Genomic DNA, 229706 nt, shown 5'->3' on the forward strand with positions numbered 1-229706 from the left:
GAAGGCAAGCCTGTCACGCAGAATTTCCGCCGCATTGCCTATGACGATTCGATCCGCACCTACGGTTCTGACAAGCCGGACCTTCGCAACCCGATCGAGATGCAGGCCGTAACAGATCATTTTGCCGGTTCCGGCTTCAAGGTCTTTGCAAACATGATTGCATCCAACCCGAAGGTCGAAGTCTGGGCGATCCCGGCCAAGACCGGCGGTAGCCGTGCATTCTGCGACCGTATGAATGCATGGGCGCAGTCGCAAGGGCAGCCGGGCCTCGGCTACATCTTCTGGAAGGAAGAAGACGGCAAGGTCGTCGGTTCAGGTCCGCTCGCCAAGAACATTGGCGAAGAGCGCACCGAAGCCCTGCGCGTTCAGCTTGGTCTCGAAGCAGGCGATGCCTCCTTCTTCGTGGCTGGTGACCCTGCCAAGTTCTACAAGTTCGCAGGCGAAGCCCGCACACGCGCAGGCGAGGAACTGAACCTGGTGGACCGCGATCGCTTCGAGCTGTGCTGGATCGTCGACTTCCCGTTCTTCGAATATAACGAAGAAGAAAAGAAGATCGACTTCGCCCACAACCCGTTCTCCATGCCGCAGGGCGGAATGGACGCGCTGGAAAACCAGGATCCGCTGACGATCAAGGCCTACCAGTACGACATGGTTTGCAACGGCTACGAAATTGCTTCGGGTTCCATCCGTAACCAGTCGCCTGAACTCATGGTCAAGGCATTTGAGAAGGTTGGCCTCAGCCAGCAGGACGTGGAAGATCGCTTCGGCGGCCTCTACCGCGCATTCCAGTACGGCGCGCCTCCGCATGGCGGCATGGCAGCCGGTGTGGACCGCGTGGTTATGTTGCTGACCGGCACCAAGAACCTGCGCGAAATCACGCTGTTCCCGATGAACCAGCAGGCACAGGACCTTCTGATGAACGCCCCGGCACCAGCCACTCCGACCCAGCTTCGCGAGCTGGCACTGCGCGTTGTGCCGACGCAGAAGAAAGACTGAGCTGACTGAAGAAGGCCAGCGGCAACGTTGGCCTTGAGCCCTTCAAAATACGCACTCGGTAAAATCGGTGAAACATGCGTCGCCGGCTTCTCCGTCATCCCGGATCAAGTCCGGGATGACGGCGAGATTCTCAGCGATTTCGACCTCATGAACTTCATCAGCATTCTCAAGGCCAGCGGTGACGCTGGCCTTATTACGTTTTACGAGGCGTTTCTGGAATTTGATAACCTCACCTCCGTCATCCTCGGGCTTGACCCGAGGATCCAGCAGCGCCGCGTCTGCGGCGCGTGAGAGTATTTCGCGATCAATGACTTGATCGCGCTGGATCTCGGATCAAGTCCGGGATGACGGACCGAAGGAGGCGCAGCTCTCCGCGATTTAGCCCTCATGAACCTCATCAGCATTTTCAAGGCCAGCGGTGAGGCTGGCTTTTTTGCTTCTCAAGCGCAAAACGCCGAATAAAAAAAGCCGCCGGATGCTTATCATCCGGCGGCTTTTCAATATCGAAAAGAACAGACTATTCGTTGGCCGTAACCGTCACGCCCAGCACCTGCGGGATGGTGTTTGGCGCACCCATGGCCGCACCCATGATCATGGGGAAGGGGACGGGCTTTGCCGGTTCTGCCGAGATCGTGAAGTTCTTGGGATCATCGATATAGGCATTGACGGCAGCTGAAACGGCGTTTTGCAATTCAGGTACATTCAGCTGGGCCATCATCAGGGGAACCATGCCCTTGATGGTCTGCGATAGCTGCTCGCCGGTCATGCCCTGTTCGCCAGCGGCGTAATCGATGGCGCGCTTGGTGATGCTGGCATCTTCAAAGGTGATCTCGGCGCTGTTGAAGCTCAACTGCTGAATGAGACCAAGCATGGCGAGACCAGCTGCCTGATCCGCCTGTTCTTTGTTGGGGTTGGCGGCCTGCGCCTTCACGGCTTCCTGCATGGATTTGATGAAGTTCAGCGTATAGCCGGAGAAGCTGAAGGCCATGTTGAGACGGCCGACATCCTTCAGGTCGATGGCATACTCATCGACACTCAACGTGCCGGGAGCCAGTTCCCAGGAGCCGCTCATGGTCAGGTCGCCGCTCAACTGCTGAACCTTCAGCTTGTCGATGGCTTCCTTCGTCTTGGGGTCGGTCACGCCGGAAAGGTCGGCCTTGAAGCCGCTGGCGTTGAGATCGAAGCTGATGGTGCTCTCATCCTCGCTCTGGGTCATCGTGGTGGTTGTTTCAGCCACGGAGAAGCTTTCCTTCTCACCCAGCTTCACCACGACAGGGCCGCTATGCGCTTCGTCATACAGCAGCATCGAGTCCAGTTTACCGGTGGTGGTGTCGGCCGGCACGGTGACGCCAGTCATGTAGATGTCGCTCGCATCGATGGAGATGCCGTCCTGGGCAAACTTCACATTATCGAAGCTCATCTTCTCGATGGTGTATCCGCCTTCGTCTTCTTCAACGCCATCAAGCGTGACGTTGCCGACAGGGATCTTCTGCGAAGGATCGGCCGCAGCGCCGAAGGTAACGCCGCTGAAAATGACTGTGCTGCCCTTGACCGCAATGGACTTTGCTTCGACAGCTGCGCCCTGCACGGTATAGGCGGCGTTGATCTTCTTGAGCAGATCGGCGCCATCGAGGGCGAACGCTGGTGATGCAAATGCAAACGCCGCAGCGCTGGCAAACAGAACTTGCCGGGTGGATTGAAGTCTCATTCTGTCTCTTCCTCGTAGGTATGAAATCTGGCGATCGACAACTGGATTCGTGCATTTATATCCAGAGCATAGCTCCGGTCTATTACATTCGTAGGTGGTAACGAATGGCTGAATTGCGGCATAAAAACAAGATTAACGAAAAATATACGGCCAACCGGCGTCATCCACAGCAGAGAGGCCCTGATTCCTTGCCGGAAAACCGCATTTCCGCTAGTCAAGCAGCATGGGAAAAAATCTTGTGCCTCCGTCCGGCGGAGACGACGAAAACATTCATCCGGTTGACCTGAAGGCCGCGCTAGAAGAGCGCTATCTGGCCTATGCGCTGTCGACCATCATGCACCGTGCGCTGCCGGATGTGCGCGATGGCCTGAAGCCCGTGCATCGCCGCATCATTCACGCCATGAGCGAGATGGGCATTCGCCCCAACTCGGCGTTCAAGAAATGCGCGCGTATCGTCGGTGACGTCATCGGTAAATTCCACCCGCATGGCGACCAGTCGGTCTATGATGCGCTGGTGCGCCTCGCGCAGGATTTCTCGCAGCGTTACCCCATCGTCGACGGGCAGGGCAACTTCGGCAATATCGATGGCGATGGCGCTGCGGCCTATCGTTACACCGAAGCGCGCATGACCGAAGTCGCGGCCCTTCTGCTTGAAGGCATCGAGCAGGATGCGGTTGATTTTCGCCCGACCTATAACGAGGAAGACGAAGAGCCGGTCGTCATGCCGGGCGCATTCCCCAACCTTCTGGCAAACGGCACATCAGGCATTGCCGTGGGCATGGCCACCAGTATTCCGCCGCACAACGCCCATGAGCTGTGCGATGCGGCGCTGCGGCTGATCAAGAACCCGGACGCGACTGTCGAGGATCTGATGTTCGACCCGGCCCATCCTGAACGGGGTGGTATCGAGGGGCCGGATCTTCCCACCGGCGGCATCATCACCGAAAGCCGCGAAAGCATGATGGAGGCCTACCGCACCGGGCGCGGCGGTTTCCGTGTGCGGGCCAAATGGGTTGTCGAAGATCTCGGCCGTGGCGGCTACCAGATCGTCATCACAGAAATTCCCTATCAGGTGCAGAAATCCCGCCTGATCGAAAAGATTGCCGAGCTGCTTCTGGCGCGCAAGCTGCCGCTGCTGGAAGACGTTCGCGATGAATCCGCCGAAGATGTGCGCGTCGTTCTGGTTCCGAAGAGCCGTACGGTCGACGCCACCTTGCTGATGGAATCTCTGTTTCGCCTGTCGGACCTCGAAAGCCGCATTCCGCTCAACATGAACGTTCTGTCCATGGGCCGTATTCCCAAGGTCATGGCGCTGAACGAAGTGTTGAAGGAATGGCTGGACCACCGACGCGACGTGCTGCTGCGTCGTTCGCGCTTCCGCCTTGCCGCAATCGACCGTCGCCTGGAAATTCTGGGCGGCTTGCTGGTTGCCTATCTCAACATCGATGAGGTCATTCGCATCATCCGTGAAGAGGATGAGCCGAAGCCCGTGATGATGGAGAAATGGAGCCTGACCGATATTCAGGTCGAAGCCATTCTCAACATGCGGCTGCGCGCCTTGCGCAAGCTGGAAGAAATCGAAATCCGCACGGAATTCGATGGGCTTAGCAGCGAGAAGGCGGAGATCGAGTCGCTTCTGGCTTCCACCGAAAAACAATGGCAGACGATTGCCTGGGAAATCGGTGAAACCAAGAAGAAATATGCCAAGGCAACCAAGCTTGGTGAGCGCCGCACGCAATTTGCCGATGCGCCGACCGCCGATATGGATGCCATCCAGCAGGCGATGATCGAAAAGGAACCGGTCACCATCGTCATCTCGCAGAAGGGCTGGATCAGGGCGCTGAAGGGCCACATGACGGATACGTCTTCGCTGACCTTCAAGGAAGGCGATGGCCCGAAGCTTGCCTTCAACGCCCAGACGACGGACAAGCTGCTGCTGGTCACGACAGGCGGCAAGGCCTACACGCTGGGCGCAGACAAGCTGCCGGGCGGACGCGGCCATGGCGAGCCCGTGCGTATCATGGTGGATATGGAGAACGATCAGGATATCCTGACCGCCTTTGTACATGATGCATCACGCAAGCTGATGCTCGTCTCCACAGCTGGCAATGGCTTCGTGGTGGCCGAAACGGAAATGGTGGCCAATACCCGCAAGGGCAAGCAGATCATGAACGTATCCATGCCGGACGAAATGAAGCTGGTCGTGCCTGTCACCGGCGATCACGTCGCAGTGGTTGGCGAAAACCGCAAGATGCTGACCTTCCCGCTGGCGCAGGTCCCCGAGATGTCACGAGGCAAGGGCGTGCGCCTGCAACGCTACAAGGATGGCGGCATATCGGATGCAAAATGCTTCGCGCTGGCAAGCGGCCTGACATGGGCTGACAGCGCCGGCAGAGCCTTCTCGAAGGTGGGGGATGAGCTGCTGGAATGGATGGCCGACCGCGCCACAGCAGGACGCACCGTGCCGAAGGGCTTCCCGCGCAGCGGCAAATTCGGCGGCTGACGAAACGCCGCCCATCGAAAGATGGGTGGGCAGGCAGCCCTAAGTTTCAGTTTGCATGGCAGGCTGTTGAAGCGCGGCTTCTTGGCCACCGGGCTCTAGAGCGTGACCCGCTCGACAGGGCATCAGGCAAAAAGAAACCCGTCGAAGGCGGATCATCCATCCTCGACGGGTTGTTCACAGCCGGGCTGTGGTCGGACTTAAAGCGGATTAGTCATCCAGCTTGTCATAGTCCAACTTGGGAGCGTTCGTAAGCGCATCCTTGGTGGTGTCGACATAGGCCTTCCATGTGCCATTGTCGTTGTTGATGGCGACCGACGACGGGTCGAGAACAACGTAGCTCTTGTCGATACCGAGGAAGCCGCCGACGCTGGCAACAAGACCGATAACGGACTTGCCATCGCCAATCACGACATCTTCAATTTCACCGATTTCTTCGTTCTGTGCGTTGTAAATATCCATGCCCTCAAGCTGCGAGGCTGTCAGGTCTGTCTTCTGCACGTTGACGAACTTCAAAGGACCATTTGCCTTGGTGCCCATGGTAATACCAGGACCCGACAATGCAGCATCCGCGCCAGCAGCCGCAGGAGCGGCTGGAGCCGGTGTCGACGTCTGCGCATAGACAGCGGAGGCGGACAGAACTGCGGCGGCAGCGAGTGCGAAAACCTTGTTTTTCATAATGTTTCTTCCCTTTCAGTGTCGGACACGGTGTCCGGGGGAAGAACGGGGTGAGGGCGGATTTGGTTCCGTACTGCACTCATACACAAAATACCCTAACTTTGGATGGCGAAAAGATTGCCTAAGTTGTCGTACTAGTTTCAGGGCCTCTTATTGTGGTCCGGTTGTATTTGCTGCTATCTGTAAAATTGCCAATGATCTCAGTTCGTGTTTTTTGACAGAGGTGTGGCGAAGAACTTTCCAGGTGGAGCGAACTTTTGAAGATAGCTGAGATCTTTAGAACAACTGGGCAGCCTACCATCACATATGTGCCGAGGGATTCCGGGCACTATGAAGCTCGGCTTAACGGTTACCTGGATGAACGCGGACAGCTTTGTTTAATTACAGGCCCATCAAAGACGGGAAAGTCTACGCTGTATAAGCGCGTTCTTGCTGACCGCGGACAGCTTCCCTTGGTAGTCCAGTGCACAGCAGAAAAGACTTGTGCAGATATTTGGAAAGAGGCTCTGGCGTCAGTCAATTTTGAACAGGCCAAACATATCACTTCGACATCAACAACGAAATTATCTGGCACGGCTGAAGTCGGCGGAAAATTTGGCTGGAAATGGTTGGCCGAAGTAACAGGCCGGTTTTCTGGAACTGTCGGAAACGAAAACGCAGATTCCGTTTTGCGTGAGCGTTTCCTTGCAGATCCATCACCAGATTTATTGATACCGATTTTGAGTGAGACAAATGTCGTGCTTATCATCGAAGACTTTCACTATCTCCGCGATCAAGAAAAAATCTTGTTATTTCAGCAGTGGAAACGCTTCATTGACAGCGAGGTCACAATCCTCGTTCTAGGAACAACGCACCGTTCTATAGACATCGCTAACAGCAACAAGGATTTAATAGGTAGGATCGCGCAAATTGATGTGGCGCAATGGTCGCAATCGGATTTGGAGAAAATTGTCTTACAGGGCTTTGGACATCTCAAAGTCGATTTGCATTACGAGGCCTTAGAAAAAATATGCGTTGAAGCAGTCGGGCTTCCAATTATCGTGCAACAAGTATGCCTTCAATTAATGACGGATTTAAAGGTTTATGTCGCATCTGATGTAAAAGCTCACCGAGTTAGCAAAATTGAAATTCAACAAGTTAGGTCTGCCTTTACAAACGTAGCTAACGGTAAGTATTCGCAATTTGGAACTTACTACAATACATTGATTCGGGGCCCAAAAGAAAAGAATAGAAAGTATAAAACGTATGAGTTAATACTTGCCTGTTTTAATATGGATCCGATCTCATTTTCACTTACTAGATCAGAGGTGAATGCGCGCCTCTCTAAAATGGGTCTTTCGAACGATGAGCGACCACCAGCAGCATCTCTAAATTCCACTTTTGGCGCGTTGAAAAAATTCCAAGATAAACGAAAGTTTCAGTTACTAGAGTGGATGGCTGGGGAAGACAGCCTCTATATCGTTGAGCCATCATTCCTTTTCTATGTACGTTGGCGGATAAATAGAGAAAAAACCATTGGAATCCAGCTGGATCTTTTTGAACTGCTGCTAGAAAATATTCGCACTTCTTCAAGTAAGTAAAACTTAGGCCGTAACTCGCGGGTGTCTTGTAGAGCGAACGCTCGGGCGTTTTGCAAAGGCGCGTCGGCGTGGCTGGCGATGGCGTAAAGGGCATCATGGGGTAAACCAAGTACCGTGCGCCCGAACTACCCGTCGACAGGCCAAAAAATGCGCTGCCGCTTCTGTCCCTTTGCACGGTCAGCGACTTCTAAACGGCTGTCAGGCATCTCGTAGTTTTCGGGGCGCCGACTTGGTGGAGCCGCATTGACGCCCAATATGACGACGCCGAGAGATCTGATGGTGCCGGAGGCAGTCATTCCTTTCAGTGGTTTCCCAACGTGGCAAAAATCGCGCCAACTTCGTTGATTGCCATCATCGCTATGCCGAAGGTAAAGGACGGATCGGCCATTTATCGCTCGTCATCCGGGCGATAGATGGTGAAGGGCAGATCGGCGTTCGACGTCGTAGAGGGGATATGGCGGGCCAACGTGGCCGCCAATACCGGCAGTGACTTCCGACACTAACGCGTTTACGGATAATGCTAGCACTCTCGCAAGCAAGCTCACGCCGAATTATCCTGTTTTATCGGCTATCGCCCCGGTCGCCCCGTCTTCCCCTTCGTCCGACCCTTGCGCTTCTGCTCACCCGAGTCCTCATAGCTCCCCACGCCCACCTTGCCGCGCGCGATTGGGCGGGGGTCGTTTTTGGTGTTGGGGTTCAGGCCGGGGTTGGCGCGTTCGGGTTGGCCTTCGAGCAGGGGTGAGAAGCGTTTGCCGTCTTCGGTTTTTGGCTTTGGCGGCACGGCTTTTTTGACCGGCTTTTCGGTGCGGCCAACGGTCATTTCGTCGAGGCTGTTCTTGCGGAACAGGGGTTTGGCGGTGTCTGTGCCGGGGCCCATGTCGTCGAGGGTGGGTTTCTGAAATAGTGAGGTCGATGCGCGCTCGCTACCCTCTGGGCTACCACCCATCTCAGCCTCAAGGAGCGGGTTCGAATCGGAGCGGGTGCCCGGGCCAGTCTTCTTGCCGGGTTTGCCCTTTGCGCCGCTTTCCAGCGATTTGGCTTCTTCCTTCGCAATCGGGTCGTCCATGGCGGCGAGTTCGGCGGCTTTGAGGCGTTTGATTTCGTCGCGCAGGCGGGCGGCCTTTTCGAAGTCGAGATCGGCGGCGGCGTCGCGCATGGATTTTTCCAGCGCGTTGAGGTGCGCCTGCAGGTTGTTGCCTACCATATGGCCGCCATCTGCAAAGCCTTTGCCTGAAGTGCCGGAGATATCGGCGCGGACGTGGTCGCGCTCGTAGACGCTGTCGAGAATGTCGGAAATGCGGGCCTTGACGGACTCAGGCGTGATGCCATGTTCCTCGTTATAGGCCATCTGCTTTTCCCGGCGGCGGCTGGTTTCTTCCATCGCCCGCTTCATCGAGCCGGTGATGTTGTCAGCATAGAGAATGACCTTGCCATCGACGTTACGCGCCGCACGGCCAATAGTCTGGATCAGCGATGTCTCCGAGCGCAGGAAGCCTTCCTTGTCGGCATCGAGAATGGCGACGAAGCCGCATTCGGGAATGTCGAGACCTTCACGCAGCAGGTTAATGCCGACGAGCACGTCGAATGCGCCGAGGCGCAGGTCGCGGATGATTTCGATACGTTCCAGCGTGTCGATGTCCGAGTGCATGTAGCGGACGCGCACGCCCTGTTCATGCAGATATTCGGTCAGGTCTTCGGCCATGCGCTTGGTGAGCACGGTGCAGAGCGTGCGGTAACCCTTGGCGGCGGTTTCGCGAATTTCGCCGAGAACATCATCCACCTGGCTGCGGGCGGAGCGGACTTCCACCGGCGGATCGATGAGGCCGGTGGGACGGATGACCTGCTCGGCAAAGACGCCGCCGGACTGTTCCATTTCCCAGGCGCCGGGTGTGGCCGAGACAGCCACGGTCGGCGGGCGCATCGCATCCCACTCTTCGAAGCGCAGCGGGCGGTTATCCATGCAGGAGGGCAGGCGGAAGCCATATTCGGCCAGCGTCGCCTTGCGCCTGAAGTCGCCGCGATACATGCCGCCGATCTGGCTGACGGAAACGTGACTTTCATCGATGAACAGCAGGGCGTTATCAGGGATATATTCAAACAGCGTCGGTGGTGGCTCGCCGGGGTTACGCCCGGTCAGATAGCGCGAATAGTTTTCGATGCCCGCGCAGGAGCCGGTGGCCTCCAGCATTTCGATATCGTAGCGCGTGCGCTGTTCCAGACGCTGCGCTTCCAGCAGACGCCCGGCCTTCTCCAACTCCGCAAGGCGGCCCTTCAGCTCTTCCTTGATAGCGCGGATGGCGCCATTCAGCGTCGGGCGCGGCGTGACATAGTGCGAGTTGGCGTAGATCTTCACCGATTGCAGATCGCCAGTCTTTTGGCCGGTCAGCGGATCGAATTCGGTGATCGAGTCGATCTCGTCTCCAAACATGGAGATGCGCCATGCGGCATCTTCCAAGTGGGCAGGGAAGATTTCGATGGTATCGCCGCGCACGCGGAAAGATCCGCGCTGGAAATCCATGTCGCGGCGCTTGTATTGCTGGGCCACGAGATCGGCCAGAAGCTGGCGCTGGTCCAGCCTGTCACCCACGGCCATCTGGAATGTCATGGCGGTGTAGGTTTCGACCGAACCGATACCATAGATGCAAGAGACCGAGGCGACGATGATGCAATCGTCACGTTCCAGCAGTGAGCGCGTGGCCGAGTGGCGCATCCGGTCGATCTGCTCGTTGATGGAGGACTCCTTCTCGATGAAGGTATCAGAGCGCGGCACATAGGCTTCCGGCTGGTAATAATCGTAGTAGGAAACGAAATATTCCACCGCATTATCGGGGAAGAAGTTTTTGAATTCCGAATAGAGCTGCGCCGCCAGCGTTTTGTTGGGCGCGAGAATGACGGCAGGGCGTTGCGTCGCTTCAATGACCTTGGCCATGGTGAAGGTCTTGCCGGAGCCGGTGACGCCCAGCAGCACCTGCGACCGTTCGCCGGAATTGATGCCCTCAACCAGATCGGCAATCGCCGTTGGCTGGTCGCCAGCGGGTTCGAAGTCCGAGGCCATGCGGATAGTTATGCCGCCTTCGGATTTGGCCGGGCGGGCAGGGCGGTGGGGCGTCCACAGCTTGCCATCCTTGAACAGCGGGTTGCCGCTTTCGATCAGTGCCGACAGAGCCTCGACCGTTGCCGTTACCGCGCCGGTGGCAAGATTTTCCGCATCCTCAAGGCTCACATCCATGCCCGCGACGGGGTTGAGACCTGCGGCAGCACGTGTCTTCGGGTCGTTTGACGCGCCGATGGAAACACCGCGCGACGTCTTCTGCGCGCTTGCCTTCTTGTTGACGCTGCCGCCGCTTTTGGCTTTCTCGGCTTCTTCTATCGCCTGTTTGCGCGCCTCGCTCTCGATTTTCTTGCGATGCTTACCAGCCTTGGATGCGACTTCCCGCTGCGTTTCCACGGAAGATGCTTCCGCCTCCGCTTCAAGCTGCTTTACCCAGTCAGAAACGCTGCCGGAGAGCGGCGCGCCTTCAAATGGGGCTTGCGGCATTTCCGCAAAGCCATCGGAGCGAGAGGTGGTGTTGTCGGAGGATTTCTTCGGTGATCTGGCCATGGTCGGAATATGGAGAGAGTCCAGTTGAAAAGGAAGGGGCGGGGAACAAAAAATGAGTACAAACAGGAAACGTTGAAGCTCAGGGAACCGGTTGCGAAGGCTTTGCGTTCTTCACGCGCTCTCACCACCCGGTTAAAGGGCGCGTCAAAATCCTGTTCCTGTTTGCTGCGTCCTGCGCTAAGCAATACGCCGCAAGCCGGAACAGGTTCCCCTTGCCTCATTATTTTCCTCCCATCTCAAAGGTCTGTCATGCCTTTTTCCATAACCCCTGCGCATATCTGGCCGGTCGTCATGCTGATTGCCTCGAATGTCTTCATGACATTTGCCTGGTACGGACATCTCAAGCACAAAGGCAGCGTGCTGTTTTTTGCCATCCTGACCAGCTGGGGTATCGCGTTTTTTGAATATTGTCTCGCCGTGCCAGCCAATCGCCTTGGCTCCGAAGTCTATTCGACGGCGCAGCTGAAGACGATGCAGGAAGTCATCACGCTGACTGTCTTCGCGCTGTTTTCGGTATTCTGGTTGAAGGAAAGCCTGACGATCAACCATGTCATCGGCTTTGCGCTCATCGCTTTCGGCGCATCCTTCCTGTTCCGCTCGTAAGGGCAGGGCCTTTTCGCGAGGCGGTCGGCTCGAAAAACGGGCGACCGCCTCTTCACATCAGGCAGTCACGCTTCTTTCCTTCGACCTGCGCGCAAGATGCGTTTGTCGTAAAACACGTGCAGCAGAGCGGCTATGGCGGCGGTCGCCGCCACGGCGAATACCAGCCTTCCGACAAGAATGCTGACGATATCCGCGCCCAGCGAAGCCATCAGCAGAGTGTCTTCGATCATGCTGTGGGCAAATCCCATGAAGACGCAGGAGAGAAAAACCTGACGCCGAGAAATCGTGCCGGATTGCGCTTCGCGGATGAGGAAACCCGCGCCGTAGGATATGCCGAGAAACAGGCCGATGGCCGTCAGTTGTTCAGCCTCGCCCTTGATGCCCGCCACGCGAAGGATTGGCGTAATTGCGAGCATGAGAACCTTCATCACCCCCGTGATTTTCAGAATTTCGAGGCTCCAGGAGAGGACGAAGAGGATGACAAGCATCCAGACCAGGGTTTCCAGCAGCGAGAGAAAATAGTCGCTCCATTCCAGCGTCGCTGTCATGGGTATCCAGCCGGGCTGGACGGGTGCGGAAAGAGCGCCTGTCGCCTGGAGGATGTGGTGCAGCAGAAAGGCATAGAGTAGGCCGCCGACGATGCGCAACAGAGTTGTGACGACGAATGACGGACCCGCTTTCTGGATGATCTTCTGTTCCAGCGGCAATCCATGCGCAAACAGGATCAGCGCGGAAAAGACGGTGACCTCAGCCACGCTGAGGGACTGAACAGGCACCAGAGTGAAGATCAGCGGTATTGCGCCCCATATGCCCACAAGCATTGCAGTCAGCCAGGCCAGCCCCAGTTCCGGGGGCAATCCCACCACGTTCATGAAGGGCGCAAAGGCGGGGGAGATGACCTCGATCAGACCCATTCGCGACAACACCTCCGTCGCCAGAGTAATGGGAACCGTGATGCGGACCAGCAGCCAATAGATGTGCAGCGTTTCACGGCTGTGCTTCAGGAATGTTTGCATCACGGGTCCCTCTCGAAAATCATGTCCACTGTGCTACCGCGAGCCCAATCGAATTTGTGGTCAAAAATTGCATGAATGTGCAATTTTATTGCAAAGCGTCAGAGGCGGGCTATGCTCTCGGCCATGGATGCGATTGATCGGAAATTGTTGAACCTGATGCAGCGCGATGCGTCGCGCACAAATGTCGAGATGGCCGATGACGTGGGCTTGTCGCCATCCAGCTGCCTGAGGCGCATCCAACGTTTGCACAAATCCGGCGTCATCGACCGTATCGTTGCCATTCTTAACCCGGCCAAGGCGGGGCGTGGTGTCAAAGCCATGGTCACGGTTGAACTGAAGCTGCATGGCGAGCAACATATGCGCCGGTTTCTGGAACTCGTCGCCGCCGAAGAGGCCGTCGCGCAGGCCTATGGCGTAACCGGGGAGACCGACGTCGTGCTGATGTTGCGCCTGCGGGACATGGATGAGTATGACGCTATCTGCGACAGGCTGTTTCGCGACGAGACGAATGTCGCCCGCTTCTATACGATGGTCGTCATTAAGACCGCCAAGGAAGAAACTGCGATCCGCATCTGACGCGACAATCTTTTTGAGGCGATTGTGGGTGCCGGGATTGCTCCCGGCACGGTTTCAGTGAGCGTTGCGCCGGTTCGCCCTTTGAATGGCGAGATCCAGAACCAGCATGATCAGCAGGCTGATGCCGACCAGCGGGAAGATGATGCCGCCGATGGCTAACAGCGCGATCAAGCCGCGCAGGACGCGTTTGTCATGCGGCAGGGGCGGAACCCCGAAGGAGCCTTTGGGGCGACGTTTCCACCACATGACACCGCCGGATACGGCCAGAAGGACGATGCCGAGGCAGGCGAGAGCCAGAATGATCTGGTTTGCCAGCCCGAATTGCTGGCCCATATGAACGTTGATTCCCCATTCCAGGCCTTTGCCGAGCGGCCCGTAATCGGCATAGCTCATGTCGATGAGCGGCTCGCCGGTGTATTGATCCAGATGAACTACCCGTTGCTTGGCAAGGTCATCGGGATAGACAGAGCCGCTGTAGACGCCGGTCGGTGTCGTCGGCATTGCGACCGTATATCCCGCTTGCAGCCCCAAAGCATCAAAGCGGGAGACTGCGCTGTCGATGCCGATCGGTGCGTTCGTAATGTCAGCACCTGTCGCGACGGGCGCGGGAGTTTCGGAATGCTGTCCGTGATCGTGTCCTGCGGAGGACATCGGCACCTGTGCCTGCTCGAGTGACCAGGTGGTTTTTGCTACATCATCCAGATGCGTGCCGGACATTGGAACATCCACCCGAACGCCTGGGGGATAACCGAAATTGTTGCCGTTTGCCCATTCATTGACCTTCGCGCCCCAGACGCCGGACCATGGCATACCCGTTACGGCAAGGAAAACGATGAACAGGCCAACGAAGGCGCCGGTCACAGCGTGGGTGTCGCGCCAGAAAACGCGCTTTTTCGGCGTCCCGCGGACGGTGACGACGCCGCCTGTCTGGTTGCGCGGCCACCAGAGATAGATGCCGGTTGCCACAAGCAGGATCGACCACCCAGCGGCTATTTCGATAAGATACCGCGTATAGGTCCCAAAATATTTCAGACTGTGCAGATAGCGTATCGTCCACATGACAGTGCCGCGATCCGGCATGGAACCAAGCACCTTTCCGCTATATGCATTGACGTAGACGGCCCGCTTGCCATCAGACGCCTTTATGGTGATTTCCGTCGAAGCGCCGGAGTCCGTCGGCGTCGTGTATTTGAGGACCGTACCGGGAACGGCTGCCAAAGCGGCGTCGATGATGGCAGACGGCGCGGCCTTTGGTGCGTTCTGTACAGCTTCGATGCGCTTGAGATCGGAATGGATTATCGCGTCGATTTCATCCCTGAAGAGATAGAGTGCGCCGGTAACGGCGAGTGAAATCATGAAAGGCAGCACGAAGAGCCCGGCATAGAAATGCCATCGCCAGACAGCGCGATAGAGGTTGATGGAGGAGGCTGCTGATTGGCGCGCATCCTCGAACGAGGTGGTAACGGACATGAATGTCTCCGCAGAAGAATGAGGAAAGACGGCGAAATGCGCTACGCCTCTCGACGTGGCGCATGGGCCATGGTGATCTCAAACATCTCTGGCGAAGGGTGGTCCGCGCGGCCGTGAACCCAGGTTCGGCGAAGGCGACGACAGAACTTCCGTGACGGGTTGGAAGTGGAGCAGGGTCGTCGGCAGTGGGGCAGGAATAAACTCGATGACCGGGCTGGGTATTGCAGCGCCGGAGGCGGATGCCAGGCGGCACATGGTGCCGCAGCAGTTATTCGCGAGTTTCCCCGCCGGGTCCTGCTTTTCGGATGCCCCGCCCTGCGTGTGCATGGAGCAGATGATCTCATCTGCCGCCAGCGCCGCTGAAGCCATGGCGCCGTTTGTAAATCCGTTGGCGAGGCCCTGTAGCAGGAAAAGCAGAAGCGCCAGCATGGCGATAGCGCCAGCCGAGCTTCTATCCTGCAAGATGTCGCGAACAAGCCTCATGGCGCTGGCGTGCCACAATTTTTCCGCATTGTCACTGCGGCAAGATGTACGTCTGGCCGAATTACAAATTGTCCATGTCGGCAAATCGCCATTGTTTCGCAGCTTTTTCGCCGGAATTGGCTGTGATCCTACCCCGACTTGAAGTTGGTCGGAGTAGCAAAACATGGCTCCCTTTTCTCCAACGATAGCGGCGATCCGCTATGGCTATGGCCTTTCGCCGGGCCAGGTTCTCACGCAGAATGTTGATGACCTCTTGGTTCAGCTTGCGGATGCGCCTTTGAAGGATGCGTTTTTTCCGTTGGGCGGAGTGCTTGCCGCGCGCCAGCGGGCCGATGATCTTGCGGATGGGTTGGTCGCTATCCGTCCCGCCAACAATGGCGGCGAGCGTGATCGTGATGCGCGCCGTGCCCTGCAGAAAAAAGCCGAGCAGAGTTTGCAACGCGACAGCACCGCCCGCGTTATGCAGTCGGTGTTCTCGCCCTACGGCTTCCACGAGCGTCTTGCCGCCTTCTGGACGGACCACTTCTCCGTCAACGCTCACAAGTCGCTACCGATGCGAGCGCTCACTCCGCTCTATGAGGTCGAGGCGATTCGACCGCATCTTGCCGGTCGGTTTCGCGACTTGCTTCAGGCCGCCGTGCTGCATCCCGCGATGCTGATCTATCTCGACCAGAACAGATCGACCGGACCGGAATCAGTCGCGGCTGAACGCCAGAAGCGCGGCCTCAATGAAAATCTGGGCCGGGAATTGCTGGAACTGCACACCATGGGCGCTGGCAGCGGCTATACGCAGCAGGATGTGCGCTCTGCAGCCCTGGTGCTGACCGGCATGACGGTGGATGACCGTTACGAGATGTTGTTTCGGCCGCGCATGGCGGAACCCGGTGAGATCAAGGTTCTCGGCGTATCCTATGGAGGCCGCAAGCGCACCGCGGATGATTGCCTTGCAATGCTCGACGATCTGGCGACGCGCCCGGAGACCGCGTTGCATGTCTGTCGAAAGCTGGCCACACATTTTATCGCCGACGATCCTCCCATGGATGTTGTCGGTGCCATGGCGAAAGAGTGGAAAGCCAGCGATGGCAACCTTATCAAGGTCTATGCGGCCATGCTGAACCAGCCGCGTGCCTGGAGCGATCCCGGCCGCAAGATGAAGCTGCCATTTGACTTTGTGGTTTCCGGGCTGCGCGCATTCGGCATCAATCGGAAAAACTGGGAGCAGCGACTGTCTCCATCTGGTGACGACGAGGCCGCAAGGTCAGTCCCCGTAGGCTCGGTGCAACCCGGCATGGGTGATATGGCTGGTGCCGAAAGCGCGCAATCCAAGGCCCCACCAAGCGGAGACATGGCAGCCGAGAAGCCCGGTCCGGAGGGGCAAGGCGCTGACGCGAAAATTCAGAAGCCCGCCAACAGGCAGAGTCTGGCACGAACGCTGACGCTGGCGTCGCTGCGCCGCATGGGCCAACCCGTCTGGCAGCCGCCAAGTCCCGCGGGATTTGAGGAGGGTGTCGCTTCCTGGCTTTCTCCAAGCCAGATGAGCGAGCGTATCCTGTGGGCGCGCAAGGCATCGAACACGCTTGGCGGCGACATGGAGCCGCGAAAGCTCCTGGAAGTCGCGTTGGCGGATATGGCCAGAGACGACACGATCCGTGTGGTCAGCCAGGCGCCCAATCGTGCGAGCGGCATGACGCTTGCGCTGTCCTCACCGGAATTCAACAGGAGATAGGATCAATGACCATCTCTCAGACCATGCTTATCAGCCGTCGCAATTTTCTGGTGACGGCTTGCTGCGCGGCTGCCGTGCCGGCGTTTTCGCCAGTCAGCTTCGCCGCCATGCCAGGCGAAAACCGCTTCGTCACCATTGTGCTTCGCGGAGCCATGGATGGGCTTGACCTCGTTCAGCCCTATGGTGATCCTGCATTCGCAGGGTTTCGTCCGACACTTGCCCTGACGCCAGACACCGGCCTGATCGATCTGGATGGGCATTTCGGGCTCAACCCGGCAGCGCAGCCGTTGATGCCGCTGTGGCAGGCGAAGGAACTGGCCTTCGTCCATGCCGTTTCCACACCTTACCGCGATCAGCGCAGCCATTTCGACGGGCAGGATATGCTGGAGAGCGGGGCAGAGCATGTCCATGAGGAACGCACCGGATGGCTCAACCGCGCCCTGTCGTCCATTCCGCGCTCCGCAGATCGCAAGGCGATAGACATCAATACATCGATGGAGCTCATTCTCTCAGGTCCGAACGAGGCGGACGTCTGGGCATCAACGTCCAACATGACGATGGGAGCCGATGAAATCGGCTTCTTCAAGCGGCTCTATGCGAATGATCCGGAATTCAATCAGGTCCTCGCCGAAGCCTTGCGCACCGACATGTCGGCGGAACAACTCTTTCAGGATGAAAAGCGCGGGCAGGGCATTCGCGATGTCGCCAAGCTGGCGGGTGGCCTGCTGAAAGAAGATTACCGCATCGCCAGCTTTTCCGTGGATGGCTGGGATACCCATGCGGGGCAGAAGGGGCAGTTTGCCAGAACGGTCAAGGACCTGACCATTGCGCTGACGACGCTGAAAGATGCGGTCGGGCCGGAGGTCTGGAAGAAAACGGTTGTCGTTGCGATGACTGAATTTGGACGCACGGCCCGCGAGAACGGAACAGGCGGCACCGACCACGGCACAGGCGGCGTCGCAGTCCTTGCTGGTGGCGGTATCGATGGCGGCCGCGTTCTCGGCAACTGGCCCGGCCTTGGCGATGGGAAGCTTCTCGACGACCGCGACCTGATGCCGACCGGCGATGTTCGCGAACTTGCCGCCGCCATGCTCTATCGCCAGTTCGACGTATCCAGTGAAGCGCTGACCAACACGATATTTCCCGGCCTGAACTTCGACAGGTCCTCAGCCTACCTCAAAATCTGAGGTGATCAGATCAGGGCGCGGCGGTTGCTGACGTTGCCGCATCGATCAGAGCGGTCTTCACTGCGATATCGGCCATTTCAAGCGCGGCTGCGCGTGATTTCGCAGCCGCGATGAAGCGGCCATTGTGACAGAAGGTTGCGCCCTCAACGCCGGAAACTGCCTCCAGATCGGCGTCCGTCAGCCCACCCCAGGCTGCGGGCAGGTCTGCTCGCAGTTCAAAACCATCGTCGGCACGGCGAATACCCGTTACGCACCAATCCTTGTCGCGCGGGTGGACCACGAAGAGAAGGTGGTCGGCACCGGCTTTGACGATTGCAGGACGGAACGGCATTCCCAGAGGAAGCTCGAGAACGCGGCCTTCGCCCGTTGCATCGATGGCCTTCAACACAAGGGCTTCAGCCCGCAGCTTTGCCGCCTTCTTCTCGATGTTTGCCTCAACGAAGCTGCGCGCGATGGAGAGCGCATGATGGAACGCGCGGTCGTCGGCCTCCGGGTCGGTATTGTCGAAAGATGGCTTCAGCGTCTCGAGCAGGCTGGGCAGTGTCAAGGTAGACAGTTGCCCAGCGGTAGATGGGCTCAGCGCACCATTATCCGTGAGATCGATTGGCAGAACGAAGCTTGTGTCGAATGAGGCATGAAGGGCGTCGATGTGGGTATCGGAAATGCCCGATGCCGCCAGATAATCGCGACCGAAATGCTTCCACACCAGTCCGAAAGAACTATAGGGCTGGCCGTCCTCTCTGAGAGGTGCTCCGCGCTGATGATGATCGAAAATGCGCGTCTGCGCATCATAGGCGCCGCCCACGTCGTAGATGATACGATCGGAGGCAGGCGTGATCCATTCCGGCGAGCGGCTGCGTATGATTTTCGCCTGAGGGAAAAGGCGGGTCAGGATGACGCTGGACAGAAGTTCATCGGCATGAAAGCCACCGGAGTGGGTAACGAGAAATTCCGCTGTCATCAGGTAGCTGGCCTTGTAGGTAGGAGTGCGATCTTGACGATCAAATATCGCTTGTCCGACCGCCTAGCAAGCAAACATCAGCTGATAGCAGTGATTTCCAGCTCATCGTCACCCACATAGGCTGAATCACCGACAGATTTACCCAAAAGCGCTCTGGCGACAGGGGAGACGTATGAGATTGATCCCGTCTTCGGGTCTGCTTCGTCTTCCCCGACAATCCGGTAGGTCTGCACCCGCCCGTCTTCGCGCGAGAATGTCACGGTGCCGCCGAAGGCGACGACATCGTTGTTTTCGGGCGGCGCTACGAATTGCGCGGTATGAAGCCTTTCGGAAAAATACCTGAGATCGCGCATGTGCGGGCCAGCCTGTCGTCGACGCTCGTTGATGTCCTCGATAGCGTTTGCCTCATCGAATGCCGCTCTTGCGGCAGCGACCTGCTTCTGGAGTGCTATCAAACCCGCCTCGGTGACAAGGTTGGGATGCGGCGAGACAGGGCGATCCGGCAGCTGTGTTTCTGCTGCGGTTTCGGCACTCTCTTCCTTTACGAAGGCTACGCTCACGGTCAAATTCCTTTATACACTTATCCTCATATGGAGAGTGCGGAGCGGAAAGACAACCGTTGGGCTCATTCGTGTCGCAGCGCCTCGATAGGGCTGAGGTTCGCTGCCCTGCGCGCCGGGAAGTAACCAAAAATGACACCGATTGCCGCGGAGAAGGCGAATGCGAGCGCGATGATCGAAGGGCTTGTGACGAAGGGAACGCCGAGAAAGCTCACCACGGCATAGGCAAGACCCAGCCCCGTGAGAATTCCAGCAAGACCTCCGAAGGCAGAGAGCATCACCGCCTCGACCAGAAACTGGGTCAGGACCTGTTTTTCCAACGCGCCGATAGCAAGCCGGATGCCGATTTCGCGGGTCCGTTCGGTCACGGAAACAAGCATGATGTTCATGATGCCAATGCCACCGACGAGCAGACTGACCGCCGCGACAGCGCCGAGAAGCCCGGTCAGCAGGGTTGTCGTTCCCGTCATTGCCGAAGCGATCTGCGCCATGTCATTGACGGTAAAGTCGTCCTCGCGGCCCAAACCAATGCGACGGCGTTCGCGCAGAAGGTTTTCGATATCTGCCTGAACCTTGGCGGTGGAAACGCCGTCCTGCGCAGAGACCATGATGCTCGATATGGTCGTGGTGCCACCGATGCGCCGCTGGTGGATTTTCAGTGGCATGATGATAGTGTCGTCCTGATCGTCACCTAAGCCCGATTGGCCCTTTCGCGCCAGCACCCCGATGACAGGGCAGGAGATGTTGCTGACCCGGATCGTCTGTCCGACCGGGTTGGCGGACCCGAACAGCTCCTGCCGAACGGTCTCGCCGATGATGCAGCCGATTTGACCGCCACGGTCTTCCGCAGGCAGAAACTCCCGTCCCAGTGCCAGCGTCCAGTCCTGCACGGTCAGGTAATCATTGGTGGTGCCAACCACGCTGGTCGAATGGTTTTTGCCGCCATAGATGACCGTCGCAGCAGAGCTTCTGTTGAGTGGAGCGACGGCGCGCACACCGCCGAGCTGGTCACGCATGGCCTGAACGTCATGCTCGTTGAAACGCTTAGCCTCCGTGCTGGCGCGTCCTGGGCCGAACTGGCCCGGGCGTACGAAAAGCATGTTGGTGCCCAGCCGCGAAAGCTCCGATTTCACCTGCGCCGTCGTGCCATTTCCGATGGTGACCATGGCGATGACTGCCGCCACGCCGATGACGACGCCGAGCACGGTCAGGAACGAGCGAAGCATGTTCCGGCTTATGGCGCGCAATGCAAGCCGGGCTGTCTCAAGAAACATCATGGGCCTCCGGGATCTGGTTTGCGCTGTCTGAGGCAAGATGGCCATCGACAAACCGCAACAGGCGGCCTGCATAGGCAGCGATGTCTTCCTCATGCGTCACCATGACGACCGTAATCCCCCTGTCGCGGTTCAGCGAGGTGATCAACTCCATGATTTCGGTGCTGGTCTTTGTATCGAGATTGCCGGTGGGCTCATCGGCCAGCAGGAGAGCGGGCCGGGTAACGATGGCACGCGCAATGGCCACGCGCTGCTGCTGCCCGCCCGAAAGCTCCTGCGTTGTGTGGTGTTCTCGACCCGCCAGCCCCACCTGCGCCAGCGCTTCCAGCGCCCGGGGACGCCGCTCCGCAGCCTTCATGCCTCGGTAAATAAGGGGCAATTCGACATTTTCCACGGCAGAGGTGCGCGGCAAGAGGTTGAAGCCCTGAAAAACGAAGCCGAGCATATGACGACGCAACAGCGTCAGCTGTTCCTTGTCGAAGCCGCTGGTCGGCACGCCCTGAAAAAAGTACTCGCCCGCCGTTGCCGTATCGAGGCACCCGATGATGTTCATTGAGGTGGACTTGCCGGAACCCGAAGGTCCCATGATGGCAACGAATTCACCCTCCGCGATGGAGAGGCTGACGCCGTCCAGTGCGCGGATCGTCGCTTCGCCGACGCCATATTGCTTGACGACGTTGCGGAACTCTATGAGCGGGTGGATTGTCATGCTTTGCTCCCGCTTCAATTGCTGCGCTGGGAAGCGTCTGTAATGACCTGATCGTCAACCTTCACGTCGCCCGATTTGATGGCGGTGAACTGGCCGTCCGTAGAGCCGGTTTCCACCTCGACGGGGACGGGATTGTTGTTGCGCAGGACCCAGATGTTTCGCTTTGCCGAGACCGCCGGTTCGTCGCCACCACGCTGCCTGTTCATTCGCGGAGGCCGAAACAGTCCCATCAGCCCGCCACCGCCACGAGAGGCGGATTCGCGTGGTGGACTGTATCTGAGAGCGGTATTGGGGACGAGTATGGCGTCCTTTACCTGCTCCACCACGATGTTGGCTGTGGCTGTCATGCCTGGACGCAGAAGCAATTCCGCATTGTCGACGGTCAGAATGCCCTTATAGGTCACGACGTTCGAAACGGTTTCAGACGCAAATCGCACCGTCTCGATGGAGGCCGGGAAGTTGCGGTCCGGATAGGCGTCGACATTGAAAGATGCAGTCTGGCCGTTCCGGACTTTTCCGACGTCAGCCTCGTCAATCGCGACCTGCAATTCCATCTGCCGCAAATCGCCAGCGATGGTGAAGAGAACTGGCGCATTGAGTGAAGAAGCCACCGTGGCCCCTGGATCAACGTCGCGCGTGAGTACCACACCGTCAATCGGCGAGATGATTCTGGCCTTGCCGAGGTTGAGTTCCGCCAAGCGCAAATCAGCCTCCGACGACAGCACGGACGCGCTATTGACTTGAAGCGTAGCTGCGGCAGCATCATAATTGAACTGTGCGGCGTCCAGATCCTGCTGGCTGGACACACGGCTCTGCACGAGCGATTTTAGCCGGTCGAGCGAAGCCTTGGCGGAGCCGAGATCGGCGGTTGCCTTGAGAACATTTGCTTGTGCCGATGCGAGCTTGGCGCGGGCACTCTGCACATCCGCCTGCAGCTTGTTCGTGTCCAGTTCTGCCAACACGTCGCCCGCCTTGACCGGGCTGTTATAGGTCACATTGACCTTTCTAACGGTGCCGGAAAGCTCGCTGGAAATATCCACCTGATCGGTTGGCTGAACCGAACCCGTGGATGTAACGATGACGGATAGATCGCCCTTTTTGACGTCTGCCGTGGTGTAGGTATAGGAAACCCGTGAGCCGCCAGAGATGTAATAATAGGTAGCCGCCCCACCTAGCAGCAGAAACGCGCCCAGCACATAAATGAAACGGCGAGACTTTCTTTTGCCTTTACTGGAAGCGCCGAGAATCTCTCGAAGGTCCGGTTGTTGTGCCGGCCTGCTTGTATCGTTGCCGACATCATCGGGCTTGGTCATTTCTCTTCCCTGCAACTCGGCCGACCCGTGACAATATCGTGCGAATGACGCCTGATGAACGATCTGGATCGGATTCGGCTCCACGTTCTGTTTATCGAACGGAAGTTGCACAGCTTTGCGGCAGCGTGAAGTGAAAACTTGGTAATATTACCGGTAACAGGTCCGGCGCGGGTCATAAATGGAGGAGCGCGTCGGTGGACAACTGCCATTCATGGCGCGCGCGGCATTAACGCCCGGAACGGTTGGTGCCCGCCGGGTTTAGAACCCGGCGGGCTGTCTCTCAGAATTCAGCCCATTCCGGCTCTTTTACCGCTGCTGCACCGCCACCAAAGGCGGCTGCGAGTTTACGGCTCATGCTGCGGGCAGGAGAGGGAACAGAGGCGGATGTGGATGCGGCCGCGCGTGGCCTTGCAGCCTGCCGAGCCGTACCTGCATCGCCCAGCCGGAACTGCGCCAGCATCTCGGTGAGGCTGCGTGCCTCCTTCGCAAGTGCGTGGCTGGCGGCGGTGGATTCTTCGACCATGGCCGCATTCTGTTGCGTCCCTTGATCCATCGTGTTGACGGCGGTGTTGATCTCCTGCAGCCCGAGTGACTGCTCCCGCGATGCTTCGGCGATAGCGTGTACGTGCCGGTTGATTTCCTGCACTTCTGCGGCAATCGTCTGAAGCGATTTTCCGGTTTCGCCCACCAGTGTCACACCGGTTTTGACCTGATCGCCGGACGTGTTGATCAGCGCCTTGATCTCCTTGGCAGCGTTCGCCGAACGCGAGGCCAGTTCACGCACCTCCTGGGCGACGACTGCAAAGCCCTTGCCAGCTTCGCCTGCGCGTGCCGCTTCGACACCGGCATTCAGAGCCAGAAGGTTGGTCTGGAATGCGATGTCGTCGATAACGCCGATGATATTGGCGATCTCATTGGACGAATTTTCGATCTGGTGCATGGCATTGATGGCTTCGCCCACGATCTTGCTGGAGCTTTCGGCACCATCGCGGGTGCGAACGACGAGCTTGCTGGCCTCATCGGCGCGTTTCGCTGCGTCCTTCACCGTTGTCGTGATCTGTTCCAGAGCAGCCGCCGTTTGCTCAACCGATGCCGCCTGCTGCTCGGTGCGTTTGGACAGGTTGTCGGCCGAAGACAGAAGCTCGTTTGCACCGGCATTGATGGCCTGTGCATTTCCGCCGACGGTCGCCATGGCGGCATTGAGCTTCTGGATGGAATCGTTGAAGTTGCGGCGCAGACCGTCGAGATGCTCGACAAAAGGCGTTTCGATGCGGAAGGCCAGATCGCCATCGGCGAGGCGGCCCAGCGCAGTCTCGAGTTCGTTTACGGCCTGCTGCAGGTCCTGTGCTTCGCGCGCCTTCTGGGCTTCGCGCTCCAGCCGCTCCGACAAGCTGGCTTCCTGGGCGGCATCGGCCTGTTTTGTCAGTTGCGCCCGCTCAATGGCGTTCGTGCGGAACACGGCCACTGCCTGTGCCATCTGCCCGATTTCATCGGCGCGGTTGATGCCAGCGATTTCCTGGCTGGTCTCACCTTTGGCAAGGCCGATCATACGTTCGCGCAACACAGCCATTGGACCGGTGATCCCTGCGTGAGAAACATAAAGAGCAAGGCCCAGCGCAAGGACGACGCCAATGCTGAGCGAGATGATGCTGAACATGATGATTGACTTGACGTCTTCCGACATGCTGTCGCCGCCTGACGTCAGCAATTCCATCATCGCCGTATTATTCCCGCCAGTCTCCGTGGACAGCTGCTTCATCAGCCCATCATTTTCCGCCATGATTGCGGGTACGCCTGCTTTGTTGCCGGAGGCTGCCATGACGATAGCCTTATCGGTATTGGCTTTGACCGCGGCCAGGATCGTCAGGATCTTCTGCATTGTTGGCTGGCGGCTGGGCACGGCAACGCCAACAGCCTGAAATCGCTCGGCTGCTGTCTGCAGATCCTTTTCGTATTTCTCCTTCATGTCCTTATAGACGGTCGATGTAGGATCCTGCTCCAGCAGACGGCCGGAAATAGCGACCGCCGTCCAGACGCCAGCCGAGGCACGGGCACCAAGAACCGCGGCCTGGCTCTCATTACGAATGAAGCCGTGGTAAGTGTCGTTGGCATGATTGAAGCGGATAGACATATAGGCGATGCCTGACAGCGAAATGACGCCCAAAACGACAAGCAGAGATAATATCTTTGTTTTAATACCAAAATTTTCCAGCATGAATTGTCTCCCCCCAACCCATATGCGCGACAGTTCGGCACGTGGTGGCATGCAGTGCTTCAGATGAATGTAATGAAATGCCGCGCAGGCTCCGACGTTCGCATCATGCATTCGGCAGTTGCCGTGTCGTGCCGGCGATTAGTCCGTATAATCGTTAAAAACAAAATAAGTTGACCACCTTTATTCTCGCACGATGCTGTCGGGCAGACGAGAGAAATGCGCTGATCGAAAAAATCTTCTCCATCAATTCTGTCTTGTTGCTAGACAGTTTTTTGCAATGCAAAAAATCGGTAAAAAATGTCATTTTGCTGTTGCAGAGCATGTATGAACCGTGTATCTCCCCACCATCGAAAAGGCGGAGTGTAGCGCAGTCTGGTAGCGCATCTGGTTTGGGACCAGAGGGTCGGGAGTTCGAATCTCTCCACTCCGACCATCTTTCTTTAATGCCATTGAATTAATGGCCAGCAATCTTCAAAAATAGAGAAGTTGATGTGGGCAGTTCTCCGGAAACTGCCCTTTTTACATTCATGCTACGTATTGGAAATATGCCCAGGCGCCGACAAAAAACGCTATCACTGCGGCAATCGCGATAAGCTTGCGCAGTTGCGGGTTTGGCTTGCGAGGCTGTTTCGGCGGCTCCGGCTTGCGAAATTTGATTACGTTTTCATTCATGTCTGCTGTCCTTTACATGTCGTCCCGATAAAATACGCTTCGTCCGCATGTAGCAAGATAAGTGTAAAGCCTTTTCCCCATCTAAGGCTTTTATGGTTTCCGCATTATGCGAGGCTTGCGCGGACTTGACTTCAAAGGGGAGTCGGTCCAATTGAGTTTTGCTGTCGCTCTGTCATGTTTTTATGATAGGGGATGGGGAGAAAGGGCGGAGCGCCCCTTGATCGCAAGACCGGAGCAGTTTGAAATGTCTGCAAAAATCTATCGTCCAGCCAAGACTGCCATGCAATCCGGCAAGGCTAAAACAAATATCTGGGTGCTGGAATTCGACGCCGAGGTTCCGCGCAAGATCGATCCTGTGATGGGCTACACGTCCTCGTCGGATATGAACCAGCAGGTAAAGCTGACCTTTGAAACGCAGGAACTGGCGGAAGCCTACGCCCAGCGCAAAGGCATCGAATACCGCGTTATTCCTCCTCAGGAGCCAACCCGCAAGATTGTGTCCTACACGGACAACTTCAAGTTCACCCGCACACAGCCCTGGACACACTAATTCATAGATCGGGCCCCTTAGCTCAACTGGATAGAGCAACTGCCTTCTAAGCAGTAGGTCGCAGGTTCGAGTCCTGCAGGGGTCGCCACCAATACACGAAAGCCTCCGGTTATACTCCGGGGGCTTTCTTGTTTCAGCCCGGTTCCCATGATGTTGTTTCTGAGTGTTACTGTTTAATCGCCGACGGTTTTGGTACCTTTCGGCCTCATATAGCCGCGAACAGGATTGGTCTGTGTTCGATAATGCGGGCTATGCTAAACGAATGCGCTGACAGTCTCAGGCAGGGACGCTGGAGTTCCATCAAGCAAAACCGTCCCGCTGAAGGGCTGCGTCAATACGACAGGTTGTTGGGGCGGGTGGGGCACTGTACCGATGTCATGACAGATGGTGTCGAGCAGTTGGCGGAAAGTTTTTGAAAATGATGGGTTCGGATTGGGTCGATTGGTTCCCGATAGTTCTTTTGCCGCTCAAGCTTCTTGTGTTGGGAACAGGAATGTTCTTCGCGATCAAATGGCATCATGACCAGGCGAAGAAGGACAGGGACATCAACTGAGCCGCGTCACGAGGTGGTGCAGGTACAAGACCGCTTCAATGCCTCGATAATCCGGTTATGCTGGCTGGATGATTCTCTGTTACGATCGCTGATTGATGGAAACTTCCCTATATCTCCCGGTGAAAGCCTTTCTTGAGGCTGCGGGTTATTCCGTAAAGGGTGAGGTCGGCGGATGTGATCTCGTCGGAATCAGCGACGATGAATCGCCGGTGGTGGTCATCTGTGAACTCAAAATGACATTCAATCTCGAGCTGCTTCTCCAGGCCGTTGATAGGGCAGCGGTCGCTGACGAGGTCTGGATCGCGGCCAGAATATCGGCAAAGGGCAGAGGAAGAGAAACCGATAAGCGTTATCGCGATCTCTGCCGCCGGCTTGGCATCGGTATGATGGGCGTGTCCGATCGCGGGGACGTCAGCGTTATCGTTCCATCGACGTCTCCGATGCCGCGCACGAATCCGAAAAGACGCTCCCGACTGGTGCGCGAGCACAAGACGAGGCGAGGCGACCCGGTACTGGGTGGCAGCACGCGAGTCCCCATGATGACGGCCTACCGACAGCAGGCATTGGGATGCGCTGCCATTCTGGCGAAAGGCCCGCTGCGGGTGGGAGACGTAAGAAAGGACGTTCCGGAAGCCGGTAAGATCTTGCTCTCAAATGTGTACGGATGGTTTGAAAGACTTGAGCGAGGCGTTTACGGCCTGACTGACGCCGGGCGCGATGCGCTAGTTCGGTGGCCCCAGCTTTAACGCAACAGCTGTAACCAAGCTGGCCAGCGCTAAGGCAAGCGTGGATCAACTAATCTGAATGAAAAGAAATGAGAAAACTGGTGCCCCCGACAAGGTTCGAACTCGTGACCCCCTGATTACAAATCAGGTGCTCTACCAACTGAGCTACAAGGGCAATCCAGTGCGGTGGAATTAGCAGATTCTCCTGTCGTGTAAAGTGGAAATTTCACTGTTGTGTGGAAAAACTTGTTTCAAATCCGCATACGGCCCGGCAAGCGGCTAGCCTTGCAGGTAGTAGAGCTTGTGGGTGATGGTCCAGTTTCTCTCTCGTTCCAGAAGCGAAAGATATTCGCAGAACACAACGCTTCCCATTTGCGTCGTCAGTTTGACGGAGGCGGTGTCTCCCACCTTGTCGATGCCGATGATGTCAAACTCATATTGGCTCTCCTGCAAGCCTTGCTCTGCCGAGCGCAGCTGGTGAATGAAATCCTCCACGGACAACCACTCGGTCGCGCCCTCGTAGTTGCCGACGATGTTAGCGCGTGGATCCAGAACCTCCCGCAGCATGTCACCATCGGCTTGCGCCATTGCCTGCACGTAGTCCGCAATCGTCTGGCTGATTGTTTCCGACATCGTTCTGACCCTCCCTCCAGAAGTCAAATCTAAAATACACTCTTTTCAGCATTCTGCCACGACCCGGGTAATGTGCCGCCGGAAGGTCCGGAACAGGCTTCAGGCACAGGGTTGTCCACATTTTTGTCGGGTCGTTTGAGCGCTTGCCACGCGGGCGACAAATTTCCGGTCGATGTCGTTTTGCGTTCAAAACCCCATTAGAGGGGTGCCGTCAGCGAGGAAAATTTCGTATGATCCCGCTTCAACCCTGCGGGTCTTTCGGGCCGGGGCTGTTTTCGAGAATGCGAGTACGGGTGTTTCGGTGATCGATCCTTATGTTTTGCTGGGCGTAGAGCGTGATGCCGATGATGCGACGATCAAGGCGGCTTATCGCAAGGTTGCCAAGAGTGCGCATCCCGACAGCGGCGGTGATGCCGATCAGTTCGCCAAGCTTCAATTGGCCTACGAGCTTTTGAAGGATCCGGTCAGGCGCAAGGTTTTCGACGATACGGGATACGATCCGCAACTGGCCGACGCCAAGGATCTGAAGGGCTTGCTGATGTTGGAGACGCTGGTCAACGAGTTCATTCTCGACGAGCGGGAGCCTGGCAGCTTCGATCCCGTAGCAGCGATGCGTCGCAAGCTTACGGACGACATCCTCAAGAGCCGTTTTCACATTCTCGAACTTGAGCGTCACCGCACCCGCGTGCGCAAACACATGGACCGGCTGGGCCGAAAGCCGGAAACGGATGTGTTGGGATCGATGCTGCGCGCGCGTAGCCAGTCGATTGCGGACGCCATTCGCAATGCCGAAACTCAGATAGAAGTTATTGAACAGGCCTACACGATGTTGGAAGGCTATTCCTACGAGCTTGAAATCGCCGTGCTGGCCGAGCCTCTCTTGAAGGGGGAGGCGGCAGAGTAACGCCTGCGCCGCTCATGCGTCGCTTCAGGGGCCATTCACCAGTGCGAGAATGAGTTGATGGACCGCGCCGCCATTCGATAGCTCATCGCGGTCGAAATCGCGGCCGCGCTGACGCTGTTCATTGGAAAGCTCTCCCAACCTCTGCTGGAGGACGGCGCGAACCTTCTGGCACTTCGGATCATCTTCTGCCCGCAAACCCACACTGTAGGCTTCGATCTTCTTGACCATGTCGAGAATATGCTGGCCGTGAACGCGCTCATGTTTCTCAACGCCGGAGATGAAGCGTTGCCAGCTTGCCGCGACGTCAGACGGAAGTTTTGCGGGAGCCTTTGGCCATGTGTAGATGATCGTCAGATTGGGACGGGCAGTTGCCAGAACGCAAGCGCCATCTGCCTTCGGACGATAGTCTCGGCGCCATGTCAGCTTGAAGGTGGTGTGCGCAACGGCTTGAACGCCCGCCTGGGGCCCGCGTTCACCGATTGATCGATAGAGTTCGATGCCGGAACTGCCGGTGATGGGATATGTCTTTATCTGCTCGGTTGGCGTCCAACTGTTCTGGGCGAACGCTGCCGTTCCCATGAGTGTCAGCAGCACCTTGGCGGCAAGAATGGTCTTAAGTCCTGAAGGCACGCGTTTTCCTGCTCGTCATCATGGTGTCTCGGCCTGTGGCTCGTAGAGTTCCCAGCCTCGGGGCGTCAGATGCTCCTGGGGGTGGTAGCGTGTCTTGTAACCCATTTTCTCCGAACCATCGACCCAATAGCCAAGATATACGTGCGGCAAACCAAGCGTACGGGTGCGGGCGATGTGATCGAGGATGAGAAAGGTGCCCAGAGATCTTTTTTCATAGTCTGGATTGAAAAAGGAATAGACCATGGACAACCCGTCGCTCATCGTGTCCGTCAGCGCGACCGCGACGAGTTCACCGCGTTTGCTGTCATCGATACCAGCGCCGGGCTCGCGCTTTCGATACTCAATGATGCGGGTGTTCACATGCGTGTCTTCGACCATCACGGCGTAATCGAGTGCTGACATGTCCGACATGCCGCCGGATTGATGGCGGTGGTCGAGGTATCGGCGAAACAGCGAGAACTGCTCGGTGGAGGGCTCGGGTTGGTGCACGCTGGCAACGAGATCGTTATTATATCCCAGAACGCGGCGCATGGATTTGGTCGGCACGAAACGCTCCGCCAGAATCCGTACGGAGACACACGCCCGGCAGGTCTCGCAAGCGGGGCGATAAGCGATATTCTGCGAGCGGCGAAAACCGCCCTGCGTCAGCAGGTCGTTCATTTCTGCCGCACGAGGGCCGACAAGATGGGTGAAAACCTTTCGCTCCAACTGGCCGGGCAGATAGGGACAGGTCGCCGGTGCGGTCAGATAGAACTGTGGTGAGGGCGTCGCCTGCGTGTTCATAGAACCCTGATCGCTCCCTTCGCCAGTCAAGCCTCTGTAACAGAATGGCAAAAAGCTACAAAACGTCAACTGCCAGATAAGCGGCGCACGTCAATTTGACGCTGCGCCGCGCGGCTTTTGCCAAGTTCAGGTGGTTCTGACGATGACGGTGCCTAGCAGCAGGTCATGGACGAGGCGTGAGCGCTCGGTAAACAGTCCGGCCAGCAGGATGAGCGGGGTAAGAATCGAGTTGATGACCCAGAAAAGAACGATGTGAACCGTGGAGATCAGAAAATCGATTCGCCGTCCATCGGTGCGCGCCATCGCAATACCCGCAGCCCGCATGCCAGGGGTTGCCTGTGCAGAACTGCCGAGTGTCATGCCGAAATAGAGAATGGCGACAATAACGAAAATGGCCGGAAACAGTGCAAAACCTAACCCAAGCGTCAGGACGCCAAGGAAAAAGACGATGACTGCAGCAGGAATGCACAGAAGGGCGACGATGATATAATCGATCACAAACGCAAAGACGCGACGGCTCAGAACGCCGCTATAGGCGCGCCAGTCTTCTGTCGGGACATAGGTGGCATTCGGGTCGAGGCTCATCGACGGTTTCTCCTGTTCGGAACAGTAATATGGTATTGAAACCGCCGAATGCAATGATTTGCAATCTCACGCCTTGGCGAGTTTTTTTGCGGCCTCGATGGCGAAATAGGTCAGGATGCCATCGCAGCCTGCGCGCTTGAAACAAAGAAGCGTTTCCATCATTACGCGGTCGCCGTCGATCCAGCCATTCATGGCTGCCGCCTTGATCTGCGTGTACTCTCCCGAGACCTGGTAGGCAAAGGTGGGGAGGCCGAAGGCTTCCTTGAGGCGCCAGCAGATATCAAGGTAGGGCAGGCCCGGCTTGACCATCAGCATGTCCGCACCCTCTTCGACATCGAGTGCCGCGTCGCGAACCGCTTCCATCCCGTTTGCGGGATTGATGTAATAGCTGTTCTTGTCGCCCTTAAGGAGTCCGCTTGTCGATATCGCCTCGCGATATGGGCCATAGAAGCCGGAAGAGAACTTGGTCGCGTAGGACATGATGCCGACATTCTGGTGGCCTGATGCATCCAGCCCCCGGCGGATGGCGCCGATGCGGCCATCCATCATCTCGGACGGGGAAATGATGTCGGAACCGGCATCCGCCTGCATGACGGCAGCCTTGACGACGAGTTCGACCGTTTCATCGTTGACAATCTGGTCACCGCGCAGAATTCCGTCATGGCCGTGGCTGGTAAAGGGGTCCAGCGCCACATCCGTGATGATGCCGATGTTGGGCACTGCCTTCTTGATGGCGGCGGTTGCCTGATTGATGAGGTTGTTGGCTTCCAGCACGTGCGATCCGGTTTCATCCCGCAGATGCATTTCCACGTTGGGGAAGGTAGCGATTGCCGGAATGCCGAGATCAGCGGCTTCCTTCGCCGCTTCCACCAGCATGTCGACGCTCATGCGGTTGACGCCGGGCATGGCGGGAATGGGATCTATGATGTTGGTGCCGGGAACGACGAAGACCGGCCAGATCAGATCATCGACCGTGAGAAGATTTTCCCGCACCAGACGCCGCGTCCAGTCCGCCTTGCGGTTTCTGCGCATCCGGCGGTGTCCGGTAACGTGGTCTACGAGGTGCGTCTTGTCATTCATTGCCATTTCCTTCCAGATTCGGTGCTGTTCGGCGCAAACGGTTCACGCCCGGCGGCATTGCACCGCCTGCTATATCTGCGCTGGACCCACTCCGGACCAGAACGCTGCACCCTATATTTCGGCGGCACATAGCACAGGAGCGCGCAATTGCGAATGCGGCAGATCGTTGCGGGTCTTTGACAAGCGTCGTGCCTCGACGCAATATCCTCTGGTCGTGCGCTTAACTGGTCAGTATCTTCGCCTCATGGAACCTGATTCTCTGCCACACCCCAAGATGCCGCTGACAGAAATACTCTACATCGCCTTTCTCAGGCTGGTGGCGATTTCGTGTTTCTGGTTTGGCTTGCAATATTGGGCCATGCTGACGGGCTACTCCCTGAGCGGTCACGCACGGTTCGATATGCTCAACATGCCCTGGCGCATTGCGGGCACAAGCCTTGCCGTCATCTTCCCTGTGGCTGCACTTGGCCTGTGGCTCGGTGTTTCCTGGGGCGCGGTCATGTGGCTCATCGGTGCAGGCACCCAGATCGCCATGTATAAGGTATGGCCCAACATCTACGGCCACAACACCATCGTGCCCATCATGCATGGCATCGTATCAACCGTTTATATACTATTCCAGGTCGCTTTTTGGCTGGATGCGCGCCAAAACGATGAGCGCTCAAGAATTGATTTACCATAAAATTAAAGCAATTCGGGCCGGATTTGACGCATTTTTTCCCGCTAAGTATTTGATTTATAAAGAGCGGATTATGTCTTTTTTGGACGGTGCGCCGGTGGGGCAGGGTGGGCGTGTTGCAAGTAACCGTTTGTTAAGGCTGCATTTTAAGTAGAATTTTATGCGCATTGCTTAGATTTCCTCTCAAGGCGGGAAACAAAATCAAACACCGCCAAACAAAACAGTGAGGCAGTCATGATCAATAGCAAAGCAAAGCCACAGGCCGCAGTTTCCGATACTCAGGACGAAACCATCCGCTCGCTCTACATGGAGTCGCTCCACCTGGTCGAGCGCCTTCACCGTCGCCTTCTCGATGTCATCAAGGACGAGTTCGACCGTCAGGGTCGCGATGATGTCAACGCAGTTCAGGCGCTCCTGCTTTTCAACATCGGCACATCCGAATTGACCGCTGGTGAACTCCGTTCGCGTGGTTACTACCTCGGCTCCAACGTGTCCTACAACGTCAAGAAGCTGGTAGACCTCGGCTTCATCAACCACCAGCGCTCCCGCATCGACCGCCGCTCGGTTCGCATCAGCCTGACCGACAAGGGCCAGGATATCGCGGAAACCGTCGCAGGCCTCTATGAACGCCACATCGGCTCCATCGAAAAGGTCGGCGGCATCGGTACCGGCGAGTTTGCAGAAATGAACAAGATGCTCCAGCGTCTGGACCGTTTCTGGAACGACAGCATCGCTTACCGCCTGTAATCGCTCAGCGATATCGGCCCAATCAGCAAAGCCGGATGCCACTCGCATCCGGCTTGTTGCATTTTTGCGTGTACCCGTTGCAAAATCACACGCTGACACAGCTTCGTGAGAGGCCTTCGGGTGACACGAATTGGCCATATTGGTATGGGACCGCCACAAGCGAAGGAGCCGGCGGTTTCTCCTGTGTTCGCGTCATGCGTCATCCAAATTTCGCATCGAGTAAGTCCTGCCGGCAGGCGCGTGAATACGTGTTTGTTAACGATGTTGTTTTAGGCGTTGATCAAGATGCCTGATAAAGTGGCTGGTAGGTAAAATGACAAAGAAAATCGTCCCAGAAGTTCTTTCCCGGCGCGCCATGTTGCGCTCTGCCGTTTCCATCGGTGCTGCAGCGCTTGCCGCGCCCGCCCTGGCGCAGGATGCTTTCAACGATCTCATCGGGTCGTCGCGTCGCGGTAACTGGGACGATCAGTTCGATGCGAACTCGTCGCGCGCCGCTGTCGGCGTTGCTTCCAACACACCGGTTCTCAGCCCGGAATCCCCGGCCTTCGTCCAGCAGGCGATGATGCAGTATCAGCAGATCGTTTCCAACGGCGGCTGGCCGGAAGTTCCGCCAAGCCAGCAGCGTCTGCAGATTGGCGTCAGCGATCCCTCCGTCCAGGCTCTGCGCCAGCGCCTTATGATTTCCGGCGACCTGCCGCGTGAAGCTGGCATCTCCAGCGCATTCGATTCCTATGTCGATGGCGCATTGAAGCGTTTCCAGGCCCGCCACGGCCTTCCAGCAGATGGTGTCATCGGTGAATACACGCTGAAGGCATTGAACGTGCCTGCGCAGATCCGCCTCGCGCAGCTTCAGACCAACCTCGTTCGCATCAACACGATGTCGGGCGATCTCGGTCCACGTCACGTCATGGTCAACATTCCCGCTGCTTCGATTGAAGCCGTGGAGAACAATCGCGTCGTGCTGCGCAACACCGCTGTCGTAGGCCGCGATACGCGCCCGACGCACATCATTAATTCGAAGATTTACGAAATCATCCTCAATCCATACTGGACTGCACCGCGTTCGATCGTCGAAAAGGACATCGTTCCGCTGATGCAGAAGGATCCGACCTATCTCGAGCGCAACAATATCCGCCTCATCGATGGTCGTGGACAGGAAGTGTCGCCGACAACGGTTGACTGGAATGCGCCGAAGATTCCGAACCTGATGTTCCGTCAGGATCCGGGCAAGAACAACGCCATGTCTTCCACCAAGATCAACTTCCACAATCCAAACAATGAATACATGCACGACACGCCGCAGCAGGGTCTGTTCAACAAGCTGATGCGCTTCGAGTCGTCCGGTTGCGTGCGCGTGCAGAACGTGCGCGACCTCACGTCGTGGATCTTGCGCGACACACCCGGCTGGTCGCGTCAGGAGATCGAGCGCGTTATTGCAAGCCGCGTCAACACACCGATCAAGCTGGCGCAGGAAGTGCCGGTTTACTTCGTCTACATCACGGCCTGGTCCACGCGTGATGGCGTCGTGCAGTTCCGCGACGACATCTACAGCAAGGACGGCAATGCAGAGCTGGCACTGAACACGACCACCGTGATGGAACAGCCTTCGGGCGCCATCGACGACGACCTCGTGCCGCGCAACTAATCAAACTGTCTTGATGCCTTTGAAAGCCGCGTTTTACATCAAACGCGGCTTTTCCTTTTGGGGGCGGCGTGGCCCGAAGCGATTTTTCGTCTCCACGTCGCAGTTTGACGGGCAAATCTCGTTGTCCGTATTGCTCTTGAAAGGGCAGGGCGTTAAGACGCCATCGCATTACTGTTTCAGGAGCTTTCATCATGTCGAATACAGATGCCTTCTTCTCCAGTCCGCTTGCCGACGTCGATCCAGATATCTTTGGCGCGATCGAGAAGGAGCTCGGTCGTCAGCGCCACGAGATCGAATTGATCGCTTCGGAAAACATCGTCTCGCGCGCCGTGCTGGAAGCGCAGGGGTCGATCATGACCAACAAATACGCCGAGGGATATCCGGGCAAGCGCTATTATGGCGGATGTCAGTTCGTTGATATCGCCGAAGAGCTGGCCATCGAGCGCGCAAAGAAGCTGTTCGGCGTCAACTTCGCAAACGTACAGCCCAATTCTGGTTCGCAGATGAACCAGGCCGTGTTCCTGGCGCTGCTTCAGCCCGGCGACACCTTCATGGGCCTCGATCTGAATTCGGGCGGTCACCTCACGCATGGTTCGCCGGTCAACATGTCCGGTAAGTGGTTCAACGTCGTGTCCTATGGCGTTCGCGAAAGTGACCACCTTCTCGATATGGACGAAGTCGAGCGCAAGGCCAAGGAAACCAAGCCTAAGCTCATTCTGGCCGGCGGTACGGCTTACTCCCGCGTTTGGGACTGGAAGCGTTTCCGCGAGATTGCCGATGAAGTCGGCGCTTACCTGATGGTCGATATGGCGCACATTGCCGGTCTCGTCGCCGGTGGTCAGCACCCATCGCCGTTCCCGCACTGCCACGTTGCCACCACCACCACGCACAAGTCGCTTCGCGGCCCACGTGGCGGCATGATTCTCACCAATGACGAGGATCTGGCCAAGAAGTTCAACTCGGCCGTATTCCCCGGCTTGCAGGGCGGCCCGTTGATGCACGTCATCGCCGCCAAGGCTGTCGCTTTCGGTGAAGCCTTGAAGCCTGAGTTCAAGGACTATGCCGCACAGGTCGTCAAGAATGCCAAGGCTCTGGCGGAAACGCTGGTCGAAGGCGGTCTGGATGTGGTTTCGGGCGGCACCGACAACCACCTGATGCTGGTCGATCTTCGCAAGAAGAACGCCACCGGCAAGCGCGCGGAGGCCGCTCTTGGCCGTGCCTACATCACCTGCAATAAGAACGGCATTCCGTTCGATCCTGAAAAGCCTTTCGTAACATCAGGCGTGCGCCTCGGCACCCCTGCTGGCACCACGCGCGGCTTCAAGGAAGCGGAATTCCGCGAAATCGGTAATCTGATCGTTGAGACTCTTGATGGCCTCAAGGCTGCCAATTCTGACGAGGGCAATGCCGCTGTTGAGGCCGCGGTTCGTGAGAAGGTCGTCGCTTTGACAGACCGTTTCCCGATGTACCCGTACCTGTAACCGCCTATTCCATAATTGTCGCTGGTGGGCTGCAAATGGCAATTTCTGCGCTTCCGGTGCTCACGTACTTTAAGTACGCTGCGCCCCGGTTCTCGAAATCACCATTTTCGCCACGCCAGCACCAATTCTTGAACAGACAGTGAGACAAGGATCAAGCGATGCGCTGCCCGTTTTGCGGCTCGGAAGATACGCAGGTCAAGGACTCGCGTCCGGCGGAGGATAACACCTCCATCCGCCGGCGGCGCATCTGCCCGGATTGCGGCGGTCGCTTCACGACCTATGAACGCGTGCAGCTGCGCGAGCTGATGGTCATCAAGAAAAGCGGCCGCAAACTGCCCTTTGATCGTGAAAAGCTGGTGCGGTCCTTCGAGATCGCGCTGCGCAAGCGTCCCGTGGACCGCGACCGCATAGAGCGGGCGGTTTCCGGCATCGCACGCCGTCTGGAAAGCTCCGGCGAGACGGAAATTCCATCCGAGGAAATCGGCCTGCAGGTGCTTGAAGCCCTGAAAAGCCTGGATGACGTGGCATTCGTGCGTTACGCATCCGTCTACCGCGATTTCAGCCATGCCGAGGACTTTGAAAACGTCATCGCCGAAATCAACGCGAAGATCGCACGCGATACCGACGCCGGAGCCTGACCTGTGACGGACAGCGCCGATGATGAACGGTTCATGGCGCGCGCAATCGAGATTTCTCGTCGCCATGCCGGCCTTACAGATACAAACCCCTCCGTAGGCTGTGTCATCGTCAAGCATGGCGAAATCATAGCCGAAGCCGTGACCGCCATTGGCGGGCGGCCGCATGCCGAGCGGCAGGCGCTGGAAATTGCGGGAGAGGCAGCGCGTGGGGCGACCGCCTATGTCACGCTGGAGCCTTGCTCTCATTTTGGCAGGACGCCACCCTGCGCTAACGCTTTGGTGGATTTCGGCGTTGCGCGTGTCGTCGTTGCCGTGGATGACCCGGATGAACGGGTCTCGGGTCGTGGATACGAAATCCTGCGCAATGCCGGGATCGCGGTCGAGACAGGCTTGCTGCGTCGTGAAAGCGAGAGAGAACTCGCCGGTTACCTCACGCGAAAGCTGAAGAAACGCTCGCATGTGATTCTAAAAATTGCAGTTTCGAGCGATGGGATGATCGGACGGATAGGGCAGGGACAGGTGGCGATAACCGGCCCGGAAGCAAGGCGTGCCGTGCACGAACTGCGCGCCCGCTGTGACGCCATCCTTGTGGGAATTCGCACCGCCATCGCAGACGATCCGGAGCTTACGGTGCGCCTTCCCGGGCTTGAGCAACGTTCGCCGGTGAGGTTCGTGCTTGATCGCCGTCTGGAGTTGCCGCTTTCCTCCAAGCTCGTCAAAACCGCGCGGGATGTTGCGACGGTTGCCGCTGTTGTACCGCCTGTCGAAAATGATGAGGCCTTTGCGTCGAGACGTCAGGTACTGGAAGCCGCCGGGGTGGAGGTACTGCAGGCGCCGACCCTTGAAGCGTTTTTGATGGCACTTGGCGATAGGGGAATGTCGGAGCTTCTGGTGGAGGGCGGAGCCTTTGCGGCAAGGGCATTTCTGGACGCTGGACTTGTTGACCGTATCTTGCTGTTTGAAAGTCCCATCATCGTTGGGGAAGGCGGGCTTGAAAGCCCACTTGCACGTGCCGATATCCATGAAGAATTTACGTTCGTCGGTGAGACGGCCTATGGGCCTGATCGCTGCTTTGAATTTGAAAGGCCATTTTGATGTTCACCGGAATTGTTACCGACGTTGGAACCGTTTCCGAGCTTGAAACTCTGCCGGAAGGTGTGCGCCTGCGCATCGCCACCAGCTATGATCCCAAGACGATTGATATTGGTGCATCCATTTCCCATGGCGGCGTGTGCCTGACGGTCACGAAACTGCCGGAAGAAGGCAGCAATCAACGCTGGTATGAGGTGGAGGCCTGGGAAGAGGCGCTTCGCCTGACCACCATCTCAAGCTGGACGAAGGACACGCGCGTCAATCTGGAGCGCGCCCTGAAAATCGGCGATGAACTTGGCGGTCACATCGTCTCCGGCCATGTGGACGACAAAGCCGAAATCCTGTCGATTGAGCCTGAGGGCGAGGCCGTCCGCATCCGTCTGCGCGCGCCTCGGCATCTGGCGAAATTCGTTGCGCCAAAAGGCTCCATCGCGCTGGATGGCACATCGCTGACCGTCAACGCCGTTGATGGCACGGACTTCGATGTCCTGCTCATCCGCCACACACTGACCGTCACCACATGGGGCGACCGCCAGCCGGGCGATTTCGTGAATTTCGAGGTCGATACGATGGCGCGCTATGCGGCTAGGCTGGCGGAGTTCCCGTCCGGGAAAGAATGATGATCTCGCCGTTGAGATTGGTACGGGCGCTTTCAACAAAGCCAAGCTTGGCCGCCAGTTTCAACGAAGGGCCGTTGTCGGGATCGATGATCGCTGTCATAGGCATGAGCGGAAATTTGGTTTCTGCCCATTCTATCAGGGCGGTCATCGCTTCAAGAGCATAGCCCTTTCCGTGGCTGTCAGGAGACAGAAGCCAGCCGGTTTCCAGCGTTCCTTCTATCGACGGTGTCATGTCTCTGCGCACCTCCTGGAAGCCTCCTTCACCGATGAACCGGCCGGTTTCCTTCTCCTCTATGGCGAGGAAGCCAAAGCCGAGATGGTGCCAGTGCCCGGTCGTGCGCAGCAATCTGGCCCACGTCACCTGACGACTTGAAGGCGGCGCGCCGATATAGCGCAGCACATCGGGATTGGCCCAGAGGGCTTCATAGGCGTCGAAGTCATCGACATGGTGAGGTCTGAGAACCAGCCTCGGTGTTGTAATCGTAGGGATGACTGCCAAGCTGCGCTCCTGTGCTTGGCGTTGAAAATAAACACAATCACGCCATCAACAACTGCGCATTTTGACTGCGCGCTGCATTCCATCTACCGTGCCATGCGCGAAAAATGCTTGCCAATCGGGGCAAGCCATGGTTTGACCGCCGCAAAAGCCGGGATGATCCGGCGCAGCCTTTCAGGAAAATCTCATGTCCCAGCCTCATCTTCTCATCGTGGAAGCACGTTTTTATGACGATATGGCCGATGCACTTCTCGATGGCGCCAAGTCTGCGCTTGATGAAGCTGGCGCGACCTATGACGTCATCACCGTCCCCGGCGCTCTGGAAATCCCTCCTGCAATCGCCATGGCTCTTGATGGTGCTGACAATGACGGCACCGAATATGACGGCTTCGTTGCCCTTGGCATGGTCATTCGCGGCGAGACCTATCATTTCGATATCGTTTCCAACGAATCCTCGCGCGCGCTGATGGATCTGGCCGTGAGTGAATCGCTGGCTATCGGCAATGGCATCATGACCGTTGAAAACGAAGAGCAGGCCTGGGCACGCGTTCGTCGTTCCGAAAAGGACAAAGGCGGCTTTGCGGCCCGTGCGGCGCTGACCATGATTGAACTGAAGAAAAAACTGGGTGGTTGATAGCATGACCAGCACCGAAAACGGTTCCGAGCCGCGCCAGCCTTCCAAAAAGCCCGTCAATCAGCGTGGCGCTGCCCGTCTGGCCGCCGTTCAGGCGCTGTATCAGATGGATGTCGGCGGCACCGGCGTGATGGAGGTCGTCGCGGAATATGAGACGCACCGTCTCGGCCAGGAAGTCGATGGCGATACCTACCTGAAGGCCGATCCATCCTGGTTCCGCTCGATTGTTGCAGGCGTCGTGCGCGACCAGATCAAGATCGATCCATTGGTTCGCTCGGCGCTGCAGGAAGACTGGCCTTTGTCGCGCCTCGACACGACGGTCCGCGCCATTCTGCGCGCAGGCACGTTCGAAATTCTTGAGCGCAAGGATGTTCCGGTCGCTGTCATCGTCACCGAATATGTCGAGATCGCCCGCGCGTTCTTCGAGCATGATGAGCCGAAACTGGTGAATGCGGTATTGGACCGCATTGCCAAACAGGTGCGTGGCGAGGCAAAGCGTTAAAAAACATTCGAGGAAGACATGAGCGCTGTTTCTGTTGCCGGGCTTGAACATCAACTCCACGACGCCAAGCGAAATGTCTTCCTGCTGACCATGGCTCAGGCCATCATGGGGTCGGCCGGTCCGCTGAGCTTCTCGGTGGGGGCGCTGGCCGGTTATCAGCTTCTTGGGGCGGACAAGTCACTGGCGACAGCGCCGCTGACCGGCTTCAATATCGGCGTTGCGCTTGGCGCGATTGCCGTTGCCCTGGCCGCCCGGTTTCTGGGGCGCAAGGCTGGCTTCATCCTCGGCGCACTCCTTTGCTCCACGGGTGGAGCGCTTGCAGCGGTCGCGCTGTTTCGCTCCGAGTTCTGGCTTTTCGCGCTCGGCCTGCTGTTGATCGGCATTGCCGGTGGCTTTACCCAGAAAATCCGTTTTGCAGCAGCAGATGCTTCACCATCCTTCTACAAGCCGAAAGCCATTTCCTGGATTCTAGCGGGCGGCGTCATTTCAGCCATCGTCGGGCCGCAGCTTGCAATTTTCGGCAAGGATGCGCTGGAGCCGGTTACATTCGCCGGGGCTTTCATCGCGCTCATCCCGCTCGGTCTCGTTGCAGCGCTCATTTTCTCTTTCCTGAAGCTGCCGGAGCTGAAAAACGCGTCTTCTGCATCGCAACCGGCAAGACCTTTGAGAGAGATCATCACGACGCAGCGCTTCATCACCGGCATGATATGCGGCATCGGGTCTTACGCGCTGATGACATTCATGATGATTGGCGCGCCGCTTGCCATGGTGATCGGCTGTGGCTTCCCTTCGGAGCTGGCCACGCTTGGCATTCAATGGCACGTGCTTGCCATGTTTGGCCCAAGTTTCTTTACGGGGATGCTGATTTCGCGTTTCGGTGCGGAAAAGGTGGTTGCTGCCGGGCTCATCATTTTGATGATCTGTGCCATCGTTGCCCATATGGGTGTAGAGCTTTGGAACTTCTGGGCCGCCCTTATCCTGCTCGGCATTGGCTGGAATTTCGGCTTTATCGGCGCCACGTCAATCGTGTCTTCGAGCTACCGCCCGCATGAGGCGGACAAGGTGCAGGGTTTTCACGACATCATTCTTTTCAGCACCGTTGCCCTCTCGTCCTTTTCGTCAGGTCAGGTGTTTACCACCTGGGGCTGGTCGGTCATGAACCTTGTCATCTGGCCGGTCACCGTCACTTGCCTTCTGCTGCTGATATTCCTGCTGATGAAGCAGAGGGCCGCTCAAAAGCCACTCTGAATCAGTGCGATAAGCGCTCTGCCGCAAATCTTCAGACTTGACGCGGCCTCTTTTGCCAACGCAATCTCTGCCCGCAAGTCATTTTTCCTTGGGAGGGGAACAAATGGCTCACCCTGGCGTCAGGGATTTACACCCTGCGCCCGCATGGTTTCGCCCGCCGGGGAGGGAGTGAGTACCCGGCACACAGGAGGTAAGTGCGAATGACTGTCATTGCATTGGTAATTTTATGCGGTGTCTTGTCCGTGGTCTACGCGGTCTGGGCAACGAAAAGCGTTCTCGATGCCGATCAGGGCAACGAGCGTATGCGTGAAATAGCAGGCTATATCCGTGAGGGCGCGCAGGCGTATCTCACCCGCCAGTATCTGACCATTGCAATCGTCGGTGTCATCGTCGCAATTGCCGCCTGGCTGCTTCTTTCACCGGAAGCCGCTATTGGCTTCGTTATCGGTGCCGTCCTGTCCGGCGCAGCAGGCTTTGTCGGTATGCATGTCTCCGTGCGTGCCAATCTTCGCACAGCGCAGGCTGCATCTCACAGCCTGGCTGCGGGCCTCGACATTGCCTTCAAATCCGGTGCCATAACCGGTATGCTCGTGGCAGGCCTAGCCCTGCTCGGCGTGTCCATCTACTATCTCGTATTGACGGCAGGCCTTGGCCATGCGGTCGGGTCGCGAACCGTCATCGATGCGCTTGTCTCGCTCGGCTTCGGTGCATCGCTGATTTCCATCTTCGCCCGTCTTGGCGGCGGTATTTTCACCAAGGGTGCGGATGTCGGCGGCGATCTCGTGGGCAAGGTCGAAGCGGGAATTCCGGAAGACGATCCTCGCAACCCCGCGACCATTGCCGACAATGTCGGCGACAATGTCGGCGATTGCGCGGGCATGGCCGCAGACCTGTTTGAAACCTATGCCGTCTCTGTGGTGGCTACCATGGTTCTGGCAGCGATCTTTTTTGCCGGTGCACCGGTGCTCGAGAATGCCATGCTTTATCCGCTGGCAATCTGCGGCGTCTGCATCCTGACATCTATTGCCGGGACCTTCTTCGTCAAGCTCGGCACCAATAATTCCATTATGGGAGCGCTTTACAAGGGGCTGATTGCGACCGGCATCTTCTCTGTGGCCGGGCTTGCCATTGCCACATCCATGACCATTGGTTGGGGCACCATCGGCACCGTCGCCGGAATGGATATTACCGGCACCAATCTGTTCTTTTGCGGTCTTCTCGGCCTTCTGGTGACGGCCCTGATCGTTGTGATTACCGAATACTACACCGGCACCAACAAGCGGCCGGTAAACTCCATCGCTCAGGCCTCCGTTACGGGCCATGGCACCAACGTCATTCAGGGCTTGGCTATCTCGCTGGAATCGACGGCACTCCCCGCAATCGTGATCGTCGGCGGCATCATCTCGACATATCAGCTGGCAGGCCTGTTCGGCACCGGCATTGCGGTGACTGCGATGTTGGGCCTTGCAGGAATGATTGTCGCGCTCGATGCATTCGGTCCGGTGACGGATAATGCGGGCGGCATTGCCGAAATGGCCGGTCTCGACCCTGATGTCCGCAAGGCGACAGATGCGCTGGATGCCGTTGGTAACACCACCAAGGCGGTAACAAAGGGCTATGCCATCGGCTCGGCAGGCCTTGGCGCGCTCGTTCTGTTTGCGGCCTATTCCAACGATCTTTCCTATTTTGCAGCAAACGGGGACACCTATCCGTACTTCAAGGATGTGGGCGAGATTTCATTCAGCCTCTCCAACCCATACGTCGTCGCCGGCCTGCTGTTCGGCGGCCTCATTCCCTACCTGTTTGGCGGCATAGCCATGACGGCGGTAGGCAAGGCGGCCAGCTCCATCGTTGAGGAGGTCCGCCGCCAGTTTCGCGAAAAGCCTGGCATCATGCAGGGCACCGAAAAGCCTGACTATGGCAGGGCAGTCGACTTGCTGACAAAAGCCGCAATCCGCGAAATGGTGATACCTTCGCTCCTGCCGGTTCTGGCGCCGATTGTTGTGTATTTCGGCGTGCTGCTTATTTCCGGTTCCAAAGCCTCAGCCTTTGCGGCGCTCGGTGCCTCTCTTCTGGGCGTCATCATCAACGGACTTTTCGTCGCCATTTCCATGACATCGGGTGGCGGTGCCTGGGATAACGCGAAGAAAAGCTTTGAAGACGGCTTCATCGATAAGGATGGCGTTACGCACCAAAAGGGATCCGACGCGCACAAGGCGTCTGTGACCGGCGATACGGTAGGCGATCCCTACAAGGACACCGCAGGCCCTGCGGTGAACCCGGCAATCAAGATCACCAATATCGTGGCGCTGCTGTTGCTGGCCGTTCTGGCGCACTAAGCTGGTGCAGATCAAAAAAAGGCCCGCGAGACGAAAATCTCGCGGGCCTTTATAATTCCAGTTGGCGGATCAGAAACCGCTGCCGTCGCCAGCCGCCTGGCCCAGGATGCTCTTGGCAATCCCTGCGCCTGCAGTGCCGCCAGACAAGAGCTGCTGGAGGAATGTGAGATCCTTGCCGCCCGTTGGCGTGGTGCGCGAGATCGTATCGAAGACCTTGCCGTCCTGAAGAGTATAGTTGGCCTTCTGCGAAACGACGCCGTTCTTGTCGAAGTAAATTGCCAGAATGTTCTGCTCGACCAGCTTTGGCTTCATGAAGGCTGCCTTACGCACGCGCTTCTGGGAAATGTAGTAGAAAACCTCATTGCCGAATGTCGCTGTTGTCGAGGGCGTTCCCATGGTCAGCAGGACCTGTTCGCGGCTGGAGCCGACAGGAATAAGCTGAAGGGACTGCTCGTCTGCGACATAGCCATTGTGAAATACGTCGGTAGTGCTGGTGCAGGCACTCAGCAGGCTGGCAGCTATTACAACAGCCACGGCGGTCTTGCTCAGAAACTTGGTCTGCTTTCCGGACTTCTGCTTGCTCACCTGCGTTTCCCCGACTGCGATCATGAATGGCACCTTCCGGCATTGCTTACGTGTCGTACCGCTTCTGTACACACGATTATGTCAATCCGGGGACAGAAAATCCCCGCCTCACAACGGAATGCAATGGCTTTACGAAAATAACACCTCCTCTGGTGCTCTCTTCTCCTGTTGCAGCCCTACGATGAACGTGACCTCAACGGCATTGCAATTCTTCGGTGCTTCGGTAAACCAGCTTTGGCAATCATGCAACACGGGCAACGGGCGAGACGCGATTTCGTCGATCAATATTCGGAAATTTCGATGGTCTTCGGTCTTTTTAAGAAGAAAAACAACAATCGCGTCATCGTTGACAGGCAATATGCTGCGCTGACGACAGCTGCACGGCAACCCGGTTTCTATCTCTATCTGAACGTGCCGGACACCGTCATGGGGCGTTTTGAGCTTCTTGCCATCGTGATGATTCTGTATTTCCGCCGCACCAAGAGTTCGCAAACCAGCGGGCAGGAGATTGCGCAGGAAATAATCGATGCGTTTTTTCAGGACCTGGATCACTCCATGCGGGAGCTTGGCATCGGGGACCAGGGTGTTCCGAAGCGCATGAAGAAATTCGCCGGAATGTTCTATGGCCGTCTCGAATCCTATGCCGCCGCTTTGGACGGCGATGATGTGGATGCACTTGCAGCAGCCCTTGCACGCAATATATATCCGCAGTCAGAAGCGACCCCTGCAGATATGCGGGGACTTGCCACCTGGATGATGGCTGCTTCCGACGCATTGACGGCTCAGTCGGAAGACCTCATCGCGACAGGGCAAGTCACGCTGCCCACACCGGACTTTAAGAGGTTACCATGAACTCGCACCTAGCGGCCAACGACGACGTCCCTTTTTCATACCCGGTCAAGGTAGGCCATATTTCTGCCAATCCGGTCAGGATTGGTCTCTCCGCGAACGCCGAGGAATTAAAGGGCCTGGCGAAATTGTGGGATGTCGTGTCGGTGGAATACCTGAAAAGCGAGCTGCAGGTTACCCGCTGGAAGAAGGACGGTTTGAAAATCACGGGCGACGTACGCGCTGCGCTGACGCAGTCTTGCGTTGTAACACTGGAGCCGGTCTCAAGCGTGATCGACGAGAAAATCGAGCAGATTTTCGTGCCGGAAGGTTCAAAGCTGGCGCGCTTGATGCCGAATGAGCAGGGCGAGATTGTTCTTGATCCTGACGGTCCGGATATCCCCGATCAATTCTCCGGCGATACGATCGATGTCGGTGTCGTCGTGGCCGAATTTGCAGCGCTTGCCATCGACCCTTACCCCCGCAAACCGGATGTGGATTTCTCGGAATACACGGACGAGAAGGCGGAGGCAGATAAAAAACCATCGCCATTTGCGGTTTTGAAAGATTGGAAAAAAGACTGAATGCGGTTGGTCAAGCCCAACAATTCAGTTGTAAGCGGGCGCGGAAACGGTATTTTCGCGCAAAATTCCACCGCACAGCGGTAAGAAGGATCAGGGACGAGTGATCAGAATAGCAATTGACGTCATGGGCGGAGATTTTGGCCCTGATGTTGCCATTCCCGGCGCTGCCAAGGCGCTGGATCGGCATAACGATGTGACTTTTTTGCTCTACGGGCAAAAAAGCAGATGCGAACCTATTCTGGCGCAGTTTCCCAAGCTTCGCGATAACTCGCAGTTTTTTGACTGCGAGGTTTCTGTCACCATGGATGAAAAGCCGAGCCAGGCGTTGCGCCGTGGTCGCTATGTCTCCAGCATGTGGCGCGCCATCGAAGCCGTGAAGGTCGGCGAAGCCGATGTCGTCGTTTCCGCTGGCAATACCGGTGCGTTGATGGCAATGGCAAAATTCTGCCTTCGGACCATGGCGCGCATCGAGCGCCCGGCAATCGCCGGTATCTGGCCCACCCTGAAAGGTGAGAGCATCGTTCTCGACGTTGGCGCAACAATCGGTGCCGACTCCCAGCAGTTGCTCGATTTCGCCCTCATGGGTGGCGCAATGGCCCGTGCCCTTTTCGATATCGACCGCCCGACCGTGGGACTTCTCAATGTCGGCGTGGAAGAGGTCAAGGGACAGGAAGAAGTGCGCGAAGCCGGTCGCCTTATCCGCGAGGCCGGTCTCAGCACCATCAACTACCGTGGCTTTGTTGAGGGCAATGACATCGGCAAGGGTACGGTCGATGTCGTCGTTACCGAAGGCTTCACCGGCAATATTGCCTTGAAGACCGCCGAAGGCACGGCTCGCCAGATCAGCACACTGCTGAAGGAGGCGATTTCGCGAAGCTTCATTGCCAAGATCGGCTATATTCTGGCCAAGAGCGCCTTTGACGTGCTTCGCGAGAAAATGGACCCGCGCAAGGTCAACGGCGGCGTGTTCCTCGGCTTGAATGGCATCGTTATTAAAAGTCACGGCAGCACTGATGCGCTCGGCTTCGCTTCCGCGGTCGATGTCGGCTATGACATGGCTCACAACGGGCTTACCGCAAAAATAGAAAATGATTTGAAGGCTTACCACGCCAGAAGGCTTCCACCCCCGGAGCCTGAAGTGCTCGTAGCTGATGAGGAATAAAAGATGATCCGCTCGATTATACGTGGTTTTGGTGCGGCGCTGCCTAAGCGCGTCATGACAAACCAGGACATTGAAGCGATCGTCGAGACCTCTGATGAGTGGATCGTTCAGCGCACCGGTATCAAGCAGCGTTACATCGCGGGCGAAGGGGAAACGACGTCTTCGCTCGGAGAGCAGGCTGCACGCGCGGCGCTTGAAAACGCTGGCATCCGGCCAGAAGACATCGACCTGATCATCGTTGCGACATCGACGCCGGACAACACATTTCCGGCAACAGCGGTCAATATTCAAAATCGCCTCGGTATCACCAGCGGCTTCGCGTTTGACGTTCAGGCGGTTTGCTCCGGCTTCGTTTATGCCATGGCAACAGCTGATCTCTACATTCGCGGCGGCATGGCAAAACGCGTCCTCGTCATCGGTGCCGAAACATTCTCCCGCATCCTGGACTGGACGGATCGCACCACCTGCGTGCTGTTTGGCGATGGCGCCGGTGCGGTTGTGCTTGAGGCAGGAGAGGGCGAGGGCAAGACATCTGACCGTGGTATCCTCACCTCCAATCTGCGTTCCGATGGTTCGCATAAGGACAAGCTCTATGTTGATGGCGGCCCTTCCACAACCGGAACGGTAGGTCATCTGCGGATGGAAGGCCGGGAAGTCTTCAAACATGCTGTGGGGATGATCACTGACGTCATCGAAGCTGCTTTTGAGGCAACGGGCACTACGGCAGACGATCTGGATTGGCTGGTCCCCCACCAGGCAAACCGCCGTATCATCGATGGTTCTGCGAAAAAGCTCGGCATTCCCACGGAAAAAGTCGTGATCACCGTAGACCAGCACGGCAACACATCGGCAGCCTCCATACCTCTCGCTCTGGCAGCAGCGGCGTCTGACGGTCGGATCAAAAAGGGCGATCTGGTGATGCTGGAGGCGATGGGTGGCGGCTTCACCTGGGGTGCAGTTCTTCTGCGATGGTAAAATCTGCTTCACGAAAACATGTAAGCCATTGCCACTATTGCTGGAAATCCCTAAACGAATCCGGAAACTTTGCTTGACCGGTCGCCTCTAGGGCAATAATCTTGACCGGGTTCAACGAAAAGAAGAGAGCGGTGCGGGGAAATATGGCCGGGAAAACAGTCACACGTGCGGATCTAGCCGAGTCTGTGTTTCGTAAAGTGGGGTTATCTCGAACCGAATCCGCCGAACTGGTTGAAACCGTCATCGACGAGATTTGCAACGCCATAACACGCGGAGAGGTTGTCAAGCTCTCGTCGTTTGCGACGTTCCAGATCCGCGAGAAGAACGAGCGAATCGGCCGCAACCCCAAGACCGGCGAAGAAGTGCCGATCTCGCCGCGCCGCGTCATGACCTTCAAGGCATCCAACGTTCTCAAGCAGCGGATACTAAAAGCGCATTCCGCGCGCAAGGCAAAGCAGAAGAGCCAGAAGTCAGGCTCCTGACACATCTGCCACCCTCTCGATATTTCTACAGGCAGGGCGCGTAGTCTTGTTGTGAAAACAGTTGAATTTCAACCGACAAGTCGTTGAAATAAGAACGATTCGCATCGTACCTTTCATCGTGTCTTGTAATCCTGCCTTTGGTCTGGATAGGAGTTGAACTTGGATAAAAGCCCCGACGCCTTTCGAACGATCAGCGAAGTAGCAGAAGATCTTGACCTGCCGCAACACGTGCTTCGTTTCTGGGAAACAAGATTTCCGCAGATCAAGCCGATGAAACGGGGCGGGGGGCGCCGCTATTATCGCCCTGACGATGTCGATCTCCTTAAGGGCATCCGGCACCTTCTTTATGACCACGGTTATACCATCAAGGGCGTCCAGAAACTCCTGAAGACCAATGGCAACCGCTTTGTATCGGCAATTGCGTCCGGTGACCTCGCCACGATGGAAGCCATCATGGCGCAGAGCGGTGAGAAGGAGACCGCCGAGCCCCGCATCGCACATGCCGATGAGGATGAAGTCGTCGGTCGGCCCAAGGCAAAGCCCAGCGGGCGTTTCTTTGGATTTGGCGGTGCGTCGGACGACACGCCTGAGATATCGATCGGCAAATCGAGCATCAGCAAGGATGATCGCGCGCTTTTGCAGGAAGCGCTTTTCGATCTGCTGGAGTGCAAGCGCTTGCTTGATCAGGTCCGCTGATTCTCTGTACGGCTTGTGGATAATTCATTTTTTTGACGGGCATTTGTTTTAAATGCCAACCTTTCGGAAACTCCTTGGACCGATAATGCTCGCCGACAAGGAGTTTTATCGTGAGCAAGAGAAAAACGACAAGCCGCCGCCGGTCTACCGCCAAGTCCGGCGGATCTGGTCTCTGGTCTTGGTTGTTGCTGTTCGGCGTGGCGGTCGGTGGCATTCAGGTCTACGAGCATCGTGACAGTTTGCTACCTCAGATGAAAAGCACGGTTGCGTCAGTTTCAAAAACGATTGCACCGCCACAGAAGCCTGCGAGCAGGGAAGTCGCTTCCGAGCGTCAAAAGCCAACACCAGTGCAGACCGTTGCTCTTCCGGCCTCAGGCGCACCCGTTCCGCCACGTGCCATCGCCATGCCGTCCAACGCCCAGACGCCAGCCTCCGTGTCGCCCTTGCCGCGACCGCAGGTCCAGACCGTTTCTCTAGGCGGAAAGCCCGAAACCTTTGCATTCTGCGGCCGCTCCGGCCTCAACAATTGCGTAGCTGATGGAAATACATTCTGGCTTAAAGGCGTCAGGATGACGCTTGCGGGCATCGATGTTCCCCAGACGGATCAGGCTCGTTGCCTGGAAGAACGTCAGAAAGGTTTTGCCGCCAAGGTGAGGTTGCGGGACATGCTGAACGCCGGTGGCTTCCAGGTCGCTGCAGCAGGCGGGGCAACAACGTTGTCGAGATCCGGCGTTTCCTTTGCAGACCAGCTGATGCGGGAAGGTCTGGCGCGTCCGCAAGGTGCCAGAACCAAATCCTGGTGCGGTTAAATTGCCCCGACACGCACCCGCCCCGTTGACCACAGCCGGTTGCGCTGTGTAGATAAAACCGCAAGCGGACGTGGCGGAATCGGTATACGCAGCAGACTTAAAATCTGCCGGCCCATGGTCTTGCGGGTTCAAGTCCCGCCGTCCGCACCAGCATTTTCAGCTCTTCCAGAACAGTGGCATCATCAGCACAAGCACCGTCAGGATTTCCAGGCGGCCGAGCAGCATCATGATGGATAGCAGGTAGAGTGCCGGGTCCTTTATGGTGGAGAAGTTGCCTGCGGGGCCGATGATGGGGCCGACGCCGGGGCCGACATTGGCGAGCGACGTTGCAACCCCGGAGGTCGCCGTCAGCAGGTCGTAGCCCATGGCGCTCATGGCGAGGCTGCCGCCGATCCAGAGGGCAAGGAAGCAGCTGAGAAACAGGAAGACGTTGCGGACGATCTCGGCATCCACCACCTGCTGGCCGTAGCGGACAGTGTAGACCGCGTCGGGGTACAGAAGCTTCTTCAGTCCTGTCTTGACGACACTGTAAACGATGACGAAGCGATAGGCCTTGATACCGCCTGCTGTAGACCCGGAACATCCGCCCATGAAGGTCGCGAAAAAGGCGACAAGCACGACGAATGGCCCCCACAGTGTATAATCGTCGCTGGCAAAACCGCCGGTCGACAGGATGGATGTCATATTGAAGAAGGCGTGGCTGAGCGCAATGTCGAGCGGTACGCCGTTTGTCAGGTGGTGATAGACGCCGACGGCGAGAGAGATCGCGCAGAGGTAGCCGATGAAGACGCGAATTTGCGGGTCGTGAAGAATATCCATTCGCCCGCGTACGGCCAAAAGGATCATCACGGAGAAAGGCAGGCTACCCAGTATCAGAAAGAAGGTCGCAATCCACAGCAGCGCGACATTGTCGCCAAAGAATGCAAACGAGGCGTCGTGTGTCGAGAAACCGCCCGTCGCGACCGTGGACATGGCGTGATTGAGCGCATCGAAATGCGTCATGCCAGCAAAATCATAGGCAATTGTGCAGGCCAGCGTTATAACGACGTAAATACCGACAAACGCCTTGGTGAAGCTGGCCAAGCGAGCAAAAGGGCGATCGTTGCCCGTATCTGACGATTCCATGCGGAAAAACGTCATGCCGCCAACGCGCAGCAAGGGCAGGATAAAAAGGCCAAGTGCGACGATACCGATACCGCCCAGCCAGCAAAGCAGTGAGCGCCAGATAAGAATACCCTGGGGCGCCTTGTCCAAGCCGGAAATCACCGTTGAACCTGTCGTGGTGATGGCGGATACGGATTCGAACAAAGCCTGCCCGAAGCTGAGGTTCAATTCGGAAAGATAAAGCGGCAGGGCACCGACGAGGGAAAACACCAGCCACAAGACGTTCACCAAGAGAAAACCGAACCTCTTGTTGAAGGTCGGCATGGGTGCACGCGTCGCCAGGGCACCGGCCAGAGCCAATCCACCGAACATGAAGCCGGAGATGGCGAAGACCGCCCAGTCATTGTTTCCGTAGTAGAGATCGGTCATGGCTGGAATGAACATGGCCGTGGCCATGTAGAGCCCGAACACAGAAGCGATATAGAGGACTGCGCGCAGAAGATTGCTATTCAATAAATGGAACCCTGATCGTGTGAGGCGTACCGAAGTTGCGCAAAGAGTCTTTGTGTCATGCGTTTTCCTATGGCATAGCGGGTGCCATCGTGAATTTCAATGGATTGAAAATCGTGGACAAACTGCTTGTAGAAGCCGCTCGGCGTGAAGTGAGGGAACTGTTTCCCGAAACGCCGTTGCAGTTGAATGAACATCTCAGCCGCCGCTATGGTGCCGAAATCTGGCTCAAGCGCGAGGACCTCACGCCTGTTCGTTCCTACAAGATTAGAGGCGCATTCAACTTCCTGCGAAAGGCTGTCTCGTCTACCGGCAAGAACAAGGTTTTCGTCTGCGCATCAGCGGGAAATCACGCGCAGGGCTTTGCCTTCGCGTGCCGCCATTTCGGCGTGCATGGTGTGGTTTTCATGCCGGTCACGACCCCTCAGCAGAAAATCGACAAGACCCGCATCTTTGGCGGCGAGTTCATCAAGATCAGGCTCGTCGGCGACATTTTCGACCAGTGTTATGCTGCGGCCCGCGCCTATGTGGAAGAAAACGACGCCTATATGGTGCCGCCATTCGATCATAAGGACATCATCGAGGGACAGGCGACCGTTGCCGCCGAGATCATCGACCAGCTGCCGGACAATGTTGCGCCGGACCTTCTGGTCATGCCTGTCGGCGGCGGCGGCCTTTCCGCCGGTCTTTCCGGTTTCTTTGAAGGGAAAGTCGCCAGCACTGGCTTCGTATTCTGCGAACCCGAGGGTGCGCCGAGCCTGAAGAAAAGCCTGGAGGCGGGTGAGCCTGTCACGCTCAACAAGATCGATAATTTCGTGGATGGCGCTGCCGTTGCGCGCATTGGCGACCTGAATTTTGAGGCGCTGAAGCATTTCCCGGCAGAGCAGGTCGAGTTGATTGCTGAAAACGCAATCTGCGTCACCATTATCGATATGCTCAACCTGGAAGGCGTCGTGCTGGAGCCAGCGGGCGCGCTGTCCATCGCCGCGCTTGAAATGATGGGCCGGGACAGACTGGAGGGCAAGCGGGTCGTCTGTGTTGTTTCCGGCGGCAATTTCGACTTTGAACGTCTGCCAGACGTCAAGGAACGCGCCATGCGATATGGCGGCGTGAAGAAATATTTCATTCTTCGCTTGCCTCAGCGCCCCGGTGCCCTGCGCGATTTCCTCAATCTGCTTGGACCCGATGATGACGTTGCGCGTTTCGAGTATCTGAAGAAATCCGCACGCAACTTCGGCTCGATCCTCATCGGCATCGAGACAACAGAGCGGCAGAACTTCGTTGGCCTGTTTGAACGTTTCGAAGAGGCGGGTCTGGGTTACGAGGACATAACCGAAAACGAAATCCTCGCAAACCTGATCATCTGACAGGCATAACGGCCGGGCAGGGCTCGTGTAGCCTCCCCCAGAAACGCAACAGGAAGGGTATCAATGGCTTCGTTCTTCTCGAAACTTTTTTCCGCCTTCGGCTCGTCGCCATCGGATGACGGCCCGAAAAAGGCCGAAACCAGCGAGGGACATCCATATAAGGACTGCGTCATCTACGCGACGCCCCTGAAGGAAGGTAGCCAGTACCGTCTCGCTGGCCGCATTGAAAAGAAGGTGGGAGAGGAAACGCTTGCGCATGATTTCGTGCGCGCTGATGTCTTCACCAGCCTGGACGATGCCGTGGAATGCACCATTCGCAAAGGGCAGCTGATCATCGATCAGAACGGCCCGAGCTTGTTCTCAGACAAAAAATAACGGCCGCGAAGGTCTCGCAGCCGTTATAGTCAGACAGGTAGGGCGGCGTTGCAAAACGCCGCCCTTGCCAAATCAGGCAGCCTTGGCCAGCTCTTCAACCTTTGCGGTTGCAGACGCGATTGCCTTTTCGGCAGCTTCCGGTCCAAATGCCAGACCTTCGATGCGGATCACTTCGACGTCCGTCAGGCCGAGGAAGCCGAGAACGGTCTTGAGGTAAGGAACAGCGTGGTCCATCGCTGCTGCCGGGCCTTCCGAGTAAACGCCAGCAGAAGACAGAACGATGTAAACCTTCTTGCCGGTTGCGAGACCAACAGGGCCGGATTCTGTGTAGCGGAACGTCATGCCAGCGCGGGCGACATTGTCGATCCAGGACTTCAGGCCGGAATAGATGGCGAAGTTGATGAGGCCGGTGCCGATGATGACCGTGTCGGCTTCCATCAGTTCTGCAACGCGCTTGTCGGAATATTCAGCAGCTGCTGCTTCCTGTGCGTCGCGCTGCTCAGGAGCCTTACGAATCGCCGAAGTGGTGACCTGATCAAGGTGAGGAATAGGGTTCTGGCCGAGATCGAGATGCGTGATCGAGCCGTTGGACTGTTCCTTGATCTTCGCCGCCAGGTCGCCTGCAAATTTGTTGGACAGGGATTCTTCGGCGCGGGGGCTCGATGTAATGAGGAGAATCTTCGACATTTGAAATATCCTTGTTTCCATTGGGAGGTCGGATGGGGCAGGGAACCCAATCGTTGCAGCCTATATCCACGAATGTTCTCATCGAGAAAACTGTGATAATGTTGTTGCTACCTATCGAGAAACTGGATGGACCATGGAAGCGAACCCCACTCTAGACCAATTGCAGGTGTTTCTGGCCGTTGCTGAAACCGGTAGTTTTTCGGCGGCATCGCGCGCGCTCAACCGGGCGCAGTCGGTTGTCAGCTACACCATTGCCAATCTGGAAACACAGCTCGAGGTTACGTTGTTTGAACGCAACGGCGTGCGACAGCCAAAGCTGACCGAGGATGGCGCCGCCATGCTTGAACATGCGCGGCGTATCGTGGCCGGGCTTCAGGATCTGCGTGCTCGCGCCAGAGGGCTCAAGCAGGGGCTGGAGGCGGAGGTTTCCATCGCGATCAGCACCATGGTTCCCGCAGAAGCGGTGGTGGAAGTTCTGCGTGAGTTTCGTGTGCAGTTTCCAACCGTTACACTCAACCTCAATGTCGGTGAGCTTGGCATGGTCATGGAAATGGTCCAGTCGCGCAAGGCGGGTATCGGTATTGGCGGAGCGATGTTCCATCAGGATGACGGCCTGGTCATCGAGAAGGTCGGTCATTCTTTCCTGATTCCGGTCGCTGCGGCAGATCATCCGCTTGTCGCACTCAATCGTCCGCTGACGCTCGCGGATGTGCGCGAAGAAGTCCAGCTTGTCGTGACCGATGCGTCCGGGCTGACCAAGGGCAAGGACTTCAATGTGCTTTCCTACAAGAAATGGCGCGTCAGCGACATCGCAACCAAGTATCAACTGATCAAGGGCGGGCTGGGATGGGGCGGTCTGCCCGCATCGGTGGTGCGTAACGATATCATCAATGGCGACCTGAAGGCGCTGGATCTCGATGCCTATGAAGGCGGCGAATATCCCCTCTATGCCTTGCATAAGGCCGATACGCCCTGTGGGCCAGCAGCGAAATGGCTGGTCGAGGCATTCCAGCAGCGGCTGTCCCGTTGCCCTGATCATGAAGGCTTCATGGCTCACATCAAGCCGGTCTATACAGACGAGCCACCAGCTCTGAAAGACGCGGCTGAATAATCCGTACCGTACCGTACCGAACCGTACTGTTTCGCCGCAAGGTGACAGTGACAGGCGGGCGGCTTTGAAGTAGAAACCTTGCCAAAGCGAGGGGCAGGGCTGTCGGCTCTGTGGCAGAACCCCCTCCGCAACGGACAAATCGAGGAATAAGCACATGCCAGTTTATCGCTCCAGAACGACAACCCATGGCCGCAACATGGCCGGTGCCCGTGGCCTGTGGCGCGCCACCGGCATGAAGGATGGCGATTTCGGCAAGCCGATCATTGCGGTCGTGAACTCGTTCACCCAGTTCGTGCCCGGTCACGTGCATCTGAAAGATCTCGGGCAGCTCGTTGCGCGCGAGATCGAGGCCGCTGGCGGCGTTGCCAAGGAATTCAACACGATTGCAGTGGATGACGGCATCGCCATGGGGCATGACGGGATGCTCTATTCCCTGCCGTCGCGTGAAATCATCTCCGACAGCGTTGAATACATGGTCAATGCCCACTGCGCAGACGCCATGGTGTGCATTTCCAACTGCGACAAGATCACACCCGGCATGTTGAGCGCCGCCATGCGTCTCAATATCCCTGCCGTCTTCGTGTCCGGTGGACCCATGGAAGCGGGTAAAGCCGTTTTGCACGGTAAAACCGTTGCGCTCGACCTCGTGGACGCCATGGTCGCTGCGGCTGACGACAAGATTTCCGACGAGGATGTCCAGGTGATCGAGCGCTCTGCTTGCCCGACCTGCGGTTCCTGCTCGGGCATGTTTACGGCAAACTCCATGAACTGTCTGACCGAAGCGCTCGGTCTTTCCTTGCCGGGCAATGGTTCGACGCTTGCAACGCATTCCGACCGTAAGCGCCTGTTCGTTGAGGCCGGTCACCTCATCGTGGACCTCGCACGCCGCTATTATGAGCAGGATGACGAGAGCGTTCTGCCGCGCACCATTGCAAGCAAGCAGGCTTTTGAAAACGCAATGTCGCTGGATATCGCCATGGGCGGTTCTACCAATACGGTTTTGCATATTCTGGCCGCAGCCCATGAAGGCGGCGTCGATTTCACCATGGAAGACATCGACCGCCTGTCGCGCAAGGTACCTTGCCTTTCGAAGGTGGCACCGGCCAAGCAGGACGTGCATATGGAAGATGTTCACCGCGCCGGTGGCATCATGCGTATTTTGGGCGAGCTGGATCGTGGCGGCCTTATCAACCGCGATTGCCCAACCGTTCATGAGCCAACGCTGGGCGACGCAATCGACCGTTGGGACATTACCCGCACCAACAGCGAAACGGTCCGCCAGTTCTTCAAGGCAGCACCCGGCGGCGTGCCGACGCAGGTCGCGTTCAGCCAGTCCTCGCGTTGGGATGAACTGGATACGGACAGCGACAACGGCGTTATCCGCTCGGTCGAAAAGCCTTTCTCCAAGGATGGCGGCCTTGCCGTGCTCTACGGCAACATCGCGCTCGACGGCTGCATCGTGAAAACTGCTGGCGTCGACGAATCCATTCTGAAGTTCAACGGTACGGCTGTCGTCTACGAGAGCCAGGACTCTGCAGTTAAGGGCATCCTGTCGAACGAGGTCAAAGAAGGCGACGTTGTCGTTATCAGATATGAAGGTCCGAAGGGTGGCCCGGGTATGCAGGAAATGCTCTATCCGACCAGCTATCTCAAGTCGAAGGGGCTAGGCAAGGCCTGTGCCTTGATCACCGATGGCCGGTTCTCCGGCGGTACGTCGGGCCTTTCCATCGGCCATGCCTCGCCTGAGGCAGCGCAGGGCGGAGCGATCGGTCTGGTCCGTAACGGCGATGCGATAGAGATCGACATCCCGAACCGAACCATCAACCTCAAGGTCTCCGACGCCGAGCTTTCGGCGCGCCGCGCCGAGCAGGATCAGCTTGGCTGGAAGCCAGCGGAATTCCGCAAGCGCAACGTTACAACGGCGCTCAAGGCCTATGCCGCTTTCGCATCGAGCGCCGACAAGGGCGCAGTTCGCATTCTGCCAGAGTAAGCTCAGGCTATGTCTTAGAAAGCCGCCCGGTCACGCCGGGCGGCTTTTTGCTGTCTGGCGTCAGGCGTTTCATTTGCGCCAGTTCAGGAACCCGCGCTTTGCCCGGACGTTGGGCGAGTACTTGAAATGACCAGACGGAGAATCGGCATGAAACGAGCAATCGTGACCGGCGGCGCAGGTTTGATTGGCGCGGGTATTATCAAAGCCTTGGCGAGAGACGGCTGGACGGTAGCGTCGTTCGATCTGGAAGAGGGCGAGAGCGATGCGCAGCATGTTCATTGCGATGTCGGAGATGAAACATCCGTTCTCGGTGCGTTTCAGGAGCTGGGCTGGGACAGTCTGGACCTGCTCGTCAACAATGCAGGCATTGCCAGCCCGACCAACGGTCCAATTCACGAACTTTCTCTCGCCGACTGGCGCAAAGTCACGGATAGCCACCTGACGGGCGCCTTTTTGATGACCAGATCCGCTGTGCCCTTGATGAGCAAAGGCGCTTCCATCGTCAACATGGTCTCGACACGCGCTTTCATGTCGGAGCCGGAGACGGAGGCCTATGCGGCCTCCAAGGGTGGGCTCGTTGCACTCACGCACGCATTGGCGGTCAGCCTTGGTCCCGACATTCGCGTCAATGCAATTGCACCAGGCTGGATAACCAATGACACGGATCTGCGGGAGAAAGACCATGAGCAGCATCCTGTCGGAAGAGTGGGGAACCCCGGCGATATCGCAGATGCCATCGCTTATCTGGCGAAAGCCGGCTTCGTAACCGGCCAGGTTCTGGTCGTGGATGGTGGCATGACGAAGAAGATGATTTACGAAGAGTAGTCCAAGGGGAAGACTTTGCATTCCGACCGTTTGGCAGGTCACAAAAGGGTTACAGGCCTTTTGACCTGCTGAAAAGCGACTACCTACATCTCCATGAAACGTCGCACCGCACTTGCCTTTCTCGCCACACTCCCTTTTGCCTCCAGCATTCGCGCGCAGGCGTCCAGAAATGTGGATGAACTCCTTCGCAACGCCGATGAATTGCCAAGTCTCAAGACCGTGATCGTCAGCGTGGATGGCAGGGAGACGGCCAGCCGCGCCTATCATGGCGCGTCACTCAATGGTTCGACCAACATCAAGTCGGCTTCCAAATCGATCCTGTCTGCCATGGTTGGAATGGCAATTGATCGAAAGATCCTTGACGGTGTCGACCAGCCCGTTGCCTCAGTGCTGCGTGGAGATTTCCCGGCCAATCCAGATCCGCGCCTGGAGCGCGTGACCATCGGAAACCTTCTGTCCATGCAGTCGGGGCTGGAGAGAATGTCTGGCCCCAATTATGGCCGGTGGGTTTCCAGCCGCAACTGGGTGCGGATGGCGCTTGGCTCCGGTTTTGCGGGAGAGCCGGGCGGCGGTATGTTGTACTCCACCGGTTCAACCCATCTGCTATCGGCAATCCTGACCAAGGCGTCCGGAAAATCCACCCTTGCACTTGCAAGAGACTGGTTTTCACCGCTTGAAGGCTTCAGGATTGGTGCGTGGGAGAGGGACCCGCAAGGTATCTATCTTGGCGGAAACCAGATGGCGATGACATCGAGATCGCTCCTCGCCTTTGGCGAACTTTACCGCCTTGGCGGCGTGACGCCAGATGGCAAGAGGCTCTTATCGCAAAGCTGGGTAGACCATTCCTGGGTCCAGCGAACAAACTCGGTTTTCAATGGTGATGGCTATGGCTACTGCTGGTTCATCAAGGAGATGTCGGGAGAGACAGTTTACTACGCGTGGGGCTATGGCGGGCAGATGCTCTACATCGTTCCCACGAAAAAGCTGAGTGTTGTCATGACATCTCGCGAAGATGCGCCATCAGCGCGCACCGGGTACCGAGACCAATTGCACGGGCTCATGGCTGACATTATCTCCGCGTCTTGAATTGAAGATGTCCTGCCGCGTCTCGCTAATCAGAGCGGGCGGTTGATGTTCTGGAACGCTTCGCCCAGCTTCTTCATGCGCTCATCATATGCTTTGGTCAGACATTCGGTATCAGCCGCGCAGGCTTCGCGGCTCTTCAGCCATTCGCTCTGCTCGGTGCGCAGCGTGTCGCGGGCACCCATCGCCATGAGCTGCGTCAGAATGTCGAACGTGGTCGCCATGCGAACGTCCTGATCGTTCAGCCCCCGGTTTTCGCAAATGGTCTTTTCGTCGGCTTTGAGGTCGGTCTTCGTGCAGTCGAAGCTTGCGGCGCCGACGGGTGAGCCGTGCGAATATGACGCAAGTACAATCATTGCAGTCAGGATTTGTTTCTTCAAATGCATGTGGATCTCTTTTCCAGAACCGGACTTTATATGCGGTCTTAAGTCCGAATCACCACATCTTGTTCCACAACTGTGTTTGGGCAGCGGTTTGTCATTATCTTGCCGCCCTTTGATTTATAGGCTGAGGCATTATAACTCCATCATATTGATGAGGATGAGGAATCACATGCCAAGCATGGCGAAGTATCTGACCACCGCCCTTGTGGCGACTATGCTCGTTCTGCCTGCACACGTGCGGGCGCAGGACAGCAAGACCGTGCCATCCAGCACCGCAGAAATGCAGCTTTCCTTCGCGCCTCTTGTAAAGCGCACCTCCGGCGCCGTGGTGAACGTCTATGCCGAACGGGTCGTGGAGCGCCGCGCTTCGCCCTTTGCCGGCGACCCGTTCTTCGAGCAGTTCTTCGGCCAGCAATTGCCCAATCGCACCGAGAAGCAATCCTCCCTCGGTTCGGGCGTCATTGTCACGGCAAGCGGGCTCGTCGTTACCAACAACCACGTCATCGATGGCGCCGACGATATCAAAGTCGCACTCGCCGATGGTCGTGAATTTTCGTCCAAGGTACTCCTGAAGGATGATCGCATCGATCTGGCGGTGCTGAAGATCGATGCCAAGGAACAGTTTCCTGTCCTGCCGCTTGGCAATTCAGATGCGACTGAGGTCGGTGATCTGGTGCTGGCCATTGGCAACCCATTTGGTGTCGGGCAGACGGTAACCAGCGGCATCGTTTCGGCTCTTGCCAGAAATCAGGTCACTCAAGGTGACTTCGGCTTCTTCATTCAGACAGATGCATCCATCAACCCCGGCAACTCGGGTGGTGCCCTGATGAATATGGGCGGAGAGCTGATTGGCATCAACACCGCCATCTTCTCGCGCGGTGGTGGCTCGAACGGCATCGGCTTCGCCATCCCGGCAAATCTGGTCCGGGTGTTTCTGGCTGCAGCCGAAAAGGGCGATACCAGCTTCCAGCGACCCTACGTAGGAGCGACCTTTGACCCTGTAACCTCGGAAGTGGCCGAAGCGCTTGGCCTCAAGCGCGCACGCGGGGCACTGGTGGTCAGCGTCGTCAAGGACGGACCCGCCGAGAAGGCCGGCATCGAGCCCGGACAGGTGGTGACGGCGGTCAACGGTATCGAGGTTGAGCATCCCGATGCGCTGGGCTATCGATTGACGACCGCAGGCATCGGCAAATCCGCGAAACTGACCCTGATCGACAAGGGCAAGGAAAAGACGGCGACAATCGCGCTCGATACGGCGCCTGAGACAGCACCGCGTGACGAACGCCTGCTGGAAGGTCGCAATCCCTTTGCGGGCGCAACGGTTGCCAATCTTTCGCCAAAGCTTGCGGATGAGTTGCGCATGCCAACCAGCACCGCGGGCGTCGTCATTCTCGACGTCAAACGCAATTCGCCAGCCGCACGGGTGGGTTTCCAGCCAAAGGACATCATCATGTCCCTCAATGGAACGGAAATGACGTCGACGGCGGATGTGGAGCGCGCACTGGAGGATAATCCCGGTTTCTGGCGTCTGGAAATCGTCAGGGATGGCCAGCGCATCCGGCAATTCCTGCGATGAGTGGCGATCTCTTTGCTCCTCAGGTTCCGGCAGAGGTCGCCAACCGGCGACCCCTTGCTGACCGGCTGCGTCCGACGACCATCGCAGAGGTCACCGGCCAGTCACATCTGACGGGCGAAGAGGGCGTGCTGCGCCGAATGATCGAGAGCGGTTCCCTGGGGTCCATGATCTTCTGGGGCCCGCCCGGTACTGGCAAGACGACGGTCGCCCGCCTGCTTTCAGGTGAAGCAGGGCTAGCCTTTGAGCAGATTTCGGCCATTTTCTCAGGCGTCGCAGATCTGAAGAAGGTTTTTGAGAGCGCGCGGACGCGGCGGATGGACGGTCGGCAGACGTTGCTCTTCGTGGATGAGATCCACCGCTTCAACCGTGCCCAGCAGGACAGCTTTCTCCCGGTCATGGAAGACGGGACGATAATCCTTGTCGGCGCTACGACCGAAAACCCATCCTTCGAACTCAACGCCGCGCTTCTGTCGCGAGCGCGGGTTCTGACGTTCAAATCGCATGATGAGGAAAGTCTCGCCGAATTGCTGGCGCGTGCGGAATCCGTCGAGGACAAGCCGCTGCCGCTGACGGATGATGCCAGAGCGGCGTTGATCCGCATGGCAGATGGCGATGGTCGTGCTGTGCTGACGCTGGCCGAAGAGGTCTGGCGTGCCGCGCGCAAGGACGAGACATTCGATACGGAAGGGCTGACACGCATCGTTCAGCGCCGTGCGCCAATCTATGACAAGGCGCAGGACGGCCACTACAACATGATATCGGCGCTGCACAAATCCGTGCGCGGTTCTGATCCCGATGCTGCGCTCTACTATCTTGCGCGTATGTTCGACGCGGGCGAGGATCCGCTGTATCTCGGTCGTCGTCTGGTGCGTATGGCGGTGGAAGACATCGGTCTTGCGGACCCGCAGGCGCTGGTCATCTGCAATGCGGCCAAGGATGCCTATGATTATCTCGGTTCGCCGGAAGGCGAACTCGCGCTCGCGCAGGCCTGCGTCTACCTGGCGACGGCGCCGAAATCCAATGCGGTCTACACCGCATTCAAGGCTGCAACCCGCGCGGCCAAGGAAAGCGGCTCGCTGCTACCGCCCAAGCACATTCTGAATGCTCCGACGAAGTTGATGAAGGGCGAAGGCTATGGCGATGGATATCGCTATGACCATGACGAGCCCGACGCCTTTTCAGGACAGGATTATTTCCCGGAGAAGATGGGGCGCACCACATTCTATGATCCGCCCGATCGCGGTTTTGAACGCGATATCCGCAAGCGGCTGGACTGGTGGGCCAAGCTTCGGCGGGAACGCAACGCCAAATAGGGCAGGTGCCCCCGCTCAGGATGCGCGTCGGGTGATTGCCGCTTGTTGTGGCGGCAGCATCTTAACGGATGATTCCGCGAGTGCGGCATGCCCCTCGCAATCCACGATCAGATGCCAGTGCGATGTTTCTGGAATGACAACGCGCAGTGGCGACTTCTTCGCTACGCCGCCAAGATACTTGAAGTCGAGCATTTCGGTAAAACGCTGGTAATTGCCCGAATTCATCAGTCGGACATTGTTGATAGCGTTTAGCGAAACCTCGATGATTGCGCCCGCGCGCAGTTCCTTCAGGTCGTAATGGGTAAAGCGGAAGCTTGGCTTGGCCATATGGGTCGCCCTTATTTCGTAGCTCAGTCTCATAAGGTTACGCCGCGAGGATTAACGCTTTCTTTCATCGTCCCGTCAGAACCCTCACTTCTGATGCCGAGGCAGAGTGAAATCCGCGCGACCTCAAATCTTCCTCATGCAAGCATTCGCTGATGATTATAGAGGTGCGCATGAAAAGGGTTCGTTTACCAAATTTGTTTAAGATTTAGCTTGATTGCCGCGCGTTGCGGCCGCTGAAGGTGCAGGTTCTGGTATGGCGTATGTTTCCCTTCCGCGTCGCTTGGTGACGTTGCTGACAATGTCGACGGTGATCGTATCGTGTTCGGCGGAAGGGCTTGTCCCTCCTGCCGACGTCGATGGCGCAACCAGGGTCAGCTCCATTCAATCGTCCCGTCAACAGAATTACAGCGCGCCCTCCAGCCCCGTCATGCCGGGTCAGCCTGTCGAGCAATATGCACCGCTCGAGCAGCCGATGCCGGCGCAAACGCCTTCGCGAGACCCGCTGCTGCAGGCCGCTCCCGGACAGCAATATTCCACGCTGGATGCTCAACAGGCACGTCTGGGTGGGCAAGCCCCGCAAATGTCGAGTGAGATGGCCGAGGGGCAGGGCGGCGTCAATATGGACGACGGACTGGGCGTTGCGCCGGTGCGTGGGCTGGCGGAAGAGCAGGACATGGATATTGCTGCGCCCGGTCCACAGCCTGTAGATGACGCGATGAACAGCCAGATGTCTGCTCCACCGTTGCAGCGTCGACAGGTAAACAGTCAATCGCGCCTCATTCCTCCGCCCGGCGAAGGCCAGAAGCAGCGTCAGCCGGTGCAGGACGTGGCGATGATGATGCCGCAGAACCCGATGCAGGAGAGCAGGATGTCATCTCCACCGGGTATGATGCCCGCGTCGGAGATTTCATGCCGCTCCGAATTGCGCAGGCTGGGCGTGGCGTTTCGGGATGTGGGGCGCGTGTCGGATGGCCCCACCTGCGGCATTGATTACCCGATCGAGCTCAGCGGTCTTGCCAGCGGCGTCGCTATTCGCCCGGCGGTAAAGCTCAATTGCCAGGTAACGCTCGCCTTTGCCAAGTGGGTAAAGTTCGAGCTCGTTCCTTCATCGCGCTTCCGCTATCTCTCCGGTGTCGAGCGCATCACGCCGATGGGCGGTTATTCCTGCCGCAAGATGAACTCGCGCTCCAGCAATCCGTGGTCGGAGCACGCACGCGGCAACGCTATCGATATCGGCACCATCACGCTTAAGAACGGCAAGGAAATCGATGTGCGCAAGAAGAGCTTCTTTGCGTTTCGTGAGAAAGGTCTGCTCAAGGCGGTGCGCAGCGACAGCTGCAAGTATTTCTCGACGGTTCTTGGACCGGGCAGTGATCCCAATCACTGGAACCATTTCCATTTCGATCTTAGAACCCGCAAGTCCGGCTACCGTCACTGCGATTGAGGATTTTGGCGGAATGATAGCGCCAATGCGGCATCATGCCGCCTCGGGGATGGCTTTTTAGAAGTCTGGAACCTATATGCTTTCAATACGGATTACGTTGAAAGATGCCCCATGAATTCCCCGCAAAATCCAATTGTTTCCATCCAAAATCTCACAAAATCCTACGCCAACGGCTTTCAGGCGCTCAAAGGTGTCACCCTTGATATCTACAAGGGTGAGATTCTTGCGCTTCTGGGACCGAATGGCGCCGGAAAGACAACGCTGATTTCCATCATCTGTGGTCTGGTCAATCCGGGCGAGGGACGCGTCCTCGTTGATGGACATGATGTCGTCGGCGATTTCCGCAGGACGCGGGAACTGATCGGCCTCGTTCCGCAGGAACTGACGACGGACCAGTTCGAGACCGTCTGGAACACCGTTTCCTTTTCCCGCGGTTTGCATGGCAAGAAGAAGAATCCCGAGCTTATAGAGCGCATCCTGAAGTCCCTGTCGCTCTACAGCAAGAAGGACAACATGCTGCGCGAGCTCTCCGGCGGCATGAAGCGGCGCGTGCTGATTGCCAAGGCATTGGCGCATGAGCCGCAGATCCTTTTTCTGGACGAGCCGACTGCGGGTGTCGACGTGGCCCTTCGTCGTGACATGTGGCAGGTGGTCGAGGAGTTGCGCGCAACAGGCGTAACCATCATCCTGACCACGCATTACATCGAGGAAGCTGAAGAGATCGCCGATCGCGTTGGTGTCATCAACAGCGGCGAGTTGTTGCTTGTCGAAGAAAAGACCGCCCTGATGCAAAAGCTCGGCCGCAAGCAGCTGTCGCTGGAACTGGCCGAACCCATCAAGGTGCTGCCGGACAGTCTTTCCCGGTTCCAGCTCTCTCTTTCGCAAGACGGTAGCTGTCTGACCTACGAGTATGAGGGCAATGGCGAGCAGAGCCAGATCGCCGATCTTCTCTCGGCACTCGCAAGCGCCGGCATTCATTTCAAGGATATTTCGACACGCCAGAGCTCGCTGGAAGATATTTTCGTGGCGCTGGTGGGAGGTCAAAAATGAACTTCGAAGCCATCAAATCCATCTATCTCTTCGAAATGGCCCGTACGCGCCGCACCCTGTTGCAGAGCGTGGTTTCGCCGGTCATCTCGACCTCGCTCTACTTCATCGTCTTCGGCACGGCCATCGGCTCACGCATTCAGGAAGTCGATGGCGTATCCTACGGTGCGTTCATCACGCCTGGCCTGATCATGCTCACGCTTCTGACGCAATGTATCAGCAACGGCTCATTTGGAATTTATTTTCCAAAATTCACCGGGACGATTTACGAAATTCTATCTGCTCCCGTGGCGATGACTGAGATCCTGGCGGGCTATGTCGGAGCGGCGGCAACGAAGGGGCTATTGATCGGCACGATCATCCTTTTGACGGCTTCCTTCTTCGTGGACGTCTCGATTGCTCATCCATTCATGATGGTGCTTTTCTTCGTTCTCACCGCCATCAGCTTCAGCCTTTTCGGCTTCATCATCGGCATGTGGGCCACCAATTTCGAGCAGCTCAACCTCATTCCCATGCTGGTCATACCGCCTTTGACATTCCTTGGCGGCAGTTTCTATTCCATCAGCATGTTGCCGCCATTCTGGCAGACGGTCAGCCATTTCAACCCGGTGCTTTACCTGATCAGCGGTTTCCGCTGGAGTTTCTATGAGATATCGGACGTAAACCCTCTGCTCAGCCTCGGCATGATCGCCATCTTCCTCGCGGCCTGTCTGGGCGTAATCGGCTGGATGTTCAAGACAGGGTATAAGTTGAGGAACTGATCCTTCACTCGCACATCAAAACAGAAAAGGCAGCGCGAAGGCTGCCTTTTTTGTTGTGTGGCCATTCGAAACCTTACACAGGCCGAACCAGAATGTGCTTCTTCTTGCCCAGCGACAGCTTGATGACACCATCTGCCGTGACTTCGCCAGCGCCGATAACCTGACGTTCGTCCGACATGCTCTGGTCGTTGATCTTCACCGCACCGCCCTGAACGTGCCGGCGGGCTTCGCCGTTGGAAGCGGCAAGGCCAGCGCGCACGATCAGCGACAACAGGCCAAGCCCCGCCTCAAGTTCGCTCTTCGGCACTTCGATGGAGGGCAGGTTGTCGGCCAGCGCACCTTCTTCGAAGGTCTTGCGTGCTGTTTCGGCAGCCTGCTCTGCATTCTCACGGCCATGCAGCATGGCGGTGATTTCGGTCGCGAGGATCTTTTTCACCTCGTTGATCTCAGAGCCGCCAAGCGCCGAAAGGCGGGCAATCTCGTCCATCGGCAGCGTGGTGTAGAGCTTCAGGAAGCGCGATACATCGGCATCTTCGGTGTTGCGCCAGTATTGCCAGAAGTCATAGGCCGAGAGCATATCCGGGTTCAGCCACACGGCGCCATTCATAGACTTGCCCATCTTCGCACCTGACGACGTCGTCAGAAGCGGCGAGGTCAGCGCGTAAAGCTGTGGTGTACCCATGCGGTGACCGAGGTCGATACCGTTGATGATGTTGCCCCACTGGTCCGAACCGCCCATCTGCAAACGGCAGCCGGTGCGCTTGTTCAGCTCCACGAAGTCGTAGGCCTGAAGGATCATGTAGTTGAATTCGAGGAAGGACAGCGACTGCTCGCGGTCCAGACGTGTCTTGACGCTATCGAATGACAACATGCGATTGACCGAGAAGTGACGGCCGACATCACGCAGGAATTCGAGGTAGTTGATCTCACGCAGCCAGTCGCCATTGTTGATCATCAACGCAGGCGCGGTTGCGGCATCGTAATCGAGGTAATTCGAGAAGACCCGCTTGATGGAGGCAATGTTGCTTTCGATCGTATCGACCGTCATCAACTGCCGCGCCTCATCCTTGAAGGAGGGGTCGCCAACCATGCCGGTGCCGCCGCCCATAAGTGAAATCGGCTGGTGGCCGGTCTTCTGCATCCAGTGCAGCATCATGATCTGGATCAGACCGCCAGCGTGCAGGCTGGGTGCGGTCGGATCAAAGCCGATATAGGCAGTCACGGTTTCCTTGGCAAAGAGTTCATCGAGACCTGCCTCATCGGAGATCTGGTGAATAAAGCCGCGCTCATCGAGCGTGCGGAGGAAATCGGACTTGAACCTGGACATAACCTTTTTCTTTCTGGTTGGGTCTGTTGCATCACTGAAATGCCAGTGAATGCCGCGCCCTTAGCATTGTTTTTTGTAAATTGCACCCGTTTGCGCCATGAATATCGGCAATCGGTAACGGGTTGATTCCATCTGGCAGGAGAGCGGACATGGGCGAGGTCAAAACAGCGATAGGGCTGATGAGCGGCACGTCCATGGATGGCATCGATATCGGGCTGTTGCGCACGGATGGCGAAAGCGTGGTTCACCACGGCCCCAGCGGCTATTTCCCCTATGATGCCACGCTGCGCGCCACATGGCAGAAAGCGCTTGTTACGGCAAAAGCCATTCGCGAGCGCACGGAGCGTCCGCAGGATCTGGGGGAGGCGGAAAGGATACTGACGCTTGCCCATGCGGCAACGGTCAAATCCTTCCTTCACCGTCATGGCTTGGCTGCCGATGAAATCGACATCATCGGCTTCCACGGACAGACGGTTCTGCACCGCCCGGATGATGCGCTGACGGTGCAGATTGGTGATGGTCCTCTGCTGGCTGAGGAAACCGGCATCGCAGTCGTCTATGATATGCGTGCGAATGATATGGTCCATGGCGGGCAGGGCGCACCACTCATTCCGGTCTATCACGCAGCCCTTGCCGCCAATCTGCCGGAGCAGTTCGAAACGCCTGCGGTGTTCGTGAATATCGGCGGCATTTCCAACCTCACCTATATCGGCGAGAGCGGCGAGCTTGCTGCTTTCGATAGCGGCCCCGGCAACATGCTGATCGACCAGTGGATCGAGGCGCATACCGGCAAGGCTTACGACAAGGGCGGTGCGACTGCGGCACGGGGTGCGGTGGTCCCATCACTGGTGGAACGCTATATGCAAAGCCCGTTCTTTTCCGCAAATATCCGCCGTTCGCTGGATCGCTCGGATTTCATGCCACCTGCAAAGGGTGAGGTTTCGCTGGAGGATGGTGCACGTACGCTGGCGCATCTCACGGGTGCCGCCATTCTGAAGTCTGCCAGCTATTTGCCGGAGGGCGCCAAGACCTATGTCGTTTGTGGTGGTGGCCGGCTGAACGCCGTCATTATGCATGAGTTCGCGACGCAAGCCGCGACACTTGGTGCCAAGGTGATCGCCGCAGAGGACGCGGGTTTTGATGGCGGTGCAATGGAGGCCGAAGCCTGGGCCTATCTCGCCGTGCGGTCGCTGACAGGCTTGCCTCTGACCTATCCCGGCACTACGGGTGTGAGGGAGCCGGTGACGGGTGGGGTTTTTGCGCGACCTACAAGGGAATCCATAGAATGACGTCAGAAGTCATTATCGAAACGCCACGCCTAAAGTTAGTAATGTGGCAACGTGACGATGCGGAACTTGTTCACACCTTGCATTCAACTGTTGAAACCACGCGATATCTCGGTGACGGAAAAGTCTGGAGCCTTGGACAATCGCAGGTACGCCTGGCGAACTGGTTTGAGGAGCATTCGCGGGACGGAACAACGAAATACAAGCTGATCGCTCGTGACGATAGCCGATTTTTAGGTCGCGCGGGATTTTCACTCTTTGGTGGCGATCGCCCGGATCTCGAACTGGGATATTCGCTGCGTCAGGAAGAATGGGGAAAAGGCTACGCCACCGAGATAGGATATGCTTTGCGCGAATGGTTTTTCGCCAAAAATCTTGGGAGTAGGTTTATCGGTTTTACCCACCCTGAGAACGTTGTTTCGCAGAGGGTCTTAAAGAAAATCGGCATGCGATGCCGCACGCCGATGATTGTGGACGGACGCGAATGTCCGACATTTGAATTCACCGCAGATATGCGGACATGATTACCGAATCCGCTTCGCCGCAGGCTCAGGCACCAGTTCGCCGTTGAGGCGGCGGTCGAGATAGTCTTCGCATTCGCTCATCAGCGTATCCACCTGTCCGTTGAAGAAGTGGTTGGCGCCGGGGACGGTGCGGTGGGTGATGAGGATGCCCTTCTGGGTCTTCAGCTTTTCAACCAGACCGTTGACGTCCTTTTCAGGTGCTACCTTGTCGGCATCGCCATTGATGATGAGGCCAGAGGACGGGCAGGGCGCTAGGAAGGAGAAGTCATAGGTGTTGGGCTGCGGCGCAATCGACATGAAGCCTTCGATTTCCGGGCGGCGCATCAGAAGCTGCATACCGATCCAGGCACCGAAGGAATATCCCGCCACCCAACAGCTCTTGCTATCCGGATGCAGGCCCTGCACCCAATCCAGCGCTGATGCTGCGTCGGAGAGCTCACCGGCGCCGTGGTCGAATTCGCCCTGGCTGCGGCCGATGGAGCGGAAATTGAAACGCAGTGTGGTAAAGCCGCGTTTCTGGAAGAGGTAGAACAGCTGGTAAACGATCTGGTTGTTCATCGTGCCGCCAAACTGCGGGTGCGGATGCAGGATGATGGCAATCGGGGCGCTTTTTTCTTTTGACGGCTGGTAACGGCCTTCGAGGCGACCCGCAGGGCCGTTGAAAATGACTTCGGGCATTGGTACTCCGGTCGTGTTTTTCTATTTCTGACGCTTCCATGCGCAAGAAGACTTGACGCGGATGGTCAGCTTTTCTAAAACCCAGTTTAGAATTATTCGAAACTTCGCGTGCCTTAAGCACTGTTGGACGTGTCATAAGGCAAGCGCGACTGAAATTTCAAGGAAAATGCGCTTTCGCGCATCAATCATAGGTAAACAGAAGCAAATTCCCGTATGAGCACCACGATGCGCACATATCTCGACTGGAACGCGACAGCGCCTCTGCTGCCAGCCGTTCGGGATGCGCTTGTCCGGGCGCTGGATTTGCCTGGCAACCCGTCGTCCGTCCATAGGGAAGGTCGGATTGTGCGTGCCGAAATCGAAGCCGCCCGTCGCGATGTGGCGGCGCTGGTTGGTGCGGAAGTGGCCCATGTCATTTTCACGAGCGGTGCGACCGAGGCTGCGAATCTCATTCTCTCGCCTGCTTTCAAGATGGGCCGGGCGGCGCTGTCTGTCGGGCATCTCTATGTTTCGGCCATAGAACATCCCGCAATTCGCGAGGGTGGGCGGTTTGACAAGGCGGATGTCAGTGAAATCGCGGTAACGTCTGAGGGCACTCTCGATCTCGCCGCGCTGGAGCAAGCCCTGGCATCCCATGATGCCGCCAAGGGTCTTCCCATGCTGGCGCTCATGCTGGTCAACAACGAAACCGGAATTATCCAGCCCGTTGAAGATGCCGCGCGCCTTGTTCACGCAGCGGGCGGCTTGCTTGTTGTCGATGCCGTTCAGGCTGTGGGACGTATCGCAGTCGATATCCAGACGCTCGGCGCGGACTTCCTCATTCTGTCGTCTCACAAGATCGGTGGTCCCAAGGGCGTAGGTGCGCTGATTTCCCGCGGCGAGGTGATGATGCCGAAGCCATTGATCCATGGCGGCGGTCAGGAAAAAGGCCATCGGTCCGGTACGGAAAACACATCTGCCATCATTGGCTTTGGTGTGGCGGCATCTGAAGCTCTTGGCAGGCTCGATGGGGAAGCCGTGCGCATTGCGGGGCTTCGCGCTGTACTGGAAGACGCGATGCAGACGGTTGCGCCTGATGTGATCATTCATGGCAAAGACGTGAGCCGTGTCTGCAACACGACCTTCTTTACTTTGCCGGGTTTGAAATCCGAAACGGGCCAGATTGCTTTCGATATTGAAGGCGTGGCGCTGTCTGCGGGATCGGCTTGTTCCTCCGGGAAAGTCGGGGAAAGCCACGTGCTGACAGCTATGGGGCAGGACCCGAAGCTGGGTGCGCTGCGCATTTCGCTTGGCGCGGCCACGCAGCGGGCAGATATCGACAAGGCCATCGCCGCCTTCGCCACAATAGCGGGACGGCGAAAACGGGCCGTGCAGGCCGCTTAGGGCCAAAAACAATTGCGGAAAGTCAAAATTCCGCTTGCCGGAGAGTGTGAAAAGCGCCATCCGAACACTAAATAAGGCGTAGCAAAGAAAGTTGCGCCTGACACGAATGGAGGCAGGTATTCTGCCTCGATACGTTGACAAGCCACCGGACCTTGTATCCGGCGAGATTGGAGAACGACTATGGCTGCGGTTCAGGAAACGATCGATCAGGTCCGCCAGATCGATGTGGACCAGTATAAATACGGTTTTGAAACCATGATCGAAGTGGACAAGGCACCCAAGGGCCTGTCCGAAGACGTGATCCGTTTCATTTCCGCCAAGAAGCAAGAGCCGGAATGGATGCTGGAATGGCGCCTTGACGCCTACAAGCGCTGGCTGACGATGGAAGAGCCCACCTGGGCGCGCGTCAATTACCCGAAGATCGATTTCAACGATCTCTATTATTATGCGGCACCCAAAAGCACGCCCGGCCCGAAATCGCTGGATGAGGTCGATCCGGAACTGCTCAAGGTCTATGAAAAGCTCGGCATTCCGCTGAAGGAACAGGAAATTCTGGCTGGCGTCGAAAACCGTCGCGTTGCCGTGGATGCCGTGTTCGACAGCGTGTCGGTCGTTACCACCTTCAAGGCGGAACTTGCCAAGGCCGGCGTGATCTTCATGTCGATCTCGGAAGCCATTCGCGAATATCCGGAGCTGGTGAAGAAGTACATCGGCTCCGTTGTGCCGACGACCGACAATTTCTACGCGACGCTGAACTCCGCAGTCTTCACCGACGGTTCTTTCGTGTTCATTCCGAAGGGCGTTCGTTGCCCGATGGAACTGTCCACCTATTTCCGTATCAACGAGAAGAACACCGGACAGTTCGAGCGTACGCTGATCATCGCGGAAGAGGGCGCTTACGTGTCCTATCTCGAAGGCTGCACAGCACCGCAGCGCGACGAAAACCAGCTTCACGCTGCCGTGGTTGAGCTCGTCGCTCTGGATGACGCCGAAATCAAATATTCCACCGTCCAGAACTGGTATCCGGGCGACAAGGACGGCAAGGGCGGCATCTACAACTTCGTGACCAAGCGCGGTGATTGCCGTGGCAATCGTTCGAAGATTTCCTGGACGCAGGTCGAAACTGGCTCTGCCATCACCTGGAAATACCCGTCCTGCATTCTGCGCGGCGATGACAGCCGTGGCGAGTTCTACTCGATCGCCGTGTCCAACGGTCATCAGCAGATCGACAGCGGCACCAAGATGATCCACCTCGGCAAGAACACGTCGAGCCGCATCATCGCCAAGGGCATCGCTGCCGGCTTCTCGGAAAACGTCTATCGCGGCCAGGTTTCGGCCCACCGCAAGGCAACAAACACGCGCAACTTCACGCAGTGCGACTCGTTGCTGATCGGCGACAAGTGCGGTGCTCACACCGTGCCTTACATCGAAGCGAAGAACTCGTCCTGCCAGTTCGAGCATGAAGCCACGACCTCGAAGATTTCCGAGGACCAACTGTTCTACTGCCTGCAACGCGGCATCCCCGAAGAGTCGGCCATCGCGCTGATCGTCAACGGCTTCGTAAAGGACGTGATCCAGCAGTTGCCGATGGAATTTGCGGTTGAAGCGCAGAAGCTGATCGGCATTTCGCTTGAGGGATCTGTGGGCTAACCCACCGTTCGTCATCCTCGGGATAAGCCCGAGGACGACGGATGTGAGAATTGAGACCGGCCTGTAACGGGCTTACGAGGCGGCCTTTGAAACCGCTGTACGGATAGGAAACAAACATGCTTGAAATTATCGACCTGCACGCAAAGATCGCCGATACCGACACGCAGATCATCAAGGGCTTGAACCTGAAGGTTGCGGCTGGCGAAGTGGCGGCTATCATGGGGCCAAACGGCTCTGGCAAGTCCACGCTGTCCTACATTCTGTCGGGGCGCGAAGATTACGAAGTCACTTCCGGTGACATTCTCTATAACGGCGAAAGCATCCTGGAACTGGACGCTGCCGAGCGTGCGGCCAAGGGCATCTTCCTTGCCTTCCAGTACCCGGTCGAAATTCCCGGCGTTGCCACCATGCAGTTCCTGAAGGTTGCCATGAACGAGCAGCGCAAGGCACGTGGCGAAGCTGAACTGACGACACCTGACTTCATCAAGAAGGTCAAGGAAGCGGCTGGCGATCTGAAGATCGACATGGACATGCTGAAGCGCCCGCTGAACGTCGGCTTCTCCGGCGGTGAAAAGAAGCGAGCCGAGATTCTGCAGATGGCGCTGCTTGAGCCGAAGCTCTGCGTGCTCGACGAAACCGATTCTGGTCTCGATATCGACGCGTTGAAGATCGTGGCCGATGGCGTCAACGCGCTGAAGTCTCCGGACCGTGCGACCATCGTCATCACCCACTATCAGCGCTTGTTGGATTACATCGTCCCGGATAGCGTCCACGTTCTCTACAAGGGCAAGATCATCCGGTCCGGCGACAAGAGCCTCGCTCTTGATCTGGAATCCAACGGTTATGCCGACATCATCGGTGAAGCAGCCTGATTGGCTGGGAAAGGTGATGTGATGAACATGCAAACAACCAACCGGCAGACGCCAGCGGAAACCACGCTGGTCGAAGCCTTCACCGCAAAGTTCAGCGAACTGCCGGGCGATGGCAATGTCGTCGCCGCGCGTGACGTGCTGTTTGACGATCTGAAGACAGGCGGGCTGCCGACACGCCGTATTGAGGCTTGGCACTACACCGACCTGAAGACGCTGCTGCGTGCCATCCCGGAAGATGCTCCAGCTCCAATGATTGAGAAGCGTGCGGCACTGGTTGCCGGTGCGCCAATCGCTTATGTCATGCAGGGCAAGGCAATCGACGCTCAGATCGAAGGCTTTACGGTGGCAAGCTATGCGGAAAGCCTTTCCGACGGCACCGCCGCAGCAACTCTCGTGGCAGCCAGCAACGATGATGCGATTGGTCGTATCAATGGCAGCTTCGTGCGCGATGGCCTCTCGGTTGTCGTCCCCGAGGATTCCATTGTGGTCAATCCGCTCGAGCTTCAGGTAATCCATGGTGCTGGGCAGATTCACAGCCGTTTTCCGGTTCGCTTTGGAAAGGGCTCCAAGGCCACCGTCATCGAGCGTCACCTGTCGGTGACGTCTGATGCGGCGCTGGTTTCTTCGGTCAGCGAAATCGAAGTGCAGGATGGCGCGGAGGCGACCTATATCGTCCTGCAGCAGCAGGGTGCGGCGGATACGCATCTTGGCCAGCTGCGCATTACGATGGGCGCCGATGCCAAGCTGCGTTTGTTCGTCGTCAATGCAGGTGGCAAGCTCGTGCGGCAGGAACTGCGCATCGATGTGCAGGGTGAAAATTCCGACCTTTCCATTCGCGGCGTCAATCTTCTGGGCGGCGAAACGCATACGGATGTCACGATGGTTCTCGGTCACAATGTACCGAACACCAGCTCGACAGAAGTGTTCCGCAACGTTGTCTTCGACCGCGCCAGAGGCATTTTCCAGGGCATGATCCGGGTTGCACCCGACGCTCAGAAGACCGATGCCAAGATGGCCTGTAACACGTTGCTGATGTCTGACGATGGCGAGTTCTCGGCCAAGCCGGAACTGGAAATCTTTGCAGATGACGTTCAGTGCGGCCATGGCGCAACCGTAGCCGATATCAGCGACAACCATCTTTACTATCTGATGGCGCGTGGCGTGCCACGGGCAAAGGCCCGTGCGATGCTGGTCAATGCTTTCGTCGATGAGATCGTTGAAGAGCTTGAAGACGAAAATCTCGTTGCGGCGCTGGAAGATATCATCGCCGACTGGCTGGAACACCATGCCTGATAGCGAACGCGCCGCAGTGGCCGCCCCTTATGACGTCGAAGCCGTGCGGAAGGATTTTCCGATCCTTTCGCGCGAGGTCTATGGCAAGCCGCTGGTCTATCTGGACAACGGCGCGTCCGCTCAGAAGCCGCAGGTGGTTATTGATGCCATCTCGCACGCTTATGCCAATGAATATGCAAACGTCCATCGTGGCCTGCATTTCCTCTCCAATGCCGCAACGGATGCTTACGAAGCGTCGCGCGAAAAGGTGCGCCGCTTCCTGAATGCCGGATCGGTGGACGAAATCGTCTTCACGAAATCCTCGACCGAGGCGATCAACACGGTTGCCTATGGTTATGGTATGCCGAAGATCGGGGAGGGCGACGAGATCGTCCTGTCGATCATGGAGCACCATTCCAACATCGTTCCATGGCACTTCATTCGCGAGCGGCAGGGTGCCAAGCTCGTCTGGGTGCCTGTCGATGATGAGGGCGCTTTCCACATCGAAGACTTTGAAAAGAGCCTGACCGAAAAGACCAGGCTCGTTGCGATCACCCATATGTCCAACGCGCTGGGCACGGTTGTTCCCGTCAAGGAAATCTGCCGTATCGCCCACGAGCGTGGCATTCCGGTGCTGGTCGATGGCAGCCAGGGTGCTGTGCATATGCCTGTCGATGTTCAGGATATTGACTGCGACTGGTATGTGATGACCGGTCACAAGCTTTACGGCCCATCCGGCATTGGCGTTCTCTATGGCAAGGCCGACCGCCTGCGCGAGATGCGTCCGTTTCAGGGTGGCGGCGAGATGATTCTCGACGTATCCGAGGACACCATAACCTATAATGAGCCACCGCATCGTTTCGAAGCGGGCACACCGCCCATCGTGCAGGCCATAGGTCTCGGTTATGCGCTTGATTACATGGAAGGTGTCGGTCGTGCCGCGATTGCCGCGCATGAGGCCGATCTGGCTGCCTATGCTACAGAACGTCTTCGCGACATCAACTCGCTTCGCATCATCGGGAACGCACCGGGTAAGGGCGGAATCTTCTCGTTTGAGCTTGAAGGTATTCACGCGCATGACGTCTCTATGGTGATCGACAGGCGCGGTGTGGCCGTGCGCGCTGGCACCCATTGTGCCATGCCGCTCTTGAAACGCTTTGGCGTTACCTCCACATGCCGTGCATCGTTCGGCCTCTACAATACGCGCGCAGAAGTGGACGCCCTGGCCGAGGCGCTTGACTACGCCCGCAATTTTTTCGCCTGAGGATCAGGACCATGACAACAGAGACGACCGAACAGACACAAGGTGTAACCGAAGCTCCGGCCAAGGTTTCCGCTATCGCGCCAGATGAACTGGCGCGGATCAGCGACGATGTGATCGCCGCTCTCAAAACGGTCTATGACCCGGAAATTCCGGCCGATATTTTCGAACTCGGCCTTATCTACAAGATCGATGTCGAAGACGACCGCATGGTCAAGATCGTCATGACGCTGACGGCACCCGGTTGCCCGGTCGCAGGCGAAATGCCGGGCTGGGTAGAAAATGCCGTGGGCGCCGTTGAAGGTGTGTCCGGCGTCAACGTCGAAATGACCTTCGATCCGCCGTGGACGCCTGAACGCATGTCGGAAGAGGCGCAGGTCGCCGTTGGCTGGTACTGAGGCAACTGTGTTTTGCCGTGCCAGCCTATTGATACTCCCTGTCGGTAGGACTAGATTCACGCCATGAAGCATCGGGCCTTGAACCCGATTGTGAAGGAGAATGAGCCCATGGGCTTTGCTGTTATGACCATGACCGAGGCTGCTGCCGCGCGTGTCAAGGCAATCGTCGCCAATTCCGGCCCAGACGCCAAGGGCGTCCGAGTCGGTATCAAGAAGGGTGGCTGCGCAGGCATGGAATACACCATCGATCTGGTGACCGAGCCTTCCGCCAAGGACGATCTCATAGAATTTCAGGATGCAAAAGTCTGGATAGAGCCATCGGCCGTGCTGTATCTCTTGGGCACACAGATGGATTTCGAAACCACAAAACTCCGATCCGGCTTTACCTTCAGCAATCCAAACCAGACTTCGGCCTGCGGCTGCGGTGAGTCTGTCGAGCTGAAACCGGCAGACCTGGCCGCTCTAGCCAAGCAGCGGGAAGAGGCTGGCGCGTCGGCGTGAACATACGGGTGATCCAGGAGCCCAGTTTCGTGGGTTCTGGTCTATGTTTGATTTAGCTATCAACTGATCGTTTTTGGGAGCCTCGGTTAACGTCGGACGATGTCGCCCCTCGCTGTTTCCACAGAGCATACACCAGGGCGCTGGCGCCCTCGTGATGTTGATTCCATCTGCCGCATGGGGAAAAGCGTGCTCAGATGCCGCTGCCGACAACTGCGACAATCCGGAGGCTTGCGATGTCTGAGGTTCGTTTTGCCTCAATGACCAGCAGCACGTGGTAGCTATGGAAGATGCGAGAAAGTGCTGATTGGGAGGGGAGTGGTGAGAGGCGTGGGACTCGAACCCACGACCCGCGCATTAAAAGTGCGCTGCTCTACCAGCTGAGCTAGCCTCTCTCACCATTTTCGTCCTGCGCGTTTCCCTGACGTATCAACACACGGCATGTGTTTCGGTTCAGTTGCCGTATTGGCAGAATTGCGCTTATCCCGGTTGGCGGCGAAGCGCCCTTCGGAAGTGGGCGGAACATAGGGAGGGGCACGTCTGCGGTCAACCCATAAAAACAGGAATATTTCGCCTTCCCGCGTTTTTTTGTCACGGGCGTAAAAAGGTGATTGGTCGTAAGGGCTTGGCGGCGTTACAAGCATTTCGAAAAGTAGCGGAGCCCTGCCTTGTCCATCGCCGATATATCCCTGTTCACCGCGCTCCTGGCGGGAGCCCTTTCGTTTCTGTCCCCCTGCGTGCTGCCTTTGGTGCCGCCCTATCTCTGCTATATGGCGGGAATTTCCGTCGAGCAGTTCCGCGATGAACGATATGAAGCACAGCCGCGCGGGCGCAAGGCGGTGCTGCTTGCCGCGCTGTTTTTCACGCTGGGCTTTGCAACGGTGTTCGTGGCGCTCGGGGCAGGGGCATCCACGATCGGCATGGTCCTGCGCCAGAACCTCGATATCCTCGCCAAGGTCGGCGGCTTCATCATTATTTTGATGGGGCTAAATTTTCTGGGTGTGTTTCGTATAGGCCTGTTTTCCCGCGAAGCGCGGTTTCAGGGCGGCGGCAAGCCTGCGACCCTTTCAGGCGCCTATATCATGGGGCTCGCCTTCGCTTTTGGATGGACGCCCTGCATCGGCCCGGTGCTGGGGGCGATTCTTGGTGTTGCCGCGTCACGGGATACGGTGGGTGAGGGGGCAATGCTGCTGGCCGTCTATTCCGCCGGGCTTGCCATTCCCTTTCTGATTGCTGCCGGTTTTTCCGGTAGTTTCATGCGCTTCCTCACGCGGTTTCGCCGCCATCTCGGCGTTGTGGAAAAGGCAATGGGCGTTCTTCTCATTCTCACCGGAGTGGCCTTCATGTCCGGCTTCATTACGAATGCGGCGATCTGGTTTCAGGAAAGCTTTCCAATACTCATGCAAATCGGCTAAGCCCGCTCTGGTATCGCGAGGGCGAAGGGGGAGCCATGGCCGACATCGCCGGATTGCTGTTTCCGTTTTTCGGGCTGATCTTCATCGGATATCTGGCTGGGCGCATCACCAGACAGCCTGCTGAGGCCATGGGTTGGCTGAATACCTTCATCATTTATGCCGCCTTGCCAGCCTTGTTCTTCAAGCTGGTCGCGAAAACGCCCATCGATCAACTGGCGCGCATGGATTTCGTCGGCTTGAGCCTGCTTGCAACATACACCGTATTCACTTTGCTGTTCCTGATCGGCTATTTCATCCGCCGGAACAGTTTTGCGGATGCAACGATCCAGAGTTTTGCCGGAAGCTACGGCAATATCGGCTATATGGGGCCGGGACTTGCCCTGCTGGCTTTCGGGGAGCGCGCGGCTGTGCCGGTGGCGCTGATCGTCTGCCTGGAGAACGCTATGCACTTCATAACCGCGCCTGCGCTAATGGCGGTCGCGGGTGGTGACAAGCGCTCACCTTTGCGGCTTTCGGGAGATGTTGCCCGAAAAGTTTTGACGCACCCCTTTATCCTGTCCGTGCTCGTCGGCTTCCTTGCCGCCTTCATCGGCTGGCATCCGCCACAGCCTGTGCAACAACTGGTGGATTATCTGGCGCAATCGGCAGCGCCCTGTGCACTGTTTGCCATGGGCGTAACGCTGGCGTTGCGCCCGCTGAAACGTGTGCCGGTGGAAATCAGCTATATCGTCCCGGCAAAGCTCATCCTGCATCCGTTTCTGGCATATCTCGCCCTGTCGTCGTTTGGAAGCTTCGACCCCATCTGGGTCGCGACTGCGGTGCTGCTGGCGGCGTTGCCAACGGCGACGAATGTCTTCGTCATCGGCCAGCAATACCGGGTCTGGCAGGAGCGGGCTTCTGCGACGATCCTGGTTTCAACCGTGCTGTCAGTCTTCACCGTTTCTCTGGTGCTTTATGTCATCCGCGCCATGAGCGTTTGAGGCTTCCGACCAGAAGTGACGGCAGTGCCTTGAGCCCGCGCCCGGGCTCGATACCCTCCCGCATGACGATGCCGCGCAGCGGAGCAACGCTGGACAAAACATGCAGGCCTGCCGCACGCGCCACCTGCATGGGCAGGAATGCCGAAAGCAGGGAACGGTTGAGAAGATCAACGCTCAAAGTGCGGCTGACAACATCGACCCGGCGACGGCGATCAAATTTCGAACCGGCATCCGCGGGGAGCGGCCCGCCCGTAAGCGTTCCCAGCAATTCCGTCAGAACGATAATATCGCGCAGGCTGAGATTGAGGCCCTGTGCGCCGATTGGCGGAAAACCGTGGCCAGCTTCGCCAACCAGGGCCACGCGATCCTTGCCGAAACGATGCGCCGTCATGCTGGAGAGTGGCCATGTCTGAACGCTGTCTTCCACGGAGACTGTCCCCAACATGGACTGCATTCTTTCTTCGACCCGTTTGCTCAATTCCTCAAGCGGGAGGCTGGAGAGTTCGGCGGCCTGTGCCGGTGTCACGACCCAGACGAGGCTCGAGCGGTTGCCAACCAGAGGGACCTGCGTAAAGGGGCCTGTCGGCGTGTGAAATTCGGTCGATACGTTGTTGTGCGGACGCGTGTGAGAGAAATTCAGCACCATCGCCGTTTGCGGGTAAGACCAGGACCGCACATCGATGCCAGCGGCTTCGCGGACCTTCGACTTACGGCCGTCTGCGCCAATGACGAAACTTGCGACCACTGTCTCGCCGTTGTCGAGCGTGATTGCCGCTTCGTGCTTGCCCAACTCGATGGTTTCGGCCGAGGCTTCGATCACGGTAATATTGCTTTCCCGCGAAACGGCTTCGGAGAGCGTTTTCAACAGGACATCGTTTGGCATGTTCCAACCAAATGCCGGAAGCCCGATCTCTGATGACCGGAAGGCGACGGTCGGCGCGCGCAGCAGCCGGTCTGTCCCATCGAGAATCTGCATCGTCGAAAGCATCGCGGCAGATGGCTCTATGGCGGACCAGAGGCCCAGACGGTCCAGAAAGCGGATGGACTGGTCCATCAATGCTGTGGTGCGCTTGTCGACCCTGTCGGCTTTTGGAGCAATCAATGCCACGTCACGGCCAGAGCGAGCCAGCGCAATGGCGGCCACCTGTCCCGCAAGACCCGCGCCAACAACAGCGATCTCGATGTTCTTCATCGTTCCAATCCACTTCACGAGCATATTCATCACAAATATAGGCATCAGGCACGGCTAAATCCAGCAGACATCTGTGTCGCGAAGGCCATGATCCCGATGTAAACTCAGTATTAGTACTTGGATAAGCGATCGGGAATGGTTGCAAAGAGTGGTGAATGGTCGCATACCGGAAAAGACGTAGCGGATGAAAAGCGAGGCGCTTGCGCTGATATGAAGATATTCAACTACAAGCGCGTGCCCTATGCCGAAATGCGGGCTTTCTCGGTCCACATCCTGACCGCATCCGGTTCCTTCCTGGCATTTCTCGGCGTGGTCGCCGCTGCTGAGCATCGGTTTGTCGATATGTTCTGGTGGCTGGGCCTTGCGCTTGCCGTCGATGGCATCGATGGCCCCATCGCACGCAAGGTGCGGGTGAAGGAAGTTCTGCCGAACTGGTCCGGGGACACGCTCGACAACATCATCGATTACGTGACCTACGTTCTCTTACCCGCCTTTGCGCTCTATCAAAGCGGCATGATCGGTGAGCCGTGGTCCTTTGTGGCCGCAGGCATGATCGTTGTTTCCAGCGCCATCTATTATGCCGACATGGGCATGAAGACGGACGAATATTTCTTCTCCGGTTTCCCGGTCGTTTGGAACATGGTCGTCTTCACCCTGTTTGTCATAGACGCAAGTGCGACCGCGGCGATGATCGTTGTTGCCATCTCTGTCGTTCTGACATTCCTGCCCATCAATTTTCTCCACCCCGTGCGCGTCAAGCGTCTTAGGGCGCTGAATATGGCTGTGTTTCTGGTGTGGTGTGCGCTCAGCGGATATGCGCTGCTGCTCCACTTCTCCTCGCCGGACTGGGTGGTGGCCGGCGTCGTCATCACGGGCATCTATCTTTACTGCATCGGCGGCATCATGCAGCTTTTCCCTTCGCTTGGTGCACGTTAACACCAGTCGTTCAAAACCTTTGCACTGACATCTTTTAGAGTTGTGCGCAGCAATAAAACCGGTATTTAGTATCAATAACGGGCACTGCCCAAATTTAGTGCATGGGTATCGATCCAGTCGTTCAACACTTCGAAGAAAGTGCGGCGGCGGGTTGGAAAAGGGGAACAGGTGACGGGATCGGTGACGTCTGGGGCCACGCCTCTATTGTCCGTTCGCCAGCTGACCAAGCTGTTTGGAACTTTCGGCGCTTGCAATGCGATCGATCTCGATATTGCGCCCGGTGAAGTTCACGCTTTGCTGGGTGAAAACGGCGCGGGAAAATCCACTCTGGTCAAGATGCTGTTCGGCGTTCTGGAACCATCTGCGGGTGAAATCCTGTGGAATGGTGAGGCGGTTCGCATCCGATCCCCCGGCGAGGCCCGCAAGCTCGGCATCGGCATGGTCTTTCAGCATTTCTCGCTATTCGAGGCGCTGACGGTTGCTGAGAATATTGCACTTTCTCTGGATCCAAAAATTTCGCTGAAGGAAATCGCTCGTGAGGCGGAAGCGCTGTCGAAGGCCTATGGACTTCCGCTCGATCCCTACGCTCATGTGGCCGATCTTTCGGTTGGTGAGCGCCAGCGTATCGAAATCGTGCGTGCGCTTCTGCAAAATCCGCAGCTCATCATTCTCGATGAGCCGACCTCCGTTCTGACACCGCAGGAGGCTGACCGGCTGTTCGAAACGCTGGCGAAGCTGAAAGCTGAGGGACGCTCTGTTCTCTATATCAGCCACCGCCTTGAGGAGGTGCAGCGCATCTGCGACCGCGCCACCGTGCTGCGCCATGGCGAAGTGACCGGCGCGTGCGATCCGCGCCAGGAAACACCGTCTTCGCTTGCGCGCATGATGGTGGGTTCCGATGTGGCGGGCATTCAGCGCGACGATTATTGCGCGCTCGGCGATGTCAGCGTTGAGATCGCCAATCTCTCCGTTTCGGCCCGTACCCCTTTTGCCGTTTCCCTCAAGGACATCTCCATGACGGTGCGTTCCGGCGAGGTTCTTGCCATTGCCGGTGTTGCCGGTAATGGGCAGGGGGAGCTGTTCGATGCCCTATCCGGCGAGTATCCCGTGACAGACGACAACGCAATTCGCCTGCGTGGCAAAGCCGTTGGTCGCATGGGGATCAACGGTCGCCGTCTGCTGGGCGCGGGCTTTGTGCCGGAAGAGCGGCTAGGCCATGCGGCGGTGCCGACGATGACGCTTTCGGACAACCTGCTTTTGGCGCGATATTACTCCGACAGGAAGGCGTTTCTTAAAGGTGGCTTCCTAAAAGTGATCGCAAATTCTACCATCAAGAAGGCGGCCAAACGCATTTCCGCATCAATGGACGTGCGCAAAAGTGGTGACGATCCGCTCGCTGGCTCTCTTTCGGGCGGAAATCTGCAAAAGTTCATCGTCGGGCGGGAGCTGGACCGCCAGCCATCGATCATGATTGTCAATCAGCCGACATGGGGTGTGGATGCCGGTGCCGCGAGCCGCATTCGCCAGGCGCTGGTGGATCTTGCCAAGGCGGGATCAGCCGTCGTCGTCATCAGCCAGGATCTGGATGAAATCTTTGAGGTGGCTTCCAGCATAGCCGTTATTTCCGATGGTCGGCTGTCGCAATCCTACCCGGCGGGAGACATGACGCGTGAAAAGATCGGACTTTTGATGGGCGGTATTCACACCGGACATGCGCAGGGGCAAGCCCATGCGCATTGAGCTTGAAAGACGCACGGGCGTTTCCAATCTGTTTGCCGTTCTGTCGCCCTTGCTGGCACTTTTCCTGACGCTGGTATTCGGTGCCATCATGTTCGCCATGCTGGGCAACAATCCGTTTACGGCGCTGTACAGCTTCTTCGTGGAGCCGCTGCTGGAGGTCTGGTCTCTGCATGAGCTGGCCATCAAGGCCGCCCCGTTGATCCTGATCGCGGTTGGCCTGTCCATCTGCTATCGCTCCAACAACTGGAATATCGGCGCTGAGGGGCAGTTCACCATCGGTGCCATCACCGGCTCCATTCTGCCGGTTCTCTATCCCGAGTGGCAATCGCCCATGATCCTGCCGCTGATGCTGGTCATGGGGGCCGTGGGCGGCGCGATTTATGCGGGCATCCCGGCTCTGCTGAAAACGCGCTTCAACACCAATGAAATTCTCACCAGCCTCATGCTTGTCTATGTGGCGCAGCTTTTCCTGGATTGGCTGGTGCGCGGCATGTGGCGCGATCCGGCGGGCTACAATTTTCCGCAGACAAAGCCCTTCAATGAAAGCGCCGTGCTGCCAGCAATTCTGGACTCCGGTCGCGCCCATTGGGGCATCGTCTTTGCCATCATCGCCGCTGTCGCCCTATGGTTCATGATGCGTTACATGCTCCGCGGATTTCAGGTCACCGTGCTCGGCCAATCGCCAAGGGCAGGGCGCTTTGCCGGATTTTCCTCACGTGGCATGGTCTGGTTTTCGCTGCTCGTTTCGGGCGGTCTGGCTGGTCTTGCCGGTATTTCGGAAGTCTCCGGCTCCATCGGCCATTTGCAGCCGTCAATCTCGCCCGGCTACGGATTTACCGCCATCATCGTTGCATTCCTCGGCCGCCTGAACCCTCTCGGCATCATCGCTTCCGGCTTTGTCCTGGCACTCACCTATCTCGGTGGCGAGGCGGTGCAGATGTCGATGCAGATTTCCGACAAGCTGGTGCGCGTCTTCCAAGGGCTGATGCTGTTCTTCGTCCTCTCCTGCGACACGTTGATCGTCTACAAGATCCGCATCCGTTTTGGCCGCGGGAAGAATGCTGAAGGAGCCGCGTGATGGATATGTTTCAGGCGATCCTTCTCACCGTCATCACAGCCGCCACGCCGCTGGTCATTGCTGCACTCGGCGAACTGGTGACAGAGCGGGCCGGGGTGCTCAACCTCGGTGTCGAGGGCATGATGATCATGGGCGCCGTCTGCGCCTTTGCTGCCGCCCATCTGACCGGGTCTCCCTATATCGGCATCGTCGCCGGAATTGTTTCCGGTGCCCTGTTCTCGCTGCTGTTCGGCTTCCTGACGCTGACGCTGGTCACCAATCAGGTCGCGACGGGTCTTGCCTTGACGATCCTAGGTCTTGGTGTGTCCGGTATGCTGGGCGAGAGCTTTGTTGGCCTGCCTGGCGTCAAGCTGCCGCCCATCGTCTTTCCGGTCCTGTCGGAGATTCCGGTTATCGGACCGGCTCTGTTCCGGCAGGATCTTATCTTCTACATGTCGATTGCGCTTGTCATCGGCATCGGCTGGTTTCTGTTCAAAAGCCGCACGGGCCTCAAGATGCGTGCCATTGGCGACAATCATGGCTCGGCCCATGCGCTCGGCATCAATGTCATCCGCATGCGCTACCTTGCCGTCATGTTCGGCGGTGCCTGTGCGGGGCTGGCTGGTGCGCAATTGTCGCTCGTCTATACGCCGCAATGGGTGGAAAACATGGCGGCTGGCCGCGGCTGGATCGCGCTGGCGCTGGTGGTCTTTGCCTCCTGGCGGCCATGGCGGGTTCTGGCGGGCGGATATCTCTTCGGTGCCGTCACCATCGGTCAGCTGCATGCACAGGCTTTCGGCATCGGTGTTCCGTCGCAACTTCTTTCAGCAATGCCTTACATAGCGACTATTGTGGTCCTCATCATCATCTCCCATAATCGCCGCACAACGCTGATCAATACACCGGCATCGCTCGGCAAACCGTTCGTTCCGGATCGCTAAAAAACCAGGTTCACGCCTAACCAAGCAGGGGTAAAAATGAAGAAACTCATCATCGCACTGGCCGCATCGGCCGCCGCCATCGTCGGCGTTGTTCCCGCAGCCCAGGCGGCAGACGCCAAGAAGGTCTGCTTCGTCTATGTCGGCACCAAGACCGACGGCGGCTGGACGCAGGCACATGATATCGGCCGTCAGGAACTGCAGAAGCATTTCGGCGACAAGATCGAAACGCCTTACCTCGAAAGCGTTCCCGAGGGCCCGGATGCCGAGCGCGCAATCGAGCGCATGGCCCGTTCCGGCTGCGAACTGATCTTCACGACCTCCTTCGGCTTCATGGATGCCACCGTCAAGGTTGCGCAGAAGTTCCCGAAGGTGAAGTTCGAGCACGCGACCGGTTTCAAGACCGCTGCAAACCTCGCGACCTACAATTCGCGCTTCTACGAAGGCCGTTATATTCAGGGCCAGATCGCGGCTAAAATGTCCCAGAAGGGTCTCGCCGGTTACATCGCTTCCTTCCCGATTCCGGAAGTGGTGATGGGCATCGACGCCTTCGTTCTCGGCGCGCAGTCCGTCAACCCGGAATTCAAGGTCAAGGTCGTCTGGGCCAACACATGGTTTGACCCCGGCAAGGAAGCCGATGCTGCCAAGGCACTGATCGACCAGGGCGTCGACATCCTGACCCAGCACACCGACACCACTGCCCCGATGCAGGTTGCTGCAGAGCGCGGCATCAAGGCTTTCGGTCAGGCATCCGACATGATCAAGGCTGGTCCAAACACGCAGATGACGGCGATCGTCGATACCTGGGGCGCCTATTACATCAAGCGCACACAGGCCCTTCTCGATGGCACATGGAAGTCCGAATCGGTCTGGGACGGCCTCAAAGACGGCATCCTCACGATGGCGCCATACACGAACATTCCTGACGATGTGAAGAAGATGGCGCAGGAAACCGAAGCCAAGATCAAGTCGGGCGAACTGCACCCCTTCACCGGCCCTGTCAAGAAGCAGGACGGTTCCGAGTGGCTGAAGGCTGGCGAAAAGGCTGAAGACAAGGTTCTTCTCGGCCTGAACTTCTACGTCGCAGGCGTGGACGACAAGCTGCCGCAGTAACGGTTGCATTTGAAAATATCAGCTTCTATCCTGCCGCGCATAGTCTCTATGCGCGGCTCTTTTTTTTGGAGGAAGCGATGAAATTACTTCGCACGAAGGAAATCCTCGACGTCGATGATACTGATCTTTCAGCATCGACATTCAACGATTCAAATCTTTCCGGCACAACTTTCAACCAGATCAATTTTTCAGGCGCGTCATTCAACGACAGCAATATGAGCGGCTGGTCTGTCAATGACGTCAACCTCTCGGGCCTTGTCATGAACGCCGTGAACATGTCCGGTGCCGTCATCAAAAATGCCAATCTTACAGGCGCGCAGATCAATGGAAGCAGACTGACAGGCGCGACCATCGATGGGATTGAGATCAGCGAGCTTCTGGCTGTCTACAAGGCCAACCGTCCCGGCAAGAACGAGGTTTAGAGTTGGCGCAAGGCCGATTGCCGCTCCGCATTTTGATGCCAGACAAAGCAGACACGTCTTTGACCACGAAAGGCTCTTTCACCGCGCAGACGCGCGGCGGCTGGATACCGGATCAAGTCCGGTATGACGGGGGTGTTTGGTGCCGTGAGGAATATCAAGCCGCGTCTGGAAACAGGCGCGGCTTTTCCTTGCCCGCGCTCACGGCAGGTTTCGGGCATTCATGCAATTTCCATGGTTTCTTCAGTCTTGAGCGTTTATAGCGAAAACCGAAGTCCGCCTATTCGTCGGTGGCTGAAATGAATGATCGAGTCGGAGATATCAATGGAACGCAGTTGCCTAGCCGTTATTCTTGCCGCTGGTGAAAGCACACGGATGAAATCATCCATGTCGAAGGTGCTGCATCCTGTGGCTGGCCGGGCGATGATTGCGCATGTGATGCAGGCCGTCGCGGGTGCTGGCGTCAGCGCTGCTGCACTCGTGGTGGGCCGTGATGCGGACAAGGTGGCGGATGCGGCGCGTGGGGCTGGTGTCAGCGTCGAGCCCTATCTTCAGAAAGAGCGACTTGGAACTGGCAATGCCGTTCTCGCAGCGCGTGCTGCCATCGAAAGCGGCTATGACGATGTGCTGATTGCCTATGGCGATGTGCCATTGCTGACCTCAGAGACACTCAATAAGGCGCGTCAGGCGCTGAGCGACAATGTCGATGTCGTCGTCATCGGTTTTCACACCGACAGGCCGACCGGCTACGGTCGTCTGCTGGTGGAGAATGGCGAACTGGTTGCCATCAGGGAAGAAAAGGACGCGACGGACGAGGAGCGCAAGGTTACCTGGTGCAATAGCGGTCTGATGGCGATCAATGGCCGCCGCGCGCTCGATCTTTTGACCCGCATCGGCAACAATAACGCCAAGGGCGAATATTACCTGACAGACGTTGTGGAAATCGCCCGCTCGCTGGGCGGCAAGGCCATTGCCATCGATGCGCCGGAAACTGAGCTGACCGGCTGCAACAACCGCGCCGAACTCGCTTACATCGAAAAGCTCTGGCAGGAGCGCGCCCGCCATCAATTCATGATCGATGGCGTGTCCATGACAGCGCCGGAAACGGTATTCCTGTCTTGGGATACAAAGATCGGTCAAGATGCGTTGATCGAGCCCAACGTCGTTATCGGGCCCGGCGTCACAATCGAATCAGGAGCCGTGATCCACGCATTTTCCCATCTGGAGGGCGCGCATGTCAGCGGCGGTGCGACAGTTGGGCCTTATGCACGGCTTCGACCCGGTGCCAATCTGGCCGCCAATTCAAAAGTCGGCAATTTCTGCGAGGTCAAAAAGGCAGAGATCGGTGAGGGCGCGAAGGTCAACCACCTCACCTATATCGGCGATGCTTTCGTGGGCGCTGGCAGCAATATCGGGGCAGGGACCATCACCTGCAATTACGACGGCATCAACAAGCACGAGACGCGCATCGGCAAGAACGCCTTTGTCGGCTCCAATTCTTCGCTGGTGGCACCGGTGACGATTGGTGATGACGCTTACGTCGCCTCCGGCAGCGTGATTACAGATGACGTGCCCGGCGATGCGCTGGCCTTCGGTCGTGCCCGTCAGGAGGTAAAGGAAGGCCGCGCCACTGCTTTGCGCGCCCGCGCACAGGCCATCAAGGACGCCAGGAAGAAGTCCTGACAATCGTAACGAACAGACATTGAAAGTGACCGTTGTTCCAATTGCGATTTTTGCGGAAACCGCTACGACTTCGGCTGTCAAAAGCATCGGCTCATAAGGACACGTCCAGCGAGTCGTTGCTCGAAATTTTTTGGAGAAGTGCATGTGCGGTATTGTTGGTATTGTTGGAACGCAGCCGGTTGCGGAGCGCCTCGTGGATGCGCTGAAGCGGCTGGAGTATCGGGGTTATGACTCCGCTGGCGTTGCAACGATCCATGACGGCGCACTCGCCCGCCGACGTGCAGAAGGCAAGCTCTTCAATCTCGAAAAGAAGCTTTCGGAAGAGCCGCTGCCCGGCCTGACCGGCATTGCCCACACGCGCTGGGCAACCCATGGCGTGCCGAACGAAACCAATGCCCATCCGCATTTCGTAGATGGTGTCGCGGTTGTCCATAACGGCATCATCGAGAACTTTTCCGAATTGCGCGATGAGCTTGCGGCAGAGGGTGCCACCTTCACCACGCAGACGGACACGGAAGTCGTGGCCCAGCTTCTGGCGAAATTCACCCGCGATGGAATGGACCACCGCGCCGCCATGCTTGCCATGCTGAACCGCGTCACCGGCGCCTATGCGCTTGGCGTCATGTTTCAGGATGATCCGTCAACGCTTCTCTCTGCCCGTTCCGGCCCGCCGCTGGCCATCGGTTATGGTCGCGGTGAGATGTTCCTGGGCTCGGATGCCATTGCGCTTTCACCCTTTACCAGTGAGATCACCTATCTGGTGGACGGTGACTGCGCCATCATCACCGCAAATGGCGCAGAAATCATCGATTTCTCCGGCAAGCCGGTCAAGCGCGCCCGCCAGATTTCGCAGGCGACGGCTTATGTGGTGGACAAGGGTAACCACCGCCATTTCATGGAAAAGGAAATCTATGAGCAGCCGGAAGTCATTTCCCATGCGCTGAGCCACTACGTGGATTTTGCTGAAAAACGCGTGAAGAATGCCGACCCGGCCATCGATTTCGCCAAGCTCACGGGCCTTGCGATTTCCGCCTGCGGCACGGCCTATCTCTCTGGCCTCATCGGCAAATACTGGTTCGAGCGTTATGCCCGCCTGCCGGTCGAAATCGATGTCGCCTCGGAGTTCCGCTACCGCGAAATGCCGCTTCTGCCTACGCAGGCAGCCCTGTTCATTTCGCAATCGGGGGAAACGGCAGATACGCTGGCGTCCCTGCGCTATTGCCAGGAAAATGGCCTCAAGATCGGCACGGTCGTCAATGTTCGCGAATCGACCATGGCACGTGAATCGGATGCCGTGTTCCCCATTCTCGCCGGCCCTGAAATTGGCGTTGCTTCCACAAAGGCCTTCACCTGCCAGCTCGCGGTTCTCGCATCGCTTGCCATTGCTGCTGGCAAGGCACGCGGAACACTTACCGTCGAGCAGGAAACAGACCTCGTTCGCCACCTGATCGAAATGCCGCGTGTGATGAGCGAGGTCCTGAACGCCATCCAGCCGCAGATCGAAACCCTGTCGCGGGATCTCTCCCGCTTCAAGGATGTGCTCTATCTCGGTCGTGGCACCAGCTATCCGCTGGCGCTGGAAGGTGCGCTGAAGCTCAAGGAAATTTCCTATATACATGCCGAAGGTTATGCCGCAGGCGAGTTGAAGCACGGGCCAATTGCGCTGATCGACGAGAACATGCCTGTTATCGTCATTGCGCCGCATGACCGCTTTTTCGAGAAAACCGTTTCCAACATGCAGGAAGTCGCAGCGCGTGGCGGCAAGATCATTTTCATCACGGATGAGAAGGGGGCGGCCGCCTCGAAGCTCGAAACCATGGCGACGATCGTTTTGCCGAACGTGGATGAGATCATCGCCCCGATGGTCTTCTCGTTGCCAATCCAGCTTCTCGCTTACCACACCGCCGTCTTCATGGGCACCGATGTGGACCAGCCGCGCAATCTGGCGAAATCGGTGACTGTGGAATAATTCCAGGATGGGATTTTGGGGCAGGGGAACGGCGTTTCCCTGTCTCTCCGTTGTTGACGGTAACGAAGGTTTGACGGCCCGGGCAGATCATGACGATTATTTCATGATCTCGCTCTTGCGAGCTGGAACGGCCTCCGGCATTGTCCGTTATCAACCTGCCTACTTTGGTGATACCGAACAGCCCTGCGGATTGTATGACAGATCACCCCCTCAAAGTTTCTTTTGCGACGCGCCTGCGCAATAATTTCCTCACCGGAATTCTCATTCTGGCGCCGGTCACCATCACCATGTGGGTGGTGTGGACCTTTCTGCAATGGGTCGACAGCTGGGTTAAACCATATATTCCAGCGCGTTACGATCCCGAGCAATATTTCGATGTCGCCATTCCGGGCTTCGGCCTGCTGGTCGCCGTCATCGGTATTACGCTGATCGGTTTTCTCGGCAACAATCTCATCGGCAAATGGATCGTCAGCTTCGGTGAGTCGGTGCTGAACCATATGCCATTTGTCCGACCGATCTATAAGAGCATCAAGCAGCTATTCGAATCGGTGCTGAAGGAACATTCCAGCTCCTTCAAGAAGGTCGGTCTTATCGAGTTCCCGTCACCCGGGACCTATGCGATGGTGTTCGTGGCGTCTGACGCCAAAGGTGAGTTGGCCTATCGCTTCAATGAAATCGGTCAGGAAATGGTGGCGGTGTTCCTGCCGCCGACCCCAGTGCCAACCGCCGGCTTTCTGCTGTTTGTGCCCAAGGACAAGATCACGATCCTGGATATGTCGCCGGAAGATGCCGCCAAGCTGCTGATTTCGGGCGGACTTGTTGCGCCGGATTTCGAATTGCCAAAGGCAATTGCTGCGGCCCCAGACTACTCATCATCCTCGTAAACGTCGCCGCTCGGGGCAGATGTCGAGTGAAAGACCGGGACGAAAAGGCGCATATAGACGAAGCGCACCGTCCAGCCTTCATCCTGCGCCTTCGCCCAGGCTTTCTTGCGACCCGGTTTCTTGAATTTTTTGCCGATCGTTTTCTTTTCGCTTTTTGCGAATGTCTCCGGCAGCAGCAGATTGTCGGGCGAGCAAAGCGCGTAGCCCTTGCAAAAGGCGGCTGGCGGTAGGGGCATGTCATTCATGATCGTTAGCCTGCATGGAGGAAACGGATCGCCTCGTCACGGCGATGGAGATAGAGCAGGGTGCGCAAATTGCGACCTCGCTCGCTGGTGAGTTCCGGGTCGCGCTCAATGATATAGGTGGCGTCTTTGCGGGCAATTTCCAAGAGGTCGGCATGGGCTTCTAGGCTGGCAATGCGAAACCCGGGCGTGCCCGATTGGCGGGTGCCAAGCAGTTCGCCTTCGCCGCGCAGTTTCAAATCCTCTTCGGCAATCAGAAAACCGTCTTCGCTGTCGCGCAAAATAGACAGGCGTGCCTTGCCATTTTCACTGAGCGGACCTTTGTAGAGCAGGATGCAGGTCGATGCTTCATCCCCACGTCCGACGCGTCCGCGTAGCTGGTGCAACTGGGCTAGACCAAAGTTTTCGGCGTGCTCGATGACCATGATGGTTGCGTCAGGCACATCGACGCCCACTTCCACAACGGTGGTTGCTACCAGAAGCCGCGTCTCTCCGCTCTTAAAGGCAAGCATGGCGGCGTCCTTTTCCGGGCCGCTCATGCGCCCATGAATAAGACCGATGGAAGCGCCGAGGGACTTGGAAAGAACCGCGTGCCGCTCCTCCGCCGACATGAGGTCGGATTCTTCCGATTCCTCCACCAGAGGGCAGATCCAGTAGGCTTTCTTGCCTTCCGAAAGCGCGCTTTTCAGCCGCGCAACGATATCGCCAATGCGTTCGGTGGGAATGGTCACGGTCTGGATGGGTTTTCGCCCGGCGGGCTTTTCGGTCAGCTTCGATACGTCCATATCGCCAAAGGCCGCCAAGACCAGCGTACGCGGAATGGGTGTCGCTGTCATGACCAGCATGTGCGGGCTGATGCCCTTGGCGGTGAGCCGCAAGCGCTGGTGAACCCCGAAGCGATGCTGCTCATCCACGACCGCCAGAACAAGGTTCTTGTAACTGACGCTGTCCTGAAACAGCGCATGGGTGCCGATGACGATCTGCGCTTCACCGGAGGCTATGCGCTCCTCGATTTCACGGCGCTCCTTGCCCTTGGTGCGACCGGTCAGCACCTCACAGGAAATCCCTGCAGCGGTGGCGAATTTAGAAATGGTCGCGAAATGCTGGCGTGCCAGAATTTCCGTCGGTGCCATCAGCACGGCCTGACCGCCAGCCTCGACAGCGGTCGCCATGGCCATCAGCGCAACCAGCGTCTTGCCCGCGCCGACATCGCCCTGCAACAGACGCAACATGCGGTCTTCACCGGCCATGTCGGTCAGAATGTCCTTGACCGCAGCGCTTTGACTGGCAGTCAATGAAAATGGCAGGCTGGCAAGAATTCTCGCAGCAAAGTCGCCCTTGGCGCGGATGGGTTGGCCCGCAACCTTGCGCAGCCTTTGGCGCACCAGCGCAAGCGAAAGCTGACCTGCCAGAAATTCATCATAGGCAAGGCGGCGCCTGGCCGGTGCTTGCGGGTCAATGTCGGCCCCATCGCGCGGATCGTGCAGTTCACGGAACGCATCTGCCACATGTGGAAAGCTCTGGCGCGCCGCCAGGGTCTCGTCGATCCACTCCGGGAAAACAGGCATTTTTCCAACTGCGCCATCAATGGCGCGCCGCAGAACCTTGGGCGACAGGCCTGCCGTCAGCGGGTACACGGGTTCGACCATGGGCAGGTTTTCGGCTTCCGAAACCTTCACCATGAAGTCGGGATGCACCATGGAGGCCCGGCCGTTGAACCAGTCCACCTTGCCGCTGACCATCACCTCTTCATCAACTGGCAGCGCTTTGGCTAGCCAGTCGCCGCGGGCGCGGAAAAATGTCAGAGCCAGTTCGCCGGTTTCGTCGTGCAGGAACACGCGATAGGGGGCGGACCGGTTGCCGGGCGGCGCTGGTTGGTGACGGTCGACACGGCCCTGAATGGTGACGATGGAACCCTGTGGCGCCAGAGCGATACCGGGTCGATTGCGCCTGTCGATCACGTTGTAGGGTGCGTGGAACAGCAGGTCGAGCACGCGGGCTTCCTGAGCACTTTCGCGGCCAAGCAGCTTTGCCAGCAAATCGGCAAGCTTGGGTCCTACGCCGGAAAGCGTGGCAACGGGGGCAAACAGGGGATCAAGGAGAGCCGGGCGCATGGCGAGCAAAATCGGGGAAGGCGATACGCATTGCAAGAGTGGCGCCACATTAAACACGGTTTATTCGCCCAAGTTTTTCGGCGGGCTGCAATATTTCCGCAAAAACCGGTTCCCAAACGTTCCCGCCCTGTTCTATAGGAGGGGACGGTCAACAAACAGGTGAATGCGATGACAGGACTGGTACGCACGAGCGCCGACCTCGACACGAGGCGCAGGCGAATTCTTTATCGTTGCTGGCATCGCGGTATCAGGGAAATGGACCTTGTGCTCGGCCAATTTGCCGAAGAGAACATTGCAGACCTTTCCGATGCGCAGCTGGATGAGCTAGAACAGATCATGGCCGAGGAAGACCAGGACCTCGTGCAGATGGTGACGGGCGCGCAGGCCATCCCTGAAAAATTCCAGACGCCCCTGTTTATGAAGATTATCTCCTACCGCCCGGATTTCGATCTGGTCTCCGCCCAGAACGGAAGCAGCTCATAATGATAGCCGGATTCGATGTCAGGCTGGTGGCATCGGCCGATACGCCGCTGACCATCGGCAATGTGCCAGCAGGCACAGAAGCCTTTCTGCTCGCGGATCTGGTTCGGCAAGGCACCTCTGTTGCCTATGTCGTTTCCGACGGCCAGCGCCTCTCTGACCTCGAGCAGGTACTGGGTTTTGTCGCGCCTGAGATTCCCGTTCTGACCTTGCCCGCGTGGGACTGCCTGCCATACGACCGCGTGTCGCCCAGCGCACATGTTTCTGCCCGCCGTCTGGCAACACTGTCTGGCCTCATCCATCACCAGAAAAAGCCGCATCCCGCCATCGTGCTGGTGACCGTCAATGCCATGTTGCAGAAGATGGCGCCGCGCGATGTGATTGAAAGCCTCGCATTCTCGGCCAAGCCGGGAAATCAGATCCGCATGGAAGACATCGCCGCCCGGCTGGAGCGCAATGGTTTCGACCGTGTGGCGACTGTGCGGGAAGTCGGTGAATTCGCGGTGCGCGGCGGCATTCTGGATGTGTTCGTGCCCGGTACGGAAGAACCGGTTCGGCTGGATTTCTTCGGCGATACGCTGGAAAGCATTCGTACCTTCGATCCTGCAAGCCAGCGAACCATCGGCCAGGCCCGCTCGCTGGACCTCAATCCGATGAGCGAAGTCACGCTGACGCCCGATACGATCAGCCGTTTTCGCAAGAATTATCTCTCTCTCTTCGGCGCTGCGACGCGCGACGATGCCCTCTATCAGGCGGTTTCCGAAGGCCGGCGCTATGCCGGGATGGAACACTGGCTGCCCCTGTTTTACGAAAAGCTGGAAACCGCGTTCGATTACCTGTCCGGCTTTCGCATCGTTACCGACCACACCGCGCGTGAGGCTGCGGTGGAGCGCTCCAAGCTTGTCCATGATTATTTCGAGGCAAGACAGAACACTGGCCAGACGAAAGGCACGACGCAGGGCGCACCCTATAAGCCCGTTTCACCCAGCCAGATTTATCTGGGCGGCAAGAGCTTTGATGAGGCACTGAACGCCGTCAATGCGGTACGTCTGACGCCATTCAACGAGCAGGATACGAAGGACAAGCCGGTTGCCACGCTGGATGCCCATGTCGGCCCCCGTTGGGCGAAATCGGCGACCGAGAGTGAAAGCGAAGACCGGATCAACGTCTTTACGCTTGCCGTCAAACATATTGCCGAGCGGCGCTCCAAGGGCTGGAAGGTTCTGATCACCGGCTGGTCGGAAGGTTCGCTTGATCGTCTTTTGCAGGTCTTGAACGAACACGGACTTGAGAACATCAAAACCGTGACATCGCTGAAAGAGGTAGAGAAGCTTGGCAAGGGTGAGGCTGCTGCGGCGGTGCTGAGCCTTGAGGCCGGGTTCGAAACCGGCAACCTCGCGGTTATCGGCGAGCAGGATATTCTCGGCGATCGCATGGTTCGCCGCTCCAAGCGCCGCAAGCGCGGTGCCGACTTCATCTCTGAGGTCGCCGGGTTGGACGAGGGATCGCTTGTCGTTCACGCCGAACACGGCATCGGTCGGTTCGTGGGCCTTCGGACCATCGAGGCGGCGGGCGCGCCGCGCGACTGCCTTGAGCTCCACTATGCAGACGATGCCAAGCTGTTCCTGCCGGTCGAAAACATCGATCTTCTGTCTCGCTATGGTTCCGATGCTGCAGAAGCCAATCTCGACAAGCTGGGCGGTGGCGCCTGGCAGATGCGCAAAGCCAAGCTCAAGAAGCGCCTGTTGGACATGGCGGGTGATCTCATCCGCATCGCTGCGGCACGCATGGTGCGTCATGCGCCAGCACTTATTGCCCCCGATGGCCTCTACGACGAGTTTGCCGCGCGGTTCCCCTATGACGAGACGGAAGACCAGCTGAACGCCATCGAGTCGGTGCGTGAGGATCTTGGTGCCGGTCGTCCCATGGATCGCCTGATTTGCGGCGATGTCGGCTTCGGCAAAACCGAAGTGGCATTGCGCGCAGCATTCCTGGCTGCCATGAACGGCGTGCAGGTTGCCGTCGTTGTGCCCACCACGCTGCTGGCCCGGCAGCATTTCCGTACTTTCTCCGAACGTTTCCGTGGTCTGCCGATCCGGGTGCAGCAGGCTTCTCGCCTCGTTGGCACGAAGGAACTGGCGCTGACGAAAAAGGAAGTGGCGGAAGGCAAGACGGATATCGTCGTCGGCACGCACGCGCTTCTGGGTGCGGGCATCACTTTCGCCAATCTCGGCCTTCTCATCATCGATGAGGAGCAGCATTTCGGTGTGAAGCACAAGGAACGGCTGAAGGAGCTGAAGAGCGACGTACACGTTCTGACGCTATCGGCGACGCCCATTCCGCGCACCTTGCAGCTCGCAATGACGGGTGTTCGCGAACTGTCGCTGATCACGACCGCGCCGGTCGATCGCATGGCCGTGCGCACCTTCATTTCGCCTTTCGATCCGCTCGTCATTCGCGAAACACTGATGCGTGAGCACTATCGCGGCGGTCAGAGCTTTTATGTGTGCCCGCGTCTTGCTGATCTCGCAGATGTTCATGCCTTCCTCCAGTCTGACGTTCCTGAGCTGAAGGTTGCCGTGGCACACGGGCAGATGGCGGCGGGTGAGCTGGAAGACATCATGAATGCCTTCTATGACGGAAAGTACGATGTGCTTCTGTCTACCACGATCGTTGAATCCGGGCTGGATGTGCCAACTGCCAATACGCTGATCGTCCACCGCGCCGACATGTTCGGCCTTGCGCAGCTTTACCAGCTTCGTGGCCGGGTGGGTCGCTCCAAGGTTCGCGCCTTTGCGCTGTTTACACTTCCGGTCAACAAGGTGCTGACGACAATGGCGGAGCGCCGCCTGAAGGTTCTGCAGTCGCTCGATACACTGGGCGCAGGCTTCCAGCTGGCCAGCCATGACCTCGATATTCGCGGCGCAGGCAATCTGCTCGGTGAAGAGCAATCCGGCCATATCAAGGAAGTCGGTTTCGAGCTTTATCAGCAAATGCTGGAAGAGGCCGTCGCCGAGGTCAAGGGTGAGGACGAGGTCATCGACAGCGGCTGGTCGCCGCAGATTTCCGTCGGCACATCGGTCATGATTCCGGAAAACTACGTGCCGGATCTGCACCTGAGAATGGGGCTCTATCGCCGCCTGGGTGAGTTGACCGATCTTGGTGAAATCGACGGCTTCGGTGCCGAGATGATCGACCGCTTCGGACCGTTGCCAAAGGAAGTGCAACATCTGCTCAAGATCGTCTACGTCAAATCCCTGTGCCGCACGGCCAATGTCGAAAAGCTGGACGCAGGTCCAAAGGGCGTCGTCGTTCAGTTCCGCAACAAGGAATTCCCGAACCCGGCGGCACTTGTGGGCTATATTGCCAAGCAGGGCTCAATGGCGAAGATCAGGCCGGACCACAGCGTGTTCCTCACGCGCGATTTGCCAACGCCTGAGAAGCGTCTGGCAGGTGCGGCCATGGTGATGACGCAACTGGCGGAACTGGCAAAAGGCTGACGTCACGCAGCGGTGATCGATCATTACGTCGAGTTAATCGAACGGACATGTATCGGTAGCTTTTGGAGGTCTAGTCTTGGCTCTCAAGGGATGGCAAATGTCTTGCCATCCTGGTTCAGGGTCGTTTCGGGCCGCGTAGGCTGAAGCGGGAACCTTGATTTCAGCGAAGCAGATGCGGGGCAAAGCCAGAGGCATCTTACCCCTTTTCCGCTTCATTTTAGGGAGCAGGACCATGTGGACCAACATCAACAGGTTCGTCACCGCTGGTCTGGTAGCCTTGACAATTGCAGGCACGACAATTGCCACGACCACCCAGGCTGAAGCACGCAACAATTTCGGACGCGGATTGGCCGCCGGTATTGCCGGCACGGTCGTTGGAGGGGCCCTTCTGGCAGGGGCGTCGCACAATTATTATGGACCGCCCGCTTATGGCTATGCGCCGGTCTACGGTCCCCCGGCCTATGGTCCACCAGTCGCCTACGAAACCGTTTATCCCCGCTGCCACATGGAGTGGCATCAGGATGGCTGGGGCAACATGTATCGCGCAAGGGTATGCTACTGAGCGAGAAATCAGGTCTTTGATGTATCGTCCTGCGGCGTCATCGCCACGGCCACATTCTGGTCAGCCGCCGCAACGGATGTCGGGAGAGGCACATGCCGCTGCCTTTCCCGGATCAGCGTCAGCAGACCCGATCCGATGATGAGGGCTATCCCCACAAACATCCATCCGTCGATCTTGTCGCCGAAAATCAAATAGCCGAACAGGATTGCCCATAACATCTGGCTATATTGCGTTGGGCCGATAACTGCAGCGGGCGCGTATTTCGCGGCATACATGACCAGCACATTGGCAAGCGCGCCGAGCAATCCGTAGCCCGCCAGGAACATCCATTGCTCCATATCAGGCGGGGTAAAGGTCTTCGCCATGGCCACGCCGCAAATGACCAGCGTTCCCAGGAGCCCCGCGCCATAGAGCGAGATATTCTTTTCCGATGGTCCCATCGCGCGGAAGATGACGATGGATATGGCCCCGCACAGACCCGCGACAATGGCGGCGAAATGGCCGGTCGAAAGCTCGCGAAAGCCGGGTCTCAAAATGACGATAACGCCTGCAAAACCGATGATGACGGCAGACCATCTCTTGATGCCGACCAGTTCCTTGAGGAAAAGCACCGACATGATGGTGACGAAGGCGGGCAGGAGGAAGATGAGGGCGAAAGCTTCCGCCATCGACAGATAGGTGAAAGCGGTCACCGAGGTGATCGCGCCGAGACCCGACGAGATGAAGCGAAGGATCCACAGGGGGCGGTTGGTGGTGCGGATGATGTCGCGCCAGTCATCATTGCGTTTGCGGATGAAGGGCAGGGCGGCCAGCCCGAACAGCGCACCGAAAAATGCCGACTGGAAGGGCGACAGCTGCCCTTCGATGAGCTTTACACTGGCATCGCTCCACGCATAGGCCGCGAAGGCGGCAAAGGCGAGAAGGATGCCTTTCAACGTGCTATCGGACACGGAAACACCAGAATTTACCAGGGGCAGGAATCGACAGCGCGCTGGCTGAAGATCAGTTCATAGCCCTATGCTCTTCCAGCTTCATTCTGGCAATATCCCGCAGTGCATTAATAAGCACTTCCTTGCTCTGCGCTCCGCTGACGGCATATTTCTGATCGAGTATGAAGAAGGGGACGCCAGCAACGCCCATCTGCTGCGCCGCATCGATCTCGGCGACAACGGTGTCCTTGTCTGCATCGGAGGCCAGAAGTTTCGTGACGACCTCGCGGCTCATTCCGGCCTTTTCACCAATATCTGCGAGAACGGCGTGGTCGCCAATGTTGAGGCCTTGCTCAAAGTTGGCGCGGAACAGTTCCGTCACCACCCGGTCCTGAAACTCGCGGCCTTCGGCATGGGCCCAGAGCGAAAGGCGGTGTGCGTCAAGCGTATTGGGGCCAACCTTTATGGCGTCGAAGTTGAAGTCTATGCCGACTTCCTTGCCGAGCTGCTTCAGCATGTCGTGCGCCTGCTCGACCTTTTCCTTGCCGCCCAGCTTTTTTTCCAGTTCGGCCTTCTGGTCTACGCCCTCCGGTGGGTAATCCGGGTTCAGGCGGTAGGGACGCCAGTTCACATCGATGCTGACTTCATCGAGAACTTCCGCAATTGCGAGATCCAGGCGTGCCTTACCGAGATAGCACCATGGGCAGACCATGTCGGAGACGACGTCGATAACAATGCGTTGCATGGTGCTTCCCTTTCAGACCAGACTATCTCTGCCCCATCTAGGGGCCTTGCCGTGCTTGCGCAAGGCATCACCGCAACAGATCTACCCTTAGACCTATTGGACGCGGGCATCCCACCAGCTGGTTTTCTGGTTCCCCAAAAGAGGGGTTGCCTCCGGTCGTTCGATATATTTCCACCGTGCCACCCACTGAGCCCCGATATAGTAAAGCGGGATAATGTAGTGCCCCGCCGTCAAGAGCCGGTCATAGGCACGCACTGCCGCCTGAAAGTCTTCGGTGGAGCGCGCCTGCAACAATGCTTCAAGCATCCGATCCACCTCAGGATCTGCCACACCCGCATAGTTGAAGCTGCCATTTGCGTCGCGAGACGCCGAGCCCCAGCGATTGAGCTGCTCTGCCCCCGGTGACAGTGAAGAGGGGAGTGAACGGATGATCATATCGTAATCGAAGCTGTTGGAGCGGGCCTGATACTGGCCATCATCGACGGAGCGAATTGCCATATCGACGCCGATCAGCTTCAGCGAACGTTGATAGGCAAGAGCGATACGCTCCTGTGCCGGGTTTTGCGTCATGATCTCGAATGACAGGGCCCGGCCATTGGCATCGGACATTCTGCCGTTCTTGATCGTGTACCCGGCCTCTTTCAAACGGTCGACAGCGAGCTTTAACACCTTGCGGTCGGCGCCTGAGCCATCCGTCACCGGCAGAGCATAGGTTCCGGCGAGAAGTGCTGGCGGCAGTTTTTTTGCGGTGTCGCCCAGCAGCGCCAGCTCCCGCCCACCCGCGGCATTGCCGAAAGCTCCGAGTGTCGAATTCTGCCAGTAGCTTTGGGTACGCTTGAACGCACCGCCGAGGATGTTGCGGTTCATCCATTCAAAGTCGAGTGCGAAAGAAAGACCTTCACGGACTTTCTGATCTGCAAAAATGGCCCGGCGCGTGTTGAAGACCAGGCCGAACATGCCGGAGGGCAAACGCGATTCGAAAACGTCGCGGGCAATCTCGCCGCGATGAACCGCCGGGAAATTGTAGGCTTGCCCCCAGTGAGACGTGTCCGATGTGCCGTTGATTGCATCGCCTTCAGGATAAATGTCGATATCGCCCTTCTTGAAGGCTTCGAACATGGTGGTGACCTGCAGGAAATAGATGATGCTGATCTCATCGTAATTGTCGAACCCGACTTTTGCGGGAACATCCTTGCCCCAGTAGTTTGGATCACGCTCCCAAACGACCCGCTCGCCGGGGCGCAGCGTCTTGATTCGGTAGGGGCCGGACCCGACGACGGGCGACAGCCCCGCCTGCTCGAAGGTTGCCGGATCAATCGCGTGCTGCGGCAGAATGGGGGTCGATGATGCGAGAATGAGGGGCGTTTCGCGGTTGGCGTTTTCGTTGAAGGTGAAGCGCACGCCATGCTCTCCAACCTTCTCCATCTTCTCGACGCCGCTCAGCCTGCTGTTGAAAGGCGGACGGCCTTTTTCCTTCAGAAGATTAAAAGTGAAAATCACGTCATCCGGCGTTACCGGCTTGCCATCCTGCCATTTTGCCTTGGGGTTCATGTTGAACTGGATATAGCTGCGCTCGTCGTCCCACTCCGCACTTTCAGCGAGCAGACCGTAAAGCGAGAAAGGTTCGTCGTTCGAGCGCTGCATCAGCGGCTCATACAGAAGGTTGCCAAATTCCGGATCCCACACACCGCGCGCAGTTGTGCGCATCCCCTTTAAAACAAAGGGGTTGAGGCTGTCGAAGGTGCCGACGACACCATAGGAAACACGTCCGCCTTTTTTGACGTCGGGCTTCACATAGGGAAAATTCTTGAAGTCGGCGGGCAGGGCAGGATGACCATGCATCGAAATTCCATGAAGGGGTTCCGCCAACGCCAGACCTGAAAAAAGAAGGGCGGGGATGAACGCCAAGAGGCTTCGCATATTGATGTCCTGTCGCATTCGGGCCGTTTGTTTGGGATTGCTTTGCCGGGAATGGGCGGCCCATCTTGTATTGATTCCCGCCGGAATGTATCACACCCAACTATGGCAGGCATCCGACGAGATAAAATCTCTTGATGCCAAAAGAAAAAGTTGAAGAAGTGCTGGATATCGCCGCCGACGGGATGTAACAGGGTTGCCGAAACCGTCGGGTCACGCATTTGCCTCATTTAAACGACAGTGGAACGGGCAGACGGATACCGGTGATGTTGAGCAGCTCGAATTTTCTGCTTCGCATAAAAATTTAGGAGACGGAACTCTTATGACGAAATTCGCAAACACATTCACCCGTGCAGGCTTGTCTGCTCTCGTTCTTTCGCTGGGTGCCGTGTCTGCTCCAGCCGTATCTCAGGCTCAGCAGGCTGCCGCACCGGCTGGCTCGCCGCCACTTGGCTGGTTCAAGACATGCAGCAAGCAGGAAGACAATGATGTTTGCGTTGTGCAGAACGTCGTTCTCGCCCAGAACGGTCAGATGATCACGGCTGTTGGCCTCATCAGCGTTGAAGGCAAGGTCAACCGCAAGCTTCTGCAGGTTTCCGTGCCGACCGCGCGTCTCCTGCCTCCTGGTGTCATGATGCAGATCGACGGTGGCAAGGGTCAGAAGCTTGATTACGCCGTCTGCCTTCCCGACAAGTGCACCGCCGAAGTGCCGCTGACGGACGCCATGATCGCCAGCATGAAGAAGGGCACCGAGATCGTTTTCACCTCGATCAACTTCCGCCGTGCGCCAAACCCGATCAAGATCGCGCTCAGCGGCTTCACAGGTGCCTATGACGGTCAGCCAATCACCCAGTCCCAGCTTGCTGAAAGCCAGCGTTCCCTCCAGGAAGGAATGCAGAAGAAGGCTGAAGAAGCCCGCAAGAAGCTGGAAGCTGCGCAGGACGCCGCCAAGACCAAGCCTGCAAACTAAGACATCATCCAGATACAGAAAAACCGGCCTTGTTTCAGGGCCGGTTTTATTTTGACTACACCTGACTGGAAATCAGTGGGTCATCGCCGCCTTGGCACGCAATTCGCCATTGGGCGCCTTGTCGAATATGCGGGTGATGTTCGGATTGCGCAGCGGTTGGTCGCTCTCATCGTGTATCAGGTTCTGTTCCGATACATAGGCGACATACTCCGTCTCGTCGTTCTCGGCCAGCAGGTGGTAAAACGGCTGGTCGCGATCGGGGCGGATTTCCGCTGGAATGGCATTCCACCATTCTTCGGTGTTTGCGTATTCGGGGTCTACGTCAAATACCACACCGCGGAACGGAAACACCTTGTGGCGAACAACCTCGCCAATCGTAAATTTTGCGTCTCTTTGTTTCATGGCATGAACATCCTTTCCCCATACAATTTGGGGTAAAATATCAAAATATCAAGATATCTTGTGTCAATACTCAATGCCTGCGCCGTAACTTTTCAAGTGGAGCGGTGGCCAGCACCACGCCGCCCGTTACCAGCACTATGCCGAGGGCATGATAATCTTCGAACTGTTCTCCTAAAAACACGACTGCCATGACGATCGAAACCGGCGGCATCATGTAGAGCGTTATTCCTGCAGTGGCCGGGCCAAACACCCGCACGGTGTGGGTAAAGCAGTAGAATGCAAAGATCGACGCGAAGACGATGATGCCAGCAATCTTCGCCCAGGCCGTGAGCGATGCCGGCAGCATTCCGCCGTGGGCAATTTCAATGGCTGCAGGTGGTATCAGAACAAGTGCGCCGGACAGAGCAATCAATGTGAAAAGGCTGAGAGACGTCATTTCCCTGGCGGCGGGATCACGCAGGAGCAGCGAATAGATCGCGAAGGACACCGAGGCGACGAGAATGGCGATATCGCCGAGATTGAAGTTGAGATGAAGCAATTGAGCCGGATCGCCCTTCAAAACGATTGCGACGACGCCCGAAAATGCAACGACCATGCCCACCACCTCCAGACGCCTGATGGCGCGTCCGTAGAGAATGCGCTGGAACAGGATGATGAACAGGGAAGAGGTCGTATAGATCAACGTGCCATTGGCGGCTGAGGTCAGGGTGAGGGCCCAATAGACAACGCCGCCACAGATACCCATGCCGAGAAAGCCCAGGATAAGCCAGAGCGCGGTTTTTCGACGGACGAAGTTCCAGCAGGCACGCCAATCGCTAACGACAAATGGCGCTACCAATGCAGCCGAGAAAAACCAGCGCAGGAATGCCGTCGTGAAGGGCGAGACTTCGCCGATGACGCCGCGACCGAAGATGACGTTGCTTGAAAAGAAGAAGGGAACCGCAAGGAATATCAACCAGTCTCGCAGGCGAGGGGCGGTATCTGGTGCTGAGGACATGAATTTTCCGGCAGGGCTGCATTATCAACGCGGTGGTGGGATGGTCAGGCACACCCGTTGACGTGACCCTCCGAAAAGAGAAAGGCGCTGGTTGAGGCGCCTTTCCCGTAAGCCGATCAGGCCGAGTAGTACATGTCGAATTCGACCGGGTGAGGGGTCATTTCGAAACGCATGACTTCCTGCATCTTCAGTTCGATGAAGGCATCGATCTGGTCGTCATCGAATACGCCGCCAGCGGTCAGGAACTTGCGATCCTTGTCGAGGCTTTCAAGCGCTTCACGCAGCGAGCCGCAAACTGTCGGTATCTTCTTCAGTTCCTTTGCAGGCAGGTCGTAGAGGTCCTTGTCCATAGGCTTGCCAGGATGGATCTTGTTCTTGATGCCATCGAGACCAGCCATCAGCATGGCGGCAAAGCCGAGATACGGGTTCTGTGCTGGATCCGGGAAACGGACTTCGACGCGCTTTGCCTTCGGGTTGGAGCCGAAAGGAATGCGGCAGGATGCAGAGCGGTTACGCGCGGAGTAAGCCAGCAGAACCGGTGCTTCGTAGCCTGGAACCAGACGCTTGTAGGAGTTGGTCGTAGGGTTCGTAAACGCGTTGATGGCCTTGGCGTGCTTGATGATACCGCCAATGTAGTAAAGGCAGGTTTCAGACAGGCCTGCATATTCGTCGCCAGCAAAGGTTGGCTTGCCACCCTTCCAGATGGACTGGTGAACGTGCATACCCGAGCCGTTATCGCCGAAGATCGGCTTTGGCATGAAGGTTGCTGTCTTGCCGTAGGCATTGGCGACCTGGTGCACGACATATTTGTAGATCTGCATCTTGTCGGCGCTGGAAACCATCGTGTCGAACTTCACACCCAGCTCGTGCTGCGCGGACGCAACTTCGTGGTGGTGCTTTTCAACGACAACGCCCATTTCGCCGAGAACGGTCAGCATTTCAGAACGCATGTCCTGAAGGCTGTCGACCGGAGGAACCGGGAAGTAGCCGCCCTTGACGCGCGGACGGTGGCCCAGGTTGCCGGTCTCATAGTCCGTGTCGTCGTTGGATGGCAATTCGGACGAATCAAGCTTGAAGCCTGTGTTGTAGGGGTCGGCCTTGTACTTCACGTCATCGAATACGAAGAATTCAGGCTCAGGACCAACGAACACGGTATCGCCGATACCGGAGGCCTTGAGGTAGGCTTCGGCCTTCTTGGCTGTGCCGCGTGGGTCGCGGTTATAGGACTCGCCGGAGACGGGGTCGAGAATGTCGCAGAGAATAACCATGGTGGACTGCGCGAAGAACGGGTCCATGTGAACCGTTCCCGTATCAGGCATCAACACCATGTCGGATTCATTGATTGCCTTCCAGCCACCGATCGACGAGCCGTCGAACATGACGCCATCGGTAAACATGTCTTCGTCGACGCAGGCAATATCCATGGTGACGTGGTGCAGCTTGCCCTTTGGGTCAGTGAAGCGCAGGTCCACGAACTTTACGTCGTTGTCCTTAATCTGCTTGAGAATATCGTTTGCAGTCGTCATTTGAAACTTTTCCTTGAGTGTTTTGATAACAAGGCGAAGCCCCAGCATTTGCCGGGTTTCGTATTTTTATATGGCGTCGACGCCTGTTTCGCCCGTGCGGATACGAATGACTTCTTCCACGTTGGAAACGAAAATCTTTCCGTCACCAATGCGTCCGGTCTGGGCTGCATTGCGAATGGCCTCAATAACGGCATCCGCATTTTCATCCGCGAGCACGACCTCGACCTTCACTTTCGGCAAAAAGTCGACGACGTATTCTGCGCCGCGATAAAGTTCCGTATGGCCTTTTTGACGACCAAAGCCCTTGGCTTCTGTAACCGTTATTCCCTGTAGTCCGACTTCCTGAAGGGCTTCCTTCACTTCATCGAGCTTAAAAGGCTTAATGATCGCTTCGATCTTTTTCATGAGAAAATATCTCTCCGCTTCTCCCGTTAAAGCGGTCTTTCCGCTCTGCCACAAGAATGCACGTATCGTGCCAGATCGGAAGCGGGTTTAAATAAAAAATCTTCAAAAAATGGCTGGACATCGGCGAATTTTGCTCAACTTGTGCGCCTCAATGGATAATTTGGCTCTCCAACCCACCATTTTTCACTGATTTTTCTCAATATCGCCAGAATTCACAGGATCGCGGATTTCGCCGACGAGAGAGTGAAGTGTAGTAAAAATAAGCAAATGCATAAAAAGTAGACTCGCTAAAATGCCTATTTTTGCGCCGATTGCCTTTTGCGAAGTTTTGCGGTGATTATGGGCGATGATGTCCTTGCTGAACTACGCCCTGATAGAACCCGACGCCATGGCACGTGTTGATAAGCGTGCGGAAGAAAGCGGCATTTCTATTGCCGCGCTGATGGAGCGGGCGGGGCAGGCGGTTGCGGCCTGCGCGCTTGGGCATTATCCCCAGGCGCTGCGCTTAGTCGTTCTTTGCGGTGTCGGTAACAATGGCGGCGATGGTTTCGTTGCTGCACGCGCCCTGAAAGAAAGCGGTGCTGAGGTTGCCGTCTACGTCTTTGGCGATATTGGCAGATTGAAAGGCGCGGCAAAGCAGGCCTTCGATTGCGTCGGAATGCCCTTTGCTCCTCTTGGCGACTACCGACCCGTTGCAGGTGATGTCGTGATCGATGCCATCTTCGGAGCGGGTCTTTCGCGAGATGTGCCGCCGCAGGTCGCAGATATCATCGACGATATCGAGCGCGCGGCCTTGCCGGTGATTGCCGTCGATCTGCCTTCCGGGCTCTGCGGCAAGCGTGGCATCCCTCTTGGCAGGGCATTTCAGGCGCAGCGCACGGTTACCTTCATGGCGCGCAAGCCGGGCCATGTGCTGATGCCGGGACGGTCACTATGCGGAGACGTGGAGGTCTTCGATATCGGCATTCCTCGCCGTATTCTCATGGAGGGGTGCGGGTCGATCTTTGAAAATCATCCAAGCGTATGGGCCGCTGCGTTCCCAAAGCCGGATGGAGAAACGCACAAATTCAAGCGTGGACATCTGACCGTATTCTCAGGCCCGTCCCATGCCACCGGCGCTGCGCGAATGGCTGCGATGGCAGGTTTTCGCGCCGGGGCTGGAATCGTGACGGTAGCGGCGCCGCACGAAGCGCTTGGGGCTCTATCCGCATCTTTGACCGCCGTGATGGTATCCGGCATCGAAACGGAAGAGGAATTGATCGACTGGCGCGATGATAAACGCCACGCGACCTATGTGCTCGGCCCTGGTTTTGGCGACCTTGATAGGGCTCGGGCCTTTGTGTCCCTGTTGCGGGACAAGGCTCTGGTGCTGGATGCGGACGGCATTACGGCGTTCAAGGATGAGCCGCAGCGATTGTTTGACCTTTTCGCGGCCAATGCGCCGCGTATCCTGACGCCGCACGAAGGAGAGTTCGCGCGGCTGTTCCCTGACATTGCCGCGGATAAGACACTTGGCAAGGTGGAAAAGGCACAAGCGGCAGCCGCTGCCACCAACGCCGTCATTGTGTACAAGGGGGCCGATACGGTCGTTGCGGCCCCGGATGGCCGGGCCGTCATCAACGCCAATGCTCCGGCCTATCTGGCAACGGCGGGTTCTGGTGATGTGTTGGCAGGGATTGCAGGCGGTCTTCTCGCACAGCAGGTTCCGGCCTTTGAGGCGGCTGCCGCCGCCGTCTGGCTTCACGGCGAAACCGCACAGAAACTGGGGCCGGGGCTTACCGCCGAAGATCTGGCTGCGGCGGTTCGGCCTTTTCACCCCTAATGCGCCGGCTTGCCGTGGCTGGCGACAGCCGCCATGCGAGAGGCACTCATCACCAGCTTGCGTTCAGCGCGTTCCTGTTGCGGGGTGCGATTGTAGATTTCCCGATAGCATTTGGAGAAATGGGACGCGGAGACAAAGCCGCAGGCCACCGCAACTTCAACCACCGGCATGGCGGACTGGACGAGCAGATGGCGCGCGCGGTCCAGACGGATTTCGAGGTAGTAGCGGGCGGGCGACCGTCCCATTTCCTGACGAAAAAGCCGCTCCACCTGACGGCGGGAAAGATCGGCATCTTCGGCTATATCGAGAAGCGACAGAGGCTCCGAAAGATTGCTCTCCATCAACTCGATAATCGAGAGGACCTTATCATTCTGTACGCCCAGGCGCGCGCGCAGTGGTAGGCGCTGGCGGTCGTGGGGGTTGCGAACGCGGTCTGTCAGTTGCTGTTCGCAAACGCGGTTGACGAGGTTCTCGCCGAAATCCTGACCGATGAGGTTGAGCATCATGTCGAGCGATGCGGTGCCGCCAGCGCAGGTGTAGATGTTGCTGTCGACTTCATAGAGATCGGCATAGACCTCAACCTGGGGAAAGGCTTCGGAAAAGCCGGGCAGGTTTTCCCAGTGAATGGCGCAGCGTTTGCCATTTAAGAGGCCGGCCTGCGCCAGCACATGCGCGCCGGTACAGAGGCTGCCCACCGCAATGCCGCGATTGTTGGCTTCCCGCAGCCAGGCATTCACGGATTTGTTGCTATATTGCTCGATATCGATGCCGGAACAGATCAGCACCATGTTCGGGCGGTTTTCGCCGCTGACAGATTTGCGCTCTTCTGCCAGCGACGTGTTGGCCTCCAGTGCAATTCCGCTGGATGAGGCAACCTTCTCGCCATCGGCAGAGGCAAGGCGCCACTCATAGGCGGCATAGCCGAGCATACGGTTGGCGATGCGCAGCGTTTCTACCGCCGCCGTGAAAGGCAGCATGGTGAACTGCGGGACCATGAAAAAGACGACAGTGCGTTTCTTGGGAGGAGTTTTGCTCATTATGACCATGCTCCATTGCGGAAACGCAATTCCTTGCTTGGAAAAGGTCCGCTGTATATCTCATTTGCGACACTTGCAGCGCAAGATACGACGGCGTTGATCCCCTGTCAAAAAAACAACGGCTGGTGGATGGTCCTGACGACCGTCAGCTATGGCAGCGTGCTCAGGAGGGCAGGCTCCCGTCCGGGAGCTTCTACCGATATTTTGCATTTTATTAATATTGTTTTCAATTTTTCGGCGCAGCCTTTCAGCACTATCGCCGAGTTGCGCGTTCTATCGACGTGATGAAATGGCGGACGACATCACAGACCGCCGCTTCATCTTTTGTTTCAGCATCGGGTTGCCCAAGAATGGCATTGCCGTTCCTGCCAGGTGCCTTCGAGCGGAGTATTGCGTATGCATGAAGTTGGCCTGACCGTACTGGTCGTAGACGACGAACCGATTCTGAGATTTACCCTTGCGGATGCGCTCGAAGAGGCGGGTTATACCGTGCTTGAAGCGTCCAACGTTCTTGAGGCTGTCGCCGTGATCGGTAAGGTGCCGCAGATATCGGCGGTCATAACCGATATCGATATGCCCGGCGGCCTCTCCGGGCTGGATCTGGTAGAGATGCTGAACAACTGCCAGGAGCATATTTCCGTGATCGTAACATCTGGCGGTCATGCGCCGGATGCTCTGGAGTTGCCAAGCGACGCACGCTTTTTTAGCAAGCCCTACCATTTCGACGACATATTCTTCGCGCTTAAGGCCGCCATCGCGTCCAAAGAACAGGTGCGGAAAAAACGGGGTATACGTCTGGCTGGCACCCAATCCCTTCAGTAGTCAAAGCAAAACGCCGGAGTTTCCTCCGGCGTTTCTCATTCGTCTGACCCAGAGCTTATGCTGCGCGAAGCAGTACCAGGCTGCGACCTTCGGCCGTGTAGATTTCGCCATTGGCGATGTTGTTCGAAGGCGCGTCAGGATCAGCGGTCGTCAGCTCGATCGCCCAGCCATGATCTGCATCCGGCAACTTGAATTCCACGGCACCGTCATGCGGGTTGAACAGGATCAATACGTCCTTCCATTCTTCCGTGGCGTCGTCACCCTGCTGGCCATCGCTTGTCAGTCGCAGACCGAGCGTGGTGCTGCCGAGGTCTTCCCACTGCTCCTGCGTCTGCTCGCCACCGCCGGGATTAAGCCATGTGGCATGGGTGCCGTCTCTCCAGCTGTCTCGACGCAGGATCGAATGCGTCTGGCGCAGTTCGATAAGCCTTGCCGTAAAGCTGCGCAGGGCTTCCGCGCTTGCTGGGAGATTTTCCCAATGGACCCAGCTCAACTCGCTGTCCTGGCAATAGCCGTTATTGTTGCCCATCTGGCTGCGACCGAACTCATCGCCCGCCAGAAGCATCGGCGTTCCATGGGAAAGCAGGAGGGTGGCAAGGAAGTTTCGCTTCTGGCGGTCACGCACAGCGGTGATGTTTTCATCATCGGTCGGCCCTTCGACACCGTAATTGAAACTGCGGTTGTCGTTATGACCGTCGTTGTTGTCTTCCCCGTTCGCATCATTGTGCTTCTCGTTATAGGAGACGAGGTCGTTCAGGGTGAAGCCGTCATGCGCGGTGATGAAGTTGACGCTGGACCAGGGCCTGCGGCCACGCAGGTCGTAGACATCGCCTGAGCCGAGAACGCGAGCGGCGAAGTCGCCCGCTGTGCCATCTTCGTCCTTCCAGTATTCGCGGACAGTATCGCGATACTTGTCGTTCCACTCTGCCCAGCCCGGTGGGAAGCCGCCGACCTGATAGCCACCCGGACCGATATCCCACGGCTCTCCGACCAACTTCAGCCGGGAAAGCACAGGATCCTGCCCAACCGCGTCGAAGAAACCGCCGCGCTGGTCGAAGCCTTCCGGCTCACGTCCAAGGATCGTGCCGAGATCGAAGCGGAAACCATCGATATGCATGTCATCAGCCCAGTAGCGCAACGAGTCGGTTACGAGCTGCAGGACGCGCGGGTGCGATGTGTTGACGGTGTTTCCAGTGCCAGTGTCATTAATATAGTAACGCGGCTGGTCTGGCATCGTGCGGTAATAGGAGAAGTTGTCGATGCCTTTGAAGGAGAGGGTTGGGCCCATCTCGTTACCTTCAGCTGTGTGGTTATACACAACGTCCAGGATCACCTCGATGCCGCCATCATGGAATGCCCGGACCATGTCGCGAAAGCCTGCCATGCCCTTTGGCCCGTAGTAGCGCGAGGCGGGGGCAAAGAATGCCAGTGAGTTGTAGCCCCAGAAGTTCTTCAGACCCTTCTCGAGAAGATGGGAATCATCCGGGAAGTAGTGGATGGGCAGAAGCTCTACGGAGGTGACGCCGAGGCTTTTGATATAATCCACAATTTCCTTGTCGCCCAAACCCTCATAGGTACCGCGAAGCTGTTCGGAAATCTTCGGGTGCAGCTGCGTGAAACCCTTGACGTGAGTCTCGTAAAAGATCGTCTTGGACCATGGGACGTTCGGCTTGCTATCTCCCGCCCAATCATAGGCGGAGGGATCAACCACACGGCATTTCGGCATCTTGGCGGCGCTATCACTCTCATCGAAGGAGAGATCTTTTTCTTCGGCATCGAGCTTGTAGCCGAATTGCTCGGTGCCCCAGTCGATATCTCCGACGAGTTCGCGCGCATAAGGGTCAACAAGCAGCTTGTTCGGGTTAAAGCGGTGGCCGTTTTCGGGATCGTAAGGCCCATGTACACGGTAACCGTAGAGCGCGCCGGGCTTCAGACCGGGAATATAGCCGTGCCAAATTTCATTGGTGAATTCGGGCAGGGTAATGCGTTCGATTTCGGTTTTTCCGCTCTCATCGAAGAGGCACAGTTCAATACGTTCGGCATGGGCGCTGAAGATTGCAAAATTGACGCCGTCACCATCGAAATTGGCGCCAAGGCGGGTAAAGTCGCCAGGTAAAATTGTGGAACCGAACTGGGCCATTGATATCCTCGTGCTTGATTGGGGCAGGGGGAAATGTGGTGGCCGGTCATTGGTTCCGCAGCGCAAGAAAAAGCCCGCCGTGACATATCTGGCGGGCTTTCTATTTAAGGCGTTTCGTCGTGTTTTTCAGCGAACAATACGCGTTGCTTTCTTGTCCGTTGTCGGCCATCCAATATCCTTCAATGTTTCTGGCGGAAGCGCTTCAAGTGCACGCATTGTCTGTCTGCGAGCCCAAGCTGTATTGACGGCTCTCCAAAGCCCGACGAGCCTATCGGTATGCAGCAGGTCCCTCCGCGGGCGTCTGCCATGGGTTATGATAACGGTCATTTCGATACTCCTTTCATCGGTATCTGTGCTTTCTGACAATCAAGATATGCGCTCGAGTGGGGCATCAATCAATCGAATGGTTTTGATGTAATTCATGATGAATTTTGATGGTTGCTTCGATGCGTTCTCTGTCTGGTTTTGGAGGATCGAGCATTATTGACATTCAATCAAACGAAATGATATCGATGTATTGATCAGAAAAATTGAAGGCATTCGCCATGACAATTTCCTTCAGGCAGCCGCTGCCTCTTCTCGACAACGATATCTTGCGCACCTTTGTCGCGATTGCAGAAACCGGGAATTTTTCTACCGCTGCAGAGGTCGTCTTTAGAACGCCTTCGGCGGTGTCAATGCAGATCAAGAAGCTGGAAGAGCAGTTGAAGACGACGCTGTTCCTGCGCGACGCGCGGTCCGTCACGCTGACGGCGCATGGTGAGACACTGCTGACCTACGCGCGCCGCATGATCGCTCTTTCCAACGAAGCCGTTTCGCGCTTCGTCATGCCTGAACTAACGGGTGTCGTGCGGCTGGGTGCGCCGGAAGATATTGGGGAGCGGGGACTATTGCCCGGCATTCTCAAACGCTTTGCAGAAGCCTTTCCCGCCATTATGGTGGATGTGACGATCGATGCCAGCTCGCAGCTTTATCGCCGTATGGATGAACACAGGCTCGACCTCGCCTTGGTCAACTGCGCGTCGCTTCCGATGCGCGATACGGGCGAGGTTCTGATGCGCGAGCGACTGGTTTGGACGGGTGCCAGATGCGGCACCGCGCATCTGCGTGATCCCTTGCCCATCTCTATCTGGGAGGATGGATGCATCTGGCGCTCAGAGGCCATCAACTCACTTGAGAAGGAAAACCGGCGTTATCGTGTTGCGTATCTAAGTGCCCACACCATGGCGCAAAAGGCCGCTATCGAAGCAGATCTGGCCATCGCCCCGCTTCCGCGCTCCTACGTACAAGACGACATGGTCATTCTGAGCGAAAAGGATGGCTTGCCGGAGCTTGGCTGTTTCGATATCCGCCTCATCCTCGCGGATAACCCAACGCGTCCGGTCCAGGCCGTCGCAGACAGCATCCGCAATGCGTTCAGGGATGTTGCTCTCCCGGTCTAATCAACGCGTGTTATTTCGACAGCATTGCGGAACCGCTCTCGATTTCGTGCGTTATCTGCGCGCAATCCAGATCATCGTCTGCCGCGAGTGCGCAGACACAAGGGGAGTTTCCACGCATGTCGACACGTTTCTTCGCAACCATTGCAGCCGTTTTCGTTACTCTTGTTTCCCTTAGCTCCTGCGGCAATACGATCCGTGGCGTAGGCCAGGACGTTGCAGGCACTGTGGATGGTACGCAGGCTGCTGGACGCACCGTCGACCGCGCTGCCCGTCGCTAATCTATCCCACTACTTTCTTTAAAGCCGGCGACGCTCTCGCCGGCTTTTTTGCGCGTCACGATATTGTCAGTGGAGTGGCATGGGAAACGCATCGCCTTGCCCGCGCCGCCGTATTCCAGCTTTGTTTCTCAGGTTAGGAGGCAAGGTGCCCCACACCAGCCGTCACCGCGAGCCATGATCAAGAGATTCTTTCGCTACCTGCTGCCAATGCTGCTTTCGTCTGCGGCGAATGCCTCTCAACTTCCCAGCGACTGCCAGTCAATCGATCATATGGGAGGCCGCTACACCGTGTGCAGCTTCGATCCAGCAAAAGCAAAGATAAGACTCTATCAATGGGATGCCATCGCTGGAAAGCCTTATGGGTCATTCGAGGCGCTTTCCTCCGCACTCTGGCGTCAGCACAGCTTTGTAACCTTTGCCATGAATGCCGGAATGTATCACCGCGATTTATCGCCTGTTGGCCTGCACATCGAAAACGGTGTCGAAAAAACGCCGATCAGCACCTCCGGCGGCTGGGGCAATTTTCATATGCAGCCGAACGGCGTCTTCTTTATAGAAGGCGACAGGGCAGGCGTGCTGGAAACAAGCGCTTATCTCAACGCCAATCTCAAACCTGATGTCGCAACGCAATCAGGCCCGATGCTGGTCATCGACGGGCAACTTCATCCACGATTTTTGCCGCAGAGCGACAGCCTGAACACGCGCAACGGCGTGGGCGTTTCCGCCGACGGCATCGTGCACTTCGCAATTTCGGAAAATCCAGTGCGTTTCTACGATTTTGCAACGTTGTTTCGCGACCGGCTTGCGACCGCAAACGCACTTTATCTGGACGGCAGTATTTCCAGCGTCCACATACCCGGCGCCAACCGCCGCGATAGCTGGCACCCGATGGGGCCCATTATCGCGGTTGTCGAGAACGTGCCGGATTGACTGTAGAAAGCGTCAGATAGGCGCCTTCGGATAGGCTTTTTCCAGCCCGCGGGATTTCGAAAGCCCCGCACGAAATGCGGTATAGGCAGCATGTTGGCTGCTCTTAGACACCTCATACAAACGGATCTGCATCCGGGCAGGGGCATTCTCGCCAAACCACTCGCCACACTTTTCCAGTTTCAAAGAGTTCAGAAACCGGGCCTGCGATTGCTGATCGAGAAAAATATGAAGACCTTCCAGCAGGTTTTCTTCCTGAAGGGCATTTTCCAGAAGAAGTTTCAGCCAGGACTGATCCTCGGCACTCATGGATGCGATCTTGGCTGCGACCGTATCGCGATCAGGAAAAGATGACGCGTTTGCCTGCATGTTTCTCACCGCTTTGCTTGTTGGTTTTTGCCCGATAATCCAGATCAAACATGTCTTCAAGACTGTGAACAACTCAAATGTGTAAAAGGCCAAAAATGCGCGGCCTTATACACATCTCCCGCGTTGATGATGAACAGTTTCCGACCGGAATTTACACTTTGGTCTAAATTGAGACGGAGCAGCTCTGGGGCTGTGTCGAAGTGGGCCACTAAGATATTGTTATTTATTAAACCTATGCAGCCAGTGAATAGCAGCTCGCCGAATGCGCCTTGCTTTAGCCGTTTTTTGCATTTGCGTTCGTCACAAGATTTTAATAAATGGTTCACCACTGGGCCGACGGAAGAGCGGTCTGGAGAGTGAACACGTTGGAGTAATCATGGAAGAAACTGCACAGAAATCCTGCTGGGCTGTCACACTACGCGCACTCGCAGGCTTTGCCGCTTTCCTCGCTTTGACCTACATTTTTGGTAGCCCGTAACAATCTCCGTTAAAAGTTTTAGATATGGCAGCACGGTTTCTCTACAGGAACCGTGCTGTTTTCATTTCCGCTGGATGTCGCAGCCTGCCTATCTCGTGCCCATATTAGGTGTGGCGCATTGCGGTGGTTGAGATAAACTGGCGTAATAAGTCTATTTATAGGGCAGGACGCATATGTTTCTTTCGGTATTCGACGTTTTCAAGATCGGTATCGGACCTTCCAGTTCGCATACGATGGGACCCATGTCGGCGGCGAACCGGTTTCTTGACACGATATTGTCGGACGAGTGGCCCCGACCGGCGGGCGCGACTGTATCGGCCATCAAGGTCAGCCTGCACGGGTCGCTCGCCTTTACCGGCATTGGTCACGGGTCCGGCCGTGCTGTCATTCTTGGCTTGACCGGCGAGCGTCCGGATCTTGTCGATCCCGATGCAATGGACCGTCTTGTCCTGGAAGTCGAAACGCAGGGACGCGTAACGCCTGCAGGCCACCCGACCTATGTCTTCCGCCCGGCGGAAGATCTGGTTTTCGACAAGAAGAACCCGTTGCCAGGCCATGCCAATGGCATGACGTTTTCAGCCTATGACACTCAGGGCCGGATGCTGCTGAAGAGGATTTACTATTCGGTCGGCGGCGGATTTGTCGTTACCGATACAGAACTTGAGGCAATGCGCCAGCGCGGCAAGACTGTGGATAACGGGCCTAAGGTTCCCTATCCCTTCGCGACGGCGAGGCAGATGCTTGAAATGGCCAACAGTTCCGGGCGAACCATCGCCCAGATGAAGCGCGCCAATGAAGAGACTGTCATGACGCGACAGGAGCTGGACGAGCGACTGGATCAGATCTGGGACGCAATGAACGGCTGTATAGAACGCGGCCTGAAGGGCGAAGGCATCATGCCCGGCGGCCTGAAGGTCAAGCGTCGCGCCCGTTCCATCCATGACAAGCTGAACGCTGAATGGCGCAGCAATCGCCTCAACCCGGTGCTCGCCAACGACTGGCTGAGCGTTTACGCCATGGCCGTCAATGAGGAGAATGCCTCAGGAGGACGCGTCGTGACAGCTCCAACCAATGGCGCTGCGGGCGTGGTGCCTGCCACCGTGCGCTATTTCCGCCATTTTCATGAAGATGCGACGGTGGAAGACATCAGGGATTTCCTGCTGACCGCCGCCGCTATTGGCGGGATCATCAAGCACAATGCATCCATCTCCGGCGCGGAAGTCGGCTGTCAGGGTGAAGTGGGCTCCGCCGCTGCCATGGCGGCAGCCGGTCTCGCCGCTGTCATGGGTGGCTCTCCGGCGCAGGTTGAAAATGCAGCAGAAATTGCGCTCGAGCATCACCTTGGCATGACCTGCGACCCGATTGCCGGGCTGGTGCAGGTTCCCTGCATCGAACGGAATGCACTCGGCGCGGTCAAGGCAGTCACGGCGGCGTCACTGGCTTTGAAGGGCGATGGAGAGCATTTCGTGCCGCTCGATGCCTGCATTGAAACCATGCGCCAGACCGGAAACGACATGAGCGAGAAGTACAAGGAAACATCGACCGGCGGCCTGGCCGTGAATGTGGTGGAGTGTTGACAGGCACAACCTGCCAACGCTTGACGCAAGTGCTAAAACAGCCTTGATAGAGCCATGGCTCTTCATCTCATAAAGCTTTGCGTCGGCGCGGATTCGATCGAAGATTTGCGCGAGTGGGTCTCACACCGTTGCCTGACTGCGATTGCAGCCGGCCTGGAGCCGCACAGCGTTCACACAACACGCATGTTTCCCAAGCGGACCGAGGAACTGCTCGACGGCGGCTCTCTTTATTGGGTCATCAAGGGCCAGGTTCAGGCCCGGCAGACGCTTCTCGATATCCGCCAGTTCAAGGGTGAGGATGGCATCAGTCGTTGCGATCTCGTTCTGGGGCCCGAAGTCATTGAGACCTCGCCAGCACCGAAGCGTCCTTTTCAGGGGTGGCGATATCTCAATGCAGAGGAAGCTCCCCGGGATCTTGGTGGACAGTCGGTGGGCGAAGACATGCCTGCCGATCTTAGACGGGAACTGGCGGAACTCGGGCTATTGTAGCTCCCAAAAAAAAGGCCGGTTCCGGGGCAACGAAACCGGCCCTTTGGCACGGTCAATCCGGGACGGGGTGCCCTGACCAGCCATAACTTGCAACGGGCTGACAACGTTTCGCTCCGCTGTCCTTACCCCTTGATGCCTGCGACCGCGTTGACGTTACGGCCATCCTGAACCTTGACCCAGCGACCAGGGTTCGTGCTGTCCTGGCGCTTGAGGTAGGTGTATTCAGTCTCCGACCATTCCATCACCTTGTTGCGCAGGTTATCGAGAATGAAGTCGCCGCGATCGGTCCGCACCGTCAATACCGCATGACCGGAACCGTTAGGCTGCAGAACCACGGTGATCAGCAGGTCGGAGGGCGCGATACCCTTGTTCATGAGCATTTTGCGCTTCAGCAAAACATAATCTTCACAATCGCCGACGGTGGTCGGATATGCCCAGCGTTCCTCCACGCCGTAGATCTCCATATCTGTCATCGGCGTGACCGTGGTGTTGACGGTATAGTTCACATCGAGAATCGTCTTCCACGTCTCCTCAGTCAGACGCAGTGGTCCTCTGTCGCCGGATGTCGCCTGGCATTCGCTCTGATAGGTCTGGCAAAATTCATAGTGACCAATCGGCGGATTGGCTTTGCCCATGACACGCATTGCTGCTGCTGGTGATGCTTCTGCTTGGCCCGCAAATGCACCGGCGATCATTGCTGCAATCATAAAACCAAAACGGCTGATGTTTTTCATCTTCTTTTCTCCCCGTTGTGAGGAGAATATTGCCATGAATATTTTTAGCGTCAGAAAACATCGGCGCTAGAATTCGAGCTTAAATTTAGGAAAAACTTCGATTTATTTGAGTTTGTTTTGATTTGTATTTTCATAAAATTTAAGTGGCATTTTATCTTTTGCCTTTATTTTTCGGATGTTGAGTTGGATTAAGTCACTGATATAAAACAATAATATCCGCATACTTATTAACGCGGATGCATTTCGAATGCAAATATTTGCCATCTTTAAGGTTGCTTTACTATACTTGCGATCGAAATATGTACGTCGTGTGGTTGCCGCCGAGAAAATCCCACGGAAAAATCGACTTTTGGTTGTCGGAATGTGGATCGAATTCCCGCATTTTTCATGCAGATTTTCTAAAATTTTCTGAGTTTCCCAGAATGGTACGGTTTTATAGCGTTCGGAAACGGCTGTGGCGCCGTTCTATGCGCCGTTCAGTGTCGCTAGAATCATAAAAAAACCGGCTGCGAGTGGGCGCGGCCGGTGTTCGTATTCTTTCCGAAGCTGAAAAGTTTAGAGAAACTCGATGAGGGCGTCGCGCGATTGAACGGCATCGAACTCGATGGCCACACCTTCCATGAAGTGGCGCACAATGCGACCGGCCATATTGCCAAGGCGGACGTTGCTTCCAAGCGCAGGGCGTATGTCGATTTCGACAGCGGCGCCGGAAAGCGAAAGGTCGATGATGCGACATGGCGCAATGTTTCCATCGCTCAGCATCAGGTCCGCGCGAGGATTGCGCGGTGTCAAACGGTCATGGCGACGATCTTCCGGCAGTCCGAGTGCGTGGCGCTTGGCAATCCAGGCAAGCTGTGCAGCCAGTTTTTCACGCTTGCGCTCAGTTGCGCTGATAGCGATGACAAAGCCGTCTGGTGTAAGTGACTTTACAATACCTTCAACGCGACCAATGTGCTGTAGATAAGCGATGATGCGGTCACCGTTTGCCGGGCGCACGAAGCACGAAATTCGGGCCTTTTCCGCGGTCATATCATGTGCGACGCAATCAAACTCGTCCTGCGAAGGCACCATCAGCCTGCCTGTCAGCGGCACGGGCAGAACCTCTGCGGTGGGCGCTTCCACGTGACGAGTGGCAAAGGCGACGGTGTTTGATCGGGATGAGAACATGGGCGGTACAATAAAGAGTGATGATGCCTACTCTTTACAGGGGGCGAGTTAACAACCCGTTCCGGCACAAAGCGCCCATAATCATCCTCTTTCCCAAAATGGGACGGTGCGGCCTTTTGTCCATAGACTCACAGGCGGCACGAAGAATGAGTGTGTCACGGGAACTTCAAGCAGCCTGCTTGACCGGAGGGTCAAGGGGGCAAATGGCTGTCCAAAATCCTGAAGAGGCTGATCCGAAACCAAAGCTCCTAGCAGTCTTGGTGCCGAGTCAGGTTGTGCTGCCAGGGGAAGGAGCAGCATCTCAAACTCCTGCGATGCCAGCCCAGTTGCGCTTTCTGCCTGGATATCGAACAGGACAGGTCGTGCGCGTTCCATTACGCCTTGCGCGATGCGACAGGCGTAACCGGCGGAATCCTCCTGCCACAGCGCGTTGAAAGCGTTGTCGCGCAGATCGCGATGGAAGAGATTGTAAAGACGCGTACCCGTCAGGCGGAAGACCAGCGAACCGTCGTCCATTTGCGTGAGAACGAAAAGGTCTGGAAGAAGGTGACGAATGGCCGACGGATCGATATCGGCGCGTGCTGGTGCCGTGCGACTCCCGCGCCGATCATTCCAATAGGAGAAAATCTCCCTGCCGCTCTTCGTCCTCATAGCATCGCCTCCTCGAAAGGCTCTCGGCTCTATCTAGACGCCATCGTCAGTTTGCGTCTGTGGTTTCCGAATGCTGAATCGGCTGGTGGGCAGATGATGTCTTCCCCTGCACCCGTATCGTTCTGATACAGATTTCGACCCGGCTTCGGTGTTCACTCTCATACAAGCGATTTCCGTGCCACGCGTCGCTCGCGCACATCGTCGTCCTGTGACATTGGGTCGAAATGTCCGTTTGCACGGTGCTTCTTTTTAAGGGTCCGTTACTATATTGCTCAGCGGAAACATTTATCTTGCGACGCGAAGGAATACTGGCTCATGGCCCATGACGAAGGCGACATACCGGGACACGGCGAAAACACATCGCCTGCCGCACCACCGAAAACGCCGGTATTCAACCTTCCCGGAGCTCTTGTCGCCATTCTCGCCATTATGGTTGCCGTCCATCTGATCGCGACATATCTGCTTTCGGACGAAAGCTATGGCTATTTCCTTTTCACTTTCGGCTTCATACCGCTGCGCTATGCCATCCCGTTTTCACAGCAAGGACTGGAGTGGCTGTGGACACCCGTAACCTATTCATTTCTCCATGGCGGTATCGAGCACATCCTGTTCAACGGGCTCTGGTTGATGGCGTTCGGAGCGCCAGTGCTGCGTCGGATTGGGACGTTGCGTTTCATTCTGCTGTGGTGCGTATCCGCTGCCGTTTCTGCATTTGGCCATGCCTGGCTGCACTGGGGCGACGAGACCGTATTAATTGGCGCGTCAGGCGTTGTTTCGGCCCTCATGGGCGCAGCCTGCCGGTTTGCTTTTCCTGCACGGGGCGGTCGTTACCATCCGTCAATCGGGCACCTTCTGCCGCGGCAAAGCATCCTGCAGGCGCTTTCCAACCGCACCGTCCTGATTTTCACACTCATGTGGCTGCTGGGAAATGTTCTCATCGCGGTTGGCATACCGCTGTTTGGAGACGTGGGGGGAGAGGTGGCCTGGGACGCCCACATCTTCGGTTTCATGCTGGGTTTCCTGTTCTTCGCCCTGTTTGACCGCAGTGCCAGAAGCCACGCGGACCGGCAGCAAAACCACTCAATCGATTGAAGTCTGGACGCTGCCGGGAAACATATTGCAATCCCGGTAACGCTGGCGCACCATTGCCCTGTCGTATGATCGTGCGTTTGTGGAGGAGACGCGACGCGCGGTCTCGTACACAATGACAGGAGGAACCATGCCGATTTTTGTGAAGGAACTTCTCGACCTGAAAGGCCGCGACGTCGTGACTGTCGGGCCGGATATGTCGGTGGGAGATGCGGCCGCAACCTTGCATGAGCACCGCATTGGCGCGGTTGTCGTGACCGATCAGGACGGTGCCATTCTCGGCATCTTTACAGAACGCGATCTTGTAAGAGCCATCGCAACCCAGTCCTCTGCCGCCCTGCAGGCCAAGCTTGCGGATGTGATGACAAGGAATGTTACCCGCTGTCACGAGGGATCAAGCACGGACGATCTCATGGAGCTTATGACCGGTGGCCGGTTCCGCCATTTGCCGGTTGAAGCCAATGGCCGCCTTGTCGGCATCATATCGATTGGCGACGTGGTGAAGGCAAGAATAGGTGAGATCGAGGCGGAAGCCGAACACATCAAATCCTATATCACCGGGTAACCAAAAGACGCATTGGTACGTCACTCGGAAGTGCGCCTGGTGCGGGCTTCCGATGATCGATCGCGTCACGTCGGCTGGAAGACCTGCTGCATCCGTTGCAGTTCGGGAATTCTGGATCTTGCCTCTTCATAGCCGCGGTCAATGGATTCAGCTGCCCGATGGAATTCGGACAGGCCGATATGATTGATGCGGGGGTGAAGGGTTAGATCAGGCGGGTCTCCGGCAAGACGCGAGCGGGAAATGCGGTCCTGAATGATGTTGAATGCCTGCACCATGACGCCGGGAAGCCCGACCCTTGAGGACGGATCCGCAGCCGGTTTGCCAACGGCTTCCGGTGAGGGCGTCGCAGCGCCAGCGGCATGTTTGACGACGGCTGAACGACCGAAGATATCGTAATTGAGGTTTACCGCCACCACCAAAGCCTGCTCATAGGCACGGCAGACGGAAACCGGCACTGGGTTGACCAGCGCGCCATCAATCAGCGTGCGGCCATTGCAACGGACCGGTTCAAAAATACCTGGCAACGCGTAGGAAGACCGAAGGGCGGTAATGAGATCGCCCTGGTGCACCCAGACTTCGTGCCCGGTTTTCAGTTCGGTGGCGACCGCGATGAATGGATGCTCCAGATCTTCGATGTTGAGGCCAACGAGATGTTCCTGCATCCGCTTGGTCAGACGCATTCCGCCAAACAGGCCGCCGCCGCCGATGGTGAGATCGAGAAGCCCTGCTATGCGGCGCATGGTCAGAGAGCGGGCAAAGTCCTCGAGTTCGTCCAGCTTTCCTGCAAGATAGCACCCGCCCACAAGCGCACCGATGGATGTGCCCGCGATCATGCCGATCTTGACACCTGCCTCATCCAAAGCACGCAAGACGCCGATATGAGCCCATCCTCGTGCCGCGCCGCCACCGAGGGCAAGTGCAATTCGGTTGGATGCGATTGGGGGCATGGAGGAGGGTGCCTGATCGATGGCTTTCTCCGAGGACGTTGCGCCCGCCGCGTTTTCGCGGTTCATTCCCCAACCCAACATATTGTGCTCCCAATAACCGTGCGGACAGCGACAAGGCGCCTGCCAGCTTGCGCAGACATGCGCACATCACGGACGTCCGCAGACCTCCTGACATCTGTCATATTCGTAGCAAAATGATAAAAAACCGAAAAGATCGGCCGTCCCGTTTACTCTTTGCCGGGCTGGCTGCCGTAGGTTTCTTCAGGGTCGAAGTGGCGCGTGTCGTCGGTAATGGTCGTTACCGCTTTGCCGTCTTGCAGCGAAACCGTGCGATAAAAGCAGGAGCGACGACCGGTGTGGCATGTCGCGTCATGGCCAGCAACCGAAACCTTGAGCCAGATGGCATCCTGATCGCAATCGACGCGTATTTCCTGAACGGTCTGGAGATTGCCGGACGTCTCACCCTTCTTCCAGATCTTGTCGCGCGAGCGGCTGTAATAATGGGCAATCCCTGTCTCGAGCGTCAGCGTCAGCGCCTGCGCGTTCATATGCGCCACCATCAACAATTCGCCATCCTTGATGTCGGTGATGACTGCGGTCACAAGGCCATGGGCATCGAATTTAGGCGTAAAGGCACCGGAAGCCTCAAGCTCTTTCTTGTCCGAAGGCGCGGGCGGGAATGTCGAAGACATGAGACCTCTCGTATGAAAGGGAATAGATTGTGTGGCCAAAGCAAAAGGGCGGCTAGCGCCGCCCTGTGAGACCGGTCTTGATCTTAGCGATTGTAGACCATGGACATGAACCGTGCCTGCTGGGCGGGTTCGGTCTTGAATGTGCCGGAGAAGCTTGTTGTCAGCGTGGTGGAACCCTGCTTCTGGACACCGCGCATGGACATGCACATATGCTCTGCGTCGATCATCACAGCCACGCCGCGAGGCTTGAGCTTGCTGTCGATAGCCTGAGCGATCTGCGCTGTCATTGTTTCCTGAGTCTGCAGACGACGACCGTAGATTTCCACAACACGCGCAATCTTGGAAAGACCGAGGACGCGGCCCGCTGGCAGATATGCGACATGCGCCTTGCCAGTGATTGGAACCATGTGATGTTCGCAATGGGAATAGAAGGGGATGTCGCGCACCAGAATGATGTCGTCGTAACCGCCGACTTCTTCGAATGTGGTTCCAAGAACATCGTTTGCGTCGAGTTCATATCCACTGAAGAGCTCGCGGTAAGATTTTGCGACCCGTTTTGGCGTATCGAGCAGACCTTCGCGGTCCGGGTTGTCACCCGCCCAGCGAAGCAAAACGCGTACAGCCTCTTCAGCTTCCGCCTGCGTTGGACGAGGGTTTGCGGCGCCGTTCTGGGTGCCAGCACCGGGGAAATTCTTCACGATTGCATCCATTTCTTGGTCTCCCGATGCGGTTCAAGGCCGCACCTGAACATGGGTTACGGCTAAAATTCAATATGCCGCGCCTGCTATCTGGTTGTTTTCGGGCAATTTGGCAAGCCTGTCGTCATTTTTTCGGTATCTGAACCATTAAAATGAACCCACCTTGATGACGCCACCGCCGCATAACATATAATGAAGAGATCAAGCAGAGAACCCCCGCCAAATGCAATGCAGCCTTTCGGATCGGCAGGCTGCGCGAATGGACGAGCCAATGGAAGACATTTACAACAATCGTATTCTGGAATTCGCGGGCAACATTCCGCTGACGGGAGCCATGCCGGATGCGGATGCCAGCGCGCAGAAACATTCCAAACTCTGCGGCTCCAAGGTGAAGGTTTATATCAAGCTTCGCGATGGCCGGGTGTCGGATTTCTCGCACGAGGTGAAGGCTTGCGCGCTTGGGCAGGCTTCATCGTCCATCATGGCGCACCATGTGATCGGTGCCACCAGCGAAGAACTGCGCCAGGCGCGCAGCGATATGCTGGCCATGTTGACTGCTGACGGCGAGGGCCCGGATGGCCGGTTCCTCGACATGCGCGTTTTGAAACCGGTCAAGGATTACAAGGCACGGCACGCCTCAACCATGCTGACTTTCGACGCGATCTGTGACTGTCTGGACCAGATCGAAGCCGACCAGCGCCTTCCGGCTTGACCTGTGTGCAACGATCCGGACTGCCGACACGACGGACCAACAGGCGGGCAGGGCAGCCGATCCCGTAACTGGTCAGGGCATTTTCCAAAGACTCCGGGTCGGCTGCTGGGAATGGGTTTAATCCGTTTCTATCAGTTGGTATTTTCCGGCTTCATCGGCAATTCCTGCCGACATATCCCGACTTGCTCTGAATATGGCTATGAGGCTATCGCGCGGCATGGTTTCTGGGCCGGCGGCTGGTTGACGCTGTTTCGTGTCGCGCGTTGCGGGCCCGGCGGCACCAGCGGTCTTGACCCGGTTGCGGAAAGACTGGACGATAGCTGTGTCTGGTGGGCCCCCTGGTCCTATTGGAAGCAGGCGCGAAAGGTATTCAACAGGGGAGAGTGACCGCTATGCCCATGCCCATGGAATATCGTCAGGCATCGGTGGATTTCGACCGTTTCATGGAAGAATTGAAAGAGGTCTCGATGCTGCGAACGTCGCATCAGGCGTACACTATGCTTCAAGCTGTTTTTCAGGTGTTTCGCCGCCGGTTGACAGTCCAGCAGGCAATCTCCTTTGCAAATGCTCTGCCGCCTGTTCTTCGCGCGATTTTTGTCAGCGATTGGGATACGAATGAAGAAAAGCGAGAATTCGGTACCGAAGCCGAGATGATGGCAGAGGTGCGGGCGTTGCGCCACAATCACAACCTCTCGACCGATTCGGCCATTCGCGACGTCGGAGAGGCATTGCGCCGCAGCCTCGATCCTGAAGTCTTTGGCCGCGCGCTTGCGAAACTGCCCGCAGAGGCTGGTGAGTTCTGGCAGTTGCCGGTGCTGTCTTAAAATTCTTTACTCAATCGCCATTCCGCTTTATCACCCGCGCGTTCACTTTCCGGTGTAGCCGGTCAACATCACCACCCGCATTCGTTGGCGGGACTGGACAGGAGATTTCAATGTCAGAAGCCGTTTCCCTCACATTCCCAGATGGTTCCGTTCGCCAGTACCCGGTCGGCACGACCGGTCGCGATGTCGCCGAATCCATTTCCAAGTCGCTTGCAAAGAAGGCCGTCGCGATTGCGCTGGACGGCACCTTGCGCGACCTTTCCGATACCATCGCCGACGGCAAGATCGAGATCGTTACCCGTGACGACAAGCGCGCTCTGGAACTGATCCGCCACGATGCCGCTCACGTGATGGCCGAAGCGGTTCAGGAACTGTGGCCTGGCACGCAGGTCACCATCGGCCCTGTCATCGAGAACGGCTTCTATTACGACTTTGCCAAGAATGAGCCCTTCACACCGGAAGATCTGCCGAAGATCGAAAAGAAGATGAAGGAAATCATCGGCCGCTCCAAGCCGTTTACGCGGGAAATCTGGAGCCGCGAAAAGGCCAGGGAAGTCTTCGCGGCCAAGGGTGAGAGCTACAAGGTCGAGCTTGTGGATGCGATTCCCGAGGGGCAGGACCTCAAGATCTATTATCAGGGCGACTGGTTCGACCTTTGCCGTGGCCCACACATGGCCAACACAGGACAGATCGGCACCGCCTTCACGCTGATGAAGGTTGCCGGCGCCTATTGGCGTGGGGACAGCAACAACCCGATGCTGACGCGTATCTACGGCACTGCCTGGGCTACGCAGGAAGAGCTGGACCAGTATCTCCACATTCTGGCGGAAGCGGAAAAGCGCGATCACCGGAAGCTGGGCCGCGAAATGGACCTGTTCCATTTCCAGGAAGAAGGCCCGGGTGTGGTGTTCTGGCACGGCAAGGGCTGGCGGATGTTCCAGACCCTGACGGCCTATATGCGCCGCAATCTCGAAGGCACCTATCAGGAAGTCAATGCGCCGCAGGTGCTGGACGCTTCGCTGTGGGAAACGTCGGGCCACTGGGGCTGGTATCAGGAAAACATGTTTGCCGTGAAATCGGCCTATGCCTTCACCCATCCAAAGGATGAGGAAGCCGATAACCGCATCTTTGCGCTGAAGCCCATGAACTGCCCAGGCCACGTTCAGATCTTCAAGCATGGCTTGAAGTCTTACCGCGAACTCCCTGTTCGCCTTGCGGAATTTGGAAACGTCCACCGCTATGAAGCGTCGGGTGCCTTGCACGGGCTGATGCGCGTTCGCGGTTTCACGCAGGACGATGCGCATGTCTTCTGCACGGAAGAGCAGATGGCAGCGGAGTGTCTGCGTATCAACGATCTTATCCTGTCCGTTTACAAGGACTTCGGCTTCGAAGAAATCGTGGTCAAGCTGTCCACGCGCCCTGAAAAGCGCGTTGGTTCCGACGAAGTCTGGGATCGCGCCGAAAGCGTCATGACGGATGTTCTCAAATCCATCGAGGAGCAGTCCGGCGGACGCATCAAGACGGACATTCTGCCGGGTGAGGGCGCGTTCTACGGTCCGAAGTTCGAATACACCCTGAAGGACGCCATCGGTCGCGAATGGCAGTGCGGCACCACGCAGGTTGACTTCAACCTGCCGGAACGCTTCGGTGCCTTCTACATCGATCAGGCCTCGGAAAAGCGCCAGCCGGTCATGATCCACCGCGCAATCTGCGGCTCAATGGAGCGGTTCCTCGGCATCCTCATCGAGAACTTCGCTGGTCACATGCCGCTGTGGTTTGCGCCGCAACAGGTGGTGGTCGCCACGATCACCTCCGATGCGGATGATTACGGCCGCGAAGTTGCTGAAGCTCTGCGCGATGCAGGTCTGACCGTCGATACGGATTTCCGCAACGAGAAGATCAATTACAAGGTCCGCGAGCACTCCGTCAGCAAGGTGCCCGTCATCATCGTCTGCGGCAAAAAGGAAGCGGAAGAACGCACCGTCAACATCCGCCGCCTCGGCTCACAGGCGCAGACGTCCTACACGCTGGACGAAGCGATTGCGAACCTCGTGGATGAAGCGACACCACCTGACGTGAAGCGCAAGCGGGCTGCCAAGGCTGCCAAAGCGGCATAAGCAGAAGATAGGAAACGGCGCTCAAGGGCGCCGTTTTCATGTCATACGTCTTAAAAATGAGAGCAGGACTCGATGTTCACCGAGAAGAGCTTTTCCCACATCAGGAATGAGAGAGATTTCCTGAGAATGCAGTCACTGCTGGCGGATCTGGTCATCCCGCTAAGAAACATAGTCGCTGCCGAGCTCCAGCGCGGAAACAAGATCGCCGATGTGGGCAAGGACTATCCCGACAACGGGTCTGTCCATGTCACGATGCGGGATAGGTTTGATGACAAATACGCGTCGAAAGACGCCCTGTTTTCGCTATGCGACGACCCGCACTATTGGCACGCGGATTATTCGAGCGTCACGCATCCACGTCATCTTTTGATTTGCTGACGTTTTCACCTAAGCCTATTCAAAATCGCCAGTTGTCTCGTCCGGGGCCTGGTCCTTCATCAGGACTTCGACATCCGAGTCCTGTCCACCAGCCACCCTGAAGTTGCGCTGGTAGACCTTTTCCTTGTTGCGGGCGATGGCGGTGTATTCGCCGTCGGCAAGCACCATGGTGGAGAAGGCGCTGACGCTTTCGTTGACGATGTCGCCGGAGCCGGTCAGAACCGACCATGCAGTATCGGCAATGGCTTCGCCGCCATGTTCGGAAACAAGTTTCAGCGTCACCTGCGCAGCATGGTGCTGGAGTGTTGCTTCCGTCAGCTTGCCCGCTTCGACCTGAATGTCGGCGCGCACAACGGCATTGATTCCGCCATATTCCGAGACGACATGATAGGTTCCGGCGTTAAGGCGGATGACGGTATTGGGTTTGACGTCGGACATCACCAGACGCCGCTCTCCATCTTCCTGGGTGTCGGATGAATAGACGGAAAATTTTAGCTGGTTAGGCGAAATGCGCTTATCGGTCCCGACAACCGCGTTCAGCACGAAGCCGCCTGCATCGAGTATGAGAACCTGTTTGTCGATCTTGCCGCTGGTTGGCACGCTGACCTTCTTGGTCACGCCCGCGCGTCCGAAGGAGACGTTGACGAAGTAATCGCCGGGCGACAGGTGAAATTCCGCCGAACCGCCCTCCGAACTCGCAAGCATGGGAAGCTTGCCGTCAGGGCCGGGGATGGGGCTGAACACCCGCCAGGCCAGCCCTTCCATCATCGGCTCGCCGTCGTTTGTCAGCTTTGCTTCCATCACGACATCGCGCGATTTGTCTTCTTGTAGGGCCGGAGAAATTGGAGCGCTGAAGGCATTCAGCTTCGGCATCTTCGGCGTGCCGCCCAATTGCTTGAAGTCCTTGAAAGCATCTTGAGAGAAGGCGACATTGTGCAGCGCGAGGCTGGAAACCAGCGCGACGCAGAGGCCGGTCGCAATTTTGATGGACGTCATTTCTCTCAACCGGATTGACTTCTTGTTTTTCTGGGACCACTTCAAACGCAATGCCGTGGCGATTTCAAGGCCCTTAATTTCAGTTGTACGACAATGGAACGGTTCTGACATGAAAGACAATATCACTCTCATCGATTATCTGAATGTTCGGCGCTCGACGCCCGCTTTGCAATTGACGGAGCCGGGCCCGGATCGTCGCGAAATCGAGGAAATACTGCGTCTGACGGTTCGCGTGCCCGACCACGGCAAGATCGCTCCATGGCGCTTCATCGTCTATCGCGGAGAGGAGCGCAAGCGTCTGGGTGAAGCGGCTCTGAAGCGTGCGCTGGAAAAGACGCCGGACCTTGGTGCGGAATATCAGGAGGTCGAGCGCACGCGTTTCACCCGTGCGCCCGTCGTCATCGCCGTGGTCAGCACGGCTGCCCCCCATGCCAAAATTCCGGAATGGGAACAGGTCATGTCCGCCGGTGCCGTGTGCCTCAACATGCTGTTTGCGGCCAACGCCAACGGTTTTGCCGCAAACTGGCTGACGGAATGGGTGTCCTATGACGAAGCCTTCCTGCCGGAACTCGGCGTCCAGCCTGGCGAAAAGGTTGCGGGTCTGATGTTTATCGGTTCCACGACGTTTCCTGCAGTCGAGCGTCCGCGTCCGGAACTTGCGGATGTCGTGACATGGGTTGGTGAAAGCTGATGTTTTACGCCACTGACAAAAATCTTCACGGCCTGCCGCACGATCCTTTCAAGGCGATCGTCGCGCCGCGGCCGATCGGCTGGATTGGATCGAAGGGCAGGGATGGTTCGCTCAATCTCGCGCCCTATTCCTTCTTCAATGCCGTGTCGGACGCGCCCAAACTGGTGATGTTTTCCTCCAGCGGCCACAAGGATAGCGTTCGCAATGTCGAGGAAAGTGGCGTTTTCACTGCAAATCTCGTCAGCCGCCATCTGGTTGAACAGATGAATATCTCGTCTGCCCCTGTTGCGCACGATGTCAACGAATTCGAGCTTTCCGGGCTCACGCCAAAGCCCGGCGAGCTCGTTGACGCCCCCTTTGTCGGGGAAGCCTATGCGGCGCTGGAATGCCGCGTAACGCAGATTATCCAGCCGGTCGATGTCGATGGGGTGAAGGCGCAGAGCTGGGTCGTGTTCGGCCAGGTCGTCGGCATTCACATCGATGAGGCCGTAATAAGGGACGGGATGATCGATATGGCAATCGCCCGTCCGATAGCGCGCATGGGCTACAGGGATTATTGCGACGGTGGCGCAGAGGTCTTCCAACTGACGAGGCCCGCTGCGCGCTAAGAGACTTTAGCAGCAGTTAAATTTTATGGTGAACCAAACGTAAACCATTTGCCCTTACTTCTATAGCTCTGATGGCAGTGAACGTTTTTGATGAACGTACTCCTGCTTATCGTCGGTGCTGTCTGGTGTTGGGGCGTAGGTTGATAGTACAAGCATTTCTTCGTTGGGCTTCCAAGGCTGGAGCAAATGATCGCTCCAAGGCGGCTACTGCGCTTGCTCAAGCATATCTCGAATCTTCCCTGCCAACGGATCGGCAGGCGAGCGCTTACGACGCCATGACATTTCTGCTGGATGACCCGTCACCCAAGGTTCGGCTCGCCCTGGCCGAAAAGCTGGCCTTTTCGCCCGATGCGCCCCATCCGATTCTTTTCACCCTTGCGCAGGACCAGCCGGAAATTGCCTGCGTCGTGCTGGTGCATTCCCCCGTTTTGCGGGAGACGGATCTTGTAGATCTGATCGGGACTGGCACAACGATTACGCGCGCCATGATCGCCGCGCGCCCTGCGCTCGAAACGGGTGCCTGCGCTGCCATGGCAGAAATTGGCGACGCACTGGAGATTTCCGTCCTTCTGGAAAATCGCAGCGCCTTCATGACGCCTTTCACCCTGCGCAGGATCGCAGAGAGACATGCGGCTGACGCCGAAATCCGTGACCTCTTGCTGCGCCGCGAGGACTTGCCGGTGGATGTCCGCTATATGATCGTTGGGCACATCGGGGCTGCTCTGGCTGCGTCAAACCTTGTACGCCACACCATGACGCAAGCGCGTGCCACCAGCGTCATCCGCGAGGCATCGGAAGCGGTAACCGTGGCGCTGGCAGACGATGTGGAGGCAGAAAGCCTGCCTTGCCTCGTGGAGCAACTGCGCGACCGTGGTGAGTTGACGCCTGCTTTCCTGATGAATGTTCTGTGTTCCGGCAAGCTGGAATTCTTTGCTCTGGCTGTTTCCGACCTGTCTGGCCTTGCAAACCGCCAGGTCCGCTCCATTCTGTCAACTGGAAGGCACCACGCGCTGAAGGCACTCTTCCTGTCAATTGGTCTTACCGGGCCGATCCTCGATATCTTCATGGAAGCAACGGTGCTCTGGCGCGATATCGTCGTCACACCATATTCCAATCCGATCGCTGACCTGTCGTCGGACCTGCTCGCCAAATTTTCCGGTGTCGAAACTGATGCGACAATGCGGGAGTTGCTGCATATGGTTGAAAGACTGCGGATCAATCAGCAAAGACAACGCGCCCGTTCGTTGGGTGATCTCGTCGCAGAAGCTGCGTAAAGCTTATTTCGAGAAACGTCGGGCGATCCAGGAATAGCTGTCTTCCACCATGCGTACCGGCTTGCCCAGCACTTGCTTTACGCCCTCGGTTGAGGGCAGAATTCTGCGGACGCGGGTGATGGCGCTCTGCGTCAGTGTCTGCTCTTCCTGCTGCGCAAGTGCGGGCGGTGTTGCTGGCGCTTCGGGCGTCTGATCTTGGGTGTTGGCCGTTTCAGTTCCGGGCGCATCGGGCGTCTGGCACACCGCAACCACCACCGGGTAGGAGGCATTCGCGAAATTACCGAGCTGCTTTTCCGATTCGGCATCGCATAGTTCAATGCTGGTCCACCGCTGCTGCAGCGTAGCAATATGTTGGCAATCGGTCGCGCTGTCGTCGCAGCCGAGAATGGTCATCAAAACAAGCGCAGTTCTCATTTTCGCTCTTTTGCCCCTGGAAGAGAAATTGTCTTATCTGTGCGCATGATCTAGAGAAATTGCAGTCTTATTGCGACAGAATGAGCGCCTTCCCACAAAATAATGGAACTGAAAATGCCTGTCTCCATCACATTGGAAAGCCCACGCCAGCCGGAAATAATCCGGCTTCTGGAGATGTCCGATGCCTACGCGGCATCGCTTTATCCCGCGGAAAGCAACCATCTGGTCGATATCGCAACTTTGGAGCAGCCGAATGTCACGTTCTTCGTGGCCCGCAACGAAGGCGAGATTGTCGGCTGTTGTGCACTTGTGGAAAAGGGTGATGGGACTGCGGAAATCAAGCGAATGTTCGTGGACCCGCAGGCGCGCGGAATGAAGATCGGCAAGCTGATGCTTGAGGCACTGGTAGAGCTTGGACGTCAGCACAGCGTGAAAGCGATTCGCCTGGAAACCGGCATCAGCCAGCCGGAGGCCATCGGACTCTATCGCAATGCGGGTTTCGTGGATATCGACCCCTTCCCACCCTACAAGCCGGACCCGCTCAGCATCTTCATGGAGCTGAAGATATAGGTCGGCCGGCAAACGGGATGTTTACCAAGAGTTGACTATAAATACCATCAAGGGTAGAAAAACTATGTTTATATTTCGCATGAGGTGAAGGTAACGCTTTGGTTTGCCGTTGATGAGCGACGGCGGCCGAGTTGAGGTGCGGAAATGACGTTGGTCTCAAATCCAAATTCAACTGCTTTACTAATTTTGCAAAAAACAAATATCAACCAAGTTACAGATCAGAAAATATCTCTCTCATCATCCGATCTGGCGGCCGCCTCAATCAGTGCCAAATCTACGATTGGTGTTACAGCTCAGCCTTCGCAAGCGGAGTCGAAGATTGCTGGCGCTTTATACAGTGTGAATAGTGTCAGTGTGACGGAGATGAAGCTCGATCTCATCGACAGGACTGGCAAGGCACTTGGTGTAAACCAGGAGGACTATGCCTCTAGAGATGAGTTTGTCGATGCAATGCGTCGGGCCCTAGGCAAGCTGAAAATTGAAGGCGGAATGGCCGCCGTTATGGCGCTAGAAAAAGAGCTTGGTTTGGACAAGCTTGACGTGTCTGTCGACGATGTCATTGCAAGCGCCGCCGATCCTGATAGCAACGATAAGTTGACGAAGGCTCTGAAAGAAGAAGCTGGCATTCTCTCTGATGAAGAGGGAAATGAAGAAGAAGTCGAAGGTGAAGGCGAAGACGAAGATCAAGCCTCAGCTGTCTTTCAGGCAGATGAAATCGGTCTCTACAGCGCCGTTATGCTGATAGCGCAGGCTTGAACCTGGTTTTCCAAAGGCGGCAACATCAGATTGCCGTCTTTCTCAGCGGCGGAGGTTCGTCAATTGCGACCTCCGTCTCCAGCACTTCATTCTCCGTAGCCGAAAGTTCAACTTCGCGAACCCATTCGCGCCATACAGCGACCAGCAGGGCCATCAGGACCGGGCCGATAAACAGGCCAAGGAAGCCCATTGTCCTCACGCCGCCGACAAGGCCGAAAAATGTTGGCAGGAACGGCAACTTGATAGGGCCGCCGACGAGGCGAGGGCGTATGGTCTTGTCAACGATGAAGAGTTCCACCGAACCCCAGGCAAAGAGCCCGATGCCCGCGCCGACAGAGCCGCTGGCCACCAGATAGACTGAAACGAGGGTAAAGGAGAGTGGCGCGCCGCCGGGAATGAGCGCCATGACGCCGGTCAGAACGCCGAGCGTGACGGGCGAGGGGACGCCAGCAATCCAGTACGCGATACCCAGAATGATTCCCTCGCCGATGGCAATCAGGGTCATGCCGGTAACGGTGGAACTGATGGTTGCGGGAACAACGCGGGAAATTCTCTCCCAGCGGGTCGGCAGAATGCGTTCGCCCACAAGATCGATCTGGCGCGCGAATCCCACACCGTTGCGGTACACAAAAAACAGCGCAATCAACATGAACAACAGAGTGAGAATCAGGTGGAAGGCACCATTGCCCGCTGCTACGATGGCACGGTAGATGTTGCCGATATTGGCGCCACTGACCAGTTGAATGACTTCGCCGATTGCGCCGGGCGTACCCACATAGCGAACCCATTGCTCACTCATCCATGATCCCACGCCGGGAAGCGCAGCAATCCACTGCGGAACGGGGGCTCCGGTCTTGTTGACCTCAACCGCCCAGCCGAACCATTCGCGGACTTCGCTGGCTGTATAGGATGCGGCAATAAAGATCGGCACGATGAGGAAGGTGATGATCAGCAGCAGCGCGATGGTTGCGCCAACCGTGTTGTTGCCGCCAACCCGGCGCAGCAGCTCTCGATAGACAGGCCAGCTGGCAAAACCGATGACCAGTGCAGCCAGAACCGGCACTAGAAAACCATAGAAGAAATAGATGCCAGCCGCGACAATAAGAACCAGAAGCCAGCGCGCCGCAGAAATGGACGGTACCAGCGCGGTGCGTGCATGTGAGGCTGGGCCGAGCCAACGGGGCTCGCCGGTTTTCCTTGGAGTGTCAACCTTACTCAAAATCGCGTCTCTTTCGCATTCCCCGGACAGATTTTTATTCTGTCATCATTTGATGGACAGTTTACAGCATATTCTGCCAGCATTTCGTTTTTATAGTGTTCGCATATCCTACTGAACGATTTTGGTAAAAATAACGCAAGCAGCCTTGGCCTCGTTCACTGAATATGAGAATTGAGGACATGTTTTGCAAACCTGATGGCGGTCCTCAACCGTTATGGATTTAGACCATGCTTTCCAGATTCTTCTCTTACTACCGGCCATATAGAGGGCTGTTCATTCTGGACTTCTCATGCGCAGTGCTGTCGGGCCTGCTGGAACTGGGATTTCCGATGGCTGTGAAGGCTTTCGTGGATTTTCTTCTGCCGGCTGGGGACTGGTCTCTCATTCTTCTCGCCTCTATCGGGCTCCTCGTTATCTACGTCTTGAACACCGGCCTGATGGCGATCGTCACCTACTGGGGGCATATGCTTGGTATCAATATCGAGACCGATATGCGGCGCCACGCATTCGACCATCTGCAAAAGCTTTCATTCCGATTTTTTGACAATCAAAAGACCGGTCATCTCGTCGGCCGGTTGACCAAGGATCTCGAAGAAATTGGCGAGGTGGCGCATCACGGTCCGGAAGATCTTTTCATTGCCCTCATGACGTTCCTCGGAGCGTTCTTGCTTATGCTCTCCGTCAACGTCCCGCTGGCGCTCATCACCGCTGCCATCGTACCAATCACGGCGTGGGTAACGAGCCGTTACGGCAGCCGCATGACCAATAATTTCCGCGCACTTTACGGGCGTGTCGGGGCCTTCAACGCCCGCATTGAGGAAAACGTTGGCGGAATGCGCGTGGTCCAAGCCTTCGCCAATGAGAACCACGAACGTGCGCTGTTCGAAACCGAGAACCAGCAATACCGCCAGACGAAACTCAACGCCTATAAGATCATGGCTGCCAGCACATCGCTCAGCTATATGAGTATGCGGTTAACGCAGATGATCATCATGATTTGCGGTGCCTGGCTTGTCTTGACGGGTGATCTGACGAATGGTGGTTTCATCGGCTTTTTGCTTCTCGTCAATGTGTTCTTTCGCCCCGTCGAAAAGATCAACTCCGTCATAGAAACCTATCCCAAGGGCATTGCCGGTTTTCGCCGCTTTACCGAATTGATTGACACCGACCCCGACATTACGGATGCGCCGGATGCGGTGGATGCACCTGTGTTGAAAGGCAACATCTCGTACAGCAATGTCAGTTTTGGCTATAGCGATGGCAAGCAGGTGCTCAGCAACATCGATCTGGCGATCAAGGCGGGAGAAACGGTTGCTTTCGTTGGTCCGTCGGGCGCGGGCAAGACGACGCTCTGCTCTCTGCTCCCCAGATTTTACGAGGTGTCAGGCGGATCTATCACCATTGACGGGATCGATATCCGCAAACTGAAACTCGCCTCTCTCCGCAGTCAGATCGGCATCGTTCAGCAGGATGTCTTCCTCTTTGGCGGCACGATCCGTGAGAATATCGAATATGGCCGGCTGGGAGCAAGCGAGGCCGAGATTTGGGAAGCTGCCCGCCGCGCGCGTCTGGACGGTGTGATAAGCGAGATGCCTGATGGGATGAACACAATCATCGGCGAGCGGGGAGTGAAACTTTCCGGCGGGCAGAAGCAGCGTATGTCGATTGCGCGAATGTTTCTGAAAAATCCGCCCGTGCTCATTCTGGATGAGGCAACTTCGGCGCTGGATACGGAAACGGAAAGGGCGATTCAAGCATCGCTGGGCGAGCTGGCGAAGGGGAGAACCACCTTGGTCATAGCGCACAGGCTCGCAACCATCAGGGACGCATCACGCATTGTTGTCGTGGATGAGACTGGTATCGTTGAAACCGGTAATCACGGCGAACTGATCGATGCCAAGGGACCGTATAGCCGTCTTTACGACGCCCAATTTGGGGCTCAGTTGCTCGCTTGATGTGCGCTTTAGGGCTGGCTTGGACTTTCGATGCCGGGGTTCGAATCCGGTTTGCCGGGGTGTGACGTGACGAGGTAGGTCACAGCAATCGCACAGGCCGCAGCAATCAGGCAGAAGATAAGCGCAAGTGTGAAGCTCCAAGGTTTGGATTTGCGCCGAGACCAGACGAACCTGCGGCCACGTAACCGTTCCTTGTCCGGATTGTTATGATATTCCGGTCCCAGATTTTCCGTGTTTGCCATGGCTCCCTCCGATACACAGGTCGATCTAGATGGCAACGCCTCAAGGCCGGAGAAGTTCAATCCTGCTGCCAGATTGGACCACCGTGGACTTGCGAAGCTTGCCTGCGCCGGTCATGCTGTCGCCAACCGCGTGTCTTTTAAGGGAGGACAACATTGGTCTTTGAGCCACGGGCTTTTTTGAAGGATTTGTTCTTTGCTGCTGTCAAAGCAGCAGACCCTTACGAGGCAATCGTTCGTCATCTTCCGCAGCCTCCAAAGGGTCGCACGATCATCATCGGGGCGGGCAAGGCCTCGAGTCAGATGGCTGAAGCATTTGAGCGCGCATGGGCGCATCCCCTCGAAGGTCTGGTGGTGGCGAGACACGGGCCTGTTGCCGCTTGCGAACGAATTAAAGTCATTCAATCCGCGCACCCCGTTCCTGATGTCGCAGGCCTGGAGGCCTCACAGGCATTGATGGCCTCCCTCGAAGGGCTAACGAAGGACGATCTTGTCATCGCGCTTATCTCCGGCGGTGGATCCTCGCTGTTGCCCGCGCCTCCTGCGGGATTTGAACTTGCCGATGAAATTCTGTTGAACAAGGCTCTTCTGGCCTCCGGTGCCCCGATTTCCGCAATGAATGTGGTGCGAAAGCATTTTTCGCGGATCAAAGGTGGCAGGCTCGCAGCGCTTGCCCATCCGGCGAGGGTCGTCAGCCTTGTGGTGTCGGATGTGCCCGGCGACAATCCCGCCTTCGTTGCCTCAGGGCCGACAGTGCCGGATGAGGGGAGTGCGCAGGACGCAATCCGGGCTATCCGCGATTATCGGATCGATTTACCGGAACGGATGGTGGAGAGCATCTCACATGCCACCGCCCCCATGCCGGGCGACAATGTTTTTGCCCGCAATGAAGTCCACGTCATAGCCTCGTCGCGTGTGTCGCTCGAAGCGGCAGCGGAGCTCGCGCGACAGCGCGGTGTCCATCCGCTCATTCTTTCAGACAGTATCGAAGGAGAAGCGAAGGATATTGGGCGTATGCACGCCGCACTTGCGCGGGAGTTTGCTAGCAGCGCGGCCTTCAAAAAACCGATGGTTCTCCTTTCCGGCGGTGAAACAACGGTCACCATTGGCAATGGCGGCTATGGCAAGGGCGGCCGCAATACGGAGTTTCTGCTTTCCGCAGCACTCGACCTGCAGGATGTGGCGGGCGTCACCGGACTTGCAGCTGACACGGATGGGATCGATGGTTCGGAGACCAACGCTGGCGCATTCTGTGATGGCGGCAGTATTGCGCGCATTCTTGCCGCTGGCGGCGAAGCGCGAAAATTTCTGTCTGGTCATGACGCGTGGTCTGCCTTCGATCTGGCGGGCGATCTCTTCGTTTCAGGCCCGACCGGAACGAATGTGAATGATTTCCGCGCTTTTTTCGTGGGTTGAGCATCTGCCTTTGCATGCCCGCCAGAAAGCGCTTGCCTTTGCAGTTCAGATGGCCGCTAAGTTGACAAACCAAACCGGGAGGATATTCGATGGCCAAGGGTCAAGTTCGCAGCAACAAGGAAATCAGAAAGCCGAAAAAGGACAAGGTGGCTCCCGCCGCTGCTCCCACACTCGGTTCGCAGGTGAAAGCCAGCGAAAGCACGACGAAGAAGAAGTAAACAGGCGCCAAATGTAACTCCGGTGCCCCGTTGGGCACTGGAGTTCAGCGCAACAGCCGCAGAGGGCTGTTTTGAAAGACGCAACACGGCTGCATCTGTCAGCCATGGAGAACCGACATTATCAAGATCATGGTTTTGCTGCACAGCGCCAACGGCACCGACTGGCAGTCCCCACCCAAAGGCACTGGCCTGAAGACACTCGCCGAAGCCGAAGAGCAGGGCTTCATCCAGATCCGCGGTGAATTTCAAAAACGCCAATTCCGCCTGACAAGTCTCGGCCTTGAATACGTGAACCGCGACAAGCGGCGGCTGGAAGCACGCCGTATGTGACGCCTCGAACCGGAGCTGCCTTGCCGGAGATGGGAGGGCGGTTCGGCCATGGGGCTAGGCAGCGCAGCTGTCGGTCACCCATCCTGCGCATCTTGATTTGTCTTTTCGTCAGCAGTCACGGCGGTTGATCGCAACCTAATTTCATCACATACAAGCTTTTACGCTCCGCTTCGCTTTAGAGTGATCGATGCTTCCGCGTGCTGTCGCCTAGATTTCGGCGCACCGCTGCAGACCTTGTCATTTCTGCCGTCCCTCAGGAAATGCCTCGCTGGCGTTGGCGTACTTGTATGCTCCATCTGACGGTTACACTCACATGTCGACTGCTGTCGGTCAGGGAAAAATCCTAGAGTGCTCACAAAAATATTCGCCCATTGACATTTGAAAACCGTAGTGTTTTGTAATTATGGACAGCACGTCGCCGAGGCAAGGTTCACGCCGGACGGATGCTGCCATAGGGAGAAACGCATGTTTAAAGATATTGAATTTCCGGTTTCCGGTACCGTGTTGCGTGGGCGGCTTTTCCTGCCTGAAAACGCAACTGGCCCTGTTCCAGTGGTTATCGCCCATTCGGGAATCGGCAGTGTTGCCGAGGGTATTTACAGGGATGCCCCACACTATACCGGCGTTGGGCTCGGTGTGCTGTTTTACGATCATCGTGGCTACGGCTTGAGTGGAGGGGAGCCACGTCAGCTCGTCGACCCCTGGCAGTTCGGTCGCGATCTTCGAGACGTCATCACGCATCTGTCGTTGCGCCCCGAAATTGATGCCAGCCGGATTGCCGTTTGGGGCATCAGCCTTGGTGGCCAGGTCGCGCTGTTCGTGGCAGGAACCGACCGTCGCGTTGGCGCTGTTGTTGCGCTCGTTCCGCCAGTTTCTGGTTTTTCTGCAAGAAAATTGTTTGCCCCAGAAGCATTGAAGCGACTGGAAGACGCGATTTACGCAGACCGTGATGCGCAGATGCGGGGTGAGCCGCCCGTTACCTTGCAGGTTATTGGCGAGCAGAAGCCCGGCGGCCCTCCGGTCATGTTTACCGATCCATCCGGCATCGAATTCACCAAGCACTACAACAACATTCCAAGCTTCCGCAACGAACTGGCGATCGCGTCTCTCGACCGGCTGTTCGAAATGGAAACGCCTGCCTACGCAGAGCGCATCAAGGCGCCCCTCTTGCTCGTCCTTGCCTCTCAGGACACGGTTGCGCCAGTTGAAGATGCGCGGAAGATGTTTGAGATGGTTCCCGGTGAAAAGGAGCTGCTTGAATATCCCGGTCAGCACTACGGCATCCTTCTCGATCGATATCCAGAAATCGTCGCGCTGTCTGCTCGGTGGATAGCGAAGAAATTCGGCCTGGAGGCAGGCGAGTAAAGACCGACCTCGGCAGGCGTGCTGCGTCTTGCTGAAGTCTACACAAGTGTCGCCCGGTAACCGGGCGGCATCTTATCGGGTGGCCTGTCATTGGATTTGTGATCCAGACGTCCGCGATGGGTCTTACCGGGAGGGCGGTAGTCCCAGCCCCGATGACATCATCGCAACCGCAGCAGATGCCCGGCGTGAAAGCTCTTCGTTTCGCAACTCCTCTGCCTTGTCGGGAAAACCAAGGTAGCGAACAAGCGCGTCTCCCAGAGTGGCCCCCAACAGAAGATCCGCAACGGACTGGGCCGTGCCGGCGATGCTTATTTCCCCGCGTTCCATCAACAGTTCCAGACGTTCAGCAACCATGCGGGTCAGAACGTCATAGGCATTTTCGAAGAAATTCTGCGTTACGTCCGGCAGGCTTCGAGCTTCGGCTATAGCAAGTCTCGCCAAGGCAATCCGGCGCGGCTCGAGGAGAAAATGGGCAATGTGGAACAGCGTATCGCATAAGACCTTGCGAGGATCGTCTTCATCCGCAATCATCGGCAATGGCGGAACACTGTTCTGGAAATCCACGACGGCAGTGAATATGTCGCGCTTGTCGGGAAAGGTCTCATAAAGCGTCCGCTTTGACATGCCAGCGCGCTCCGCGATGCGGACCATCGTCGTATTGACGTAGCCGACCTCCACGAACAGCGCTTCCGCAGCATCCAGAATTCGTGCTCGACGTTCCTGCGCGGTCAATACCGGAGGGCGACCCGCACGAGGACCTTCTGCTTTGGCTTTGATCGATTCCATGCTTGCGTTTGCCTATTCATAGCGCGACAGGCGACAGTCTTCGCGCCCGGATTATGGTTCCTCTGGAAGTATGAAACGAAAAAGGGCGGCTAATATCAAGCCGCCCCACTTCGATTACTCCATTAGAGATGGAGCACAGGTGTCAATCAAGAGCATCCGCTCGTTGCGCCGCAAGTGTCGCACTTTTCGCATGTGCCGTTCCGCACCATGGTGAAGTTCTGGCACTCGGAGCACATGTTGCCGGTGTAGCCCTGGGCAATCGAGCGCATACGGCGTTCGGCTTCCTTTTTCTTGGCTTCCGTCTTGGCAGAGGCTGCGTCAGCAGCGGCTTTGTCGGAGAAGAGGGCGGTGGCTGCCTGTTCGGTTTCGGTGGCCAGCGATTCTTCTGCGATTTCTTCAGCCAGTTCCTTGGCGCGTTCCTCGTAATCACGCTTGAAAGCGACGACTTCCGAGGTGGAAGCGGCAATGGCTGGCTCGAGCTTGCGGACCGTGTTGCCGGAGATCTGCGTCACGTTGCCGGAAGCGCGGGCAGGTGCGGCGGTGGCCGATCCCTTGGGCTCGGAACCCGTACGCTCGCTGCCGCTGCCGGAAACCAGCGTTGGCTTGTAACCGCGGGTCCAGCCGGTGGACAGAAGGTTTGTCTTGCCTTCCTGAATGCCTTTTCCGAGTGCCGTCTGCGAGAAGTCTGACGTATCCACATGGGCCAGATCGTGACGGCCAAGGTAGGAAACGGCGAGTTCGCGGAACACGTAGTCGAGGATCGACGTCGCGTTCTTGATCGCGTCATTGCCGATGACCATGCCGGCTGGTTCGAACTTGGTGAAGGTGAAGGCCTCTACATATTCTTCCAGTGGTACGCCATATTGCAGGCCGAGCGAGATGGCGATGGCGAAGTTGTTCATCATGGCACGGAAAGCGGCGCCTTCCTTGTGCATATCGATGAAGATTTCGCCGAGGCGTCCGTCACCGAATTCGCCGGTGCGGAGGTATACCTTGTGGCCGCCGACGGCTGCCTTCTGGGTGTAACCCTGACGGCGGTTCGGAAGCTTTTCACGCTCGCGGCTGACACGCTCAATCACGCGCTCGATGATCTTTTCGGTGATGGTGACGGCCTGCGCTGCCTGTGGCTGAGCGATCAGCTCGTCCAGTGCATCTTCGTTGTCATCATCTTCGACCAGCGAAGCGTTAAGCGGCTGGGACAGCTTCGAGCCATCGCGGTAAAGCGCGTTGGCCTTCAAAGCCAGCTTCCAGGACAGCATGTAGGCTGCGCCGCAATCTTCAACCGTTGCATCATTCGGCATGTTGATGGTCTTGGAAATCGCACCCGAGATGAAGGGCTGCGCTGCCGCCATCATGCGGATGTGGCTTTCAACCGAGAGGTAGCGCTTGCCGATCTTGCCGCATGGGTTGGCGCAATCGAAGACAGGCAGATGCTCGTCCTTGAGGAACGGTGCGCCTTCCAGCGTCATCGCGCCGCAAACATGCACGTTGGCCGCTTCGATATCCTTCTTCGAGAAGCCGATGTGCTCAAGCAGGTTGAAGCTCATGTCCGACAGCTGCTCGTCGGAAACCTTGAGGGTCTCCTTGAGGAAGTCAGCGCCGAGCGTCCACTGGTTGAAGACGAACTTGATGTCGAAGGCGGCTTTCAGCGCGCCGTTGACGGCTTCAATCTTCTCATCGGTAAAGCCCTTGGCGCGCAGGGTCGACGCGTTGATGGCAGGAGCCTGGTTGAGATTGCCATGGCCGACTGCGTAGGCTTCGATCTCGGCGATCTGGCTTTCGGAGTAGCCGAGCGAGCGCAGGGATTCCGGCACAGCGCGGTTGATGATCTTGAAGTAGCCGCCACCGGCCAGCTTCTTGAACTTCACCAGTGCGAAGTCTGGCTCGATACCGGTCGTGTCGCAATCCATGACGAGGCCGATTGTGCCTGTTGGTGCAATAACGGTGGTCTGGGCGTTGCGGTAGCCATGCTTCTCGCCAAGCTCCAGAGCCTTGTCCCATGCGGCGACCGCGTGGGTGATGAGGTCAGGATCCGTGCAATCCGCATGGATGAGCGCAACCGGGTTTACCGACAGGCCTTCATAGCCATAGGCAAGACCCTGGGCAGCACGGCGGTGGTTCCTGATAACGCGCAGCATGTTGTCGCGGTTCGGCGCAAAGCCCGGGAAGGGGCCAAGCTCGCCAGCCATTTCAGCTGACGTTGCGTAGGAAACGCCCGTCATGATGGCAGTCAAGGCACCGGCAATCGCACGGCCTTCATCGCTGTCGTAAGGAATGCCCGAGGACATCAAGAGGCCACCGATGTTGGCATAGCCGAGGCCCAGCGTGCGGTATTCGTAAGAGCGTTCGGCAATTTCCTTGGATGGGAACTGAGCCATCATGACCGAGACTTCGAGAACGACAGTCCACAGACGAACGGCATGTTCGTAATCGGCAATATCGATCTTCTTGGTCTGGGCGTCCTTGAACTGAAGCAGGTTCAGCGAAGCAAGGTTGCAGGCCGTATCGTCAAGGAACATGTATTCCGAGCAAGGGTTGGATGCGCGGATGGGGCCAGCGGCTGGCGATGTATGCCAGTCGTTCATGGTGGTGTTGAAGTGCAGGCCCGGGTCAGCCGATGCCCATGCAGCGTGGGAAATCTTTTCCCAGAGCGCACGTGCCTTCAGCGTCTTCATGACCTTGCCGTCCTTGCGGGCGGTGAGGTTCCAGTCACCATCATCTTCAACGGCGCGCAGGAAGTCATCCTTCAGTGACACGGAGTTGTTGGAGTTCTGGCCCGAAACCGTGAGGTAGGCTTCCGAATCCCAATCGGTGTCGTAGGTCTTGAATTCGATTTCCTTGTAGCCCTGCTGGGCGAACTGGATGACGCGCTTGACGTAGTTCTCAGGAACCATGTCCTTCTTGGCAGCGCGGATTTCGCGCTTCAAGGCAGGGTTCTTGGCGGGGTCGAAGCAATCGCCATTATCGGCTTCGCAGTTGACGCAGGCCTTCATGATGGCCTTGAGGTGCTTGGCAACGATCTTGGAACCCGTAACGAGGGCAGCAACCTTCTGCTCTTCGTTCACCTTCCAGTCGATGTAAGCTTCGATATCGGGATGGTCCGCATCAACCACGACCATCTTGGCCGCACGACGGGTGGTGCCGCCGGACTTGATGGCGCCAGCGGCGCGGTCACCGATCTTGAGGAAGCTCATGAGGCCCGAGGAGCGACCGCCGCCGGACAGCTTTTCGCCTTCGCCACGCAGGTATGAGAAGTTGGAGCCGGTGCCGGAGCCGTATTTGAACAGGCGCGCTTCACGAACCCAAAGATCCATGATGCCGCCTTCATTGACCAGATCGTCTTCAACGGACTGGATGAAGCAGGCATGGGGCTGGGGGTGTTCGTAAGACGACTTGGACTTGGTCAGCTTGCCGGTGAAGGGGTCGACATAGAAGTGGCCCTGGCCGGGACCATCAATGCCATAGGCCCAATGCAGACCCGTGTTGAACCACTGTGGAGAGTTTGGCGCAACGCGCTGGGTGGCCAGCATGTAAGCCAGCTCATCCTTGAAGGCGAGGGCGTCTTCTTCCGAGGAGAAATACTTGCCCTTCCAGCCCCAATAAGCCCATGTGCCGGCCAGACGGTCAAAAACCTGACGCGCATCGATTTCGGAGCCGTAACGCTCACCTTCGGGAATATCCTTCATCGCCTTTTCATCGGCAACGGAGCGCCAGAGGAAGGAAGGAACGTCGTTTTCCTCAACCTTCTTCAGACGAGCAGGGACGCCAGCCTTGCGGAAATATTTCTGCGCCAGAACGTCTGTCGCAACCTGGGAGAACTGCGCGGGAACGTCGATATCGGCCAGGCGGAAGACGATGGAGCCATCCGGGTTCTTGATCTCGCTGACCGCCTTTCGGAATTCAATCTCTGCATAAGGAGACTGGCCGGGCTTGGTGAAGCGGCGTTCGATGCGCATTGTCTTAATCCTCGTCTTGGGCGCCCAGGGCCAGGGCGCAAAAATTCTCTCCGGCTTCGCGCCTCGTACGCGCAGCCGGTTGATGTCTTTCACAGTTGAAACGATCATCCTTGGATGTCGTTCCTCTATCTCGTGGTGATTTCGGCTGCAAGCATACTATATATAGTATTAACAGTTTGCTGTCGCCATATATCCCGCATTTGTTTTGGCAACACGTTTCCGTTCACAGACAGCCGATTGCGTTCCACCCCCTCATGGCCGGAACGCAGGCAAACGCGTGAACTGAAACTGGAAAGAACCTGTGGTGAGAAACCCGATTCCATTGCCGCCGCAACATGACATTACATTGCGGGATATGAGGTGATTCCGTCAAGGCCTAGTTTGAAGGGCTTTATTAACCACAAGATATTGTGTGGGGCGCCTGTGGAAAACGGGGAAAGAAAAAGGCATTATAAAATTCAGTAACTTGGATCAATTTTAACCATATTTGAGCCGACGTCCTCACGTTGCGGAAGGCGACTATCTTCTTTTTTCGCGCAAAATTTCAGTGTTGTGTACAAGCAACAGAAGGGTGATTTCCACAGAAGCCGATTTTCGTGTTGACGAGACAGTTCCTGAAAAACGGACATGAAAAAGGCCACCCGAAGGCAGCCTTTGAAACCGGTATGGTGGTTCAGAAAAACGGCATTTAACCGCGCGAGCCCTTTGCAATCGGCTCCTGATAGGTGAAGCCGAGATCCCATGGGAAATAGATCCACGTGTCCTGGCTGACTTCTGTAATGAAGGTGTCGATGGTCGGCACGCCCTTGGGCTTGGCGTAGACGCAGGCGAAATGAGCCTTGGGCAGCATTTCCCGCACTTCGATTGCCGTTTTGCCAGTGTCGGTCAGGTCGTCGATGACGAGAATGCCTTCGCCGCCCTTTTCCAGCAATTCGGGAGAGATACCTTTCAGGAGCTGCGTCTCACCCTGATTGATATAATCATGGCGCGTTGCGATGCAGACGGTATCGATGAGGCGGATGTTCAATTCGCGCGAGATGATCGCTGCGGGAACAAGGCCACCGCGCGTAATGCAGACGATGGCGGTGAACTCCTGGTCCAGGCCGGCCAGACGCCATGCCAGAGCACGGGCATCGCGGTGAAATTGATCCCATGAGACGGGAAAGGCTTTATCGGGAAGGGACATGGGGCGTCTACCATCTGGTCAAAATTGTCGATGGCTTTGGCTAATAGCGGCAACATCGCCAGAAAGGCAAGGGCGGGAGGCCTTTCTATGGATTGTTTCCCGCCTTGCCGCGCAAAAAAGCCAAGTGGCCGTCTATTGGCTTTTGTCGGCAAAGGCACCGATCACGCGGTTTCGACCCGTTTCCTTCGCGCGGTAAAGGGCTGCGTCGGCGCGACGCAACAATTGCTGTAAGCGCTCGTCAGCTTCCGCCTGGACAACGCCAAAACTGCAAGTGATGCGTCCCCTTGGGAGGGGTTCGAGATAGCACTCCTGAAACGCAGCCCGCAGGCGCTCGGCAATCTTCAGCGCCGCTTCACCGGACGTGCGGGGCAAGATGATGCAGAACTCCTCGCCGCCAATGCGCGAGGCGAGATCGTAAGGGCGCAGAGAGTCCTTCACGATTTCCCCAACAATCATCAGCACGTTGTCGCCTACATCATGGCCGTAATCGTCATTGATCATCTTGAAGTTATCGAGATCGAACAGGACCATCGAGAGGGGCTCGCCCGCCCTTTGCGCGCGGGACTGCAATCCGGGAACCTGCTCCGTCAGCGAGCGGCGGTTGCCCAGGCCGGTCAGAAAGTCCGTGGTGGCCTGATGCTTCAGCTTCTTCGTCAGTTCTTCCAGCTGTACGAGAATCGATTTGGTCGCGTCCGTCACCACGGCGATCTCATCCTTGCCGGGCGCAAGAAGTTTGAGAACGCACTTGTCGTCAGGATATTTCTGCAAGGCTGCTGCCAGATGTTGGAGCGGCCTGATGAACCGCCACATCACCAGCAGGCACACCCCCGTGCCGACAACAGTGGCAACCAATATCAATGTGAAAATGGAGACCGGGCCGGTGTCAAGGCCGGTTAGAAGATAAACGACCAGGGCGATCAGAGGGACGTGAACACTCAGGAAAGAAACGAGAAAAATCTTGGCAATCAGTGAGCGTTGCAGAATTGACATCAGCGGGCGTCTCTCAGTCTCTGTCCTGACCCGGTATGGTGACGGATCGTTTTGAAATTCAACGGGAAACGAAATCGACTTCAAACAAAGCAATTCCGTGGCGATGCGCGACGGAATGTATTCACGGAATCTAATTTTTCAATTCCTGATGTTGTAGATGATTTCTCTTGGAGCCGCGCTTCGTGGATTAACCCATGCGCTGCAGTTGCTCGGTTGCCATGTACAGCAAGCGCTTTCAGGATTTTTGCCAGTCGGCATCGGTAGATGAAAAGCGCGCAGATTCTCTCGCGAATAAGGCTCGAAACAGGACATTGCTTCAACCCACCGCCAATTCACAGACAAAATAAGCCCCTGTTTTGAATGAACAATCCTTGTTTTCCAGGGCGTGTGGCCGGCTCCGTCATTTTTTTGTCAAAAGGTGCATTTTCCCGCTTGCGGTATCAAAAAGCTCTGACTATAAGGGCGCCACACCGCAAGTGTTACGCGCCCTTCGTCTATCGGTTAGGACGTCAGATTTTCATTCTGAAAAGAGGGGTTCGACTCCCCTAGGGCGTACCACTTCTCCATTCTCTCCTCGTTATTCTTATGCCGCTGCCAAGAATTGGCCGAATGTGTCTGCGAATAGCTGACGAGCTCTCCCTCCCATTCGTCGGTCCAGTTTCGCAGTTGACGGAACGCTCGATACGGCGATTGTAGCATCCGGCATTCCGGAGGAGAGATCAGTGACATCAGCCGCACCATTTTCGCTTGTTGGTATAGATCACGTCGTTCTGTTGGTGGACGACATGGGCAAGGCCCTTCGTTTCTATCATGAGGTCATGGGCTGCCGGCCGGGCTATTCCTATCCCGCCCTGGGCATGGAGCAAGTATGGTGCGGCGCATCGCTGATCGTGTTGTGGGATATCACGCATCCCGGCGGGCAGAAGGCTGCGCCGCCTGTGGCTGGAGGTCGCAATGTTGATCACATCTGTATAGCGACCGGACCATTCGAGCATGATGCCCTGCGGGTGCATCTCGAAAATCATGGTGTGGCCATTCACCGGGAAGCGATGCATGGCGGGGCGAGGGGCATGGGTCACTCCTTCTATATTTATGATCCCTTCGGCAATATGCTGGAGATAAAGGGCCCGGCAGAATATCCGGACGGGCGTGAACAGGCTTCGTGACGCCCCAGAACACGCTTTCCTGAACTGGCGCCATGCAACCTGCTTGCAAAACGGGAGTTGTTACGCAAATACAATTTGCGGAGCATTAACCATGACAACATTCATTCGCCCGCTTGCGGCCGCCTTGGCCTTCTGCGGTCTCAGCGCCTGCCTCGTCAACGAAGCCAAGGCGGAAACCGGCGTCGTTCGCACCGAAATGTCGCATTACACCGGCAAGTGGCTGGAAATCGGGCGTACCCCCATGTGGCTAACGGATGGTTGCGTTGCAGGCTTCACCATCTACAAACCCGGCGATGCACCCAATAAGATCGCCGTCCAGGATGGCTGTCGCGAGGGCTCACCGCAGGGAGAGTTGAAGACAGTCGATGGCATAGGAACGATCAACGATTACAAGGCAACCAACGCCAAGCTGAAAGTCCGGTATCCGCTGTTCATCACCTTCAATTATTGGGTCAGATACCAGTCGCCGGACCGCAGCTGGTTCATCAGTTCCGATCCAGACATGAAAAACCTCTGGATCTACGCACGAAGCGTGCCGTCTAAAGCCAAGCTGGCGGTGATGGTGAAGAAAGCGAAGGAACTGGGATACGACACCAGCAAGCTGGAATTCCCGGAATTCTAAAAAACCAAGCCTGAAGTCAAAAAAATGCCCGCGTTGACCGCGGGCATTTCTGTTTCTGCTAGATGGATTGTTTACTCAACGACGGTTTCACGACGGCGTTCGGTATGGGCAGCACCCATGTTGCCACCAAAGAGAGCGGCAACCGCACCAAGAAGCAGTGCACCAAATGCGACATAGGAACCAGTCGATACGGCAGTCGCCGTTGCCTGGGCAGCCTCGGTAGCGCGGACCTTGGCCTGTTCTACAGCCTGCTTGTACTGGTTTTCATAGTCTGTGACCTGCTGACGGGCCTGATCGACAGGAATTCCCTGGGCGCGAGCAAGAGCGTCTGCTGCACGGTTGCGTGCATCTTCCGCCTGGGCCTGATCTCCTGTCAGGGCTGCACGAACGGCGCTGACCGCTGCATCACGCAGAGCCTGCGGATCGTTGCCGCCGCTTGCTTCACGAATTCGCTGCTCGATCGTTGCAACGGGGTTGCTGGCATTGGCTAGCGAAGGCGCTGCCGCAGTGGTTGCCGTTGCAATTGTCGAACCTGCGCCGGAGAAAACGCTGGTCACGCCGGAGAATGCACCACCGACCAGTGCACCAACGGAAGTGGTCAGCATGTAGAAGACGACGAGCGTGGTGACGGCCCATGTGGTCAGGCCATGCAGGGCGCCCGTCGAGCGTACGACTCGGCCAGACATGCGGCTGGCGACATAAGCGCCGACGAAGGCTGCAATGATGCCGCTGACAATCATCCAGATGACAGAGCCGGTGGACAGCGACGCAGCCGCCGGCGTGTCATTCTGCGCTGGGTCGATAACGCCCGCACCGATGGCCAGACCAAGAAGATTGAGAAGAAGGTGGAGGGAAAGGGCAATCGCCACACCGGCGAAAACACCACCCCAAGAAATATTGGTAATCGAATCCCGCATGACAGGAGCGCGAACGCCTGTTGTGGACGATGTATATATTGTCTGATCAGTCATTATTGATCTCCTGTGAAGCAACGCGAGATCGCGTGTGCCATCACAACGGAAATTTTGTCCGTTAGTTCCGCCACTGACTAGGAAATACTAATTTAGATCGAGCGTCTTTCTGAGGCAATTATCGCTTTCTATTTCAAGCATTTGCGACGGCGCTGCATCTGAGCGCGCCGCCCCTCAGAAGTGGCTGTCGTGAAATCCTACCTGTCCAGGCGTTTACGTAACCGTCCCGCGAGATCCTGAATATATTGCCATGCTACACGACCGGACCTACCGCCACGTGTCGTTGCCCACTGCAATGCCTCGTGATGCAGGGTTTCGCGGTCCAATCCGAGGTCGAAGTGGTCTGCGTAGCCATCGATCATGATAAGGTAGTCGTCCTGGCTGCATTTGTGAAAACCGAGCCAAAGCCCGAATCGGTCGGACAGCGATACCTTTTCTTCGACCGCTTCCGACGGATTGATGGCTGTCGACTGCTCATTCTCCATCATGTGCCGCGGCAAGAGATGTCGGCGGTTCGATGTTGCGTAGAAGAGGACATTGTCCGGACGACCTTCTATGCCGCCATCCAGTGCTGCCTTCAGCGATTTGTAGGCGGTGTCGTCGTGGTCAAAGGACAGGTCGTCGCAGAACACGATCACGCGCTGGTCTGACGTCTTCAGGATGTCCATGAGAGCGGGCAGGGTGTGAATGTCCTCGCGGTGGACTTCCACGAGCTTCAGCGGCACGCCAGCCGCCACCCGCACGTCTTCGTGAACGGCTTTGACAAGCGATGATTTACCCATGCCGCGAGCACCCCATAAAAGCACGTTGTTTGCGGCAAAGCCCTCTGCGAACCGCAGGGTGTTTTCGTGAAGGATATCGCGAACATGATCGACACCACGAATGAGTTTCAGCGCAACGCGGTTGGGCCGTGCGACGGGCTGAAGCCAGGAATTGACCGGCACCCAGACGAAGCAATCCGCGCTGTTCCAGTCATTTACAGCGGGTGCAGGGCCAGCAAGACGTTCCAGGGCCGCCGCCAGGCGGCGTACTTGGGAAAGCAAAGCCAGATTTGTTTCGTCCGATGTCATATTCTCGTCTCCAGCACGAACTGAAACGTCTGATCCATCTTGTATGAAGCGGGCGCTACAGTAGAATTTACGCGGGTTAGCATGGTGTTTATCGCCTTGAAAGGTTATGAGGCGTGGAAACGGTACGGCGGACTGTCCGTGTCTGTTGCATTCTAGGGGATCGCAACTATATTCCGGCGGCTTGAAAGCCGGCCAGTGGCTAAGACTGCGCCCGAAAATCTGAGGAGTTCTTTATGTTCATTAGCCAAGCTTTTGCCCAGGACGCGGCAGCTGCCCCTTCCGCTCTAGGGTCTGGCCTTGAAATGCTTTTCCTGTTTGCCCCGCTCATGGTGGTCTGGTATTTTTTCCTGATCCGTCCGCAGCGGGCGCAGTTGAAGAAGCGTCAGGAAACGCTGACGGCTATTCGCCGTGGTGATCAGGTCGTTCTCGGCGGCGGCATCGTCGGCAAGGTGACCAAGGTCATCGACGATAACGAGCTGGAAGTCGAAATCGCCGAAGGCGTGAAGGTTCGTGCATCGCGCACCTATATCGCCGAAGTGCGCGTCAAGGGTGAGCCGGTGAAAACCGAAGCCCCTGCAAACACCAAGTAACAATAAGCAGGTTGCGGCTAACGCAGCCTGGGTTCTGACACCCAACCCTGACCGAGACCTAAATGCTTCATTTTTCCCGCTGGAAAACAGCCTTTATCTGGCTTGCCGTGCTGATAAGCGTGTTCATCGCTTCTCCTAATCTGTTCACCGACAAGCAGCTGGAGGGTATGCCTTCCTGGTACAAGGACAATAAGGTAACGCTAGGTCTCGACCTTCAGGGTGGCTCCCACATCATGCTCAAGATCGAGCGTTCCGACATCGTGAAGGAACGTCTCGAAACCATTGTGGGCGATGTGCGCACGCAGTTGAGAGACGCAAACATCCGCTATTCCGGCCTCGCCGGAAACGGTCAGCAGATTCAGGTTCGCATCAGCGACCCCGCGCAATACGAGGCCGCAAAGACGGCCTTGCGGGATGTCGTGCTGCCTGTCTCTTCGGGCACTCTGGTCGGCACATCGATCACGGAAGTGACGATGAGCGATGGTGGCGACAATCTTCTGCGTCTCAATCTGACGGATGAGGGAATCAATTACCGCCTGTCTTCGGCTGTCTCCCAGTCGATCGAAGTCGTTCGCCGCCGCGTGGACGAAGTCGGTACGACCGAGCCGCTCATCCAGCGTCAGGGTTCGGACCGCATCATCGTTCAGGTTCCCGGTCTGCAGGACCCGCAGCGCCTGAAGTCGCTGTTGAACCAGACGGCCAAGCTGTCCTTCCGCATGGTCGATACATCCATGCCGGTCCAGGAAGCCCTGAACGGTCGTCCTCCGGCAACGTCGGAAATCCTCTATTCGCAGGACGATCCGCCGGTCCCCTATCTGGTAGAACGCCGGGCACTGGTTTCGGGCGACAACCTCGTGGATTCGCAGGCCAGCTTCAATCAGCAGACCAATGAACCCGTCGTCACCTTCCGTTTCGACAGCCGTGGCGCGCAGCGTTTTGCGCAGGCCACCCAGCAGAATGTCGGCAAGCCTTTCGCAATCGTTCTCGACAATCAGGTCATCTCCGCGCCTGTGATCCGCGAACCTATCATCGGCGGTTCCGGCCAGATTTCCGGCAACTTCTCGGTTCAGGGCGCCAATGACCTCGCAGTTCTGCTGCGTGCAGGTGCTCTTCCGGCAACGCTGACGGTTGTTGAAGAACGCACCGTTGGCCCAAGCCTTGGTAGCGACTCTATCAATGCAGGCCTGATGGCCAGCGGCATCGGTGCCGCCGCCGTCGTCATCTTCATGTTTGTCTTCTACGGCTTCTTCGGCTTGCTGGCGAACATCGCGCTGATCGTCAACATCGTCATGCTGCTGGCAGTGCTCAGTATCATCGGTTCGACGCTGACCTTGCCGGGTATTGCCGGTATCGTTTTGACCATCGGTATGGCGGTCGACTCCAACGTTCTGATCTACGAGCGTATTCGTGAAGAGGTGAGGAGCGGCAAGCCGCTGATTTCTTCGCTAGAGAGCGGTTTTACCCGAGCCTTTGCGACCATCATGGATGCGAACATCACAACCCTGATCGTTGCCAGCGTTCTGTTCTACATGGGTACGGGTCCGGTCAAGGGCTTTGCGGTTACGCTCGCCGTGGGTATCGTTACCACCGTGTTCACCGCCTACACGCTGACCGCGTGGATGTTTGGTGTGTGGGTTCGTCGCAGCCGTCCGAAGGTTCTGCCAAAGGGAATTCGCACCGCGATTTTCGATGGCAAGGACATACCTTTCATGCGCTATCGTCGCTATGTCTTCATCTTGAGCGGCATTGTCATGCTCGCTTGCGTTGGCGGCTTCGCGACCAAGGGCCTGAACCTCGGCATCGATTTCCAGGGCGGCTCCGTTATAGAGGTCAAGGCTAAGCAGGGCGATGCCGATATCGCGGATATCCGTGATCGCCTGAGCCAGCTGAATCTGGGTGAAATCCAGGCGCAGGGCTTTGGAACGGCGCAGGATGTGCTGATCCGCATTCAGGCGCAGGAAGGCGGCGAGAATGCCGAACAGTCTGCAATCACGCTGGTGCGTGGCGAGCTTGAGGATAAATACGAGTTCCGCCGCGTTGAAGTGGTTGGTCCGGCGGTTTCGGGCGATCTGACCTTTACCTCCACCATCGGTATTGCGCTCGCCATGGTCGCCATCATGGCCTATATCTGGGTCCGCTTCGAATGGCAGTTCGCGCTCGGCGCCATCATCTCGATGGTTCATGACGTGGTCTTCACCATTGGTCTGTTCGTGTTCTTGGGAATCGAATTCAACCTCACCAGTATCGCGGCCATTCTGACGATTATCGGTTACTCCTTGAACGATACGGTGGTCATCTACGACCGTATTCGAGAAAACCTGCGTCGCTACAAGAAGATGCCGCTTTCGATGATCATCGACGTTTCGTTGAACCAGACACTTTCGCGTACGATCCTGACCGGTCTTACCGTTATGCTGGCGCTGCTTGCGCTCTACCTGTTCGGCGGCGAAGTCATTCGCTCCTTCACCTTCGCCATGCTGTTTGGTGTCGGTATCGGCGTCTTCTCCTCCGTCTATATTGCTGCGCCGGTGCTGATTGCCTTCAAGCTGCGCCCGTCTGGCAATGATGCCGAAGACGATAAGGCCGATGCCAAGAATGGCGCCATCGGCGGCAAGCCGGCCGTCTGATGGCAGGTGGTATAGAAATACGCCCGGCCCATTTCCCCGGCCGGGCGCCCATCGATGCATACGGCAATGGCGGTTTTCGTTTCGCCGACATGTCGCATCGCGGGTCAATTTTGTGTCTGCCTTCAGGAATTCATGGTTGGAATGTTACCGATCCCGCAAAGATCACTCTCGAGGATCTCTCGAAAGCCATCGAGCAGGCTGGTGAGATAGAGTTTCTGCTGGTCGGAACAGGTGATGGAATGCGCCTTCTTCCCAAAGAACTGAGAGCAGCTTTGAAAGAAGCCGGTATTTCTGTTGACGCCATGAGCACAGGTGCCGCCGTGCGGACCTACAATATCATGCTCTCGGAATCACGCGCCGTTGCAGCGGCGCTCGTGGCCGTGGAAGGCTGAGAGGCACTTACAGCCATGACGCAGCAGGACACCACCATTGATCCATGCCTGACGACCCTGCGCGACACGGATCGTGATCGGTATCTCGCGTGCCTTTTGGCGCCCGCTGACAAGCGTCCTGCGCTTGCCGCTCTCTACGCCTTCAACGCGGAGATCGCCCGCATTCGTGATCTGGTCCGCGAACCGCTTCCCGGCGAAGTCAGAATGCAATGGTGGCGTGATCTGCTGGAAGGCACGCCCCACGGCGAAAGCCTTGCCAACCCCGTGGCATCGGCTCTTCTGGACGCTATCGAAGCACACAATCTTCCGCGTCAAACACTGATCAACATGATCGAAGCGCGAATATTCGATCTCTACGACGACGTCTTCGAGGACCGAAACGCGCTGGAAGGCTATGCCGGAGAAACGGCATCGGCACTGATTCAGCTTGCCAGTATTGTGCTTTCGCCAGAAGATGCAGCCCGCAATGCTGAGGCCGCTGGCCATGCGGGAGTTGCGCAGGCCATGGCCGGTATGCTTCTGCTTATGCCTCTGCACCGACGCCGGGGGCAGGTCTACATTCCCGGCGATATGCTCGCTGCTGCCGGTCTCGACCGTGAATCATTTCTGGAAGGGCGGGACAAGGAACGAATCTCCGCTGCCATTGAGATATTCTGCACCCATGCGCAGGACCATCTGGCAAGCGCGCGCAGAGTAGCGATCGCCAAGTCCGTATTTCCTGCCTTCATCCCGGTTGCACTCGCTGACAGTGCCATTTCTGCGGCAAAAAGGGCCGGGGCATCGCTATTGGAGAAGCCGATCCAGCCATCGCAGCTTCAGCGGCAATGGCTCCTGGCCAAGGCATCGTTTCTGAAACGTTTCTGATGTTCTCAATATTCGCACAAGGCTGGATGCTTAAGAACCGGCTTTCAGGTGAATGTTACCGCTCATAAAGAGCAGCTGCATGGAGCGACATCTATGAACCCCGAAATCTGGTTACTCATTCTGGTTCCATTGGGCTTTTTCGGGGTCTATGTATGGCGTCTGAAACGCGATCCCGACGACGAGGATCTTCGTGATACGGGGCAGGCAATTCTGGATTTCTCGCGCGCTTTCCCCACCGAAGCCATTCGCAGCCTGCACATGACCGAGGATGCAAAGACGGTGTTTGTGCGGCTGCATGATAACAAGGCTGGCTTCATGCGCAACATGGGCAAACATCATGCCTGCATGTTGATCGATCCTGAGCGCATCACGGTCGAGCATCTTGAAACGGGCGATGGCTTTGTCGTCACATTTCTCGATAACCAGAAATATAGCGGAGCCTATCGTTTCAAGTCACCGGGCGAAGCGGCGGAAGTATCCTTGTGGCTGCTCGGCAGCTATCTGGAAGCTGCCGAGGTCGAGCCGAAGGTCGATGCCGATCAGGCTGCCGAGGCGCCTGAAGATGCGTTGCCTTCGCCATCGTCTTCCGGCTGAGCGAAGACAGGGGCGGGTACGCCCAGCCACGCAGCGCAATCGGTCAGAGCACGTCTTGCCATCAGCTGACGTTTCATGATCGTCTTATCTTTGCCGCGGAAACGCTTGACGCCTTCCGGCTTGACGATCGAGCCGGGTGCCAGCTCCGGAAATAGTCCGAAATTGACGTTCATCGGCTGGAACGACCGCTTGCCCGGTTCCTCATCGGTGGAAAGATGGCCGCCGGTGATGTGGTTCAGCAGCGATCCCAGCGCGGTGGTGGCGGGCGGCAGGCTCACCGGCTCGCCTTTGCGCTCGGCGCTTGCAAAACGGCCCGTCAGCAGGCCGATGGACGCACTTTCGACATAGCCTTCACAGCCGGTGATCTGACCGGCGAACCGTAGCGACGGACGCGATTTCAGCCGCAGAGACGAATCCAGCAGAATGGGCGAGTCGATATAGGTGTTTCTGTGAAGCCCGCCGAGCCGGGCGAATTCGGCATTTTCCAGACCGGGAATCATGCGGAAGATATCCGCTTGGGTGCCGTATTTCAGTTTCGTCTGAAAGCCGACCATATTGTAGAGCGTGCCGAGAGCATTGTCCTGTCGGAGCTGCACGACCGCGTATGCCTTGACGGTGGGGTTATGGGCGTTGGTCAGGCCCATGGGCTTCATCGGGCCATGGCGAAGAGTTTCCCGTCCGCGCTCGGCCATGATTTCGATGGGCAGGCAGCCGTCGAAATAGGGTGTGCCCTCCCACTCCTTGAAGCCGACCGTATCGCCTGCGACCAGCGCATCGATGAAGGCGTTATATTGCTGCTCGTCCATCGGGCAGTTGATATAGTCCTTGCCATTGCCACCGGGGCCGACCTTGTCGTAACGCGACTGGTACCAGCAAATGTCCATGTTGATGCTGTCGCGGTGAACGATGGGGGCGATGGCATCGAAGAAGGCGAGCGCGTCCTCACCCGTTTCGGCCTGAATGGCGGCAGCAAGGTCCGGCGAGGTCAGGGGGCCGGTTGCGATAATGGTGTTGTCCCATTCCTTCGGCGGAAGGCCTGAAATCTCTTCGCGGACGATCGTTACCAGAGGATGCGCCTCCAGCATGGCTGTGACAGCTGCGGAAAAGCCATCACGATCCACAGCCAGCGCGCCGCCGGCAGGCACCTGATGCTTGTCGGCGCAGGCCATGATGAGCGAGCCGGCAAGCCGCATTTCGGCGTGTATGACACCTACCGCATTGGCCGTGGCGTCATCCGAGCGGAAAGAGTTGGAGCAGACGAGCTCAGCCAGCGAATCGCCCTTGTGCGCTTCGGTTGGGCGCACGCCGCGCATCTCGTGCAATATCACGGGAACGCCAGCCTGGGCGATCTGCCACGCAGCTTCCGAACCGGCCAGTCCACCGCCGACGACATGAATGGGGGAATAGGTCTTGTCTTGCATCGCGCACCCGCACCGCCGTGCAGCACGTGAAGTGCTTTCAGGCGGACATGTTTGTTTGATTGTGAGCCCGCCGATCTCGGCAGGCAATTTTGCGGATGCAGTACCACGGGAGAGGGTAGAGGCCAAACATTTTCGGTGGTGGAGGAATATGAGGTAACAGCGATGCCGTCACCCTCTGGCTTGCCCTGAGGGTTTATTCACATGGAATGTCGGGGGTTAATGCGATCCTCGGGCCAAGCCCGAGGATGATGGAAGCATGGGAGGTAGCGTTGAAATGGTCAAGCCCTGCTCAGATGATGAGGAGGCGAGCCTACGCCCGCAGCACGGCGTTATCAGGGTCAAACGGGCTCTCGCCGACGACTTCGGCGTCATACAGATCCCCCAATATCCTGATCTTCAGCTTTGTCCCAACCGCCGAATGATGCGGTGAGAGCATGGCAAGGGCCAGCGATTTGCCTACGCGCCAGCCGAAGCCACCCGACGTAGCACGGCCGACGACGTTACCCGATGCGTCGTAAATCGCTTCGGAGCCGCGCGCGTCCACCGTGCTGTTGCCTGACACCACCAGCGTTGAGAATATCCACTTGAGGCCAGCGTCCTTGCCCGCCACCACGGCATCGCGCCCAATGAAATGTTTTTCCGGCTTGATGAAACGGTCGAGACCAGAGGTATAGGCGTTGTATTCGACCGAGAGCTCGCGCCCCATGTTGCGATAGGATTTTTCCAGCGACATGGAAACCATGGCGCGGATGCCAAACGGCTTAATGCCAAATTCAGCACCGGCCTCCATCAGGCGGTCGAAAATATAGGTCTGCATTTCGATGGGGTGGTGAAGTTCCCAGCCCAGCTCGCCGACAAAGTTCACGCGCAATGCGTGGGCTGTTGCGACGCCAACCGAAATTTCCTTGCCGGTCAGCCAGGGGAAGTCCTTGTTGTCGAGACTTGTGCGGGTCAGCTTCTTCAGGACCTCGCGCGATTTCGGACCAGCCAGCGCCAGAACGCCGTATTTCTGCGTTATTGGTTGAAGGATAACAGAGCCGTCCGTGGGCATTAGTCGGCGCAGCACATCATGGTCATGCGCTTCCAGCCCGCCTGCAGAAACAAGGTAGAAGCGGCCGGGTGCCCATTCATAAACCGTCAATTCCGCCTTTACGCCACCGCTCTTGGTCAGGAGATGCGTCAGCGCAATGCGGCCCCGCTTTTTGGGAATGGCGTTGGCAAGGATTGAGTCCAGCCACGCCCGTGCGCCAGGGCCGGAGACTTCCATCTTCGCGAAGGCCGACATATCAAGCACGCCGACATTCTGGTTGACGTTCTTCACCTCATTGCCGACATGCTCAAAATAATTCGAGCGGCGGAATGACCATTTTTCAACGATGCGACCACCATCCAGCGGCGCGGCGTAATTGTGGTTGGTGATGACATCGGCGCCGACACCCAGTTCTTCCGGCTTCAGCGCGTAATCGTCGGGCGCAAACCAGTTGGCGCGCTCCCAGCCATAGACGCTGCCAAAGACACCGCCGAGTTTCTTGAGGCGGTCATAAACCGGCGTTGTTTTTAGTGGCCGGGCCGCGGCGCGCTCCTCGTCGGGGTAGTGCATGGTGAAGACGTTGGCGTAGGCTTCCTCGTTTTTCGCAATGAGGTAGCCCTCGGTTGCGTAAGGTCCGAATCGGCGCGGATCGACGCCCATGAGATCGAGCGTCGGTTCGCCATCGACGATCCATTCTGCAAGTTGCCAGCCCGCACCGCCCGCAGCAGTAATGCCAAAGGAGTGGCCTTCATTCAGCCAGAAATTCTTGAGGCCGGGGGCAGGGCCCACAATCGGGTTTCCATCCGGCGTGTAGGCGATCGCGCCGTTATAGACCTTCTTGATACCGACTTCACCAAATGCCGGAACACGGGCAATCGCCGCTTCGATGTGAGGCATCAGGCGGTCCAGTTCCTCCTGGAAGAGCTCGTATTCGCTCTGGTCAGAGGGGCCATCGACATAACAGACGGGAGCGCCGACCTCATATGGGCCAAGGATCAGACCGCCCGCTTCTTCGCGCATATACCAGGCGCTATCGGATTCGCGCAGCACGCCCATCTCGGGTAGACCCTGGCGACGACGCTCCAGAATATCCGGATGCGGTTCCGTGACGATGTACTGGTGTTCCACCGGAATGACCGGAATATTGATGCCGACCATTTCGCCGGTTTTGCGAGCAAAGTTGCCCGTACAGGAGATGACGTGCTCGGCGATGATCTCGCCCTTGTCGGTCGTCACCTTCCAGTGGCCGTCAGGCTGCTGCTCCAGCGCTGTAACGGTCGTGTTGCGATAAATGGTCGCCCCGCGATCGCGCGCGCCTTTGGCAAGCGCCTGTGTGAGGTCAGCAGGCTGGATATAGCCATCATCCGGGTGCTGGATCGCGCCCAGCAGGCCGTCCGTCTCGCAAAGCGGCCAGATTTCCTTGACCTCTTCGGGTGTGAGCATCTTGACATTGACGCCGATGGTTTCGGCGATGCCGGAGTAATACATATACTCGTCCCAGCGGTCCTTGGTGCGCGCAAGACGAATGTTAGAAACCTTGGAAAAGCCGACATTCATGCCGGTTTCCTGCTGAAGTTCCTCGTAAAACTTGACGGAATATTTGTGGATCTGGCCCACGGAATAGCTCATGTTGAACAGGGGCAGCAGGCCAGCAGCGTGCCAGGTAGAGCCGGAGGTCAGTTCCTTGCGTTCTATCAGAACCACATCGCTCCAGCCCTTTTTGGCAAGGTGATAGAGCGTAGAAACGCCGACAACGCCGCCACCGATCACCACCGCCCGCGCATGTGTCTTCATGATGCAAGTTCCCCTTGAGGCATATCGCCCGTCATGCGGGCGTTTTCAAACCACTACTGCCGGACTATGCAATGTCGAACCGTCGCTTAAACGCCTGATTACGACATGCAAAAGGCTCGCCGCGACGGCGAGCCTTTTGATGATTTTCAAGGAGCTGTGCTCAGCCCCGCCGGTTGCGCACGGAGCTTCTCGAACCCTCATCTTCGGCGGGTTTCGACGCGGCTTCGTCCTCGGCAGGCTTAGGCGCCTCTTGGCTGCGCGCTGCCGCTGCTGCCGTGTGGGAGGCCACCGCTTTTTCACCTTCCTCTGCCAGAAGTGCTGCCAGAACCTGCGGGTTCGTTTCGCCTTCCATGTGAATGTTGAGATTGCGCTGGGGCATGGGGATGTTGATGCCTTCCTCCCGGAAGCGCTTGAGTATCTCCATACGCAAACTGTTCTTCACGGTCAGCCCGTGGTTGAGGTCTGCCAGATGGAACCGAAGTTCGAAATCCAGCGAGAAATCACCAAAGCGCAGAAACTCCACGTGCGGTTCCGGGTTGCGAAGCACAGGCGGTTGTTTCTTGACGAGCTCCAGAAGGATGTCCATCACCTTCTGCGGGTCTGTCTCATAGGCGACGGAGACAGGGATCTCAGCGCGCTGAATTCTGTTGCGGTGGGTCCAGTTTCCAACCGAAGAGTTGATGAATTCCGAGTTTGGCACAATGATCGACTGACCACGGAATGTCTCGATCTCGGTTGCGCGGACGGACAGCCGTTTGACCGTGCCTTCAACGGCACCCGTCACAACCCAGTCTCCGACCTTGAACGGCCGCTCGACCAGAAGGATGAGGCCGGATACGAAGTTCGATACGATATTCTGCAGGCCAAAACCGATACCGACAGACAGGGCGGAGGCGACAAGGGCAAGGCTCGACAGGTCGAGACCGGCAGAGGAAATGCCGAAAATGGCTGCAACCACGATACCGAGATAGCCTATGCCCGTGCCGACGGAGTTACGAACACCGGCATCGACCTGACCGCGCGCCATGACGTTTCTGTCCAGCCACTTCTGGAACCAGCGGGTAATCACATAACCCGTCACGAAAACCAGAATACCGGTGATGATGCTGATGAGCGAGATCGATGTCTTGCCGATCGAGAACCCCGTCAGCAGACGGTAGGCCCAACTTTCGATATCGCCCGGCTGGAAGCCCCAGGAGAAAAGAACAAGCGGCACGCCGAAGGCAAGGGCTGCGCAATAGATACCAAGCCCTGCAGCCAGACCGGCCTGATCGAGCGGGACAGGTCCCAACCCAAAGCGCCGTCCCAGATAACGTCCCACCAGCGTTTCGGCAAAAACACCCTGCTTTGCAACGGCGCGACCGGAGAGAATGCCGATGTACATGGTGGCGATGACGGCGCCGGTTGAGACGATCTGTGTGGCCAGAAAGCGGGCGAGACCCACATAGCCCGTCAGGCAAGCGCCGATGAGCACCGCGCCGGCAATGCGCAGCAACACCGAAAGCCAGCGCGGCATTCTTCGGTCTCGTCCATCCGCATCACCCTCATTGCTCGCCAGCGGTTTGACGAAGGACAGGCTGAACAGGATGATGCCGATGATGATCGATGCGACAAAGCTCTTTGCGACCGTGAGAATGAGTGGAGAGTTCAGCGTCTCGCTGATGGTGCTGAACAGATAGTCGAGGCCGTTGACCAGCGCCATGACGAGCATGGCAGACGAGATGATGTGCGCCCCCCGGGTGGATACATTCAGCAGGCGCCATTCGGGCTGGGTCGGCGAGAAGATTGCGTAAGTCAGACGTGAGACGAAATAGACGAAGGCGACGATATACATCGACACGAAAAAGATCGGCGCGATGTCTGACCTGAGCACGCCGAAATTATCGAGCAGAAACGCCGATGCTGTCATGAACAGGAAAACAGACATCGACTGCACGGTGGTTGACCAGAAGGCCACCGACAAACGACGCAAATAGGATGGCTCACCGGAAAACGCCCGCCGTTCCATCCTGTGGCCAAGCAACCGGTAGCCGCCGACCATGAACAAGAGCGCGGCCACAATCGACAGGGAAACGGCCCCGAACATGGACAGTCGTTTGTAGTTCCAGACGAATATTGCCCAGCCCGTGACGGAACTGCTCAAGGCGGCAATTTCGCCGCCGAAGGCTTTGCCCGCTTCCGCGAGCACAGGCAGGGAGATTTCCGTTCGCTTGAAGAGCGTGGCCGCAAACAATGCGCGGCGCAGCGACGTGATATTGTTGGAAAGGCGAGAAGCATTTGCGGCAAGGTTTTCGGCGTCGCCTAAGACAGCATTGATCTGCGATTTCTCCGCGTTCAATTTTGTCCGCTCATCCGTCACGACGCTTGCTTCGGGTGGCTGGCCTTCCTTGGGCGGTTCTCCAAGCGACGTCACGCGCGCATTGATCTCATCCAGACGCGCACGCAACTGGGCGACCGTGGCGGCTGAGTTGCCTGCAAGGTCATCGGCGCGGCCCTTGATATCGACCAGTTTTGTATCGTCCGTGCGTTGGCTTTCCGTCTGCTGTGTGATTTCGGCCAGCAAAGCCTTGTTCTTTTCCAGACGCGCTTGGGCTCTCTGGGCAAGCGGCATCGATGCGTCTTCGGTAACGGTATCGGGTGATTGCGCGACAACCGTCTGCACCGGCAAAATCCACAAAGCCATGAAGGCCAACAGGATCGGCAGGACACGCCGCTGCCGTATGGAGAATGTCATCTTGAATGCCCTTCTGCTCTTTCCGAATCACTGCGCCAAATTAGTCGCAGACTTCCATGTTTCAAGCGCGCCATTCGCAAAGCCGTGCACTCCACCTTGAAGAAAATATTAGAGTCTCCAAATATGATGACGCAGCAACCGAGGAGGAAATTATGGAATCTGCTGGAATTGGCTGGATCGCCGCAATCATCATTGGTGGCGTAGCCGGCTGGCTCGCCGAAAAATTCATGAAGAGCAATATGGGTGTTTTCATGAACATCCTGCTTGGGATCGTCGGCGCAATCGTCGCGAACACGATTCTTGCGGTATTCGGCATCGTCCTTACGGGCTGGCTTGGATATTTGCTGGCAGGATTCGTCGGCGCCTGCATCTTGATCGCAATCGCGCGCGCTTTCAGGCGGTGATTGCCAACAAAATTATTGGGCTGTAAAGCCCGGTTTTTCAGGGTTTTCCAGCGCGGATGTCATTTTTCTGACGTATAAATCCAAGAAATTTCATTTCCGCGCTGGACAATCACAATGTTCCTCTTTATACGCCCAGTCACACCGCCAGACACGGCGGCGGCGGGTGATTAGCTCAGTTGGTAGAGCAGCTGACTCTTAATCAGCGGGTCGTAGGTTCGAGCCCTACATCACCCACCATTCTTCCTTTTACTACAATAAGATATCCTGGTTTGTTGATGCAGCACGCCAAGCGTAGGCGCGTTTGATAGCTGCGTTCTTATCGTACTAAAATAAGTTTTCTTACTTCCTAGCGCATTCCGACCGGTATCGGATTATTGATACAGCTTTCCGCTTGAATAACGCGCTGCACACCTCCGCCTTGGCAATGTTTCACCTATTCGCCGCCGGAAAGCCCAGTTGCGCTTTGCTCTCCAGCCACGTGTCTCTCTGATCCTCACCAAAAAGTTTTGTCCTGTTGGCTTGGCGACTGCCGTCTGCGCCAAAGGATACACTGAAATCAGCTTGATTGCCGCCGTCATCGTGCTGGGCTGTTGTAGTTTTGAGACAGATTGCGGTATTTTTCATCTCTACCTGGCGTTGCTTATTGCGCGCACCGTATTTTCCAAACTATGCATCCATAGGTACACATTAAATGGCAACGACTCACCTCATCATTGAGGATGACTGCGTTCGCTTATTGATATTGATGCGAACACACGCGTTCGCCTTGTGCGGTTCTGGCTAAAACATGTATTTTGCAATTTTTTCTTTAGTTTTACTTATGCTTGCCGCATCGACCAGATCAAGGGTAAGTCGCAGCCTGAATTTTTTAGTGCTGACCGCTCTGGCGTTGGTGGCACATCTTCAGCCTGCGTTAGCGCTCTCAAACGCCTGCTCCGCAGTTAACGTGCCGTTCACGACGGCTGAGGCTGGTCAGGGTGCTTTCGACACTCAACCCTATGATGGAAGCTTGTTTGATTCTGGTGAGGAATTCGTTTTCACGGTCACAACGCAGAACTCTATTGCCGATGAAATGGACCCTGCAAACGATGATCACACTAACTCCGCAGTGGGCTATTGGAGCAGTGACATTGCTGATGATGGCGATCAATACCGCCCTACCGTAGGTGCAGAAGTCAACGAGACAGTCATTATTCCAATCAATGTGACGACGAGTTACTATTTCGGAATCCAGGGATCGCAGATGCCGGGCGGGGTGTCACAAGGCGAGGCGTCCATGACTCTGATCTGCCGGGCATCCAGTAATACCCCTTCATCCGATGCAACCCTTTCGGCCTTGACGCTGAGCTCCGGCACACTTTCACCAAGCTTTGCTTCCGGTACGATCACCTATACTGCCTCAGTCGGGAATGGTGCATCCTCTTTGACCTTGACGCCGACGACAAACAGCGGCGGAACGGTGACGATTAACGGTAACGCGGCGGCATCCGGGCAGGGCTTTCCTGTCTCTCTCAGTGTTGGCGACAACATGCTCAGTGTTGTGGTGACCGCTGCTGATGGTACAACCACGAAGACCTACACACTGGCGGTCACGCGCGCGGCTGCTGCTCCCGTGGTAATCTCTCTCAGCCCCTCTACCGGCAGCACTTCGGGTGGTACCGCCATCACCATCGCCGGTACAGACTTCACAGGTGCAACCAACGTCACCATCGGCGGCCAGGCGGCGACGAATGTCAGCGTGGTATCCGCTACCCAGATTACCGCTACGACGCCCGCTCATATCGCGGGTGCTGTGGACGTGGTTGTTACCACGCCGGGAGGCAGTGGTACGCTTACCAACGGCTTTACGTATTCGACCAGTACCCCAACAGTCGTGGTAACGGCCTCCAATGCCAATCCGTCGCTGGGGGACACGGTGACGTTGACGGCCACGCTGTCGAATGGGTCTTCGCCATCGGGGACAGTGACGTTCAAGGATAATGGCGCGACGCTCGGCACCGGTACGATCTCCGGGACGACGGCAAGCTATTCCACATCTGGCCTCGGCACCGGTTCGCATTCGATCACCGCCGAATATGCTGGCGATACGAACAATGCTGCTACGACGTCATCCAGCATCACGGTTTCGGTTGGTCAGTCCACCCCAACAGTGGTGGTGACGTCCTCCAATGCCAATCCGTCGCTGGGCGACACGGTGACGTTGACGGCCACCCTTTCAAATGGCTCGTCGCCATCAGGGACGGTGACGTTCAAGGACAATGGGGCAACGCTTGGCACCGGTACGATCTCCGGGACGACAGCAAGCTATTCCACATCTGGCCTGAGCACCGGTTCGCATTCGATCACAGCCGAATATGCTGGCGATACCAACAATGCTGCCGCGACTTCGTCCAGCATCACGGTTTCGGTCGGTCAGTCGACCCCAACAGTCGTGGTGACGGCCTCCAATGCCAATCCGTCGCTGGGCGACACGGTGACGTTGACGGCCACGCTGTCGAATGGCTCGTCGCCATCAGGAACGGTGACGTTCAAGGATAATGGCGCGACGCTCGGCACCGGTACGATCTCCGGGGCGACGGCAAGCTATTCCACATCTGGCCTGAGCACCGGTTCGCATTCGATCACCGCTGAATATGCTGGCGATACCAACAATGCAGCTGCGACGTCATCCAGCATCACGGTTTCGGTCGGTCAGTCCACCCCAACAGTGGTGGTGACTGCTTCCAATGCCAATCCGTCGCCGGGCGACACGGTGACGTTTACTGCCACGCTGTCGAATGGCTCGTCGCCATCGGGAACGGTGACGTTCAAGGATAATGGCGCGACGCTCGGCACCGGTACGATCTCCGGGACGACGGCAAGCTATTCCACATCTGGCCTGAGCACCGGTTCGCATTCGATCACCGCCGAATATGCTGGCGATACGAATAATGCAGCTGCGACTTCATCCAGCATCACGGTTTCGGTCGGTCAGTCCACCCCAACAGTGGTGGTGACGGCCTCCAATGCCAATCCGTCACTGGGCGACACGGTGACGTTTACGGCCACGCTGTCGAATGGCTCTTCGCCTTCGGGGACAGTGACGTTCAAGGATAATGGCGCGACGCTCGGCACGGGTACGATCTCCGGGACGACGGCAAGCTATTCCACATCTGGCCTGAGCACCGGTTCTCATTCGATCACCGCCGAATATGCTGGCGATACCAACAATGCTGCTGCGACATCATCCAGCATCACGGTTTCGGTCGGTCAGTCCACCCCAACGGTGGTGGTGACGGCTTCCAATGCCAATCCGTCGCCGGGCGACACGGTGACGTTTACGGCCACGCTGTCGAATGGCTCGTCGCCATCAGGGACGGTGACTTTCAAGGATAATGGCGTGACGCTCGGCACGGGTACGATTTCCGGGGCGACGGCAAGCTATTCCACATCTGGCCTAGGCACCGGTTCTCATTCGATCACCGCCGAATATGCTGGCGATACCAACAATGCGGTTGCTACCTCGTCCAGCATCACGGTTTCGGTCGGTCAGTCCACCCCAACAGTGGTGGTGACTGCTTCCAATGCCAATCCGTCGCCGGGCGACACGGTGACGTTTACAGCCACGCTGTCGAATGGATCTTCGCCATCGGGAACAGTGACGTTCAAGGACAATGGCGCAACGCTCGGCACCGGTACGATCTCCGGGACGACGGCAAGCTATTCCACATCTGGCCTGAGCACCGGTTCTCATTCGATCACCGCCGAATATGTTGGCGATACTAACAATGCAGCTGCGACGTCATCGACCCTGACGGTCACGGTCGCTGCGCCTGTCTTCACCTTCAGTCCTGCAGGAGGCGCGCTTCCCTCGGCAGTAGCGGGGAGCGTCTACGATCAGGCAGTCACAGCCAGCGCCTCCGGCGGCACCCTGCCGCTGAGTTACACTCTTGGGGCGGGCACGCTGCCTGATGGCTTGACGCTAAACACCGCAACCGGAGCAATTTCCGGAACGCCGACAACTGCAGCAAACTATGCTTTCACCATTACGGCGACGGACAGTTCTTCTCCACCCAACAGTGCCTCCGCAAGCTACACGCTTGTGGTCAATGCGCCGGCAGCCTTCGTTTTCTCCCCTGCCGGCGGATCGCTGCCGGAAGCCATGTCTGGAGAGTACTATCAACAGCCAGTTTCTGCAAACGGTGGAACGGGAGCGGTGACCTACAGCATCACGTCGGGTAGCCTGCCGCCTGGCTTGACACTCAATGTTACAACCGGCGAACTGAACGGTCCGCTTGATGCAGACACGGAAGGCGATTACAGCTTTACGATCCGAGCTCTCGACAGCGCCAATGTCGCGGGAACAGCGAGTTACACGTTACATGTCGCGCCACGCGCCGTGAAAGTGGTGGACAAGACTGTCAGTGTGGCCCCGGGTTCGGCTCCGAACAATATAAACCTTGCGGCCGGTGCAACGGGTGGGCCGTTCGTGTCCGCGGAAATCACCACGATCACCCAGAACAGTGCCGGCACCTTCAGCGTCGTGAACGGTGAGTTTGCGCAGGCGAGTGGTCCGACCCCCACCAGTTGGTACCTGAAATTCAGACCGAACCCGGCCTTTTCCGGCAGCGTAACCGTAGGGTTTAGATTGACCAGCGCATTGGGCGTTTCCAATACAGGATCGGTCACTTATAACATCGGATATGACGCCGCCAGCGTGGCCGAAGACATGGACACTCTCGTTCACGGCTTCGTAGAGACGCGCCAGAGTTTGATCGCATCGATGATCAAGATACCTGGGCTTCTCGAACGTCGGCGGATGGGGCAGGCAACGGATGCCGTTACGGCACGGATGAGTCCATCGGTCATGGGTGTCACCCTCGGCTTCTCCACAAGCCTTGCCCAGATGGAGGCCGCGCGCGACAATGGCGATGAGATTGTGGCGGATGAACAGGTGCCATTCAATATCTGGATCGATAGCACATTCATGGCGCATAACCGCGATGACAATGGGGACAAGTGGGGCAATTTTGCCATGGTCTCTGCTGGTGCTGATTACCTGCTCTCGTCAAGAGCGCTCATTGGTCTGTCGTTCCACTACGATCGCATGACCGATCCGACGGAAGAGGATGCTACGTTGACGGGCAATGGCTGGTTCGCCGGTCCCAATGCATCTTTCGAGATTGGTAAAAACATCTTCTGGAATACCAGCCTGCTCTATGGCGGTTCCGCCAACAGCATCGACACGCAATTCTGGGATGGCGATTTCGATACGACCCGTTGGATGTTCGACACGTCGATTAGCGGCGTATGGAACCTCGACGACGTCACAACCTTGATCCCCAAATTGCGCACGCTTTATTTCTCCGAAACGGTCGATGACTATTCGGTGCGCAACAGCGATGGTGATGTGTTGACGATCGACGGCTTTACCGAGGAGCAGTTGCGGGTAAGCCTCGGCGCTGAGTTGGCCCGCCAGTTCACCCTAGAGAACGACAGGGTTTTGACGCCCAAGCTGGGTCTTACAGGCGGTGTATCTGACCTTGATAACAACGGTGCCTTCGGCCAGCTTTCGGCAGGCCTGTCGCTCGAGACAGAGAAAAACTGGAATATTGACGCCGGCCTGCTCTTTAATTTCTCTGCAGGCGACGAGAAATCACTCGGTGTGAAGGTCGGGCTAGGCGGAAAGTTTTGACGCGCATTGAAAGGGGCGGTGCCCCTTTCAAATGTCCTCGTTTTGACCAAGTCATGGTCTGCTGGGATATATTCCGTCGGTTACAATGCAAACGGTCATGCCCATTCCGGGCGACTGGATTGAGACTTGTTCGCTTGAAAGAGATTGCGCAGGCGCTACAAAAATCGTTCCGCCGGTAATTCCAGTCGGGACGTTGAATGCGATTTGACCGTTACCCGCAGAGCCTGTCAGCTTGACGTCCAGTCCGCCCAGTTGCACTTGCGTCGCCGTTGAATTGGAGGGGACATAGATCGTCGCCGCCTGATTACCACTTCCACCCATGCCGAGGAGAGAGCCGGTCCGAGGCTGCGCGATGCCGGGCGTTTGCACAGCACTTAGTGTTGCGGTTATGCCGAGTGATCCGGCGCTCGGTGGCACCGTAACCTGGGTTGTTCCTCCGCCACTCCCGGTAAATGTCGCAGTGTGCACGTGGGGTTTCAGTGGGACCTGACTTATATCCAAAGCCAGCCTGGAATGCCCCACCTTTTGAGAAAGGTTGATATAAGCGAGACCCGGTCCGCCCCCTTTGTTGAGTACCGCACGTCCCGTGAGGTCTGGAACGGCAAAATATCCAGATCCGTATCCGCCGTAAAGCGTGCCAATCAAGGAGTACAAATTGTTGTATCGTGTTGTTGATAGCAGCTGACCATTGGCCCTTACGTAACCGTCTGGGCACCAATCAAAGGCAAATGTACAAATGGTTCCGGTATAGGACTCGTAGTCACAAGCTGCAGCTGGCGTGGCGCTAACGATCGCCACAGTTCCTAAGGTGGCACCCCAACCGGTTATCATTCCCAGGCTGGTTATTCCGGCCAGCAAATGCCGCATTGGCTGTTTTGATAATGTCATGGTTTCTCCTTATGTCCGCAAGGCATGCGTTAGGCCAAGTCCCATACGTCCAGAACAGGTTTTAAGTTCTCAGACGAACAGGGGACCTCAATCCGTGTGTTTAGGTCGAGCTCGACGGAAGTTTTGAAGGGTGTTGAAACGATTTTCTTACCCCTCTCGCATGTTAATTTGCAGCTGCTTACGGCCTGGGGGGGAACAGGCCATTTGTGGCAATGCATACTGTTACGCCCAGACCTGGGGACTGGGTGGAGACACCGGCGCTCGGAGATGCCGCAGCAGATGCTACAGCAACAGTTCCGCCGGTGATTCCTGTCGGGACATTGAATTGTATTGGACCGTTGCCCGAGGAGCCTGTCAGCTTTACGTCCAGCCCTCCCAGCTGCACTTGCGTTGCCGTTGAATTGGATGGAACGTATATCGTCGCCGCCTGATTCCCACTTCCACCCATGCCGAGGAGTGACCCCGTCCGAGGTTGCGCGACGCCGGGCGTTTGCACAGCACTTAGTGTTGCGGTTATGCCGAGTGATCCGGCACTCGCCGGCACAGTAATAGTGTTGTTTCCTCCGCCAGTGCCAACAAACGTCGCGGTGTGGGTGTGCGGCCTCAGTGGAACCTGATTTTCATTCAAAACGATTGAGCTTTGCCCCACTTTTTGCCCAAGTATAATGTTGTCGAGACCCACGCTTTGCCCGGTGCCGACGACCATACGTCCTCGAAGATCTGGAATGGCGAAGTTGTCGCCAGACACATTGCCATATGTGGAGCCAATCAAAGCATATAAGGGCTGATATTCATTCTTGGAGAGCAACCGACCATCAGCTGGCACGTAGTTTTTGGGGCAATAATCAAACGGGAATGCACAAATTGACCCGACATAAGATTGATCGCTGCAAGCTTCTGCTGGCGTGGCGCTGACAATCGCCAGGGATCCCAGAGCAGCACTCCAGCCGCCGACCATCCCCAGGCTAGCCAATCCGGCCAGGACACGTCGAACTGATTGTTTGGTTGATGTCATGTTTCCTCCTCATGTCCCACGGGACATGCGATGTGCTCATTCCTGTGCGTTGCGAACGCGCTTGGCAGCGCAAATCACCCATAAACGAACACAACTTAAAATAATCAAAACGTATCTAATAATATTTTAGATTGCATTCAGGTTTTTGCCCGCTGCATTCATTATCTAGAGCATATGGTTCTTTTCGCCCGCTCGGCTGCATTCCCCGGGATGAAATGACGGCAGGGGTGGGCGAGGAAGCTTAAGCTTAACGAGAATTCCATCAGGCGATGTTGGGCGAAGAGTACGGCTGATTAGTCTTCAGACGCCAATGTCGTCACAGAGTGCTCTATCAGATGGAACTGCAACCTAGTCGTGGGCCGACGTAGGTCATCGTGATGGGTTTCCGCGTTCGAACGTCTTATTCATGCAACACACACACGAAACATCGACAATCGACTTTGGCGGTCCCTAAAGCCGTCTCATTCTCGATCATAATCTCGGTGATGAGAGTTGTAACCAATATATTGATTCTTGTGGCGGGAGTTGTCGTCAGCGGGATCGCGGCCGCGGCATCCGTGACCGTCATGGCTCAGGCTGGGGCGCTGGGCGCGTGTTTCGGAGAGGGCTGCGGCTACGCGGGTTTGTTCCTGGCTTTCCCACTCACCTGGTTCGTTCTGTTCTCACTTTTTCTGATGGCAATGCTTATCTGGCGGCGCAAGCCGAAGAGAGATTACTAAACGAAATCGCGCATTTGCACGTTTTTGTATAGTTTCTGCATGAGTTGCACGCGGCGAGCGGGTGGAAAACGTTGGGCGATGTTGTTCATTACCCTTCATGAACTTGACACATAGGCACATATATCAGACTCTCCCTGCCGCTGGGGGATTCGTAGCTTGGGCACTCGGCCACTATCATGGTGGGCAGGTTCCCAGGCGTTTGAACTTGAGCGTTTCCTGGAATCAAATTCAGGAGGCGCGACAGAATGGAGTGCTTAATGCGCGCTTTGATCAATTCTCCGTCGCTCTCGGTCGACACTATGGATTATCAGGCTGAATGCCAATTCGCCCTCGAACCTTCGATCCATGGATTGTTGGAAAAGGCGGAAGGTGCGGGTTGGGACCGTCAACATGCCGTATTGGCAATTGTTGCCCTTGCCAGCACCCAGGTTCCAGAAAGCGATCTTACGGACGACCGGACGCTTTCCTGACGCAAGACACTGCGCTTCATGATTTCAGGTGGTGTGGTTTGGACCACAAGGCGACGTGGCCCTGAAATCAGTCTCGAAGCATTTCCAAAATGCTGAAGATCAATAAAAAACCCGCCGAGTGACCGGCGGGTTTTATTGTTTCAATCAAGCAGGATCAGGCGGCGGCCTGCCTCGGCATGCTCTTCATATCGATTACGAAACGATAACGCACATCGCTTTTGATCATGCGTTCGTAAGCTTCGTTGATCTGGTCCATTTCGATCATCTCTATTTCGGCGGCGATGCCATTCTCCGCGCAGAAATCCAGCATTTCCTGGGTTTCTGGAATGCCGCCAATCATCGAACCGGCAAAGGTCTTGCGGCCTGGGATAAGGCTGAAGGCATGGACGGACAGGGGCTTCTCAGGCGCGCCGACCTGTACCAGTGCGCCATCGCGCTTGAGCAGCGCGAGGTAGGAATCGATATTGTGGTCTGCGGCCACAGCATCGATGATGAGATCAAGGCTGGAAGCAGCCTTCTTCATCTGTTCTGCATCCTTGGAAACGATCACCTCATGGGCACCGAGCTTCTTGGCGTCCTCGGCCTTGCCGGGGGAGGTGGTGATCATAACGACTGTCGCGCCCATGGCATTGGCGATCTTGACGGCCATATGGCCAAGTCCACCCAGACCCACAACGCCTACTCTCATGCCGGGACCAGCATTCCAGTGACGAAGTGGAGAGTAGGTGGTGATGCCAGCGCACAGAAGCGGAGCTGCCGCAGCCGGATCAAGACCTTCCGGGATATTGAGTACATAGCGGTCATCAACAACAACGTGGGAGGAATAGCCGCCCAGCGTGTGCGCGCCGTCCCCCATGGCCTTGTCCGGCGAATTGTAGGTGCCGGTCATGCCTTTTTCGCAATATTGCTCCAACCCCTCGGCGCAGCTTGCGCAATCACGGCAGCTATCGACAATACAGCCGACGCCGACACGGTCGCCCGTCTTGAACTTCGTGACTTCGGAGCCGATTCGGCCAACGCGACCAACGATTTCATGTCCGGGCACGCAGGGAAACAATGAGCCTGCCCATTCTGCACGTGCCGTGTGGATGTCGGAATGGCATACGCCACAGAATTCTATTTCGATCTCTACGTCCCTTGGACCAGGATCACGCCGCTTGATGGTGGCGAATTTCAGCGGTGAAGAGCCATCATCGCAGGCATAGGCTGAAGTTGTGAACATGGATGTCACCTGTTTTTCCGGTTTATGGGATTGAGCAAGACACTGGATTGGTACCCGGCGCTGCAACGGCAGAAAACGCCCTGCAGTCCCGAAAGGTTGCCGCGGGCGGTTATTCTATAAGACGATTTCGCTTTCGGCCGCACCAAACACTTCCTCGAAGGCTTCGCGCAGCAGAACATCGACATCTTCCATCATAACCGGCAATCCCAGATCGACAAGACTTGTCACGCCGTATCGCGTGATGCCGCAGGGAACGATTCCGGTGAAATGCGACAGGTCCGGTTCGACATTGATCGACAGTCCATGGAAGCTTACCCATTTGCGAAGGCGAATGCCGAGTGCAGCGATCTTGTCTTCGCTCATGGAGCCGTCAGGCAAGGTAGGCTTTTCAGGTCGCCGGACCCAGACGCCGACCCTGTCTTCACGACGTTCGCCGCGCACATTCATCTTGTCCAGCGTGCGAATGATGACATCTTCGAGGGCTGCCACATAGGCGCGCACATCCTGTTTGCGCCGCTTGAGGTCCAGCATGACATAGACCACGCGCTGGCCAGGGCCGTGATAGGTGTATTCACCGCCGCGACCCGTGGCAAATACCGGGAAACGATTGGGCTCGATCAGGTCCGCAGCATTTGCGCTTGTTCCGGCGGTGTAAAGGGCAGGGTGCTCCAGCAGCCAGACGAGTTCATCCGCTTCTCCCGCAGCGATGGCCGCGACTTCTCGTTCCATCTCTGTAATGGCCTGTTCGTAAGGGACGAGACCATCGGAGATTCGCCAGCGAACGGGCGCAGACCCCGGCGTCGGAAACATATCGGTCTGAATATCTGTGCGTGTGAGCATGAAATGTCCTTTCCACAGCCTTCTCGCAGAATGAAATAAGGGCTGCAAGCCCGGCATTTGCGGGCTTCTTTCATATAGGGTGGATGCGTTCGATTTTTAATTTCAAAAATCTGTCATGACGCTCTTGTGCACCCAAAATCCTTTTGCTACATGCACCTCCGTCGGCGCAAGTCGGCATCTACCACGATGCGGTCGTGGCGGAATTGGTAGACGCGCAGCGTTGAGGTCGCTGTGGGGCAACCCGTGGAAGTTCGAGTCTTCTCGACCGCACCAAAGAAACCCGCTTCGGCGGGTTTTTTCTTTTTTATCAGTATTTCCGCTGCATTTCTTCATGCAATATCGAAACATGGATTTCGCGACCTGATGGTTGCCAGTGTGAAATATAGGTTTGGTGCCCCGACCAGTGTCGAGCGACTTTAAGGGGCTGCCCGTTTTAGGATTGCTTCCATGACGAAGGTGTCGTCGCGACTGGTCTTTTACTTTCCCGGCTTCGATCCGCTGGATGCCGTGGCGCACCAGAGGCGGTATGCGCGCAGCGCCGCGCAATCCGGCGCGACGTTTGGTGTCGATTATACCGTCGGAAATGTCATACGCTCCGAGGGTGGCGACCGGATGGATGTGCGTGCGGTTCACGATGGACATACGACGCGGGCCACCATCTACATCCATGACCATAATGATCTGATTTCGCAGCTGCGCGATGCCCCGGTGTGGAAACAGATCGCCCTCGGCTTTGAGGCCGGGCAGGGCATTGTCCGCGAGGGCGGAGCCGCAGCCTATTTCAAGCACGCCTGGCGTTTTGGCCTGTTTTTTCTCTTTCCGTTTCTTTTCATTCTGCTCGGCGGCATCGGCGCTCTAATTATCGCCGTTCTGCCTCTTTTATTGGGTGTCTCGGCGCTTTTGCTCGTGCTTACCATTCCGCTGGCATGGCTTTTCTTCATGAAGGGTGTGATGCCGTTTTCGGAGCGGTTTCACACATTGCATCTCTTTGCCGACTGGCGTTTTGCGTTGAAAGTTGCGCAGGAAGACCCGATGGCCAGAGACTGGATCGAGAAAAAGGCTGAGCTTGTTCTCAAGGCGCTGGAACAGCCCGCTGACGAGGTTCTGTTCGTTTCTCACAGCATGGGCGCAAGTCTTGCGCTAGCCGTCGCTGGGCGCCTGCTGGAGCTGAAGGCAGACGCTTTCACCAATCGGCGCGTGACCTTCGTTACGCTCGGTGGCGCTGCGCTGCAGTGCGGGTTGCTGTCCAGCGCTGCCCGATTGCGTCAGAGCATAGGAGTGATGGCTCACCATGAAGATGTGGTGTGGTTCGATATCCAGTGCCTGACAGACCCTATCCATCTCTATAAGTGCAATACCGCCGAGCTGACGGGGCACGAAGATGCACCCCAGCCGACAATCGTTCCTATCAGGTTCAAGCATTCGCTTTCCGATGAACGATACCGGAAAAACAAGCGGAACTTCCTGCGGATGCACCGCCAATATGTTCTGGGGTCCGATCGTGCATCAGGTTACGATTTTGCGCTGTTGACGGCAGGCCCTTTGCCCGCAGCATCTTTCGCCAATCTGCGTTCGTCCAGGCCGCCGCAAATGTAATATTCCCCCGGCATTGGTGCCTGTGACGTCTAACAAAAAGGCCCGCGCGAAGTTCTCCGCGCGGGCCTTTTAAATGCAGTGGGACTGAATTCAGTCCGGTGCGGACGTTTGCAGTGCGAGGGCATGCAGAACGCCGCCCATATTGCCCTTCAATGCGTCGTAAACCATCTGGTGCTGCTGTACGCGCGTCTTGCCCTTGAAGGCTTCCGCCACGACTTCTGCCGCATAATGATCGCCGTCACCGGCCAGATCGCGAATGGTTACTTTTGCTCCGGGAATTCCGGCCTTAATCATGTCCTCGATGTCGCCGGGCTTCATGGGCATGGTGTTCACTCCTCAATTCTTATTCTGCAGCGACGAGAGTCTCGCCGTCCATGAACTGAGGGAACCATGATTCATGGGCCGAACGCAATTCTTTAATCTCCACGCTGCGGGCCTTACCCAGCTTTACGGCAGAGCCGCCTGTCTTGCCGATTGCGACAAGTGATACGCCTGCGGCAGCGGCCCGCTTCGTCACGGTTTCGAGATTGGATTGGCTGACCGTCAAGACGTAGCGACCCTGATCTTCCCCATAGAATGTCAGGATAGGATTGTGGCCTTCGACAGCATCGATCGTTGCGCCAATATCGGATGCGATTGCCATTTCGGCAACGGCAAGGGCAAGACCGCCAGATGAGCAGTCATGAACAGCGCTGGTAAGCCCGTCGGTGATCACGCCGCGAACGAAATCGCCGGTCTTCTTTTCGTGAGACAGATCCACATGCGGGGCAGGGCCATCGATGCGGTTGTGGACATCGCGCATATAGACCGACTGGCCGATATGCGAACCAAGACCCTCAGGGGCACCGGCCAGCAGAATGATATCATCGCTTGCTGCAAAGCGGATGCGGGCCATCTTGGCCCAATCGGCCAGCAGGCCAACGCCGCCGATGGTTGGGGTCGGCAAGATCGCCTGACCATTGGTCTCGTTATAGAGTGAGACGTTGCCGGAAACGATCGGGAATTCCAGAACGCGGCAGGCTTCACCAATACCCTTGATGGCATGAACCAGCTGGCTCATGATCTCGGGCTTTTCCGGATTGCCGAAGTTGAGGTTATCAGTCGCAGCCAGCGGCAATGCGCCAGTTGCGGTAATGTTGCGCCAGCATTCTGCCACCGCCTGTTTGCCACCCTCGAAAGCATCGGCTTCCACGTAGCGTGGCGTTACGTCAGACGAGAAGGCAAGCGCCTTCTTATCGTGGCCTTCAACGCGCACGACACCGGCATCACCGCCTGGAAGCTGCAGGGAGTTGCCCTGGATCAGCGTGTCATACTGCTCGTAGACCCAGCGACGCGACGAGTTGTTGGCGGAGCCGACGAGCTTGAGCAGCGCATCGGCAATATCGGCCTCGGGAATATCATTCTCTGCCAGGGGAGCGGCAACCTTTGCAGGCGTCCATGGACGGTCGTATTCCGGCGCCTGATCGCCCAGATCCTTGATCGGCAGATTGGCGACTTCCTCACCATTGTGGAGAACGCGGAAGCGCAGATCATCCGTGGTTTTGCCGACGATGGCGAAATCCAGACCCCACTTGACGAAAATTGCCTTGGCGACATCTTCCTTGGATGGTTCCAGAACCATGAGCATACGCTCCTGGCTTTCCGACAGCATCATCTCGTAGGCGGTCATGCGTTCTTCGCGAACAGGAACCTGGTCAAGGTTCAACTCAATGCCGAGGTCGCCCTTGGCGCCCATTTCGACGGCGGAGCAGGTGAGACCAGCCGCGCCCATATCCTGAATGGCGATGACGGCACCCGTCTTCATCAGTTCGAGGCAGGCTTCCAGCAGGCACTTTTCGGTAAAGGGGTCGCCGACCTGAACTGTCGGGCGTTTTTCTTCAATCGATTCGTCGAACTCGGCAGATGCCATGGTTGCACCACCAACGCCATCACGGCCCGTTTTTGCACCGAGATAGACGACCGGCAGGCCAACGCCCTTGGCTTCGGACAGGAAGATTGCGTCTGACTTCGCCAGACCGGCGGCAAACGCATTAACGAGAATGTTGCCGTTGTAGCGGGGATCGAACTCGACTTCACCGCCAACCGTCGGCACACCGAAAGAGTTGCCGTAACCGCCCACACCGGCGACGACGCCAGCCACGAGATGACGGGTCTTTGGATGGTCAGGCGCGCCGAAACGCAATGCGTTCATGGCAGCGATGGGGCGTGCGCCCATGGTGAAGACGTCGCGAAGAATGCCGCCAACGCCGGTGGCCGCGCCCTGGTAGGGCTCGATATAGGACGGGTGGTTGTGGCTCTCCATCTTGAAGACCACGACATCGCCATCATCGATATCCACGACGCCTGCGTTTTCGCCGGGACCCTGGACGACGCGCGGACCGGTGGTCGGCAGGGTCTTCAGCCACTTCTTTGAAGACTTGTAGGAGCAGTGCTCGTTCCACATGGCCGAGAAAATGCCGAGTTCCGTAAAGGTCGGCTCGCGTCCAATGAGATCAAGGATGCGCTGGTATTCATCGGGCTTGAGCCCATGGGATGCAATGAGTTCCGGGGTGATCTGAATATGATTTGGAAGTGTCATAGGTCTCACGGGGTTCGAGCCGGTACGGGAGTTTCCGGTTCTTTACCGCAAGAGACAGCAGGGCGCGACAGGAAAATGTTCTGTTGGCCCCGCAAAAACTGCCTTTGTATCGTTTTCCAAAGCCTGTCGGCCCATAAGCCGGGCGCTCTCGTATGGCCCGAGGGCTATCGCGACGCAGTCTCGACTGGCTGGTGTGTTTGTCTTCGGTACAACCCAGTTTAGTAAGATTTAACTACAATCGAATATTCTTTGACAATTACTCAAGGGATTTCACGATGGCGTCGATTCAGCATAAAATTGTTGTTGCAAGTCTGTGTATTCTGACGTTGACGGGCAGTTCTGCCGGAATTGGTCTATGGGCGGCTTCAGCCCTGACCAACAATGCGGAACGCATAGCAAGCTCCGCCCAGGTGCTGCGTAACCATATGCAGGCCGACATGATGCATGACGCACTTCGTGCAGACGTCATCGCATCGCTTCTGGCTTCCAACCCGGACGCAGGAATTTCCTACAAGGATGTGAAGCAGGATCTTGCCGAACACGTGGCCTCGTTTCGGGCAATGATTGCGGAGAACAAGGCCCTTGCAACGGACCCTGATACGCAACAGGTGCTGAAAGGTGTTGAGCCGCCGATGCTCGCCTATGTCGAGGGCGCGAGCAAAATTGTAGGCATTGCGGAAAGCGAGCCGACTGCCGCTATGGCGGCGCTGCCGGATTTCATGGAACAGTTTACCGCATTGGAAACCGCCATGGAGGTCGCAGGAGACAATATTGAGAAAGTCTCACAAAATATCGGCGCTGAGAGTAAAGATACCAGTGTCCTGATCTATTACGTGCTGTATTCGCTTCTCATTCTAGCGGTGCTGTTCTCCGGTCTTATGTTCTTTGTATTCCGTCGGACGATGAGCAAACCGATTCTGGCGCTATCGACCGATATGACGCAACTTGCGGCTGGCAACACCGACATCAGCGGGACAGGCATCGGTCGCAAGGATGAGATTGGCTTGATGGCGGCTGCGGTGGAGGTGTTCCGGCAGGCTGTCATCTCCAAGAAGCGAATTGAGGAAGAGGCGGAGGGAATACGCCTGCAGGCCGAAACGGACCGCCTCGCCGCGCAGGAGAGAGCCGAAGCTGTTGCCAGGGAAAAGCTTCGCGTCGCAACGTCGGGTCTTGCAGATGGCCTCAAGCGCCTCGCATCCGGCGACCTTTCCTTCCAGCTCAACGAGGCTTTTTCCCCTGAATTCGAAGCGTTGCGGCAGGACTTCAATCTCTCCGTCAAGCAGCTTGGCGATACGTTGCGCTCCATCACCGACAGCATATCCGCCATTGGCAACGGAACACAGGAGATCGCATCTGGCGCGAATGATTTGTCTCGGCGTACCGAAAAACAGGCGGCGTCGCTCGAGCAGACAGCGGCAGCGCTTGATGAGATCACGGCGAATGTAACGAATTCGAGCCGCCGCACGCTGGAAGCGCAGAGGGCCGCCACCTCTGCGACCGAAAGCGCGGCAAAATCGTCTCAGGTCGTCAGCCAGGCAGAAGAAGCGATGCAGCGCATCGAAAATTCCTCCCAGCAGATTTCCAGCATTATCGGAGTGATTGACGAGATTGCCTTTCAGACAAACCTGCTTGCGCTGAATGCCGGCGTAGAAGCTGCCCGCGCCGGTGAGGCAGGCAAGGGCTTTGCAGTCGTCGCGCAGGAAGTGCGTGCACTGGCTCAACGCTCCGCCAATGCTGCCCAGGAAATCAAGACGCTCATTCAAACCTCTTCGGCAGAGGTCGGCAGCGGCGTTGAACTCGTGCGTGAGACAGGGATCGCATTGCATGAAATTGCTGGTCGTGTCGCCGGCATCAACGAACATATGGACGCAATCGCAACGTCTTCGAAGGACCAGTCAATCGGACTCTCCGAAGTTAACACCGCCATCAACTCGATGGATCAGACAACGCAGCAGAATGCCGCCATGGTGGAGCAATCCACGGCAGCGTCGGCCGCATTGTCGCAGGAAGTCGAAAAGCTTCACGACCTCGTTGCTCAGTTCAAGCTGGGAGCGACGCAGACTTCGGGCTCATTGAGCCACCGCGGCAATTCGCGCATGGTCGCCTGATCGGATCGGTTCACGATTTTATGAGCAAAAACCCGTCACGCGCCGGTTTCAAGCGGGGGCTGACGGGCATTCCTTGAGATCAGGAGCAGCCTTTGCCGCCATTGGCCCAACGCTTCACGTCATTTGCGATGCGCGCCGAGTGAGCTTCGTTCATGACCGGTCCAAATGCATCAAGCTTGGCTGGATTGCCCTCCGCCTGAACGACGAGCATTGGGCGGGATTCCGGGCTGTTGCGCGGCACGAGAAGGATGCGCGGGCGGCCGGAGAAGGAGTTGAGTTCCGGAGCAAGTCGGTAAGCTTTGAAAGCCGGATCGCCGGACTTGAACCAGCAGGCATTTGCACCCAGCGCAACCCGCTCCATTGTCGGCAGTGCGGCCCGCGAGGCGGAAGAAGCAACCGGCTTGGTCTCAGACTGACAGGCGGCAAGCGTAAAAGCGACAAGGCCGAGGCCCGCGAAGTTCAATGCATAACGAAGGGGCAGGCGGTTCATCGCTTCAATCCATGACTGGGGTCTATAACAAAGCCGGTTTAATCCGACTTTGTTAATATTTAAGCTGCGATGACGCCAAGCGCTGACGCAAACAGACCGCGACCGTCATTGCCGCCATGGGCGGCTTCGATGAGGTTTTCCGGGTGCGGCATCATGCCCAGAACATTGCCCTTTGCGTTGATGACGCCGGCGATGTCATTGAGCGAGCCATTCGGATTTGTGCCTTCGGCATAACGGAAAACGACCTGGCCGTTGCCTTCGAGAGCGTTGAGCTGTTCCTGTTCAACGAAGTAGTTGCCGTCATGGTGGGCAACGGGCGAGCGGATGATCTGGCCCTTGTCGTAGGCGCGAGTGAATTCCGTGTCGTTGTTGACGACTTCAAGCTTCACTTCGCGGCATACGAACTTGAGCGAGGCATTGCGCATCAAGGCGCCAGGCAACATGCCAGCTTCGACCAGTATCTGGAAGCCGTTGCAGACGCCGAGCACCTTCACACCCTGTTCTGCTTTCTCACGGATGGCCTGCATGACTGGCATACGGGCAGCAATGGCGCCGCAGCGAAGATAGTCGCCATAGGAGAAGCCGCCGGGGATGACGATAAGATCGACATCGGGAATTTCGGTTTCGGTCTGCCAGATGGTGACAGGTGCCTTACCGGAAATCCGTGTCAAAGCCGCGATCATGTCACGGTCGCGATTAAGGCCAGGAAGCTGGACGACTGCGGATTTCATGGGCGGCTCCTTGGTGTCAGAGGATAGCGATAGAGTAGTTTTCGATCACTGTGTTGGCGAGCAGCTTTTCGCACATCGCCTTCAGATCGGCTTCGGCTTTCGCCTTGTCGCTGGCGTTCAGTTCCAGGTCAAAGACCTTGCCCTGACGTACCTGGCCAACGCCATCGAAACCGAGGCTGCCAAGCGCGCCTTCGATTGCCTTACCCTGCGGATCGAGAACGCCGTTCTTGAGCGTAATTGTCACCCGTGCCTTGATCACCTGATGCTCTCCTGAATTTACTTTACCAGAACCGGGCCGGTGCCACGGATGGGTTCATTTTCGTTGATGATGCCAAGACGGCGCGCGACTTCCGAATAGGCTTCCAGCAGACCACCCATATCGCGGCGAAAACGGTCCTTGTCCATCTTTTCCTGCGTCTCGATGTCCCAGAGGCGGCAGCTATCCGGAGAAATCTCATCCGCCAGAATGATACGCATCATGTCGCCTTCAAACAGGCGGCCGCATTCGATCTTGAAATCGACGAGCTGGATGCCGACGCCGAGGAAAAGACCTGACAGGAAGTCGTTGACGCGGATGGCAAGCGCCATGATGTCGTCGAGCTCAGCCGGATTTGCCCAACCGAAGGCAGTAATGTGTTCTTCGGAAACCATGGGGTCTTCGAGCGCATCGGACTTGTAATAGAACTCGATGATCGAGCGGGGCAGAACCACGCCTTCATCGATGCCAAGGCGCTTGGACAGCGAACCGGCCGCGACGTTGCGAACGACGACCTCTAGCGGAATCATCTCCACTTCCTTGATCAGCTGCTCTCTCATGTTGAGGCGGCGGATGAAGTGGGTGGGAATGCCGATCTTGTTGAGGTGCGTGAAAAGATATTCCGAAATACGATTGTTCAGAACACCCTTGCCGTCGATGACCTCGTGCTTCTTCTTATTGAAGGCGGTTGCGTCGTCCTTGAAGAACTGAATAAGAGTCCCCGGCTCAGGACCTTCGTAAAGGATCTTGGCCTTGCCTTCGTAAATACGGCGGCGACGGTTCATAATAACAAATCTCTTGGTTGGCGCCAAATGAGCGGCGTTCGTTACGGTGTTGAAGCGGTCCCATAAAGGAAAAGAAGCAATTCCACAACAAGGCAGGGCGCGTTCGCTGCAATTCTGGCCTGTGCGTGTTGCTTCCGCGAGGGGCGGGTTCCGCAATTACGATTTTTCAACAGTTTTATTTTACCACTGGAGCGTCCCCACGAAGAGGGCTCAAACAATATTTTAAATAAAAACCGGGATAAAATTATGTCTAATAATGAACGTGCCAAATCTCTTGAAAATGTTTACTTCAACGGCGAGCATATGGCGTTTCGTCTTCATGCTATGCGCAACAAGCTTATAGGGCTTTGGGCTGCCGCACTGCTCAAAAAAGAAGACGCGAACGAGTACGCCAGCGAACTTGCGGCTTATGTCGTGAGCCACAGCGACGAATACGCCATCATCCAAAAGCTGAAGGCAGATTTCACGCAGGCGGGCGTGACTGTAGCTGACGATGAAATTCACACTCACATGAGTGATGCGTTCAATTCTGCTGCTCAAATCCTGCGCGAGGGCATGGAACAGGCGGACAAAAAAGCCGTCGCTTGATCTTCATAGCATAGAGCCGCACGTCTATTTGCTGGTCAGGAGACTGGCGGCTTTCTCGCACGTTGCGCTGGATTTACGCATTCGCCAGCCATGGATGCGTACGGCTGGAAAATTCGATACCTGCTTATCCAGAGCATCACAGCGCAGTGCCCTCAGCGAATCATATTCTGCATTTTGCAGGATTTGAATCTGCTCTGCGCTCTCTATGCTTCCGGCAAACAGTTGATGCGGGAAAATGGCCTGTGTTGATGACTGAACCAAACCGTTGCGATGTGCTACCGGTTGTCTTCACTGAAAGCCGGGAGGGGTCTTCAGCTTGCTGAGAAACTGGGCGAAAACCATAGTTCCCTCCGGCCATGGACCATGACCGGACTCCGCGTTGATGTGACCCGACATGCCTGCGTCGATCAAGAGAGAACCCCACGCATTGGCAATATCGCCAGCATGTTCATAGGTACCAAAAGGGTCGTTCTGGCTGGCAATGGTAATGGCCGGAAACGGCAGAGGGTCTCTTGGATAGGGACCGAAAGTCATCAGGTGCTTTGGGCGGATGTCCGGGTTAGCGACATCGGGCGGGGCGACGAGCATCGCGCCGGCGATCCTGTGGGATATCTGCGGCAGCGCGTGCATGACTGTCGGTACGCCGAGTGAGTGCGCAACCAGCACGACGGGCCGTGTGCAGGCATTCACTTCCTCGACCAGCCGTGCGACCCAGTCTTCCTTGACCGGCTTCGACCACTCGGCCTGTTCCACGCGCCGTGCGGTGGAAAGCTTTTCCTGCCAGCGGCTCTGCCAATGTTCCGGTCCGGAGTTGGTGTAACCCGGGACAATGAGGATATCTGCTTCTGATGCTTTCATGCCGCTTATCTCGGTATGAAAGCCGCCGCAGTCAAGGCTGCAGCGGCTTGTTTGACGATCTTGATCAGCTCTGGCCGAAGACGCGATTGAAAATCGTGTCCACATGCTTGGTGTGATAGCCGAGATCGAATTTCTCGCGAATGGTTTCTTCAGGCAGCGCCGCGCGAACTTCTTCGTCGGCAAGCAACTCTTCCAGGAAGTCTGCGCCGTGCTCCCACACCTTCATGGCATTGCGCTGGACGAGACGGTAAGAATCCTCACGCGATACGCCAGCCTGGGTGAGTGCCAGGAGAACGCGCTGGGAATGTACGAGCCCGCGGAACTTGTTCATGTTCTTCAACATGTTCTCGGGATAGATGACCAGCTTCTCAATGACGCCTGCCAGGCGGTTGAGGGCAAAATCCAGCGTGATCGTCGTATCGGGGCCAATGGCGCGCTCTACCGAGGAGTGGCTGATATCCCGCTCGTGCCACAGCGCAACATTTTCCATCGCGGGGACGACCGACATGCGCACCAGACGTGCAAGTCCGGTAAGGTTTTCCGTCAGCACCGGGTTGCGCTTGTGAGGCATGGCAGACGAGCCCTTCTGCCCCGGAGAGAAAAACTCTTCGGCTTCAAGAACTTCCGTACGCTGCATATGGCGGATTTCGATAGCGACATTCTCGATGGACGAGGCGATGACACCGAGTGTGGCGAAGAACATCGCATGGCGGTCACGCGGGATGACCTGCGTGGACACGGGCTCAGGCGACAGGCCGAGTGCCTTGCAGACATGCTCTTCAACCGAAGGATCGATATTGGCGAAGGTGCCGACCGCGCCCGAAATGGCGCCGGTGGCGATTTCTGCGCGGGCATTGACGAGGCGAGCGCGGTTGCGGTCCATCTCGGCATAGAAGCGGGCAAATGTCAGGCCCATCGTGGTCGGTTCCGCATGAATGCCGTGGCTGCGACCGATACGGACGGTATCCTTGTGCTCAAATGCGCGTGTCTTAAGGGCGGCAAGAACGCGGTCCATATCCGCAATCAACAGATCGGCGGCGCGAACCAGCTGGATGTTGAGCGTGGTATCCAGAACGTCCGATGACGTCATGCCCTGATGAACGAAACGGCTATCGGGACCGACAAATTCCGCCAGATGGGTCAGGAATGCGATCACGTCATGCTTGGTAACGGCTTCGATTTCATCGATACGGGCCACATCGAACTGGGCAGCGCCACCCTTTTCCCAGATCGTCTTGGCGGCATCCTTGGGAATGACACCGATTTCGGCCAGCGCGTCGCAGGCATGTGCCTCGATTTCGAACCAGATGCGGAACTTGGTTTCCGGCGACCAGATTGCGACCATTTCCGGTCTGGAATAACGAGGGATCATGGCAATGGCTTTCTTTGAGGAGGAATTTTTCTGCCCCTTTAGCAAAGTGTCCCAGCAATCTCAACGCATCGACACCGCCGAAAAATAGGGATGGGGCAGGGGCCGCCCTTTATTCTGTTCAATTACGGCCCTGTTCTGCCGAGGCACGCACCGCCGATACCATCTTGCGATAGTCATCCACGCCGTCACCTTTGAAAATAGCAGAACCCGCGACCAGCACATTCGCGCCCGCTGCGATCGCGCTTCCGGCAGTATCGATGGTAATTCCGCCGTCGACCTCAAGCTCAATCGGTCTGTCACCAATCATGGCCTTGGCCGCGCGGATCTTGTCCAGCATCGCGGGAATGAATTTCTGACCGCCAAAACCGGGATTGACGCTCATAATGAGGATGAGATCGACATCATCGAGCACATTTTCCAGTACCGACAGCGGCGTTGCGGGATTGAGTGTCACGCCGACTTTCTTGCCCAGAGAGCGGATCGTCTGTAGCGAACGGTGCAGATGAGCACCGGCTTCCGCGTGCACGGTAATGCCATCGCAACCGGCCTTGGCAAAAGCTTCAAGATAGGGATCAGCGGGCGCAATCATCAGATGGCAATCAAAGAAGGCCTGGCTGTGCGGACGCAGGGCCTTGATGACATCTGGCCCGAAGGAAATATTTGGCACGAAATGGCCGTCCATCACGTCCAGATGAATCCAGTCGGCTCCGGCTGCCGTAACATCGGCAACCTCTTGTCCGAGCTTCGCAAAATTGGCGGCAAGAATGGATGGGGCGATCCGCACGGGAAGAGACATCTGCAAAAGCTCCTGCACTAAAGGTCTTGCGGGCCTTTATCATCGATAGCCCGGATCAACAATCGTCATGCAACCGTTTGCGCCTAACGCTCAGCCCGGTCCACAGGAACAAACGCCGTTCCATTCCAACGCTGGAGACGATAAGGGTTTGCCTGCAATTCGTGGCGGTCGTTGAAGACGATCTGGCCGATGGCCGTTTCAAAAGCCGTGCCGATCATCAGCTCAGATGCGGGCTTGCCCTGCGCCTCGCTAAGCTCGACAAGCTTGGCTGTAATCTGTGTTGCGGCGTAGGCGGGCAGGGCGTAGCCCTCCGGCTCCACCTTTGCAGCCCGCAATGCGGCCACGGCATCCGCCGCCTGGGCTGCGAGGCTGTATTCCGGCAAGGTAACGGCCAGTACGCCCTCCTGAAGCGGGACGGGATTGTTTGCCGCGCGCATCGTGTCGCCTGAGAGGATGGTCAACGCCAATTTCTCGGTAGCGGCATCTCTGGCTATGACGGCAACATCATTGCGCTCGGCACCGACGAAAACATGGGTAATGCCGGTGCGGCCCAACCTGCGAACCAAGGCAATCTGTTGTTCCTGCGCGGGTCGCAAAGTATCCGTAAAGGTAGGCTTGAGACCGGATTCCTCGAGCTTGGACCTGATGCGGTCAACGAGTTCGCGGCCATAAATGGTCCCGTCATCGATCAGGCCGAATGAATGACCTTTCCAGTCACGCAGGATGACGTCAATCAGCGCAGACGACTCATCCATGTCGGAAGGGGCGAGACGGAAAAGCGGCCATCCGCGCTTGAGCGTATCTTCCATGAGGCCGGAGGCACGGCTGGACAGTGTGATGGCCGGGATTGCGGCATTCTTGAGGATTGGCAAAGCGTCGGCCAGTGTTTCCGTGCACAGAAAGCCAACGACGACGCTAACCTTGGCTGCGACCAGTCCATCGGCGATCGCGCCGCCGCTGCCCTCTTCGCAGCTTTCATGGATCTCCATCACATCGAGGCCAGCTTTTGTGGCTGCAACCCGCACGCCCTGGCGAACCTGCGCGCCGAGCATCTCATAGGCACCGCTCTGCGGCGCGACGATACCGATTGTCGCGGCACTTGCAGCACTGGCCAGACTTAGGCTTGCCGCGATGATGAGCAGGCGAAATAAATGCATAGACCGGATGTGTTCCTCTTCCTGTTCAGCGATGTTTATCGACACGCGACGGATTACAAAAGAGGAAATGCTGCCTAAATCACGCTTACAGGCTAAATCCTGGCGTATTTTCAGCGAGGTAGAGCAATTTCTACGACTGGGACCGACGATTGCGTAAATGCTGAAACGCATCCTTGGCGAAAAGCGACAGTGGCTGCGGAGGATCTTCCATGTCGAACCAGCCCATATCGGATAATTTTTCCGGCTCCATTAACCGCGCGTCGCCACGCACGTCATCTGTTACATAGATGAGGGAGAGCCAGTGCTGGCCATCTGCTGGAATGATCTGTTCGCTGACACAAAGCAGGTGAGTTTCACCGATCAAGAGACCAGTTTCTTCTTCGGCCTCTCTTTTTGCAGCGGTGGCGGCGGTCTCCATATGGTCAACCTTGCCGCCAACAATGCTCCAGTGTCCTGCTTCGGGCGGGTTCTCGCGCTTGTACAGCAGAACCTTCCCGCCACGCTGGATCAGAAGTCCGGCACCAACGCCGGGAAAATGCGTACCCGGTTTCACGGTCACGCCTTGGCGTTGGCCACGATCAGCATGAAGGCAGGAATATCGTCGCCGAAACCAACGGGTGTGGGGCCATCGTCGTGGTCGCGGTAGTGGCGGCGCCGTTCGCGATTATCGTCGTTCGCAGGCGGCGCGTTGTGGTTCCGCTCGAAATTGCGGGGGGCCTTCTCGTGCTTGCGCTCTGCCTTCAACTTTTCGCCTCCGTTGGCCGCAACATCGACGATTGCAGCTGGCTGAATGGGTTTTACTTCTGTTTCGATCTGCTCGGTAGGCTCACGACGATTTCTGTCGCGACCACGGCCGCGCTGTTCCTTTTCCTTGCCACGGCGCGGACGCTCGGAAGCAAAGCTTTCCATTGGCGCAGGCAGCGCAGTCAGGTCGCCATTCAGCCATTCAATCTTTTCATTGATCAGCTTCTCAATGGCGTCGAGATATTTCGTATCGCGACGGTTTACCAGCGTGAAGGCGGCACCGGAACGACCTGCACGTCCGGTACGGCCGATGCGGTGAACGTAGTCTTCCGCATGGATCGGAACGTCGAAGTTGAAGACGTGGCTGACATCGGGAATATCGAGACCGCGGGCAGCAACATCCGATGCAACGAGCAGCGTAATCTGATTGTCCTTGAAGCCCGCCAGCATCTTGGTGCGTGAATTCTGGTCCATGTCACCATGCAGTGCGCCGACCGAAAAACCGTGACGCTCAAGCGAACGGAAGAGATCGGCGACATCTTTCTTGCGATTGCAGAAGATTATCGCGTTCTTCAAATCCGTCTGGGCCTTGATCAGTTCGCGAAGAATCGCGCGCTTTTCATAGTCCTTGTCGTGTGTGGCAACGATGCGCTGCGTCACCGTCTTTGCCGTTGAGGAGGGCTTGGCAACCTCAATGCGCACAGGGTTCTGCAGGAAGCGATCTGCCAGCTTCTGGATTTCCGGCGGCATGGTTGCCGAGAAGAACAGCGTCTGACGGGTAAAGGGAATCATCTTGGCGATTCGCTCGATATCAGGGATGAAGCCCATGTCGAGCATCCGGTCCGCTTCGTCGATGACGAGGATTTCCACGCCGGTCATCAGCAGCTTGCCGCGCTCACAATGGTCGAGCAGGCGGCCGGGGGTGCAGATGAGAACATCGGCGCCACGTTCCAGCTTACGGTCCTGCTCGTCGAAAGAAACGCCGCCGATCAGAAGCGCAACGTTCAGCTTGTGGTTCTTGCCGTATTTTTCGAAGTTCTCGGCGACCTGGGCTGCAAGTTCCCGGGTCGGTTCCAGAATAAGGGTGCGCGGCATTCTTGCGCGCGCTCGGCCTTTTTCCAGAAGTGTCAGCATCGGCAGGACGAAGGAAGCAGTTTTGCCCGTGCCAGTTTGCGCGATGCCGCAAATATCGCGTCGTTCGAGTGCTGGCGGAATTGCGCCCGCCTGAATAGGCGTCGGCGTCGAGTAGCCGGCATCTTCGATAGCGGAAAGGACTTTTTGGCTCAGGCCAAGATCAGAGAATGTTGTCAAAGGAAAAACGGTTTCCGTGTTGGTTCGAAAAGAACACTTCGCTGTCACAACGGCGACGCCGCAGACTATAGCGGCGAGATAGGCCCAAATTGCCCGAAAGTCAAGGAAACAGGGATTTATCCCAAAATGATACATCCTGGCGAGACGAAAGCATTACGCCCCGCAATCGGTACGCTACTCGGGAAGAGGTGGCGCTCGTCCCTGCCTGTTACTGCAAGTATGTTTTCAATTCCGTCCCGGCGACAAGAAATCGCATCGGGTCAACAGGCGTATCGTTGAGCCGCACTTCATAATGAACGTGTGGCCCGGTTGAGCGTCCGGTGCTGCCAGCCCGACCAATGACGTCTCCAATGCTCACCTTTTCGCCTTGCCGGACCAGGATTTGCGAGAGGTGGCCGTACCGTGTCGTGATGCCTCGGCCGTGGTCCACTTCCACCATGTTGCCGTAACCACCTGAAAAACCGGCATTTATCACTGTCCCGGCACCGGTGGTCTGGACGTCTGCGCCGGTTTCGGCAACGAAATCCACACCTGCATGCAAGGCGAGCCGACCAAGAAAGGGGTCGATCCGATTTCCGAACTGACTTGAGATTTCCCGTCCGGGCGCAGGATTGCCGAAGGGCAGGGCGACCGCAGCGCCCCTGACCGTTTCCAGCCGGTTCAGTGCATTGTCGAGATTGCTCAGCGATGCTTCAAAGGTGTCAGCGCTGGCCGTTAGAGGCTCAACGAATGGTCCACCGACATTATCTTCCGTGTGCTCCTCGATTTTGATGCCGGTACGCCTGATGATATCGGCCATGGCATCCGCCTTGGTTTCGGCGCCCGTCGTCAGTGTGGCGATTCGGTTCAATTGGTCGCTTTCAACCCTGCTTAGCGAATCGATCATTCTTGAGAGGCTGCGGTCCGACAAGCGGTCGCTGCCAGCCGAGTAAGTCAGGCTGCCCTTCAATTCACTCGCTTTGCCGGTGGGAGCTATCAGGTTTTCGAGTGCGTTGCTGGCGCCGGAAGCGCTGGCGCGCTTGTCAGGGCTGAAGGCGTTTACAGGCGGGGCCTTGGCTTCACTTTCCATGAGGCCGGATTTCTCCGCTCGATCCATCAACTCGCTCATGCGCCCGTGGCGGGAGGTCAGGGCGCTTTGTTGCTGGAGCAGAAGCTCGACCTTTCGTTCCACGACCTGTTGATCCAGCAATTGCTTGGAGGTGACGCGGTCCACCTGCGCACGCAGGGCCGCGATGCGGTCTTCATATTCTCGCTGGATGCGGGACTGGCGGGCAATGGTTGCGCCAACCAGATCGTCACGCAAAATGAGGTAGGCCGTCGAGCCGATATAGCCGATACTCAGCAAGCCGGCGAGGCAAAGCGCGCTGGCTGCGAGCCAGGGGCGGATGGTGATGTGACGTACCTTTTCGCCGCTGGCGAGAATGAGGACGTGCTGTTGGCGCCGTTTGCCAAATGACAGGCTTTTACCCGCGTCCGTCAAAATTCCACCTCCGGCCAATTCGTCCTGAGGCAATAGTAATTTGTTAAGGTTAATGAAACTTTGACTTTCCCGTCAGCTTTGGCTGACAGCGGTGAGGGAACGATAAAAAGTGGGTGTAAGACCGGCTTCCGCACGCGCCAGATCATTAAAGGGCGGTTTCAATGGGCCGCGAAAATTGGCGCGAACGAGTTGGCGGAACGTTTCGGCAGGATCCTTCCGTTCCCGTGCGCAGAGAAAACGGAACCATTTTGCTCCGATCGCGACATGGCCTTTCTCGTCATTGTAGATGATGTCCAGAACGGCAGCACTTTCGAGATCGCCTGTCTCGCGCATTTTGGCCTGAAGAGAGGGCGTTACATCCAACCCGCGCGCCTCCAGGATCAGGGGCACGACCGCAAGCCGAGCGGTGAGGTCGTTGCGTGTAGCGTGGGCTGCCTGCCAAAGGCCATCATGCGCTGGCAGATCTCCGTAGTCCGCCCCAAGGTCTCTCAATCGCTGGCGGACCAGCTTGAAGTGCTTGGCTTCTTCAAAAGCCACCTGCATCCAGCCATCGAAAAATGAGTGCGGGACAGGCTCGCTAGCATAGCGCGCGACGATATCCAGAGCGAGATCAACGGCATTGAGTTCGATATGGGCGATGGCGTGCAGAAGTGCGATCCGGCCTTTGAGGCTATGCAGGGAGCGTCGCTCGACGGCTGTAGGTGCGACGAGTTCCGGCTTGTCAGGCCTGGCGGGACGGTCCGGCAACTTCGGGTCCAAGGGAGAGCGCAATGATATCCGTCGCTCGAACCAGCGCGTTGCAACATCCTGTGTCAATGCGGTTTTGCGATCAAGATCGGCGCAGGCGATGGCTTCGCTTGCGCCGCCTCGCAGCGATATCGGGGCAGACGGCATTACAGCGCTCGGATTGCCTCGAGAACGATCTGGGCGTGGCCTGCTGGCTTTACCTTGTTCCAGACCTTCGCGATCTTGCCATCGGGTGCAATCAGATAGGTCGTGCGTTCAACGCCCATGTATTTCTTGCCATACATGCTCTTTTCCTTCCACACGCCATAGGTCTCCAGAACAGTCTTCTCCTCGTCGGAGGCAAGCATGACGGTAAGCGCGTGTTTTGCCGCAAACTTGTCGTGACTTTTCACAGAGTCCGGGGAAATGCCAATGACGACTGAGTTTGCAGCCTCGAAATCGGCTCCCATCGCGCTGAAATCGAGCGCCTGAACCGTGCAGCCGGATGTGTCATCCTTGGGGTAGAAATAAAGCACGACCGCCTTGCCTTGAAGGCTTGCAAGATTGATCTCACCGCCGCCGTTTCTGGGAAGGGTAAAATCCGGAGCCTTATCGCCGATTGCCAAATCTGTCATGGGTGACCTTTCTTTCGCCGGATTGTTGAGTACATGGGCCAGTATTGGATATATACCGAATAAGAGCGTCGTCCAGTCTTGTGACGAGTCACGCGGTGTGATTGGTTCGTCCCGTCACGTCGATAAGGCCCTGATTTCCATCATGGCCGGGGCAATTCCAGGAGCAAGCACAGACGAATGGCGGAAATTCGTGGCGAAAAGGTCAGCTTCAGCAAGCGCGAGATAACGCCGCTGCACGAGATGCCTTCTGCGCAGGTGGAAGATCCCATCATTGTTCATTGTCCGGCGCCGCGTTCCATGATGCGGACGCTGTTCAAGGTCTTTGCGGCCATGCTCGTGCTGGCCTTCATTTCGGTGGGCGGCATCATCCTGTCTGTCGAGACGGGCTCGATCGATGCAACACTTTCAAAGCAGGCAAAGCAGGCGCTCGAACATGCGCTCGGCTCCCGTTACGAGGCGCGGATCGGCTCTACCACCGTGCGCTTTGCATCCGGCTTTCATCTGGCCCTCGTGGCGCAGGATGTGGATATCATCGAGCAGGATACCGGCCTGCATCTCAGCCGTGCACGTGCCATCGGCATGGCACTTGATCCACTTGCCCTGATCACCGGACGTGTTTCCGTTCAAAGTCTCGAAGCTACCGGCATGGAGCTCGATACGGCTTTGCTTCCGAAGGGCCAGGCGCTCGACTGGGCAAAATTTCGCGTCGCTGACGTGCCGTCTTACCTGGAACTCGTTTTCACCGAACTGGATCGTTTCGCGGTGGCTTTCGAACGCAGCGGGACCGAGGAAATCGATCTTTCCGATATCGCCATCCGGCTCCCACCAAAGGAGAATGGCCAGCCGCGCGTGATTTCGTTGCGAGAACTGTCGCTGGTGCCGGATGGACAGGGCGGTTATTCGCTGGATGGCAATGTCGCATTCAACGGCGAGGTCGCGACCCTTTCCCTGAGCGCCAAAGGCGCAAGCGGTGTTATTGACGGCTTTTCCGCCCGCCTGGATGGCTTCGACATCGGGCCATTGGTGGAGCAGCACGACCCGGAAGGGCTCATGCATCAGGGGCTCAACGTCAAGGCCGGCCTCGACATCGTCGGCAACAGAAAGGTCGCAGACCAGCAGCCGTCGCTGGGTGTGTCAATGGGTGTAGGCGATGGCAAGCTCTACATCGGCGGCGACGCTCAGACGGTGACGAGCGGCCTGATCAAGGCACGTTATGATTTTGACAACAACGTGATTGCCGTAGAGGATTCGCAACTGACGCTGGGCCAGACAATTTTGCCCCTGCGTGCGCAGATCCGCGACAGCGCGGCCGGTTTCGACCTCGCGCTGCGCATGTCGCAGGCAACAGCAATTGCCGAAGGCGGAGGCGAGCCACCGGTTACCTTCGATCTCAATGCCGACGGTACCTTTGACAAGACGACGCGCCGTCTGGACGTGCCTGCGCTCTACGTGAAAAGTCCACTCGGCGACATGGCGGGTTCGCTCAAGGTCCATTTCGTCGGTCAAGGGTCTCCCGAGATCAGCTTTGGCGGACAGATTGCCAAGATGGAGGCCACGGCGGTCAAACAGCTCTGGCCGTTCTGGATGGCGCGCAAGGCACGCCCATGGGTGGTTGCAAACCTTTTTGGCGGGACGGTCAGAAACGGATCGATTGCCGTCTTCATCCCCGAGGGAAGAATGTGCGGGCCGGGCTGCCCGCTGGAGCTTGCCGCCAGTGAATTGCAGATCAAATTCGACGTAGACGATACGCGCCTGAACGTCGCGGGCGACATACCGCCGTTGCGCGACGCCTCCGCCCACTTCGAGCTTGTCGGCGAAAGGATCGATGTCGATATCAGGAAGGCGACGTCGTATTTTCCATCCGGTCGCACGCTTGAGCTCCAAAACAGCCACTTCTCGATCAATTCGGTCTATGAGAAGCCGCTGATGGCCGATCTCGACCTGAATGTCTCAGGCGCTGCGGATGCCGTTGCCGAACTCGCCTCGTTCAAGCCGATCAATGCGTTGAAGGATTCCGAGTTCAAGCCCGAGGATTTTTCAGGGCCGGTTACTGCCAATGCGAAACTGACCATCGGCCTGCTTGCCAGCCAGCAGCCACCCGCGCCGGAATGGACAGCAAAGCTTGATCTGGACGGTGTTTCTCTCACAAGGCCATTTGCAGGTCGAAAGGTCTCGGCAATCGACGGACCTCTTTCTGTCGACAAGGATGCCCTCAGCCTCAAGGGCAAGGCGCATATCGACGATGTGCCAATGGAGCTTGAACTGGTTCAGCCGACGCGCAAAGCGAGCACGGTGCCGAAGCAAATGGTGCTGAAGGCGACACTGGAACCAGGCCATATCGCAAAACTGGCACCAGAACTGACGAAAATCCTGGGTGGCACCACGCTGCTTGAGCTTAACGGTTCTGACCCTCATCATCAAACTGTGAAGCTCGACCTCTCCAATGCCTCCATCATTTTGCCGGGCATAGGCTGGACGAAGGGTGCCGGTATTCCGGCAGGCGCATCCTTCGTGATGGACACGGTCGATGGTAAAACGTCGATCAGTGACTTCTCGTTGAAGGGCGATGGCTTCGGTGCAGCCGGTGAACTGAGCTTCGACAAGAGCGGGCTGACGGCTGCGAATTTCTCGCGCTTCCAGCTTTCCCCGCAGGACGATTTTGCCGTGTCGATTTCCTCGGCGCGTAAGAATTACACGATCAATGCAAGCGGAAAGTCGGCGGACCTTCGTCCACTCGTTGCAAAGCTCCGGAGTTCCAGCGGCAAGGCTGGTAGTCCGGCAGCTGCCGGTGAAAGTGATTTCGGTTCCTTTTCGGTCAAGGCGCAACTCGACAAGATCTATGGTTTCAATGATGAGGTCATGAGCAATGTCAGTGCCGACGTCAATCTACGCGAAGGCAAACTGCGGACGGTCGATCTCAAGGCTGTCACCAGTCGTGGACAGGCGGTCGTGGTGCAGACCACCAATCGTGGAGACGGTGGCACAATCAATCTTACCACCAGCGACGCAGGTTCTTTCGCCCGCTTCACCAATCTATACTCACGCGTGCGTGGCGGCTTGCTGAATCTGGCGCTGACAACAGCCAATGGCAATGACTGGAGCGGGTCGCTGGATCTGAGAAACTTTGCGGTTCTCAACGAAGCAAAACTTCAGGACATCGTGGCGACGCCGACGGGAGAGGACGGGCGCAGCCTCAACACTGCCGTCAAACGCAACATCGATGTGAGTTCGGAGAAGTTTCAGCGCGGTTTTGCACGGGTGGTTTACGTCAACGGTACGCTTGCTCTTGAAAACGGCGTCGTGCGCGGAGAGCAGATCGGAGCGACCTTCCAGGGAATCGTCAAAGACCAGAACGGCAACATGGATATGACCGGTACCTTCATGCCGGCCTATGGCCTCAACCGCCTTTTTGGCGAACTGCCTTTCATCGGCATCTTTCTCGGAAACGGCCGCGACCGCGGACTTCTGGGCATTACCTTCAAGCTAACCGGCCAGACGGATACGCCACGTCTGGCAATCAATCCGCTCTCGCTGATCGCGCCGGGCGTTTTCCGTCAGATCTTCGAATTCCAGTAAAAAAAGGGGCCGCGCGATGCGGCCCCGTCTATCAGCAATGGCAAAATGCCATTCTGTTCTGCCACGGCTGCTTTGCTGAAAAAAGTTGAAAAAACAACTTGATATCAATCGCGCCGCTGTTAGTTCCCGTTCCCGTTCCCGTTCCCGTTCCCGTTCCCGTTCCCGTTCCCGTTCCCGCCATTGCCATGGCCGCCACCGTGTCCGCCGTCGTCGCCGGAGCCATTGCCGCCGCCGCCGTGACCGCCGTGCCCACCTCCGCCGCCGGAGCCGTGACCACCGCCGCTGCCGCCGTGACCTCCGCCATTGCCATGACCGCCACCGCTGCCGTGACCGCCGCCGCCATTGCCGTTGCCGCCACCGTTACCGTTGCCGCCACCGTTACCGTTGCCGCCACCGTTACCGTTGCCGCCGCCATTGCCGTTGCCGCCGCCATTGCCGTTGCCGCCGCCATTGCCGTTGCCGCCACCGTTGCCGTTGCCGCCACCGTTGCCGCCGCCGTTACCGTTACCGTTGCCGCCACCGTTGCCGTTGCCACCGCCGCCGCCGCCACCGTCGCCATTGCCGCCGCCGCCACCGCCGCCGCCGCCGCCGCCGCCGCCATTGCCGCCGCCGCCATTGCCGCCGCCGCCGCCATTGCTGCCGCCGCCGTTATCGCCGCCACCGCCGCCTCCGCCGTTATTTCCCCCGCCCTGATTTTGACCGCCGCTGCCCGAGGTGCCGCTTCCGCCGCTCCTGCCGGACCGTGAGCCTCTGTCATTCCTGTCGCTGTCTCCCTGCCTGCCGGTCACGGTCTGGATCGTGGCTGTTGGCTTGCAGAGAGCATATTCCAGGGTGCCAGGTTTGGCCCGGTCACAGCGTTGCACACGTGTTTGCGCTCCCACCAGTGCAGTGCTGGACAGCAAGATTGCAATACACGAAAACACAGTTGTTATCTTACTGCTCATGATAGTCCTCCTAAAGTGATCGCAAAAAACGTCACGATAAAAGGTTATGTTACTTAAAAATAACCCGCAATATATCATATATACTGTCACTGTTATGGGCTAGTACGAAATAGGTAAGCAGTATTTGCTAGTAATTTCTGCAATTTTACATCGGTTGTTTGGAGTATTTACTCGTTTTTCTGTCTTTCCAGATTCGGCAAATCGAAAGCGGGCCGGCGCGTCGGTTCGTCTGTGTTGAATGCGTCTCAATGGGCTACGTTAATTTTATTTTGAAATTTTGGGCTAATCATGCAATTGGGTGGCGCAAGGCGCGTTCAAAGGTGTTGTTGGTTTCAGCGTCGGCTTCGGCTTTGGCGTAGTTTGGTCCACCTTCAGTGTAATGCCTAGTTTCATAAGCGAGCGGGACACCTGTGGAGTCCCCGTCATTTCAGGCAATATTGAAGGACGTGGCATGATCAAAAAGATTTCTGTTCTGGCTTGCGCGTTGATTGGCGCATCAAGCTTAAATGCGCCTGCATTTGCGGGGCAACTTCAAGCAACGCGCGCCATTTCGGCGCCAGAAGGCTTCTCATCGGCCTGTCAGCGTTACAGCTGGTTGTGCTCCTCCAGAGGCGGCGCAACCATGAGCGATGACAAGGCGTTGGAGTTGCTCTCGCGGGTTAACCGCAAGGTCAATTCCTCAATTCGTCCGGCAGAAGACAGTGCCGTTTATGGTCGAAGCAATTACTGGTCGATGCCAGAAGGCGGGCGAGGCGATTGCGAAGACTATGCAATGGCCAAAACCAAGGCGCTGCTGGATGCCGGATTTCAAGCGAGCAAGATGGCCGTCTCGGTCGTGCTGGATGGCGGCGGCAATAATCACGCCGTGCTATTGGTTCGCCTGTCCGGGGGGGATTTCGTTCTCGACAGCCTGACAAGCACGATCAAACCGTGGGATCAAACGGGCTATACATTTCTCGCGCGTCAGAAATTCGACCACAAGGCCGCCTGGGAAGTCATTTTGTCGGGACCTCGCGCCAAGCAATTCAACGAGATCTAGCGACGTCCTGAAGCTGGCACGTCTGCAACGGGGCGCTGTCTTTATTGATTGCGCAGTGTCAACTTGTCCGTCTGCATCTGAAGCGAGCCGAGGGTGGACAGGAATGTCATCCCCAGCAAACTCTGCTCAAGCTGTCCGTCTTGCGCGACCAGCGCTGAAACGTTGCGCCTGACGATTGGACCAATGGCAATTTCTGACAGGCGAACGGGCGCGACGGACGTGCGGCCATTGGCTGTCATGACGGAAACCGTATAGGCCAGATTGTTCACGTCGATGCCCACGGCTTCGGCATCGCTTTTTGAGAGAACGACGGAACTCGCGCCGGTGTCGACCAGCATGTGAACTGGTACTCCATTGACCAGGGCATCGGTTTGGAAATGCCCGCTCATGGACTTGTTGAGAATGACTTCCTGCGTGCCGTCCTGCGCCGTGACAACGACCGCACGACCCGGTATCAGCCCCGCCAGAAGCGTTTCACCAAAACGTTGGAAATCATAGCGATACAGATAGGCTGAGACGAGGCCGAGGATGATGACGAGCCAGATGGCAAGCTGGCGTATGACTGTCGCCAAGCCTCCGCGGTTACCTGCCAATATACCGACAGAGAGAAGGGCCGCGATGGGAAGCAGATAGACCGCTTCTCCGAATTGATCATTGTTGATGCCGAATGTCTGGCCGCTTTCGTGGTTGAAGATGAGCAAGGCCAGGCCTATTCCCATCAAAAGAAAAACGAAGGTCAGCCTGTTCATGCGCAAACGGTCTCCTCGCCACTCATTGTGTCTCGCGCTGCGGATCGCTGAGTAAGGTCGTCCATGATCCGGCGGCGCTGCTGGCTGCTGTAACCTGACCAGGCCATGATTTCCTCTATCGTGCGGTAGCAACCATCACAGAGCCCATCAACGGGATCGAGCGAGCAGATATTTATACAAGGCGTTTCCATCAAACCTATATCTGACCTTCAGGCAAAGAGAGCAAGTGAGGCCAGCATCACGATCTCTGTGATCTGCTGCGTTGCGCCAATTGTATCACCGGTATGACCATCGATCTTGCGTTTGCAGAACCGGCTGAAAAGGTAGGTCGCAGCAATTGATGCGGCAAGAGCGGCTACACAAGCTTTGAGGGAGATAAAGGGCAGGGCAATCAGGATTGCGGCAGCGAAACCGAAGGCGAGGGCGATTTTGGCCTCCGCCTTGCCGGGCCGTCCTGCAGCAACCGCAATGCCTGCCTCCTTTGCCGGCGGCAGAGATTGCCAGTGCCACACCATCAAAGCGCGGCTCACGCAGGCTGTTGCTAGCAGAATCGCTGCCACGGAAAGCGCCGAGGCCTCTCGGACAAGGGCAGCCAGACACGCCGCTCTGATGACAAAGGACGAAATGAGGGCCATGGCACCATAGGTGCCGATGCGGCTGTCCTTCATGATTGCGAGGGCTCTCGCCTTGTCGTGACCGCCGCCGAAGCCATCTGCCGTGTCGGCAAGGCCGTCTTCATGCAAGGCGCCCGTCACAAGGGTCGCCACCACCAGCACGATGACGGAAATGACGAGCGCATCGGCACCGGTCGAGGCAAGGCAGGAGGCGAGAATGGCAATTGGCAGGGTGATGAAGAGACCAGCCAAGGGAAATGCCCCGGCAGTCTCTGCTATGCTTCGCTGCGGTCCTTCAAAGAAGATATCATGCACCGGAATGCGGCTGAGAAAGCTCACGGAACGCATCGCATCGTTCAGAAATTCACCGGCCCGCAATCGCATCTCCAACAGTTGAGGCGGCGCATGTCGTATTTGAGGTTGTTCCTCTTCGCGTCCCCGATTATGAGAGGCGCAACAAACCCCGATTTGCTGGAAAACACAAGCGTCCGGCGCGACCAGAAAGACCGATATCATGAGCATGAGCGGATTGCCCTTTGATGATTTTCGTACGCTGCTTCGAGACCTGCCGGGACCGGATACGCACGCTCTCGTGGCTGCCAAGGAGCGCAATGCGCAACTGACAAAGCCTGCTGGATCGCTCGGACGTCTTGAGGAAATCGCCATGTGGCTGGCGGCCTGGACGGGGCGTGCACCCGCAGTCAACCGTCCGCTCGTGGCGATCTTTGCTGGCAATCATGGCGTGACCCGTCATGGTGTCACGCCCTATCCGTCTTCCGTGACGCAGCAGATGGTGGAAAATTTTGCCGCTGGCGGTGCCGCGATCAACCAGATCTGCGTGGCAAATGACCTTGGGCTCAAGATATTCGATCTCGCACTGGACTATCCAACCGGCGACATCACGTGCGAGCCGGCCCTTTCCGAGCGCGATTGTGCAGCCACCATGGCGTTCGGCATGGAAGCGATTGCGGGTGGCACAGACCTTCTTTGCATCGGCGAAATGGGCATCGGCAACACCACGATTGCGGCTGCGATCAATCTTGCTCTGTATGGCGGCAGCGCCGAGCAGTGGACCGGCCCGGGCACGGGCTCTGAAGGCGAGGTTATGGCCCGCAAGATTGCAGCGGTGAAGGCGGCTGTGGAATTCCACAAGGACCACCTTTCCGACCCGCTGGAAATCATGCGGCGTCTTGGTGGTCGTGAGATCGCGGCTATGGCAGGGGCCATTCTTGCTGCACGCGTTGAAAAGATTCCGGTCCTGATCGATGGTTATGTCGCTACCGCTGCGGCGGCCTTGCTCAAGGCTGCGAACCCGGCTGCGCTCGACCACTGCCTCATCGGCCATGTTTCCGGCGAGCCTGGCCATCTGGCCGCAGTCGAAAAGCTGGGCAAGACCCCGTTGCTGGCCTTGGGCATGCGACTTGGCGAAGGCACAGGTGCCGCGCTTGCCGCAGCTATCGTCAAATCTGCCGCCGCGTGCCATTCTGGCATGGCGACATTTGAAATGGCGGGTGTCGATACTCGCCGAGATAACTGACCCGGCCATGGATAACGCTCCATTCACGCCTTCACCAGAGCCGGCTTTCCGCAAGGAAACCGGTTTTCGGCATCTCTTTGCTGCTGCGCGCTACTCCGCGCAGGGGCTGGCGCGTTTGTGGAAGGAAGCCGCATTTCGTCACGAGGTGCTGGCATTCGGCGCCGGGCTGGTACTGCTGGGCGTGATCGGAGCGCCACTGGCGCATTATCTGATCTTTTCGGTGCTGATGCTTCTGCTGTTTTCCGTCGAGGCGCTGAACACCGCGATCGAAGAAATTGTAGATCGCGTTTCGCCGGAGTTTTCTTCCGCCGCACGCAACGCAAAGGATCTCGGCTCGTTCGCGGTTTTCTGTCTGCTGCTCGCCAATGGCGGCTTCGTGCTGTTCTCGCTTGTCAGCACGTTGTTCTTTTCACCCGTAACGCTGTAAGCGCCCGTAACGCTTTAAGCAAATGAGCGTTTGCGCGGCTGTACGAGTGTAACATCCTCGACTGCGGGAATGCTTTGCAGAACGCGCTTTGCGGGCAGAATGGCGATGACTTCCGTGCCTTCACGCAGTCTCGACTTCAAAACGAACTGACCATCATGCTTGGCCAGAATTGCCTGAACGATTGGCAGACCCAGGCCGGTGCCCTGTTCCGCACTCTTTATCGCAATTGAGCCCTGACCGAAGGCGGATAGAACGATCGGGATTTCTTCCTCGGGAATGCCGGGGCCATTGTCCTTGATGGACACATATTGTCCACCACCTGCGGTCCAGCCCGCCTTGATGGTGATTTCGCCGCCCTGGGGGGTGAACTTCACTGCGTTGGACAGCAGGTTAAGGACGACCTGGCGGATGGATTTTTCATCTGCCCAGACCTGCGGAAGGCTGGTCTCGAATTGCTGCGAAATGCGGATATTCTTGGCGCGCGCGCGCAACTGGATCATGCCCACGCAATCTTCTGCGATTTCAAGAAGCGCTATTGCTTCTTCATGGAGGTCGTAGCGGCCTGCTTCAATGCGCGAAAGATCCAGAATCTCGTTGATGAGATCGAGAAGATGCTGGCCGGAGCGATGAATGTCGCCGGAATATTCCTTGTAGAGCGGATTGTTGAGCGGCCCCAGAACCTCAGACGCCATGACTTCGGAAAAGCCCAGGATAGCGTTTAGTGGTGTCCGAAGTTCGTGCGACATGGAGGCCAGAAAGCGGGATTTGGCCATATTGGCTTCTTCCGCCCGTCTACGCGCCTCGTCTGACATGGACTTGGCGACTTCCAGTTCGGCAATCAGGTCGTCCTTTTCCGATTGGAAGGAGAGAAGCTTGATGCTGGATTGATAGAGGCGTTTGGTCACATGGTTGCAGAACAGCATGGCCAACGAGAACATCAAGGCCAGACCGATATCCAACGGATTGCGAGAAAACACCGCCGTTACGCCGAGCGCGACCAGAACAGGCAGAAAGGTCATCAGCGTCGCACGCCGCAACAAAACGTTAGACGATGCGGTGATGGAAAGCGCAATCAGCAGCGTAGCGCCCTTGTAGAACATGATGAGCGATGCGTCGCCCGGCTCTATCTTCTGAATGGCAAACAGAACCCAGACCAGCCCTATGACGATCTGCGTGCCCAGGAAGATGTTGTTCCAGCCTGCTAGATTTGCGGGCGTGAGTTCCTGTCGCGATGCACGACGGGCAAACAGCAAAGAAATTGCGTGGATCGTCAGCGCCAGAAGCGACCAGCCCAGGATTTGCGGATCTCGGCTGATGTAAATGCCAACGCCAGTGGCGAGCACGATGAACAGCGGCATGATCGTGGCGCTTTGCAGTGTTTCTGCAATGTGCATCTGGAGCATGTCGCGCTCGAATGCATTGACGCTGATCGGGCCATACTGAAGTCGCTCACGGGTCGATTTGACCGTATCGAACACAGCCTTGTTGCGTCGCGTCCGGGACCGGTCGACGATATTCTTGTCGGCAGTGGTGCTGGCGTTCTTACTCATGACACAACGCATTTCATCTAAAGACTTGCAGCCTAGTGGCAAAATCTTAAGAAGATGCTGATGTGAAAGGATTTGTTTGCCATCTATAACAAGGATTTGTTGTTACATGCGACGAAAGTCAGGCAGAGCCTTCCGATTGAAGGACGGCATCATCGCCGCGCTTATCCTTATGATGGGCACATTGATCGCCGCGAAGCTGGATGGTCTCGGTCAGGAGCGTTTTTCAGGTCGTTTTTACGCCGTGGATGGTGATACGCTTTCCCGCAGTGACGACCGTTTTCGTCTGGTCGGCGTCGATGCTCCGGAATTGCAGCAGACCTGTGGACGTGGCGAGCGGCAATGGCCCTGCGGCGCAGAGGCGAAGGCTTATCTCGCAACGCTCCTGAAGCGCGATGTTGTAGAATGCTCCGGCAACAAGCGCGATCGTTATAAACGTCTTCTCGTGCGGTGTTCGGTCGAGGGCAGGGATGTGGCCGCGGACCTCGTCGCTGCGGGTTTTGCCGTCACGACCGAATATTTCCTGTTTTCGGAAGAACAGGCGCTGGCGCAATCGGAAAGGGCGGGCATCTGGTCTGGACCTTTCATGCAGCCCAGAGACTGGCGGCGTGAGCACAAGGCTGCGGAGATGGATGCGCCGTTTGCAGGGTTTCTTTCCCTGGTCCGTCATTTGCTGGGATGGTAAGACAGGAAATGACGGGGACTTCACAGCAGGATGACGAATTAATAGCCGCACTGCGTCGCGATATCAGCGGCTGTCGAATTTGCCGCGACGTGCCATTGAAGGGCGAGGGTGACCGTCTGCCGCATGAACCGCGTCCCGTCGCCGTTATCTCGACCAAGGCACGGATACTGATTGCCGGTCAGGCGCCGGGCTTAAGGGTTCATGAAAGCGGGTTGCCATTCAATGATGCGTCCGGCAAGCGGCTGCGCGAGTGGATGGACGTAAGCCGTGACGAATTTTACGATTCAGACCGCTTTGCAATTGTCCCCATGGGGTTCTGTTTTCCGGGCTATGACGCGAAGGGATCTGACCTGCCGCCGCGGCTCGAATGTGCGCCTCAATGGCGTGAGACCGTGCTCGACGCCATGCCGCAGATAGAGCTCGTCCTTGCCGTTGGGCAATATGCGCAGGCGTGGCATCTGGGCGCGGGCAGAATGAAGACAATGACCGAAACCGTCCATAACTGGCGAAACTATTTCCTTGTCAATCAAGGGATTCCGGTCCTGCCGCTTCCGCATCCAAGCTGGCGAAACAGCGCTTGGCTCAAGAAAAATCCATGGTTCGGCGAGGAAATGTTGCCGGTGCTGAGACGATGTGTGGACAGATTGACGCGCTGAAACAAAATTCTTTTTTTCAGTTTTTTTTAGTGTAAATAGAGGAAAATAATTCCGGAGGAGAATGGATTGGACCGCCTCGATCGAAAAATACTTCGTATTCTGCAAGAAGACTCCACTTTGGCTGTCGCCGATCTGGCAAAGAAGGTGGGTCTCTCCACCACGCCATGCTGGCGGCGTATTCAGAAGATGGAAGAGGACGGCGTTATCCGTCGCCGTGTTGCCATTCTGGATGCTGCCAAGGTCAACACCAAGGTCACCGTCTTCGTTTCGATCAGAACCGCGTCGCACTCCATCGAATGGCTGAAGCGCTTCTCCGAAGTGGTCTCGGAATTTCCTGAAGTGGTCGAGTTCTACCGCATGAGCGGCGATGTGGATTATCTGCTGCGGGTCGTCGTGCCTGATATCGCTGCCTACGACGCTTTCTACAAGCGGCTCATCGCCAAGATCGAAATTCGCGATGTGTCTTCCGTGTTCGCGATGGAGCAGATCAAATACACGACCGAACTGCCGCTTGATTACATGCTGCTGGATAATCCGAAGTCCGGCGAAGAGTGAAACAGAAAAGGCGCGCTGGTGGCGCGCCTTAGCACTGCTGACGAAGCTCTTTCAAGGATTGAGAACTTTGTCACCGGCATTCCGGCCTTGAGCCCTAATCCAGCTGCGCCGCGGTGGCGGCGCAAACAGCCTTCATCAGCCGTTCAGCTTCGCGATCACGAGATGACCAGGCGTCGGGTGGCCTTCCTGCATTCTGACATTGATGTCGGTAACTTCGACAACGTCAAAACCCGTGGATGCCAGGCGTTCGCGGATATAGGCCTCTGAATGCGCAAAGCGCTGATGGGGGCCGACCATATAGGCGCGGCCTGCCAGAACCTCATCCGGTAGCGTTTCTGATGAAAACACAAAGATGCCGCCCTCTACCATGTTTTCAGCTGCTCCGAAGAAGAGCGGCTCCAGGGCGCCGAGATATGGAAGAACGTCCGTGGCCGTGATCAGATCGAAGGGCTCGTCGTCATTGTCTTCCAGAAAATCCTCGACCTCTGCTACGTAAAGCGTCTCATAGAGATCCTTTTCATGGGCGATTTCGACCATGTTTTCTGAGAGATCGATACCGGTAATGTCGGCCGCCATATCGCGCAAGGCCTCGCCTGTAAGCCCCGTGCCACAGCCCAGATCGAGCATCCGTTTGAACGAGCCCAACTCCAGAGCCTGGAGGCGCTGCCGCACGATCATCGGTACCGCATAGCCCAACTGTTCTACAAGAATATCCTCGAAGGCTTCCGCCTGCTGGTCGAACAGCGTCTCAACATAGGCGTCCGGTGCCTTTGGTGGCGTTTCCCCGCGACCCATGGCGGCAATGCGAACCGCAGCGCCGCCATGATCCTCGGGATCAATGGCCAGAACCTCTTCGTAAGCCTTTACCGCAGCGTCGATATCGCCAGCCTTTTCTAAGGCTAGAGCGCGGTTATAGGCTTCGGCCAGAGCCTCTTCATCGACCTTCTGGTTCTTCATCATTGCACGCTTCCGGGCTTCGTCAGGGTTTTGACGCCTGCTTAGTCGCCAATTCCTTCAGGTGCAATGCTTGATTTGACTCAATGAAGAATGAACTCTCCTTTGAGCGAACGCCATTCCTGCGCGGATATCAGCTGGCGGTGGACATATCGAACGGAGTGGAGTGGGCCGTCCAGCTTTTCCTTCCAGAACTTGAGAAAGCCCTTCATCTCGGGGAAGTCCGGCGCGATATCGTAATGTTGCCACAGGTAGGTCTGCAAGACCGTCGGATGATCGGGCATGTGATACAGAATTTCGGCCGTGGTCACGCCGTAGCCCTTCATCATCATTTCCATATCTTTGTTCATTGCATCTGCTCCCGTCGTTGGTGGTCGCCGATACCGAGAGGTATCACTTGCAATGGGAACATGAGATGATTAACCCAAGCTTGACAAGAACACGGGTTGTCACAATTTTGTAAAATAAAATCAGTGTGTTAGCAGCGTTTTTGGGTGAGTGCTGCCAACGGTTTAGCGAATGAGATGGCGGGTGAGGCGGGCTTCGAGATACGCCCAGGTGTGGCGTAAAATCTCGACCATCGAAAGGTAGAAGATGGCCGCCCAAAGATAAGCCTGATAATCGAAGGTGCGCGAGAACGCGTAGCGTGTCTGACCCATCAGGTCATAGACAGTCACGATGGATACGACAGCCGACCCTTTGATCATCAGGATGATCTCGTTTCCGTAGGGACGCAATGCGACGATGAGCGCCTGCGGCAGGATGATCTTGAAGAAGGTCACAGGCTTGGAGATACCGAGCGACGCCGCACCCTCCAACTGGCCTTTCGGCACACTCTGGATAGCGCCTCTAAGTATCTCCGCTTGATAGGCAGCGGTGTTGAGCGTCAGCGAGAGGAGCCCGCAATACCATGCCTCCCGGAAGAACCACCAGAGACCGACGGCTTCCATCTCTGGCCGGAAACTGCCTAGCCCGTAGTAGATGAGGAAGAGCTGCGCCAGCAACGGAGTGCTGCGGAATACATAGACGTAGGCATAGGACAATGTGTTCAAGACACGATTTCTGGACATCCGCGCAAAGGCGATAGGTGCGGACAGAAGCGCGCCGATGAAGATGGACGCTCCTACCAGCGTAATCGTGGTGATAAGGCCATCGATGTAACGCGGGCCATAGCGCGTGAACTTGTCCATGTCCCAGCCGGCAAACATGCTGTAGGCAAGTCCGAGCGCGAGAAGCAGCCAAAGGCCAGCAACAGAAACGCCGATAACCTTCGAAAGGGACAGCGACTTGACCGGGGCTGGCGGGGCCGGGCGGGGCGGGATGAGGTGTTCGGCGTGGCTCATCGCGGCACCTCCGAGCGCCGGGACCAACGGTCGATGAAGCCCAGGCCGAAGGAAGAGATAAGCGCAAGGATCAGATAGAGCAGGCAGGCAATGCCGTAGAAAAAGAATGCCTCTTTGCTCACCCGTGCGGCAATGCCGGTCTGGCGCAGAATGTCTGATAGCCCGATGATGGACACATAGGATGTATCCTTGAGCAGGATCATCCAGAGGTTCGTCATTCCCGGCAGGGCAATCCGAACGAGTTGCGGGATGATGATGAGCACCATCGTGCGATTGCGTGGCATTCCCAGCGCGTCGCCAGCCTCATATTGCCCCTTGGGAATGGCGCGGAATGCTGAAAGCAGAACTTCCGCCGCATAGGACGAAAAAACCACCGAGAGGGCAATCATCCCGGCCACGAAGGCATTGATTTCGATGGGGCCGGTGATGCCGATATAGCCTCCAGCCGACTGCAACAGCATCTGGATGCCGTAATAGACGATGAAGAGTGTGAGCAGTTCCGGAAGACCCCGGAAAATCGTGGTGTAAATGCCGGCAGCCAGGCGAAGCGATTTTTCTTCGGATTGAGCCGCAAGGGCAATCAGAAACCCGATGATGAGCCCGACCGGTAGCGTCGCAAGTGCCACAGATATTGTGATCTTGACGCCGAAGGCAATTTCATCGCCCCAGCCCGCATCGCCACAGGCAACGAGTGTTCCGTTGCCGAAAAGAGAGAAGATGCCGACCGGTCCGCAGAATGGATCCAAGAGATGAGTGAGATAGGTCCAGAACGAACCTATGGCGGAAAGTGCTCCGCTCATGCCAATTTCCCCTGCGGACTTTGCCGCGCTTCTCGTATTGTTTTATTACCCTGTTCTCAAACAAAAATGGCGGAAGGGCAAGCCTTCCGCCACAATATTCAACAAACAAATCGCTTACTTGCCGTAAACGTCGAAGTCGAAATACTTGTCGTTGATCTTCTTGTATTCGCCGTTTGCGCGAATCGCGGCGATGGCGGCGGTCAATTTGTCAGCCAGCGCCTTGTCGCCCTTACGAACGGCAATCCCTGCACCCTGGCCATTGATGGCCTCGTCAACCGGCATCGGCGTCAGGATCTTGCAGCAGCTGCCAGCATCGGATTTGACCCATTCCGAGAGCACAACGATATCGTCGATAACGCCATCGATACGGCCGTTGGTGATGTCGAGCTTGTACTCGTCAGCCGTTGGGTAAAGCTTGAGCTCGGAATCGGCAAGATGCTTTTCGGCATAGTTGGCGTGGGTGGTGGAACCCTGTGCGCCGATGGTCTTGCCCTTCAGCTCTTCGACGGACTTGATCGGCGAGTCTTTCGGTACGGCAATGGCGGGCGGGGTGTTGTAGTATTTCTTGGAGAAATCAACTTTCTCAAGGCGCTCAGGCGTGATCGACATCGAAGCAACGATGGCGTCGAACTTCTTGGCCTGCAATGCAGGTATGATGCCGTCCCAGTCGTTGGTGACGAATGTGCACTCTGCCTTCATCTCAGTGCAAAGCGCCTTGGCGATATCGATGTCGAAACCGGTCAAGGTGCCGTCTGCTTCAAGAACGTTGAAGGGTGGGTAGGCGCCTTCCGTGCCAATGACCAGCTTGTCCTGCGCCATGGCGGCACCGGAGAAAAGCGACATCGCGGCAATCGATGCAGCAGCAAGCAGACGGGTGGAAATACGCATTTCGATCCTCTCTTTCGGCGAGTCTTCCGCACGGTTTGTTTCTTTTTTCCGGGCGGTAAATGTTTCGCGACGCCGCTATCTGGGTAACGCTGGCGGCAGCGCTTGGCGGATAGTCTTATCCTTGTCGTGAAAATGCAACCCTAATCGTTTCGCATTGCGATGATCGCCACAATCGCTTCACGAAAAGACCTTGATCTGTTCATTTCCGGTACAGAACGCCTTGGTCATGATTGGAACAAGACCGCACCTCAGGCGTTGTTCACCGCCCGCATGTGCAGAAGGTTTAAAATGGCCGTGAGACAGCGGTACAGCAGTATAATTCGTTGATAGGTGAGGAAATACAATGCTCAAAAAGAACAAGCTGCTGACAGGGGTGGTTTTTCCGCTCATGTCGATTGCGATGGTGGCTGAGCCCGCTTTGGCTGCGTCCAATATGGGCTCGGCGCACTACTCGTCACAGCAGAACGCCGCCGATCCTGTGAACGCACCGCTGCTGCTTGCGCAGGCTGATCCTTCCGCCGAAGAGCTTTTGAAGAAGCAACAGCAGGAGCAGCAGAAGGAAGAGCCAAAGGCCGAAAAGCCACAGGAAGAAGCGCCGCGTCCCCGTCGTGAGGCCGCTCCGGAGGCTGCGCCTGAACAGCAGCGCCCGCGCCGTGAAGCACAGCCGGAAGCTGAGCCTGAACAGCAACAGCGTCCACGCCGTGAAGCAGCGCCGGAAGCCGCGCCCGAGGCACCGGCCCGTCCGCGTCGCGAAGCACAACCAGATGCCGCTCCGGCAGAGGCACAACCAGAACAGCAGCAGGAGCGCCCCAAGCGCCAGCGCGAACAGCAGCCTGCAGCCGAGAGCGAACAGCGCCCGGAACGTCCGCGTCGCGATGCGCAGCCAGATGCAGCCAAGCCCGGCGCAGCCCCGGCAGAATCGCAGTCCGAGCCAGCGCAGGAACGCCCACGTCGTGCACAGGGCGAGCAGCAGCCGGGAGCCGATCAGGAGCAGCCTCGTCGAAACGGTGAAACGCGCCGTCCTGCATCCGAGACCGCCCCAGCTGCCGGTGAGAACAACGCTGAAAAGCCAGCCGTTCCTGGCAAGAAGCCAGCCGCGCCGGAGCCCGACGCAAAGACCGCGCCAGTTCCAACCGAACCAACAACTCCGGGCCGCTCTCCGCGTCCCTCGGAACAGCCTAACCCTGCACCGGGTCAGCAGCCTTCCGAACAGCCGCGTCCACCGCGCGCCGAGAACGGTGAGCCAGCAGCGCCTCTTCCAACATCGCCTACACCTGCACCTCAGGATGGCGCCACGACCGGACAGGCACCAGCAGGCGAACCGGTTCCAAGCCAGGTAGCGACACCGCAGCAGGAAGCGCCAGCGTCCACACCTGAGCAGTTGAACAAGGCAAGGGCCGTTGCAAAGGATCCTTCGAAGTCCGCCGATACAGTTATCTTGCCGGTAGACAAGGGCGCCGCTGTTCTCGACAGCGACAAGGAAGCGGAACGCAGCGGTAACCAGCAGTCCCGCGACCAGCGTCGTCAGGAACGTGAAGCCGTTCGCGACTTCAAGGTTCCGACTTCAGATGCCGAAGCGCAGGCAGCGGCACGTGGTGACAAGCCAGCACCGCAGATCAACATCCAGGCAATCACCAATATCCAGGGTGAGCGCATCGACCGTCGTCCGGATTACGACCGTCCAGAGGGCGTGCGTGAATGGCAGCCTCGAGACATGCCACGTGGTGGTCCGCGCGACCGTGACATGGGCGACCGGGTGTTCCTTCAGTTCGGCGATCGTGTTGTCGTGCGTGGCAACGATAACGACCGCTTTATTCGTGACGGTGCAAAGCCCTATTACGAGCGACTGCCTGATGACCGTTACCGCGAAACAATCGAACGGTCTGACGGTACGCAGGTCGTGACAGTTCGTAACCGCTACGGCGACGTTATCCAGCGGTCCCGTATCGACAGACGCGGCCGCGAGTATGTCCTGTTCTACGCACCTGAACTCGTAGACGAGCCGGACCGCGAATATGTCTACCGCGACCCCGGCCTCGACCTGCCGCCGATGCGCCTGCGTATTCCGGTTGAGGACTACATCATCGACACCTCGACCGATCCGGATCGCGATTACTATCGCTTCCTGGAACAGCCGCCAGTCGAGCCGGTCGAACGTGTCTACACAATGGATGAAGTGCGCTACTCCGCGCGTATCCGTGACAAGGTGCGTCGTATCGACCTCGATACCATCACCTTCACGACGGGTAGCGCAGAAATTCCGATGAGTCAGGCTCAGTCGCTGCGCAAGGTGGCGGACGCGATCAATAAGGTGCTCGAGAACAATCCGGCGGAAACCTTCCTGATCGAAGGCCACACCGATGCGGTTGGCAATGATGAAAGCAACCTTGTCCTTTCGGATGAGCGCGCCGCATCCGTCGCCAACGTCTTGACCGACGTCTATGGCATTCCGCCTGAAAACCTGACGACGCAGGGCTACGGCGAACGTTTCCTGAAGGTCCAGACACTCGGCGCGTCGCAGGAAAACCGGCGCGTCACAATCCGCCGCATCACCTCGTTGGTGAAGCCGGTGGCTCAGAAGTAACTTGAAAACGTTCTGATAGACCGATTTATCCAAGTCAACAAAACGCCCCCGAAAGATGATCTGTCTTTCGGGGGCGTTTGCTTGTGACGGGCACTTTTAGGCGGCAATATCTGCTTGTTGTGAATAAAAATACGTCGCGGTCATGCTAGAAGTCGCGCGACTCTACCGACGCTTGGCGCTTAGGGGGCGAGTCGCACTTTCCGGAGCAATTGAACCACCCCCGTAAAGCCGATCATTTTCGGGGGTGGTTTCATGCAAAAGCAACGGGCGTTTAATCGCTGTGTGCTCAACCGAGGGCGACGGCAATCTCGGCTGCCAGGCGTGCATTGTTACGCACAAGAGCTATGTTGGTTTCCAGGCTGCGGCCTTCTGTGATCTCGAAAATCTTGGCCAGCAGATAGGGCGTTACAGCTTTTCCCGCGATGTCGTCTTCTTCCGCGTAAGAGAGCGCGCGCGTGATGTAAATCTCCATCTCCTCGCGCGAGATCTCATCGGCCTCGGGAACAGGATTGGCCACCAGCATTCCGCCATCGATGCCAAGCTGCTCGCGCGTCGACTGGAAATTCGCAATCGCGGCAGGGCTGTTCAGTGAGAGAGGGCTCTTGAGGCCAGATGCTCTGGACCAGAAGGCGGGAAATTCAGTCGAGCCGAACGTCACTACGGGAACGCCGTTGGTTTCCAAAACCTCAAGCGTCTTTGGGATATCGAGTATGGCTTTGGCGCCAGCACAGACAACGATGACGCCAGTCCGCGCAAGCTCCGTCAAATCTGCGGAGATATCGAAGCTCTCTTCTGCCCCGCGATGCACGCCGCCGATACCGCCGGTAGCGAACACTTTGATGCCTGCATGTTCTGCAGCAATCATCGTGGCGGCGACCGTTGTGGCGCCGGTGCGCCTCTCAGCAATCGCAAAAGCGATATCAGCGCGCGACACCTTCATCGCATCCTTGGTTTGCGCCAAAGCCTCAAGCTGGCTCTTCTCTAGCCCGATGTGCAGGTTTCCGTGAAGGACGGCGATGGTTGCGGGGACGGCACCCTGATCCCGGATGATCTGCTCGACGCTTTCAGCCATATGGATATTGCCGGGGTAAGGCATTCCATGAGTAATGATTGTCGATTCGAGCGCCACGATTGGTGCACCGCGCTGCTTGGCGGCGGCAACCTCATCCGAGTAGGTGATTGGTAAAAGCGGGGGCAGCGGTTTTGTCATCGTATCATCCAGTTCGAGGTTTGTGCTCTCTTCACAACATTTCGGCGTCTGGAACAAGGGCCAGCATGTTTGCGAGCAAATCCATGTCCAGTTCCGCCGCCGTCGCGCTAAAAGACTGAACAGTTATGGCGGCAGCTGCCGCTCCCCAGCGTAATGCCTCAGATGGCAAGCGGCTCTGGGCAATCGCGGCCAGATAGCCGGACGCCATTGCGTCTCCAGCACCGGTTACGTCGCAGACATTATCAATGATGGGAGGTCTGAGCACAGCCGTCTCATGCTGCGAAAATGCAATGACATGTTGGGCACCACGGGTGACAACGCCACCGCGCAGTCCAAGTGCTTGCAGGTGGTCGGGCCATTCGCGAATGTCTGTCACTCTTTTGCCGGTCAAGGCGCCTGCTTCGGCCTCGTTCATGAAAAGAATATCGATTTGAGGCAAAGCTTCCCTCAGACGAATGACTTTTGCAGGCGAGATTGCAATCGCCGCCAAAGGCTTTTGGTTCGCCACGGCGGCAGTTGCTATTGCCTGCAATGTCTCCTGCGGCAGGTTTGCGTCACAAAGCAGGATGTCGCTTTCCATAACGGCTTCGCGAACGGCGCGTACCCGCAGTCGACGCGGCGTGAACAGCTTGTAAAGGTCCATATCCGCGATGGCGATGACCAGATTGCCGTCCCGCTCCAGAATTGCCGTGTAGCTCGGCGTCCGACGATCAAGGAAGGTAAAAGGCGTGTCCGCCACGCCGGCCTCTCTCGCCGCTGCGGCGACGGTTTCGCCATTGGCATCTCCGCCGCGCGGGGCAATGATCCTGACGCTGAAGCCCAGCCTTGAAAGATTGCGTGCCGCATTGAAGCCACCGCCTCCGGCTTCTTCCATCCAGGAACCGGGATTGCTGGCACCGGCGATGGTTTCACTCTCGATCATGCCACGGCGGTCCAGATGTGCGCCGCCTAGAACGAGTATCTTCTTCACTGCAGTTTCCTCTTTTTGACCGTTCAGGGGCGGCGCGATTCGTCACGGACGCCGGTACGGCACGCTAGTTCATGGAGCGCTTTTTCCACAGCGCAAAAAGAAAAACAAAAGTAGAACAAAGGACTTATCCATATTTGTTTTCAATATGATGATCGGCGCTTGTGGCATGAGAACAAATAAAGTACAAAATCGACACAGAGAGCTTCATTGCCTGTGCGGCTTCAATAACCTAAAGGTGGTTTACAGATGGCACAAAATTCTTTGCGTCTTGTAGAGGACAAAGCAGTGGATAAAAGCAAGGCACTGGAAGCGGCGCTTTCCCAGATCGAACGTTCGTTCGGCAAGGGATCGATCATGAAGCTCGGTTCCAATGAAAGTATTGTCGAGGTAGAGACCGTTTCGACCGGCTCGCTCAGCCTTGATGTCGCACTTGGTATTGGTGGTCTGCCGAAGGGCCGTATCATCGAGATCTATGGACCGGAAAGCTCCGGTAAGACGACGCTCGCCTTGCAGACCATTGCCGAAGCGCAGAAAAAGGGTGGCATTTGCGCCTTCGTTGACGCGGAGCACGCGCTTGATCCAGTCTACGCCCGCAAGCTGGGAGTCGATCTGCACAATCTGCTTATTTCCCAGCCAGATACGGGTGAGCAGGCCCTTGAAATCACCGATACGCTCGTGCGTTCCGGCGCGGTTGACGTTCTGGTTGTCGACTCGGTTGCAGCGCTCACTCCGCGTGCCGAAATCGAAGGCGAGATGGGCGATAGCCTGCCGGGCCTTCAGGCTCGTCTGATGAGCCAGGCGCTGAGAAAGCTTACGGCTTCGATTTCAAAATCGAAAACGATGGTGATCTTCATCAACCAGATTCGTATGAAGATCGGCATTTCCTACGGTTCGCCCGAAGTGACGACCGGTGGTAACGCGTTGAAGTTCTATGCTTCTGTCCGCCTCGATATCCGCCGCATTGGCGCCGTTAAGGACCGTGAAGAGGTTGTTGGTAACCAGACGCGCGTGAAGGTCGTCAAAAACAAGATGGCGCCTCCCTTCAAGCAGGTCGAATTCGACATCATGTATGGCGAAGGTGTCTCCAAGACCGGTGAACTCGTGGATCTCGGCGTGAAAGCCGGCCTGGTCGAAAAGTCGGGTGCTTGGTTCTCCTATAACAGCCAGCGACTGGGGCAGGGGCGTGAGAACGCCAAGACCTTCCTCAAGGAAAACCCTGCCGTTGCCAACGAGATCGAACTGGCGCTGCGCCAGAATGCCGGTCTTATCGCCGAGCGTTTTCTGGAGAATGGCGGACCCGAAGCCGACGGTGATGCGGTCGATCCAGACGCTTGATCGCGGGCGCAGCCTGGCGACACGTCTTTGTATTTCAGGTTTAGGACGTTCAAGGCCGTGCGATTGTTTCGCGCGGCCTTTATTTGTGACGGAACGTCATCCTCTTTGGCTGGACAGGCAATGACGCGAGCGATAAAAGCCATTGATTTTCATGCTATGGCCGGGTGAATGCGCGGCAATGAAGGACTTCGTATGAGCGGTGTAAATGAAATCCGGTCGACCTTCCTCGACTACTTCAAGAAGAACGGCCACGAAATCGTGCCATCCAGCCCTCTGGTGCCGCGTAACGACCCGACATTGATGTTCACCAATGCGGGTATGGTGCAGTTCAAGAACGTCTTTACCGGATTGGAAAGCCGCCCATATTCCACGGCTGCGTCATCGCAGAAGTGTGTCCGCGCCGGTGGCAAGCACAATGACCTTGATAATGTCGGCTACACCGCCCGCCACCACACATTCTTTGAAATGCTGGGCAACTTCTCTTTTGGGGATTACTTCAAGGAAGAAGCCATCACCCATGCCTGGAACCTGATCACCAAGGAATTCGGGATCGACAAGAACCGGCTGCTGGTCACGGTGTATCATACCGACGATGAGGCTTTCGATCTCTGGAAGAAGATTGCTGGCTTCTCTGATGATCGCATCATCCGCATCCCCACGAGCGACAATTTCTGGGCCATGGGCGATACAGGTCCATGCGGTCCCTGTTCTGAAATCTTCTATGACCATGGCGATCATATCTGGGGCGGGCCTCCGGGTTCCGCAGATGAGGATGGCGACCGCTTCATCGAAATCTGGAACCTCGTCTTCATGCAGTATGAGCAAGTGACGAAGGAGGAGCGGATCAATCTTCCGCGTCCATCCATCGATACCGGCATGGGACTTGAGCGTATTTCAGCGCTGTTGCAGGGCAAGCACGATAACTACGATACGGACCTTTTCCGCGCGCTGATTTCTGCCTCGGTGGAAGCGACTGGCGTTCCGGCCGAAGGTGACAAGCGCGCGAGCCACCGCGTGATCGCAGATCACCTTCGCTCTTCGGCGTTTCTGATTGCCGACGGTGTGCTGCCATCGAATGAAGGGCGCGGTTACGTCCTGCGCCGCATCATGCGCCGCGCCATGCGCCATGCCGAATTGCTCGGCTCGCGTGAGCCGCTGATCTGGAAACTCTTGCCGACGCTTGTCCAGCAGATGGGCCGCGCCTATCCGGAACTTGTCCGCGCAGAGCCGTTGATCTCCGAGACGCTCAAGTTGGAAGAAACCCGCTTCCGCAAGACGCTTGAGCGTGGCCTGTCCCTGTTGTCGGACGCAACGTCGTCGCTGCACAAGGGTGATATGCTCGACGGAGAAACGGCATTCAAGCTCTACGACACTTACGGCTTCCCGCTCGATCTGACGCAGGATGCCTTGCGCGCTCGCGAGATCGGTGTCGATGTGTCGGGCTTTACCGACGCAATGCAGCGCCAGAAGGCCGAAGCCCGGTCCCATTGGGCCGGTTCCGGCGACAAGGCAACCGAAACCGTGTGGTTTGAACTCAAGGAAAAGCACGGCGCAACCGAGTTTCTGGGCTACGACACGGAAACGGCAGAAGGCGTCGTGCAGGCAATCGTCAAGGACGGCAAGTCTGTCGATGCAGCGTCCGAGGGCGAGAGCGTTCAGATCGTCGTCAATCAGACGCCATTCTATGGTGAATCCGGTGGCCAAATGGGCGACACCGGTGTCATCTCGTCGGACGGAGGCGCTTTCACCGTCAGCGATACGCACAAAAAGGGCGAAGGTATTTTTGTCCACATTGGCACCGTCGCAAAGGGCGGCATCAAGGTGGGCGATGAAGTGGAACTGACCGTAGATCACGATCGCCGCTCGCGTCTGCGCGCCAATCACTCCGCAACGCACCTTCTCCATGAGGCGCTGCGCGAAGTCCTGGGCACCCATGTCGCCCAGAAGGGCTCGCTGGTAGCGCCAGAACGCCTGCGCTTTGACGTGTCTCATCCCAAACCCATGTCGGCTGAGGAGTTGAAGATCGTTGAGGATATGGCGAATGAAATCATTCTCCAGAATTCGCCCGTTGTCACCCGCCTGATGAGCGTCGACGATGCGATTGCCGAAGGTGCGATGGCGCTGTTCGGCGAGAAATACGGCGATGAGGTTCGCGTTGTGTCCATGGGCACCGGCATTCACGGTGCAAAGGCCAATCGGCCGTACTCGGTAGAGCTTTGCGGCGGCACTCATGTCTCTGCAACGGGCCAGATCGGCCTTGTTCGCGTTCTCGGCGAAAGCGCTGTTGGCGCTGGCGTTCGTCGTGTTGAGGCTGTGACGGGGGCAGGTGCTCTCGCCTATCTGGCCGAGCAGGATGAGCGGGTCAAGGCACTTGCGTCGTCGCTCAGGGTTCAGCCATCGGAAGTGCTTGGCCGGGTCGAGGGCCTGCTGGATGAGCGCAAGAAGCTCGAACGCGAACTCGCCGATGCCCGCCGCAAGCTTGCCATGGGCGGTGGTTCTTCCGAAGGATCTGCCGGCGATGTCAAAGAGATTGGCGGCGTGAAGTTCCTCGCCAAGTCGCTCTCCGGCATTGACGCCAAGGACCTGAAAAGCCTTGCCGATGAAGCTAAAAGCGGGCTTGGTTCAGGCGTTGTTCTGCTGATTGCGGTTTCTGAAGATGGTAAGGCAAGCGCAGTTGCCGCCGTTACCGAGGACCTGACCTCACGTTTCAGCGCGGTTGATCTGGTGCGCACGGCTTCCGCTGCTCTCGGCGGCAAGGGCGGTGGTGGCCGTCCGGATATGGCGCAGGCCGGTGGCCCCGACGGCGCAAAGGCGGATGAGGCCATCGAGGCCGTGGCCGCTTCACTCGCTGCTTGAGTATTTGAAGAAAGGGCGGGTCAAGACCCGCCCTTGTCATATATGGCGCTAGATAGCGTTACGCCGGCTTACTCCGGAAGCGTCACAGTTCGAGGTCGGCGGTCACGCACCTCTGGGGCGAGAAATCAAGTTGGCAGACGGCCGAGGCGCGTTAGCGAGCATTCGGGCCTGTCGGCCGCATCTGATCAGCTAGCCGCCTGCAATTTTTTCGTCGCCTCTTCGTCAATCTGATGTGCGCGCTTGTAGGCCGGGCGCTCGCTCATCTTTCCGAGATAATCCACAAAATGCTGGCGTTTCTCTATCGTGCCGAATTGCAGGCCCCAACTGATATGTGAGGCAACATAGACGTCGGCAGCGGTGAAGTGTTCGCCAGCAACGTATGGGTTCTCGCTGAAGGCATGTTCCAGCGTTTTCATTACGTCAGCATATGCGCCGCAACCGGCCATCCGCGACTTCTCCAGCGAAATTTCAAATCCCATGGCCTTCATGGTTACAGCCATTTCCAGCGGGCCAGCCGCGAAAAATAGCCAGCGGTAATACAGGCCACGGTGTTTCAGTGGTGGCGCAAGATCTGCTCCTGGAAAGGCATCAGCCAGATAGGCGCAAATGGCTGCGCATTCGGTGACGACGGTGTCGCCGTGTTTGATGGCCGGGACCTTGCCCATGGGGTTGATCGCCCGGTAAGCGCTTGTTTTCATCTGCTCGCCGAAGCCGAGGATTTCGGTGGTGTAGGGCACACCAACTTCCTCCAGCATCCATCGAATGATGCGACCTCGTGACATCGGGTTGGTGTAGAAAGTCAATTCGCTCATGATGCTGCTCCTTGCTCCATCCGGAACGTCAAACGCCACTGCGTGCGTCCATGCACGAATATTGCGCCCGACCTGCGACGTATTCAAGACATCGCTTTTGGCAAAGAAAAACCCGGCGCAGTGGCCGGGTTTCTGTTTCTTTCCATATGGCGCGCCAATCAGGCGGCCATTGCCTTCTTCAGGTTTTCGTCGATCTTGTCGAGGAATGCCGTGGTGGAAAGCCATGGCTGATCAGGGCCGATGAGCAGTGCGAGATCCTTGGTCATGAAGCCAGCTTCGACCGTGTCGACGCAAACCTTCTCAAGCGTTTCCGCAAACTTTGCGAGCTCGGCATTGTCGTCCAGCTTGGCGCGGTGTGCGAGACCACGGGTCCAGGCGAAGATCGACGCGATGGAGTTGGTCGAGGTTTCCTGGCCCTTCTGGTGCTGACGGTAGTGACGTGTAACCGTACCGTGAGCAGCTTCAGCCTCAACCGTGCGACCGTCTGGCGACAGCAGAACGGAGGTCATCAGGCCGAGCGAACCGAAGCCCTGGGCGACGGTGTCAGACTGAACGTCGCCGTCATAGTTTTTGCAGGCCCAGATGTAACCGCCAGACCACTTCAGAGCGGAGGCGACCATGTCATCGATCAGGCGGTGCTCATAGGTGATGCCGAGTTCGTCGAACTTCGCCTTGAATTCGGTCTGATAGACTTCTTCGAAGATGTCCTTGAAGCGACCGTCATAAGCCTTGAGGATCGTGTTCTTCGTGGACAGGTAGACAGGCCACTTGCGCATCAGACCGTAGTTCATGGAGGCGCGTGCGAATTCGCGGATCGACTCATCCAAGTTGTACATGGCCAATGCCACGCCAGCGCCGGGAGCGTCGTAGACGTCCTTCTCGATCACCTGGCCGTCTTCACCAACGAACTTGATCGTCAGCTTGCCCTTGCCTGGGAACTTGAAATCGGTTGCCTTGTACTGGTCGCCAAATGCGTGACGGCCGACAACAATGGGCTTGGTCCAGCCGGGAACGAGACGTGGTACGTTTTTGCAGATGATGGGCTCGCGGAAAATAACGCCGCCAAGAATATTGCGGATCGTGCCGTTCGGGCTCTTCCACATCTGCTTGAGGTTGAATTCCTTGACGCGGTCTTCATCAGGCGTGATCGTTGCGCACTTGATGCCAACGCCGTGCTTCTTGATGGCGTTTGCCGCATCGACCGTTACCTGGTCGTTGGTAGCATCGCGGTTTTCAACGGAAAGATCGTAATATTCGATATCGAGATCGAGGTAAGGCAGGATCAGCTTGTCCTTGATGAGCTGCCAGATGATACGGGTCATTTCGTCGCCGTCGAGATCGACGACCGGATTGGCTACCTTAATCTTTGTCATGAATTCCTCACCTTCGAGAACGATTGCGCCGGGAGGGCGCGATATGCAAAAAATATCCCGTGGCGCTATAGCATCGTGTGCGTAGAAGGCAAAGCCATGCACGTGCTTTTTTGGTTCCGATGCACGCTGAAACACGTTGCCAAAAGCCATTGGAGAATTACAGTCTGGCGAATCGCTTACGTTGGGTAAGCCTTCTACCAGGACACCATCATGCGGAAATTTCTGCTCGCCACCGCCGCCATCCTCATTGCCACCACCGCATTTGCCGCAGACCCGGCGGAGCCCGTCAAAAAGGTGATGGATATCACCGTCAAGAACTGGTCTGGCGAAGCGGATGACTGGAAATACATCTTTGACGAGGACCTGCTTACGACGCTGTTTAGCAAGGGGTTCGTGGCGCAGTACCGCGAAGCTTCGAAGAAGCCGGCGTCGGACGTAGAGAGTGGCGACAAGGGCGACCCCTTTGGCTATGACGTCGTTACCAATTCGCAGGATGGCTGCCCACTGCAGGACGTTACAATAACGCCCGCAGCACCCAAGGATGGCGTGACGGATGTGACGGTGAAGTTCAAGCTTTGGGCCTGCATGGACGAAGCCGAAATGAAGGCAACGGTTGATCAGGTCAATTTCGATGTGATCGAGGAAGATGGCCGGCCTGTCATCAACGACATTCACCGCGTGGGTGATGAGGGGCGTGATTCCCTTCTCCAGGAGATGACCAACATCATCAAGGGCGAATAAGCCGCTTTTCGCGGATCGCTGCCTTTGATTTGTCCCGAAAACTGTGCCAGTGAGACGCCGAAATATTGGAAGGCGAAGATGGCAGGTACAAACAGCGAGCTGGAGCTTCTGGCAGAAGGTCCGGCAATCATTCTGGTCGAACCGCAACTGGGTGAAAACATCGGTATGGTGGCACGTGCCATGGCCAATTTCGGTCTGGCCGAGCTTCGGCTGGTCAATCCGCGTGATGGCTGGCCGAATGAAAAGGCCCGTTCCGCCGCATCCAAGGCCGATCACGTCATCGATAATACGCGGGTGTTCGATACGATCGAGGAAGCCACCGCCGACCTGCAATTTACCTATGCGACGACAGCCCGAGAGCGGTACGGTTTCAAACCCGTCCGCGCGCCCGTCGTCGCCGCAGAGACCCTTCGCGTCAAATTCAAGTCCGGTGAAAAGACTGGCATTCTCTTTGGTCGCGAAAGATGGGGCCTGACCAATGAGGAAGTGGCGCTGGCTGACGAAATCGTCACTTTCCCGGTCAACCCAGCCTTTGCCTCGCTAAACATCGCCCAGGCCGTGCTTTTGATGTCCTATGAGTGGATGAAATCCGGCATGGAAGATTTGAGCCAGACATTGTTTGAGCCGCTCGAGCAGAAGCAGGCGACGAAGGAGCAGCTTTACGGTCTGTTCGAGCAGCTGGAAGAGGCGCTGGACGCACGCGGTTATTTCCGTCCGGAAGGCAAGAAGCAGCGTATGATCGAAAATCTGCGGGCGGTCCTGTCTCGTCGGGCGCTTAGTTCGCAGGAAATCAGTGTTCTTCGCGGCGTCTTCGGAACCTTCGATAAATATGGCCGCCAGACACCGCGTGGCAGCAACGGTCCTTATGCTGAGGGGAGCAATGCGGACGATGACGGAAACAACGGGTGATTCCCCAAGCCTGACCCAAAAGCCGGTGCTGGTGTTTGACAGTGGCATTGGAGGGCTGACTGTTTTGCGGGAAGCGCGGGTATTGATGCCAGAGCGCGGCTTTATCTATATCGCTGATGACGCCGGCTTTCCCTATGGCGGATGGGAAGAGGCGGGTCTGAAAGACCGCATCCTCTCGCTTTTTGACCGACTGCTCGAAACTTATAATCCGGAAGTCTGCATTATCGCCTGCAATACGGCATTTACGCTTGCGGGCGCGGCTCTGCGTGCCCGGTTTCCCGAAATGACATTTGTCGGCACGGTGCCTGCGATCAAGCCGGCGGCAGAGCGGACGCGTTCCGGCCTCGTTTCTGTTCTCGCTACGCCCGGCACGGTCAAGCGCGCTTATACGCGTGATCTCATTCAATCCTTTGCTTCGCAGTGTCATGTGCGCCTTGTGGGTTCGGAGAACCTTGCACGTATGGCCGAGGCATGGATTCGCGGCGAAACGATTTCCGACGAGGCGGTTCTGGCGGAAATCTCGCCTTGTTTCATCGAGGAAGAGGGCAGACGCACCGATATCGTGGTGCTGGCCTGCACACATTATCCCTTCATGGCCAATGTCTTCCGTCGTCTCGCGCCATGGCCGGTGGACTGGCTCGATCCAGCGGAAGCCATAGCGCGACAGGCAAAGCGCAAGATCGGCTCCATGGAGAGCGTCGATCACCCGGAAGGTTTCGATTTCGCGGTTTTCACCTCAGGGCAGCCAGATTTCACAACGCGGCGGCTGATGCAGGGGTTTGGGCTCAAGATCGGTCAAGCCTCGCCCGGAATGTTGTAAATTTGCATCTATTATCATGAAGTGAATGCAATTCGAGATTGCGCATCTTGAAATCTCCAGGTGGCTGTGGCAAAGATCTTGTGCTTGCAACTCAAACCATAGGAGGCGTTAGAATGAACACATTTATGCATCTTTGCCTCCGCGGCGCAGCTCGATGGACGCTACCGGCACTCGCTGGAATTATGGCGCTTACCCATCGATAAAGGTCTCTTAAGTAAGACCTTTCTTCCGCCCTTAGGCAAATCTAACCATATCGTATCGCAGTAGTGTGATGTTTTGGGCCATCTGTGCCCCATCCTGTCCTGCACATCTTTTCCAATTTCAAAAGGACCTGTCGCTTGGTTGCGCCGGGACGGTATTCCTATGTCCAATGATCAATTAGTGCGTGTAAATAGTCTTTCCGCGGCGGTGGACGAATTGCTCAAGCAGTTTGGTTTGCGAAGTACGCTGCGCGCTGTATTTTTTGCGGCTTTGCGCAAGAAACGTGTGCAGATGGATGTGTTGCACCTGTCCGATCGGATGCGGAAGGATATCGGTCTTCCTGTGAAGGAACCCGTTTCAAAAATGCCGCCGCTGCCACTCTGGTTGCCGCGCTTTTGAAAAAGCGCCATTCCCGCCGGTCATCTCGGCGGGAATGGTGGTCGTACTTTGAAGTTTGCCGCCAAGACAAGGTTCGAAAAAAGGGTCCCAAATGCAGTTTTCTATTCAGAAATTAGGATCCGCAGATGCCGAAGATTATCGCGCATTGCGGCTCGACGGACTTGCCCGTCACCCGGAAGCATTTGGCGCATCCTTTGAAGAAGAGGACGGCTTATCGATTGCAGAGTTTGCCGAGCGGCTGGAAGGCGGTCTTGTTTTTGGTGCACGTGCTTGCGATCGAGATGTGCTTTTGGGCACTGTTGGGCTGCGAGTTTCCAAAGACATAAAGACCAGGCATCGAGGCTTGATCTGGGGCATGTATGTGGTACCGGACGCGCAGGGTACGGGTATTGGTGCGGCACTTCTCAGGCACGTGATGGACGAAGCTCGCCATCGCGTTGAACAGCTATACCTTGCGGTCGCAGCATCGAACGTTTCGGCGCAAAGGCTCTATGGGAAAGCGGGGTTCAAACAATATGGTCTTGAGCGGCGCGCCATGAAAGTCGGGGCTATCTATCATGACCTCATTCTCATGGACGTAAGGCTGGAGCCATAGATCCGCCATGAGTCTGATCCCCAAAACTTGCATTCTTTGATCCGGTCGAAGTCGCGGACGAAAACACCGACGGCTTATTCGTTATTTTCGAACTTGCTTTCTTGCGCTTGCCACCCGCAACGCTGCGCTTTATGGACTGTTGTCTTGCTGACTGCGGGTCGCAAGCGCGCCGCCGGTCAAGAATGCCGCAATCCCCTTGCGGTCGCGATTGGAAAAACACATGGCAGTGCCGCACATATTCCTTGCCCTCATCACGGTCTTTTTGTGGGGCTTCAACTTCGTGGTCATCAAGGTCGGCGTCATGGATATGCCGCCTTTGTTTTTGACCGCTCTGCGCTATTTCTTCGCTGCCGTGCCGCTCATCTTCTTTCTGCCCAGACCAAAGGTGCCATGGAAACACATGGTGGTTTACGGAATGGTCATGGGCTGCGCCCAGTTTGGACTGCTCTATACGGCTATCAAATGGGGGCTGCCGGCAGGGCTGGCTTCGCTCGTCATGCAGTCCCAGGCATTTTTCACCATGGCACTGGCGGTAACGCTGCTGGGTGAAATCCCTCTCAAATCACATATTGCCGGAGCCTCCGTCGCTTTCGGAGGCCTTGCTGTAATCGGCCTGGAACGCTTGAACATTTCCGCCATGGTGCCACTTTTGATGTGCGTCGGTGCAGCGTTCAGCTGGGCAATCGGCAATATCGTCAATCGCAAGGTCGGCCGGGTAAATGCGGTATCCTTCGTGGCTTGGACCAGCCTCGTGCCTGTTTTGCCGCTTTTGGTTCTTTCGCTGGTGCTGGAAGGTCCGCAAGCGATCGCCACGGGTATAGCGAACGCGAATGGCTTGACGGTTCTGGTCGTGGTCTACATGGCATATGGCGCAACCATTGTTGGCGCTGGCATCTGGAGCTATCTTCTGCTGCGCTATCCTGCGGGAACGGTCGCACCGTTTTCATTGCTGGTGCCGATCGTTGGCTTCCTTGGTGCATATTTCGCTTTTGCGGAAGAAATCACGCTTCTGGAAGTCATTGGAAGCGCGATGGTGGTGGCCGGGCTCGCGCTCAACGTTTTTGGCCGACGCTTGAGTCTGCTTCGTGTTCCATCGTGAAGCTGCACATATTCCTTGTGCATTGTGTTGACGCGGCGGGGCATTTGCTGATTTTTTTGGTAAGGAGCGCGCTCGCGGTGGTTTCCACGAATCGCAGCTCATCCATTCGCATTGCAGGGAATTTTTAAATTGCAGGTCGGCATCGACATGGGGACCCTATCGGGCGGGCAAGCTGCCAAGCTCGATATTGAGGAATTGCTTGCCACACGTTTGTTGGTGCAGGGCAATTCCGGGTCTGGCAAATCGCATTTGCTCCGCAGGCTGCTGGAGCAATCCGCGCCTTGGGTGCAGCAGGTCATTATCGATCCGGAAGGCGATTTCGTGACATTGGCCGACAAGTTCGGTCACGTGGTCGTTGATGGCGAACGCACCGAGGGTGAGTTGGCGGGGATTGCCAATCGCATCAGGCAGCACCGCGTTTCCTGCGTCCTGACGCTCGAAGGTCTCGATATCGAGCAGCAGATGCGGGCAGCTGCCGCCTTCCTCAACGGCCTGTTCGATGCGGACCGCGAGTTCTGGTATCCGGTTCTGGTCGTGGTGGACGAGGCGCAGATGTTCGCGCCATCGGTGGCCGGTGAGGTGACGGAAGACGCACGCAAGATGTCTCTGGGCGCCATGACCAACCTCATGTGCCGTGGCCGAAAGCGTGGCCTGGCAGGCGTCATTGCCACGCAGCGTCTGGCTAAGCTTGCTAAGAACGTCGCTGCCGAAGCTTCCAACTTTTTGATGGGCCGTACCTTTCTGGATATCGACATGGCCCGCGCAGCGGACCTCTTGGGGATGGATCGCCGCCAGGCGGAAATGTTCCGCGATTTGCAGCGCGGCAATTTCGTGGCGCTTGGACCTGCGCTGTCGCGCCGCCCGCTACCGATCATCATTGGTGCGGTCGAAACATCGGCCCGTTCGTCTTCACCAAAACTGATGCCGCTTCCCGACTCGCCGCAGGACGTTGAGGACCTTATTTTCACGCCCGACCCGGAAGAGTTTACACGCGCGCCTGTGCGCCGCACGCCACCCGCACCCCGTCCGACGACAGATATTCTGGCGGAGCTTTCGCGCTCCACACCGGCCATCGGCGGATCAGAGCCGCAGCAACAGGTTCAGCGCAGCAGCCAGGCGGATATGTCGCCCGAGGAGCGTGCCGAGAAGATTTCCGCCGTGCTTGCCGAGATCATGGACGATCCGCAGTCGGCCTATCGTACGGATGCCGTTCTCTATCAGGAATTTCTCGTGCGTGCCCGAATGCGCCGAATTCCCGGCACGCCCATGGCACTGTCTGAGTTCCGTCGTCAGGTGGCCATCACCCGATCCGGCGTCGATCTCGAAATGGCATCGACCGAGGCTTGGGAAAAGGCCCTTGAGCTTTCATCCAACGTTTCTGATGATCTCCAAGGTGTCTTTCTGCTTCTGGTCAAGGCCGCACTTGGTGAAGAACCGTGTCCTTCAGACGCCCGCATCGCCCGCGCCTATGGCACCCATTCCGCCCGTCGCGCCCGCAGGCTTCTCAGCTATTTCGAGGAAAAAGAACTCGTCGTTGTCCATGCCGATTTTTCCGGCAAACGCATTGTTGCATTCCCGGACCTCGACGCAAAAACCGCGCCCGGCGATGCGGACGCGGCTGAGGATGATGCAAAGCTCGCGGCCGAGTAGGATTACTCGATCGTTTTCGCTTCCTTACGCGTAGCCAGAAGCGAACCGACTACACCCGTTACCAGAATGGCAACCGTGATGCCCAGCGAGAGGGCAGGCGGGATCTTTGCGATGCCCAGCATATCAGCCACGAAGATCTTGGAGCCGACGAAAACCAGAACCGCAGCCAGAGCATATTTCAGGTAAGCGAAGCGGTGCATCAGAGCTGCCAGCGCAAAGTAGAGCGCACGCAGACCAAGGATCGCGAAGATGTTCGACGTATAGACGATGAACGGGTCTGTCGTGATCGCGAAGATCGCAGGGATCGAGTCGACGGCGAAGATCAGGTCGGCGATTTCGACCATCACCAGCGCAAGGAACAGCGGCGTTACGAAGGTCTTCAGCTTGCCGGTTTTCGCATCGACTTCCTTGACGAGGAATTTCTCGCCGTGCAGCGTGTTCGTCACCGGCAGGTGACTGCGCAGAAACTTCAGAATCTTGTTGTTGCCGATATCGTTTTCGTCATGGTCGGACGAAAACAGCATCTTGAGACCGGTAAAGACAAGGAACGCGGCGAAGATATAAAGAACCCAGTGGAAGTTCTCAACGATGGCAGCGCCAGCAGCAATCATGATGCCGCGCAGGACGATAACGCCGAGGATACCCCACAGCAGCACACGGTGCTGGTATTGGCGGGGAATGGCAAAGTAGGAGAAAATCATCGCGATGATGAAAATGTTGTCCATCGCGAGGCTTTTTTCCACGACAAAGCCCGTCACGTATTCCATCGCCGACTGCTGGCCGGACTGGTACCAGATCCAGCCACCGAAGGCCAATCCGATGGCAATGTAGAAACCGGACATCAACATGCTTTCGCGGATGCCGATCTCCTTGGAGTTTTTATGCAGGACGCCAAGGTCGAGGGCAAGAAGTCCCAAAACCAGTGCAATGAAGACGCCCCACATCCAAGCGGGAGTGCCTAAAAAATCGATGAGCAAATAGTCCATCAGTCAACCTTTTTCCGGACGAGGTTGGCTTTACGGATGGGGAACGTGTGACAGACATAGACGTGGCCCCAACCTTAAGAGACTCGACATCGCGTATTGTCCGGAATACGCCAGAGGGGCCCGAGTCCTGATCACACTTGAAAAATAACGTGGCGAAAGCCGGATTCAAGAGGTGTCGGAAACTTTTTTCTCATTGACAATTCGATGACACAGACCTAGAAGCCGCATCAACACCGGGCAGCAATGCTCGGTGTGTTTCGTTGACTGCCTTGCAGTTTATAAACTGACGTTCGGTAGTCAACATCACCGACATGTCCCGTGGCTTCTCCATTCGCAAATGTGAGAAACCTGTCAGAGGTTCTTAAACGGACCTCAGAGGAGGGCGTGTTTCCTTGATCCGGTTTGGCAACAAACCGGTGTAACATTCTGAAAGGAAATACGATGAGCAAGCGCGAATCGTCCAAGTATAAAATTGACCGCCGTATGGGCGAAAACATCTGGGGTCGTCCTAAGTCCCCGGTAAACCGTCGCGAATACGGCCCAGGCCAGCACGGCCAGCGCCGCAAGGGCAAGATGAGCGACTTTGGCACGCAGCTGCGCGCCAAGCAGAAGCTCAAGGGTTACTATGGCGAACTGCGCGAAAAGCAGTTCCGCGCAACCTACGACGAAGCAAACCGTCGCAAGGGTGATACGTCCGAGAACCTGATCGGTCTGCTCGAGTCCCGTCTGGACGCGATCGTATACCGCGCAAAGTTCGTACCGACCGTTTTTGCTGCTCGCCAGTTCGTAAACCATGGCCACGTCACGGTTAACGGCGTTCGCGTCAACATCGGTTCTTACCGCTGCAAGGTTGGCGACGTTATCGAAGTTCGTCAGAAGTCCAAGCAGCTCGTAACCGTTCTGGAAGCTGTTGCTCTCGCAGAGCGTGACGTTCCTGACTACATCGAAGTTGATCACAACAAGATGGTTGCGACCTTCGCTCGCGTACCAGCTCTGTCTGACGTTCCATACCCGGTCGTCATGGAACCACACCTCGTGGTCGAATTCTACTCGCGTTAATAAACGCGTGTCAGCAATTGAAAAAGCCGCCCTTCGAGGCGGCTTTTTTATGCGTATTTTTTGGGTTTTACGCGACGTCATTCTAGGGCTTGTCCCTAGAATCTAATCACGTTGAATGTCGGGGTTCGTTAGATCCTAGGGACAGGCCCTAGGATGACGGAATAGAGGTTTGCGCCGTATCAAGCCGCAGCAACCCGCTTCGAAATCAGCCGCTCGATCATCGCGGCGTCCAGTTCGTCGTAACTATCGATCACCACAGATGGTTCAAGCTCCGCCATCGGCACATCCGTATAACCGAAGGTGACCCCGACTGATGGGATGCCTGCATTTTTGGCGGATGCGATATCGTTGAAACTGTCACCTACCATCACGCTCTTTGCCGCATCGCCGCCAGCCTTCTCGATTGTGCCGGTGATGTGACGCGCATCAGGCTTGCGCCATTCGAAGGTGTCACCACAGGTGACAGCAGCAAAGTGATGGGCAAGACCAAGCTTTTCGAGAAGAGGCAGTGCCAGTACCGTTGTCTTGTTGGTGCAGACCGCGAGTGTGTAGCCCGAAGCCGTCAATCTCTCCAGCGCCGCAACGATGCCGGGGTAGGGCTTGCTGTTACCGGGCATGGTCTCGAGGTAATAGGCAATGAAGCGCTCATAGAGCGGCTCCAGATCGTCATCCGAAAGCGGCGTATTTCGCAGGGCGAATGCCCGTTTGATCATGACGCGTGCGCCGTGGCCAACCAGATGCTTGAGGTCATCATAGGTTGTGGGTGCCAGCCCGGCAGCGGCAATGGCGTAGTTCAAACTGTCGATGAGATCGGGTGCCGTGTCGACCAATGTTCCGTCGAGGTCGAATATAACAAGGGGAGAAGTCAAGG

General features: G+C 57.0%; 215 protein-coding genes and 8 tRNA genes (1 of these 223 running past the window's edge). 128 read left to right on the forward strand and 95 right to left on the reverse strand.

The window, feature by feature from the left end:
- A protein-coding gene (aspS, locus tag QRN85_RS10610; RefSeq protein ID WP_113093051.1) for an aspartate--tRNA ligase crosses the window boundary here: on the forward strand, positions 1–996 show its 3' portion. Its footprint begins 795 nt before the window's first position; 996 of the gene's 1791 nt are visible here — the last part of the coding sequence; the start codon falls outside the window, past its left edge; its stop codon occupies positions 994–996.
- 33 nt (positions 997–1029) lie between these two features.
- The gene (locus QRN85_RS10615; RefSeq protein WP_284757900.1) at positions 1030–1287 is read left to right on the forward strand and encodes a hypothetical protein; all 258 of its coding nucleotides are present in this window, start codon (positions 1030–1032) and stop codon (positions 1285–1287) included.
- A 226-nt stretch (positions 1288–1513) separates the two neighbouring features.
- On the opposite strand, the gene QRN85_RS10620 is transcribed toward QRN85_RS10615, so the two are convergent.
- Positions 1514–2704 (reverse strand): aq_1923 C-terminal domain, encoded by a 1191-nt coding sequence (locus QRN85_RS10620; protein ID WP_112961384.1) that lies wholly within the window; start codon positions 2702–2704, stop codon positions 1514–1516.
- 223 nt (positions 2705–2927) lie between these two features.
- Between QRN85_RS10620 and parC the strand changes: the two genes are divergently transcribed.
- A complete protein-coding gene (parC, locus tag QRN85_RS10625; RefSeq protein ID WP_284757902.1) occupies positions 2928–5207 on the forward strand; it encodes a DNA topoisomerase IV subunit A in 2280 nt (759 codons plus the stop codon).
- Between the two features lie 207 nt (positions 5208–5414).
- Here parC and QRN85_RS10630 read toward each other — a convergent pair whose 3' ends face one another.
- Entirely contained in the window at positions 5415–5882 is a 468-nt protein-coding gene (locus QRN85_RS10630) for a PRC-barrel domain-containing protein (protein ID WP_112961388.1), read from the reverse strand.
- Between the two features lie 257 nt (positions 5883–6139).
- On the opposite strand from QRN85_RS10630, the gene QRN85_RS10635 reads away from it, so the two are divergent.
- Positions 6140–7462 (forward strand): AAA family ATPase, encoded by a 1323-nt coding sequence (locus tag QRN85_RS10635; protein ID WP_284757906.1) that lies wholly within the window; start codon positions 6140–6142, stop codon positions 7460–7462.
- A 568-nt stretch (positions 7463–8030) separates the two neighbouring features.
- On the opposite strand, the gene uvrB is transcribed toward QRN85_RS10635, so the two are convergent.
- A complete protein-coding gene (uvrB, locus tag QRN85_RS10640) occupies positions 8031–11063 on the reverse strand; it encodes an excinuclease ABC subunit UvrB (RefSeq protein ID WP_284757908.1) in 3033 nt (1010 codons plus the stop codon).
- 249 nt (positions 11064–11312) lie between these two features.
- On the opposite strand from uvrB, the gene QRN85_RS10645 reads away from it, so the two are divergent.
- Positions 11313–11666, forward strand: coding sequence for a DMT family protein (locus QRN85_RS10645; RefSeq protein ID WP_062452614.1), 354 nt, complete (start codon positions 11313–11315; stop codon positions 11664–11666).
- Between the two features lie 65 nt (positions 11667–11731).
- Here the strand turns inward: QRN85_RS10645 and QRN85_RS10650 are convergent, their stop codons facing one another.
- Positions 11732–12682, reverse strand: a complete 951-nt coding sequence (locus QRN85_RS10650; RefSeq protein ID WP_284758833.1) for a nucleoside recognition protein — start codon at positions 12680–12682, stop codon at positions 11732–11734.
- 123 nt (positions 12683–12805) lie between these two features.
- Between QRN85_RS10650 and QRN85_RS10655 the strand changes: the two genes are divergently transcribed.
- The gene (locus QRN85_RS10655) at positions 12806–13258 is read left to right on the forward strand and encodes an Lrp/AsnC family transcriptional regulator (protein WP_284758835.1); all 453 of its coding nucleotides are present in this window, start codon (positions 12806–12808) and stop codon (positions 13256–13258) included.
- Positions 13259–13312: 54 nt separating this feature from the next.
- Here QRN85_RS10655 and QRN85_RS10660 read toward each other — a convergent pair whose 3' ends face one another.
- Both QRN85_RS10660 and QRN85_RS10665 read right to left on the reverse strand, forming a co-directional pair.
- Positions 13313–14728 carry a PepSY-associated TM helix domain-containing protein gene (locus QRN85_RS10660; RefSeq protein ID WP_284757910.1) on the reverse strand — a complete coding sequence of 472 codons (1416 nt, stop codon included), beginning with the start codon at positions 14726–14728 and terminating at the stop codon, positions 13313–13315.
- 78 nt (positions 14729–14806) lie between these two features.
- The gene (locus QRN85_RS10665; RefSeq protein ID WP_284757912.1) at positions 14807–15211 is read right to left on the reverse strand and encodes a DUF2946 family protein; all 405 of its coding nucleotides are present in this window, start codon (positions 15209–15211) and stop codon (positions 14807–14809) included.
- Between the two features lie 163 nt (positions 15212–15374).
- Between QRN85_RS10665 and QRN85_RS10670 the strand changes: the two genes are divergently transcribed.
- Together QRN85_RS10670 and QRN85_RS10675 are read left to right on the forward strand one after the other, a co-directional pair.
- The gene (locus QRN85_RS10670; RefSeq protein WP_284757914.1) at positions 15375–16937 is read left to right on the forward strand and encodes a DUF1800 domain-containing protein; all 1563 of its coding nucleotides are present in this window, start codon (positions 15375–15377) and stop codon (positions 16935–16937) included.
- Between the two features lie 5 nt (positions 16938–16942).
- A complete protein-coding gene (locus tag QRN85_RS10675; RefSeq protein ID WP_062587031.1) occupies positions 16943–18124 on the forward strand; it encodes a DUF1501 domain-containing protein in 1182 nt (393 codons plus the stop codon).
- 10 nt (positions 18125–18134) lie between these two features.
- On the opposite strand, the gene QRN85_RS10680 is transcribed toward QRN85_RS10675, so the two are convergent.
- From QRN85_RS10680 to QRN85_RS10705, 6 genes are all read right to left on the reverse strand, one after another.
- Complete coding sequence (locus tag QRN85_RS10680) at positions 18135–19085, reverse strand: MYG1 family protein (RefSeq protein ID WP_284757917.1); 951 nt, start codon at positions 19083–19085, stop codon at positions 18135–18137.
- 77 nt (positions 19086–19162) lie between these two features.
- Positions 19163–19645: a transcription elongation factor GreA gene (gene greA, locus QRN85_RS10685; protein ID WP_284757918.1), complete on the reverse strand. Its 483-nt coding sequence runs from the start codon at positions 19643–19645 to the stop codon at positions 19163–19165.
- A gap of 65 nt (positions 19646–19710) precedes the next feature.
- Positions 19711–20919, reverse strand: a complete 1209-nt coding sequence (locus tag QRN85_RS10690; RefSeq protein WP_062587033.1) for an ABC transporter permease — start codon at positions 20917–20919, stop codon at positions 19711–19713.
- A complete protein-coding gene (locus QRN85_RS10695; protein ID WP_284757919.1) occupies positions 20909–21628 on the reverse strand; it encodes an ABC transporter ATP-binding protein in 720 nt (239 codons plus the stop codon). The genes QRN85_RS10690 and QRN85_RS10695 overlap by 11 nt, the downstream gene beginning before the upstream one ends.
- 14 nt (positions 21629–21642) lie before the next feature.
- Positions 21643–22941, reverse strand: a complete 1299-nt coding sequence (locus QRN85_RS10700; protein WP_284757920.1) for an efflux RND transporter periplasmic adaptor subunit — start codon at positions 22939–22941, stop codon at positions 21643–21645.
- Positions 22942–23221: 280 nt separating this feature from the next.
- Positions 23222–25156, reverse strand: coding sequence for a methyl-accepting chemotaxis protein (locus QRN85_RS10705; RefSeq protein WP_284757922.1), 1935 nt, complete (start codon positions 25154–25156; stop codon positions 23222–23224).
- Between the two features lie 356 nt (positions 25157–25512).
- Here QRN85_RS10705 and QRN85_RS10710 point away from each other — a divergent pair.
- Positions 25513–25589 (forward strand) — tRNA-Pro (locus tag QRN85_RS10710).
- A gap of 92 nt (positions 25590–25681) precedes the next feature.
- Here QRN85_RS10710 and QRN85_RS10715 read toward each other — a convergent pair.
- On the reverse strand, positions 25682–25828 hold the full coding sequence (locus QRN85_RS10715; RefSeq protein WP_162928069.1) for a hypothetical protein: 147 nt from the start codon (positions 25826–25828) through the stop codon (positions 25682–25684).
- Positions 25829–26072: 244 nt separating this feature from the next.
- Between QRN85_RS10715 and QRN85_RS10720 the strand changes: the two genes are divergently transcribed.
- From QRN85_RS10720 to QRN85_RS10730, 3 genes are all read left to right on the forward strand, one after another.
- Positions 26073–26378, forward strand: a complete 306-nt coding sequence (locus QRN85_RS10720) for an ETC complex I subunit (RefSeq protein ID WP_062587272.1) — start codon at positions 26073–26075, stop codon at positions 26376–26378.
- Between the two features lie 11 nt (positions 26379–26389).
- Positions 26390–26466, forward strand: a tRNA-Arg gene (locus QRN85_RS10725).
- A gap of 560 nt (positions 26467–27026) precedes the next feature.
- Positions 27027–27677, forward strand: a complete 651-nt coding sequence (locus QRN85_RS10730) for a DUF2161 domain-containing phosphodiesterase (protein ID WP_284757926.1) — start codon at positions 27027–27029, stop codon at positions 27675–27677.
- Between the two features lie 78 nt (positions 27678–27755).
- On the opposite strand, the gene QRN85_RS10735 is transcribed toward QRN85_RS10730, so the two are convergent.
- Both QRN85_RS10735 and QRN85_RS10740 read right to left on the reverse strand, forming a co-directional pair.
- A tRNA-Thr gene (locus QRN85_RS10735) sits at positions 27756–27831 on the reverse strand.
- Between the two features lie 104 nt (positions 27832–27935).
- Positions 27936–28289, reverse strand: coding sequence for a nuclear transport factor 2 family protein (locus QRN85_RS10740; protein ID WP_284757928.1), 354 nt, complete (start codon positions 28287–28289; stop codon positions 27936–27938).
- Between the two features lie 301 nt (positions 28290–28590).
- On the opposite strand from QRN85_RS10740, the gene QRN85_RS10745 reads away from it, so the two are divergent.
- Positions 28591–29193 (forward strand): J domain-containing protein, encoded by a 603-nt coding sequence (locus QRN85_RS10745; RefSeq protein WP_062587038.1) that lies wholly within the window; start codon positions 28591–28593, stop codon positions 29191–29193.
- A 24-nt stretch (positions 29194–29217) separates the two neighbouring features.
- Here the strand turns inward: QRN85_RS10745 and QRN85_RS10750 are convergent, their stop codons facing one another.
- The 4 genes from QRN85_RS10750 to hemB form a co-directional block, all read right to left on the reverse strand.
- The gene (locus tag QRN85_RS10750; protein WP_284758837.1) at positions 29218–29772 is read right to left on the reverse strand and encodes a DUF922 domain-containing Zn-dependent protease; all 555 of its coding nucleotides are present in this window, start codon (positions 29770–29772) and stop codon (positions 29218–29220) included.
- Between the two features lie 69 nt (positions 29773–29841).
- Positions 29842–30606, reverse strand: coding sequence for an arginyltransferase (locus tag QRN85_RS10755; RefSeq protein WP_062587039.1), 765 nt, complete (start codon positions 30604–30606; stop codon positions 29842–29844).
- A 126-nt stretch (positions 30607–30732) separates the two neighbouring features.
- Positions 30733–31191, reverse strand: a complete 459-nt coding sequence (locus tag QRN85_RS10760; protein ID WP_062587040.1) for an RDD family protein — start codon at positions 31189–31191, stop codon at positions 30733–30735.
- 66 nt (positions 31192–31257) lie between these two features.
- Entirely contained in the window at positions 31258–32271 is a 1014-nt protein-coding gene (gene hemB, locus QRN85_RS10765; protein ID WP_113093696.1) for a porphobilinogen synthase, read from the reverse strand.
- A gap of 244 nt (positions 32272–32515) precedes the next feature.
- On the opposite strand from hemB, the gene QRN85_RS10770 reads away from it, so the two are divergent.
- The 7 genes from QRN85_RS10770 to QRN85_RS10800 all read left to right on the forward strand — a co-directional run bounded on the left by QRN85_RS10770 (position 32516) and on the right by QRN85_RS10800 (position 39173).
- Positions 32516–32953, forward strand: a complete 438-nt coding sequence (locus tag QRN85_RS10770; protein WP_062587042.1) for a DUF6163 family protein — start codon at positions 32516–32518, stop codon at positions 32951–32953.
- A 234-nt stretch (positions 32954–33187) separates the two neighbouring features.
- On the forward strand, positions 33188–33697 hold the full coding sequence (gene ldtR, locus QRN85_RS10775) for a transcriptional regulator LdtR (protein WP_200939067.1): 510 nt from the start codon (positions 33188–33190) through the stop codon (positions 33695–33697).
- 313 nt (positions 33698–34010) lie between these two features.
- Entirely contained in the window at positions 34011–35342 is a 1332-nt protein-coding gene (locus QRN85_RS10780) for a L,D-transpeptidase family protein (RefSeq protein ID WP_284757932.1), read from the forward strand.
- A 191-nt stretch (positions 35343–35533) separates the two neighbouring features.
- Entirely contained in the window at positions 35534–36823 is a 1290-nt protein-coding gene (glyA, locus tag QRN85_RS10785) for a serine hydroxymethyltransferase (RefSeq protein WP_113169908.1), read from the forward strand.
- A gap of 158 nt (positions 36824–36981) precedes the next feature.
- Positions 36982–37461: a transcriptional regulator NrdR gene (gene nrdR, locus QRN85_RS10790; RefSeq protein ID WP_003512508.1), complete on the forward strand. Its 480-nt coding sequence runs from the start codon at positions 36982–36984 to the stop codon at positions 37459–37461.
- Between the two features lie 3 nt (positions 37462–37464).
- The gene (gene ribD / locus QRN85_RS10795) at positions 37465–38556 is read left to right on the forward strand and encodes a bifunctional diaminohydroxyphosphoribosylaminopyrimidine deaminase/5-amino-6-(5-phosphoribosylamino)uracil reductase RibD (RefSeq protein WP_284757951.1); all 1092 of its coding nucleotides are present in this window, start codon (positions 37465–37467) and stop codon (positions 38554–38556) included.
- Positions 38556–39173, forward strand: coding sequence for a riboflavin synthase (locus QRN85_RS10800; RefSeq protein ID WP_062587047.1), 618 nt, complete (start codon positions 38556–38558; stop codon positions 39171–39173). The genes ribD and QRN85_RS10800 overlap by 1 nt, the downstream gene beginning before the upstream one ends.
- Here QRN85_RS10800 and QRN85_RS10805 read toward each other — a convergent pair.
- Positions 39139–39672, reverse strand: a complete 534-nt coding sequence (locus QRN85_RS10805; protein WP_284757954.1) for a GNAT family N-acetyltransferase — start codon at positions 39670–39672, stop codon at positions 39139–39141. The two genes, QRN85_RS10800 and QRN85_RS10805, sit on opposite strands and share 35 nt — an antisense overlap.
- A 184-nt stretch (positions 39673–39856) precedes the next feature.
- Between QRN85_RS10805 and ribH the strand changes: the two genes are divergently transcribed.
- The 4 genes from ribH (at position 39857) to QRN85_RS10825 (ending at position 44392) form a co-directional block, all read left to right on the forward strand.
- Entirely contained in the window at positions 39857–40303 is a 447-nt protein-coding gene (gene ribH, locus QRN85_RS10810; protein WP_062587049.1) for a 6,7-dimethyl-8-ribityllumazine synthase, read from the forward strand.
- A gap of 4 nt (positions 40304–40307) precedes the next feature.
- Positions 40308–40805, forward strand: a complete 498-nt coding sequence (gene nusB, locus QRN85_RS10815; RefSeq protein ID WP_284757955.1) for a transcription antitermination factor NusB — start codon at positions 40308–40310, stop codon at positions 40803–40805.
- Between the two features lie 18 nt (positions 40806–40823).
- The gene (locus QRN85_RS10820) at positions 40824–42053 is read left to right on the forward strand and encodes an MFS transporter (RefSeq protein ID WP_284757956.1); all 1230 of its coding nucleotides are present in this window, start codon (positions 40824–40826) and stop codon (positions 42051–42053) included.
- 200 nt (positions 42054–42253) lie between these two features.
- Positions 42254–44392, forward strand: a complete 2139-nt coding sequence (locus tag QRN85_RS10825) for a sodium-translocating pyrophosphatase (RefSeq protein WP_113100652.1) — start codon at positions 42254–42256, stop codon at positions 44390–44392.
- A 69-nt stretch (positions 44393–44461) separates the two neighbouring features.
- Here the strand turns inward: QRN85_RS10825 and QRN85_RS10830 are convergent, their stop codons facing one another.
- Positions 44462–45001 carry an outer membrane protein assembly factor BamE gene (locus QRN85_RS10830; protein WP_062587053.1) on the reverse strand — a complete coding sequence of 180 codons (540 nt, stop codon included), beginning with the start codon at positions 44999–45001 and terminating at the stop codon, positions 44462–44464.
- 219 nt (positions 45002–45220) lie between these two features.
- Between QRN85_RS10830 and QRN85_RS10835 the strand changes: the two genes are divergently transcribed.
- The 8 genes from QRN85_RS10835 (at position 45221) to QRN85_RS10870 (ending at position 50663) form a co-directional block, all read left to right on the forward strand.
- Positions 45221–45829, forward strand: coding sequence for a ubiquinol-cytochrome C chaperone family protein (locus tag QRN85_RS10835; protein ID WP_062587274.1), 609 nt, complete (start codon positions 45221–45223; stop codon positions 45827–45829).
- Positions 45826–46389: a YceD family protein gene (locus tag QRN85_RS10840; protein WP_284757958.1), complete on the forward strand. Its 564-nt coding sequence runs from the start codon at positions 45826–45828 to the stop codon at positions 46387–46389. Before QRN85_RS10835 ends, QRN85_RS10840 begins: the two co-directional genes overlap by 4 nt.
- A 100-nt stretch (positions 46390–46489) precedes the next feature.
- A complete protein-coding gene (plsX, locus tag QRN85_RS10845) occupies positions 46490–47551 on the forward strand; it encodes a phosphate acyltransferase PlsX (RefSeq protein ID WP_062587055.1) in 1062 nt (353 codons plus the stop codon).
- 3 nt (positions 47552–47554) lie between these two features.
- Complete coding sequence (locus tag QRN85_RS10850; RefSeq protein WP_062587056.1) at positions 47555–48526, forward strand: beta-ketoacyl-ACP synthase III; 972 nt, start codon at positions 47555–47557, stop codon at positions 48524–48526.
- A 143-nt stretch (positions 48527–48669) separates the two neighbouring features.
- The gene (locus QRN85_RS10855) at positions 48670–49008 is read left to right on the forward strand and encodes an integration host factor subunit alpha (protein WP_062587057.1); all 339 of its coding nucleotides are present in this window, start codon (positions 48670–48672) and stop codon (positions 49006–49008) included.
- A 159-nt stretch (positions 49009–49167) separates the two neighbouring features.
- On the forward strand, positions 49168–49704 hold the full coding sequence (locus QRN85_RS10860; protein ID WP_062587058.1) for a MerR family transcriptional regulator: 537 nt from the start codon (positions 49168–49170) through the stop codon (positions 49702–49704).
- 110 nt (positions 49705–49814) lie between these two features.
- A complete protein-coding gene (locus tag QRN85_RS10865) occupies positions 49815–50513 on the forward strand; it encodes a nuclease (RefSeq protein ID WP_284757962.1) in 699 nt (232 codons plus the stop codon).
- A gap of 64 nt (positions 50514–50577) precedes the next feature.
- Positions 50578–50663: transfer RNA gene (locus tag QRN85_RS10870), tRNA-Leu, on the forward strand.
- Positions 50664–50669: 6 nt separating this feature from the next.
- On the opposite strand, the gene QRN85_RS10875 is transcribed toward QRN85_RS10870, so the two are convergent.
- Entirely contained in the window at positions 50670–52130 is a 1461-nt protein-coding gene (locus QRN85_RS10875) for a TrkH family potassium uptake protein (RefSeq protein ID WP_162729403.1), read from the reverse strand.
- An 89-nt stretch (positions 52131–52219) separates the two neighbouring features.
- Here QRN85_RS10875 and ilvA point away from each other — a divergent pair, with 89 nt between their 5' ends.
- Complete coding sequence (gene ilvA / locus QRN85_RS10880; protein WP_284758840.1) at positions 52220–53494, forward strand: threonine ammonia-lyase; 1275 nt, start codon at positions 52220–52222, stop codon at positions 53492–53494.
- Between the two features lie 63 nt (positions 53495–53557).
- Positions 53558–53869, forward strand: a complete 312-nt coding sequence (locus QRN85_RS10885; protein ID WP_062587061.1) for an HlyU family transcriptional regulator — start codon at positions 53558–53560, stop codon at positions 53867–53869.
- Positions 53870–53941: 72 nt separating this feature from the next.
- On the opposite strand, the gene QRN85_RS10890 is transcribed toward QRN85_RS10885, so the two are convergent.
- Complete coding sequence (locus QRN85_RS10890) at positions 53942–54556, reverse strand: FMN-dependent NADH-azoreductase (protein ID WP_113169900.1); 615 nt, start codon at positions 54554–54556, stop codon at positions 53942–53944.
- Positions 54557–54689: 133 nt separating this feature from the next.
- Here QRN85_RS10890 and QRN85_RS10895 point away from each other — a divergent pair, with 133 nt between their 5' ends.
- The 4 genes from QRN85_RS10895 to QRN85_RS10910 all read left to right on the forward strand — a co-directional run bounded on the left by QRN85_RS10895 (position 54690) and on the right by QRN85_RS10910 (position 59568).
- Entirely contained in the window at positions 54690–55667 is a 978-nt protein-coding gene (locus tag QRN85_RS10895) for a LysR family transcriptional regulator (RefSeq protein ID WP_062587063.1), read from the forward strand.
- A 154-nt stretch (positions 55668–55821) separates the two neighbouring features.
- The gene (gene ilvD / locus QRN85_RS10900) at positions 55822–57657 is read left to right on the forward strand and encodes a dihydroxy-acid dehydratase (protein ID WP_284757967.1); all 1836 of its coding nucleotides are present in this window, start codon (positions 55822–55824) and stop codon (positions 57655–57657) included.
- A gap of 147 nt (positions 57658–57804) precedes the next feature.
- Positions 57805–58482: an SDR family oxidoreductase gene (locus QRN85_RS10905; RefSeq protein WP_284757969.1), complete on the forward strand. Its 678-nt coding sequence runs from the start codon at positions 57805–57807 to the stop codon at positions 58480–58482.
- Positions 58483–58575: 93 nt separating this feature from the next.
- On the forward strand, positions 58576–59568 hold the full coding sequence (locus QRN85_RS10910) for a serine hydrolase domain-containing protein (protein WP_284757970.1): 993 nt from the start codon (positions 58576–58578) through the stop codon (positions 59566–59568).
- A 29-nt stretch (positions 59569–59597) separates the two neighbouring features.
- On the opposite strand, the gene QRN85_RS10915 is transcribed toward QRN85_RS10910, so the two are convergent.
- Positions 59598–59951 carry a lysozyme inhibitor LprI family protein gene (locus QRN85_RS10915; RefSeq protein ID WP_284757973.1) on the reverse strand — a complete coding sequence of 118 codons (354 nt, stop codon included), beginning with the start codon at positions 59949–59951 and terminating at the stop codon, positions 59598–59600.
- 166 nt (positions 59952–60117) lie between these two features.
- On the opposite strand from QRN85_RS10915, the gene QRN85_RS10920 reads away from it, so the two are divergent.
- Positions 60118–61524, forward strand: a complete 1407-nt coding sequence (locus tag QRN85_RS10920) for a DegQ family serine endoprotease (RefSeq protein WP_284757974.1) — start codon at positions 60118–60120, stop codon at positions 61522–61524.
- The gene (locus QRN85_RS10925; protein ID WP_284757975.1) at positions 61521–62837 is read left to right on the forward strand and encodes a replication-associated recombination protein A; all 1317 of its coding nucleotides are present in this window, start codon (positions 61521–61523) and stop codon (positions 62835–62837) included. The genes QRN85_RS10920 and QRN85_RS10925 overlap by 4 nt, the downstream gene beginning before the upstream one ends.
- A gap of 15 nt (positions 62838–62852) precedes the next feature.
- Here the strand turns inward: QRN85_RS10925 and QRN85_RS10930 are convergent, their stop codons facing one another.
- Positions 62853–63164: a DUF1883 domain-containing protein gene (locus QRN85_RS10930; protein ID WP_062587276.1), complete on the reverse strand. Its 312-nt coding sequence runs from the start codon at positions 63162–63164 to the stop codon at positions 62853–62855.
- A 253-nt stretch (positions 63165–63417) separates the two neighbouring features.
- Here QRN85_RS10930 and QRN85_RS10935 point away from each other — a divergent pair, with 253 nt between their 5' ends.
- The 3 genes from QRN85_RS10935 to QRN85_RS10945 all read left to right on the forward strand — a co-directional run bounded on the left by QRN85_RS10935 (position 63418) and on the right by QRN85_RS10945 (position 66416).
- On the forward strand, positions 63418–64608 hold the full coding sequence (locus tag QRN85_RS10935) for an extensin-like domain-containing protein (protein WP_284757976.1): 1191 nt from the start codon (positions 63418–63420) through the stop codon (positions 64606–64608).
- Between the two features lie 111 nt (positions 64609–64719).
- Positions 64720–65658, forward strand: coding sequence for an ABC transporter ATP-binding protein (locus tag QRN85_RS10940; protein WP_062587071.1), 939 nt, complete (start codon positions 64720–64722; stop codon positions 65656–65658).
- On the forward strand, positions 65655–66416 hold the full coding sequence (locus tag QRN85_RS10945) for an ABC transporter permease (RefSeq protein ID WP_062587072.1): 762 nt from the start codon (positions 65655–65657) through the stop codon (positions 66414–66416). Before QRN85_RS10940 ends, QRN85_RS10945 begins: the two co-directional genes overlap by 4 nt.
- A gap of 73 nt (positions 66417–66489) precedes the next feature.
- On the opposite strand, the gene tyrS is transcribed toward QRN85_RS10945, so the two are convergent.
- Positions 66490–67743, reverse strand: coding sequence for a tyrosine--tRNA ligase (tyrS, locus tag QRN85_RS10950; protein ID WP_284757979.1), 1254 nt, complete (start codon positions 67741–67743; stop codon positions 66490–66492).
- A gap of 149 nt (positions 67744–67892) precedes the next feature.
- Here tyrS and QRN85_RS10955 point away from each other — a divergent pair, with 149 nt between their 5' ends.
- Entirely contained in the window at positions 67893–69032 is a 1140-nt protein-coding gene (locus tag QRN85_RS10955) for an anhydro-N-acetylmuramic acid kinase (RefSeq protein WP_284757981.1), read from the forward strand.
- Positions 69029–69553, forward strand: coding sequence for a GNAT family N-acetyltransferase (locus QRN85_RS10960; protein WP_284757983.1), 525 nt, complete (start codon positions 69029–69031; stop codon positions 69551–69553). Before QRN85_RS10955 ends, QRN85_RS10960 begins: the two co-directional genes overlap by 4 nt.
- Here QRN85_RS10960 and QRN85_RS10965 read toward each other — a convergent pair whose 3' ends face one another.
- Positions 69554–70231, reverse strand: coding sequence for an alpha/beta hydrolase (locus tag QRN85_RS10965; RefSeq protein WP_062587075.1), 678 nt, complete (start codon positions 70229–70231; stop codon positions 69554–69556).
- A 213-nt stretch (positions 70232–70444) separates the two neighbouring features.
- On the opposite strand from QRN85_RS10965, the gene QRN85_RS10970 reads away from it, so the two are divergent.
- The 7 genes from QRN85_RS10970 (at position 70445) to sufA (ending at position 77568) form a co-directional block, all read left to right on the forward strand.
- Entirely contained in the window at positions 70445–71614 is a 1170-nt protein-coding gene (locus QRN85_RS10970; RefSeq protein WP_284757985.1) for a cysteine desulfurase family protein, read from the forward strand.
- 180 nt (positions 71615–71794) lie between these two features.
- On the forward strand, positions 71795–73264 hold the full coding sequence (sufB, locus tag QRN85_RS10975) for a Fe-S cluster assembly protein SufB (RefSeq protein WP_062587077.1): 1470 nt from the start codon (positions 71795–71797) through the stop codon (positions 73262–73264).
- Positions 73265–73380: 116 nt separating this feature from the next.
- Positions 73381–74136: a Fe-S cluster assembly ATPase SufC gene (gene sufC, locus QRN85_RS10980; RefSeq protein WP_042615991.1), complete on the forward strand. Its 756-nt coding sequence runs from the start codon at positions 73381–73383 to the stop codon at positions 74134–74136.
- A 21-nt stretch (positions 74137–74157) separates the two neighbouring features.
- Positions 74158–75429, forward strand: coding sequence for a Fe-S cluster assembly protein SufD (gene sufD, locus QRN85_RS10985; RefSeq protein WP_113093674.1), 1272 nt, complete (start codon positions 74158–74160; stop codon positions 75427–75429).
- Entirely contained in the window at positions 75422–76672 is a 1251-nt protein-coding gene (locus QRN85_RS10990; RefSeq protein ID WP_284758842.1) for a cysteine desulfurase, read from the forward strand. The genes sufD and QRN85_RS10990 overlap by 8 nt, the downstream gene beginning before the upstream one ends.
- Before the next feature lie 11 nt (positions 76673–76683).
- Positions 76684–77067 carry an SUF system Fe-S cluster assembly protein gene (locus tag QRN85_RS10995; RefSeq protein ID WP_113093672.1) on the forward strand — a complete coding sequence of 128 codons (384 nt, stop codon included), beginning with the start codon at positions 76684–76686 and terminating at the stop codon, positions 77065–77067.
- A gap of 108 nt (positions 77068–77175) precedes the next feature.
- Positions 77176–77568 carry a Fe-S cluster assembly scaffold SufA gene (gene sufA, locus QRN85_RS11000; protein WP_062587082.1) on the forward strand — a complete coding sequence of 131 codons (393 nt, stop codon included), beginning with the start codon at positions 77176–77178 and terminating at the stop codon, positions 77566–77568.
- A gap of 316 nt (positions 77569–77884) precedes the next feature.
- On the opposite strand, the gene QRN85_RS11005 is transcribed toward sufA, so the two are convergent.
- Positions 77885–77960, reverse strand: a tRNA-Lys gene (locus tag QRN85_RS11005).
- Between the two features lie 273 nt (positions 77961–78233).
- Here QRN85_RS11005 and QRN85_RS11010 point away from each other — a divergent pair.
- Both QRN85_RS11010 and QRN85_RS11015 read left to right on the forward strand, forming a co-directional pair.
- On the forward strand, positions 78234–78980 hold the full coding sequence (locus tag QRN85_RS11010) for a cytochrome c biogenesis CcdA family protein (RefSeq protein ID WP_113093671.1): 747 nt from the start codon (positions 78234–78236) through the stop codon (positions 78978–78980).
- Positions 78981–79015: 35 nt separating this feature from the next.
- Complete coding sequence (locus QRN85_RS11015; RefSeq protein WP_284758002.1) at positions 79016–79960, forward strand: AEC family transporter; 945 nt, start codon at positions 79016–79018, stop codon at positions 79958–79960.
- Here QRN85_RS11015 and QRN85_RS11020 read toward each other — a convergent pair.
- Positions 79938–81152 (reverse strand): UbiH/UbiF family hydroxylase, encoded by a 1215-nt coding sequence (locus QRN85_RS11020; protein WP_284758004.1) that lies wholly within the window; start codon positions 81150–81152, stop codon positions 79938–79940. The two genes, QRN85_RS11015 and QRN85_RS11020, sit on opposite strands and share 23 nt — an antisense overlap.
- 210 nt (positions 81153–81362) lie before the next feature.
- On the opposite strand from QRN85_RS11020, the gene pcsA reads away from it, so the two are divergent.
- From pcsA to QRN85_RS11065, 9 genes are all read left to right on the forward strand, one after another.
- On the forward strand, positions 81363–82088 hold the full coding sequence (gene pcsA, locus QRN85_RS11025; RefSeq protein ID WP_284758005.1) for a phosphatidylcholine synthase: 726 nt from the start codon (positions 81363–81365) through the stop codon (positions 82086–82088).
- A 180-nt stretch (positions 82089–82268) separates the two neighbouring features.
- Complete coding sequence (locus QRN85_RS11030) at positions 82269–83828, forward strand: ABC transporter ATP-binding protein (RefSeq protein WP_284758006.1); 1560 nt, start codon at positions 82269–82271, stop codon at positions 83826–83828.
- On the forward strand, positions 83818–84906 hold the full coding sequence (locus QRN85_RS11035; protein ID WP_062587086.1) for an ABC transporter permease: 1089 nt from the start codon (positions 83818–83820) through the stop codon (positions 84904–84906). The genes QRN85_RS11030 and QRN85_RS11035 overlap by 11 nt, the downstream gene beginning before the upstream one ends.
- Complete coding sequence (locus QRN85_RS11040; protein ID WP_284758010.1) at positions 84906–85826, forward strand: ABC transporter permease; 921 nt, start codon at positions 84906–84908, stop codon at positions 85824–85826. Before QRN85_RS11035 ends, QRN85_RS11040 begins: the two co-directional genes overlap by 1 nt.
- Positions 85827–85862: 36 nt before the next feature.
- Entirely contained in the window at positions 85863–86936 is a 1074-nt protein-coding gene (locus QRN85_RS11045) for a BMP family ABC transporter substrate-binding protein (protein WP_062587088.1), read from the forward strand.
- Positions 86937–87013: 77 nt separating this feature from the next.
- Positions 87014–87358 (forward strand): pentapeptide repeat-containing protein, encoded by a 345-nt coding sequence (locus QRN85_RS11050; protein WP_284758012.1) that lies wholly within the window; start codon positions 87014–87016, stop codon positions 87356–87358.
- Between the two features lie 321 nt (positions 87359–87679).
- Positions 87680–89038: a bifunctional UDP-N-acetylglucosamine diphosphorylase/glucosamine-1-phosphate N-acetyltransferase GlmU gene (gene glmU / locus QRN85_RS11055; RefSeq protein ID WP_284758013.1), complete on the forward strand. Its 1359-nt coding sequence runs from the start codon at positions 87680–87682 to the stop codon at positions 89036–89038.
- A 142-nt stretch (positions 89039–89180) separates the two neighbouring features.
- Complete coding sequence (gene glmS / locus QRN85_RS11060) at positions 89181–91007, forward strand: glutamine--fructose-6-phosphate transaminase (isomerizing) (protein WP_284758015.1); 1827 nt, start codon at positions 89181–89183, stop codon at positions 91005–91007.
- A 194-nt stretch (positions 91008–91201) separates the two neighbouring features.
- A complete protein-coding gene (locus QRN85_RS11065; protein ID WP_062587091.1) occupies positions 91202–91891 on the forward strand; it encodes a DUF502 domain-containing protein in 690 nt (229 codons plus the stop codon).
- On the opposite strand, the gene QRN85_RS11070 is transcribed toward QRN85_RS11065, so the two are convergent.
- Both QRN85_RS11070 and recG read right to left on the reverse strand, forming a co-directional pair.
- On the reverse strand, positions 91873–92136 hold the full coding sequence (locus QRN85_RS11070; RefSeq protein WP_062587092.1) for a hypothetical protein: 264 nt from the start codon (positions 92134–92136) through the stop codon (positions 91873–91875). The two genes, QRN85_RS11065 and QRN85_RS11070, sit on opposite strands and share 19 nt — an antisense overlap.
- 5 nt (positions 92137–92141) lie before the next feature.
- On the reverse strand, positions 92142–94247 hold the full coding sequence (gene recG / locus QRN85_RS11075; RefSeq protein ID WP_284758017.1) for an ATP-dependent DNA helicase RecG: 2106 nt from the start codon (positions 94245–94247) through the stop codon (positions 92142–92144).
- A 168-nt stretch (positions 94248–94415) separates the two neighbouring features.
- Here recG and QRN85_RS11080 point away from each other — a divergent pair, with 168 nt between their 5' ends.
- The 3 genes from QRN85_RS11080 (at position 94416) to QRN85_RS11090 (ending at position 98789) form a co-directional block, all read left to right on the forward strand.
- Positions 94416–94730, forward strand: a complete 315-nt coding sequence (locus QRN85_RS11080) for an FAD assembly factor SdhE (protein WP_112961498.1) — start codon at positions 94416–94418, stop codon at positions 94728–94730.
- On the forward strand, positions 94730–98227 hold the full coding sequence (gene mfd, locus QRN85_RS11085; protein WP_113099796.1) for a transcription-repair coupling factor: 3498 nt from the start codon (positions 94730–94732) through the stop codon (positions 98225–98227). The genes QRN85_RS11080 and mfd overlap by 1 nt, the downstream gene beginning before the upstream one ends.
- 232 nt (positions 98228–98459) lie before the next feature.
- Positions 98460–98789, forward strand: a complete 330-nt coding sequence (locus QRN85_RS11090; RefSeq protein WP_112961502.1) for a hypothetical protein — start codon at positions 98460–98462, stop codon at positions 98787–98789.
- Positions 98790–98797: 8 nt separating this feature from the next.
- Here the strand turns inward: QRN85_RS11090 and QRN85_RS11095 are convergent, their stop codons facing one another.
- From QRN85_RS11095 to QRN85_RS11105, 3 genes are all read right to left on the reverse strand, one after another.
- Positions 98798–99739, reverse strand: coding sequence for a DMT family transporter (locus QRN85_RS11095; protein ID WP_284758021.1), 942 nt, complete (start codon positions 99737–99739; stop codon positions 98798–98800).
- A 52-nt stretch (positions 99740–99791) separates the two neighbouring features.
- Positions 99792–100463: a DsbA family oxidoreductase gene (locus QRN85_RS11100; RefSeq protein ID WP_062587097.1), complete on the reverse strand. Its 672-nt coding sequence runs from the start codon at positions 100461–100463 to the stop codon at positions 99792–99794.
- Between the two features lie 93 nt (positions 100464–100556).
- The gene (locus QRN85_RS11105; RefSeq protein ID WP_284758023.1) at positions 100557–102383 is read right to left on the reverse strand and encodes an extracellular solute-binding protein; all 1827 of its coding nucleotides are present in this window, start codon (positions 102381–102383) and stop codon (positions 100557–100559) included.
- A 319-nt stretch (positions 102384–102702) separates the two neighbouring features.
- Here QRN85_RS11105 and QRN85_RS11110 point away from each other — a divergent pair, with 319 nt between their 5' ends.
- Positions 102703–103350 carry an invasion associated locus B family protein gene (locus tag QRN85_RS11110; protein WP_062587098.1) on the forward strand — a complete coding sequence of 216 codons (648 nt, stop codon included), beginning with the start codon at positions 102703–102705 and terminating at the stop codon, positions 103348–103350.
- A 72-nt stretch (positions 103351–103422) separates the two neighbouring features.
- On the opposite strand, the gene hspQ is transcribed toward QRN85_RS11110, so the two are convergent.
- From hspQ to QRN85_RS11130, 4 genes are all read right to left on the reverse strand, one after another.
- Complete coding sequence (gene hspQ, locus QRN85_RS11115) at positions 103423–103752, reverse strand: heat shock protein HspQ (RefSeq protein ID WP_112961506.1); 330 nt, start codon at positions 103750–103752, stop codon at positions 103423–103425.
- 70 nt (positions 103753–103822) lie between these two features.
- Positions 103823–104749 carry a DMT family transporter gene (locus QRN85_RS11120; protein ID WP_284758025.1) on the reverse strand — a complete coding sequence of 309 codons (927 nt, stop codon included), beginning with the start codon at positions 104747–104749 and terminating at the stop codon, positions 103823–103825.
- A 116-nt stretch (positions 104750–104865) separates the two neighbouring features.
- Positions 104866–106275: a type I glutamate--ammonia ligase gene (glnA, locus tag QRN85_RS11125; protein ID WP_062587281.1), complete on the reverse strand. Its 1410-nt coding sequence runs from the start codon at positions 106273–106275 to the stop codon at positions 104866–104868.
- Between the two features lie 66 nt (positions 106276–106341).
- Positions 106342–106680, reverse strand: a complete 339-nt coding sequence (locus tag QRN85_RS11130; RefSeq protein WP_007753933.1) for a P-II family nitrogen regulator — start codon at positions 106678–106680, stop codon at positions 106342–106344.
- Between the two features lie 346 nt (positions 106681–107026).
- On the opposite strand from QRN85_RS11130, the gene QRN85_RS11135 reads away from it, so the two are divergent.
- A complete protein-coding gene (locus tag QRN85_RS11135; RefSeq protein ID WP_284758031.1) occupies positions 107027–108502 on the forward strand; it encodes an NAD(P)H-hydrate dehydratase in 1476 nt (491 codons plus the stop codon).
- On the opposite strand, the gene QRN85_RS11140 is transcribed toward QRN85_RS11135, so the two are convergent.
- On the reverse strand, positions 108499–109539 hold the full coding sequence (locus QRN85_RS11140) for a GlxA family transcriptional regulator (RefSeq protein ID WP_113093655.1): 1041 nt from the start codon (positions 109537–109539) through the stop codon (positions 108499–108501). The genes QRN85_RS11135 and QRN85_RS11140 overlap by 4 nt on opposite strands.
- A 33-nt stretch (positions 109540–109572) precedes the next feature.
- On the opposite strand from QRN85_RS11140, the gene QRN85_RS11145 reads away from it, so the two are divergent.
- Both QRN85_RS11145 and QRN85_RS11150 read left to right on the forward strand, forming a co-directional pair.
- Complete coding sequence (locus tag QRN85_RS11145; protein WP_284758033.1) at positions 109573–109824, forward strand: hypothetical protein; 252 nt, start codon at positions 109573–109575, stop codon at positions 109822–109824.
- A 111-nt stretch (positions 109825–109935) separates the two neighbouring features.
- Positions 109936–110361, forward strand: a complete 426-nt coding sequence (locus QRN85_RS11150; RefSeq protein ID WP_112961514.1) for a response regulator — start codon at positions 109936–109938, stop codon at positions 110359–110361.
- A gap of 55 nt (positions 110362–110416) precedes the next feature.
- On the opposite strand, the gene glgX is transcribed toward QRN85_RS11150, so the two are convergent.
- Positions 110417–112501 carry a glycogen debranching protein GlgX gene (gene glgX, locus QRN85_RS11155; RefSeq protein ID WP_284758034.1) on the reverse strand — a complete coding sequence of 695 codons (2085 nt, stop codon included), beginning with the start codon at positions 112499–112501 and terminating at the stop codon, positions 110417–110419.
- A 126-nt stretch (positions 112502–112627) separates the two neighbouring features.
- Positions 112628–112828, reverse strand: a complete 201-nt coding sequence (locus QRN85_RS24560) for a YjiS-like domain-containing protein (RefSeq protein WP_062587105.1) — start codon at positions 112826–112828, stop codon at positions 112628–112630.
- A 218-nt stretch (positions 112829–113046) separates the two neighbouring features.
- Here QRN85_RS24560 and QRN85_RS11165 point away from each other — a divergent pair, with 218 nt between their 5' ends.
- The 3 genes from QRN85_RS11165 (at position 113047) to QRN85_RS11175 (ending at position 115151) form a co-directional block, all read left to right on the forward strand.
- The gene (locus QRN85_RS11165) at positions 113047–113943 is read left to right on the forward strand and encodes a LysR family transcriptional regulator (RefSeq protein ID WP_062587282.1); all 897 of its coding nucleotides are present in this window, start codon (positions 113047–113049) and stop codon (positions 113941–113943) included.
- A gap of 116 nt (positions 113944–114059) precedes the next feature.
- On the forward strand, positions 114060–114221 hold the full coding sequence (locus QRN85_RS11170) for an entericidin domain-containing protein (protein WP_062587106.1): 162 nt from the start codon (positions 114060–114062) through the stop codon (positions 114219–114221).
- Positions 114222–114395: 174 nt separating this feature from the next.
- Complete coding sequence (locus QRN85_RS11175; protein ID WP_502870762.1) at positions 114396–115151, forward strand: phosphodiester glycosidase family protein; 756 nt, start codon at positions 114396–114398, stop codon at positions 115149–115151.
- A gap of 12 nt (positions 115152–115163) precedes the next feature.
- Here the strand turns inward: QRN85_RS11175 and QRN85_RS11180 are convergent, their stop codons facing one another.
- Complete coding sequence (locus QRN85_RS11180) at positions 115164–115517, reverse strand: hypothetical protein (protein ID WP_284758036.1); 354 nt, start codon at positions 115515–115517, stop codon at positions 115164–115166.
- Positions 115518–116168: 651 nt separating this feature from the next.
- Between QRN85_RS11180 and QRN85_RS11185 the strand changes: the two genes are divergently transcribed.
- Positions 116169–117572 (forward strand): L-serine ammonia-lyase, encoded by a 1404-nt coding sequence (locus QRN85_RS11185; RefSeq protein ID WP_113169869.1) that lies wholly within the window; start codon positions 116169–116171, stop codon positions 117570–117572.
- 54 nt (positions 117573–117626) lie between these two features.
- Entirely contained in the window at positions 117627–118061 is a 435-nt protein-coding gene (locus QRN85_RS11190; protein WP_112961522.1) for a DUF1489 family protein, read from the forward strand.
- 122 nt (positions 118062–118183) lie between these two features.
- On the opposite strand, the gene QRN85_RS11195 is transcribed toward QRN85_RS11190, so the two are convergent.
- The 3 genes from QRN85_RS11195 to QRN85_RS11205 all read right to left on the reverse strand — a co-directional run bounded on the left by QRN85_RS11195 (position 118184) and on the right by QRN85_RS11205 (position 120613).
- The gene (locus QRN85_RS11195) at positions 118184–118795 is read right to left on the reverse strand and encodes a transglutaminase-like cysteine peptidase (RefSeq protein WP_062587111.1); all 612 of its coding nucleotides are present in this window, start codon (positions 118793–118795) and stop codon (positions 118184–118186) included.
- 555 nt (positions 118796–119350) lie between these two features.
- Positions 119351–119962: a PilZ domain-containing protein gene (locus QRN85_RS11200; RefSeq protein WP_062587113.1), complete on the reverse strand. Its 612-nt coding sequence runs from the start codon at positions 119960–119962 to the stop codon at positions 119351–119353.
- Positions 119963–120043: 81 nt separating this feature from the next.
- The gene (locus QRN85_RS11205) at positions 120044–120613 is read right to left on the reverse strand and encodes a PAS domain-containing protein (protein ID WP_284758041.1); all 570 of its coding nucleotides are present in this window, start codon (positions 120611–120613) and stop codon (positions 120044–120046) included.
- A 315-nt stretch (positions 120614–120928) separates the two neighbouring features.
- On the opposite strand from QRN85_RS11205, the gene QRN85_RS11210 reads away from it, so the two are divergent.
- Positions 120929–121705 (forward strand): rhomboid family intramembrane serine protease, encoded by a 777-nt coding sequence (locus QRN85_RS11210; protein ID WP_284758043.1) that lies wholly within the window; start codon positions 120929–120931, stop codon positions 121703–121705.
- Between the two features lie 127 nt (positions 121706–121832).
- Entirely contained in the window at positions 121833–122267 is a 435-nt protein-coding gene (locus tag QRN85_RS11215; RefSeq protein ID WP_062587116.1) for a CBS domain-containing protein, read from the forward strand.
- A 65-nt stretch (positions 122268–122332) separates the two neighbouring features.
- Here QRN85_RS11215 and QRN85_RS11220 read toward each other — a convergent pair whose 3' ends face one another.
- From QRN85_RS11220 to folE, 3 genes are all read right to left on the reverse strand, one after another.
- Positions 122333–123295, reverse strand: a complete 963-nt coding sequence (locus tag QRN85_RS11220; protein WP_113218211.1) for a patatin-like phospholipase family protein — start codon at positions 123293–123295, stop codon at positions 122333–122335.
- A 146-nt stretch (positions 123296–123441) separates the two neighbouring features.
- Positions 123442–123906 (reverse strand): phosphoribosyl-AMP cyclohydrolase, encoded by a 465-nt coding sequence (gene hisI / locus QRN85_RS11225; protein ID WP_284758045.1) that lies wholly within the window; start codon positions 123904–123906, stop codon positions 123442–123444.
- Between the two features lie 83 nt (positions 123907–123989).
- Complete coding sequence (gene folE, locus QRN85_RS11230; RefSeq protein WP_062587119.1) at positions 123990–124616, reverse strand: GTP cyclohydrolase I FolE; 627 nt, start codon at positions 124614–124616, stop codon at positions 123990–123992.
- A gap of 259 nt (positions 124617–124875) precedes the next feature.
- On the opposite strand from folE, the gene QRN85_RS11235 reads away from it, so the two are divergent.
- From QRN85_RS11235 to QRN85_RS11255, 5 genes are all read left to right on the forward strand, one after another.
- Positions 124876–125316 (forward strand): iron-sulfur cluster assembly scaffold protein, encoded by a 441-nt coding sequence (locus QRN85_RS11235; RefSeq protein ID WP_113093713.1) that lies wholly within the window; start codon positions 124876–124878, stop codon positions 125314–125316.
- Between the two features lie 3 nt (positions 125317–125319).
- Positions 125320–125703, forward strand: a complete 384-nt coding sequence (gene yidD, locus QRN85_RS11240) for a membrane protein insertion efficiency factor YidD (RefSeq protein ID WP_284758046.1) — start codon at positions 125320–125322, stop codon at positions 125701–125703.
- Positions 125700–126140 carry a DUF2267 domain-containing protein gene (locus tag QRN85_RS11245; protein WP_284758048.1) on the forward strand — a complete coding sequence of 147 codons (441 nt, stop codon included), beginning with the start codon at positions 125700–125702 and terminating at the stop codon, positions 126138–126140. Before yidD ends, QRN85_RS11245 begins: the two co-directional genes overlap by 4 nt.
- Before the next feature lie 110 nt (positions 126141–126250).
- A complete protein-coding gene (gene thrS, locus QRN85_RS11250; protein ID WP_284758049.1) occupies positions 126251–128257 on the forward strand; it encodes a threonine--tRNA ligase in 2007 nt (668 codons plus the stop codon).
- Between the two features lie 72 nt (positions 128258–128329).
- Positions 128330–128635, forward strand: a complete 306-nt coding sequence (locus tag QRN85_RS11255; protein WP_284758051.1) for a hypothetical protein — start codon at positions 128330–128332, stop codon at positions 128633–128635.
- 15 nt (positions 128636–128650) lie between these two features.
- On the opposite strand, the gene QRN85_RS11260 is transcribed toward QRN85_RS11255, so the two are convergent.
- On the reverse strand, positions 128651–129631 hold the full coding sequence (locus QRN85_RS11260; RefSeq protein ID WP_062587284.1) for an RgsD C-terminal domain-containing protein: 981 nt from the start codon (positions 129629–129631) through the stop codon (positions 128651–128653).
- 109 nt (positions 129632–129740) lie between these two features.
- Between QRN85_RS11260 and QRN85_RS11265 the strand changes: the two genes are divergently transcribed.
- From QRN85_RS11265 to QRN85_RS11275, 3 genes are all read left to right on the forward strand, one after another.
- A complete protein-coding gene (locus QRN85_RS11265; protein WP_284758053.1) occupies positions 129741–130322 on the forward strand; it encodes a nitroreductase family protein in 582 nt (193 codons plus the stop codon).
- Positions 130322–130930: a flavin reductase family protein gene (locus QRN85_RS11270; RefSeq protein WP_284758055.1), complete on the forward strand. Its 609-nt coding sequence runs from the start codon at positions 130322–130324 to the stop codon at positions 130928–130930. The genes QRN85_RS11265 and QRN85_RS11270 overlap by 1 nt, the downstream gene beginning before the upstream one ends.
- Before the next feature lie 140 nt (positions 130931–131070).
- The gene (locus QRN85_RS11275) at positions 131071–132204 is read left to right on the forward strand and encodes a DUF2336 domain-containing protein (protein ID WP_284758057.1); all 1134 of its coding nucleotides are present in this window, start codon (positions 131071–131073) and stop codon (positions 132202–132204) included.
- Between the two features lie 3 nt (positions 132205–132207).
- On the opposite strand, the gene QRN85_RS11280 is transcribed toward QRN85_RS11275, so the two are convergent.
- Positions 132208–132618 (reverse strand): hypothetical protein, encoded by a 411-nt coding sequence (locus tag QRN85_RS11280; RefSeq protein ID WP_284758059.1) that lies wholly within the window; start codon positions 132616–132618, stop codon positions 132208–132210.
- 114 nt (positions 132619–132732) lie between these two features.
- On the opposite strand from QRN85_RS11280, the gene QRN85_RS11285 reads away from it, so the two are divergent.
- Together QRN85_RS11285 and QRN85_RS11290 are read left to right on the forward strand one after the other, a co-directional pair.
- A complete protein-coding gene (locus QRN85_RS11285; protein WP_284758061.1) occupies positions 132733–133188 on the forward strand; it encodes a GNAT family N-acetyltransferase in 456 nt (151 codons plus the stop codon).
- Between the two features lie 144 nt (positions 133189–133332).
- On the forward strand, positions 133333–133944 hold the full coding sequence (locus QRN85_RS11290) for a hypothetical protein (RefSeq protein WP_284758062.1): 612 nt from the start codon (positions 133333–133335) through the stop codon (positions 133942–133944).
- 25 nt (positions 133945–133969) lie between these two features.
- Here the strand turns inward: QRN85_RS11290 and QRN85_RS11295 are convergent, their stop codons facing one another.
- Complete coding sequence (locus tag QRN85_RS11295; RefSeq protein WP_284758064.1) at positions 133970–135163, reverse strand: AI-2E family transporter; 1194 nt, start codon at positions 135161–135163, stop codon at positions 133970–133972.
- Between the two features lie 227 nt (positions 135164–135390).
- On the opposite strand from QRN85_RS11295, the gene QRN85_RS11300 reads away from it, so the two are divergent.
- Positions 135391–137118 (forward strand): ABC transporter ATP-binding protein, encoded by a 1728-nt coding sequence (locus tag QRN85_RS11300; protein WP_284758067.1) that lies wholly within the window; start codon positions 135391–135393, stop codon positions 137116–137118.
- Between the two features lie 8 nt (positions 137119–137126).
- On the opposite strand, the gene QRN85_RS11305 is transcribed toward QRN85_RS11300, so the two are convergent.
- A complete protein-coding gene (locus QRN85_RS11305; RefSeq protein ID WP_062587130.1) occupies positions 137127–137360 on the reverse strand; it encodes a hypothetical protein in 234 nt (77 codons plus the stop codon).
- A gap of 153 nt (positions 137361–137513) precedes the next feature.
- On the opposite strand from QRN85_RS11305, the gene QRN85_RS11310 reads away from it, so the two are divergent.
- The 4 genes from QRN85_RS11310 to QRN85_RS11325 all read left to right on the forward strand — a co-directional run bounded on the left by QRN85_RS11310 (position 137514) and on the right by QRN85_RS11325 (position 140686).
- Positions 137514–138773 (forward strand): glycerate kinase type-2 family protein, encoded by a 1260-nt coding sequence (locus QRN85_RS11310; protein ID WP_284758069.1) that lies wholly within the window; start codon positions 137514–137516, stop codon positions 138771–138773.
- An 89-nt stretch (positions 138774–138862) separates the two neighbouring features.
- Positions 138863–138991: a hypothetical protein gene (locus QRN85_RS11315; protein ID WP_280136381.1), complete on the forward strand. Its 129-nt coding sequence runs from the start codon at positions 138863–138865 to the stop codon at positions 138989–138991.
- A 129-nt stretch (positions 138992–139120) separates the two neighbouring features.
- Complete coding sequence (locus tag QRN85_RS11320) at positions 139121–139321, forward strand: hypothetical protein (protein WP_062587132.1); 201 nt, start codon at positions 139121–139123, stop codon at positions 139319–139321.
- A 465-nt stretch (positions 139322–139786) separates the two neighbouring features.
- Positions 139787–140686, forward strand: a complete 900-nt coding sequence (locus QRN85_RS11325; RefSeq protein WP_284758071.1) for an alpha/beta hydrolase — start codon at positions 139787–139789, stop codon at positions 140684–140686.
- Between the two features lie 123 nt (positions 140687–140809).
- Here QRN85_RS11325 and QRN85_RS11330 read toward each other — a convergent pair whose 3' ends face one another.
- From QRN85_RS11330 to QRN85_RS11345, 4 genes are all read right to left on the reverse strand, one after another.
- Positions 140810–141472 carry a TetR/AcrR family transcriptional regulator gene (locus QRN85_RS11330; protein WP_284758073.1) on the reverse strand — a complete coding sequence of 221 codons (663 nt, stop codon included), beginning with the start codon at positions 141470–141472 and terminating at the stop codon, positions 140810–140812.
- A 146-nt stretch (positions 141473–141618) separates the two neighbouring features.
- Positions 141619–145428 (reverse strand): vitamin B12-dependent ribonucleotide reductase, encoded by a 3810-nt coding sequence (locus QRN85_RS11335; RefSeq protein ID WP_284758074.1) that lies wholly within the window; start codon positions 145426–145428, stop codon positions 141619–141621.
- Between the two features lie 688 nt (positions 145429–146116).
- Positions 146117–146614 (reverse strand): xanthine phosphoribosyltransferase, encoded by a 498-nt coding sequence (gpt, locus tag QRN85_RS11340; RefSeq protein WP_062587135.1) that lies wholly within the window; start codon positions 146612–146614, stop codon positions 146117–146119.
- Positions 146615–146746: 132 nt separating this feature from the next.
- Complete coding sequence (locus QRN85_RS11345; RefSeq protein WP_284758076.1) at positions 146747–147604, reverse strand: GGDEF domain-containing protein; 858 nt, start codon at positions 147602–147604, stop codon at positions 146747–146749.
- A 483-nt stretch (positions 147605–148087) separates the two neighbouring features.
- On the opposite strand from QRN85_RS11345, the gene QRN85_RS11350 reads away from it, so the two are divergent.
- From QRN85_RS11350 to QRN85_RS11360, 3 genes are all read left to right on the forward strand, one after another.
- Positions 148088–148162: transfer RNA gene (locus tag QRN85_RS11350), tRNA-Glu, on the forward strand.
- A 164-nt stretch (positions 148163–148326) separates the two neighbouring features.
- Entirely contained in the window at positions 148327–148770 is a 444-nt protein-coding gene (locus QRN85_RS11355; RefSeq protein ID WP_062587137.1) for a VOC family protein, read from the forward strand.
- 91 nt (positions 148771–148861) lie between these two features.
- On the forward strand, positions 148862–149392 hold the full coding sequence (locus QRN85_RS11360) for a lipocalin family protein (protein ID WP_350225069.1): 531 nt from the start codon (positions 148862–148864) through the stop codon (positions 149390–149392).
- Between the two features lie 71 nt (positions 149393–149463).
- Here QRN85_RS11360 and QRN85_RS11365 read toward each other — a convergent pair whose 3' ends face one another.
- Positions 149464–150363: a YrzE family protein gene (locus tag QRN85_RS11365; RefSeq protein WP_502870763.1), complete on the reverse strand. Its 900-nt coding sequence runs from the start codon at positions 150361–150363 to the stop codon at positions 149464–149466.
- A gap of 197 nt (positions 150364–150560) precedes the next feature.
- Entirely contained in the window at positions 150561–151433 is an 873-nt protein-coding gene (locus tag QRN85_RS11370; protein ID WP_284758078.1) for an ATP-binding protein, read from the reverse strand.
- 233 nt (positions 151434–151666) lie between these two features.
- Between QRN85_RS11370 and yajC the strand changes: the two genes are divergently transcribed.
- The 5 genes from yajC (at position 151667) to QRN85_RS11395 (ending at position 156500) form a co-directional block, all read left to right on the forward strand.
- Entirely contained in the window at positions 151667–152023 is a 357-nt protein-coding gene (yajC, locus tag QRN85_RS11375; RefSeq protein WP_112961562.1) for a preprotein translocase subunit YajC, read from the forward strand.
- Between the two features lie 62 nt (positions 152024–152085).
- Positions 152086–154650 carry a protein translocase subunit SecDF gene (secDF, locus tag QRN85_RS11380; protein WP_113093632.1) on the forward strand — a complete coding sequence of 855 codons (2565 nt, stop codon included), beginning with the start codon at positions 152086–152088 and terminating at the stop codon, positions 154648–154650.
- A complete protein-coding gene (locus QRN85_RS11385) occupies positions 154650–155042 on the forward strand; it encodes an Mth938-like domain-containing protein (protein WP_062587142.1) in 393 nt (130 codons plus the stop codon). The genes secDF and QRN85_RS11385 overlap by 1 nt, the downstream gene beginning before the upstream one ends.
- A gap of 15 nt (positions 155043–155057) precedes the next feature.
- A complete protein-coding gene (locus QRN85_RS11390) occupies positions 155058–155906 on the forward strand; it encodes a phytoene/squalene synthase family protein (RefSeq protein ID WP_284758082.1) in 849 nt (282 codons plus the stop codon).
- Positions 155907–155999: 93 nt separating this feature from the next.
- On the forward strand, positions 156000–156500 hold the full coding sequence (locus QRN85_RS11395) for a hypothetical protein (protein ID WP_284758084.1): 501 nt from the start codon (positions 156000–156002) through the stop codon (positions 156498–156500).
- Here the strand turns inward: QRN85_RS11395 and trmFO are convergent.
- From trmFO to QRN85_RS11410, 3 genes are all read right to left on the reverse strand, one after another.
- The gene (gene trmFO / locus QRN85_RS11400) at positions 156446–157921 is read right to left on the reverse strand and encodes a methylenetetrahydrofolate--tRNA-(uracil(54)-C(5))-methyltransferase (FADH(2)-oxidizing) TrmFO (protein WP_284758086.1); all 1476 of its coding nucleotides are present in this window, start codon (positions 157919–157921) and stop codon (positions 156446–156448) included. The two genes, QRN85_RS11395 and trmFO, sit on opposite strands and share 55 nt — an antisense overlap.
- Positions 157922–158231: 310 nt before the next feature.
- The gene (locus QRN85_RS11405) at positions 158232–160745 is read right to left on the reverse strand and encodes a GcvT family protein (protein ID WP_284758087.1); all 2514 of its coding nucleotides are present in this window, start codon (positions 160743–160745) and stop codon (positions 158232–158234) included.
- Positions 160746–160905: 160 nt separating this feature from the next.
- Positions 160906–163479, reverse strand: a complete 2574-nt coding sequence (locus QRN85_RS11410) for a mechanosensitive ion channel family protein (protein ID WP_284758089.1) — start codon at positions 163477–163479, stop codon at positions 160906–160908.
- 152 nt (positions 163480–163631) lie between these two features.
- On the opposite strand from QRN85_RS11410, the gene QRN85_RS11415 reads away from it, so the two are divergent.
- The 4 genes from QRN85_RS11415 (at position 163632) to QRN85_RS11430 (ending at position 169557) form a co-directional block, all read left to right on the forward strand.
- Positions 163632–163883: a GlsB/YeaQ/YmgE family stress response membrane protein gene (locus tag QRN85_RS11415; RefSeq protein WP_062587290.1), complete on the forward strand. Its 252-nt coding sequence runs from the start codon at positions 163632–163634 to the stop codon at positions 163881–163883.
- 161 nt (positions 163884–164044) lie between these two features.
- Positions 164045–164120: transfer RNA gene (locus QRN85_RS11420), tRNA-Lys, on the forward strand.
- 219 nt (positions 164121–164339) lie between these two features.
- Positions 164340–164600 (forward strand): hypothetical protein, encoded by a 261-nt coding sequence (locus tag QRN85_RS11425; RefSeq protein WP_284758090.1) that lies wholly within the window; start codon positions 164340–164342, stop codon positions 164598–164600.
- 292 nt (positions 164601–164892) lie between these two features.
- Entirely contained in the window at positions 164893–169557 is a 4665-nt protein-coding gene (locus QRN85_RS11430) for an Ig-like domain repeat protein (RefSeq protein WP_284758092.1), read from the forward strand.
- 51 nt (positions 169558–169608) lie between these two features.
- Here the strand turns inward: QRN85_RS11430 and QRN85_RS11435 are convergent, their stop codons facing one another.
- Together QRN85_RS11435 and QRN85_RS11440 are read right to left on the reverse strand one after the other, a co-directional pair.
- Complete coding sequence (locus tag QRN85_RS11435) at positions 169609–170445, reverse strand: phage tail protein (protein ID WP_284758093.1); 837 nt, start codon at positions 170443–170445, stop codon at positions 169609–169611.
- A 178-nt stretch (positions 170446–170623) separates the two neighbouring features.
- Positions 170624–171460, reverse strand: coding sequence for a phage tail protein (locus QRN85_RS11440; protein WP_284758094.1), 837 nt, complete (start codon positions 171458–171460; stop codon positions 170624–170626).
- 976 nt (positions 171461–172436) lie between these two features.
- Here QRN85_RS11440 and QRN85_RS11445 point away from each other — a divergent pair.
- Positions 172437–172649, forward strand: a complete 213-nt coding sequence (locus tag QRN85_RS11445) for a hypothetical protein (RefSeq protein WP_062587149.1) — start codon at positions 172437–172439, stop codon at positions 172647–172649.
- Positions 172650–172803: 154 nt separating this feature from the next.
- On the opposite strand, the gene QRN85_RS11450 is transcribed toward QRN85_RS11445, so the two are convergent.
- Complete coding sequence (locus QRN85_RS11450; protein ID WP_113091688.1) at positions 172804–173871, reverse strand: NAD(P)-dependent alcohol dehydrogenase; 1068 nt, start codon at positions 173869–173871, stop codon at positions 172804–172806.
- 114 nt (positions 173872–173985) lie between these two features.
- A complete protein-coding gene (gene lipB, locus QRN85_RS11455; RefSeq protein WP_113091687.1) occupies positions 173986–174711 on the reverse strand; it encodes a lipoyl(octanoyl) transferase LipB in 726 nt (241 codons plus the stop codon).
- 188 nt (positions 174712–174899) lie between these two features.
- On the opposite strand from lipB, the gene QRN85_RS11460 reads away from it, so the two are divergent.
- Positions 174900–174984 (forward strand) — tRNA-Leu (locus QRN85_RS11460).
- A gap of 174 nt (positions 174985–175158) precedes the next feature.
- Positions 175159–176307: a hypothetical protein gene (locus QRN85_RS11465; protein WP_284758096.1), complete on the forward strand. Its 1149-nt coding sequence runs from the start codon at positions 175159–175161 to the stop codon at positions 176305–176307.
- Positions 176308–176397: 90 nt separating this feature from the next.
- Here QRN85_RS11465 and QRN85_RS11470 read toward each other — a convergent pair whose 3' ends face one another.
- Positions 176398–176631, reverse strand: a complete 234-nt coding sequence (locus QRN85_RS11470; RefSeq protein WP_062587153.1) for a BolA/IbaG family iron-sulfur metabolism protein — start codon at positions 176629–176631, stop codon at positions 176398–176400.
- 19 nt (positions 176632–176650) lie between these two features.
- Positions 176651–178885 (reverse strand): phosphoribosylformylglycinamidine synthase subunit PurL, encoded by a 2235-nt coding sequence (gene purL, locus QRN85_RS11475; RefSeq protein ID WP_284758097.1) that lies wholly within the window; start codon positions 178883–178885, stop codon positions 176651–176653.
- 275 nt (positions 178886–179160) lie between these two features.
- Between purL and QRN85_RS11480 the strand changes: the two genes are divergently transcribed.
- Positions 179161–180993: a methyl-accepting chemotaxis protein gene (locus QRN85_RS11480; protein ID WP_284758099.1), complete on the forward strand. Its 1833-nt coding sequence runs from the start codon at positions 179161–179163 to the stop codon at positions 180991–180993.
- Between the two features lie 79 nt (positions 180994–181072).
- On the opposite strand, the gene QRN85_RS11485 is transcribed toward QRN85_RS11480, so the two are convergent.
- From QRN85_RS11485 to purC, 4 genes are read right to left on the reverse strand one after another with little or no spacing between them, the layout of a single operon-like run.
- On the reverse strand, positions 181073–181483 hold the full coding sequence (locus tag QRN85_RS11485) for a hypothetical protein (protein ID WP_062587156.1): 411 nt from the start codon (positions 181481–181483) through the stop codon (positions 181073–181075).
- A gap of 59 nt (positions 181484–181542) precedes the next feature.
- Entirely contained in the window at positions 181543–182214 is a 672-nt protein-coding gene (gene purQ / locus QRN85_RS11490; protein ID WP_062587157.1) for a phosphoribosylformylglycinamidine synthase subunit PurQ, read from the reverse strand.
- A 16-nt stretch (positions 182215–182230) separates the two neighbouring features.
- Positions 182231–182473: a phosphoribosylformylglycinamidine synthase subunit PurS gene (gene purS / locus QRN85_RS11495; protein WP_062587158.1), complete on the reverse strand. Its 243-nt coding sequence runs from the start codon at positions 182471–182473 to the stop codon at positions 182231–182233.
- Between the two features lie 17 nt (positions 182474–182490).
- Positions 182491–183255, reverse strand: coding sequence for a phosphoribosylaminoimidazolesuccinocarboxamide synthase (purC, locus tag QRN85_RS11500; protein ID WP_062587159.1), 765 nt, complete (start codon positions 183253–183255; stop codon positions 182491–182493).
- 246 nt (positions 183256–183501) lie between these two features.
- On the opposite strand from purC, the gene QRN85_RS11505 reads away from it, so the two are divergent.
- Entirely contained in the window at positions 183502–183843 is a 342-nt protein-coding gene (locus QRN85_RS11505; RefSeq protein WP_062587160.1) for an ATPase inhibitor subunit zeta, read from the forward strand.
- 288 nt (positions 183844–184131) lie between these two features.
- Here QRN85_RS11505 and QRN85_RS11510 read toward each other — a convergent pair whose 3' ends face one another.
- From QRN85_RS11510 to bcp, 9 genes are all read right to left on the reverse strand, one after another.
- On the reverse strand, positions 184132–184701 hold the full coding sequence (locus QRN85_RS11510; RefSeq protein WP_062587161.1) for an RBBP9/YdeN family alpha/beta hydrolase: 570 nt from the start codon (positions 184699–184701) through the stop codon (positions 184132–184134).
- A gap of 64 nt (positions 184702–184765) precedes the next feature.
- Complete coding sequence (gene purB / locus QRN85_RS11515; protein WP_062587162.1) at positions 184766–186073, reverse strand: adenylosuccinate lyase; 1308 nt, start codon at positions 186071–186073, stop codon at positions 184766–184768.
- A gap of 118 nt (positions 186074–186191) precedes the next feature.
- Positions 186192–186869: a ribulose-phosphate 3-epimerase gene (gene rpe / locus QRN85_RS11520; protein WP_284758105.1), complete on the reverse strand. Its 678-nt coding sequence runs from the start codon at positions 186867–186869 to the stop codon at positions 186192–186194.
- Positions 186870–186952: 83 nt separating this feature from the next.
- On the reverse strand, positions 186953–188026 hold the full coding sequence (locus tag QRN85_RS11525; RefSeq protein ID WP_284758106.1) for a branched-chain amino acid ABC transporter substrate-binding protein: 1074 nt from the start codon (positions 188024–188026) through the stop codon (positions 186953–186955).
- Between the two features lie 130 nt (positions 188027–188156).
- Entirely contained in the window at positions 188157–188579 is a 423-nt protein-coding gene (locus QRN85_RS11530; RefSeq protein ID WP_284758108.1) for an NUDIX domain-containing protein, read from the reverse strand.
- A 2-nt stretch (positions 188580–188581) separates the two neighbouring features.
- Positions 188582–190081: a DEAD/DEAH box helicase gene (locus QRN85_RS11535; protein WP_062587165.1), complete on the reverse strand. Its 1500-nt coding sequence runs from the start codon at positions 190079–190081 to the stop codon at positions 188582–188584.
- A gap of 208 nt (positions 190082–190289) precedes the next feature.
- Positions 190290–191561: a M23 family metallopeptidase gene (locus QRN85_RS11540; RefSeq protein WP_284758111.1), complete on the reverse strand. Its 1272-nt coding sequence runs from the start codon at positions 191559–191561 to the stop codon at positions 190290–190292.
- Positions 191562–191633: 72 nt separating this feature from the next.
- Positions 191634–192455, reverse strand: coding sequence for a ferritin-like domain-containing protein (locus QRN85_RS11545; RefSeq protein ID WP_284758113.1), 822 nt, complete (start codon positions 192453–192455; stop codon positions 191634–191636).
- Entirely contained in the window at positions 192455–192922 is a 468-nt protein-coding gene (gene bcp, locus QRN85_RS11550) for a thioredoxin-dependent thiol peroxidase (RefSeq protein ID WP_284758115.1), read from the reverse strand. Before bcp ends, QRN85_RS11545 begins: the two co-directional genes overlap by 1 nt.
- 177 nt (positions 192923–193099) lie before the next feature.
- Here bcp and QRN85_RS11555 point away from each other — a divergent pair, with 177 nt between their 5' ends.
- The 3 genes from QRN85_RS11555 to QRN85_RS11565 all read left to right on the forward strand — a co-directional run bounded on the left by QRN85_RS11555 (position 193100) and on the right by QRN85_RS11565 (position 198481).
- The gene (locus tag QRN85_RS11555) at positions 193100–196498 is read left to right on the forward strand and encodes a YhdP family protein (RefSeq protein WP_284758117.1); all 3399 of its coding nucleotides are present in this window, start codon (positions 193100–193102) and stop codon (positions 196496–196498) included.
- Between the two features lie 98 nt (positions 196499–196596).
- Positions 196597–197244, forward strand: a complete 648-nt coding sequence (locus tag QRN85_RS11560; RefSeq protein WP_284758119.1) for a hypothetical protein — start codon at positions 196597–196599, stop codon at positions 197242–197244.
- A gap of 496 nt (positions 197245–197740) precedes the next feature.
- Positions 197741–198481: a transglutaminase-like cysteine peptidase gene (locus QRN85_RS11565; RefSeq protein ID WP_284758121.1), complete on the forward strand. Its 741-nt coding sequence runs from the start codon at positions 197741–197743 to the stop codon at positions 198479–198481.
- A 41-nt stretch (positions 198482–198522) separates the two neighbouring features.
- On the opposite strand, the gene QRN85_RS11570 is transcribed toward QRN85_RS11565, so the two are convergent.
- Genes QRN85_RS11570 through cobS form a run of 3 tightly spaced genes read right to left on the reverse strand, consistent with a single transcriptional unit; the run spans position 198523 to position 200222 of the window.
- The gene (locus QRN85_RS11570; RefSeq protein ID WP_284758123.1) at positions 198523–199230 is read right to left on the reverse strand and encodes a retropepsin-like aspartic protease family protein; all 708 of its coding nucleotides are present in this window, start codon (positions 199228–199230) and stop codon (positions 198523–198525) included.
- Positions 199227–199421 (reverse strand): DUF1289 domain-containing protein, encoded by a 195-nt coding sequence (locus QRN85_RS11575; RefSeq protein WP_113098585.1) that lies wholly within the window; start codon positions 199419–199421, stop codon positions 199227–199229. Before QRN85_RS11575 ends, QRN85_RS11570 begins: the two co-directional genes overlap by 4 nt.
- Before the next feature lie 18 nt (positions 199422–199439).
- A complete protein-coding gene (gene cobS, locus QRN85_RS11580; RefSeq protein WP_502870764.1) occupies positions 199440–200222 on the reverse strand; it encodes an adenosylcobinamide-GDP ribazoletransferase in 783 nt (260 codons plus the stop codon).
- Positions 200223–200358: 136 nt separating this feature from the next.
- Between cobS and cobT the strand changes: the two genes are divergently transcribed.
- A complete protein-coding gene (gene cobT, locus QRN85_RS11585; RefSeq protein WP_112963428.1) occupies positions 200359–201381 on the forward strand; it encodes a nicotinate-nucleotide--dimethylbenzimidazole phosphoribosyltransferase in 1023 nt (340 codons plus the stop codon).
- 7 nt (positions 201382–201388) lie between these two features.
- A complete protein-coding gene (locus QRN85_RS11590; protein WP_284758126.1) occupies positions 201389–201808 on the forward strand; it encodes a diacylglycerol kinase in 420 nt (139 codons plus the stop codon).
- Between the two features lie 14 nt (positions 201809–201822).
- Here the strand turns inward: QRN85_RS11590 and QRN85_RS11595 are convergent, their stop codons facing one another.
- Positions 201823–203358: a sensor histidine kinase gene (locus tag QRN85_RS11595; RefSeq protein ID WP_062589854.1), complete on the reverse strand. Its 1536-nt coding sequence runs from the start codon at positions 203356–203358 to the stop codon at positions 201823–201825.
- Between the two features lie 106 nt (positions 203359–203464).
- Between QRN85_RS11595 and QRN85_RS11600 the strand changes: the two genes are divergently transcribed.
- The 3 genes from QRN85_RS11600 (at position 203465) to QRN85_RS11610 (ending at position 205251) form a co-directional block, all read left to right on the forward strand.
- Positions 203465–204040, forward strand: a complete 576-nt coding sequence (locus QRN85_RS11600) for a thermonuclease family protein (RefSeq protein WP_284758127.1) — start codon at positions 203465–203467, stop codon at positions 204038–204040.
- Positions 204041–204048: 8 nt separating this feature from the next.
- Positions 204049–204696, forward strand: a complete 648-nt coding sequence (locus QRN85_RS11605; RefSeq protein WP_284758128.1) for a uracil-DNA glycosylase family protein — start codon at positions 204049–204051, stop codon at positions 204694–204696.
- A 66-nt stretch (positions 204697–204762) separates the two neighbouring features.
- Positions 204763–205251, forward strand: coding sequence for an Lrp/AsnC family transcriptional regulator (locus QRN85_RS11610; protein WP_062589852.1), 489 nt, complete (start codon positions 204763–204765; stop codon positions 205249–205251).
- A gap of 135 nt (positions 205252–205386) precedes the next feature.
- Here the strand turns inward: QRN85_RS11610 and QRN85_RS11615 are convergent, their stop codons facing one another.
- From QRN85_RS11615 to QRN85_RS11635, 5 genes are all read right to left on the reverse strand, one after another.
- The gene (locus QRN85_RS11615) at positions 205387–206211 is read right to left on the reverse strand and encodes a class I SAM-dependent methyltransferase (RefSeq protein ID WP_113093221.1); all 825 of its coding nucleotides are present in this window, start codon (positions 206209–206211) and stop codon (positions 205387–205389) included.
- Between the two features lie 77 nt (positions 206212–206288).
- Positions 206289–206555 carry an usg protein gene (locus QRN85_RS11620; protein WP_112963432.1) on the reverse strand — a complete coding sequence of 89 codons (267 nt, stop codon included), beginning with the start codon at positions 206553–206555 and terminating at the stop codon, positions 206289–206291.
- A gap of 162 nt (positions 206556–206717) precedes the next feature.
- Complete coding sequence (locus tag QRN85_RS11625; protein WP_284758134.1) at positions 206718–207548, reverse strand: ABC transporter permease; 831 nt, start codon at positions 207546–207548, stop codon at positions 206718–206720.
- Positions 207545–208348: an ABC transporter permease gene (locus tag QRN85_RS11630; RefSeq protein WP_112963434.1), complete on the reverse strand. Its 804-nt coding sequence runs from the start codon at positions 208346–208348 to the stop codon at positions 207545–207547. Before QRN85_RS11630 ends, QRN85_RS11625 begins: the two co-directional genes overlap by 4 nt.
- Before the next feature lie 114 nt (positions 208349–208462).
- Positions 208463–209236 (reverse strand): ABC transporter substrate-binding protein, encoded by a 774-nt coding sequence (locus tag QRN85_RS11635; protein WP_062589847.1) that lies wholly within the window; start codon positions 209234–209236, stop codon positions 208463–208465.
- 343 nt (positions 209237–209579) lie between these two features.
- Between QRN85_RS11635 and QRN85_RS11640 the strand changes: the two genes are divergently transcribed.
- Positions 209580–211820 (forward strand): OmpA family protein, encoded by a 2241-nt coding sequence (locus tag QRN85_RS11640; RefSeq protein ID WP_284758137.1) that lies wholly within the window; start codon positions 209580–209582, stop codon positions 211818–211820.
- A gap of 286 nt (positions 211821–212106) precedes the next feature.
- On the opposite strand, the gene QRN85_RS11645 is transcribed toward QRN85_RS11640, so the two are convergent.
- Both QRN85_RS11645 and QRN85_RS11650 read right to left on the reverse strand, forming a co-directional pair.
- Positions 212107–213030 (reverse strand): pseudouridine-5'-phosphate glycosidase, encoded by a 924-nt coding sequence (locus QRN85_RS11645; protein WP_112963437.1) that lies wholly within the window; start codon positions 213028–213030, stop codon positions 212107–212109.
- Between the two features lie 31 nt (positions 213031–213061).
- On the reverse strand, positions 213062–214000 hold the full coding sequence (locus QRN85_RS11650) for a carbohydrate kinase family protein (protein WP_284758140.1): 939 nt from the start codon (positions 213998–214000) through the stop codon (positions 213062–213064).
- A 246-nt stretch (positions 214001–214246) separates the two neighbouring features.
- Here QRN85_RS11650 and recA point away from each other — a divergent pair, with 246 nt between their 5' ends.
- Together recA and alaS are read left to right on the forward strand one after the other, a co-directional pair.
- Positions 214247–215335 carry a recombinase RecA gene (gene recA / locus QRN85_RS11655; RefSeq protein WP_062589844.1) on the forward strand — a complete coding sequence of 363 codons (1089 nt, stop codon included), beginning with the start codon at positions 214247–214249 and terminating at the stop codon, positions 215333–215335.
- Between the two features lie 192 nt (positions 215336–215527).
- Positions 215528–218191 (forward strand): alanine--tRNA ligase, encoded by a 2664-nt coding sequence (gene alaS, locus QRN85_RS11660; protein ID WP_062589843.1) that lies wholly within the window; start codon positions 215528–215530, stop codon positions 218189–218191.
- Positions 218192–218376: 185 nt separating this feature from the next.
- On the opposite strand, the gene QRN85_RS11665 is transcribed toward alaS, so the two are convergent.
- Positions 218377–219006: a glutathione S-transferase family protein gene (locus tag QRN85_RS11665; RefSeq protein ID WP_284758850.1), complete on the reverse strand. Its 630-nt coding sequence runs from the start codon at positions 219004–219006 to the stop codon at positions 218377–218379.
- 155 nt (positions 219007–219161) lie between these two features.
- Positions 219162–220376, reverse strand: a complete 1215-nt coding sequence (locus QRN85_RS11670) for an NADP-dependent isocitrate dehydrogenase (RefSeq protein ID WP_062589926.1) — start codon at positions 220374–220376, stop codon at positions 219162–219164.
- A gap of 210 nt (positions 220377–220586) precedes the next feature.
- On the opposite strand from QRN85_RS11670, the gene QRN85_RS11675 reads away from it, so the two are divergent.
- The 7 genes from QRN85_RS11675 (at position 220587) to QRN85_RS11705 (ending at position 226790) form a co-directional block, all read left to right on the forward strand.
- Positions 220587–221117, forward strand: coding sequence for a hypothetical protein (locus QRN85_RS11675; RefSeq protein WP_284758143.1), 531 nt, complete (start codon positions 220587–220589; stop codon positions 221115–221117).
- A 78-nt stretch (positions 221118–221195) separates the two neighbouring features.
- Entirely contained in the window at positions 221196–222026 is an 831-nt protein-coding gene (locus tag QRN85_RS11680) for an RNA methyltransferase (protein ID WP_062589840.1), read from the forward strand.
- Positions 222007–222846 carry a glutamate racemase gene (murI, locus tag QRN85_RS11685; protein WP_284758145.1) on the forward strand — a complete coding sequence of 280 codons (840 nt, stop codon included), beginning with the start codon at positions 222007–222009 and terminating at the stop codon, positions 222844–222846. Before QRN85_RS11680 ends, murI begins: the two co-directional genes overlap by 20 nt.
- A gap of 363 nt (positions 222847–223209) precedes the next feature.
- On the forward strand, positions 223210–223446 hold the full coding sequence (locus tag QRN85_RS11690) for a DUF1127 domain-containing protein (protein ID WP_112963442.1): 237 nt from the start codon (positions 223210–223212) through the stop codon (positions 223444–223446).
- 91 nt (positions 223447–223537) lie between these two features.
- Positions 223538–224041, forward strand: coding sequence for a GNAT family N-acetyltransferase (locus QRN85_RS11695; RefSeq protein ID WP_113219585.1), 504 nt, complete (start codon positions 223538–223540; stop codon positions 224039–224041).
- A gap of 220 nt (positions 224042–224261) precedes the next feature.
- On the forward strand, positions 224262–225140 hold the full coding sequence (locus tag QRN85_RS11700; RefSeq protein WP_284758149.1) for an EamA family transporter: 879 nt from the start codon (positions 224262–224264) through the stop codon (positions 225138–225140).
- A 129-nt stretch (positions 225141–225269) separates the two neighbouring features.
- The gene (locus QRN85_RS11705) at positions 225270–226790 is read left to right on the forward strand and encodes a helicase HerA domain-containing protein (RefSeq protein WP_062589835.1); all 1521 of its coding nucleotides are present in this window, start codon (positions 225270–225272) and stop codon (positions 226788–226790) included.
- A gap of 2 nt (positions 226791–226792) precedes the next feature.
- Here the strand turns inward: QRN85_RS11705 and QRN85_RS11710 are convergent, their stop codons facing one another.
- Positions 226793–227776 carry a TerC family protein gene (locus QRN85_RS11710; protein WP_284758150.1) on the reverse strand — a complete coding sequence of 328 codons (984 nt, stop codon included), beginning with the start codon at positions 227774–227776 and terminating at the stop codon, positions 226793–226795.
- A 441-nt stretch (positions 227777–228217) separates the two neighbouring features.
- Between QRN85_RS11710 and rpsD the strand changes: the two genes are divergently transcribed.
- Positions 228218–228835, forward strand: a complete 618-nt coding sequence (gene rpsD / locus QRN85_RS11715; RefSeq protein WP_062589833.1) for a 30S ribosomal protein S4 — start codon at positions 228218–228220, stop codon at positions 228833–228835.
- Between the two features lie 179 nt (positions 228836–229014).
- Here the strand turns inward: rpsD and gph are convergent, their stop codons facing one another.
- Positions 229015–229704: a phosphoglycolate phosphatase gene (gph, locus tag QRN85_RS11720; RefSeq protein ID WP_284758152.1), complete on the reverse strand. Its 690-nt coding sequence runs from the start codon at positions 229702–229704 to the stop codon at positions 229015–229017.
- Between the last annotated feature and the right edge of the window lie 2 nt (positions 229705–229706).

This window comes from Agrobacterium sp. fls2-241-TYG-188a, assembly GCF_030209845.1.

Bases quoted from the DNA above. Each gene is read 5' to 3' on its own strand.
- QRN85_RS10620 (WP_112961384.1), bottom strand. From the start codon at position 2,704: ATGAGACTTCAATCCACCCGGCAAGTTCTGTTTGCCAGCGCTGCGGCG.
- parC (WP_284757902.1), top strand. From the start codon at position 2,928: ATGGGAAAAAATCTTGTGCCTCCGTCCGGCGGAGACGACGAAAACATT.
- QRN85_RS10630 (WP_112961388.1), bottom strand. From the start codon at position 5,882: ATGAAAAACAAGGTTTTCGCACTCGCTGCCGCCGCAGTTCTGTCCGCC.
- uvrB (WP_284757908.1), bottom strand. From the start codon at position 11,063: ATGGCCAGATCACCGAAGAAATCCTCCGACAACACCACCTCTCGCTCC.
- QRN85_RS10645 (WP_062452614.1), top strand. From the start codon at position 11,313: ATGCCTTTTTCCATAACCCCTGCGCATATCTGGCCGGTCGTCATGCTG.
- QRN85_RS10650 (WP_284758833.1), bottom strand. From the start codon at position 12,682: ATGCAAACATTCCTGAAGCACAGCCGTGAAACGCTGCACATCTATTGG.
- QRN85_RS10655 (WP_284758835.1), top strand. From the start codon at position 12,806: ATGGATGCGATTGATCGGAAATTGTTGAACCTGATGCAGCGCGATGCG.
- QRN85_RS10660 (WP_284757910.1), bottom strand. From the start codon at position 14,728: ATGTCCGTTACCACCTCGTTCGAGGATGCGCGCCAATCAGCAGCCTCC.
- QRN85_RS10665 (WP_284757912.1), bottom strand. From the start codon at position 15,211: ATGAGGCTTGTTCGCGACATCTTGCAGGATAGAAGCTCGGCTGGCGCT.
- QRN85_RS10670 (WP_284757914.1), top strand. From the start codon at position 15,375: ATGGCTCCCTTTTCTCCAACGATAGCGGCGATCCGCTATGGCTATGGC.
- QRN85_RS10675 (WP_062587031.1), top strand. From the start codon at position 16,943: ATGACCATCTCTCAGACCATGCTTATCAGCCGTCGCAATTTTCTGGTG.
- QRN85_RS10680 (WP_284757917.1), bottom strand. From the start codon at position 19,085: ATGACAGCGGAATTTCTCGTTACCCACTCCGGTGGCTTTCATGCCGAT.
- QRN85_RS10690 (WP_062587033.1), bottom strand. From the start codon at position 20,919: ATGTTTCTTGAGACAGCCCGGCTTGCATTGCGCGCCATAAGCCGGAAC.
- QRN85_RS10695 (WP_284757919.1), bottom strand. From the start codon at position 21,628: ATGACAATCCACCCGCTCATAGAGTTCCGCAACGTCGTCAAGCAATAT.
- QRN85_RS10700 (WP_284757920.1), bottom strand. From the start codon at position 22,941: ATGACCAAGCCCGATGATGTCGGCAACGATACAAGCAGGCCGGCACAA.
- QRN85_RS10705 (WP_284757922.1), bottom strand. From the start codon at position 25,156: ATGCTGGAAAATTTTGGTATTAAAACAAAGATATTATCTCTGCTTGTC.
- QRN85_RS10715 (WP_162928069.1), bottom strand. From the start codon at position 25,828: ATGAATGAAAACGTAATCAAATTTCGCAAGCCGGAGCCGCCGAAACAG.
- QRN85_RS10720 (WP_062587272.1), top strand. From the start codon at position 26,073: ATGTCTGCAAAAATCTATCGTCCAGCCAAGACTGCCATGCAATCCGGC.
- QRN85_RS10730 (WP_284757926.1), top strand. From the start codon at position 27,027: ATGGAAACTTCCCTATATCTCCCGGTGAAAGCCTTTCTTGAGGCTGCG.
- QRN85_RS10740 (WP_284757928.1), bottom strand. From the start codon at position 28,289: ATGTCGGAAACAATCAGCCAGACGATTGCGGACTACGTGCAGGCAATG.
- QRN85_RS10750 (WP_284758837.1), bottom strand. From the start codon at position 29,772: ATGGGAACGGCAGCGTTCGCCCAGAACAGTTGGACGCCAACCGAGCAG.
- QRN85_RS10755 (WP_062587039.1), bottom strand. From the start codon at position 30,606: ATGAACACGCAGGCGACGCCCTCACCACAGTTCTATCTGACCGCACCG.
- QRN85_RS10760 (WP_062587040.1), bottom strand. From the start codon at position 31,191: ATGAGCCTCGACCCGAATGCCACCTATGTCCCGACAGAAGACTGGCGC.
- hemB (WP_113093696.1), bottom strand. From the start codon at position 32,271: ATGAATGACAAGACGCACCTCGTAGACCACGTTACCGGACACCGCCGG.
- QRN85_RS10770 (WP_062587042.1), top strand. From the start codon at position 32,516: ATGGAACCTGATTCTCTGCCACACCCCAAGATGCCGCTGACAGAAATA.
- QRN85_RS10780 (WP_284757932.1), top strand. From the start codon at position 34,011: ATGACAAAGAAAATCGTCCCAGAAGTTCTTTCCCGGCGCGCCATGTTG.
- glyA (WP_113169908.1), top strand. From the start codon at position 35,534: ATGTCGAATACAGATGCCTTCTTCTCCAGTCCGCTTGCCGACGTCGAT.
- nrdR (WP_003512508.1), top strand. From the start codon at position 36,982: ATGCGCTGCCCGTTTTGCGGCTCGGAAGATACGCAGGTCAAGGACTCG.
- QRN85_RS10800 (WP_062587047.1), top strand. From the start codon at position 38,556: ATGTTCACCGGAATTGTTACCGACGTTGGAACCGTTTCCGAGCTTGAA.
- ribH (WP_062587049.1), top strand. From the start codon at position 39,857: ATGTCCCAGCCTCATCTTCTCATCGTGGAAGCACGTTTTTATGACGAT.
- nusB (WP_284757955.1), top strand. From the start codon at position 40,308: ATGACCAGCACCGAAAACGGTTCCGAGCCGCGCCAGCCTTCCAAAAAG.
- QRN85_RS10820 (WP_284757956.1), top strand. From the start codon at position 40,824: ATGAGCGCTGTTTCTGTTGCCGGGCTTGAACATCAACTCCACGACGCC.
- QRN85_RS10825 (WP_113100652.1), top strand. From the start codon at position 42,254: ATGACTGTCATTGCATTGGTAATTTTATGCGGTGTCTTGTCCGTGGTC.
- QRN85_RS10830 (WP_062587053.1), bottom strand. From the start codon at position 45,001: ATGATCGCAGTCGGGGAAACGCAGGTGAGCAAGCAGAAGTCCGGAAAG.
- QRN85_RS10835 (WP_062587274.1), top strand. From the start codon at position 45,221: ATGCAACACGGGCAACGGGCGAGACGCGATTTCGTCGATCAATATTCG.
- QRN85_RS10840 (WP_284757958.1), top strand. From the start codon at position 45,826: ATGAACTCGCACCTAGCGGCCAACGACGACGTCCCTTTTTCATACCCG.
- QRN85_RS10850 (WP_062587056.1), top strand. From the start codon at position 47,555: ATGATCCGCTCGATTATACGTGGTTTTGGTGCGGCGCTGCCTAAGCGC.
- QRN85_RS10855 (WP_062587057.1), top strand. From the start codon at position 48,670: ATGGCCGGGAAAACAGTCACACGTGCGGATCTAGCCGAGTCTGTGTTT.
- QRN85_RS10885 (WP_062587061.1), top strand. From the start codon at position 53,558: ATGGCTTCGTTCTTCTCGAAACTTTTTTCCGCCTTCGGCTCGTCGCCA.
- QRN85_RS10890 (WP_113169900.1), bottom strand. From the start codon at position 54,556: ATGTCGAAGATTCTCCTCATTACATCGAGCCCCCGCGCCGAAGAATCC.
- QRN85_RS10895 (WP_062587063.1), top strand. From the start codon at position 54,690: ATGGAAGCGAACCCCACTCTAGACCAATTGCAGGTGTTTCTGGCCGTT.
- ilvD (WP_284757967.1), top strand. From the start codon at position 55,822: ATGCCAGTTTATCGCTCCAGAACGACAACCCATGGCCGCAACATGGCC.
- QRN85_RS10905 (WP_284757969.1), top strand. From the start codon at position 57,805: ATGAAACGAGCAATCGTGACCGGCGGCGCAGGTTTGATTGGCGCGGGT.
- QRN85_RS10910 (WP_284757970.1), top strand. From the start codon at position 58,576: ATGAAACGTCGCACCGCACTTGCCTTTCTCGCCACACTCCCTTTTGCC.
- QRN85_RS10915 (WP_284757973.1), bottom strand. From the start codon at position 59,951: ATGCATTTGAAGAAACAAATCCTGACTGCAATGATTGTACTTGCGTCA.
- QRN85_RS10920 (WP_284757974.1), top strand. From the start codon at position 60,118: ATGCCAAGCATGGCGAAGTATCTGACCACCGCCCTTGTGGCGACTATG.
- QRN85_RS10925 (WP_284757975.1), top strand. From the start codon at position 61,521: ATGAGTGGCGATCTCTTTGCTCCTCAGGTTCCGGCAGAGGTCGCCAAC.
- QRN85_RS10930 (WP_062587276.1), bottom strand. From the start codon at position 63,164: ATGGCCAAGCCAAGCTTCCGCTTTACCCATTACGACCTGAAGGAACTG.
- QRN85_RS10935 (WP_284757976.1), top strand. From the start codon at position 63,418: ATGGCGTATGTTTCCCTTCCGCGTCGCTTGGTGACGTTGCTGACAATG.
- QRN85_RS10940 (WP_062587071.1), top strand. From the start codon at position 64,720: ATGAATTCCCCGCAAAATCCAATTGTTTCCATCCAAAATCTCACAAAA.
- QRN85_RS10945 (WP_062587072.1), top strand. From the start codon at position 65,655: ATGAACTTCGAAGCCATCAAATCCATCTATCTCTTCGAAATGGCCCGT.
- tyrS (WP_284757979.1), bottom strand. From the start codon at position 67,743: ATGTCCAGGTTCAAGTCCGATTTCCTCCGCACGCTCGATGAGCGCGGC.
- QRN85_RS10955 (WP_284757981.1), top strand. From the start codon at position 67,893: ATGGGCGAGGTCAAAACAGCGATAGGGCTGATGAGCGGCACGTCCATG.
- QRN85_RS10960 (WP_284757983.1), top strand. From the start codon at position 69,029: ATGACGTCAGAAGTCATTATCGAAACGCCACGCCTAAAGTTAGTAATG.
- QRN85_RS10965 (WP_062587075.1), bottom strand. From the start codon at position 70,231: ATGCCCGAAGTCATTTTCAACGGCCCTGCGGGTCGCCTCGAAGGCCGT.
- QRN85_RS10970 (WP_284757985.1), top strand. From the start codon at position 70,445: ATGAGCACCACGATGCGCACATATCTCGACTGGAACGCGACAGCGCCT.
- sufB (WP_062587077.1), top strand. From the start codon at position 71,795: ATGGCTGCGGTTCAGGAAACGATCGATCAGGTCCGCCAGATCGATGTG.
- sufC (WP_042615991.1), top strand. From the start codon at position 73,381: ATGCTTGAAATTATCGACCTGCACGCAAAGATCGCCGATACCGACACG.
- sufD (WP_113093674.1), top strand. From the start codon at position 74,158: ATGAACATGCAAACAACCAACCGGCAGACGCCAGCGGAAACCACGCTG.
- QRN85_RS10990 (WP_284758842.1), top strand. From the start codon at position 75,422: ATGCCTGATAGCGAACGCGCCGCAGTGGCCGCCCCTTATGACGTCGAA.
- QRN85_RS10995 (WP_113093672.1), top strand. From the start codon at position 76,684: ATGACAACAGAGACGACCGAACAGACACAAGGTGTAACCGAAGCTCCG.
- sufA (WP_062587082.1), top strand. From the start codon at position 77,176: ATGGGCTTTGCTGTTATGACCATGACCGAGGCTGCTGCCGCGCGTGTC.
- QRN85_RS11015 (WP_284758002.1), top strand. From the start codon at position 79,016: ATGGCCGACATCGCCGGATTGCTGTTTCCGTTTTTCGGGCTGATCTTC.
- QRN85_RS11020 (WP_284758004.1), bottom strand. From the start codon at position 81,152: ATGAAGAACATCGAGATCGCTGTTGTTGGCGCGGGTCTTGCGGGACAG.
- pcsA (WP_284758005.1), top strand. From the start codon at position 81,363: ATGAAGATATTCAACTACAAGCGCGTGCCCTATGCCGAAATGCGGGCT.
- QRN85_RS11035 (WP_062587086.1), top strand. From the start codon at position 83,818: ATGCGCATTGAGCTTGAAAGACGCACGGGCGTTTCCAATCTGTTTGCC.
- QRN85_RS11040 (WP_284758010.1), top strand. From the start codon at position 84,906: ATGGATATGTTTCAGGCGATCCTTCTCACCGTCATCACAGCCGCCACG.
- QRN85_RS11045 (WP_062587088.1), top strand. From the start codon at position 85,863: ATGAAGAAACTCATCATCGCACTGGCCGCATCGGCCGCCGCCATCGTC.
- QRN85_RS11050 (WP_284758012.1), top strand. From the start codon at position 87,014: ATGAAATTACTTCGCACGAAGGAAATCCTCGACGTCGATGATACTGAT.
- glmU (WP_284758013.1), top strand. From the start codon at position 87,680: ATGGAACGCAGTTGCCTAGCCGTTATTCTTGCCGCTGGTGAAAGCACA.
- glmS (WP_284758015.1), top strand. From the start codon at position 89,181: ATGTGCGGTATTGTTGGTATTGTTGGAACGCAGCCGGTTGCGGAGCGC.
- QRN85_RS11065 (WP_062587091.1), top strand. From the start codon at position 91,202: ATGACAGATCACCCCCTCAAAGTTTCTTTTGCGACGCGCCTGCGCAAT.
- QRN85_RS11070 (WP_062587092.1), bottom strand. From the start codon at position 92,136: ATGAATGACATGCCCCTACCGCCAGCCGCCTTTTGCAAGGGCTACGCG.
- recG (WP_284758017.1), bottom strand. From the start codon at position 94,247: ATGCGCCCGGCTCTCCTTGATCCCCTGTTTGCCCCCGTTGCCACGCTT.
- QRN85_RS11080 (WP_112961498.1), top strand. From the start codon at position 94,416: ATGACAGGACTGGTACGCACGAGCGCCGACCTCGACACGAGGCGCAGG.
- mfd (WP_113099796.1), top strand. From the start codon at position 94,730: ATGATAGCCGGATTCGATGTCAGGCTGGTGGCATCGGCCGATACGCCG.
- QRN85_RS11090 (WP_112961502.1), top strand. From the start codon at position 98,460: ATGTGGACCAACATCAACAGGTTCGTCACCGCTGGTCTGGTAGCCTTG.
- QRN85_RS11100 (WP_062587097.1), bottom strand. From the start codon at position 100,463: ATGCAACGCATTGTTATCGACGTCGTCTCCGACATGGTCTGCCCATGG.
- QRN85_RS11105 (WP_284758023.1), bottom strand. From the start codon at position 102,383: ATGCGAAGCCTCTTGGCGTTCATCCCCGCCCTTCTTTTTTCAGGTCTG.
- QRN85_RS11110 (WP_062587098.1), top strand. From the start codon at position 102,703: ATGACGAAATTCGCAAACACATTCACCCGTGCAGGCTTGTCTGCTCTC.
- hspQ (WP_112961506.1), bottom strand. From the start codon at position 103,752: ATGAAACAAAGAGACGCAAAATTTACGATTGGCGAGGTTGTTCGCCAC.
- QRN85_RS11120 (WP_284758025.1), bottom strand. From the start codon at position 104,749: ATGTCCTCAGCACCAGATACCGCCCCTCGCCTGCGAGACTGGTTGATA.
- glnA (WP_062587281.1), bottom strand. From the start codon at position 106,275: ATGACGACTGCAAACGATATTCTCAAGCAGATTAAGGACAACGACGTA.
- QRN85_RS11130 (WP_007753933.1), bottom strand. From the start codon at position 106,680: ATGAAAAAGATCGAAGCGATCATTAAGCCTTTTAAGCTCGATGAAGTG.
- QRN85_RS11135 (WP_284758031.1), top strand. From the start codon at position 107,027: ATGATGTCCTTGCTGAACTACGCCCTGATAGAACCCGACGCCATGGCA.
- QRN85_RS11140 (WP_113093655.1), bottom strand. From the start codon at position 109,539: ATGAGCAAAACTCCTCCCAAGAAACGCACTGTCGTCTTTTTCATGGTC.
- QRN85_RS11150 (WP_112961514.1), top strand. From the start codon at position 109,936: ATGCATGAAGTTGGCCTGACCGTACTGGTCGTAGACGACGAACCGATT.
- glgX (WP_284758034.1), bottom strand. From the start codon at position 112,501: ATGGCCCAGTTCGGTTCCACAATTTTACCTGGCGACTTTACCCGCCTT.
- QRN85_RS24560 (WP_062587105.1), bottom strand. From the start codon at position 112,828: ATGACCGTTATCATAACCCATGGCAGACGCCCGCGGAGGGACCTGCTG.
- QRN85_RS11165 (WP_062587282.1), top strand. From the start codon at position 113,047: ATGACAATTTCCTTCAGGCAGCCGCTGCCTCTTCTCGACAACGATATC.
- QRN85_RS11170 (WP_062587106.1), top strand. From the start codon at position 114,060: ATGTCGACACGTTTCTTCGCAACCATTGCAGCCGTTTTCGTTACTCTT.
- QRN85_RS11175 (WP_502870762.1), top strand. From the start codon at position 114,396: ATGATCAAGAGATTCTTTCGCTACCTGCTGCCAATGCTGCTTTCGTCT.
- QRN85_RS11180 (WP_284758036.1), bottom strand. From the start codon at position 115,517: ATGCAGGCAAACGCGTCATCTTTTCCTGATCGCGATACGGTCGCAGCC.
- QRN85_RS11185 (WP_113169869.1), top strand. From the start codon at position 116,169: ATGTTTCTTTCGGTATTCGACGTTTTCAAGATCGGTATCGGACCTTCC.
- QRN85_RS11190 (WP_112961522.1), top strand. From the start codon at position 117,627: ATGGCTCTTCATCTCATAAAGCTTTGCGTCGGCGCGGATTCGATCGAA.
- QRN85_RS11195 (WP_062587111.1), bottom strand. From the start codon at position 118,795: ATGAAAAACATCAGCCGTTTTGGTTTTATGATTGCAGCAATGATCGCC.
- QRN85_RS11200 (WP_062587113.1), bottom strand. From the start codon at position 119,962: ATGTTCTCATCCCGATCAAACACCGTCGCCTTTGCCACTCGTCACGTG.
- QRN85_RS11205 (WP_284758041.1), bottom strand. From the start codon at position 120,613: ATGAGGACGAAGAGCGGCAGGGAGATTTTCTCCTATTGGAATGATCGG.
- QRN85_RS11210 (WP_284758043.1), top strand. From the start codon at position 120,929: ATGGCCCATGACGAAGGCGACATACCGGGACACGGCGAAAACACATCG.
- QRN85_RS11215 (WP_062587116.1), top strand. From the start codon at position 121,833: ATGCCGATTTTTGTGAAGGAACTTCTCGACCTGAAAGGCCGCGACGTC.
- QRN85_RS11220 (WP_113218211.1), bottom strand. From the start codon at position 123,295: ATGTTGGGTTGGGGAATGAACCGCGAAAACGCGGCGGGCGCAACGTCC.
- hisI (WP_284758045.1), bottom strand. From the start codon at position 123,906: ATGTCTTCGACATTCCCGCCCGCGCCTTCGGACAAGAAAGAGCTTGAG.
- folE (WP_062587119.1), bottom strand. From the start codon at position 124,616: ATGGATGCAATCGTGAAGAATTTCCCCGGTGCTGGCACCCAGAACGGC.
- QRN85_RS11235 (WP_113093713.1), top strand. From the start codon at position 124,876: ATGGAAGACATTTACAACAATCGTATTCTGGAATTCGCGGGCAACATT.
- thrS (WP_284758049.1), top strand. From the start codon at position 126,251: ATGTCAGAAGCCGTTTCCCTCACATTCCCAGATGGTTCCGTTCGCCAG.
- QRN85_RS11255 (WP_284758051.1), top strand. From the start codon at position 128,330: ATGTTCACCGAGAAGAGCTTTTCCCACATCAGGAATGAGAGAGATTTC.
- QRN85_RS11260 (WP_062587284.1), bottom strand. From the start codon at position 129,631: ATGACGTCCATCAAAATTGCGACCGGCCTCTGCGTCGCGCTGGTTTCC.
- QRN85_RS11265 (WP_284758053.1), top strand. From the start codon at position 129,741: ATGAAAGACAATATCACTCTCATCGATTATCTGAATGTTCGGCGCTCG.
- QRN85_RS11270 (WP_284758055.1), top strand. From the start codon at position 130,322: ATGTTTTACGCCACTGACAAAAATCTTCACGGCCTGCCGCACGATCCT.
- QRN85_RS11280 (WP_284758059.1), bottom strand. From the start codon at position 132,618: ATGAGAACTGCGCTTGTTTTGATGACCATTCTCGGCTGCGACGACAGC.
- QRN85_RS11285 (WP_284758061.1), top strand. From the start codon at position 132,733: ATGCCTGTCTCCATCACATTGGAAAGCCCACGCCAGCCGGAAATAATC.
- QRN85_RS11290 (WP_284758062.1), top strand. From the start codon at position 133,333: ATGACGTTGGTCTCAAATCCAAATTCAACTGCTTTACTAATTTTGCAA.
- QRN85_RS11300 (WP_284758067.1), top strand. From the start codon at position 135,391: ATGCTTTCCAGATTCTTCTCTTACTACCGGCCATATAGAGGGCTGTTC.
- QRN85_RS11305 (WP_062587130.1), bottom strand. From the start codon at position 137,360: ATGGCAAACACGGAAAATCTGGGACCGGAATATCATAACAATCCGGAC.
- QRN85_RS11315 (WP_280136381.1), top strand. From the start codon at position 138,863: ATGGCCAAGGGTCAAGTTCGCAGCAACAAGGAAATCAGAAAGCCGAAA.
- QRN85_RS11320 (WP_062587132.1), top strand. From the start codon at position 139,121: ATGGTTTTGCTGCACAGCGCCAACGGCACCGACTGGCAGTCCCCACCC.
- QRN85_RS11325 (WP_284758071.1), top strand. From the start codon at position 139,787: ATGTTTAAAGATATTGAATTTCCGGTTTCCGGTACCGTGTTGCGTGGG.
- QRN85_RS11330 (WP_284758073.1), bottom strand. From the start codon at position 141,472: ATGGAATCGATCAAAGCCAAAGCAGAAGGTCCTCGTGCGGGTCGCCCT.
- QRN85_RS11335 (WP_284758074.1), bottom strand. From the start codon at position 145,428: ATGCGCATCGAACGCCGCTTCACCAAGCCCGGCCAGTCTCCTTATGCA.
- gpt (WP_062587135.1), bottom strand. From the start codon at position 146,614: ATGTCCCTTCCCGATAAAGCCTTTCCCGTCTCATGGGATCAATTTCAC.
- QRN85_RS11345 (WP_284758076.1), bottom strand. From the start codon at position 147,604: ATGTCAATTCTGCAACGCTCACTGATTGCCAAGATTTTTCTCGTTTCT.
- QRN85_RS11360 (WP_350225069.1), top strand. From the start codon at position 148,862: ATGACAACATTCATTCGCCCGCTTGCGGCCGCCTTGGCCTTCTGCGGT.
- QRN85_RS11365 (WP_502870763.1), bottom strand. From the start codon at position 150,363: ATGACTGATCAGACAATATATACATCGTCCACAACAGGCGTTCGCGCT.
- QRN85_RS11370 (WP_284758078.1), bottom strand. From the start codon at position 151,433: ATGACATCGGACGAAACAAATCTGGCTTTGCTTTCCCAAGTACGCCGC.
- yajC (WP_112961562.1), top strand. From the start codon at position 151,667: ATGTTCATTAGCCAAGCTTTTGCCCAGGACGCGGCAGCTGCCCCTTCC.
- secDF (WP_113093632.1), top strand. From the start codon at position 152,086: ATGCTTCATTTTTCCCGCTGGAAAACAGCCTTTATCTGGCTTGCCGTG.
- QRN85_RS11385 (WP_062587142.1), top strand. From the start codon at position 154,650: ATGGCAGGTGGTATAGAAATACGCCCGGCCCATTTCCCCGGCCGGGCG.
- QRN85_RS11390 (WP_284758082.1), top strand. From the start codon at position 155,058: ATGACGCAGCAGGACACCACCATTGATCCATGCCTGACGACCCTGCGC.
- QRN85_RS11395 (WP_284758084.1), top strand. From the start codon at position 156,000: ATGAACCCCGAAATCTGGTTACTCATTCTGGTTCCATTGGGCTTTTTC.
- trmFO (WP_284758086.1), bottom strand. From the start codon at position 157,921: ATGCAAGACAAGACCTATTCCCCCATTCATGTCGTCGGCGGTGGACTG.
- QRN85_RS11405 (WP_284758087.1), bottom strand. From the start codon at position 160,745: ATGAAGACACATGCGCGGGCGGTGGTGATCGGTGGCGGCGTTGTCGGC.
- QRN85_RS11410 (WP_284758089.1), bottom strand. From the start codon at position 163,479: ATGACATTCTCCATACGGCAGCGGCGTGTCCTGCCGATCCTGTTGGCC.
- QRN85_RS11415 (WP_062587290.1), top strand. From the start codon at position 163,632: ATGGAATCTGCTGGAATTGGCTGGATCGCCGCAATCATCATTGGTGGC.
- QRN85_RS11435 (WP_284758093.1), bottom strand. From the start codon at position 170,445: ATGACATTATCAAAACAGCCAATGCGGCATTTGCTGGCCGGAATAACC.
- QRN85_RS11440 (WP_284758094.1), bottom strand. From the start codon at position 171,460: ATGACATCAACCAAACAATCAGTTCGACGTGTCCTGGCCGGATTGGCT.
- QRN85_RS11445 (WP_062587149.1), top strand. From the start codon at position 172,437: ATGCGCGCTTTGATCAATTCTCCGTCGCTCTCGGTCGACACTATGGAT.
- QRN85_RS11450 (WP_113091688.1), bottom strand. From the start codon at position 173,871: ATGTTCACAACTTCAGCCTATGCCTGCGATGATGGCTCTTCACCGCTG.
- lipB (WP_113091687.1), bottom strand. From the start codon at position 174,711: ATGCTCACACGCACAGATATTCAGACCGATATGTTTCCGACGCCGGGG.
- QRN85_RS11465 (WP_284758096.1), top strand. From the start codon at position 175,159: ATGACGAAGGTGTCGTCGCGACTGGTCTTTTACTTTCCCGGCTTCGAT.
- QRN85_RS11470 (WP_062587153.1), bottom strand. From the start codon at position 176,631: ATGCCCATGAAGCCCGGCGACATCGAGGACATGATTAAGGCCGGAATT.
- purL (WP_284758097.1), bottom strand. From the start codon at position 178,885: ATGACACTTCCAAATCATATTCAGATCACCCCGGAACTCATTGCATCC.
- QRN85_RS11480 (WP_284758099.1), top strand. From the start codon at position 179,161: ATGGCGTCGATTCAGCATAAAATTGTTGTTGCAAGTCTGTGTATTCTG.
- QRN85_RS11485 (WP_062587156.1), bottom strand. From the start codon at position 181,483: ATGAACCGCCTGCCCCTTCGTTATGCATTGAACTTCGCGGGCCTCGGC.
- purQ (WP_062587157.1), bottom strand. From the start codon at position 182,214: ATGAAATCCGCAGTCGTCCAGCTTCCTGGCCTTAATCGCGACCGTGAC.
- purC (WP_062587159.1), bottom strand. From the start codon at position 183,255: ATGAACCGTCGCCGCCGTATTTACGAAGGCAAGGCCAAGATCCTTTAC.
- QRN85_RS11505 (WP_062587160.1), top strand. From the start codon at position 183,502: ATGTCTAATAATGAACGTGCCAAATCTCTTGAAAATGTTTACTTCAAC.
- QRN85_RS11510 (WP_062587161.1), bottom strand. From the start codon at position 184,701: ATGAAAGCATCAGAAGCAGATATCCTCATTGTCCCGGGTTACACCAAC.
- purB (WP_062587162.1), bottom strand. From the start codon at position 186,073: ATGATCCCTCGTTATTCCAGACCGGAAATGGTCGCAATCTGGTCGCCG.
- rpe (WP_284758105.1), bottom strand. From the start codon at position 186,869: ATGTCTCTTCCCGTGCGGATCGCCCCATCCATTCTTGCCGCCAATTTT.
- QRN85_RS11525 (WP_284758106.1), bottom strand. From the start codon at position 188,026: ATGCATTTATTTCGCCTGCTCATCATCGCGGCAAGCCTAAGTCTGGCC.
- QRN85_RS11545 (WP_284758113.1), bottom strand. From the start codon at position 192,455: ATGCCGTCTGCCCCGATATCGCTGCGAGGCGGCGCAAGCGAAGCCATC.
- bcp (WP_284758115.1), bottom strand. From the start codon at position 192,922: ATGACAGATTTGGCAATCGGCGATAAGGCTCCGGATTTTACCCTTCCC.
- QRN85_RS11555 (WP_284758117.1), top strand. From the start codon at position 193,100: ATGGCGGAAATTCGTGGCGAAAAGGTCAGCTTCAGCAAGCGCGAGATA.
- QRN85_RS11570 (WP_284758123.1), bottom strand. From the start codon at position 199,230: ATGAACAGGCTGACCTTCGTTTTTCTTTTGATGGGAATAGGCCTGGCC.
- QRN85_RS11575 (WP_113098585.1), bottom strand. From the start codon at position 199,421: ATGGAAACGCCTTGTATAAATATCTGCTCGCTCGATCCCGTTGATGGG.
- cobT (WP_112963428.1), top strand. From the start codon at position 200,359: ATGAGCATGAGCGGATTGCCCTTTGATGATTTTCGTACGCTGCTTCGA.
- QRN85_RS11590 (WP_284758126.1), top strand. From the start codon at position 201,389: ATGGATAACGCTCCATTCACGCCTTCACCAGAGCCGGCTTTCCGCAAG.
- QRN85_RS11595 (WP_062589854.1), bottom strand. From the start codon at position 203,358: ATGAGTAAGAACGCCAGCACCACTGCCGACAAGAATATCGTCGACCGG.
- QRN85_RS11600 (WP_284758127.1), top strand. From the start codon at position 203,465: ATGCGACGAAAGTCAGGCAGAGCCTTCCGATTGAAGGACGGCATCATC.
- QRN85_RS11605 (WP_284758128.1), top strand. From the start codon at position 204,049: ATGACGGGGACTTCACAGCAGGATGACGAATTAATAGCCGCACTGCGT.
- QRN85_RS11615 (WP_113093221.1), bottom strand. From the start codon at position 206,211: ATGATGAAGAACCAGAAGGTCGATGAAGAGGCTCTGGCCGAAGCCTAT.
- QRN85_RS11620 (WP_112963432.1), bottom strand. From the start codon at position 206,555: ATGAACAAAGATATGGAAATGATGATGAAGGGCTACGGCGTGACCACG.
- QRN85_RS11625 (WP_284758134.1), bottom strand. From the start codon at position 207,548: ATGAGCCACGCCGAACACCTCATCCCGCCCCGCCCGGCCCCGCCAGCC.
- QRN85_RS11630 (WP_112963434.1), bottom strand. From the start codon at position 208,348: ATGAGCGGAGCACTTTCCGCCATAGGTTCGTTCTGGACCTATCTCACT.
- QRN85_RS11635 (WP_062589847.1), bottom strand. From the start codon at position 209,236: ATGCGTATTTCCACCCGTCTGCTTGCTGCTGCATCGATTGCCGCGATG.
- QRN85_RS11640 (WP_284758137.1), top strand. From the start codon at position 209,580: ATGCTCAAAAAGAACAAGCTGCTGACAGGGGTGGTTTTTCCGCTCATG.
- QRN85_RS11645 (WP_112963437.1), bottom strand. From the start codon at position 213,030: ATGACAAAACCGCTGCCCCCGCTTTTACCAATCACCTACTCGGATGAG.
- recA (WP_062589844.1), top strand. From the start codon at position 214,247: ATGGCACAAAATTCTTTGCGTCTTGTAGAGGACAAAGCAGTGGATAAA.
- alaS (WP_062589843.1), top strand. From the start codon at position 215,528: ATGAGCGGTGTAAATGAAATCCGGTCGACCTTCCTCGACTACTTCAAG.
- QRN85_RS11670 (WP_062589926.1), bottom strand. From the start codon at position 220,376: ATGACAAAGATTAAGGTAGCCAATCCGGTCGTCGATCTCGACGGCGAC.
- QRN85_RS11675 (WP_284758143.1), top strand. From the start codon at position 220,587: ATGCGGAAATTTCTGCTCGCCACCGCCGCCATCCTCATTGCCACCACC.
- QRN85_RS11680 (WP_062589840.1), top strand. From the start codon at position 221,196: ATGGCAGGTACAAACAGCGAGCTGGAGCTTCTGGCAGAAGGTCCGGCA.
- murI (WP_284758145.1), top strand. From the start codon at position 222,007: ATGACGGAAACAACGGGTGATTCCCCAAGCCTGACCCAAAAGCCGGTG.
- QRN85_RS11690 (WP_112963442.1), top strand. From the start codon at position 223,210: ATGTCCAATGATCAATTAGTGCGTGTAAATAGTCTTTCCGCGGCGGTG.
- QRN85_RS11695 (WP_113219585.1), top strand. From the start codon at position 223,538: ATGCAGTTTTCTATTCAGAAATTAGGATCCGCAGATGCCGAAGATTAT.
- QRN85_RS11700 (WP_284758149.1), top strand. From the start codon at position 224,262: ATGGCAGTGCCGCACATATTCCTTGCCCTCATCACGGTCTTTTTGTGG.
- QRN85_RS11710 (WP_284758150.1), bottom strand. From the start codon at position 227,776: ATGGACTATTTGCTCATCGATTTTTTAGGCACTCCCGCTTGGATGTGG.
- rpsD (WP_062589833.1), top strand. From the start codon at position 228,218: ATGAGCAAGCGCGAATCGTCCAAGTATAAAATTGACCGCCGTATGGGC.